This is a genomic window from Enterobacter cloacae complex sp. BZL2005 (assembly GCF_049238885.1).
Taxonomy (GTDB): domain Bacteria; phylum Pseudomonadota; class Gammaproteobacteria; order Enterobacterales; family Enterobacteriaceae; genus Enterobacter; species Enterobacter roggenkampii.
The window spans coordinates 1-168,469 of the sequence record NZ_JBMKGI010000010.1; the positions used below are offsets into that span (position 1 = coordinate 1).

152 protein-coding genes and 1 pseudogene are annotated in these 168,469 nt (G+C 57.2%); 71 read left to right on the plus strand and 82 right to left on the minus strand.

Features of this window, described 5'->3' with window-relative positions; all coding sequences use genetic code 11:
• The 9 genes from ACOTXI_RS16415 to fkpA all read right to left on the minus strand — a co-directional run.
• The coding region (locus ACOTXI_RS16415) for a GTP-binding protein (protein ID WP_421766140.1) at positions 1 to 689 on the minus strand (689 nt) is incomplete at its 3' end.
• Positions 690 to 758: 69 nt separating this feature from the next.
• Positions 759 to 2,873: an elongation factor G gene (gene fusA / locus ACOTXI_RS16420; protein WP_008503004.1), complete on the minus strand. Its 2,115-nt coding sequence runs from the start codon at positions 2,871 to 2,873 to the stop codon at positions 759 to 761.
• Positions 2,874 to 2,969: 96 nt separating this feature from the next.
• The gene (gene rpsG, locus ACOTXI_RS16425) at positions 2,970 to 3,440 is read right to left on the minus strand and encodes a 30S ribosomal protein S7 (RefSeq protein ID WP_004106370.1); all 471 of its coding nucleotides are present in this window, start codon (positions 3,438 to 3,440) and stop codon (positions 2,970 to 2,972) included.
• 96 nt (positions 3,441 to 3,536) lie between these two features.
• Complete coding sequence (gene rpsL / locus ACOTXI_RS16430) at positions 3,537 to 3,911, minus strand: 30S ribosomal protein S12 (protein WP_000246815.1); 375 nt, start codon at positions 3,909 to 3,911, stop codon at positions 3,537 to 3,539.
• Between the two features lie 124 nt (positions 3,912 to 4,035).
• Positions 4,036 to 4,323, minus strand: a complete 288-nt coding sequence (tusB, locus tag ACOTXI_RS16435; protein WP_008503005.1) for a sulfurtransferase complex subunit TusB — start codon at positions 4,321 to 4,323, stop codon at positions 4,036 to 4,038.
• 7 nt (positions 4,324 to 4,330) lie between these two features.
• Entirely contained in the window at positions 4,331 to 4,690 is a 360-nt protein-coding gene (tusC, locus tag ACOTXI_RS16440; protein WP_008503006.1) for a sulfurtransferase complex subunit TusC, read from the minus strand.
• Positions 4,690 to 5,076: a sulfurtransferase complex subunit TusD gene (gene tusD, locus ACOTXI_RS16445; protein ID WP_058654933.1), complete on the minus strand. Its 387-nt coding sequence runs from the start codon at positions 5,074 to 5,076 to the stop codon at positions 4,690 to 4,692. Before tusD ends, tusC begins: the two co-directional genes overlap by 1 nt.
• Entirely contained in the window at positions 5,076 to 5,798 is a 723-nt protein-coding gene (locus ACOTXI_RS16450; protein ID WP_003861697.1) for a helix-turn-helix transcriptional regulator, read from the minus strand. Before ACOTXI_RS16450 ends, tusD begins: the two co-directional genes overlap by 1 nt.
• Before the next feature lie 166 nt (positions 5,799 to 5,964).
• Entirely contained in the window at positions 5,965 to 6,783 is an 819-nt protein-coding gene (gene fkpA / locus ACOTXI_RS16455) for an FKBP-type peptidyl-prolyl cis-trans isomerase (protein ID WP_008503008.1), read from the minus strand.
• A 238-nt stretch (positions 6,784 to 7,021) separates the two neighbouring features.
• Between fkpA and ACOTXI_RS16460 the strand changes: the two genes are divergently transcribed.
• Positions 7,022 to 7,240 carry a protein SlyX gene (locus tag ACOTXI_RS16460; RefSeq protein ID WP_008503009.1) on the plus strand — a complete coding sequence of 73 codons (219 nt, stop codon included), beginning with the start codon at positions 7,022 to 7,024 and terminating at the stop codon, positions 7,238 to 7,240.
• 51 nt (positions 7,241 to 7,291) lie between these two features.
• On the opposite strand, the gene slyD is transcribed toward ACOTXI_RS16460, so the two are convergent.
• The 4 genes from slyD to kefG all read right to left on the minus strand — a co-directional run bounded on the left by slyD (position 7,292) and on the right by kefG (position 10,550).
• Positions 7,292 to 7,882, minus strand: a complete 591-nt coding sequence (gene slyD / locus ACOTXI_RS16465) for a peptidylprolyl isomerase (RefSeq protein WP_008503010.1) — start codon at positions 7,880 to 7,882, stop codon at positions 7,292 to 7,294.
• 94 nt (positions 7,883 to 7,976) lie between these two features.
• Positions 7,977 to 8,177 carry a YheV family putative zinc ribbon protein gene (locus ACOTXI_RS16470; protein ID WP_008503011.1) on the minus strand — a complete coding sequence of 67 codons (201 nt, stop codon included), beginning with the start codon at positions 8,175 to 8,177 and terminating at the stop codon, positions 7,977 to 7,979.
• A gap of 13 nt (positions 8,178 to 8,190) precedes the next feature.
• Positions 8,191 to 9,996: a glutathione-regulated potassium-efflux system protein KefB gene (gene kefB, locus ACOTXI_RS16475; protein ID WP_058654935.1), complete on the minus strand. Its 1,806-nt coding sequence runs from the start codon at positions 9,994 to 9,996 to the stop codon at positions 8,191 to 8,193.
• Complete coding sequence (kefG, locus tag ACOTXI_RS16480; RefSeq protein ID WP_102000895.1) at positions 9,996 to 10,550, minus strand: glutathione-regulated potassium-efflux system ancillary protein KefG; 555 nt, start codon at positions 10,548 to 10,550, stop codon at positions 9,996 to 9,998. Before kefG ends, kefB begins: the two co-directional genes overlap by 1 nt.
• 135 nt (positions 10,551 to 10,685) lie before the next feature.
• Between kefG and ACOTXI_RS16485 the strand changes: the two genes are divergently transcribed.
• The 4 genes from ACOTXI_RS16485 (at position 10,686) to ACOTXI_RS16500 (ending at position 14,825) form a co-directional block, all read left to right on the plus strand.
• Positions 10,686 to 12,590: an ABC transporter ATP-binding protein gene (locus ACOTXI_RS16485; RefSeq protein WP_058654939.1), complete on the plus strand. Its 1,905-nt coding sequence runs from the start codon at positions 10,686 to 10,688 to the stop codon at positions 12,588 to 12,590.
• A 97-nt stretch (positions 12,591 to 12,687) separates the two neighbouring features.
• Positions 12,688 to 13,710 carry a hydrolase gene (locus ACOTXI_RS16490; protein ID WP_058654943.1) on the plus strand — a complete coding sequence of 341 codons (1,023 nt, stop codon included), beginning with the start codon at positions 12,688 to 12,690 and terminating at the stop codon, positions 13,708 to 13,710.
• Positions 13,707 to 13,925: a YheU family protein gene (locus ACOTXI_RS16495; RefSeq protein WP_008503016.1), complete on the plus strand. Its 219-nt coding sequence runs from the start codon at positions 13,707 to 13,709 to the stop codon at positions 13,923 to 13,925. Before ACOTXI_RS16490 ends, ACOTXI_RS16495 begins: the two co-directional genes overlap by 4 nt.
• A 30-nt stretch (positions 13,926 to 13,955) precedes the next feature.
• Positions 13,956 to 14,825 carry a phosphoribulokinase gene (locus tag ACOTXI_RS16500; RefSeq protein WP_008503017.1) on the plus strand — a complete coding sequence of 290 codons (870 nt, stop codon included), beginning with the start codon at positions 13,956 to 13,958 and terminating at the stop codon, positions 14,823 to 14,825.
• A gap of 85 nt (positions 14,826 to 14,910) precedes the next feature.
• Here ACOTXI_RS16500 and ACOTXI_RS16505 read toward each other — a convergent pair whose 3' ends face one another.
• Complete coding sequence (locus ACOTXI_RS16505; protein ID WP_008503018.1) at positions 14,911 to 15,315, minus strand: OsmC family protein; 405 nt, start codon at positions 15,313 to 15,315, stop codon at positions 14,911 to 14,913.
• Between the two features lie 311 nt (positions 15,316 to 15,626).
• On the opposite strand from ACOTXI_RS16505, the gene crp reads away from it, so the two are divergent.
• Positions 15,627 to 16,259 (plus strand): cAMP-activated global transcriptional regulator CRP, encoded by a 633-nt coding sequence (gene crp / locus ACOTXI_RS16510; RefSeq protein ID WP_000242758.1) that lies wholly within the window; start codon positions 15,627 to 15,629, stop codon positions 16,257 to 16,259.
• Between the two features lie 57 nt (positions 16,260 to 16,316).
• A complete protein-coding gene (locus tag ACOTXI_RS16515) occupies positions 16,317 to 18,404 on the plus strand; it encodes a YccS/YhfK family putative transporter (protein WP_058654944.1) in 2,088 nt (695 codons plus the stop codon).
• On the opposite strand, the gene argD is transcribed toward ACOTXI_RS16515, so the two are convergent.
• The 4 genes from argD to ppiA form a co-directional block, all read right to left on the minus strand.
• Positions 18,401 to 19,621 (minus strand): bifunctional acetylornithine/succinyldiaminopimelate transaminase, encoded by a 1,221-nt coding sequence (gene argD / locus ACOTXI_RS16520; protein ID WP_181008256.1) that lies wholly within the window; start codon positions 19,619 to 19,621, stop codon positions 18,401 to 18,403. The genes ACOTXI_RS16515 and argD overlap by 4 nt on opposite strands.
• A gap of 85 nt (positions 19,622 to 19,706) precedes the next feature.
• Positions 19,707 to 20,270: an aminodeoxychorismate synthase component 2 gene (pabA, locus tag ACOTXI_RS16525; protein WP_008503021.1), complete on the minus strand. Its 564-nt coding sequence runs from the start codon at positions 20,268 to 20,270 to the stop codon at positions 19,707 to 19,709.
• A 30-nt stretch (positions 20,271 to 20,300) separates the two neighbouring features.
• Positions 20,301 to 20,885 (minus strand): putative adenosine monophosphate-protein transferase Fic, encoded by a 585-nt coding sequence (locus tag ACOTXI_RS16530; RefSeq protein ID WP_008503022.1) that lies wholly within the window; start codon positions 20,883 to 20,885, stop codon positions 20,301 to 20,303.
• 105 nt (positions 20,886 to 20,990) lie between these two features.
• Positions 20,991 to 21,563, minus strand: a complete 573-nt coding sequence (gene ppiA / locus ACOTXI_RS16535) for a peptidylprolyl isomerase A (protein WP_014885514.1) — start codon at positions 21,561 to 21,563, stop codon at positions 20,991 to 20,993.
• A gap of 278 nt (positions 21,564 to 21,841) precedes the next feature.
• Between ppiA and tsgA the strand changes: the two genes are divergently transcribed.
• Positions 21,842 to 23,026, plus strand: coding sequence for an MFS transporter TsgA (gene tsgA / locus ACOTXI_RS16540; RefSeq protein ID WP_058654946.1), 1,185 nt, complete (start codon positions 21,842 to 21,844; stop codon positions 23,024 to 23,026).
• 18 nt (positions 23,027 to 23,044) lie between these two features.
• Here the strand turns inward: tsgA and ACOTXI_RS16545 are convergent, their stop codons facing one another.
• Entirely contained in the window at positions 23,045 to 24,346 is a 1,302-nt protein-coding gene (locus ACOTXI_RS16545) for a cytosine deaminase (RefSeq protein WP_008503025.1), read from the minus strand.
• 239 nt (positions 24,347 to 24,585) lie between these two features.
• On the opposite strand from ACOTXI_RS16545, the gene nirB reads away from it, so the two are divergent.
• The 4 genes from nirB to ACOTXI_RS16565 all read left to right on the plus strand — a co-directional run bounded on the left by nirB (position 24,586) and on the right by ACOTXI_RS16565 (position 29,274).
• Positions 24,586 to 27,129 carry a nitrite reductase large subunit NirB gene (nirB, locus tag ACOTXI_RS16550; RefSeq protein WP_008503026.1) on the plus strand — a complete coding sequence of 848 codons (2,544 nt, stop codon included), beginning with the start codon at positions 24,586 to 24,588 and terminating at the stop codon, positions 27,127 to 27,129.
• Complete coding sequence (gene nirD / locus ACOTXI_RS16555) at positions 27,126 to 27,452, plus strand: nitrite reductase small subunit NirD (protein WP_008503027.1); 327 nt, start codon at positions 27,126 to 27,128, stop codon at positions 27,450 to 27,452. The genes nirB and nirD overlap by 4 nt, the downstream gene beginning before the upstream one ends.
• Before the next feature lie 134 nt (positions 27,453 to 27,586).
• The gene (gene cysG, locus ACOTXI_RS16560; RefSeq protein ID WP_008503028.1) at positions 27,587 to 28,960 is read left to right on the plus strand and encodes a siroheme synthase CysG; all 1,374 of its coding nucleotides are present in this window, start codon (positions 27,587 to 27,589) and stop codon (positions 28,958 to 28,960) included.
• A 143-nt stretch (positions 28,961 to 29,103) separates the two neighbouring features.
• Positions 29,104 to 29,274: a YhfL family protein gene (locus tag ACOTXI_RS16565; RefSeq protein WP_058654947.1), complete on the plus strand. Its 171-nt coding sequence runs from the start codon at positions 29,104 to 29,106 to the stop codon at positions 29,272 to 29,274.
• A 143-nt stretch (positions 29,275 to 29,417) separates the two neighbouring features.
• On the opposite strand, the gene trpS is transcribed toward ACOTXI_RS16565, so the two are convergent.
• From trpS to pilM, 12 genes are all read right to left on the minus strand, one after another.
• A complete protein-coding gene (gene trpS / locus ACOTXI_RS16570; RefSeq protein WP_024907925.1) occupies positions 29,418 to 30,422 on the minus strand; it encodes a tryptophan--tRNA ligase in 1,005 nt (334 codons plus the stop codon).
• Positions 30,415 to 31,176 (minus strand): phosphoglycolate phosphatase, encoded by a 762-nt coding sequence (gene gph / locus ACOTXI_RS16575; protein WP_045372231.1) that lies wholly within the window; start codon positions 31,174 to 31,176, stop codon positions 30,415 to 30,417. Before gph ends, trpS begins: the two co-directional genes overlap by 8 nt.
• A complete protein-coding gene (rpe, locus tag ACOTXI_RS16580) occupies positions 31,169 to 31,846 on the minus strand; it encodes a ribulose-phosphate 3-epimerase (RefSeq protein WP_058654953.1) in 678 nt (225 codons plus the stop codon). The genes gph and rpe overlap by 8 nt, the downstream gene beginning before the upstream one ends.
• Before the next feature lie 41 nt (positions 31,847 to 31,887).
• Positions 31,888 to 32,700: an adenine-specific DNA-methyltransferase gene (dam, locus tag ACOTXI_RS16585; RefSeq protein WP_008503033.1), complete on the minus strand. Its 813-nt coding sequence runs from the start codon at positions 32,698 to 32,700 to the stop codon at positions 31,888 to 31,890.
• Between the two features lie 67 nt (positions 32,701 to 32,767).
• Positions 32,768 to 34,069, minus strand: coding sequence for a cell division protein DamX (gene damX / locus ACOTXI_RS16590; RefSeq protein WP_058654955.1), 1,302 nt, complete (start codon positions 34,067 to 34,069; stop codon positions 32,768 to 32,770).
• Between the two features lie 92 nt (positions 34,070 to 34,161).
• The gene (gene aroB, locus ACOTXI_RS16595) at positions 34,162 to 35,250 is read right to left on the minus strand and encodes a 3-dehydroquinate synthase (protein ID WP_058654956.1); all 1,089 of its coding nucleotides are present in this window, start codon (positions 35,248 to 35,250) and stop codon (positions 34,162 to 34,164) included.
• Positions 35,251 to 35,307: 57 nt separating this feature from the next.
• On the minus strand, positions 35,308 to 35,829 hold the full coding sequence (aroK, locus tag ACOTXI_RS16600; protein WP_003861630.1) for a shikimate kinase AroK: 522 nt from the start codon (positions 35,827 to 35,829) through the stop codon (positions 35,308 to 35,310).
• 286 nt (positions 35,830 to 36,115) lie between these two features.
• Positions 36,116 to 37,354, minus strand: coding sequence for a DNA uptake porin HofQ (gene hofQ, locus ACOTXI_RS16605; protein ID WP_058654958.1), 1,239 nt, complete (start codon positions 37,352 to 37,354; stop codon positions 36,116 to 36,118).
• Positions 37,266 to 37,670, minus strand: a complete 405-nt coding sequence (locus ACOTXI_RS16610) for a HofP DNA utilization family protein (protein WP_032623079.1) — start codon at positions 37,668 to 37,670, stop codon at positions 37,266 to 37,268. Before ACOTXI_RS16610 ends, hofQ begins: the two co-directional genes overlap by 89 nt.
• A complete protein-coding gene (locus ACOTXI_RS16615) occupies positions 37,660 to 38,115 on the minus strand; it encodes a hypothetical protein (RefSeq protein WP_008503037.1) in 456 nt (151 codons plus the stop codon). Before ACOTXI_RS16615 ends, ACOTXI_RS16610 begins: the two co-directional genes overlap by 11 nt.
• A 3-nt stretch (positions 38,116 to 38,118) precedes the next feature.
• A complete protein-coding gene (locus ACOTXI_RS16620) occupies positions 38,119 to 38,613 on the minus strand; it encodes a PilN domain-containing protein (protein ID WP_045409130.1) in 495 nt (164 codons plus the stop codon).
• The gene (pilM, locus tag ACOTXI_RS16625) at positions 38,610 to 39,386 is read right to left on the minus strand and encodes a pilus assembly protein PilM (protein WP_008503039.1); all 777 of its coding nucleotides are present in this window, start codon (positions 39,384 to 39,386) and stop codon (positions 38,610 to 38,612) included. The genes ACOTXI_RS16620 and pilM overlap by 4 nt, the downstream gene beginning before the upstream one ends.
• A gap of 120 nt (positions 39,387 to 39,506) precedes the next feature.
• Here pilM and mrcA point away from each other — a divergent pair, with 120 nt between their 5' ends.
• Positions 39,507 to 42,059 (plus strand): peptidoglycan glycosyltransferase/peptidoglycan DD-transpeptidase MrcA, encoded by a 2,553-nt coding sequence (gene mrcA / locus ACOTXI_RS16630; RefSeq protein ID WP_058654960.1) that lies wholly within the window; start codon positions 39,507 to 39,509, stop codon positions 42,057 to 42,059.
• 79 nt (positions 42,060 to 42,138) lie between these two features.
• Here mrcA and nudE read toward each other — a convergent pair whose 3' ends face one another.
• Positions 42,139 to 42,699 carry an ADP compounds hydrolase NudE gene (nudE, locus tag ACOTXI_RS16635; protein ID WP_008503041.1) on the minus strand — a complete coding sequence of 187 codons (561 nt, stop codon included), beginning with the start codon at positions 42,697 to 42,699 and terminating at the stop codon, positions 42,139 to 42,141.
• 324 nt (positions 42,700 to 43,023) lie between these two features.
• On the opposite strand from nudE, the gene ACOTXI_RS16640 reads away from it, so the two are divergent.
• The 5 genes from ACOTXI_RS16640 to pckA all read left to right on the plus strand — a co-directional run bounded on the left by ACOTXI_RS16640 (position 43,024) and on the right by pckA (position 49,183).
• On the plus strand, positions 43,024 to 45,159 hold the full coding sequence (locus tag ACOTXI_RS16640) for an intracellular growth attenuator family protein (RefSeq protein ID WP_008503042.1): 2,136 nt from the start codon (positions 43,024 to 43,026) through the stop codon (positions 45,157 to 45,159).
• A 68-nt stretch (positions 45,160 to 45,227) separates the two neighbouring features.
• Positions 45,228 to 45,911, plus strand: a complete 684-nt coding sequence (gene yrfG / locus ACOTXI_RS16645; RefSeq protein ID WP_008503043.1) for a GMP/IMP nucleotidase — start codon at positions 45,228 to 45,230, stop codon at positions 45,909 to 45,911.
• On the plus strand, positions 45,908 to 46,309 hold the full coding sequence (gene hslR, locus ACOTXI_RS16650; protein WP_008503044.1) for a ribosome-associated heat shock protein Hsp15: 402 nt from the start codon (positions 45,908 to 45,910) through the stop codon (positions 46,307 to 46,309). Before yrfG ends, hslR begins: the two co-directional genes overlap by 4 nt.
• 18 nt (positions 46,310 to 46,327) lie before the next feature.
• Positions 46,328 to 47,212 (plus strand): Hsp33 family molecular chaperone HslO, encoded by an 885-nt coding sequence (gene hslO / locus ACOTXI_RS16655; protein WP_161958630.1) that lies wholly within the window; start codon positions 46,328 to 46,330, stop codon positions 47,210 to 47,212.
• Between the two features lie 351 nt (positions 47,213 to 47,563).
• Complete coding sequence (gene pckA / locus ACOTXI_RS16660) at positions 47,564 to 49,183, plus strand: phosphoenolpyruvate carboxykinase (ATP) (RefSeq protein ID WP_058654962.1); 1,620 nt, start codon at positions 47,564 to 47,566, stop codon at positions 49,181 to 49,183.
• Positions 49,184 to 49,249: 66 nt separating this feature from the next.
• Here pckA and envZ read toward each other — a convergent pair whose 3' ends face one another.
• Both envZ and ompR read right to left on the minus strand, forming a co-directional pair.
• Complete coding sequence (gene envZ, locus ACOTXI_RS16665) at positions 49,250 to 50,596, minus strand: two-component system sensor histidine kinase EnvZ (RefSeq protein ID WP_008503047.1); 1,347 nt, start codon at positions 50,594 to 50,596, stop codon at positions 49,250 to 49,252.
• Entirely contained in the window at positions 50,593 to 51,312 is a 720-nt protein-coding gene (gene ompR / locus ACOTXI_RS16670; RefSeq protein WP_001157751.1) for a two-component system response regulator OmpR, read from the minus strand. Before ompR ends, envZ begins: the two co-directional genes overlap by 4 nt.
• Positions 51,313 to 51,540: 228 nt before the next feature.
• On the opposite strand from ompR, the gene greB reads away from it, so the two are divergent.
• The 5 genes from greB (at position 51,541) to feoC (ending at position 57,581) form a co-directional block, all read left to right on the plus strand.
• The gene (greB, locus tag ACOTXI_RS16675) at positions 51,541 to 52,014 is read left to right on the plus strand and encodes a transcription elongation factor GreB (protein WP_008503048.1); all 474 of its coding nucleotides are present in this window, start codon (positions 51,541 to 51,543) and stop codon (positions 52,012 to 52,014) included.
• Positions 52,015 to 52,102: 88 nt separating this feature from the next.
• Positions 52,103 to 54,433 carry a Tex family protein gene (locus ACOTXI_RS16680; protein ID WP_025910299.1) on the plus strand — a complete coding sequence of 777 codons (2,331 nt, stop codon included), beginning with the start codon at positions 52,103 to 52,105 and terminating at the stop codon, positions 54,431 to 54,433.
• 319 nt (positions 54,434 to 54,752) lie between these two features.
• Positions 54,753 to 54,980 carry a ferrous iron transporter A gene (gene feoA / locus ACOTXI_RS16685; protein WP_008503050.1) on the plus strand — a complete coding sequence of 76 codons (228 nt, stop codon included), beginning with the start codon at positions 54,753 to 54,755 and terminating at the stop codon, positions 54,978 to 54,980.
• A gap of 30 nt (positions 54,981 to 55,010) precedes the next feature.
• The gene (gene feoB, locus ACOTXI_RS16690) at positions 55,011 to 57,329 is read left to right on the plus strand and encodes a Fe(2+) transporter permease subunit FeoB (RefSeq protein ID WP_021242189.1); all 2,319 of its coding nucleotides are present in this window, start codon (positions 55,011 to 55,013) and stop codon (positions 57,327 to 57,329) included.
• A gap of 12 nt (positions 57,330 to 57,341) precedes the next feature.
• Positions 57,342 to 57,581 carry a [Fe-S]-dependent transcriptional repressor FeoC gene (feoC, locus tag ACOTXI_RS16695; RefSeq protein ID WP_008503052.1) on the plus strand — a complete coding sequence of 80 codons (240 nt, stop codon included), beginning with the start codon at positions 57,342 to 57,344 and terminating at the stop codon, positions 57,579 to 57,581.
• Here the strand turns inward: feoC and bioH are convergent.
• The gene (gene bioH / locus ACOTXI_RS16700; protein WP_008503053.1) at positions 57,553 to 58,335 is read right to left on the minus strand and encodes a pimeloyl-ACP methyl ester esterase BioH; all 783 of its coding nucleotides are present in this window, start codon (positions 58,333 to 58,335) and stop codon (positions 57,553 to 57,555) included. The genes feoC and bioH overlap by 29 nt on opposite strands.
• 35 nt (positions 58,336 to 58,370) lie before the next feature.
• Here bioH and gntX point away from each other — a divergent pair, with 35 nt between their 5' ends.
• The 3 genes from gntX to gntT all read left to right on the plus strand — a co-directional run bounded on the left by gntX (position 58,371) and on the right by gntT (position 61,324).
• A complete protein-coding gene (gene gntX / locus ACOTXI_RS16705; RefSeq protein ID WP_008503054.1) occupies positions 58,371 to 59,054 on the plus strand; it encodes a DNA utilization protein GntX in 684 nt (227 codons plus the stop codon).
• 61 nt (positions 59,055 to 59,115) lie between these two features.
• The gene (gene nfuA / locus ACOTXI_RS16710; RefSeq protein ID WP_008503055.1) at positions 59,116 to 59,691 is read left to right on the plus strand and encodes a Fe-S biogenesis protein NfuA; all 576 of its coding nucleotides are present in this window, start codon (positions 59,116 to 59,118) and stop codon (positions 59,689 to 59,691) included.
• A 316-nt stretch (positions 59,692 to 60,007) separates the two neighbouring features.
• Entirely contained in the window at positions 60,008 to 61,324 is a 1,317-nt protein-coding gene (gntT, locus tag ACOTXI_RS16715) for a gluconate transporter (protein ID WP_008503056.1), read from the plus strand.
• A gap of 87 nt (positions 61,325 to 61,411) precedes the next feature.
• Here gntT and malQ read toward each other — a convergent pair whose 3' ends face one another.
• Positions 61,412 to 63,490, minus strand: a complete 2,079-nt coding sequence (gene malQ, locus ACOTXI_RS16720) for a 4-alpha-glucanotransferase (protein WP_058654963.1) — start codon at positions 63,488 to 63,490, stop codon at positions 61,412 to 61,414.
• Between the two features lie 9 nt (positions 63,491 to 63,499).
• Entirely contained in the window at positions 63,500 to 65,893 is a 2,394-nt protein-coding gene (gene malP, locus ACOTXI_RS16725) for a maltodextrin phosphorylase (protein ID WP_045353292.1), read from the minus strand.
• 587 nt (positions 65,894 to 66,480) lie between these two features.
• On the opposite strand from malP, the gene malT reads away from it, so the two are divergent.
• Positions 66,481 to 69,186, plus strand: a complete 2,706-nt coding sequence (malT, locus tag ACOTXI_RS16730) for an HTH-type transcriptional regulator MalT (protein WP_008503059.1) — start codon at positions 66,481 to 66,483, stop codon at positions 69,184 to 69,186.
• Positions 69,187 to 69,271: 85 nt separating this feature from the next.
• On the opposite strand, the gene ACOTXI_RS16735 is transcribed toward malT, so the two are convergent.
• From ACOTXI_RS16735 to glpE, 3 genes are read right to left on the minus strand one after another with little or no spacing between them, the layout of a single operon-like run.
• Complete coding sequence (locus ACOTXI_RS16735) at positions 69,272 to 70,030, minus strand: DeoR/GlpR family transcriptional regulator (RefSeq protein ID WP_008503060.1); 759 nt, start codon at positions 70,028 to 70,030, stop codon at positions 69,272 to 69,274.
• Between the two features lie 16 nt (positions 70,031 to 70,046).
• Positions 70,047 to 70,877 (minus strand): rhomboid family intramembrane serine protease GlpG, encoded by an 831-nt coding sequence (gene glpG / locus ACOTXI_RS16740; RefSeq protein ID WP_058654964.1) that lies wholly within the window; start codon positions 70,875 to 70,877, stop codon positions 70,047 to 70,049.
• A gap of 47 nt (positions 70,878 to 70,924) precedes the next feature.
• Positions 70,925 to 71,257 carry a thiosulfate sulfurtransferase GlpE gene (gene glpE / locus ACOTXI_RS16745; RefSeq protein ID WP_058654965.1) on the minus strand — a complete coding sequence of 111 codons (333 nt, stop codon included), beginning with the start codon at positions 71,255 to 71,257 and terminating at the stop codon, positions 70,925 to 70,927.
• A 188-nt stretch (positions 71,258 to 71,445) separates the two neighbouring features.
• Here glpE and glpD point away from each other — a divergent pair, with 188 nt between their 5' ends.
• Positions 71,446 to 72,954: a glycerol-3-phosphate dehydrogenase gene (glpD, locus tag ACOTXI_RS16750; protein WP_058654966.1), complete on the plus strand. Its 1,509-nt coding sequence runs from the start codon at positions 71,446 to 71,448 to the stop codon at positions 72,952 to 72,954.
• Between the two features lie 88 nt (positions 72,955 to 73,042).
• Here glpD and glgP read toward each other — a convergent pair whose 3' ends face one another.
• From glgP to asd, 6 genes are all read right to left on the minus strand, one after another.
• Positions 73,043 to 75,490 carry a glycogen phosphorylase gene (glgP, locus tag ACOTXI_RS16755; protein WP_008503064.1) on the minus strand — a complete coding sequence of 816 codons (2,448 nt, stop codon included), beginning with the start codon at positions 75,488 to 75,490 and terminating at the stop codon, positions 73,043 to 73,045.
• Positions 75,491 to 75,508: 18 nt separating this feature from the next.
• On the minus strand, positions 75,509 to 76,942 hold the full coding sequence (glgA, locus tag ACOTXI_RS16760; RefSeq protein WP_008503065.1) for a glycogen synthase GlgA: 1,434 nt from the start codon (positions 76,940 to 76,942) through the stop codon (positions 75,509 to 75,511).
• Positions 76,942 to 78,237: a glucose-1-phosphate adenylyltransferase gene (glgC, locus tag ACOTXI_RS16765; RefSeq protein ID WP_058654967.1), complete on the minus strand. Its 1,296-nt coding sequence runs from the start codon at positions 78,235 to 78,237 to the stop codon at positions 76,942 to 76,944. The genes glgA and glgC overlap by 1 nt, the downstream gene beginning before the upstream one ends.
• A gap of 17 nt (positions 78,238 to 78,254) precedes the next feature.
• Positions 78,255 to 80,228, minus strand: a complete 1,974-nt coding sequence (gene glgX / locus ACOTXI_RS16770) for a glycogen debranching protein GlgX (protein ID WP_023326238.1) — start codon at positions 80,226 to 80,228, stop codon at positions 78,255 to 78,257.
• Positions 80,225 to 82,411, minus strand: coding sequence for a 1,4-alpha-glucan branching enzyme (glgB, locus tag ACOTXI_RS16775; protein ID WP_021242180.1), 2,187 nt, complete (start codon positions 82,409 to 82,411; stop codon positions 80,225 to 80,227). The genes glgX and glgB overlap by 4 nt, the downstream gene beginning before the upstream one ends.
• Positions 82,412 to 82,659: 248 nt before the next feature.
• Positions 82,660 to 83,763 carry an aspartate-semialdehyde dehydrogenase gene (gene asd / locus ACOTXI_RS16780; protein ID WP_058654968.1) on the minus strand — a complete coding sequence of 368 codons (1,104 nt, stop codon included), beginning with the start codon at positions 83,761 to 83,763 and terminating at the stop codon, positions 82,660 to 82,662.
• 177 nt (positions 83,764 to 83,940) lie between these two features.
• Between asd and yhgN the strand changes: the two genes are divergently transcribed.
• The gene (gene yhgN, locus ACOTXI_RS16785; protein ID WP_003861574.1) at positions 83,941 to 84,534 is read left to right on the plus strand and encodes an NAAT family transporter YhgN; all 594 of its coding nucleotides are present in this window, start codon (positions 83,941 to 83,943) and stop codon (positions 84,532 to 84,534) included.
• A gap of 119 nt (positions 84,535 to 84,653) precedes the next feature.
• Here yhgN and ACOTXI_RS16790 read toward each other — a convergent pair whose 3' ends face one another.
• Complete coding sequence (locus ACOTXI_RS16790; protein ID WP_032635425.1) at positions 84,654 to 84,914, minus strand: hypothetical protein; 261 nt, start codon at positions 84,912 to 84,914, stop codon at positions 84,654 to 84,656.
• 44 nt (positions 84,915 to 84,958) lie between these two features.
• The gene (gene tusA, locus ACOTXI_RS16795; RefSeq protein WP_017693840.1) at positions 84,959 to 85,201 is read right to left on the minus strand and encodes a sulfurtransferase TusA; all 243 of its coding nucleotides are present in this window, start codon (positions 85,199 to 85,201) and stop codon (positions 84,959 to 84,961) included.
• Between the two features lie 167 nt (positions 85,202 to 85,368).
• Between tusA and ACOTXI_RS16800 the strand changes: the two genes are divergently transcribed.
• Positions 85,369 to 86,034 carry a 7-cyano-7-deazaguanine/7-aminomethyl-7-deazaguanine transporter gene (locus ACOTXI_RS16800; RefSeq protein WP_008503072.1) on the plus strand — a complete coding sequence of 222 codons (666 nt, stop codon included), beginning with the start codon at positions 85,369 to 85,371 and terminating at the stop codon, positions 86,032 to 86,034.
• A 72-nt stretch (positions 86,035 to 86,106) separates the two neighbouring features.
• Positions 86,107 to 86,664 (plus strand): DcrB family lipoprotein, encoded by a 558-nt coding sequence (locus tag ACOTXI_RS16805; protein WP_008503073.1) that lies wholly within the window; start codon positions 86,107 to 86,109, stop codon positions 86,662 to 86,664.
• Positions 86,665 to 86,668: 4 nt separating this feature from the next.
• Here ACOTXI_RS16805 and ACOTXI_RS16810 read toward each other — a convergent pair whose 3' ends face one another.
• Positions 86,669 to 87,886: an MFS transporter gene (locus ACOTXI_RS16810; RefSeq protein ID WP_058654969.1), complete on the minus strand. Its 1,218-nt coding sequence runs from the start codon at positions 87,884 to 87,886 to the stop codon at positions 86,669 to 86,671.
• A 145-nt stretch (positions 87,887 to 88,031) separates the two neighbouring features.
• Here ACOTXI_RS16810 and ACOTXI_RS16815 point away from each other — a divergent pair, with 145 nt between their 5' ends.
• The 20 genes from ACOTXI_RS16815 (at position 88,032) to acpT (ending at position 105,118) form a co-directional block, all read left to right on the plus strand.
• Positions 88,032 to 89,081, plus strand: a complete 1,050-nt coding sequence (locus tag ACOTXI_RS16815) for an AI-2E family transporter (protein WP_008503075.1) — start codon at positions 88,032 to 88,034, stop codon at positions 89,079 to 89,081.
• 336 nt (positions 89,082 to 89,417) lie between these two features.
• Positions 89,418 to 89,807 (plus strand): hypothetical protein, encoded by a 390-nt coding sequence (locus ACOTXI_RS16820; protein ID WP_008503076.1) that lies wholly within the window; start codon positions 89,418 to 89,420, stop codon positions 89,805 to 89,807.
• A gap of 69 nt (positions 89,808 to 89,876) precedes the next feature.
• On the plus strand, positions 89,877 to 90,941 hold the full coding sequence (locus ACOTXI_RS16825; RefSeq protein ID WP_058654970.1) for a class I SAM-dependent methyltransferase: 1,065 nt from the start codon (positions 89,877 to 89,879) through the stop codon (positions 90,939 to 90,941).
• A 68-nt stretch (positions 90,942 to 91,009) separates the two neighbouring features.
• Positions 91,010 to 91,732 (plus strand): beta-ketoacyl synthase chain length factor, encoded by a 723-nt coding sequence (locus ACOTXI_RS16830; protein WP_008503079.1) that lies wholly within the window; start codon positions 91,010 to 91,012, stop codon positions 91,730 to 91,732.
• Positions 91,729 to 92,544, plus strand: coding sequence for a lysophospholipid acyltransferase family protein (locus tag ACOTXI_RS16835; protein ID WP_008503080.1), 816 nt, complete (start codon positions 91,729 to 91,731; stop codon positions 92,542 to 92,544). Before ACOTXI_RS16830 ends, ACOTXI_RS16835 begins: the two co-directional genes overlap by 4 nt.
• The gene (locus ACOTXI_RS16840; protein WP_008503081.1) at positions 92,525 to 92,782 is read left to right on the plus strand and encodes a phosphopantetheine-binding protein; all 258 of its coding nucleotides are present in this window, start codon (positions 92,525 to 92,527) and stop codon (positions 92,780 to 92,782) included. The genes ACOTXI_RS16835 and ACOTXI_RS16840 overlap by 20 nt, the downstream gene beginning before the upstream one ends.
• A gap of 12 nt (positions 92,783 to 92,794) precedes the next feature.
• Positions 92,795 to 93,046 carry an acyl carrier protein gene (locus ACOTXI_RS16845; protein ID WP_008503082.1) on the plus strand — a complete coding sequence of 84 codons (252 nt, stop codon included), beginning with the start codon at positions 92,795 to 92,797 and terminating at the stop codon, positions 93,044 to 93,046.
• 54 nt (positions 93,047 to 93,100) lie between these two features.
• Positions 93,101 to 93,640, plus strand: a complete 540-nt coding sequence (locus tag ACOTXI_RS16850; RefSeq protein WP_023294735.1) for a hypothetical protein — start codon at positions 93,101 to 93,103, stop codon at positions 93,638 to 93,640.
• The gene (locus ACOTXI_RS16855; protein WP_058654971.1) at positions 93,633 to 94,994 is read left to right on the plus strand and encodes an acyl-CoA synthetase; all 1,362 of its coding nucleotides are present in this window, start codon (positions 93,633 to 93,635) and stop codon (positions 94,992 to 94,994) included. Before ACOTXI_RS16850 ends, ACOTXI_RS16855 begins: the two co-directional genes overlap by 8 nt.
• On the plus strand, positions 94,981 to 95,334 hold the full coding sequence (locus ACOTXI_RS16860; protein WP_032653774.1) for a hydroxymyristoyl-ACP dehydratase: 354 nt from the start codon (positions 94,981 to 94,983) through the stop codon (positions 95,332 to 95,334). The genes ACOTXI_RS16855 and ACOTXI_RS16860 overlap by 14 nt, the downstream gene beginning before the upstream one ends.
• Positions 95,325 to 97,016 (plus strand): glycosyltransferase family 2 protein, encoded by a 1,692-nt coding sequence (locus ACOTXI_RS16865; protein ID WP_058654972.1) that lies wholly within the window; start codon positions 95,325 to 95,327, stop codon positions 97,014 to 97,016. The genes ACOTXI_RS16860 and ACOTXI_RS16865 overlap by 10 nt, the downstream gene beginning before the upstream one ends.
• Positions 97,017 to 97,019: 3 nt before the next feature.
• Positions 97,020 to 97,442 carry an acyl-CoA thioesterase gene (locus ACOTXI_RS16870; protein WP_008503087.1) on the plus strand — a complete coding sequence of 141 codons (423 nt, stop codon included), beginning with the start codon at positions 97,020 to 97,022 and terminating at the stop codon, positions 97,440 to 97,442.
• Positions 97,439 to 98,044 (plus strand): outer membrane lipoprotein carrier protein LolA, encoded by a 606-nt coding sequence (locus ACOTXI_RS16875; protein WP_025910258.1) that lies wholly within the window; start codon positions 97,439 to 97,441, stop codon positions 98,042 to 98,044. The genes ACOTXI_RS16870 and ACOTXI_RS16875 overlap by 4 nt, the downstream gene beginning before the upstream one ends.
• A complete protein-coding gene (locus tag ACOTXI_RS16880; protein ID WP_058654973.1) occupies positions 98,013 to 100,337 on the plus strand; it encodes an MMPL family transporter in 2,325 nt (774 codons plus the stop codon). Before ACOTXI_RS16875 ends, ACOTXI_RS16880 begins: the two co-directional genes overlap by 32 nt.
• Complete coding sequence (locus ACOTXI_RS16885) at positions 100,334 to 100,912, plus strand: DUF3261 domain-containing protein (protein ID WP_032653783.1); 579 nt, start codon at positions 100,334 to 100,336, stop codon at positions 100,910 to 100,912. The genes ACOTXI_RS16880 and ACOTXI_RS16885 overlap by 4 nt, the downstream gene beginning before the upstream one ends.
• 1 nt (position 100,913) lies before the next feature.
• Complete coding sequence (locus ACOTXI_RS16890; RefSeq protein WP_058654974.1) at positions 100,914 to 102,083, plus strand: beta-ketoacyl-[acyl-carrier-protein] synthase family protein; 1,170 nt, start codon at positions 100,914 to 100,916, stop codon at positions 102,081 to 102,083.
• Entirely contained in the window at positions 102,080 to 102,553 is a 474-nt protein-coding gene (locus ACOTXI_RS16895; protein ID WP_058654975.1) for a hypothetical protein, read from the plus strand. Before ACOTXI_RS16890 ends, ACOTXI_RS16895 begins: the two co-directional genes overlap by 4 nt.
• Positions 102,550 to 103,281, plus strand: coding sequence for a 3-ketoacyl-ACP reductase FabG2 (locus ACOTXI_RS16900; RefSeq protein ID WP_008503093.1), 732 nt, complete (start codon positions 102,550 to 102,552; stop codon positions 103,279 to 103,281). The genes ACOTXI_RS16895 and ACOTXI_RS16900 overlap by 4 nt, the downstream gene beginning before the upstream one ends.
• Complete coding sequence (locus tag ACOTXI_RS16905; protein WP_058654976.1) at positions 103,278 to 104,507, plus strand: beta-ketoacyl-ACP synthase; 1,230 nt, start codon at positions 103,278 to 103,280, stop codon at positions 104,505 to 104,507. The genes ACOTXI_RS16900 and ACOTXI_RS16905 overlap by 4 nt, the downstream gene beginning before the upstream one ends.
• 2 nt (positions 104,508 to 104,509) lie before the next feature.
• Positions 104,510 to 105,118 carry a 4'-phosphopantetheinyl transferase AcpT gene (acpT, locus tag ACOTXI_RS16910; protein ID WP_008503095.1) on the plus strand — a complete coding sequence of 203 codons (609 nt, stop codon included), beginning with the start codon at positions 104,510 to 104,512 and terminating at the stop codon, positions 105,116 to 105,118.
• On the opposite strand, the gene arnF is transcribed toward acpT, so the two are convergent.
• The 8 genes from arnF to ACOTXI_RS16950 form a co-directional block, all read right to left on the minus strand.
• Positions 105,075 to 105,455, minus strand: coding sequence for a 4-amino-4-deoxy-L-arabinose-phosphoundecaprenol flippase subunit ArnF (gene arnF, locus ACOTXI_RS16915; protein ID WP_008503096.1), 381 nt, complete (start codon positions 105,453 to 105,455; stop codon positions 105,075 to 105,077). The two genes, acpT and arnF, sit on opposite strands and share 44 nt — an antisense overlap.
• Positions 105,452 to 105,787, minus strand: coding sequence for a 4-amino-4-deoxy-L-arabinose-phosphoundecaprenol flippase subunit ArnE (gene arnE / locus ACOTXI_RS16920; RefSeq protein ID WP_023326251.1), 336 nt, complete (start codon positions 105,785 to 105,787; stop codon positions 105,452 to 105,454). The genes arnF and arnE overlap by 4 nt, the downstream gene beginning before the upstream one ends.
• A complete protein-coding gene (arnT, locus tag ACOTXI_RS16925) occupies positions 105,787 to 107,442 on the minus strand; it encodes a lipid IV(A) 4-amino-4-deoxy-L-arabinosyltransferase (RefSeq protein ID WP_058654977.1) in 1,656 nt (551 codons plus the stop codon). The genes arnE and arnT overlap by 1 nt, the downstream gene beginning before the upstream one ends.
• Complete coding sequence (gene arnD / locus ACOTXI_RS16930) at positions 107,439 to 108,341, minus strand: 4-deoxy-4-formamido-L-arabinose-phosphoundecaprenol deformylase (RefSeq protein WP_058654978.1); 903 nt, start codon at positions 108,339 to 108,341, stop codon at positions 107,439 to 107,441. Before arnD ends, arnT begins: the two co-directional genes overlap by 4 nt.
• Positions 108,338 to 110,320 (minus strand): bifunctional UDP-4-amino-4-deoxy-L-arabinose formyltransferase/UDP-glucuronic acid oxidase ArnA, encoded by a 1,983-nt coding sequence (arnA, locus tag ACOTXI_RS16935; protein ID WP_008503100.1) that lies wholly within the window; start codon positions 110,318 to 110,320, stop codon positions 108,338 to 108,340. The genes arnD and arnA overlap by 4 nt, the downstream gene beginning before the upstream one ends.
• Complete coding sequence (gene arnC / locus ACOTXI_RS16940) at positions 110,317 to 111,300, minus strand: undecaprenyl-phosphate 4-deoxy-4-formamido-L-arabinose transferase (RefSeq protein WP_008503101.1); 984 nt, start codon at positions 111,298 to 111,300, stop codon at positions 110,317 to 110,319. Before arnC ends, arnA begins: the two co-directional genes overlap by 4 nt.
• A gap of 1 nt (position 111,301) precedes the next feature.
• Entirely contained in the window at positions 111,302 to 112,441 is a 1,140-nt protein-coding gene (gene arnB, locus ACOTXI_RS16945) for a UDP-4-amino-4-deoxy-L-arabinose aminotransferase (protein WP_058654979.1), read from the minus strand.
• A 326-nt stretch (positions 112,442 to 112,767) separates the two neighbouring features.
• Positions 112,768 to 113,271, minus strand: a complete 504-nt coding sequence (locus tag ACOTXI_RS16950) for a phenolic acid decarboxylase (RefSeq protein WP_008503103.1) — start codon at positions 113,269 to 113,271, stop codon at positions 112,768 to 112,770.
• Between the two features lie 99 nt (positions 113,272 to 113,370).
• Here ACOTXI_RS16950 and ACOTXI_RS16955 point away from each other — a divergent pair, with 99 nt between their 5' ends.
• Together ACOTXI_RS16955 and ACOTXI_RS16960 are read left to right on the plus strand one after the other, a co-directional pair.
• Positions 113,371 to 114,252, plus strand: a complete 882-nt coding sequence (locus ACOTXI_RS16955) for a LysR family transcriptional regulator (protein ID WP_058654981.1) — start codon at positions 113,371 to 113,373, stop codon at positions 114,250 to 114,252.
• 32 nt (positions 114,253 to 114,284) lie between these two features.
• Positions 114,285 to 115,079: an SDR family NAD(P)-dependent oxidoreductase gene (locus ACOTXI_RS16960; protein ID WP_021242161.1), complete on the plus strand. Its 795-nt coding sequence runs from the start codon at positions 114,285 to 114,287 to the stop codon at positions 115,077 to 115,079.
• Positions 115,080 to 115,084: 5 nt separating this feature from the next.
• Here the strand turns inward: ACOTXI_RS16960 and ACOTXI_RS16965 are convergent, their stop codons facing one another.
• Entirely contained in the window at positions 115,085 to 115,612 is a 528-nt protein-coding gene (locus ACOTXI_RS16965; protein ID WP_031275168.1) for an NlpC/P60 family protein, read from the minus strand.
• 239 nt (positions 115,613 to 115,851) lie between these two features.
• Here ACOTXI_RS16965 and ACOTXI_RS16970 point away from each other — a divergent pair, with 239 nt between their 5' ends.
• The gene (locus ACOTXI_RS16970; RefSeq protein WP_072205938.1) at positions 115,852 to 116,511 is read left to right on the plus strand and encodes an HAD family hydrolase; all 660 of its coding nucleotides are present in this window, start codon (positions 115,852 to 115,854) and stop codon (positions 116,509 to 116,511) included.
• A 65-nt stretch (positions 116,512 to 116,576) separates the two neighbouring features.
• On the opposite strand, the gene ACOTXI_RS16975 is transcribed toward ACOTXI_RS16970, so the two are convergent.
• Both ACOTXI_RS16975 and ACOTXI_RS16980 read right to left on the minus strand, forming a co-directional pair.
• Complete coding sequence (locus tag ACOTXI_RS16975; protein ID WP_008503109.1) at positions 116,577 to 117,602, minus strand: TerC/Alx family metal homeostasis membrane protein; 1,026 nt, start codon at positions 117,600 to 117,602, stop codon at positions 116,577 to 116,579.
• Between the two features lie 163 nt (positions 117,603 to 117,765).
• Complete coding sequence (locus ACOTXI_RS16980; RefSeq protein ID WP_008503110.1) at positions 117,766 to 118,164, minus strand: potassium channel family protein; 399 nt, start codon at positions 118,162 to 118,164, stop codon at positions 117,766 to 117,768.
• A 315-nt stretch (positions 118,165 to 118,479) separates the two neighbouring features.
• Between ACOTXI_RS16980 and ACOTXI_RS16985 the strand changes: the two genes are divergently transcribed.
• Positions 118,480 to 119,817, plus strand: coding sequence for an MFS transporter (locus ACOTXI_RS16985; RefSeq protein ID WP_058654982.1), 1,338 nt, complete (start codon positions 118,480 to 118,482; stop codon positions 119,815 to 119,817).
• A gap of 34 nt (positions 119,818 to 119,851) precedes the next feature.
• On the opposite strand, the gene ACOTXI_RS16990 is transcribed toward ACOTXI_RS16985, so the two are convergent.
• Positions 119,852 to 120,589 carry an IclR family transcriptional regulator gene (locus ACOTXI_RS16990; RefSeq protein ID WP_039267175.1) on the minus strand — a complete coding sequence of 246 codons (738 nt, stop codon included), beginning with the start codon at positions 120,587 to 120,589 and terminating at the stop codon, positions 119,852 to 119,854.
• A gap of 169 nt (positions 120,590 to 120,758) precedes the next feature.
• On the opposite strand from ACOTXI_RS16990, the gene ACOTXI_RS16995 reads away from it, so the two are divergent.
• Positions 120,759 to 121,451, plus strand: coding sequence for an RraA family protein (locus ACOTXI_RS16995; RefSeq protein ID WP_008503113.1), 693 nt, complete (start codon positions 120,759 to 120,761; stop codon positions 121,449 to 121,451).
• The gene (locus ACOTXI_RS17000; RefSeq protein WP_058654983.1) at positions 121,451 to 122,389 is read left to right on the plus strand and encodes an NAD(P)-dependent oxidoreductase; all 939 of its coding nucleotides are present in this window, start codon (positions 121,451 to 121,453) and stop codon (positions 122,387 to 122,389) included. Before ACOTXI_RS16995 ends, ACOTXI_RS17000 begins: the two co-directional genes overlap by 1 nt.
• Before the next feature lie 32 nt (positions 122,390 to 122,421).
• Here the strand turns inward: ACOTXI_RS17000 and ACOTXI_RS17005 are convergent, their stop codons facing one another.
• Complete coding sequence (locus ACOTXI_RS17005) at positions 122,422 to 123,618, minus strand: NAD(P)/FAD-dependent oxidoreductase (protein WP_058654993.1); 1,197 nt, start codon at positions 123,616 to 123,618, stop codon at positions 122,422 to 122,424.
• Between the two features lie 228 nt (positions 123,619 to 123,846).
• Here ACOTXI_RS17005 and pitA point away from each other — a divergent pair, with 228 nt between their 5' ends.
• Complete coding sequence (gene pitA / locus ACOTXI_RS17010) at positions 123,847 to 125,346, plus strand: inorganic phosphate transporter PitA (protein WP_008503116.1); 1,500 nt, start codon at positions 123,847 to 123,849, stop codon at positions 125,344 to 125,346.
• A 54-nt stretch (positions 125,347 to 125,400) separates the two neighbouring features.
• Here the strand turns inward: pitA and uspB are convergent, their stop codons facing one another.
• Positions 125,401 to 125,736, minus strand: a complete 336-nt coding sequence (uspB, locus tag ACOTXI_RS17015) for a universal stress protein UspB (RefSeq protein WP_003861224.1) — start codon at positions 125,734 to 125,736, stop codon at positions 125,401 to 125,403.
• Positions 125,737 to 126,019: 283 nt separating this feature from the next.
• Between uspB and uspA the strand changes: the two genes are divergently transcribed.
• Positions 126,020 to 126,457, plus strand: a complete 438-nt coding sequence (uspA, locus tag ACOTXI_RS17020; protein ID WP_003861223.1) for a universal stress protein UspA — start codon at positions 126,020 to 126,022, stop codon at positions 126,455 to 126,457.
• A 92-nt stretch (positions 126,458 to 126,549) separates the two neighbouring features.
• On the opposite strand, the gene rsmJ is transcribed toward uspA, so the two are convergent.
• Both rsmJ and prlC read right to left on the minus strand, forming a co-directional pair.
• On the minus strand, positions 126,550 to 127,302 hold the full coding sequence (rsmJ, locus tag ACOTXI_RS17025; RefSeq protein WP_021242153.1) for a 16S rRNA (guanine(1516)-N(2))-methyltransferase RsmJ: 753 nt from the start codon (positions 127,300 to 127,302) through the stop codon (positions 126,550 to 126,552).
• Between the two features lie 7 nt (positions 127,303 to 127,309).
• Positions 127,310 to 129,352 (minus strand): oligopeptidase A, encoded by a 2,043-nt coding sequence (prlC, locus tag ACOTXI_RS17030; RefSeq protein ID WP_058654984.1) that lies wholly within the window; start codon positions 129,350 to 129,352, stop codon positions 127,310 to 127,312.
• Positions 129,353 to 129,559: 207 nt separating this feature from the next.
• Here prlC and ACOTXI_RS17035 point away from each other — a divergent pair, with 207 nt between their 5' ends.
• The 3 genes from ACOTXI_RS17035 to ACOTXI_RS17045 all read left to right on the plus strand — a co-directional run bounded on the left by ACOTXI_RS17035 (position 129,560) and on the right by ACOTXI_RS17045 (position 133,659).
• Positions 129,560 to 130,402, plus strand: a complete 843-nt coding sequence (locus ACOTXI_RS17035; RefSeq protein ID WP_021242151.1) for a 23S rRNA (adenine(2030)-N(6))-methyltransferase RlmJ — start codon at positions 129,560 to 129,562, stop codon at positions 130,400 to 130,402.
• Between the two features lie 71 nt (positions 130,403 to 130,473).
• Positions 130,474 to 131,826, plus strand: coding sequence for a glutathione-disulfide reductase (gene gorA, locus ACOTXI_RS17040; RefSeq protein ID WP_008503120.1), 1,353 nt, complete (start codon positions 130,474 to 130,476; stop codon positions 131,824 to 131,826).
• Between the two features lie 183 nt (positions 131,827 to 132,009).
• Positions 132,010 to 133,659 carry an alpha,alpha-trehalase gene (locus tag ACOTXI_RS17045; RefSeq protein WP_008503121.1) on the plus strand — a complete coding sequence of 550 codons (1,650 nt, stop codon included), beginning with the start codon at positions 132,010 to 132,012 and terminating at the stop codon, positions 133,657 to 133,659.
• Positions 133,660 to 133,718: 59 nt separating this feature from the next.
• On the opposite strand, the gene ACOTXI_RS17050 is transcribed toward ACOTXI_RS17045, so the two are convergent.
• Entirely contained in the window at positions 133,719 to 135,308 is a 1,590-nt protein-coding gene (locus ACOTXI_RS17050) for an STY4199 family HEPN domain-containing protein (protein ID WP_058654985.1), read from the minus strand.
• Positions 135,309 to 135,455: 147 nt separating this feature from the next.
• Here ACOTXI_RS17050 and ACOTXI_RS17055 point away from each other — a divergent pair, with 147 nt between their 5' ends.
• Together ACOTXI_RS17055 and ACOTXI_RS17060 are read left to right on the plus strand one after the other, a co-directional pair.
• Entirely contained in the window at positions 135,456 to 135,995 is a 540-nt protein-coding gene (locus tag ACOTXI_RS17055) for a GNAT family N-acetyltransferase (RefSeq protein ID WP_025910199.1), read from the plus strand.
• A gap of 71 nt (positions 135,996 to 136,066) precedes the next feature.
• Positions 136,067 to 136,405, plus strand: a complete 339-nt coding sequence (locus ACOTXI_RS17060; protein ID WP_008503124.1) for a lysozyme — start codon at positions 136,067 to 136,069, stop codon at positions 136,403 to 136,405.
• On the opposite strand, the gene ACOTXI_RS17065 is transcribed toward ACOTXI_RS17060, so the two are convergent.
• Positions 136,384 to 136,986: a response regulator transcription factor gene (locus ACOTXI_RS17065; RefSeq protein WP_008503125.1), complete on the minus strand. Its 603-nt coding sequence runs from the start codon at positions 136,984 to 136,986 to the stop codon at positions 136,384 to 136,386. The two genes, ACOTXI_RS17060 and ACOTXI_RS17065, sit on opposite strands and share 22 nt — an antisense overlap.
• 154 nt (positions 136,987 to 137,140) lie before the next feature.
• On the minus strand, positions 137,141 to 137,899 hold the full coding sequence (locus tag ACOTXI_RS17070; protein ID WP_008503126.1) for an SDR family NAD(P)-dependent oxidoreductase: 759 nt from the start codon (positions 137,897 to 137,899) through the stop codon (positions 137,141 to 137,143).
• Positions 137,900 to 138,018: 119 nt separating this feature from the next.
• On the opposite strand from ACOTXI_RS17070, the gene ACOTXI_RS17075 reads away from it, so the two are divergent.
• The 3 genes from ACOTXI_RS17075 to ACOTXI_RS17085 all read left to right on the plus strand — a co-directional run bounded on the left by ACOTXI_RS17075 (position 138,019) and on the right by ACOTXI_RS17085 (position 141,577).
• Positions 138,019 to 138,918: a LysR family transcriptional regulator gene (locus ACOTXI_RS17075; RefSeq protein WP_103786817.1), complete on the plus strand. Its 900-nt coding sequence runs from the start codon at positions 138,019 to 138,021 to the stop codon at positions 138,916 to 138,918.
• A gap of 50 nt (positions 138,919 to 138,968) precedes the next feature.
• Entirely contained in the window at positions 138,969 to 139,994 is a 1,026-nt protein-coding gene (gene yhjD / locus ACOTXI_RS17080; protein ID WP_008503128.1) for an inner membrane protein YhjD, read from the plus strand.
• A 260-nt stretch (positions 139,995 to 140,254) separates the two neighbouring features.
• A complete protein-coding gene (locus tag ACOTXI_RS17085) occupies positions 140,255 to 141,577 on the plus strand; it encodes an MFS transporter (RefSeq protein WP_008503129.1) in 1,323 nt (440 codons plus the stop codon).
• A gap of 93 nt (positions 141,578 to 141,670) precedes the next feature.
• On the opposite strand, the gene ACOTXI_RS17090 is transcribed toward ACOTXI_RS17085, so the two are convergent.
• Positions 141,671 to 143,713: an AsmA family protein gene (locus ACOTXI_RS17090; RefSeq protein WP_008503226.1), complete on the minus strand. Its 2,043-nt coding sequence runs from the start codon at positions 143,711 to 143,713 to the stop codon at positions 141,671 to 141,673.
• 65 nt (positions 143,714 to 143,778) lie between these two features.
• Positions 143,779 to 144,552, minus strand: coding sequence for a cyclic-guanylate-specific phosphodiesterase (pdeH, locus tag ACOTXI_RS17095; RefSeq protein WP_008503227.1), 774 nt, complete (start codon positions 144,550 to 144,552; stop codon positions 143,779 to 143,781).
• A gap of 229 nt (positions 144,553 to 144,781) precedes the next feature.
• Here pdeH and ACOTXI_RS17100 point away from each other — a divergent pair, with 229 nt between their 5' ends.
• On the plus strand, positions 144,782 to 145,711 hold the full coding sequence (locus tag ACOTXI_RS17100; protein ID WP_008503228.1) for a sugar kinase: 930 nt from the start codon (positions 144,782 to 144,784) through the stop codon (positions 145,709 to 145,711).
• A 57-nt stretch (positions 145,712 to 145,768) separates the two neighbouring features.
• Here the strand turns inward: ACOTXI_RS17100 and ACOTXI_RS17105 are convergent, their stop codons facing one another.
• The 9 genes and pseudogenes from ACOTXI_RS17105 to bcsR all read right to left on the minus strand — a co-directional run bounded on the left by ACOTXI_RS17105 (position 145,769) and on the right by bcsR (position 161,634).
• On the minus strand, positions 145,769 to 147,262 hold the full coding sequence (locus tag ACOTXI_RS17105; protein WP_008503229.1) for a M16 family metallopeptidase: 1,494 nt from the start codon (positions 147,260 to 147,262) through the stop codon (positions 145,769 to 145,771).
• Between the two features lie 227 nt (positions 147,263 to 147,489).
• Positions 147,490 to 148,776, minus strand: coding sequence for a dicarboxylate/amino acid:cation symporter (locus ACOTXI_RS17110; protein ID WP_021242141.1), 1,287 nt, complete (start codon positions 148,774 to 148,776; stop codon positions 147,490 to 147,492).
• A gap of 159 nt (positions 148,777 to 148,935) precedes the next feature.
• Positions 148,936 to 150,942, minus strand: a complete 2,007-nt coding sequence (gene hmsP, locus ACOTXI_RS17115; protein ID WP_023345069.1) for a biofilm formation regulator HmsP — start codon at positions 150,940 to 150,942, stop codon at positions 148,936 to 148,938.
• A gap of 119 nt (positions 150,943 to 151,061) precedes the next feature.
• Positions 151,062 to 154,544 carry a cellulose synthase complex outer membrane protein BcsC gene (gene bcsC / locus ACOTXI_RS17120; RefSeq protein ID WP_058654988.1) on the minus strand — a complete coding sequence of 1,161 codons (3,483 nt, stop codon included), beginning with the start codon at positions 154,542 to 154,544 and terminating at the stop codon, positions 151,062 to 151,064.
• A complete protein-coding gene (gene bcsZ / locus ACOTXI_RS17125; RefSeq protein ID WP_058654989.1) occupies positions 154,526 to 155,632 on the minus strand; it encodes a cellulose synthase complex periplasmic endoglucanase BcsZ in 1,107 nt (368 codons plus the stop codon). The genes bcsC and bcsZ overlap by 19 nt, the downstream gene beginning before the upstream one ends.
• Positions 155,633 to 155,638: 6 nt before the next feature.
• A pseudogene (gene bcsB / locus ACOTXI_RS17130) lies at positions 155,639 to 158,059 on the minus strand (cellulose biosynthesis cyclic di-GMP-binding regulatory protein BcsB).
• Positions 158,060 to 158,069: 10 nt separating this feature from the next.
• On the minus strand, positions 158,070 to 160,685 hold the full coding sequence (gene bcsA, locus ACOTXI_RS17135; protein WP_103786816.1) for a UDP-forming cellulose synthase catalytic subunit: 2,616 nt from the start codon (positions 160,683 to 160,685) through the stop codon (positions 158,070 to 158,072).
• The gene (gene bcsQ, locus ACOTXI_RS17140; protein ID WP_008503236.1) at positions 160,682 to 161,434 is read right to left on the minus strand and encodes a cellulose biosynthesis protein BcsQ; all 753 of its coding nucleotides are present in this window, start codon (positions 161,432 to 161,434) and stop codon (positions 160,682 to 160,684) included. Before bcsQ ends, bcsA begins: the two co-directional genes overlap by 4 nt.
• A gap of 11 nt (positions 161,435 to 161,445) precedes the next feature.
• Positions 161,446 to 161,634 carry a cellulose biosynthesis protein BcsR gene (gene bcsR / locus ACOTXI_RS17145; RefSeq protein ID WP_008503237.1) on the minus strand — a complete coding sequence of 63 codons (189 nt, stop codon included), beginning with the start codon at positions 161,632 to 161,634 and terminating at the stop codon, positions 161,446 to 161,448.
• Between the two features lie 174 nt (positions 161,635 to 161,808).
• Between bcsR and bcsE the strand changes: the two genes are divergently transcribed.
• The 3 genes from bcsE to bcsG are packed head-to-tail and all read left to right on the plus strand — an operon-like array spanning position 161,809 to position 165,234.
• Positions 161,809 to 163,371 (plus strand): cellulose biosynthesis c-di-GMP-binding protein BcsE, encoded by a 1,563-nt coding sequence (bcsE, locus tag ACOTXI_RS17150; RefSeq protein WP_058654990.1) that lies wholly within the window; start codon positions 161,809 to 161,811, stop codon positions 163,369 to 163,371.
• Positions 163,365 to 163,562 carry a cellulose biosynthesis protein BcsF gene (gene bcsF / locus ACOTXI_RS17155; protein WP_024908822.1) on the plus strand — a complete coding sequence of 66 codons (198 nt, stop codon included), beginning with the start codon at positions 163,365 to 163,367 and terminating at the stop codon, positions 163,560 to 163,562. Before bcsE ends, bcsF begins: the two co-directional genes overlap by 7 nt.
• On the plus strand, positions 163,555 to 165,234 hold the full coding sequence (gene bcsG, locus ACOTXI_RS17160; protein ID WP_008503239.1) for a cellulose biosynthesis protein BcsG: 1,680 nt from the start codon (positions 163,555 to 163,557) through the stop codon (positions 165,232 to 165,234). The genes bcsF and bcsG overlap by 8 nt, the downstream gene beginning before the upstream one ends.
• Before the next feature lie 54 nt (positions 165,235 to 165,288).
• Here the strand turns inward: bcsG and ACOTXI_RS17165 are convergent, their stop codons facing one another.
• From ACOTXI_RS17165 to murB, 3 genes are read right to left on the minus strand one after another with little or no spacing between them, the layout of a single operon-like run.
• The gene (locus ACOTXI_RS17165) at positions 165,289 to 166,281 is read right to left on the minus strand and encodes a glycosyl hydrolase family 8 (RefSeq protein WP_008503240.1); all 993 of its coding nucleotides are present in this window, start codon (positions 166,279 to 166,281) and stop codon (positions 165,289 to 165,291) included.
• A gap of 16 nt (positions 166,282 to 166,297) precedes the next feature.
• On the minus strand, positions 166,298 to 167,260 hold the full coding sequence (gene birA, locus ACOTXI_RS17170; protein WP_008503241.1) for a bifunctional biotin--[acetyl-CoA-carboxylase] ligase/biotin operon repressor BirA: 963 nt from the start codon (positions 167,258 to 167,260) through the stop codon (positions 166,298 to 166,300).
• Entirely contained in the window at positions 167,257 to 168,285 is a 1,029-nt protein-coding gene (gene murB, locus ACOTXI_RS17175; protein ID WP_103786815.1) for a UDP-N-acetylmuramate dehydrogenase, read from the minus strand. Before murB ends, birA begins: the two co-directional genes overlap by 4 nt.
• Positions 168,286 to 168,469: the final 184 nt, after the last annotated feature.

The window sequence follows — 168,469 nt, forward strand, 5'->3', positions numbered from 1 at the left end:
CCGGTAACAACGGTACCACGACCGGAGATGGAGAATACGTCTTCGATTGGCAGCAGGAATGGCTTGTCAATCGCACGCTCTGGTTCTGGGATGTAAGAATCCAGGAAGCCAGCCAGTTCGATGATTTTCGCTTCCCACTCAGCTTCGCCTTCCAGCGCTTTCAGAGCAGAACCACGAACGATTGGAGTATCGTCGCCTGGGAAATCGTACTGAGACAGCAGTTCACGAACTTCCATCTCTACCAGTTCCAGCAGCTCTTCGTCATCAACCATGTCGCATTTGTTCAGGAACACGATGATGAAAGGAACGCCTACCTGACGACCCAGCAGGATGTGCTCACGAGTCTGAGGCATTGGGCCGTCAGTCGCAGCAACAACCAGGATCGCGCCGTCCATCTGCGCAGCACCGGTGATCATGTTTTTAACATAGTCGGCGTGGCCTGGGCAGTCTACGTGTGCGTAGTGGCGAGTCGGGGTGTCGTATTCAACGTGGGAAGTGTTGATGGTGATACCACGAGCTTTTTCTTCTGGTGCGTTATCGATCTGGTCGAATGCACGAGCAGAACCACCGTAGGTTTTAGCCAGAACGGTAGTGATTGCAGCAGTCAGGGTAGTTTTACCATGGTCAACGTGGCCGATAGTACCAACGTTGACGTGCGGTTTTGTACGTTCAAATTTTTCTTTAGACACGGCTATATTCCTTACTATAGTGCTCTCCCCTCTGGAGAGAGCACGGGACTTAGGTTTTAATCCTGTGGATTACTTACCACGGGCTTCAATAACGGCCTGAGCAACGTTGTTAGGCGCATCATCATACTTCAGGAATTCCATGGTGTATGATGCACGACCTTTGGTCAGAGAACGCAGCTGAGTTGCATATCCGAACATTTCAGACAGCGGAACTTCAGCGTGGATCTTAACGCCAGTTACTTCGGATTCCTGACCACGCAGCATACCGCGACGACGGCTCAAGTCACCGATAACGTCACCGGTGTTCTCTTCAGGAGTTTCTACTTCAACCTTCATGATTGGCTCAAGCAGAACTGGTTTTGCTTTCTTAAAGCCTTCTTTAAAGGCAATAGACGCAGCCAGTTTAAACGCCAGTTCAGAGGAGTCAACGTCGTGGTAAGAACCGAAGTGCAGACGAACACCCATGTCAACAACCGGATAGCCAGCCAGAGGGCCCGCTTTCAGCTGTTCCTGGATGCCTTTATCAACGGCTGGGATGTATTCGCCAGGAATTACACCACCTTTGATGTCGTTGATGAACTCGTAACCTTTCGGGTTAGAGCCCGGCTCCAGTGGGTACATGTCGATCACAACGTGACCGTACTGACCGCGACCACCAGACTGCTTAGCGTGTTTACCTTCAATGTCGGTAACTTTCGCGCGAATCGCTTCGCGGTAAGCAACCTGAGGTTTACCCACGTTCGCTTCAACGTTGAATTCACGCTTCATACGGTCAACGATGATGTCCAGGTGCAGTTCACCCATACCAGCGATGATGGTCTGGTTAGATTCTTCATCAGTCCATACGCGGAATGATGGGTCTTCTTTCGCCAGACGGCCCAGAGCCAGACCCATTTTTTCCTGGTCAGCTTTGGTTTTTGGTTCAACTGCGATGGAGATTACCGGCTCTGGGAATTCCATACGCTCCAGAATGATCGGGTGATCCGGGTCACACAGGGTGTCACCAGTGGTCACGTCTTTCAGACCGATAGCTGCAGCGATGTCGCCCGCACGAACTTCTTTGATCTCTTCACGTTTGTTAGCGTGCATCTGTACGATACGGCCAAAACGCTCACGCGCCGCTTTCACGGAGTTCAGGATGGTGTCACCGGAGTTAACCACACCAGAGTAAACGCGGAAGAAGGTCAGGTTACCCACGAATGGGTCGGTAGCAATTTTGAACGCCAGTGCAGAGAATGGCTCTTCGTCGCTTGCGTGACGCTCAGCCGGGGTATCTTTACCGTCGTCCAGGATGCCGTTGATTGCAGGAACGTCAACCGGGGATGGCAGGTAGTCAACTACCGCATCCAGCATCGCCTGAACACCTTTGTTCTTGAACGCAGAACCACAGGTTACCAGGATGATTTCGTTGTTCAGAACGCGCTGACGCAGAGCTTTTTTGATCTCTTCTTCAGTCAGTTCTTCACCACCCAGGTATTTCTCCATCAGCTCTTCAGAAGCTTCAGCAGCGGATTCGATCAGGTTCTGGTGCCATTCGTCAGCCAGGTCCTGCATTGCAGCTGGGATATCTTCGTATTCGAAGGTAACGCCTTGGTCTGCATCGTTCCAGTTGATGGCTTTCATTTTCACCAGGTCGATAACGCCGGTGAAGCCTTCTTCAGCACCAATTGCCAGCTGCAGCGGAACAGGGTTCGCGCCCAGACGGGTTTTGATCTGACCAACAACTTTCAGGAAGTTAGCACCCATACGGTCCATTTTGTTAACGAACGCGATGCGTGGAACTTTATATTTGTTCGCCTGACGCCATACGGTTTCAGACTGTGGCTGAACACCACCAACTGCGCAATAAACCATTACCGCGCCGTCAAGAACACGCATGGAACGTTCTACTTCGATGGTGAAGTCAACGTGCCCTGGGGTGTCGATGATGTTTACGCGATGCGGTTCGTACTGCTTAGCCATACCTGACCAGAATGCAGTAGTCGCTGCGGAGGTGATAGTGATACCACGCTCCTGCTCCTGTTCCATCCAGTCCATGGTGGCTGCGCCGTCATGAACTTCACCGATTTTGTGGTTTACACCGGTGTAGAACAGAATACGTTCGGTAGTAGTGGTTTTACCGGCGTCGATGTGCGCACTGATACCGATGTTGCGGTAGCGTGCGATGGGTGTTGTACGAGCCATTTGATTCCTCGTTTATATCTTTAGGCGTTCAGTTAAGTTACCCAGAGCGGGCGGCTTCTCTGAAGCGCCCGCCTGGTGACTAAGACTCCGAAGGGATTACCAACGGTAGTGTGCGAACGCCTTGTTGGCTTCTGCCATACGGTGAACGTCTTCACGTTTCTTAACTGCAGTACCTTTGTTGTCTGCAGCATCAGAAAGTTCGTTCGCCAGACGCAGAGCCATGGATTTATCACCGCGTTTACGAGCAGCTTCAACGATCCAACGCATTGCCAGGGCATTACGACGAACCGGACGAACTTCAACTGGAACCTGATAAGTAGAACCACCAACGCGGCGGGACTTAACTTCTACAGTTGGGCGAACGTTGTCGAGAGCGACTTCGAAAGCTTCCAGTTCATTTTTACCAGAACGCTGAGCCAGGGTCTCCAGCGCGCTGTATACGATTGCTTCTGCAGTAGATTTTTTACCATCTACCATCAGGATATTTACAAATTTTGCCAGCAGTTCTGATCCGAATTTCGGATCTGGAAGAATTTTACGCTGACCAATGACGCGACGACGTGGCATGGGGATACTCCGTTGTTAATTCAGGATTGTCCAAAACTCAAAGAGTTTAGTATGACATTAAGATAAATCAGTTTGGCCTTACTTAACGGAGAACCATTAAGCCTTAGGACGCTTCACGCCGTACTTGGAGCGAGCCTGCTTACGGTCTTTAACACCTGAGCAGTCCAGCGCACCACGAACGGTGTGGTAACGAACACCCGGAAGGTCTTTAACACGACCGCCACGGATCAGGATCACGGAGTGCTCCTGCAGGTTGTGACCTTCACCACCGATGTAGGAAGTCACTTCGAAACCGTTAGTCAAACGCACACGGCATACTTTACGCAGTGCGGAGTTTGGTTTTTTAGGAGTGGTGGTATATACACGAGTACATACACCACGTTTCTGCGGGCAGGCTTCCAGCGCAGGCACGTTGCTTTTCGCAACTTTGCGTGCACGTGGTTTGCGTACCAGCTGGTTAACTGTTGCCATTAAATAGCTCCTGGTTTTAGCTTTTGCTTCGTAAACACGTAATAAAACGACCTCATACAATATGAGGACGCGAAATTTTAGGGCTACGTCGAAAAGGTGTCAAGAAATATACAGCGATCTCAAATCACCAGTTCATTTGACTGGCGTGCGTCACAGTAAGATTGACGAAATCAGTATAGCCAACCACGTCAATTTTGGCTGAAATTTGACCAGAAAGACCCCGCGCATCCAGATCGTCTTTCAGCGCAGAAACTGTTATGGGGGCATTCGTGAGCATTTCAACGAAACGGCTGCCTTCAAGTGCGGCAAGCACGCCGTCCTGAATCAGCAGCAGGTCATCGCCGTCGCGCAGCATACTCAGTAACGCGTCGATATCACATTGCCATGGTGAATGGCTCAGAGTATGGAGCATGGCAGCCTCAGAAAGTCAGAACGGTGTCGTAGTGGGAAAGGTGTTCGCGCAATGCCGCAGAAGACACGACGGTCACATCCAGCACGAAAGGCGTCTTCTCATCCAAACCGCGAGCGGCCAGCGAGTCGGCGCAGACATAAAGGGTTTCAATGTCATACAGCGGCAGCACTTTAAACGTAGCGATGTAATCCCGCGCCAGAATGGCCTGTGGCTGCTGACCCGCCAGAAGCTGAAACACACCGTCCCCTAAAAAGAAGACGCCGATATCTTCGGTCAGCGCGGACGTCGCAAGTAACGCATCCAGCCCTTCGCGGCCAGAAGCGCTCCCGTGCGGCGCAGACGCAAAAACAAATGCCACGCGCTTCATCAGAATTGCACCACTCTGTCGCAGGTGAGCGCCGCCTGTGCCAGCGCGCCCAAACCGCTTAACGAAAAACCTGGCTGCAGGTTAGAACCCGATAAACCAAGACGGGCGGCTTCGGTTGCATCGGTCACGCCGCGGCGCAGTGCCGCCGCCACGCAGATGTGCAGTTCTACGCCCTGCTTTACGTTTAATGCCTGCCAGCCGCGCACCACATCAAACTCATCGCTCGCCGGCGACGTAAACTGGTTCGCGTTATACACCCCTTCCCGATAGAAGAAGACGCTCGCCAGCTCATGTCCGGCTGCCAGCAGCGCATGCGCAAACTGCAGCGCGCTGCTGGCCTGCTGAGTCCCGTACGCCGGGCCTGTCACCATTAACGCATAACGCATTACTTGTCTTGTCCCAGGAAATCACCGCTTTTGAACTGGCGAATATAGAGGTAGACCGTGTGCTTGGAGATGTTGAGACGATCGGCCACCTGGTTGATGGCGTCTTTAATATCAAAAATCCCTTTTTCATAGAGATTGAGCACGATCTGGCGATTCTTGGCGTTGTTCGAGACGTTGCGGTCGGCATTCACCTCTTCAATGGTGAACTCAAGCGTCTGCGTGACGAGATCTTCGACGGAAGAGGCAAAGTTAACAGAAGAGCCAACATCCGGCGTTTCGGGTGGAATAAAGGTGCTCATGATCTGCGAGAAAGGCACATCAAGGTTCATGTTGATGCACAGCAGCCCAATCACACGATGCTCGCGGTTTCGAATCGCGATGGTTTCTGATTTCATCAGCACGCCGCTTTTGGCGCGGGTGAAATAGCATTTGGAGACGCTGCTGTCCGCGCCGGTCATGTCATGCAACATACGCAATGCAAGGTCGGTAATTGGCGAGCCAATTTTACGGCCAGTATGCTCACCATTCGCAATGCGGATGGCGGAACACTTCAGATCTTGCAGGGAGTGCAATACGATTTCGCAGTGGGAGCCAATGAGCATCGCTAACCCGTCCACTACCGCTTCATAGGATTTCAGAATATCGAAGTCGGTCTGGTCAAAAGGACGTTGATCCAGCAAATCAAGTTCACTGGTTTCGTTGGTTAAAAGCGACCTGGACATGAAAAAAACACTCCTTTTCAGGAGCCTGTCGTTAGGTTTTCAGGGCAGGCTCATTATCTACACGGACAACTAAATTAATACAGCGTGCCTAACGCTTTCCAGTGTTAATTATATCTGCCCCACAATAAAAAACCGCCGCCTTAAAGGCGGCGGTTTTTTTTCAGCATTACTTCTTAGCAGCAGCGGCTTTATCGTCAGCCGGTGCGTCTGCCTTGGCATCCGCTTTCGGTGCCGGTTTGATGTCCAGCAGCTCTACGTCAAAGACCAGCGTAGAGTTGGCAGGGATCCCCGGAACGCCGGTTTTGCCATAGGCCAGATCCGGTGGGATGACCATCTTGATCTTGCCGCCTTTCTTGATGTTTTTCAGGCCTTCAGTCCAGCCAGGGATCACACCATCCAGACGGAAGGAGAGCGGCTCACCACGGGTGTAAGAGTTATCGAACTCTTTACCGTCGATCAGCGTACCTTTGTAGTTCACGACAACCGTGTCGCTGTCTTTAGGCGCATCGCCGGTGCCTTCTTTCTCAACTTTGTACACCAGGCCAGTCGAAGAGGTTTTCACACCCTTCTCTTTAGCAAAGGCATCGCGGTAGGCTTTGCCTTTCGCTTCGTTGTCTTTAGCGTCCGCGTCCATCTTGGTCTGCGCGGCGCCCTTCACACGCGCTTCGAACGCCTGCAGAGTCTGTTCAATTTCCTGGTCAGACAGCTTGCTCTTATCGGCAAAAGCGTCCTGAACGCCCGCGATCAGCTGAGCTTTATCCAGTTTGATGCCCAGTTTCTCTTGTTCTTTGAGAGAGTTTTCCATGTAACGGCCCAGAGATGCGCCCAGTGCGTAGGCGGATTTCTGGTCGTCATTTTTGAACGCCGCTTTGCTGTCTGCAGTGGCAGCAGGCTTCGCAGCAGTATCAGCAGCGAATGACAGCGGCGCGTTCAGCGCAACAGCCATCGTCGTCGCCAGCAGCGTTACTTTAAACAGTGATTTCATCCATATCTCCAGGGCCTGGGGACTCTCACCCCAGCGTTAAACGTAAATGAGTGACGTACTATAAAACGTTGCAGAAGAAATCTACAGACAGACACGTCCAATTCTCGCCACTTTTCAGACTATTTTTGTTTAAATAAGTTTCTTGCCAGAGGGATGCGAACTGTACTTAAGGATAAACTCAGTTAAACTGCGCCGCCGCTGGGCCATTATGGCGAATCTGAAATAAACGAGGTGAATGATGAAGGATACAACGATAGAAGCGAGAATGGCTGAGCTGGAAAGCCGCCTGGCTTTTCAGGACATCACCATCGAAGAGCTAAACCAGACCGTGACCGCACATGAGCTCGAAATGGCGAAACTGCGGGATCATATGCGCCTGCTGACGGAAAAGCTGAAGGCTACGCAGCCGTCGAACATTGCCTCTCAGTCGGAAGAGACGCCACCGCCTCATTATTGAGACGTAAAAAAAGCGGGATTCTCCCGCTTTTTTATTTTCCGCATGACGGAATTAGTGGCAGCCGCAGCCGCCGTTACCGCAACCACCTTTACCGTGGCCGTGGTCATGACCATGGTCGTGGCCGTGACCACCGCAGCAGCCGTCGTGGCCGTGATCGTGGTCATGGTCGTGACCGTGCGCACCGTGAACGTGGCCATGAGCCAGCTCTTCTTCGGTCGCCTCGCGGATCGCAACAACTTCTACGTTGAACTTCAGGTTCTGGCCAGCCAGCATGTGGTTGCCGTCAACCACGACGTGGTCATCTTCCACTTCGGTGATTTCAACTGGAACCGGGCCCTGGTCGGTTTCCGCCAGGAAGCGCATGCCAACCTGCAGTTCGTCAACGCCCATGAACACGTCTTTAGGAACGCGCTGAACCAGGTTGTCGTCATACTGACCGTAAGCGTCGTTCGCGCCTACAGCAACGTCAAATTTGTCGCCAACTTCATGACCTTCCAGCGCGTTTTCCAGGCCGGAAATCAGGGAACCGTGACCATGCAGGTAGTCAAGCGGCGCACTCACCGGAGACTCATCAACCAACACACCGTCTTCTGTACGTACCTGATAGGCCAGGCTGACCACCAGGTCTTTTGCTACTTTCATGATATCTCCTGAGCGTGGGAAAATTGCTGGCGCAGATTGTAGCGGAAATCTGCACCTGTGTACCCTTTAGCTTAAAAAAACTCAGGGCATATCGCTAGTCCGGATGAAAAATCCCGATAACTTGCTCTTCTTTGCGAACGTGCTCGCGCGCCTCTTTGTCGGCCTCACGCATCTGGTGACCGCACTTAACACACTCAACAACATCAATATTATTTTCCCGCCACATCGCCAGGGTATCTTGCGCCTGGCAGGTCGGGCATTTTGCACCCGCGATAAAGCGTTTACGTACAGCCATCTTTCGTTACCCTTTATTCAAATTCATCCCAGCCATCGAGCTGGCGTCGTTCCTGCTGCATCTCGCGCTGGAAGATCTCCTCCAGCTCGCGACGCGCTTCCCGCACGCGGGAGATCTGCGCCGTATCGGTATGTACCGGCATCAGCTCGCGCAGCATCCGCATATCCAGCCGGCGGAAATGCATCTGGGCGCGCTGCGCCTGATGCGGATGCATGCCAAGCGAGATCAGCGCCTTGCGCCCCAGCTCCAGCGCACTGGAGAACGTCTCACGGGAGAAGTGTTTCACACCCGCCTGCAATAATTCGTGAGCTTCAACACGTCCCCGCGCACGCGCCAGAATATGCAGATGCGGGAAATGCTGCTGGCAAAGATCCACCAGCTTCATCGTGTCTTCCGGGTCGTTACAGGTAATGACGATGGATTCTGCCGCTTCTGCCCCCGCCGAGCGCAGTAACTCAAGCTGGGTCGCGTCGCCGTAGTAAACCTTGTAGCCATATTTGCGCATCAGGTTGACCGCGCTGATATCCCGCTCCAGCACCGTAATGCGCATTTTGTTCGCCATTAGCAAACGGCCGATTACCTGTCCAAAGCGGCCAAAGCCCACCACGATCACCTGGGGCTTATCGTCTTCCACCCACGGCGCTTCGTCTTCGTCGTCTGCCGGGTTCAGGCGGCGCGACAGCAGTCTATCCACCATCTTCATCAGCAGCGGCGTGGTCATCATGGACAGCGTGACCGTTACCAGCAAAAGCGCCATCTGATCGTCTTTAAACAGCTTCTGGGACGAGGCGGTAGAGAACAGCACAAACGCGAACTCTCCTCCCTGGCTCAACACGCTCGCAAACTGCATGCGCTCCGAACTGCGCAGGCCGTATATGCGCGCCATGACGTACAGCACCAGCGTTTTCACCGCCACCAGGATAGCGACGCTCACCACAACCCACAGCAGATGGGTATAGAGCACGCCAAGGTTGAGCGCCATCCCCACCGAAATAAAGAACAGACCTAGCAGCAGTCCTTTGAAGGGATCGATGGCAATTTCCAGCTCGTGCCGATACTCGCTCTCCGCCAGCAGCACCCCGGCGATAAAGGTCCCGAGCGCCATCGACAGCCCCAGCGCGTCCATAAACAATGCAGACCCCAGCACCAGCAGCAGCGTCGCGGCGGTAAACACCTCGCGCACGCCGGACGCGGCAATAAAGCGGAATACGGGACGTAACAGGAAACGTCCGCCAATCAGCATCCCCGCGAAGGCCAGCACCTTCATGGCGATTTTAGCCCAGTCGAAATGATCGTCCCCGGAGCCCGCCAGCAGCGGCACCAGCGCCAGCGCCGGGATCACCGCCAAATCCTGGAACAGCAGCACCGAAAAGCCCAGTTGACCGGCTTCGTTACGGTTCATCCCTTTGTCGCGCATCAGCTGCAGCGCCATCGCCGTGGAGGACATCGCGAGGCCTATCCCGCCAATCACCGCCGCCTGCCAGGAGAAATTCGTCAGCATTAGCAGGCCGCCCAGGATAGCGGCACTGAACAACACCTGCGCGGCGCCCACGCCAAATATGGAGCGTCGGAGCTGCCACAATTTCGAAGGATTCAGCTCCAGGCCGATGATGAACATCAGGAACACCACGCCCAGCTCGGAGAAATGGAGGATCTCATCTACATCGCTGATGAATCCCAGTCCCCAGGGGCCAATCGCGATCCCCGCCAGCAGATACCCCAGTACCGCACCGATACCAATACGCGCAGCAAGCGGCACCGCGACGACGGCCGCAAATAAAAACAGCACCCCGGCGAGGAGCAAATTCGATCCTTCCATTAACGCCCTCCTGCCGGAATCGGTGACGCCAGCCATTCACCGTAGGCTCTGGCGTGGCTTGCCAGCTCTTTCGGATCCTGACGCCGCGCCCAGTAGACAATAATCGGACTCATCCAGTGCATGCGGCACATCGCCGCCGTCAGCTCGAAAGGCCGCAGGATGTCGCTCAACGGATAACGGTTCAGCCCGTCGTGGCGGTAGGCGCTTTCGGGTTCACCGGTCGTAATCACACTACGCCAGTACTTTCCCGCCAGCTGGTTGCCCCCCACCCCGCTGGAGAAGCCCCGGCTAAGCACGCGGTCCAGCCACTCTTTGAGCAGCGCCGGACAGCTGTAGGTATAAAGCGGATGCTGGAACACAATCACGTCATGCTGACGCAGCAGTTCCTGCTCGTAAGGAATATCAATAAAGAAATCAGGATAGTGCGCGTAGAGATCGTGCACCGTCACGTTGCTGAGCTGAGTAGCCGGCTTAAGCAGCACCCGGTTTGCCACCGAGTCCTGAGATTCCGGATGGGCATACAGCAGCAGCACTTTTGCTGTCTGAGACATCATTCCCCTCCCGGTCTTGTTTCTGTTTTTGTGTATCGTCGCTGTTTTGGGCTACCATGACGGCCCGGTGCGGAAAACGGCCCACACCTTACATTATCATAATGACAAATTAACATAGTCGGAACATACGGCGCTTCTATGATTGTTTTCTCCTCGTTACAAATTCGTCGCGGCGTGCGCGTCCTGCTGGATAACGCCACTGCTACCATCAACCCGGGCCAGAAAGTGGGCCTGGTCGGCAAAAACGGCTGTGGTAAATCCACGCTGCTGGCGCTGCTGAAAAACGAGATTAGCGCGGATGGCGGTAACTTCACCTTTCCGGGGAACTGGCAGCTCGCCTGGGTGAACCAGGAGACGCCAGCCCTGAGCGAACCGGCACTCGACTATGTTATCGACGGCGATCGTGAGTACCGTAAGCTCGAAGCGGAACTCAATGCCGCAAACGAGCGCAACGACGGCCACGCCATCGCCACCGTTCACGGCAAGCTGGACGCCATCGACGCGTGGACCATTCGCTCCCGCGCCTCCAGCCTGCTGCACGGCCTGGGCTTCAGCAATGAGCAGCTGGAACGCCCGGTCAGCGACTTCTCCGGCGGCTGGCGTATGCGCCTCAACCTGGCGCAGGCGCTGATCTGCCGCTCTGACCTGCTGCTGCTCGATGAACCGACTAACCACCTCGATCTCGATGCGGTTATTTGGCTGGAGAAGTGGCTCAAGAGCTATCAGGGCACTCTGATTCTGATCTCCCACGACCGTGACTTCCTCGACCCGGTGGTGGATAAAATCATTCACATCGAACAGCAAACGATGTTCGAGTATACCGGCAACTACAGCTCCTTCGAGCGCCAGCGCGCGACGCGCCTTGCCCAGCAGCAGTCGATGTATGAAAGCCAGCAGCAGCGCGTGGCGCACCTGCAAAGCTTTGTGGATCGCTTCAAGGCCAAGGCGTCAAAGGCGAAGCAGGCCCAGAGCCGCATCAAGATGCTGGAGCGCATGGAGATGATCGCCCCGGCGCACGTCGACAACCCGTTCCACTTCAGCTTCCGGGCCCCGGAAAGCCTGCCAAATCCCCTGCTGAAAATGGAAAAGGTCAGCGCGGGTTATGCCGACCGCATTATTCTCGACTCCATCAAGCTCAACCTGGTGCCGGGTTCACGTATTGGTCTGCTCGGGCGCAACGGTGCCGGTAAATCCACGCTGATCAAACTGCTGGCGGGCGAGCTTAATCCGGTCAAGGGTGAAATCGGCCTGGCGAAGGGCATCAAGCTGGGTTACTTCGCCCAGCATCAGCTGGAATTTTTACGCGCGGATGAATCCCCGATTCAGCACCTTGCGCGTCTGGCGCCGCAGGAGATGGAGCAGAAGCTGCGCGACTACCTCGGCGGCTTCGGCTTCCAGGGCGATAAGGTCACCGAAAACACCGAGCGCTTCTCCGGCGGCGAAAAGGCCCGTCTGGTGCTGGCGCTGATCGTCTGGCAGCGCCCGAACCTGCTGCTGCTCGATGAACCGACCAACCACCTGGATCTCGACATGCGTCAGGCGCTGACCGAAGCGCTGATTGAATTCGAAGGGGCGCTGGTTGTCGTTTCGCACGATCGTCACCTGATCCGCTCCACCACGGACGATCTCTACTTAGTGCACGACGGCAAAGTCGAACCGTTCGACGGCGATCTGGAAGACTACCAGCAGTGGCTGACGGACGTGCAGAAGCAGGAGAACCAGCCGGAAGAGTCGGCGAAAGACAACGCCAACAGCGCGCAGGCGCGTAAAGACCAGAAGCGCCGTGAAGCGGAGCTGCGCACCCAGACGCAGCCGCTGCGTAAAGAGATTGCCCGTCTCGAAAAAGAGATGGAAAAGCTCAACGCCACGCTTGCTACCGTTGAAGAGAAGCTGGGCGACAGCAGTCTGTATGACCAGAGCCGTAAAGCGGAACTGACGGACTGCCTGCAAACGCAGGCGAAGACCAAATCGAGCCTTGAAGAGTGTGAGATGGCGTGGCTGGACGCGCAGGAACAGCTGGAAACAATGCTGCAGGCTGACTGAATTCATTGCTCCGTTTTGCCTGGTTCGGAAATCCAGGCTAAACGGGGTACAATTCGGAAAGTATCGTAAATTTCCGACAAGAATCAGCATCGCGCCTATGACCCAAATCATTCCATCAGGCTTCGACATTGCCGCCGAAGACAGCACTGAGTTCGTGCCTATGCGCGGCGTCGCCAATCGCCATTTGCAGACCATGCTGCCGCGACTGATCCGCCGCAAGGTACAGTTCACCCCTCACTGGCAGCGGCTAGATCTGCCAGACGGTGACTTTCTGGATCTCGCCTGGAGCGAAGCGCCGGATCAGGCTCGACATAAGCCGCGGCTGGTGGTTTTTCACGGTCTGGAAGGCAGCCTGCACAGCCCGTATGCACACGGGCTCATTGAGGCGGCCAAAGCGCGCGGCTGGCTCGGCGTGGTGATGCATTTTCGCGGCTGCAGCGGCGAGCCGAACCGGCAGAAGCGTATCTATCACTCGGGTGAAACCGAAGACGGCACGTGGTTTTTACACTGGCTGCGGGACAACTTTGGCACCGTGCCCACCGCGGCCGTAGGCTACTCGTTAGGCGGAAATATGCTGGCCTGCCTGTTAGCTAAAGAAGGGGAAAGCGTCCCGCTGGATGCCGCCGTCATCGTCTCCGCCCCGTTCATGCTGGAGCAGTGCAGCTACCACATGGATAAAGGCTTTTCCCGCGTCTATCAGCGCTACCTGCTCAACCTGCTGAAGGCCAACGCGGCGCGTAAGCTAAAGGCCTACCCGGACACCCTCCCGGTCAGCCTGCGCCAGCTGAAAAAAGTGCGCCGCATTCGCGAATTCGACGACCTGATCACCGCGAAAATCCACGGCTTCGCCGATGCGATTGACTATTATCGTCAGTGCAGCGCCATGCCGCTGCTCAGCAAGATCACGCAGCCGACGCTGATCATTCATGCCAAAGATGACCCATTTATGGATCATCACTCGATTCCCGCTCAGGAATTCCTGCCCGACAACGTTCACTATCAGTTGACCGAGCACGGCGGCCACGTCGGGTTTATCGGCGGCACGCTGCGTCGCCCGAAAATGTGGCTTGAGGCGCGTATTCCTGACTGGCTAGCCCCTTATCTGGACGGTGCAACATGATTATTCCCTGGCAGGATCTGGCTCCCGAAACGCTCGATAATCTGATTGAAAGCTTTGTATTACGCGAAGGCACCGATTATGGTGAACAGGAACGCTCGCTTGAGCAAAAGGTCAACGATGTAAAGCGCCAGCTGAAAAGCGGCGACGTGGTGCTGGTGTGGTCAGAACTGCATGAGACGGTCAATATCATGCCCCGCAACGCGTTTCACGGCTGATCTTCCACCCTTTTCAGTCAGGGAGTTGCTATGTCTGCCAGACATCCGGTTATTGCCGTTACGGGGTCGAGTGGTGCGGGAACCACCACCACCAGCCTCGCATTTCGCAAGATTTTCGCCCAGCTGAATCTCCGTGCGGCGGAGGTCGAAGGCGACAGCTTTCACCGCTACACGCGCCCGGAGATGGACATGGCCATCCGTAAGGCGCGCGATCTGGGTAAACACATCAGCTACTTCGGTCCGGAAGCCAATGACTTCGGCCTGCTGGAACAAACCTTTATTGAGTACGGCCAGAGCGGTAAAGGGCAGTCCCGCAAGTATCTGCATACCTATGATGAAGCCGTTCCCTGGAATCAGGTGCCTGGCACCTTTACCCCCTGGCAGCCCCTGCCGGAACCTACCGACGTGCTGTTCTACGAAGGATTACACGGCGGCGTGGTCACGCCGCAGCACGACGTGGCGCGCCACGTGGATCTGCTGGTTGGCGTGGTGCCAATCGTTAACCTGGAGTGGATCCAGAAGCTGACGCGTGACATGAGCGAGCGCGGCCACTCGCGCGAAGCAGTGATGGATTCGGTGGTGCGCTCCATGGAAGACTACATCAACTTCCTGACGCCGCAGTTTTCCCGCACCCATATCAACTTCCAGCGCGTGCCGACGGTAGACACCTCCAACCCGTTCGCGGCCAAAAGTATCCCATCCCTGGATGAGAGCTTTGTGGTGATCCATTTCCGCAATCTCGAAGGCATTGACTACCCCTGGCTGCTGGCGATGCTGCAGGGCTCGTTTATTTCTCACATGAATACATTAGTCGTACCGGGCGGAAAAATGGGGCTGGCGATGGAGCTCATCATGACGCCGCTGGTGGAGCGACTGATGGAAGGGAAACAGATCGCGTGAGTTTTTTGCCCGGTGGCGCTGCGCTTACCGGGCCTACGGTCGTGCTTTTGTAGGGCGGGTCAGCGAAGCGCCACCCGCCAAAACATTAAGCCTCGATCACTTCATACGAATGGGTGATTTTTACCGCTTTCTCCAGCATTAACGCCACAGAGCAGTACTTCTCCGCAGACAGGTCCACCGCACGTGAAACCGCCGCGTCTTTCAGTTCTTTACCGGTGACCACAAAGTGCAGATTGATGTGGGTGAACAGGCGTGGCGCCTCTTCGCGGCGTTCTGACGTGAGTTTGACCTCACAATCCGTCACGTCATGACGGCCTTTTTGCAGAATCGACACCACGTCAATGGCACTGCATCCCCCTGCCGCCATCAGCACCATTTCCATTGGGCTGGGCGCTTTATCGCCGGAGTTACCATCCATCAAAATCTGATGTCCTGACGCGGACTCGCCCAGGAACGTTAAACCTTCAACCCACTTCACGCGCGCTTGCATATTCTTAAACTCCAACGTTGCATTTTTGGTGACAGATTACGCGTGCGTTACATTTCTCGCAATGGAAGGCGACCTGCATCATGCTGAAGCGAGACACCAGGAGACACGCGGCGAAAGCTATGCTAAAACACTCAGGATGCTACAGTAATACATTGACGTTACACATGTATGCAGAGGACATCAAACTTTACTGGCTGCGAAACGTTACGGTAGCCGACTTCCCAGGGTATGGGTAAGAATTCGATTGCAACCCCAGAGTCCGGATGCATCTGATGACTCTGGTGACAGCTTATAACAGAGGATAACAGCGCATGGTGCTTGGCAAACCGCAAACAGACCCGACTCTCGAATGGTTCTTGTCTCATTGCCACATTCATAAGTACCCATCAAAGAGCACGCTGATTCACCAGGGTGAAAAAGCGGAAACGTTGTATTACATCGTTAAAGGCTCGGTGGCAGTGCTGATCAAAGATGAAGAAGGGAAAGAGATGATCCTTTCTTATCTGAACCAGGGCGATTTCATCGGTGAACTGGGCCTGTTTGAAGAGGGCCAGGAACGTAGCGCCTGGGTTCGTGCAAAGACAGCATGTGAAGTGGCTGAAATTTCTTACAAGAAGTTCCGTCAGCTGATTCAGGTTAACCCTGACATTCTGATGCGTCTCTCTTCCCAGATGGCGCGCCGTCTGCAGGTCACCTCAGAGAAAGTGGGCAACCTCGCCTTCCTGGACGTGACGGGCCGCATCGCACAAACTCTGCTGAACCTGGCGAAACAGCCAGACGCCATGACCCACCCGGACGGCATGCAAATTAAAATTACCCGTCAGGAAATTGGTCAGATCGTCGGTTGCTCCCGTGAAACAGTGGGCCGTATCCTGAAAATGCTGGAAGATCAAAACCTGATCTCCGCCCACGGTAAAACCATCGTGGTTTACGGAACGCGTTAATTCCGCTTAAACGGCGTGCCATCGCAAGGTGTCACGCCGTTTTTGTCTCTACTCCTCATGTGGCGCAGGCTGATCTATCACCCGGAAGTTAACTACGCACTGCGACAAACGCTGGTGTTGTGTCTACCCGTGGCCATCGGCCTGATCCTCGGACACCTTCAGCAAGGCCTGCTCTTTTCCCTCGTGCCCGCCTGCTGCAACATTGCTGGCCTGGACACACCGCATAAGCGCTTTTTCAAACGTCTGATCGTGGGCGGCTGCCTGTTTGCTGGCTGTAGCCTTGCCGTACAGCTTTTACTGGCCCGGGATATCCCGCTGCCGCTGATCCTGACGGTGCTGGCGATGACGCTCGGCGTCACGGCGGAAATCAGCTCGCTGCACGCCCGCCTGCTACCCGCCTCGCTGATTGCGGCCATCTTCACGCTGAGCCTCGCCGGGAATATGCCGGTGTGGGAGCCGCTACTGATCTACGCGCTGGGGACACTGTGGTACGGGCTGTTTAACTGGTTCTGGTTCTGGCTGTGGCGGGAACAGCCGCTGCGCGAATCCCTGAGCCTGCTCTATGTGCAGTTGGCGGAATACTGCGAAGCCAAATACACCCTGCTCACCCAGCATACCGATCCGGAAAAAGCCTTACCGCCGCTGCTGACGCGCCAGCAGAAGGTGGTGGATCTGATAAGCCAGTGCTATCAGCAGCTGCATATGCTCGCCGCCAACAAGAACCACGAATACAAACGGCTGCTGCGCACCTTCCAGGTAGGCCTGGATCTGCAGGAGCATATCTCCGTTAGCCTGCACCACCCGCAGGAGGTGCAAAAGCTGGTTGAGCGCAGCCACGCCGAAGCGGTGATCCGCTGGAACGCGCAGACCTTCTCGGCACGCCTGCGCGTGCTGGCTGACGATATTCTCTACCACCGCTATCCCACGCGCTTTAATATGGAAAAACAGCTCGGCGCGCTGGAGAAAATCGCCCGTCAGCATCCGGATAACCCGGTCGGCCAGTTTGCCGCCTGGCACTTCAGCCGCATCGCCCGCGTGCTGCGCACCCAGCGCCCGCTTTATTCCCGCGACCTGATGGCGGATAAACAAAAACGGCTTCCCCTGTTGCCCGCGCTCAAAAGCTATCTGTCTCTCAAATCGTCCGCCCTGCGCAATGCCGCACGAATTAGCGTGATGCTCAGTATCGCCAGCCTGATGGGCATGGCGCTGCATCTGCCGAAGCCCTACTGGATCTTAATGACCGTGCTGTTCGTCACCCAGAACGGCTACGGCGCCACGCGGGTGCGTATTCTGCACCGGGCGGGCGGCACCATGGCCGGGCTGATCATTGCAGGCGTAACGCTGCACTTCCACGTGCCGGAAGGCTATACCCTGGCAGGCATGCTGGCGATCACGCTGGTGAGCTACCTGATTATCCGCAAAAATTACGGCTGGGCGATGGTGGGCTTTACGGTGACGGCGGTATACACCCTGCAGCTGCTTACGCTGAACGGCGAACAGTTTATTGTCGCCAGGCTGATTGATACCCTGATCGGCTGCCTGATTGCCTTCGGCGGCATGGTCTGGCTGTGGCCGCAGTGGCAGAGCGGGCTGCTCAGGCAGAACGCCCACGACGCGCTGGAGGCCGACCAGCAGGCCATTCGCCTCATCCTGAGCGACGACCCGCAGCCCTCCCCGCTGGCGTATCAACGCATGAAGGTCAACCAGGCGCACAACGCCCTGTTCAACTCGCTCAACCAGGCGATGCAGGAGCCGGGCTTTAACTCACATTATCTGGCCGATATGAAGCTGTGGGTAACGCACAGTCAGTTTATCGTTGAGCACATTAACGCCATGACGACGCTGGCGCGCGAGCACACGATGCTGACGCCGGATCTGGCGCAGCGCTACCTGCAGTCGTGTGAAATTGCGTTGCAGCGCTGCCAGCAGCGTCTGGAGTATGACTCACCGGGCGAGTCGGGGGATTTAAATATTCTGGAAGCGCCGGAGACGTTAACCCACGGGCCAATGAGCACCCTGGAGCAACACTTGCAGCGCGTGCTGGGGCATCTGAACACCATGCACACCATTTCGTCGGTGGCATGGCGTCAGCGTCCGCATCATGGGGTTTGGTTAACGCGAAGGTTGAAACGAACCGAATATTAGCCTTTAACGATCTTTGCAACCGCCGCGGCAAAGCGGGTTAAGCCGTCTTCGATGTCTTTGTCTTCCACCACCAGCGACGGCGCAAAGCGCATCACGTCCGGCCCGGCGTTGAGCACCATCACCCCTTCGCGAGCGGCGGCGTGCAGGAAGTCGCGCGCGCGGCCCTTGTACTGCGGCTTCAGCTCGGCGCCAATCAGCAGCCCCATCCCGCGGATCGCGCTGAACACGTCGTACTGCTCGTCAATCTGCTTCAGGTGCTTCACAAACAGCTCGCGCTTCGCGCTAACGCCGTTTAGCACCTCTGGCGTGTTGATGATGTCGAACGCGGCCCCCGCTACGGCGCTCGCCAGCGGGTTACCGCCGTAGGTAGAGCCATGAGAACCGACGTGGAACGCGGAGGCGATCTCCTGCGTCGTCAGGACCGCACTTACCGGGAAACCGCCGCCGAGCGCTTTCGCGCTGGTCAGAATATCCGGCGTCACGCCGTAGTGCATATAGGCAAACAGGTCCCCGGTACGCCCCATCCCGCACTGCACTTCATCAAACACCAGCAGCGCCTGATGCTCGTCGCACAGCGCGCGCAGCCCTTTCAGGAATTCCGGGGTTGCCGCGGTCACGCCGCCTTCCCCCTGAATAGGCTCGACCACCACCGCGCAGGTGTGGTCGTCCATCACCGCTTTCACCGCGTGCAGATCGTTAAACGGCACGTGGATGATGTCGGCCGGTTTCGGACCAAACCCGTCGGAATACTTCGGCTGGCCGCCAACGGAGACGGTAAAGAAGGAGCGCCCGTGGAAGGCATTGTGGAAGGCGATGATTTTGGTTTTGTACGGGCTGTGGCGCGTGGTCGCGTAGTAGCGCGCCAGCTTAAAGGCGGTTTCGTTGGCTTCGGTGCCGGAGTTCATAAACAGCACGCGCTCGGCAAACGTGGCATCAATGATCTTACGGCCCAGGCGCAGCGCCGGTTCGTTGGTGAACACGTTGCTGGTGTGCCACAGGGTTTCACCCTGGGTTTTCAGCGCCTCCACCAGCGCGGGATGGCAATGACCCAGCGCCGTGACCGCAATACCGCCCGCGAAATCCACATACTCCTTGCCCTGCTGATCCCAGACGCGGCTGCCTTTCCCCTTCACCGGGATAAATTCAGCCGGTGCATAAATCGGCAGAATCACTTCATCGAATGTCGCGCGGGTAATTGCTGGTTGTTCAGTTGCCATGTCATGCCCATCCATTTATGTCACATTGATTGTGAAAATATAATCACAAAATATGCATAAAAAATCATAACAAGGCAACAAATATTCAGCGATGGAGGAAATTTGCCAGCAGCGCGTGCCCCTGCTCGCTGAGGATGCTTTCCGGATGGAACTGCACGCCTTCGAGATCCCATTCGCGGTGACGAATCCCCATGATCTCCTGCGTATCGCTCCAGGCGGTCACCTCAAAGCCGTCGGGCAGCGTCGACGGGTCAATCACCAGCGAATGGTAGCGCGTCACGGTTAACGGATTATTGAGCCCCGTGAACACTCCGGTGCCCGTGTGGGTGACCGGCGAGGTTTTACCGTGCATGACTTTGGCGGCGCGCACGATGGTGGCACCAAAGGCCTGGGCAATCGCCTGATGGCCCAGACAAACGCCGAGGATCGGCAGCTTGCCGGCATAGTGCTGGATAACCTCCAGCGAAATACCTGATTCCGACGGCGTGCAGGGGCCGGGTGAAATCACGATTTTCTGCGGAGCCAGCGTCTCGATATCGGCCAGGCCAATCTCGTCGTTACGTCGGACAACCACCTCTGCACCCAGTTCGCAAAAATACTGGTAAAGGTTCCAGGTGAAGGAATCGTAGTTATCAATCAGCAGAATCATGGCGGCTCCCGAAAAAAATGCCGCCCTATTCTACTCAGATTCCCGCGCTTCGCTCACTACTTTGGCAAAGATCGCGTTTAGCGCGGTTAAATCCCCCGTTGCGCCGCTGCGGTTAGCGGACACCCACTCCTCGGGATCGATATCGCGCCAGTCCAGTGAATAGCCCGCATGGATCGCCAGCTGCTCAAAGAAAACGCGCTGAGCAATACCGTTACCACGCGCAAAAGGATGCAGCATGTTGATTTCACAATAATAATGGCTAATTTTTTCAATGAACGCCGCTTTCTCAAGGCCAGCCAGATACTTTTCGCTTTCCAGCGCCGCCATCAGTTCATTACCCATCTTTTCGATGTATTCGAAATGGCAGAAGGGAATATCACCTTTGAAAATATCGTCGGTACGGAACTCACCTGCCCGCTTCATCTCTCTGCGGTAGAGATGGCGGTGAATAAGGCACAGATGGGGTAACCCGGGCGCGGAAGGCCCAAGCGCCAGGCTCTCAATCTCGGGATCCGATGGACCATTACCTTTCTCAAGGAGACAACTGGCCTGAAAGTTGACGCTACGCTGCTGCTCCCAGAGACGGGATTTTTGCTTGTCGGTGAGTTTTTTCACTTAACGCCTCCCTGAATAGTCCGTTTGCCACAAGTATAAGCAGCAAAACGCGCTTTCGCAGGGAGGGGTCACAACACGGGCTAACATCGCCCGCGTCGAAGAACGTTACGGCAGAACTTTTGCGGAGAGGATCACGACAGGTTTGGACGGCACATTCTGATACGGACCGACGTCATGGGTAGGCACCTGAGAAATCTTATCGGCCACATCCATCCCTTTCACGATTTTACCGAACACCGCATAGCCGAAGTCGCGCTGGCCGTGGTCGAGGAAGGCGTTATCCGCCACGTTGAGGAAGAACTGGCTGGTCGCGCTATCTTTGTCTGCGGTACGCGCCATAGAGATCGTGCCGCGTTTGTTCAGCAGGCCGTTGTCCGCTTCGTTTTTGATTGGCGGGTTCGGCTGTTTCTGCTGCATCTGCTCGTTGAAGCCGCCGCCCTGAATCATAAAGCCCGGGATCACGCGGTGGAAGGTGGTGTTGTTATAGAAACCACTGTTCACATAGTCGAGGAAGTTTTTCACAGAAACCGGAGCTTTCTGGCTATTCAGTTCCAGCTCAATATTCCCGGCGGAGGTGGTCAGCAGAACGTGAGGGTCCCCTTTTGCTGCCAGCGCAGCAGGGGAAACGGCAGAAAGAGCAAACACAGCTGCGACAGCCGCCAGTGTTGATTTGAGCATGAGAATTCCTTAACAAAGCGCAGTATAAAAAGCGAATGGCTTGATTCTAAAGAGCAGTATGAACGTAGACCAGCCTTTTACCTAATTTTACGAAATTGAAATAATTATTACTGCGCAAACGATTGGTTAGACCGCCACTTAATGTGATTTAGATCACATTAAAACCTGCAATGACATAATCATTACCCTTAAAAGATAGGAATGGATCACTTTAGCGACTAAAATCTGCCCGCTCTCAGCGCCCCTTCGGCGCTTTTCTTTTTTTGAACAGGCCAGACATGACTAACAGCAATCGCATCAAGCTCACATGGATCAGCTTCTTCTCCTACGCCCTGACCGGCGCGTTGGTGATCGTCACCGGGATGGTGATGGGGAATATCGCAGACTACTTCCAGCTGCCCGTTTCCAGCATGAGCAACACCTTCACCTTCCTCAACGCAGGGATCCTGATCTCTATCTTCCTGAATGCCTGGCTGATGGAAATCGTGCCGCTGAAAACCCAGCTTCGCTTCGGCTTCGTGCTGATGGTCGCCGCCGTGGCGGGTCTGATGCTCAGCCACAGCATCGCCCTGTTCTCAGCCGCCATGTTCGTGCTCGGCCTGGTCAGCGGGATCACCATGTCGATCGGGACGTTCCTGATTACCCATATGTATGAAGGCCGCCAGCGCGGCGCGCGCCTGCTGTTTACCGACTCCTTCTTCAGCATGGCCGGAATGATCTTCCCGATGGTCGCTGCCGTTCTGCTGGCGCGCAGCATTGAGTGGTACTGGGTCTACGCCTGCATCGGTCTGGTCTACGTTGCTATTTTCATTCTGACCTTCGGCTGCGACTTCCCGGTTCTGGGTAAAAAAGCGCAAACCACGGCAGAGCCTGTGGCGAAAGAGAAATGGGGTATCGGCGTGCTGTTCCTCTCCATCGCCGCCCTGTGCTACATCCTGGGCCAGCTGGGCTTTATCTCCTGGGTACCGGAATACGCCAAAGGTCTGGGCATGAGCCTGAACGACGCGGGCAAACTGGTGAGCGATTTCTGGATGTCCTACATGTTCGGCATGTGGGCGTTTAGCTTCATCCTGCGCTTCTTCGACCTGCAGCGCATTCTGACCGTGCTGGCGGGCCTGGCGACCGTGCTGATGTATCTGTTCATCAACGGTTCCCCGGAGCATATGCCATGGTTCATTCTGACCCTGGGCTTCTTCTCCAGCGCGATTTACACCTCGATCATCACCCTGGGCTCTCTGCAGACCAAAGTGGCCTCGCCGAAGCTGGTTAACTTCGTTCTGACCTGCGGCACTATCGGCACCATGCTGACCTTCGTGGTGACGGGCCCGATCGTTGCCCACAGCGGCCCGCTGGCCGCGCTGCACACCGCGAACGGTCTGTACGCCGTGGTGTTCATCATGTGCTTCATCCTGGGCTTTGTGACCCGTCACCGCCAGCACAACGCGGCAGCGACATCGCACTAAACCCTGCGCCCCTTTGCATTACGCAGAGGGGCTGTTTCTGGCGAAACTGACCTCTTCTCCTCCGGTATCCATCTGGATCCAGGTCTGCGCCAGCTGCGTAGTGGCAATAATCCGCCCCTGACGAATCGACCAGCGCACCGGCACCTGACAGCGCACCGCTTCAAACCCGCTCTCCGCAGGCAGGATAATCAGGTTTGCCGGATTTCCCGTTTCAATACCGTAATCGCTCAGGCCAAAGGTGCGGGCGCTGTTATGGGTAATCAGGTTCAGGCCGCTGTCGATTTGCGGATAGCCCATCATCTGGCAGACATGTAGCCCCATATGCAGCACCTGCAGCATATTGCCGGTGCCGAGCGGGTACCACGGGTCGAAGACGTCGTCATGACCAAAGCAGACGTTAATGCCCGCCTCCTGCAGCTCTTTCACGCGGGTGATGCCGCGACGCTTCGGATAGTCATCAAAGCGCCCCTGCAGGTGGATGTTGACCAGCGGGTTCGCAACGAAGTTAATCCCCGACATCTTCAGCAGACGGAAGAGCCGCGAGGTGTAAGCGCCGTTATAGGCGTGCATGGCGGTGGTGTGGCTGGCCGTCACGCGCGGGCCGATGCCGGCCTCATACGCCAGCGTGGCCACCGTCTCGACAAACCGCGACTGTTCGTCGTCAATTTCATCGCAGTGGATATCCAGCGGGCGGTCATACTTCTTCGCCAGCTCAAAAGCGATGTGCAGCGACTGGACGCCGTACTCACGGGTGAACTCAAAATGTGGGATCGCCCCCACCACGTCGGCCCCCAGTTTTAACGCCTCTTCCAGCAGCGCCGCACCGTTCGGGTAAGAGAGAATACCTTCCTGCGGAAACGCGACGATTTGCAGCGTTACCCACGGGGCCACCTCCTGCTTCACCTCCAGCATCGCCTTCAGGGCGGTAAGCGTTGGGTCAGAGACATCCACATGGGTGCGGACAAACTGAATGCCGTTAGCGATTTGCCACTTCAGCGTTTTCCAGGCGCGTGCTTTCACATCCTCGTGGCTGAGCAGCGCCTTGCGCTCCGCCCAGCGTTCAATGCCTTCGAACAGCGTGCCGGACTGGTTCCAGTTCGGCTCCCCCGCCGTCTGGGTGGTATCAAGATGAATATGCGGCTCGATGAACGGCGGGAGAGCAAGCCCACCGCGCGCGTTCAGTACCTCATAACTTTCGGCGTGGGTATCGTCCATGGGGGTGATATCACCAAAACGCCCGTTCTCGATGGCAAGTTGCCACAGCCCTTCCCGACCCGGTAAACGCACATTCTGAACAAGCCATAACGGTGATGTAGACATACCTTTCCCCTCATAAACGCAGCTGATATTCAGGCGTATCGATTTTTGCAAAACCGCCCCTGATTTGTACACAAATTCAACGAACACGAAAAGCCTGCGATTTCCGCCACTTATAAAAATCCTGACAAATCAGTCATATACCACCTAAGGAGTAGGCGAAGGCGTATTTGATTTGCATCAATAAGCGCCCCTGCTGAATCGTTAAGGTAGGCAATAATAGAAAAGAAATCGAGGCAATAATGAGCAAAGTCAGACTCGCTATCATCGGTAACGGCATGGTCGGCCACCGCTTTATTGAGGATCTTCTCGATAAAGCCGATGCTGAGCAGTTCGATATTACCGTGTTCTGTGAAGAACCCCGCAAGGCGTACGACCGTGTGCACCTGTCTTCCTACTTCTCCCATCATACCGCCGAAGAGCTCTCTCTGGTGCGTGAAGGTTTCTACGAGAAGCATGGCGTAAAAGTGCTGGTGGGCGAACGCGCTATCACCATCAACCGTCAGGAAAAAGTGATCCACTCCAGCGCCGGCCGTACGGTTTTTTACGACAAGCTGATCATGGCGACGGGCTCGTATCCGTGGATCCCACCCATTAAAGGCTCGGAGACTCAGGATTGCTTCGTTTATCGCACGATTGAGGACCTCAACGCCATCGAATCCTGCGCGCGTCGAAGCAAACGCGGCGCGGTGGTCGGCGGCGGTCTGCTGGGCCTGGAAGCGGCTGGCGCGCTCAAAAACCTCGGTGTTGAAACCCACGTTATCGAATTTGCGCCAATGCTGATGGCCGAACAGCTCGACCACATGGGTGGCGATCAGCTGCGCCGTAAGATCGAAAGCATGGGCGTGAAGGTTCACACCAGCAAGAACACCAAAGAGATCGTTCAGGAAGGGACTGAAGCGCGCAAAACCATGCGCTTTGCCGACGGCAGCGAGCTGGAGGTGGACTTCATCGTCTTCTCCACCGGCATTCGTCCGCGCGACAAGCTGGCGACCCAGTGCGGCCTGGCCGTCGCGCAGCGCGGCGGGATCATGATTAACGACACCTGCCAGACCTCCGATCCGGATATCTACGCCATCGGCGAATGCGCCAGCTGGAACAACCGCGTATACGGCCTGGTGGCGCCGGGCTACAAAATGGCGCAGGTCGCCGTGGATCATATCCTCGGCAGCGAAAACGCCTTCACCGGCGCAGACATGAGCGCCAAGCTGAAGCTGCTGGGCGTGGACGTAGGCGGTATTGGCGATGCGCATGGTCGCACGCCCGGCGCGCGCAGCTACGTCTATCTCGACGAAAGCAAAGAGGTCTACAAACGTCTCATCGTCAGCCAGGACAACAAAACCCTGCTCGGCGCGGTGCTGGTGGGCGACACCAGCGACTTCGGTAACCTGCTCCAGCTGGTGCTCAACGCCATCGAGCTGCCGGAAAACCCGGACGCGCTGATCCTCCCGGCGCACGCCTCCAGCGGTAAGCCGTCCATCGGCGTGGATAAACTGCCGGACAGCGCGCAGATTTGCTCCTGCTTCGACGTCACCAAAGGCATGCTGATCTCCGCGATCAACAAAGGGTGCCACACCGTTGCGGCGCTGAAAGCGGAAACCAAAGCCGGTACCGGCTGCGGCGGCTGTATTCCGCTGGTCACCCAGGTGCTGAACGCCGAGCTGGCGAAACAGGGCATCGAAGTGAACAACAACCTGTGCGAGCACTTCGCTTACTCTCGCCAGGAGCTGTACCATCTGATCCGCGTGGAAGGCATCAAGTCCTTCGACGAACTGCTGGCGAAGCACGGCCAGGGCTACGGCTGTGAAGTGTGTAAACCGACCGTCGGCTCCCTGCTGGCCTCCTGCTGGAACGAGTACGTGCTCAAACCCGAGCATACGCCGCTGCAGGACACCAACGACAACTTCCTGGCCAACATCCAGAAAGACGGCACCTACTCCGTGATTCCACGCTCGGCCGGTGGTGAAATCACGCCGGAAGGGCTGGTCGCGGTGGGCCGTATCGCACGTGAATTTAACCTCTACACCAAAATTACCGGCTCCCAGCGTATCGGCCTGTTTGGCGCGCAGAAGGACGACCTGCCGGAAATCTGGCGTCAGCTGATTGAAGCGGGCTTCGAAACCGGCCACGCGTACGCCAAAGCGCTGCGCATGGCGAAAACCTGCGTGGGCAGCACCTGGTGTCGCTACGGCGTCGGCGATAGCGTGGGCTTCGGCGTTGAGCTGGAAAACCGCTACAAAGGCATCCGCACCCCGCACAAAATGAAGTTCGGCGTCTCCGGCTGTACCCGCGAATGTGCGGAAGCGCAGGGTAAAGACGTGGGTATTATTGCCACCGAAAAAGGCTGGAACCTGTATGTATGCGGCAACGGCGGGATGAAACCGCGCCATGCGGACCTGCTGGCGGCGGATCTCGATCGCGACACGCTGATTCAGTATCTCGACCGCTTCATGATGTTCTACATCCGTACCGCCGATAAGCTGACCCGTACCGCCTCCTGGCTCGATAACCTCGAGGGCGGCATCGACTACCTGAAATCGGTCATTATCGACGACAAACTGGGCCTGAACGAGCATCTGGAAGCGGAAATGGCGCGCCTGCGCGAGGCGGTGATCTGCGAGTGGACGGAAACCGTCAACACCCCGGCGGCGCAGACGCGCTTCAAACACTTTATCAACAGCACCCAGCGCGACCCGAACGTGCAGGTGGTGCCGGAGCGCGAACAGCATCGTCCGGCCACGCCGTATGAACGTATTCCGGTCACGCTGGTGGAGGAAAACGCATGAGCCAGTGGGTAAACATCTGCAATATTAACGACATTCTCCCCGCCACCGGCGTCTGTGCGCTGTTGGGCAACGAGCAGGTGGCGATTTTCCGCCCTCGCCACGATGAACAGGTCTTTGCTATCAGCAACATCGACCCGTTCTTCGAGGCCAGCGTGCTCTCCCGCGGACTGATTGCCGAGCATCAGGGTGAACTGTGGGTCGCCAGCCCGTTGAAAAAGCAGCGTTTCCGCTTAACCGACGGACTCTGCATGGAAGATGAAAGCTTCTCGGTCAAACACTACGACGTCCGAGTGAAGGACGGCGAGGTGCAGCTGAAAGCGTAACCCCTCGCCTTTTCAATAGGAAAGGCTTATGACCCCTTATGGGTAACGGCAGGAAAAACCGTATGTTCTGTACGATTCCTGCTGTTATCCTGACGTCAATTCTTCCCCCGCCATGAATGCTGTGAGGTAACGTCGTGGATCACCTGCCGATTTTTTGTCAATTACGCAACCGCGACTGCCTGCTCGTGGGCGGCGGCGACGTGGCCGAGCGCAAAGCGCGCCTGCTGCTAGAGGCTGGCGCCCGCCTGACCGTGAATGCCCTGTCCTTCGCCCCCCAGTTTGAGGTTTGGGCCCAGGAAGGGATGCTCACGCTGGAACAGGGTGCGTTTAATGAATCCCTGCTGGACACCTGCTGGCTGACCATTGCCGCGACGGATGACGATGAAGTGAACCAGCGCGTGAGCGACGCCTGCGAGGCGCGCCGTATCTTCTGCAACGTGGTGGATGCGCCGAAAGAAGCCAGCTTTATCATGCCGTCGATTATCGACCGCTCGCCGCTGATGATTGCGGTATCGTCCGGGGGACGTTCGCCGGTTCTCGCGCGTCTGCTGCGGGAAAAACTGGAAGCCCTGTTGCCTCAACACCTTGGCCAGATTGCGCATTATGCCGGTCAGCTGCGTTCACGCGTGAAGCAAACCTTCGCGACCGTGGGCGAGCGCCGTCGCTTCTGGGAAAAATTCTTTGTGAACGACAGGCTGGCGCAGTCGCTGGCGAATCAGGACACCAAAGCCGTTGAAGAGACGACCGAGCAGTTGCTAAGCGAACCGCTGGACCATCGCGGCGAAGTGGTGCTGGTAGGCGCAGGCCCCGGAGATGCGGGTTTGCTGACGCTGAAAGGGCTACAGCAGATCCAGCAGGCGGATATCGTGGTGTACGACCGTCTGGTCTCCGATGACATCATGAACCTGGTGCGCCGCGACGCCGACCGCGTTTTCGTGGGCAAACGCGCGGGCTACCACTGCGTGCCGCAGGAGGAGATTAACCAGATCCTGCTGCGCGAAGCGCAAAAGGGAAAACGCGTGGTGCGCCTGAAGGGGGGCGATCCGTTTATCTTTGGACGCGGCGGTGAAGAGCTGGAAACCCTGTGCGACGCGGGTATTCCGTTCTCCGTGGTGCCCGGCATTACGGCGGCGTCCGGCTGTTCAGCGTACTCTGGCATTCCGCTGACCCATCGCGACTACGCTCAGAGCGTGCGTCTGGTGACGGGCCATCTGAAGACCGGCAGCGAGCTGGACTGGCATAACCTGGCCGCCGAAAAGCAGACGCTGGTGTTCTACATGGGGCTCAATCAGGCCGCCACGATTCAGGCGAAGCTGCTGGAGCACGGTATGAATGCGGATATGCCCGTCGCGCTGGTCGAAAACGGCACCGCCATTACGCAGCGCGTAGTGGATGGCGTGCTGACGCAGTTAGGCGAGCTGGCGCAGCAGGTCGAAAGCCCGGCGCTGATTGTGGTGGGCCGCGTGGTTGAACTGCGCGACAGGCTGAACTGGTTCTCGAATCACTAACGCATATTCTCCCTTCCTGGAGTAGTCCTTAAGCGGACTACTCCCCTCTTACCGCTACCGATAACATACCGCCCCGAAGTGGAACTTTTCCCTTTATTCCCTTGAGTTACATCCAATTTTCGTTTTAAAGACAAGGAATGCGTATGTTCAAACTGGCAAAGGCCGCCGTTCTGGTTGGCCTGTTATCGACTCTGACGGCCTGCACCGGTCACGTACAGAACACCAAAAATAACTGCAGCTACGATTACCTGCTGCACCCGGCGATCTCCATTTCGAAGATCATCGGTGGTTGCGGCCCGTCGGCACAGCAGTAAGCGTTTTACAGGCATAAAAAAACCGGGATGTCCCGGTTTTTTTGTTGATGCGGAGAGTTTTTTTGTCGGGTGGCGCTGACGCTTACCCGACCTACACGGTCCCGTAGGCCGGGTAAGGCGAAGCCGCCACCCGGCACAGCGGCTTAAGGTTTCGCCACAAACCCAATCGCTTCATACACCGCTTTCAGGGTTTCGGACGCGCGCGCGCTGGCTTTTTCCGCCCCCTCTTTCATCACTTTCTGCAGGAACGCTTCGTCGTTACGGTAGCGGTGATAACGCTCCTGCAGCTCGGTCAGCATGCCGGAAACGGCATCTGCCACTTCGCCTTTCAGGTGGCCGTACATCTTGCCTTCGAAGTGTTTTTCCAGCTCAGGGATGCTCTGGCCGGTGACGCCCGAGAGGATATCCAGCAGGTTGGAGACGCCCGCTTTGTTCTGCACGTCGTAGCGCACGACTGGCGGCTCGTCGGAATCGGTCACCGCGCGCTTGAGCTTTTTGACAACCGATTTCGGATCTTCCAGCAGGCCGATAACGTTGTTGCGGTTATCGTCAGACTTGGACATCTTCTTGGTCGGCTCCAGCAGCGACATCACGCGTGCGCCGGACTTCGGAATAAATGGCTCTGGTACTTTAAACACATCGCCGTAGATCGCGTTAAAGCGCTGGGCGATATCGCGGCTCAGCTCCAGGTGCTGCTTCTGGTCTTCGCCGACAGGTACCTGGTTTGTCTGGTACAGCAAGATGTCTGCCGCCATCAGTACCGGATAGTCAAACAGTCCGGCGTTGATGTTTTCAGAGTAGCGCGCGGATTTATCCTTGAACTGCGTCATGCGGCTCAGCTCGCCGAAATAGGTGTAGCAGTTCAGCGCCCAGCCCAGCTGCGCGTGCTCCGGCACGTGCGACTGAACGAAAATGGTGCTCTTCTCTGGATCGATGCCGCAGGCCAGATACAGCGCCAGGGTGTCCAGCGTGGCTTTGCGCAGCTTCTCAGGATCCTGACGGGCGGTAATCGCATGGAGATCGACGATGCAGTAAATGCAATGGTAGTCATCCTGCATGCTGACCCACTGACGTAACGCACCCATGTAGTTACCAATGGTCAATTCACCTGAAGGCTGTGCGCCACTAAAAACGATGGGCTTAGTCATTGTTCAATTCCTGATGTTCACTGTGCGAAAGCCCGAGTGCGGGCAACAAATCTTTGAAGTGGTCGAAAACGACGTCCGGCTCACTCAGCGTGATGGCTTCACCGTAGTTGTAGCCATAGGTTAACCCCACGGAAGGACACCCGGCCGCGCGGGCAGCCAGAATATCATTGCGGGAATCGCCGACAAAGAGCAGCTCCGCAGGCGTTAAGGATAATTTTCCTGCCACCAGCAGCAGCGGTTCCGGATGGGGCTTTTTGTTCTGCACGTCGTCGCCGCCCACAATCACGGAGAAATACTTCGCGATATTGAGCGCGTCGAGCAGCGGTGCGACAAACGGCGTGGGTTTGTTGGTCACCAGACCCAGCGGGATGCCCTTCGCGTGCAGCGCGCTCAGCGTTTCCTGAACGTCCGGGAACAGGAAGCTGCCCTCCTCGACGGTCTCTTCATAGAAACGATCGAACAGTTTGCGCAGAATACGCAGCTGCTCTTCCTGCGGGATATCCGCGTGATCGACGCTCGGTTTCCCCTGGGCGGAACGCTGCGACGCACGCTCCTGACGCGCCCACGTCAACGCGCGCGCCATCAGAACATCGGCGCCGTTGCCAATCCACGTGACGACGCGCTCTTCACCCGCAACGGGGAGTTCAAGTGCATACAGCGCCTGGTCGACGGCGCTCGTTAAGCCCGGCGCGCTGTCAACCAGCGTGCCGTCGAGGTCGAATGCCACACCCCGAATAGCCTGTAATTTATCCATGATTTACCTTCGCCAGCTCGCGGCGCATTTCATCAATGACTTTTTTGTAATCCGGTTGGTCGAAAATGGCTGAACCAGCAACGAACATATCCGCGCCTGCCGCCGCAATTTCACCAATGTTATTCACTTTCACGCCGCCGTCTACTTCCAGACGAATGTCGTAGCCTGACTCGTCGATACGACGGCGGACTTCACGCAGCTTATCCAGCGTGTGAGGAATGAATGACTGGCCGCCAAAACCGGGGTTAACGGACATCAGCAGGATCACGTCCAGCTTATCCATGACATAGTCGAGATAGCTCAGCGGCGTGGCCGGGTTAAACACCAGACCCGCTTTACAGCCGTTCTCTTTGATCAGCTGCAGCGTGCGATCCACATGTTCAGAGGCTTCCGGATGGAAGGTGATGATGCTGGCACCCGCCGCGGCGAAGTCAGGCACGATGCGATCAACCGGTTTCACCATCAGGTGAACGTCGATCGGGGCGGTAATGCCATAGTTACGCAGCGCCTTGAGCACCATCGGACCGATGGTCAGGTTAGGAACGTAGTGGTTATCCATCACGTCGAAATGGACGACATCCGCGCCAGCCGCCAGTGCGTTGGCGGTATCTTCACCCAGGCGGGCAAAATCGGCCGACAGAATTGAGGGAGCAATCAAAAACTGTTTCATCCGCTTCTCCTTGAAATGTGTTTACCGGCGGGCAAAACGGCTCAGGGGCGATAAAGAGCCAGGAGTTCGTCCACCTTTTTACGTGTGCCGCCGTTGCTGCTAATGCTACGCCGCACCTTAACCTGAAAATGCTTCGCGGCTTTGTACCATTCGCGCGTATCAGGCGTGTCGTGATTCGAAATTAACACCGGAATTCTTTTGCTGACCAGCTTTTCCGCCATCTCCGCCAGACGCGCCTGCTCGGCAGGGCTGAAGCTGTTGGTGTGGTAGGCGGTGAAGTTCGCCGTCGCAGACAGCGGCGCGTATGGCGGGTCACAGTAAACCACCGAATTAACGCCTGCCAGTTCCATACACTCTTCATAGGAGAGGCAATGAAACTCAGCGTTCTGCGCTTTTTCAGCAAAGTGATAAAGCTCGTCCTGTGGGAAATACGGGCGCTTGTAGCGACCAAACGGCACGTTAAATTCCCCGCGCAGGTTATACCGGCACAGGCCGTTGTAACCATGACGATTGAGATAGAGGAACAGCAGGGCTCTGCGGAACGGATCCTGGCTCTGGTTAAACTCCGCGCGGAACTGGTAGTAAACGTCCGGATTATTGTTCTCGGGCGTAAACAGCTTGCGCGCCTCTGCGACATACTCATCGGTACGGAGCTTAACGATGTTATAGAGGCTGATAAGGTCGCTGTTGATATCCGCCAGGATATAACGAGAAAAATCGGTGTTGAGGAACACCGATCCCGCACCCACGAAAGGTTCGATAAGACACTCGCCTTCAGGCAGGTGCTTTTTAATATCATCGAGCAGGGGGTATTTCCCCCCTGCCCATTTCAGAAAAGCGCGATTTTTTTTCATGCTGACTAACTGATTACACCTTCTCCGGCTGTGGAGAAAGCTCCGACAGCATCCTGCGCTTTAAACATTACTTCAGATCGGCCTGAACCTGATGAATCGGCTTCGCCCATGGGTTCTTCGCCTGAACGTCAGCTGGCAGCGCCGCTACGGCACGTTTTGCTTCATCTTTTGACGAATAAACACCACTCACCAGCACATACCACGGCTGACCGTTACGGGTCGTCTGATAAACAACATAGTTTTTCAGATTTGATTTCTTCGCCCAGCTGTTGAGGTTGTCGTAGTTAGACGAACTGCTCAGCTGCAGCGTGTAGTTGCTGGAAGGCGCAGACTTCAGCGAACCGACGTTACCTGCCGTTTTACCTGCCGCGCTGCTGGATGCGGTTGCCGTCGCGGCTGGTGCCGCTGTGGCAGCCGGTGCCGTGGTGGTCGCCGTGGCTTTCGGCGCAGTCTGCGTGACGGGCGCTTTAGCAGGCTCGCTCACCGCAGCCGTTTCCGTGCGTTTCGGCTGGGCCGGTACGGCTTTCACTTCAGGCGCTTTTACCACTGCCTGAGGTTTGGTTTCACGCTTAGGCTCAATCACTGCCTGCTTACGTTCAGGACGTGTCGCAGTCTGCGTCTGGTGCGGTTTGGTTTCCGTCGCGGTCGTTTGCGGCTGAGCGTTACCACCGCGAATCGGGGCAACGGTTGCAGGTTCAGTTGGCAGCGTAGAGTTAACCACGACGTTATCAACCTGCTGCTGGTTCTGCGGCTGCGTCAGCGCATTGTTCAGGTCTCCCTGAACTTCCACACGCTGCTGACCTTCTGGCGTAGCAGGTGCCTGACCCTGAGCTGGGGTTGAAGAAACGGGCGGCAGAGAAACATCCTGCGGCGCTGTGGTGTTACCGGCGGTCTGCTCTGCGGAAGTAGCACCCGGCGCTGGCTGTGCGCCATTCGCCTGATTGGACGCATCGTTACCGGAAAGGTTGATGCTCTTCTCAGCGGAAGCCGTTTGCTCGGTTGAGTTCGTTGACGGTGCTTTAAGCGCGGAGCCAATGCCGACAATCAGCAGCACAAGCACCAGAACGCCAAGGCCCATCATAATGTACTGGCGGGACGCCGGTTTTGGCGCAGCGGCTTTTTTACGTTTACGCGGGCGACGCTCTACAGGCTGTTCGTCCATTGAATCTTCTTCGGACTCATAATCCTCTTCTGCTCGCTCTTCGTGCGCGTTGCGGCTGCGCGAAGGGCGACGATCGTCTGCATCCAGATCAACATCGTCAAAGTTGATCTGCGGCTCGTTATCACGTTCTGAAGATTGACGAGAACGACCAGTACGACGATCGCTGGGATCGGGTTTCAGCTCGTCTTCTGGTTTGAATTCATCCATTTAACACCCCACTCAAAGGCTTATGCCAACGACTTTGCATTTCACCTGAAGCTAAACGACCACCTGCGACAGTGGCCTGACCTTTCTAGTTGTTACGCCTGCTGACAGTCAGCGATAGCGCCAAGAACGACATCGTGCGGCACTCCGCCGCGCACTTCACTCTTCCCTATTGCAAGCGGGAGTACAAGACGCATCTCACCTGCCAATACTTTTTTATCGCGCATCATGTGGGGTAAATACGCTTGCGCCGACATCTCCTGCGGCCCGGTCACCGGCAAACCTGCACGCTCAAGCAGCGCAATGATACGTGCCGTCTCTTCCGGTTTGAACTGTCCGAGACGTTCAGAGGTGCGGGCAGCCATCACCATGCCGGCCGCGACGGCTTCACCGTGCAGCCAGTTGCCGTAACCCATTTCGGCTTCAATCGCGTGACCAAACGTATGCCCAAGATTCAGTAAAGCACGTAAGCCCGTTTCACGCTCGTCTGCGGCAACAACTTCTGCTTTCAGCTCACAGCAACGACGAATGCAGTATGCCAGTTTTGCCTCATCGAGGCCCAGCAGCGCATCCATATTCTCTTCAAGCCAGTTAAAGAACTCGCCGTCCAGAATAATGCCGTATTTGATCACTTCCGCCAGACCCGAAGCCAGTTCGCGCTTCGGCAGGGTTTTCAGACAGTCGAGATCCACCACCACCGATGCGGGCTGGTAGAACGCGCCAATCATGTTTTTGCCGAGCGGATGGTTCACTGCCGTTTTGCCACCGACAGAGGAGTCGACCTGGGACAGCAGCGTGGTAGGGATTTGAATAAAGCGGACACCACGCTGATAGCTTGCGGCCGCAAAGCCGGTCAGATCGCCCACAACACCACCGCCCAGGGCAAGCAGTGTCGTATCGCGACCATGCGGTTTTTGCAGCAATGCGGTAAAGACGGTATCCAGTACCGTCAGGCTTTTATACTGCTCGCCATCGGGGAGAATCACACTGTCGACTTTTACGCCCGCCTGCTCAAGCAGGTGGCGTACGCGGTCGAGATAAAGCGGAGCCAGCGTCTCGTTGGTGACCAGCATCGCCTGATCACCCGCTTTCAGTGGTAAAAAGGAAGCTGGGTCGTTAAACAAACCAGCCGCGATGGTGATAGGGTAACTACGTTCCCCGAGAGTAACTGTAATCCTCTCCATGACGCGACATCCACCTTTAATGCTTTTACCCGCAGGCGAGTGTATATAAAGCCAGAATCAGTTGCTTTCCAGCATATGAATAATCTGGTTTGCAACCACTTTAGCGCTCTGGTCGTCGGTACGAATGGTCACATCGGCAATCTCTTCATACAGCGGATTGCGTTCATCGGCCAACGCTTCCAGAACTTCGCGTGGTGGCGTTTCAACCTGCAGCAGCGGGCGCTTTTTATCGCGCTGCGTACGTGCCAGCTGTTTCTCAATGGTCGTCTCAAGATAGACCACTACGCCACGGGCGGAGAGACGGTTGCGGGTTTCGCGAGATTTCACAGAGCCGCCGCCTGTTGCCAGAACGATGCCCTGTTTTTCCGTGAGTTCGTTGATCACTTTTTCTTCTCGGTCACGGAAACCTTCTTCGCCTTCTACGTCGAAAACCCAGCCCACATCAGCTCCGGTTCGTTTCTCAATCTCTTGATCAGAATCGTAAAATTCCATATTGAGTTGTTGAGCTAACTGACGCCCAATAGTGCTTTTGCCGGCACCCATAGGCCCAACCAGAAAGATATTGCGTTTCTCTGCCATTTTATCGGTACTACTAAGACTATTCGTTAATGGTAATCCCCGCTTCGCAGACACCCGGCGTAGCAGGACATGAACTGAAACCTCATATGCAATAGAGCGAGAGTCAGACTAAAAATTATCTCAATACTCCGGCTTGTTTGGCAACTGATTAAATCACCGCGCCGGGCGCATAAGGTAATAAGACGTAAGTCCAACTCAAATCGGTACTCCTTGTATGCTAATTCATGCCCCACGTCAAACATCTGCAACAAACTGAATGCAAAATCATTGCGGGGATCGTTACCCGTCAGCGAATACCGACCAGACGTGGTGTAATAAACACCACTAATTCACGCCGTTCGTTGTCTTTCCCGTCATGGCGAAAAAGCGATCCAATCCAAGGGATGCTTCCCAGACCGGGTACGCTGTCAGTGCCGGTTTTGTTCTTCTGGGAAAATATTCCGCCCAACGCCAGCGTTTCTCCACTTTTTACCTCCACCTGGGTTTCTATCTCCTGCTTATCGATAGCCAGCGTTTCGCCATCGGCCTGCTGCAGAACCTGTCCCGGCATATTTTCGCTGATGTGTAATTTCAGGCGCACGCGTCCCCCCGGCAACACCACCGGTGTGACCTCCATTCCGAGAACCGCCTCTTTAAACTCAACGGAGGTGGCGCCGCTTTCCCCGCTTGAGACCTGATACGGGATCTCACTGCCCTGCTTAATGCTGGCAGGTTGCATATGCGAGGCCAACAGCCGCGGGCTGGCGATAATATCGACCTGCTGTTTTTGCTCCAGCGCTGAAAGTTCCAGATCAAGCAACCTGCCGTTAATCCGACCGATATTAAACCCCACGTGGCTGGTGGTGCTGGCAACAGAAAGATCGCTGCCCAGCGTCGTCAGTTGTCCCACCTTGCCCGCATCGGTAGCGTCGGCGAGATTCCACTTCACCCCCAGCTCACGCAGGCTTTTTTCGTTAATGGTCACAATATGCGCCGCCAGTTCGACCTGCTCGACGGGAATATCCATCTGGGCGGCCCAGCGCTGCAGCGTATCCACCGCAGCCTGGTTATCCCGAATCAGCAGACGGTTAGTACGTTTGTCGACGGATAAACTCCCCTTTGGGCTCAGGAGTTTTTCCGCGGCTTTTTGCAGCTCCCCGGCATCCGCATAAGAAAAGGGAATGCCCTGAGTGACCAGCGGGGCATCAAGCTGTCGACGCGCCTGTTCCTGTTCTGAACGCTCCCGCTGCTCACGCTGCCAGGCCGCGGTATGCACATAAAAAATACCGCCCTCCTCGCGCAAGACGAGTCCGGCGCTGGAGACGACCGTCCGTAACGCCTGTCTCCAGGGAACGCGCGTCAGGTTAAGCGAAAGCGTACCGCTGACATCAGGCGATACCACCAGATTACGGTTCTCCTGTGCGACCAGGGCCTGTAACACCTGGACCACAGGCACGTCATCCACCACCAGCGTGACCGGTTTTGGCGCGGCGGCCCACAGCGGTTGGCTGAACGCCAGCAGCCACAGCATTATCCGTAAATTCATTTTTATCCGTTCCTTCTCGTTGCCACGTCCATTTTCCCGGGTCACAGGTGTCACCCACATCAACTGCCAGCTCCGCTGCATTGACGGCGGTTATCCTCCAGCCAGCCGGGAAGCGCTCATGCATTTTCAGCCGGTGCCAGCGCTTTTGCCCATCCTGTAAAATGCCGATAGTCTCCTGCCCTTCCACCATGCCGCGAAAGCGCCACTGCGCCAGCTCGCCAATGGCGCAAGGATCGTCCGGAGGACGAAACGGATCGCGCATACCGGTCAATAGCAGCACTGAGCAAACCAGCAAACATCGCGCGCTATTTCGCATGTTCCAGCTCCAACTGCAGGCGCAACGCCGTACCTTGTGGCGCAATCGCGAAAGCGGCGATCTGCACATCCTGCTGTGCCAGACGGGAAAAAAGTTCCGGAATGGCCTGCCACTCCGTATCCAGCGTCAGTTCCCCTCCATTCTGCAGCGGCTTCCAGTGAACCAGCGTCGTCTCATCGTTCTGAAAATCGAGCGGGGAGAATGGCGCCAGCTCCCGTGCCTTTGCAGCGTCCGGACGAAACGGCCCCTTTCTGACAACAGGCCATAACGATGCATTAGTGCTTGCATTCTCAATCAGCTGGCGTTGTTGTTCAGCACACTGCCTGTCTACCGGTCTGAGCAACGCGCCCCACGCGACCAGCCCTGCCAGGAGACTCCCCAGGCACCAGTAGAGTACCCGATGCCAGGGACGGCTTTCGCACCAGCGTTCTAACAAGGTTTTCACGCGTTACCCCTCACTTTTGAGATGAAGCGTAAACAGCCAGTGCCCCCGGCTATCCTGCCGAAGCTCGCCCGGCGTCCCGGGCGTAAAGCCCGCTATTTGGCCAAGCGCATCGCGCAGAGTAGAGAGGGCCGGCAGGGTGATAGCGTAACCGGTCAATATCAGCGCAGGCGGCTGATAGCGCAGCTCTGTCAGCCAGACCTGTGAAGGAATGGCGCGGGAAAGGGAGGCCAGCACCGGTTGCCATGCGCGTCGTTGCCTGGTTTGCACGGGGAGCTGCGCCTGTGCGGCCAGTTTTTGCCGGGCGACAAGCGCGTGCTGCACGGACTGCATTCCCGTCAGATCCGTTTGCAGCGCGCGCAGTTTCACGAACTGGTTCATCCGCAGACAAACAATGACTACGAACATCAACAGTACTGTGCCGATACACATTGCGCCCCAGAAACGCAGGCATCGCGCGCGCCGCTGCTGTCGCCAGGGCAGAAAATTCAGGATGCTCATCCGGGCACCTCGCTCATGGCCAACGCCAGCGCGACGGTATAATCAGCCCCGCATTCCGGCAGCGGAGCATGGCAGCGTTCCAGGATTTCCCACGGATCACGTTGGCAATCAAACAGCGCGATGTCATCCGGACCAAGCGCCAGCAGCGCCGCCAGCTCGGCCACGTTTTCTGCTTCGGTAGTTAAGCGGCGTCCCCACTGGTGGCGCATCGCCCAGAGCCACTGACGATCGTCCCGCCAGGCAACGCACTGCGCCGGCGCCACTGCGGGAAGAAGATTCGTCAGCGCGCTGGCATCCGGGGTAATGGTCACCAGCCGCAAACGCAGCGTTTTCGCCAGCGCCAGAAGGGTATCGACCTCGTTGTTTTGTGCGGCCGTCACGTGAAAGGTATTGCTGAAGGTATCCTGGGCGTAGTCGAAACAGAGGGTATCGGCAGACATCTCCAGTTCGCGGGCGAGCGCGCTACCCAGCCATGAGAGCTGCTCGCTGTCGCGCAGCGCAACGGTCGGGCGAGGAAGCGACCGCTGCAGAGTGCGTGCTGCCGGGAAAGAGAGGAACACCCGATGGGCGTGCGGCAGCGTTTTTCGCCAGTCGCGCAACGCATCAACCAGCTGTTCTGGCTGACAAATTTTGCCGTCACGAATGATGCCTTCAGCCAGCGGGATTGCCCACCAGCGCCGCAGACGCCAGCCGGACTTCTCCCGGTCCAGCGCCACGATCAGCACCCTATCCTGTTGAATGTGAACGCCCGTTTGCCATGTTTTGAAGGCCATGCTTCACGATCTCCTTATCGCCCGTCGCCCTGACGGCTATATCAATGAATCAGGCTTGCCTTTATACTACCGCGCGATTGTTTAGAAACTGCCCAAGTGAAACCAAATGGGAAATCTCCGGTGAAGTTCGTAAAGTATTTATTCATCCTTGCAGTCTGTTGCATTCTGCTGGGAGCAGGCTCGATTTACGGTTTGTACAAATATATTGAGCCACAGCTACCTGATGTCGCCACGCTTCGCGATGTGCGTCTCCAGATCCCGATGCAGGTCTATAGCGCCGATGGCGAGCTCATGGCGCAGTATGGCGAGAAGCGTCGTATCCCGCTGACCTTAAACCAAATTCCACCCGTGATGGTGAAAGCCTTTATCGCCACGGAGGACAGCCGTTTTTACGAGCACCACGGTGTCGATCCGGTGGGGATTTTCCGTGCCGCGAGCATTGCGTTGTTCTCTGGTCACGCCTCTCAGGGGGCGAGTACCATTACGCAGCAGCTGGCGCGTAACTTCTTCCTCAGCCCTGAAAAGACGCTGACCCGTAAGATCAAAGAGGTGTTCCTGGCGATCCGTATTGAGCAGCTGCTGAGCAAAGACGAGATCCTTGAGCTGTACCTCAATAAAATCTACCTGGGCTACCGTGCCTATGGCGTGGGGGCGGCCGCGCAGGTGTACTTCGGTAAGCCTGTGGAGCAACTCACCTTAAGCGAAATGGCCACCATCGCCGGTCTGCCAAAAGCGCCGTCCACCTTTAACCCGCTCTACTCGCTCGATCGCGCCACCGCGCGTCGTAACGTCGTCCTGTCACGTATGCTGAGCGAAGGCTATATCAGCCAGAGCGAGTACGACCAGGCGCGCAACGACGTCATTGACGCTAACTACCACGCCCCGGAGATCGCCTTCTCTGCGCCTTACCTGACCGAAATGGTTCGCCAGGAGATGGTGAACCGTTATGGCGACAAGGCCTATGAAGATGGCTATCGCGTGTACACCACCGTCACCCGTAAAGTGCAGCAGGCGGCGCAGGACGCGGTGCGCAACAACGTGATGGACTACGATATGCGTCACGGCTATCGCGGCCCGTCAAACGTGCTCTGGAAGGTGGGCGAAAGCGCGTGGGACAGCAAAAAAATCATCAGTACGCTGAGAGCACTGCCTACCTACGGGCCGCTCCTTCCTGCGGTGGTGACGCAGGCCGATCCTCAGGAAGCCGTTGCAACGCTCGCGGACGGTACGTCCGTCTCCCTGCGCATGGACGGTATCCGTTGGGCGCGTCCGTACCGCTCGGATACCCTGCAGGGCGTCACGCCGCGTAAAGTGACCGATGCGGTACAGACCGGGCAGCAAATCTGGGTGCGCAAGGTTGGCGAATCCTGGTGGCTGGCGCAGGTGCCGGACGTCAACTCGGCCCTGGTTTCTATCAATCCGCAGAACGGCGCTGTACTGGCCCTGGTAGGCGGGTTCGATTTCAACCAGAGCAAATTTAACCGTGCCACCCAGGCGCTGCGTCAGGTCGGTTCGAATATCAAACCGTTCCTCTACACGGCCGCGATGGATAAGGGCCTGACCCTCGCCAGCATCCTCAACGACGTGCCAATCTCCCGCTGGGATGAGGGGGCGGGTTCCGACTGGCAGCCGAAAAACTCCCCTGCGGAATATGCCGGCCCGATTCGTCTTCGTCAGGGTCTGGGACAGTCGAAAAACGTGGTGATGGTGCGTGCCATGCGCGCCATGGGGGTCGACTATGCCGCAGAGTATCTGCAGCGCTTCGGTTTCCCGGCGCAGAACATCGTTCGCACCGAGTCGCTGGCGTTAGGCTCAGCCTCCTTTACGCCGCTTCAGGTCGCGCGTGGATACTCGGTGATGGCCAACGGCGGCTTCCTGATTGACCCGTACTTCATCAGCAAGATCGAGAACGATCAGGGCGGCGTGCTGTTCGAGGCGAAGCCGAAAATTGCCTGCCCTGACTGCGATATTCCGGTCATTTATGGCAATACGCCGAAATCTGAAGTACTTGAAAACAAGGACATGGAAGATCCTGCCGTGTCGCAGGAGCAGCAGAACGGCGTGGTGCCGCAGCCGCAGCTCGAGCAGGCGAACCAGGCGCTGGTGGCGCAGACCGGCGCGCAGGAATACGCCCCGCATGTGATCAACACGCCGCTGTCTTTCCTGATCAAAAGCGCGCTGAACACCAACATCTTCGGTGAGCCAGGCTGGCAGGGTACCGGCTGGCGCGCAGGACGCGATCTGCAGCGCCATGATATCGGCGGTAAAACGGGGACAACCAACAGCTCGAAAGACGCGTGGTTCTCCGGTTACGGTCCGGGCGTGGTGACCTCGGTCTGGATCGGCTTCGACGATCACCGCCGCGATTTAGGGCGTACCACGGCCTCCGGCGCAATTAAAGATCAGATTTCCGGCTATGAAGGCGGCGCGAAGAGCGCGCAGCCAGCCTGGAACGCCTACATGAAGGCCGTTCTTGAAGGCGTGCCGGAGCAGCCGCTGACGCCACCGCCAGGCGTGGTGACGGTCAATATCGACCGCAGCACGGGCCAGCTCGCCAACGGCGGTAATAGTCGCGAGGAGTATTTCATCGAGGGCACACAGCCAACCACACAGGCGGTGCATGAGGTGGGTACAGAGATTATCGATAACGGCGAAACGCACGAGCTGTTCTAAATGTAAAAATGCCCGGTAAAAACCGGGCAATACAGCGTAGGCCGGGTCAGGCGAAGCCGCCACCCGGCTTTTTTATGGCCTACAGTCGCCCCTGCCCCTTCAGCCACTCCCGTACCAGGAACAGCGCGCTCACGTTGCGAGCCTCATTAAAGTCAGGGTCTTCCAGGAGGTCCATCAGATGCGCCAGCGGCCAGCGAACCTGCGGCAGCGGCTCCGGCTCATCCCCTTCCAGCGATTCAGGATAGAGATCTTCAGCCACCACGATATTCATTTTGCTGGAAAAATAGGACGGCGCCATGCTCAGTTTTTTCAGGAATGAAAGCTCATTCGCCCCGAACCCCACCTCTTCTTTCAGCTCGCGGTTTGCCGCTTCAAAGACGGTTTCGCCCGGGTCGATCAGCCCTTTCGAGAACCCAAGCTCGTAAGATTCCGTTCCCACAGCGTATTCGCGGATCAAAATCAGATGATCGTCGACAATCGGCACAATCATCACCGCTTCGCGCGACGAGGGGCGCATACGTTCATAAACGCGACGCACACCGTTGCTGAACTCCAGATCCACACTTTCGACATTAAACAGGCGCGATTTTGCGACTGTTTCAACATTCAGAATGGTGGGTTTTTGTAGTGGTTTGCTCATCGTGATGGGTCTTAGCAGTGAGAACTGGCGTTATTGTGCGATACGCCGCACGGTTTCGGCAATGTCAATCGTTCTTTATTTACATTTATGCAACGTAGCAGGGATCAATCCTCAATTCAAAACAAATGTCAAGAGGTTGAAATGTTTCCAGGAATTTGCTGATATCGCGCCATAACAGGCTTTGCTATCATCACCGGTCACTGGGATGCGCTTCAGAATGCTCAAGTTCGACTCCATACTTGCCGATAGCCAGCCACAGACTCTCATTCAATGTAAAGGTGCTACTGACTACACCTGTAAGAAGATAAGTAAGATGGGGAAAGCATGAGCACCATTTTGATTGTTCTCGCTGCTATGCTGGCCGGCGCATTGGTTGCAGGGTGGTTGTACAGGCGCCGCATACAGCGCCGTTATCGCCTGCCTTTTTTAACTGCATTTGCGGGCGCGACCACACGTAAACTCACGCAAGACGAGCGCGATGCGGTTGAAAACTATCTCGAAATCCTGAACCGTACTCAGCTCACGCCTGGGCCAACGGGTGCCACCGCTGCGCCCGTGGCGTTAAAGCTTAATGCGCAGAGTGATACCGTGCTCTGCGTGACGCGTTCCATCACGCGCTACGGCATCACGACTGATGACCCCAACAAGTGGCGCTATTACCTTGATTCCGTCGAAGTGCATCTCCCTCCGTCCTGGGAGCAATACATTAATGACGAAAACAGCGTTGAGCTGATTCACACCGATTCATTGCCTCTGGTTATCTCGCTTAACGGTCACACGCTGAATGAATATCTTCAGGAAGCCCCGCGTTTTGCGCTGGAGCGCGCCAGTTCGACGCAGGCTTCTATTCGTGGCGAAGAGACAGAGCAGATTGAACTGCTGAACATTCGTCAGGAGACGCATGAAGAGTACGCCCTGAGCCGCCCGGACGGCATTCGTGAAGCCCTGCTGATCGTCGCCGCCTTCCTGCTCTTTTTTTTCTGCCTGCTGACGCCGGATGTGTTTGTCCCCTGGCTGGCGGGCGGTGCGGTGCTGCTGCTGGCGGGCGGGCTTTGGGGGCTCTTTGCTCCGCCGGCCAAAACCTCGTTGCGCGAGATCCACTGCCTGCGCGGGACGCCAAAGCGCTGGGGTCTGTTCGGTGAAAACGATCAGGAACACCTCAACAATATCTCGCTCGGGATTATTGACCTGATCTACCCGCGCCACTGGCAACCGTGGATCGCGCAGGATTTAGGCCAGAAAACCGATATTGATATCTACCTTGACCGCCACGTTGTGCGTCAGGGACGCTTCTTATCCCTGCATGATGAAGTGAAAAATTTCCCGCTTCAGCACTGGCTTCGCAGCACGGTCATTGCCGGGGGCGCGGCGCTGGTCTTAGTCATGCTGCTGCTTTTCGTGCCGCTGGATATGCCCATCAAATTCACCCTGTCGTGGATCAAAGGGGCGCAAACCATTGAAGCGACCAGCGTCAACAAACTGGATGAAGCCGGTGTGCGCGTGGGGGACACGCTGCGCCTGAAGGGAACCGGGATGTGTAATATTCACACGCCGGGGGCATGGAACACGCGTCAGAACTCGCCATTTATGCCGTTCGATTGCTCGCAAATTATCTGGAACGACGCACCGCCGCTGCCGCTGCCGGAATCAGAAGTGGTGAATAAAGCCACGGCGCTTACCCAGACGGTTAACCGCCAGCTGCACCCGAAACCGGACGATGATTCGCGCGTCAGCCCTGCGCTGCGTTCGGCCATTCAAAAATCAGGCATGGTTCTGCTGGATGATTTTGGTGACATCGTTCTGAAAACGCAGGATCTCTGTTCTTCGCAGGATGAGTGCATACGTCTTAAAAATGCCCTGGTCAACCTGGGGAACAGTAAAGACTGGGACTCGCTGGTAAAGCGCGCCGAAGCGGGACGACTGGATGGCGTCAACGTGCTGCTGCGTCCGGTGAGTGCTGAATCGCTGGATAACCTGGTCGCCACCTCCACATCACCGTTTATGATGCGCGAAACCACCCGGGCGGCTCAGGCGCTGAACAGCCCGGCACCGGGAGGCTTTGTGATTGCAAGCGATGAAGGCAGCGACCTGGTCGATCAGCCTTACCCGCAGGTGGCGCTTTATGACTACCCGGCGCAGGAGCAGTGGAGCCAGTTCCAGCGCCTGGCGCAGATGCTGATGCAAACGCCGTTCAGCGCAGAAGGGATTGTCACGAGTGTTTATACCGACGCCAACGGCACGCGCCATATCGGCCTGCACCGGATGCCGGATAGCGCAGGTTTATGGCGCTACATCGGCACCTCTCTGCTGATGACCGCGATGCTGATCGCCATTTTCTGGAACGGCTTTATGGCCCTGCGACGCTACCAGCGCTCGCGCACCCGGCTTGCAGAGATCCAGCAATATTATGAAAATTGCCTCAATCCTAAGCTGATCCCCTCCTCTGAGAGCCTGATCTGATAACGTCGTTGCGCGACAAGATGTGCTACCCTGTCGCGCACGTTTCTTCTGGCTGGAGTTCCCCCCCTATGCATCTTGATATCGACTGGCAGCAGGTCGACACCGTTCTGCTGGATATGGACGGCACGCTGCTCGATCTCGCCTTTGACAACTATTTCTGGCAAACGCTGGTGCCGGAAACCTATGGCGAGCAGCAGGGAATCTCCCCGGCAGAAGCGCAGGCATTCATTCGTTCGCAATATAGCGCCGTGCAACATACGCTAAACTGGTACTGTCTGGACTACTGGAGCGAGCGCCTCGGTCTGGATATTTGTGCCATGACCACCGCCCAGGGTCCACGCGCCGTACTGCGCGAGGATACGGTTCCGTTCCTGGATGCGCTGAAAGCAAGCGGCAAACGCCGTATTTTGCTGACCAATGCGCATCCCCATAACCTGGCCGTGAAGCTGGAGCATACGGGTCTGGCATCACACCTTGATTTATTACTTTCCACCCACACATTTGGTTATCCGAAAGAGGATCAGCGGTTGTGGCATGCGGTGAAGGAAGAGACGGGCTTGCAGCCGGAACGTACGCTGTTCATTGACGACAGCGAGCCCATTCTGGATTCCGCGGCAAGGTTTGGCATTCGCTATTGTCTGGGCGTCACCAATCCTGACTCTGGCCTGGCTGAAAAAAGCTATCTGCGCCACCCGGGACTGAACGACTACCGCCAGATGATCCCCTCACTGACCGTGAAGGAGAGGCCATGAAAGAAAAACCCTCTGACGGGGTAAGACTGGACAAATGGCTGTGGGCGGCGCGTTTTTATAAAACGCGCGCCCTTGCCCGCGAGATGATTGACGGCGGAAAGGTGCATTACAACGGCCAGCGCAGCAAACCAAGCAAGCTGGTTGAGCTGAATGCCACCTTAACGCTGCGTCAGGGCAACGATGAACGTACGGTAGTGATTAAAGCCATTACCGAACAACGACGGCCCGCCCCGGAAGCCGTCCTGCTTTATGAAGAGACGGCGGAAAGCATTGAAAAGCGCGAGAAGACCGCGCTGGCGCGCAAAATGAATGCGCTGACCATGCCCCACCCGGACCGGCGACCGGATAAAAAAGAGCGCCGCGATCTGATGAAATTTAAACACGGTGAGAGCGAGTAACCCTCACCCGCACGAGAGATGAAAATGGCCCAACACGACCAATTACACCGCTATCTGTTTGAACAATTCGCCGTGCGCGGCGAGCTGGTCACCGTATCCGAAACCTGGAAACAGATTCTGGAAAACCACAACTACCCGCTGCCGGTGAAGACCCTGTTGGGCGAACTGCTGGTTGCCACCAGCCTGCTGACCGCAACGCTGAAGTTTGCCGGCGATATCACCGTGCAGCTGCAAGGTGACGGCCCAATGTCGCTGGCGGTGATCAACGGCAATAACCAGCAGCAGATGCGCGGCGTGGCGCGCGTTCAGGGCGACGTGCCTGAAAATGCTGACCTCAAAACGCTGGTAGGTAATGGCTACCTGGTGATCACCATCTCCCCGGAGGAAGGTGAACGCTATCAGGGCGTGGTCGGTCTGGAAGGCGATACCCTGGCAGCCTGCCTGGAAGATTACTTCATGCGTTCTGAACAGCTGCCGACGCGTCTCTTCATCCGCACCGGTGAAGTGGATGGTCAGCCTGCTGCTGGCGGCATGCTGCTGCAGGTTCTGCCTGCGCAGGACGCGCAGACCAATGATTTTGAGCACCTGGCGACGCTGACCGAAACCATCAAGGCGGAAGAGCTGTTCAACCTGTCGGCGACCGACGTGCTGTGGCGTCTGTACCACGAAGAAGAAGTGACCGTCTACGACCCGCAGTCCGTGGAGTTTAAGTGCACCTGCTCCCGCGAGCGCTGCGCTGGCGCACTGAAAACCCTGCCGGATGAAGAGATCGACAGCATCATGGCGGAAGACGGCGAAATTGATATGCACTGTGACTACTGCGGTACGCACTATGTGTTCAATTCGATGGATATCGCTGAGATCCGCAACAACGCCTCCCCGGCGGATCCGCAGGTTCACTAAACTTCTTTCCCCTCACCCTCTTCCGTTTGGGAAGAGGGCTGGGTTGAGGGATAAAACACCCCCCAAGCTGAATCGTTTTCCCAATGTAACTCTTACGTAATTTTCTTACGTGTATGCGATTACATTCACATTCTTTCCGATAAAATCACCAGCCTTTAACCTTTTCGGAACATTTTCCCCAACAAAAAAGCGATTCCTGCGATAATCCGCCTGCGCTGTGACTGGAGTCGCAGCGTTTTCCGTTAGTAAGGGTTTTGTCCAGATGCGTGAATCTATGAGCCCCGTCGCGGTAAACAACCTCAGAAAAACCCTACAATTTCAGGCAGTACATATTGGCTAAGGAGCAGTGATATGCGTGTTACTGGTTTAACCCCGCAAGATCTCAAGGCTTATGGTATTCACGACGTCCAGGAAGTCGTCTACAACCCCGACTACGATACGCTGTATCAGGAAGAGCTCAATCCAGCACTGGAAGGATACGAGCGCGGTGTGTTGACGAACCTTGGTGCTATCGCCGTCGATACCGGTATTTTTACCGGTCGTTCGCCGAAAGATAAGTATATCGTCCGAGACGAAACCACCCGCGATACGCTGTGGTGGGCTGACAAGGGCAAAGGGAAGAACGACAACAAACCGCTCTCTCCGGAAACCTGGCAGCACCTGAAAGGGCTCGTCACCCATCAACTTTCCGGCAAGCGTTTGTTTATTGTCGACGCTTTCTGCGGCGCTAATGCCGACACCCGTCTCTCCGTACGTTTTATCACCGAAGTGGCCTGGCAGGCGCATTTCGTGAAAAACATGTTTATTCGTCCAACCGACGAAGAGCTGCAGGACTTCACCCCTGATTTCATCGTGATGAACGGCGCGAAATGTACCAACCCACAGTGGAAAGAGCAGGGTCTGAACTCCGAAAACTTTGTTGCCTTCAACCTGACCGAGCGTATCCAGCTGATCGGCGGTACCTGGTACGGCGGCGAAATGAAGAAAGGGATGTTCTCGGTCATGAACTACCTGCTGCCGCTGCGGGGCATCGCCTCCATGCACTGCTCGGCTAACGTCGGTGAAAAAGGCGACGTGGCGGTCTTCTTCGGCCTGTCCGGCACCGGGAAAACCACCCTGTCTACCGATCCAAAACGTCGCCTGATTGGCGATGACGAACACGGCTGGGATGACGACGGCGTATTCAACTTTGAAGGCGGCTGCTACGCGAAGACCATTCGCCTGTCTGAAGAGGCCGAGCCGGATATCTTCCACGCGATCCGTCGCGATGCGCTGCTGGAAAACGTCACCGTGCGTGCCGACGGCTCCATCGACTTCGACGATGCGTCGAAAACGGAAAACACCCGCGTCTCTTACCCCATCTACCACATCGACAACATCGTGAAGCCGGTGTCAAAAGCGGGTCATGCCACGAAGGTCATTTTCCTGACGGCGGATGCGTTTGGCGTGCTGCCGCCGGTGTCTCGCCTGACGGCCAGCCAGACGCAGTACCACTTCCTCTCCGGCTTTACCGCCAAGCTGGCGGGTACCGAGCGCGGCGTGACGGAGCCAACCCCAACCTTCTCCGCCTGTTTCGGCGCAGCCTTCCTGTCGCTGCACCCGACGCAGTACGCTGAAGTGCTGGTGAAACGCATGCAGGCATCCGGCGCGCAGGCATACCTGGTGAACACCGGCTGGAACGGTACCGGCAAACGTATCTCCATCAAAGATACCCGCGCCATTATCGACGCCATTCTGGATGGTTCTCTGGACGACGCCGAAACCTTCACGCTGCCAATGTTTGACCTGGCGATCCCAACGTCGCTGCCGGGTGTGGATACGCATATCCTCGACCCGCGCAATACGTACGGTTCGCCTGAACAGTGGCGCGAGAAAGCGGAATCGCTGGCGAAGCTGTTTATCGAGAACTTCGAGAAGTATACCGATACCCAGGCGGGTGCTGCGCTGGTGAGCGCGGGTCCAAAACTGTAGTCCATGTCGGGTGGCGGCTTCGCCTTACCCGACCTACAAAAAAGGGTGGCTCGTGCCACCCTTTTTTCAACTCTCTTTCACCTGCCCCCGCGTGACCGGAACCGGCAACCAGGCGCGAATGCTCAACCCGCCCCGCTCGCTGGTACCAATCTCCAGCAACCCGTTATGGTTATCCACAATACGCTGCACAATCGCCAGGCCTAAGCCCGTACCGCTGGTGCTGCGTGCGCTGTCGCCGCGCACAAACGGCTGGAACAGATGCTTACGCTGCTCGGGCTTGATGCCCGGACCGTCGTCTTCCACCTGGAACCAGGCGCGGTTGAGCTCAGAGCCGCTGCTGACCTTAATCCAGCCGTTGCCGTAGCGCGCCGCGTTGACCACCATGTTCGCCACCGCGCGCTTAATGGAGAGCGGGTGCATACGAACCTGAATTTCACCGGCCTGAAGGTCAGTATCAATTTCACGCTCGTAGCCGCTTTCTGCCGCAACCACTTCACCCAGCACCGCGTTCAGGTCCGCCATTTCCATCGGCATCTCCTGGCCGGTGCGCAGGTAGTCGATGAACTGCTCGATGATGGCATTGCACTCTTCGATGTCCTTGTTGATGGACTCGGCAAGGTAACCATCCTCTTCCCCCATCATCTCCGTCGCCAGACGAATACGCGTCAGGGGGGTGCGCAGGTCATGGCTCACGCCCGCCATCAGCAGCGTACGGTCATCCGCCAGCTGCTTCACGCCTGCCGCCATATGGTTAAACGCACGCGTCACCGAGCGGACTTCCGAGGCACCATACTCGCGCAGCGGAGGAGGAATAATGCCTTTACCGACCTGCAGCGCAGCGTGCTCCAGGTCGACCAGCGGTCGGTTTTGTATTCGGATAAACAGCCAGGCTCCGCCTATCGCCAGCAGCATAATCGCCAGGGTATAGCGGAACAGCGGCGAGAAATCGCCCTGATGGATTTCGGTCAGCGGGACGCGCACCCAGATGTTGGGTGACAGCCAGGTTTTCAGCCAGACAACGGGCGAGCTTTTGTTGACCTCGACGCGCACTTCCGTCGGGCCACCCAGCTGCTGCGCCATCTGCTGGCTGAGAAATTCGTAGTGCTGCGCCCAGCGCAGACCCGCGTCTTCCGCCGCTTCATTCGAGTAGAGCGAGATGCCCAGTTCACGGTAGATTTCACGACGAAACGCCGGGGGAACAACCAGCTGCGTGCCGTCCTCCAGCTGCAGCTTATCGGTCATCAGCATACGCACTTCGTAGGCCAGGACTTTATTAAACTGCTGGAGGCTCGGCAGGATCGCAAAGTTCAGCACCACCAGGTAGGTCGTCACCAGGCTGACGAACAGCAGGGTGACGATCAGTAACAGGGTGCGGGCAAACGAGCTTCGCGGCGAGAAGCGCATTCGCCTCATGCTTTAGAGCCGTCCGGGACGAACACGTAGCCCAGACCCCATACGGTCTGAATATAACGAGGATGCGCCGGATCTTCTTCCACCATGCGGCGCAGACGGGAGATCTGCACGTCGATAGAGCGTTCCATTGCGGAGTATTCGCGACCACGCGCCAGGTTCATCAGCTTGTCGCGGGAGAGCGGCTCACGCGGGTGGCTAACCAGCGCTTTCAGCACCGCGAACTCGCCGCTGGTGAGCGGCATTGGCTCGTCTTCACGGAACATTTCGCGCGTGCCGAGGTTCAGCTTGAACTTGCCGAAGGCAATAACGGCTTCTTCCTGCGACGGTGCGCCCGGCAGCTCGTTCGCCTGACGGCGCAGCACGGCGCGAATGCGCGCCAGCAGTTCACGCGGGTTAAACGGTTTTGGAATGTAGTCGTCGGCGCCGATTTCGAGGCCCACGATACGGTCAACTTCTTCGCCCTTCGCCGTTACCATAATGATCGGCATCGGGTTGCTCTGGCTGCGCAGACGGCGGCAGATAGAGAGCCCGTCTTCGCCTGGCAGCATCAGGTCGAGAACCATCAGATGGAAAGATTCACGGGTCAACAGACGATCCATTTGCTCAGCGTTCGCGACGCTGCGAACCTGGAAGCCCTGCTCGGTCAGATAACGCTCCAGCAGCGCACGCAGGCGCATGTCGTCATCCACGACCAGAATTTTATAGTTTTCTTGCATTGTGTGTACTCCCAAAGGTTCGGATAGTCTTTGTAACAGCGTATTCTAAAAAAGTGCACGTATTCGACCAGTTAATTCTGGTATAAATTCTAGTCGAAATTGTTACAAAGCATATTTAACAGCAGCTTATCTTTTCATTTCACCACATAAATTATTATTAATCCTGTCTGTTACACTGTGTGGTACGTATTGTGCGCAAAACAGAGAACCGGCAGCAAAGGCAGCACCATGAAAACGCCCCTGATCACCCGCGAAGGGTACGAGAAGCTCAAAAAAGAGATGGATTTCCTCTGGCGCGAAGAGCGTCCTGAGGTGACCAAAAAGGTGACCTGGGCCGCGAGCCTGGGCGATCGCAGCGAAAACGCTGACTACCAGTATAACAAGAAGCGGCTGCGCGAAATTGACCGCCGTGTACGCTATCTGACGAAGTGCCTTGAGAACCTGAAAATCGTCGATTACTCCCCGCAGCAGGAGGGCAAGGTCTTCTTCGGCGCGTGGGTGGAGATTGAAAACGACGACGGTGACACCCTGCGTTTTCGCATCGTCGGCTACGATGAAATTTTTGGTCGTAAGGATTACATCTCCATCGACTCCCCGATGGCCCGCGCGCTGCTGAAAAAGGAAGTGGGCGATCTGGCCGTCGTGCAAACCCCAGCCGGTGAAGCCAGCTGGTACGTTAATGAGATCGTCTACGTAAAATAGTCCGAGAGCGCCCTCCCCGGCTGGCATTTTGCCGTGTCAGCCCGTATAACTATCCCCTGATTTTTTCGACTCAACAGATGATAAAGCCATGATGAAAGATTCGCTCTGCCGCATTATTGCGGGTGAACTTCAGGCCAGAGCCGAACAGGTAGAAGCTGCCGTTCGCCTGCTTGATGAAGGGAACACCGTGCCGTTTATTGCACGCTATCGTAAGGAAGTCACCGGCGGTCTGGATGACACGCAGCTGCGTAACCTGGAGACCCGTCTGGGCTATCTGCGCGAGCTGGAAGAACGTCGTCAGGCGATCCTCAAATCCATCGGCGAACAGGGCAAGCTGACCAGCGAGCTGGAAAGCGCCATTAACGGCACCCTGAGCAAAACCGAACTCGAAGACCTCTATCTGCCGTACAAGCCGAAGCGCCGCACGCGCGGACAGATTGCAATTGAAGCGGGTCTTGAGCCGCTGGCCGACCTGTTGTGGAACGAGCCGTCCCACGATCCGGATACCGAAGCGGCGAAATTCATCGACGCCGACAAAGGCGTAGCGGACACCAAGGCCGCCCTCGACGGCGCACGCTACATTCTGATGGAGCGCTTCGCTGAAGATGCCGCCCTCCTCGCTAAAGTGCGTGATTACCTGTGGAAGAACGCCCACATCGTCTCTACCGTCGTCGCGGGTAAAGAGGAAGAAGGCGCGAAATTCCGCGACTACTTCGATCACCACGAACCGATTTCCACCACCCCTTCCCACCGCGCGCTGGCAATGTTCCGCGGCCGCAACGAAGGCGTGCTGCAGCTCTCCCTGAACGCCGACCCGCAGTTTGACGAGCCGCCGAAAGAGAGCCACTGCGAGCAGATCATCATCGACCATCTTGGCCTGCGCCTGAACAACGCCCCGGCTGACAGCTGGCGCAAAGGCGTGGTGAGCTGGACCTGGCGCATCAAGGTGCTGATGCACCTCGAAACCGAGCTGATGGGCACCGTGCGCGAACGCGCCGAAGATGAAGCGATTAACGTGTTCGCCCGCAACCTGCACGACCTGCTGATGGCCGCCCCTGCTGGCCTGCGCGCGACCATGGGTCTCGATCCGGGTCTGCGTACCGGTGTAAAAGTCGCTGTCGTTGACGGCACCGGCAAGCTGGTCGCCACCGACACCATCTATCCGCACACCGGCCAGGCAGCGAAAGCGGCCGTCGTGGTGGCGGCGCTGTGCGAAAAATACAACGTCGAACTTGTCGCCATTGGCAACGGTACGGCGTCCCGCGAAACCGAACGTTTCTACCTCGACGTGCAGAAGCAGTTCCCGAAAGTGACGGCGCAGAAAGTGATCGTCAGCGAGGCCGGGGCATCCGTCTACTCCGCGTCCGAGCTGGCGGCCCAGGAGTTTCCGGATCTGGACGTTTCCCTGCGCGGTGCAGTCTCGATCGCTCGCCGCCTGCAGGATCCGCTGGCGGAACTGGTGAAGATCGACCCGAAATCAATCGGCGTGGGCCAGTATCAGCATGACGTGAGCCAGACTCAGCTGGCGCGCAAGCTGGATGCGGTGGTGGAAGACTGCGTAAACGCCGTTGGCGTTGACCTGAACACCGCCTCCGTCCCTCTGCTGACCCGCGTAGCGGGCTTAACCCGCATGATGGCGCAAAACATCGTCGCCTGGCGCGATGAGAACGGCCAGTTCCAGAACCGTCAGCAGCTGCTGAAGGTAAGCCGTCTGGGGCCAAAAGCGTTTGAGCAGTGCGCGGGCTTCCTGCGCATCAACCACGGCGATAACCCGCTCGATGCCTCCACCGTTCACCCGGAAGCGTACCCGGTGGTGGAACGCATCCTGGCCGCCACCCAGCAGGCGCTGAAGGATCTCATGGGCGACAGCAGCGCCCTGCGCAACCTGAAAGCCGTTGATTTCACTGACGACAAATTTGGTGTGCCAACCGTTACCGATATTATTAAAGAGCTGGAAAAACCGGGCCGCGATCCGCGTCCTGAGTTCAAAACGGCGACCTTTGCTGACGGTATCGAGACCATGAACGACCTGCTGCCAGGGATGGTGCTGGAAGGTGCGGTGACCAACGTCACCAACTTTGGCGCGTTTGTGGATATCGGCGTGCATCAGGATGGCCTGGTCCATATCTCATCCCTTGCCGACAAGTTCGTTGAAGACCCGCACACCGTGGTCAAAGCGGGCGACATCGTGAAGGTCAAAGTGCTGGAAGTGGATCTGCAGCGCAAGCGTATCGCCCTGACCATGCGTCTGGACGAGCAGCCGGGTGACACCAACGCGCGCCGCGGCGGCAACGGCGGGGGCCGCGAGCAGCAGCGTCCGGCCGCGAAAGCCGCGAAGCCGCGTGGACGTGACGCCCAGCCTGCAGGCAACAGCGCGATGATGGATGCGCTGGCGGCCGCGATGGGTAAAAAACGCTAACGTTGTACATGCCCGGTGGCGCTACGCTTACCGGGCCTACGGTTTTGTAGGCCGGGCAAACGCAGTGCCGCCCGGCAAGCAGGCCGCAGGGAATTAAAATAAATAGCGTGTAGCCATATTTAAACCGCGAATTATCACCCCGTTAACAAATACCTCTCTTTTCGTTTTCCCGGCATTTCAGCAAATATTGAGCAAGGTCAAACAGGCCGTAAATTAATACCGTAAACAACATTCCGTCACAGTTTTAATATTGCTGATAAAAACTATTCTCATTATCATCGCATAGTAGATAATTTAACCTTTCGTGGAATCAGGCGTTATGCAATTCACTCCAGACAGTGCATGGAAGATTACCGGTTTTACCCGCGAAATTAGCCCGGCCTATCGGCAAAAGCTGCTGTCGCTTGGCATGCTGCCCGGCTCGTCATTCCAGGTCGTACGCGTGGCGCCGTTAGGCGATCCGGTTCATATCGAAACCCGACGCGTGAATCTGGTCCTGCGTAAAAAAGACCTCGCGTTAATAGAAGTCGAAGCCTTATCCCGATAACAAGCCAGCGGTTTCAGTGAGTCCAGAAAAATGAAAAAGTTAACTATTGGCTTAATTGGCAATCCTAATTCCGGCAAGACTACGCTTTTTAACCAGCTGACCGGGGCTCGCCAGCGCGTGGGCAACTGGGCGGGCGTAACGGTTGAACGTAAAGAGGGCCAGTTCACGACGACAGACAACCAGGTGACGCTGGTTGACCTTCCCGGCACCTACTCCTTAACCACCATTTCGTCGCAAACTTCGCTCGATGAGCAAATCGCCTGTCACTACATTCTTGGCGGCGACGCGGATCTGCTGATCAACGTGGTCGATGCCTCAAACCTCGAGCGTAACCTCTATCTGACGCTGCAGCTGCTGGAGCTGGGTATCCCCTGCATCGTGGCGCTCAACATGCTCGACATCGCAGAGAAACAAAAGCTACGCATCGACGTTGATGCCCTCTCCGCGCGCCTCGGGTGCCCGGTCGTTCCGCTGGTCTCGACGCGCGCGCGCGGTATTGATGCGCTGAAGCTGGCGATTGACCGTCACGCGGGAAATCGCGACGTTGAGCTGGTGCATTACGCCCAGCCTCTCCTGCGCGAAGCCAACGTGCTGGCGCAGGAGATGGACAAAGCCATGCCTGCGAAACAGCGCCTGTGGCTTGGCCTGCAGATGCTGGAAGGGGATATTTACAGCCGCGCTTATGCCGGTCATGCGGCCGATAAGCTGGACGTGACGGTGGCCCGTCTTAGCGACGAGCTGGACGACCCGGCGCTGCACATCGCCGATGCCCGTTACCAGGCTATCGCCTCGATCTGCGACGTGGTCAGTAACGCGCTGACGGCAGAACCCAGCCGCTTTACGGCGGCGGTGGATAAGATTGTGCTCAACCGCTTCCTCGGTTTGCCGATCTTCCTGCTGGTGATGTACGTGATGTTCCTGCTCGCCATTAACATCGGTGGCGCGCTGCAGCCGATTTTTGACGCCGGTTCCGTCGCGGTCTTCGTGCACGGCATTCAGTGGGTGGGCTATACCCTGCATTTCCCGGAATGGCTCACCATCTTCCTCGCGCAGGGGATCGGCGGCGGTATCAATACCGTTCTGCCGCTGGTGCCGCAGATCGGCATGATGTACCTGTTCCTCTCGTTCCTGGAAGATTCCGGCTACATGGCGCGCGCGGCGTTCGTGATGGATCGTCTGATGCAGGCGCTGGGCCTGCCGGGCAAATCCTTCGTCCCGCTGATCGTCGGCTTCGGCTGTAACGTGCCGTCGGTGATGGGCGCACGCACGCTGGATGCACCGCGCGAGCGTCTGATGACCATCATGATGGCGCCGTTTATGTCCTGCGGTGCCCGACTGGCGATCTTTGCGGTCTTTGCGGCAGCCTTCTTTGGCCAGCAGGGCGCGCTGGCGGTCTTCTCGCTGTATGTCCTGGGCATCGTGATGGCGATCCTGACCGGCTTAATGCTGAAACACACCATCATGCGCGGTGAAGCGTCACCGTTCGTGATGGAGCTGCCGGTGTACCACGTCCCCCATCTGAAAAGCCTGGCGATCCAGACCTGGCAGCGCCTGAAAGGCTTCGTCCTGCGCGCCGGTAAGGTGATTGTCATCGTCAGCGTTTTCCTGAGCGCGCTGAACAGCTTTACCCTGAGTGGACAGGCAGCGGATAACATTAACGACTCTGCCCTCGCCTCCGTCAGCCGCGTCATCACGCCGGTCTTCAAACCAATTGGCGTGCATGAGGATAACTGGCAGGCAACCGTCGGGCTGTTTACCGGCGCGATGGCAAAAGAGGTGGTTGTCGGTACCCTGAACACGCTCTACACCGCCGAGAACATTCAGGAGCAGGAATTTAACCCGGCGGAGTTTCACCTCGGTGACGAACTGCTGGGTGCCGTAGAGGAAACCTGGCAAAGCCTGAAGGACACCTTCAGCCTGAGCGTGCTGGCGAACCCGATTGAGGCGAGCAAAGGCGACGGCGAGATGGCGACCGGTGCCATGGGCGTGATGGGCGAGAAGTTTGGCAGCGCGTCCGCGGCCTACAGCTACCTCATCTTCGTTCTGCTCTATATTCCATGCATCTCCGTGATGGGGGCGATTGCCCGCGAGTCCAGCCGCGGCTGGATGGGCTTCTCCATCCTGTGGGGATTAAACATCGCGTATTCGCTGGCGACGCTGTTTTATCAAACCGTCAATTTCAGCCAGCACCCGCGCTACAGCCTGGTCTGCATTCTCGCGGTTGTGCTGTTTAACGTGATCGTTCTCGGCCTGCTGCGGCGGGCACGCAGCCGCGTCGACATCGACCTGCTGGCAAACCGTAAAACCGCGGCGACCTGCTGCAACAGCCCGGCAGGCGACTGTCACTAAGGAGCACGCCCCATGGCATCGTTGATTCAGGTTCGTGACCTGCTGGCACTGCAGGGGCGAATGGAGGCGAAACAGCTGAGCCTCAGCCTGCATACACCGCAGCCGATGATCGACGCCATGCTGGAAAGACTGGAAGCCATGGGGAAAGCGGTGCGCATTCAGGAAGAGCCGGACGGTTGTCTGTCCGGCAGCTGTAAACATTGCCCGGAAGGAAAAGCCTGCCTCAGGGAGTGGTGGGCACTGCGCGAATAAAGGCGGACAGCGCCGAACAAAACTCGCCAGGATGTGAAATAAATGGCGCGTGTGCCGCTTTAGCAACCACCATTGATTGGCTTTCCGGCCACAGGTTATCCAGCAGTGGAACCACCTTACGCGGAACCAGTCCGTCCAGATAGCCATACATACGCAGGTGCGGAAGCGCCAGCGACGCCAGCGGTTCACGCAGATCGATCGTCTTGAGTATCTCAAGCCCCCCGTTAAGCACCTCAACGTCAGGCATCGGCAGCGACAGCACGGTCTGCTTCAGCGTGCGCGCGTCCTGACGCGCGGTTTCTGTACCCATCGTCTGCAGCGCGAGAAAACGCTCCACCGTCCGCTGGAAATCGTCGCTTAGCTGCTGCTGGAACCCTGCCAGCACTTCAGGCTTGATCCCCGGCCACGCGTCCTGCGCGCTAAAGCAGGGTGACGAGGCAACGGTAACCAGCGCGCTTACGCGCCCGGGGTTATCCAGCGCAATCTTGCTTGCCACCAGCCCGCCCAGGCTCCAGCCCAGCCAGACAGCGTTTTGCGGCGCGGCGTCCAGAACCTGCTGCGCCATCTCATCAAGCGACATCGCGCCAAAGCCGCGGCTGCGGCCATAACCCGGCAAATCCACCAGATGCAGCGTAAATTGCGAGGCAAGTTCCTCGCTTACGCAACGCCACACTTCAGCATTCAGTCCCCATCCGTGCAGCAGCACAAGATGGCAATTTCCCGTTCCGACGGTCTGCCACCACAGCGTCTTCATCAGTTACTGTTCTCTTTTTCACATGGAGGTTGCACATGCTAACAGTACCTGGGTTGTGCTGGCTATGCCGAATGCCGCTGGCACTCAGCAGGTGGGGCATCTGCTCCGTCTGTACGCGATCGCTGCAATGGCGTATCGGGATCTGTCCACAATGTGGTTTACCGGCCACAAATCCCTCTTTGCCCTGTGGCCGGTGCCTGAAAAAATCCCCGCCGTGGAGCGCGCTGGTGGCGGTGGATAATTATGTTCCGCCGCTGAGCAGGCTGATTCACGCGCTGAAGTTTTCTGGTCAAAGTTCACTGGCACAGCCCCTTGCGCGACTGCTACTGCTGGCGGTTTTGCAGGCGCGGCGCCACCGTGCACTGCCGAAAATCGACAGGTTGGTGAATGTCCCCCTGTACCGACGTCGGCACTGGCGGCGGGGCTATAACCAGAGTGACCTGATCTGCCGTCCCCTCGCCCGGTGGCTTGGCTGTCAGTATGATGCCCGCGCGCTGACGCGTGTTCATGCCACCGCCATCCAGCATCAGCTCAGCGCCCGGCTTCGCAAAAGAAACCTCAAAAATGCCTTTCGCCTTGAATTGCCGGTCGACGGTCTCCATATCGCGATTGTGGATGATGTCGTCACCACAGGCAGTACCGTTGCTGAACTTTCCCGACTGCTTTTGCAAAGCGGCGCCGCGTCGGTTCAGGTATGGTGTCTGTGCCGTACCTTGTAGCCCTTCTTCAATGGGCGTATGATTATACCTAGGTAATTTAGTCAACTATTAGGCCAAAGCTATGATCCGTATTTCCGATTCTGCACAAGCGCACTTTGCCAAACTGCTGGCAAATCAGGAAGAAGGGACGCAGATCCGTGTGTTTGTGATCAATCCAGGCACGCCGAATGCAGAATGTGGTGTTTCTTATTGTCCTCCGGACGCCGTGGAAGCCACCGACACTGCCCTTAAATTTGAACAGCTCACCGCCTATGTTGATGAGCTGAGCGCACCGTATCTTGAAGATGCGGAGATCGACTTCGTCACCGATCAGCTGGGTTCTCAGCTGACCCTGAAAGCGCCGAACGCGAAAATGCGTAAAGTGTCTGACGATGCCCCGCTGATGGAGCGCGTTGAGTATCTGCTGCAATCCCAGATTAACCCGCAGCTGGCTGGCCATGGCGGTCGTGTTTCCCTGATGGAAATCACCGACGAAGGTTTTGCCATTCTGCAGTTTGGCGGCGGCTGTAACGGCTGTTCAATGGTCGATGTCACCCTGAAAGAAGGGATCGAGAAGCAGCTGCTGAACGAGTTCCCGGAACTGAAAGGCGTGCGTGACCTGACCGAACACCAGCGCGGCGAGCACTCTTACTACTGATTCATTGCCCGTCTGTATTGCCCGGTGGCGCTGCGCTTACCGGGCCTACAAAACCCTGCTCCCCCTCTTCGCTCCCCTCTATATGTTGACCTGCGTCTCATAATTCACATTTTGCCTTCCAGGGTGATTCTCAATCATGCCATGTTACCCGTATCATTCTCATGGGCACTAAGCACACTCATAACAGCCGACTAAACTTAATCGTTTAAAAGGCATCAGTATTAGTGCCGTTACTTCTCTGTTCCCAGTTGGGACAACCGGAATTTGTCGTTGAAACAATGACGTTACCCATAACAATTCAAAGGCCAGGTAAATCATGCCATTAGTCATCGTTGCTATCGGTGTTGTGTTATTACTGCTCTTGATGATCCGCTTCAAAATGAACGGATTTATCGCTCTGGTTCTGGTGGCACTTGCAGTCGGTCTGATGCAGGGGATGCCGCTGGTAAAAGTTATCAGCTCGATTAAAGCCGGTGTCGGCGGCACGCTCGGCAGCCTGGCGCTGATCATGGGCTTCGGCGCCATGCTCGGTAAAATGCTGGCGGACTGCGGTGGCGCGCAGCGTATTGCTACCACGCTTATCGACAAATTTGGTAAGAAGAACATTCAGTGGGCAGTGGTGTTAACCGGCTTTACCGTTGGTTTCGCGCTGTTCTATGAAGTAGGCTTCGTGCTGATGCTGCCGCTGGTGTTCACCATTGCGGCTGCCGCGAGCATCCCGCTGCTGTATGTCGGTGTGCCAATGGCCGCGGCGCTGTCCGTGACCCACGGCTTCCTGCCGCCGCACCCGGGCCCAACCGCTATCGCGACCATCTTCCACGCCGACATGGGTAAAACCCTGCTGTTCGGTACGATTCTGGCGATCCCAACGGTGATTCTGGCAGGCCCGATTTATGCCCGCTTCCTGAAAGGCATTGATAAGCCGATTCCGGAAGGTCTGTACAGCGCCAAAACCTTCACCGAAGAAGAGATGCCTGGCTTTGGCGTCAGCGTCTGGACCTCTCTGGTACCGGTGATCCTGATGGCGATGCGCGCCGTGGCAGAGATGGTTCTGCCAAAAGGTCATGCGTTCCTGTCCGTTGCAGAATTCCTGGGTGACCCGGTGATGGCAACGCTGATTGCCGTGCTGATCGCGATGTTCACTTTCGGTCTGAACCGCGGCCGCTCCATGGATCAGATCAACGACACGCTGACCTCTTCCATCAAAATCATTGCCATGATGCTGCTGATCATCGGCGGTGGCGGTGCGTTCAAACAGGTTCTGGTCGACAGCGGCGTGGACAAATACATCGCTGCCATGATGCATGAAACCAACGTGTCGCCGCTCCTGATGGCCTGGTCTATTGCCGCGGTTCTGCGTATTGCGCTGGGTTCTGCGACCGTTGCAGCGATCACCGCAGGCGGCATCGTTGCGCCGCTGATTGCCACCACGGGCGTGAGCCCTGAGCTGATGGTTATCGCCGTCGGTTCCGGTAGCGTGATTTTCTCTCACGTAAACGATCCGGGCTTCTGGCTGTTCAAGGAGTACTTCAACCTGACGATCGGTGAAACCATCAAGTCCTGGTCCGCGCTGGAAACCATTATTTCGGTGTGCGGTCTGGTCGGGGTGCTGCTGCTGAATATGGTGGTCTGATGCCCTAAGTCGGGTGGCGGCTACGCCTTACCCGACCTACATGAGCACCACCTGATAATAAAAAACCCGCCACTGGCGGGTTTTTTATCACTTCTTACCAGCAGCTTTTCGCCGCTTATCCAAATCCTTGATCAGCCTGTTCACCCCGTCATCGGCAAACATCGCCTCAAGCGTGGTGGACAGCTTGCGACGCCAGTTCTTGTACTGATAGCTGGTACCCGGAATGTTCACCGGCTCCGCCATATCAATCCAGTCTTCCGGCTGCAGGCCCAGCAGCGCACTGTTGCTGTCGGCAATATAGCGCTGCAAACCGCGGTTGAGTGTCGCAGTCATCGCCATCAGCGACGCTTTATGCCCGGCGCGCTTCGGCAGACAGCCATGCTTATGCAGCGCATCCAGCAGCCCCTGCTTGGAGAGCTCGCGATCCTGATAAAGACCGCGTAACACCTCTTCGTCAGGATACAGGCCCAGCGTTTTGCCAAGGGTCAGATCGCCGCTTTCCCAATAGCCACGAAGCGTAGGAAGGTCATGCGTCGTCGCGACTGCCATTGACTGTTCAGGGTACGCTTGCGGCGCGCGGAAGGTTTTCTCATGGTCGTTTTCAAAATAGAGCACTTTATAGGAGTAGACGCCGCTGTCGCGGAGCTTGCTGACAATCTCCACCGGCACGGTACCGAGATCTTCACCGATCACCATGCACTGGTGACGCTTGCTTTCCAGGGCCAGGATCGACAGCAGATCGTCAACCGGATACTGCACGTATGCCCCGTGATCCGCCGTTTCACCGTACGGGATCCACCACAGGCGCAGCACGGACATCACGTGGTCGATACGCAGCGCCCCGCAGTTCTGCATGTTGGCGCGCAGCAGGTCGATAAACGGCTCGTAGGCGCGCGCCGCCATGACGTGTGGATCCATCGGCGGTAAGCCCCAGTTCTGGCCGAGCGGCCCCAGGATATCCGGTGGCGCGCCGACGGAGGCCTTCAGGCAGTAGAGTTCACGGTCGCACCAGGTTTCCGCGCCGCCCTCTGCCACACCGACGGCCAGATCGCGGTACAGGCCAATCGGCATTTTATAGCCCTGGCTCACCTGCCAGCAGGCGGCAAACTGGCTGTACGCCAGCCACTGCAGCCACAGGTAGAAGTCCACTTCATCGGCATATTTTTTACAGAACGCTTTCACTTCCGGCGTGTCGACGGATTGATACGCTTCAGGCCAGACCGGCCAGCCCCAGCGCATTTCGTCCTCTTTCACCTGATACGCGTGCAGCGCATCGAACGCCGCCTGCCAGTACAGGCTCTCGCCCTCCTGCGTCACGAACTGGCGGAACGCCGCCATCTGCTCGTCATCGCGCTGCGAAAAGCCTTTCCACGCCAGACGCAGCGCGGCCATTTTCAGCGCCGTGACGGTGGAATAATCCACCCAGTCGGCTTCGCGCGCCTGCTTCAGCGCCTGCTGCGTGGTACTGAGTTTCCACCAGGCCTGCGCCTCTTTGCTGTTTTTGAAGTCATCTAAGGCGTTAACGTCGATATAAATCACGTTCAGCCAGCGACGGGAGGACGGGCTGTACGGGCTGGCGCTCTCCGGGTTGGCCGGATAGAGGGCGTGGATCGGGTTGAGGCCGATAAACGCGCCGCCGCGCTCGCCCACGGATGCCAGCATGTTCTTCAGATCGCCAAAATCACCGATCCCCCAGTTGTTGTCGGAGCGCAGCGTATAGAGCTGCACGCAGGCGCCCCACAGCTTTTTCCCTTCGAGCAGCGCCTGCGGCTCGTAGCAGCGTTTTGGCGCGACGATCACCCGGCAGTGGAAACGCCGATCGTCCTGGGTGAGCGTCAGGGTGTGGTAGCCCTCCGGCAGCTTCGCCGGAAGGTTAAGGGTTTTGCCGCCGGTGGCGTGGCCTTTGTGCTGATGCCCCTCTTCGGTCGTGAGCAGCCAGCTAAACTCCCCGCGCCCTTCCACCGCGAGCGGCATCTTTTTACCTGCGGTGAATACCTTCACGTTCGGCACCGGCGCAGCCGACGCTTTCGCGTCGGTTTTGTGCATGGCATCCAGCAAACGTCTTTTGGTGTCGGCGCCAATAGACTGTGGTTTGCCGTGAGCATTAATGTAACTGAGGCTAATTCCCGCCGCCTGCGCGGCACTGTCCAGACGTTTACTCTCCATCGCGCTTCCTTAGCGTTTTGCCTGCCAGATACGGGCCTGATAATCACGGATTGAGCGGTCAGAGCTGAACATGCCGCAGCGGGCGGTGTTCAGGATGCACGCGCGGGTCCACGCTTCCTGGTCACGGTACAGCACGTCGACCTGTTTTTGCGCTTCAACGTAGGCCGTGAAGTCCGCCATGACCAGATACGGGTCACCGCCGTGTTTGTCCATGCTGTGCAGCATCTGGTCAAACGCGTGCTTGTCGCCGTCGCTGTATTTTCCGCTCTCCAGCTCCTTCAGCACCGCGTCCAGCACTTTGTCTTTCTTACGCCATTTCACCGGGTCGTAGCCTTTGGCCTTGATGGCTTTCACCTCTTCCACGGTGTGGCCGAAGATAAAGATATTCTCTTCGCCCACCTTCTCGGCGATTTCGACGTTCGCCCCGTCCAGCGTGCCGACGGTCAGCGCGCCGTTCAGCGCCAGCTTCATGTTGCCGGTACCGGAGGCTTCTTTTCCTGCGGTTGAGATCTGCTCGGAGATATCCGCCGCCGGGATCAGCATTTCAGCCGCCGAGACGCAGTAATCCGGCAGGAATACCACTTTCAGCTTGTCGCCCACGTTCGGATCGCTGTTGATAGCCTCCGCCACTTTATTGATGGCGAGGATAATGTTTTTCGCCAGGTAGTAGCCCGGTGCCGCCTTCGCGCCGAACAGGAACACGCGCGGCACGCGGTCAGCCTGCGGGTTCTCGCGGATCTCTTTGTACAGCGCCAGAATGTGCAGCAGGTTCAGGTGCTGACGTTTGTACTCGTGCAGGCGTTTGATCTGGATATCGAAAATCGCATTCGGGTTGATCTCAATCCCGGTGCGCGCTTTCACGAACGCCGCCAGGCGAACTTTGTTCTCCAGCTTAATCGCGCGGTACTGTTCGCGGAATTTCGCGTCGTCAGCGTATTTTTCCAGGTTGATGAGCTGGTCCAGATCGTTGGCCCACTCTTTCTTCAGGGTCTTGTCCAGCAGGCCAGCCAGCAGCGGGTTGCACTGCTTGATCCAGCGACGCGGCGTAATGCCGTTGGTCACGTTGTGGAATTTGGTCGGCCACAGCTGGTGGTATTCCGGGAACAGATCTTTGACCACCAGATCCGAGTGCAGCGCCGCCACGCCGTTCACCGCAAAGCCGCTCACTACGCACATGTTCGCCATGCGTACCTGCTTATCGTGAACCACCGCCAGTTTCGCCCAGACCGCTTTGTTGCCCGGCCAGGTTTTATCCACCAGGGTTTTAAACTGGTCGTTAATCTTGTTGATGATCTGCATGTGGCGCGGCAGCAGCGCTTTCACCAGCTTCTCATCCCAGCATTCGAGCGCTTCCGGCATCAGGGTGTGGTTGGTGTAGGCAAAGGTACGGCTGGTGATGGCCCAGGCGTCGTCCCAGCTCAGCTGATGCTCGTCAATCAGCACGCGCAGCAGTTCCGGGATGGCAATGGTCGGGTGCGTGTCGTTGAGCTGAATGACTTCGAAGTCCGGCAGCTGCGCCAGCTTGCGGCCCGCCAGGTGATGGCGACGCAGAATGTCCGCCACGGAGCAGGCGCACTGGAAGTACTGCTGCATCAGGCGCAGCTTTTTACCGGCCAGGTGGTTGTCGTTCGGGTAGAGAACTTTGGTCAGCTTCTCGGCGTCGATGCCCTGCTGCTCGGCACGCAGGAAATCGCCGTCGTTAAATTTGGTCAGGTTAAACGGATGGGCGTGCTTCGCCTGCCACAGACGCAGCGGCTGCGCCACGCCGTTACGGTAGCCAAGCACCGGCAGATCCCAGGCTTCGCCGGTAATGGTGAACGCAGGCTCCCAGAGACCTTGTTTCGTCACTTTCCCGCCAATGCCAACCTGCACGTCCAGCTGCGCGTTATGACGGAACCACGGGTAGGTATTGCGATGCCAGTCGTCCGGCGCTTCCATCTGATGGCCGTCAGCGAAGGACTGACGGAACAGGCCGTACTGGTAGTTCAGACCGTAACCAATCGCCGACTGGCCGACGGTCGCCATGGAGTCAAGGAAACAGGCCGCCAGACGGCCCAGACCACCGTTGCCCAGCGCCGGGTCAATCTCTTCTTCCAGCAGATCGGTCAGGTTAATGTCGTGTTCTTTAAGAACGTCACCAACCTCCTGATACCAGCCGAGGTTCAACAGGTTGTTGCCCGTCAGACGGCCAATCAGGAACTCCATTGAAATGTAGTTTACATGGCGCTGCCCGTTTGCCGGTTTTGCCAGAGGTTGAGCATCCAGCTGCTCTGCGAGCGCACCGCTCACTGCCTGCCACCACTGGTGAGGCGTCATCTCGTTTGCAGCATGAAGGCCAAAACGCTGCCACTGACGCGTCAGGGCAGCCTGGAATTGAGCTTTGTTGAAGGTAGGCTGTGACATAGGGGATCGGCATCCTTTAGAAAGAAAACACAAGTTGGCGCTAGTGTGCCTGGCTCATTTCACCTCTTCCTCCTCCCGTAGGGGATTAGACAGGGAGGAGTAGCGGGGATGAGCAGAAAAGTGTGATCAAGGCCACTCTCAGAGCATAGTTCGAGTGTGCCCGGAAGATAAAAAAGTAACCGAGGAGAATGTCAAAGAAATGAAATGCAGTTTCGGATGAAATTAAACCCTGCCGAAATAATTACTTACCTGGAATAATATTTTTGCAACAGGATGTCATGACCAGGAAAGGTATTATTCTCGCTGAACTTTACCCACCCTTTATTAAATTTGACGTCACTATCCCTTCCTGAAACCAGTTTCAGCGCAGCCGCAGCACAACCATACAAGCCAGCATTGACGCGGCATTAAAGCCCTTTCCAGAAAGTTCCATCATCTGCCTGAATGTTTTGTGACAGAGTGCAAATTCAGAGCCACCAAATCCAGACATAACTTGCAATAGTTCTCTTTCTGACCGACCTTATATCGTATTAATTACGAAGCGCAAAAAAATAAAATCTCTCGTTCCCCACAGTGAAGTGAAACCTATGTTGATTCCGTCTAAATTAAGTCGCCCGGTTCGTCTTGACCATACAGTGGTCCGCGAGCGTCTGTTGGCTAAACTTTCCGGCGCGCATAATTTCCGACTGGCGCTGGTTACGAGCCCTGCAGGTTATGGAAAAACAACGCTCATCTCGCAATGGGCCGCAGGTAAGAGCGATCTTGGCTGGTACTCCCTTGATGAGGGCGATAACCAGCAAGAACGTTTTGCCAGCTATCTGATTGCCGCCATACAGCAAGCCACCCATGGACACTGCGTCGCCAGTGAGGTGATGGTGCAAAAGCGCCAGTACGCCAGCCTGTCCTCCCTTTTCTCTCAGCTGTTTATCGAACTGGCTGAATGGCATCGCCCGCTTTACGTGGTGATTGATGATTACCATCTCATCACTAACCCGGTGATTCATGAATCGATGCGTTTCTTCCTGCGCCATCAGCCGGAAAACCTGACGTTAGTGGTGCTGTCACGCAACCTGCCGCAGTTGGGTATTGCCAACCTGCGCGTGCGCGATCAGCTTCTGGAAGTGGGTAGCCAACAGCTTGCTTTTACCCACCAGGAAGCGAAACAGTTCTTCGACTGCCGCCTGAACTCACCGATTGAGGCCGCCGAAAGCAGCCGTCTGTGTGATGACGTCGCAGGCTGGGCCACGGCGCTGCAGCTGATTGCCCTCTCTGCCCGGCAAAACAACAGTCCGGCACACCAGTCAGCGCGCCGTCTGGCCGGCATCAACGCCAGCCACCTCTCTGATTACCTGGTGGATGAGGTGCTGGACAGCGTCGATCCCTCGACGCGTAATTTCCTGCTGAAAAGCTCGCTGCTGCGCTCCATGAACGATGCGCTGATCGTGCGGGTAACGGGCTGTGAAAACGGTCAGCTTCAGCTCGAAGAGATTGAACGTCAGGGCCTTTTCCTGACGCGCATGGACGATCCCGGCGAGTGGTTTAGCTATCATCCGCTGTTTGGTAGCTTCCTGCGCCAGCGCTGTCAGTGGGAGCTGGCGGTTGAACTGCCGGAGATCCACCGCGCCGCTGCCGAAAGCTGGATGGCACAGGGCTTCCCGAGCGAGGCCATCCACCATGCGCTGGCCGCCGGTGATGCCAGTATGCTGCGCGATATCCTCCTCAATCACGCGTGGGGCCTGTTTAACCACAGCGAGCTGACCCTGCTGGAAGAGTCACTCAAAGCCCTGCCGTGGGAAAGCCTGCTGGAGAATCCGCGTCTGGTGCTGCTGCAGGCCTGGCTGATGCAGAGCCAGCATCGCTACAGCGAAGTGAACACCCTGCTGGCGCGTGCCGAGCAGGAGATGGAAAGCGAGATGGATACCACCCTGCACGGCGAGTTCAACGCGTTGCGCGCTCAGGTGGCCATTAACGACGGCGATCCGGACGAAGCGGAACGGCTGGCGATGGTCGCGCTGGATGAACTGCCGCTGGCCAATTTCTACAGCCGCATCGTGGCGACCTCCGTACACGGCGAAGTGCTTCACTGCAAAGGCGATCTCACGCGCTCGCTTTCACTGATGCAGCAAACCGAACAGATGGCGCGTCGTCATGATGTCTGGCACTACGCGCTGTGGAGCCTGATCCAGCAGAGCGAGATTTTATTCGCGCAGGGGTTCCTGCAGGCCGCCTGGGAAAACCAGGAGAAAGCGTTCCAGCTGATTCGCGAGCAGCATCTGGAACAGCTGCCGATGCACGAGTTCCTGCTGCGTATTCGCGCTCAATTACTGTGGGCATGGTCGCGTCTGGATGAAGCAGAAAGCTGCGCCCGCCAGGGTGTGGATGTTCTTTCCAGTTTCCAGCCTCAGCAGCAGCTGCAGTGCCTGGCGCTGCTGGTGCAGTGCTCGCTGGCGCGCGGCGATCTCGATAACGCCCGCAACCATCTTAACCGCCTGGAAAACCTGCTCGGCAACGGCCAGTATCATAGCGACTGGGTGTCAAACGCCGACAAGGTCCGGGTGATTTACTGGCAGATGACCGGCGATAAAAAATCCGCCGCCAACTGGCTGCGTCAGACGCCAAAACCGGAATTTGCCAACAACCACTTCCTGCAGAGCCAGTGGCGCAACATTGCCCGCGCGCAGATCCTGCTCGGTGAATTAGAGCCCGCAGAGATTGTGCTGGAAGAGCTGAACGAAAACGCGCGCAGCCTGCGCCTGATGAGCGACCTGAACCGCAACCTGCTGCTGCAAAATCAGCTCTACTGGCAGGCGGGCCGTAAAAACGATGCCCAGCGCGTGCTGCTGGAGGCGCTACAGCTGGCTAACCGCACCGGGTTTATCAGCCACTTTGTGATTGAAGGGGAAGTGATGGCCCAGCAGCTGCGTCAGCTTATTCAGCTCAACACGCTGCCGGAGCTGGATCAGCATCGCGCCCAGCGCATTCTGCGCGAGATTAACCAGCATCATCGCCACAAGTTTGCGCATTTCGATGAGAACTTCGTTGAACGTCTGCTAAACCACCCTGAAGTGCCGGAGCTTATCCGCACCAGTCCGCTTACCCAGCGCGAATGGCAGGTTCTGGGGCTGATCTATTCAGGCTACAGCAACGAGCAGATTGCCGGCGAGCTGGCGGTGGCGGCGACCACCATCAAAACGCATATCCGCAACCTGTACCAGAAGCTGGGCGTGGCGCATCGACAGGATGCGGTGCAGCATGCGCAGCAGCTGTTGAAGATGATGGGGTACGGCGTTTAGTTTTGTGCGGTCTGATGCCCTCTCCCACAGGGAGAGGGAAAACAATTTGTAGGTCGGGTAAGCGCAGCGCCACCCGACACAACCGCTAGCACAATTCCAGCTGCAAATTATTATCTTTAATCACCTGCATCACGCCCGCCGGCGGCATCACGTCGGTATAGACCGCATCCACCATGCTGATGCTGCCCATGTTCACCATCGCGTTACGGCCAAACTTCGAGTGATCCACCACCAGCATCACGTGGCGTGAGTTTTCAATGATCGCGCGCTTGGTGCGCACCTCGTGGTAATCAAACTCCAGCAGCGAACCGTCGCTGTCGATGCCGCTGATGCCCAGAATGCCGAAGTCGAGGCGGAACTGAGAGATAAAGTCGAGGGTCGCTTCACCGATAATCCCGCCGTCGCGGCTGCGTAGCTCGCCGCCCGCGAGGATGATGCGGAAATCGTCTTTTTGCATCAGGGTATTGGCGACGTTCAGGTTGTTGGTGACCACGCGCAGGTTCTCGTGATCCAGCAGCGCATGGGCGACCGCTTCCGGCGTGGTGCCGATATCAATAAACAGCGTCGCCCCGTTCGGGATCTGGCTGGCGACCTTGCGGGCAATGCGCTCTTTCTCCGCCGTCTGCGTCGCTTTTCGGTCGTGCCAGGAGGTGTTGACCGAGCTGGACGGCAGCGCCGCGCCGCCGTGGTGGCGAAGGATGCGGTTCTGATCGGCCAGGTCGTTCAGGTCACGACGGATGGTTTGTGGGCTGACGGCAAACTGCTCCACCAGCTCTTCGGTGCTGACGTATCCCTGTTTTTTTACCAGTTCGATAATGGCGTCATGACGTTGTGTTTGTTTCATCAATTATCCCTGAGAATTATGTTCGTTTTCGCGCATGGAGCGTGTCGGCAAAGGCCATCGCCAGCCCCACGACCAGCCCGGCGACGTGCGCACCGTTGGCGATAGACATACCAAACAGATCAAACCATCCGGCAATTAGCCATATTAACGCAAAGGTTATCAATCCGCGTTGCAGATAGATGCCGCTTTGCGGATCGCGCTCCCCGCGAAGCCAGACGTAGCCCATCAGGGCATAGACGACACCCGACAGCCCGCCAAACCACGGGCCGCTGAACTTGTGCTGTACGTAGCCGCTCAGCAGGGCGCTGATAAGGGTGATAACGATCAGCTTGCCGCTGCCCAGACGCTTTTCAACGGCACCGCCGAGATACCACCACCAGAGCAGGTTAAAGAGGATATGCATCACCGAGAAGTGCATCAGCGCGTGGCTAAAGTAGCGCCAGACGTCAAACTCAAGAGACGGGTCATAGGGCCAAGCCAGGGCAATCATCACGCTCTGGTCGCCGACCACGTTCATGATAATGAAGACAATGATGCAGGCCGCCATCAGCAGCAGCGTAAACGGGCCCGCGCGCTCGCGAATGGTGGCGAGGAAGGGAAAGCGGCTGTAGTGCAATCCGCTGCCGGTCTGGCCGGATTGCCAGCTGGCCGCCAGATAGCGCGGGTCGCCAGGGTTCTCAAGAAAACGCGCCAGCTCCTCGTTTACCCGCCCGGCCTGGCTCTCATCGGCCAGCCAGACGTCGGTCTGCGTATGTTGCTGAATAGTCAGAATAACGCCCTGCGTCGCCATATAGTCGACAAACGCCTGGGCGACGCGCGGGTTGGTAAAAGAGGTGATCATCAACATGGGCAGCGGTCGCTTATTTCCACACAAAAGGGGACAGTATAGCGGGATCAGCGCTCAAACGCGTATTCCACTTCCGCCGGGAAATGACGATGCCAGGCATCGAAACCGCCGTCGATGCTGTAAACCGCGTCGTAACCCTGCTGAAGCAGATACTGCGCCGCGCCTTTGCTGCTGTTGCCGTGGTAGCACATGACCATCACCGGCGTGTCGAAGTCGTTATCGCGCATAAACGCGCCCAGCGTGTCGTTGGTAAGATGAAACGCGCCCGGCGTATGGCCCATCGCAAAACTCTGCGGATCGCGGATGTCCACCAGCACCGCTTTTCCCTGGTGCATCTTCTGGTGGGCTTCTTCTACGTTAATACATTCAAACTGATCCATGGTGTTCTCTTAACAGTGGTCAACGACAAGATTTTACCCCGTAGTGTACGTCCTGGCGGCGGGTAAACGCCATTATGTTATCCATATCACTCTAAATTGTTTTTTTGATGTTACCAAAAGCGCGTTCCTTTGCTATTATGAGCGATATCGAACATTTCTGAGCTTTAACGAAAGTGCATGAGGGTGTTATGGAAACCAAAGATCTGATTGTGATAGGCGGTGGCATCAACGGTGCCGGTATTGCGGTCGATGCCGCAGGACGCGGTTTATCCGTACTGATGCTGGAAGCTAACGATCTCGCCTGCGCGACGTCGTCCGCCAGCTCCAAACTGATTCACGGTGGCCTGCGCTACCTGGAACACTACGAATTCCGCCTGGTCAGCGAAGCGCTGGCCGAACGTGAAGTGCTGCTGAAAATGGCCCCGCATCTGGCGATTCCGATGCGCTTCCGCCTGCCCCATCGCCCGCATCTGCGTCCGGCGTGGATGATCCGCATTGGTCTGTTTATGTACGATCATCTGGGTAAACGCACCAGCCTCCCGGGTTCGAAAGGGTTGCGTTTTGGCTCAGAATCGGTCCTTAAGCCAGAAATCGTGCGCGGATTCGAATATTCCGACTGCTGGGTGGACGATGCCCGCCTGGTGCTGGCGAACGCGCAGATGGTTGAGAAGAAAGGCGGCGAGGTGAAAACCCGCACCCGCGCGACCGCTGCCCGTCGTGAAAACGGCCTGTGGGTTGTCGAGGCGGAAGATATCGATACCGGCGAGAAGTTCAGCTGGAAAGCGCGCGGCCTGGTGAACGCCACCGGCCCGTGGGTGAAGCAGTTCTTTGACGACGGCATGCATCTGCCCTCCCCGTACGGCATCCGCCTGATAAAGGGCAGCCACATTGTGGTGCCGCGCGTGCATACTCAGAAGCAGGCCTACATTCTGCAGAACGAAGACAAGCGCATCGTGTTTGTGATCCCGTGGATGGACGAATTCTCGATCATCGGTACCACCGACGTGGAGTACAAAGGCGATCCGAAGAACGTCGAGATCGACGAGAGCGAAGTGAACTACCTGCTCAAAGTGTATAACGCGCACTTTAAGAAACAGCTGTCGCGCGACGACGTGGTCTGGACCTACTCCGGCGTGCGTCCGCTGTGCGATGACGAGTCTGACTCACCGCAGGCCATCACCCGCGACTATACGCTCGATATTCACGACGTAGACGGTCAGGCGCCGCTGCTGTCCGTGTTTGGCGGCAAGCTCACCACCTACCGCAAGCTGGCCGAGCACGCGCTGGAAAAACTGGCGCCGTACTACAAAGGCATTGGCCCGGCATGGACCAAAGGCGCGGTACTGCCCGGCGGTGATATCGGCGATAACCGCGATGATTACGCCGCGAAGCTGCGCCGTCGCTTCCCGTTCATCACCGAAGGGATGGCGCGCCACTATGCCCGCACCTACGGCAGCAATACCGAGCTGATCCTGGGTGATGCAAAAGAGATTGCCGATCTGGGCGAGCATTTCGGTCACGAGCTGTACGAAGCCGAGCTGCGTTATCTGGTTGAGCACGAGTGGGTGCGTCGTCTGGATGATGCTATCTGGCGCCGTACCAAAGAAGGGATGTGGCTCAACGCCGAACAGCAGTCTCGCGTGGCGCAGTGGTTGCTGCAACATGCGGCGAAACGCGAGCTGTCGCTGGCGTCTTGATGCAAAAAAACGCCCGGTGGCGCTACGCTTACCGGGCCTACGGGATCAAGTAGGCCGGGTAAGGCGAAGCCGCCACCCGGCTTTGTTTTTACAACCTCACCGGATCAATATGCCAGATCGTCTCGGCATACTCCTTGATGGTCCTGTCTGACGAGAAATAGCCCATATTGGCGATGTTGTACATCGCGGCGCTGGTCCACTTCTCAGGCTGGCGATACAGTTCGTCCACCTTATCCTGACAGTCGACGTAGCTGCGGTAATCCGCCAGCACCTGATAGTGATCGCCAAAGTTAATCAGCGAATCCACCAGATCGCGGTAGCGGCTCGGTTCATCAGGGCTAAACACGCCGGTTGCAATCTGCGTCAGCACCTGACGCAACTCTTCATCCTCTTCGTAATACTGACGCGGCGAGTAGCCTTTCCTGCGCAGCGCCTCTACCTCTTCCGTCGTATTACCGAAGATAAAGATATTCTCTTCGCCCACGTGCTCCAGCATCTCGACGTTCGCCCCGTCCAGCGTGCCGATGGTCAGCGCGCCGTTAAGGGCAAACTTCATGTTACTGGTGCCGGATGCTTCCGTACCCGCCGTAGAAATCTGCTCAGAGAGATCCGCCGCCGGGATGATCAGCTGCGCCAGGCTGACGCTGTAGTTCGGAATGAACACCACCTTCAGCTTGTCGCCAATATCCGGATCCTGGTTAACCACCTTCGCTACATCGTTGATGAGATGAATTATGTGCTTCGCCATGTAGTAGGCCGACGCCGCCTTACCGGCGAAGATCTTCACGCGCGGCACCCATTCGGCCGTCGGGTCGGCCTTAATGCGGTTGTAATGGGTGATCACGTGCAGCACGTTCATCAGCTGACGCTTGTATTCGTGGATGCGTTTGATCTGAACGTCGAACAGCGCTTTCGGGTTTGCCACCACGTTCAGGTGCATCGCCAGCCAGACCGCCAGACGCTTTTTGTTCAGCAGCTTGGCTTCGCGCACGGCTTTGTTCACCGTCGGGAAATCAATATGCTGTTCCAGCTCGCTCAGCTGGCTCAAATCGGTACGCCAGGTGCGGCCGATATTCTCGTCCAGCACCTCAGAGAGCGGCTGGTTGGCCAGCGCCAGCCAGCGGCGCGGGGTGACGCCGTTGGTCACGTTGCAGAACCGCGTCGGGAAGATCTTCGCGAAGTCCGCAAACAGCGACTGCACCATCAGGTTCGAGTGGAGCTCGGACACGCCGTTGACCTTGTGGCTGATGACAACCGCCAGCCAGGCCATGCGCACGCGGCGGCCGTTCGACTCATCAATGATGGACGCGCGGCTCAGCAGGCCGGTATCGTTTGGATACTGCTCCTGCAGCGTCTTGAGGAAGTAGTCGTTAATCTCAAAGATAATCTGCAGATGGCGCGGCAGGATTTTGCCAAGCATGTCCACCGGCCACGTCTCCAGCGCTTCGCTCATCAGCGTGTGGTTGGTGTACGAGAACACCTGGCAGGTCACCTCAAAGGCGTCGTCCCAGCTGAACTTATGCTCGTCGATCAGCAGGCGCATCAGCTCCGGAATAGAGAGCACCGGGTGGGTGTCATTAAGGTGGATTGCGGTTTTCTCCGCCAGGTTGGCGTAGGTTTTGTGCAGCTGATGGTGGCGGCTGAGGATATCCTGAATGGTCGCCGAAACGAGGAAATACTCCTGACGCAGGCGCAGCTCGCGGCCTGAGTAGGTCGAGTCATCCGGGTACAACACGCGGGACACGTTCTCGGAGTGGTTTTTATCCTCCACCGCCGCGAAGTAGTCACCCTGGTTAAATTTACCGAGGTTAATTTCGCTACTGGCCTGGGCACTCCACAGGCGCAGCGTGTTGGTGGCATCGGTGTCGTAGCCGGGGATAATCTGGTCGTAGGCCACGGCCAGGATCTCTTCCGTTTCCACCCAGCGGGATTTTTTTCCTTCCTGCTGAATACGCCCGCCAAAGCGCACCTTGTAGCGCGTGTTGTGGCGCTTGAACTCCCACGGGTTGCCGTACTCCAGCCAGTAGTCCGGGGACTCTTTCTGGCGCCCGTCGACGATGTTTTGCTTGAACATGCCGTAATCGTAGCGAATACCGTAGCCGCGGCCCGGCAGCGCCAGCGTCGCCAGCGAGTCGAGGAAGCAGGCGGCAAGACGTCCCAGACCGCCGTTACCGAGGCCCGGGTCGTTCTCTTCGTCGATCAGTTCTTCTAAATCTAACCCCATCTCTTCCAGTGCGGTTTTGACGTCGTCATAAATACCGAGCGACAACAGCGCATTGGACAGCGTGCGGCCAATCAAAAATTCCATCGACAGATAGTAAACCTGACGCGTCTCCTGCGAGAGCTGGGCGCGGTTTGAGCGCAGCCAGCGTTCAACTAAGCGGTCGCGCACCGCAAACAGGGTGGCGTTCAGCCACTCGTGCTTGTTGGCAATAACCGGATCTTTCCCGATGGTGAACATCAGCTTGTAGGCGATGGAGTGCTTTAACGCCTCAACGCTGAGCGTGGGTGAAGAGTAGCTAAATGGAGCGTTCATATCAGTAACTTCGCCTCGTTACATCAAGCGTTGATAGAGATCGCGGTATGACTGCGCCGCAACGTGCCAGCTAAAGTCCATGGACATCGCCTGGCGTTGGACGTAGCGCCACAGCGATGGACGGGACCACAAGACGAAAGCACGCCGAATCGCCCGAAGCAGCGACCAGGCATTACTGTCCTCAAAGACAAACCCGCTGGCGATACCGTCCGCCAGGTTTTCAAGTGAGCTATCCGATACCGTATCCGCCAGCCCGCCCGTGCGGCGCACCAGCGGCAGGGTGCCGTATTTCAGGCCGTAAAGCTGCGTCAGGCCGCAGGGTTCGAAACGGCTCGGCACCAGGATGACGTCCGCGCCGCCCATAATGCGGTGCGAAAATGCCTCGTGGTAGCCAATCTGTACGCCCACCTGCCCCGGATGTTCCGCGGCGGCGGCAAGGAAACCTTCCTGCAATACCGGGTCGCCCGCGCCGAGCAGCGCCAGCTGCCCGCCCTGCTCCAGTAAACCGGGCAGCGCCTCCAGCACCAGATCCAGCCCTTTCTGGCTGGTCAGGCGGCTTACGACGGCGAACAGCGGCACTTTGTCGTTAACCTTCAGGCCCATCGCAATCTGCAGCTGGCGTTTGTTTTCCGCTTTGTCCTCCACGGAATCACGGCCGTAGCGCGCCGCCAGCAGGAGATCGGTTTCCGGGCTCCAGATCTGTTCATCCACGCCGTTCAGAATGCCCGACAGGCGGCCTTCGCGGTGGCGCTGCTGCAGCAACCCTTCCATGCCGTAGCCAAACGCCGGCTGGGTGATCTCACGCGCGTAGGTTGGGCTCACCGCCGTGATGTGATCGGCGTAGTACAGCCCCGCCTTCAGGAACGAGATCTGTCCGTTAAACTCCAGACCGTGCATGTTAAAGAACGACCATGGCAGATCGATGTCATTCATGTGATGGGCGTAGTACATCCCCTGATAGGCCAGGTTATGCACGGTAAAGACCGATTTCGCCGGGTGGCCGCGCGCGGCGAGATACGCCGGGGCAAGCCCGGCATGCCAGTCGTGCGCATGCACCACATCCGGACGCCAGAACGGATCCAGCCCCGTCGCCATTTCTGCTCCAACCCAGCCGAGGAGCGCAAAGCGCAGCACGTTGTCGGTATAGGCGAACAGGTTCGTATCGTGATACGGGCTACCCGGGCGATCGTATAAATGCGGCGCGTCGATCAGGTAAATCCCTACGCCATTGTAATGTCCAAACAGCAGGGTAATGCGTCCGGCAAACGTTTCACGGCGGGTCACCACTTTTGCATCAGGTATACCGCGCCGGATATCCGGAAAGGCGGGCAGCAGGACTCGGGTATCCACGCCTCCGGCGATTTGCGCCGCCGGTAATGCGCCAAGCACATCTGCCAGACCGCCCGTTTTTAATAACGGGAACATCTCAGAACATACGTGTAAAACCTGCATCATCGCTCCTGTTTGATTTGCAGCTTCCGCAACATTTCCCGTGTGACTAACACGATCCCCTCTTCCGAACGGTAGAAACGACGCGCGTCTTCTTCCGCATTCTCCCCAATGACCATCCCTTCAGGGATGACGCAGGCACGGTCGATCACGCAACGACGCAGACGACACGAGCGCCCTACCCAGACGTCCGGCAATAAGACTGCCGAATCGATATTACAGAATGAATTTATCCGCACGCGCGGGAACAGCACCGACTGCACCACGACCGAACCGGAGATGATGCACCCGCCGGACACCAGCGAGTTCAGCGTCATGCCGTGGCTGCCGGAGCGGTCCTGCACGAATTTGGCTGGCGGCAGCGACTCCATATGGGTACGAATCGGCCAGTTCTGGTCGTACATATCCAGTTCAGGCGTGACCGATGCCAGATCGAGGTTCGCTTTCCAGTACGCTTCCAGCGTGCCCACATCGCGCCAGTACGGTTCCGCATTCGGGTCGGACTGCACGCAGGACAGCGGGAAAGGATGTGCATACGCCATGCCAGCTTTGGTGATTTTCGGAATGATGTCTTTACCGAAGTCGTGGCTTGAGTTTTCGTCTTTGTCGTCTTCTTCCAGCAGCTCATAAAGATAATCTGCGTCAAAGACATAGATCCCCATGCTGGCGAGCGATTTGGTGTCATCGCCCGGCATGGTTGGCGGGTTCGCCGGTTTTTCAACGAAGTCGATAATTTTGTCGTCGGCATCCACGTGCATGACGCCAAACGCCGTCGCTTCAGCAACGGGCACAGGCAGACACGCCACGGTGCAGCGCGCCCCTTTTTCGACGTGGTCGATGAGCATGTGGGAGTAATCTTGCTTGTAAATGTGGTCCCCGGCGAGGATCACAATGTATTCCGCGTTATAGCGACGAATGATGTCGAGGTTCTGGGTCACCGCATCCGCTGTCCCGCGATACCAGTTCTCGCCGTGAACGCGCTGCTGCGCAGGAAGGAGATCGACAAATTCGTTCATCTCTTCGCTGAAGAATGACCAGCCGCGCTGAATATGCTGCACCAGGGTGTGCGACTGGTACTGCGTGATGACGCCAATGCGGCGAATGCCCGAGTTCAGGCAGTTGGAGAGCGCAAAGTCGATAATACGGAACTTACCACCAAAGTGAACGGCCGGCTTGGCGCGCTTGATGGTCAAATCTTTCAGACGGGTACCACGCCCGCCCGCAAGTATCAGGGCAACCGTTTTTAATGGTAGCTGGCGTGACAACATTAAGGGATCGTTCTTCTCTAATCTAACCATGACTAACTCCTTTTTTATCATCTTTGGAATACGCACACTCCGTGCGCAGGCCCGTGCCAGACAGCCATTACTACCGGATTATCCGCTCCGGCAAAGGGGGGAACGGCTCGCCACTCCCCGTCAGGTAAAACAATCTCTGCGACGTCATCCGTCGCGTTCAGCGTGACCAGCCATTTATCCGACAGCAGGATTTGCAGGCGTGGTACGCCGTGTTGCCACTCTTGCGCGCTTAACGGTTGCGCGTCTTTATTCAGCCAGCGAACGTTGCCGTCACCCTCTTCCCACCAGCTGTTGGCGGTCAGCGCGGGGATCTGCTGGCGAAGATGGATCAGCGCAGCGGTAAAATGAATCAGGCCGCTGTTGGCTTCACCCCAGTCGAGCCAGGTTAAGGTGTTGTCCTGGCAATAGGCGTTGTTGTTACCGTGCTGGCTGTGACCATGCTCGTCGCCTGCCAGCAGCATCGGCGTGCCCTGCGACAGTAAAAGCGTTGTCAGCAGCGCATGAACGCTGGCGCGTCGCCGCTCTATCACATCCAGACTTCCGCCTAACCCTTCTATACCATGATTAAAGCTATGGTTATTGTTAGTGCCATCGCGATTCTCTTCGCCGTTCGCCTCATTGTGTTTCTGATTGAAACAAACGCAGTCCCTGAGCGTAAAACCGTCGTGCGCCGTCAACAGATTAACGGTGGCCGACGGGCGTTTGCCGTCGCGCTTAAAGAGATCGCTCGACGCGGCAAAGCGCCCGGCAAATTCCCCCAGCGACAGGTTCCGCTCCAGCCAGAAGCGGCGTACGGCGTCGCGGTAGTGGTCGTTCCACTCGGCAAACAGCGGCGGGAAATTCCCGACCTGATAACCGCCTTCACCAATGTCCCACGGCTCGGCAATCAGCTTCACCTGCGAGAGCACCGGACAGTTTTTTATCGCCTCAAACAATGGCGCCTGCTGGCTGAACGCCGGCGTGCGTCCCATGACGGGCGCCAGGTCGAAACGAAAACCGTCGACGTGGAACGTCTCCACCCAGTATTTCAGGCATTCATACGCAAAATGCGTAACCGCCGGATGGCTGAGATTGAGCGTGTTACCGCAGCCGGTCCAGTTCTCATAATCGCCATCGTGCCTGATCCAATAATAGCTACGGTTATCAATTCCGCGCATGGAGAGCGTCGGGCCGTCGAGATCGCTTTCTGCGCTGTGGTTCAGCACCACGTCCAGAATGACCTCAATGCCCGCCGCGTGGAGCGCCTTCACCGCATCGCGGAACTCGTCCCGCGCCTTTTCCGGATGGACGGCATAGCGCGGCTCGAGCGCGAACATCGCCAGCGGGTTATAGCCCCAGTAGTTGCTCAGCCCCAGCCGCTGCAGACGCGGCTCGCTGGCAAAATGGGCGACGGGGAGCAGTTCCAGGGCGGTGATGCCGAGGTGTTTCAGGTAGGCGATCATGGTGGGATGCCCGAGCGCCTTGTAGGTGCCGCGCATCTCTTTGGGGATCGACGGATGCAGGTACGTCAGCCCTTTGACGTGGGCTTCATAAATAACGGTCTTGCCCCACGGCGTCTGCGGCGGGGCATCGTCTTCCCAGTCATAAAGATCGTTCACCACCACGCTTTTTGGCGCGACGGGCGCGCTGTCGCGGTGGTCGGGCTCGCCGTAGCCCACGTGGAAGAGCGGGTCATCTTTAAATTCGCCGTCCACGCGGTGCGCGCACGGGTCAATCAGCAGCTTCGCCGGGTTAAACCAGTGCCCCTGCGCGGGATCCCACGGACCGTGAACGCGAAAGCCATAGTGCATACCGGGCCGTCCTCCGGCCAGGTAGCCGTGCCAGGTATCCCCCGTGCGCGCGGGTAAATCGTAACGGTGCTCGTTACCTTCCCCGTCAAACACGCACAGTTCAACCCGCTCGGCGTGAGCGGAAAAGAGGGTGAAGTTCACCCCTTTTCCGTCAAAATGCGCCCCGAGCGGTTCGGGTTTACCTGCCGTAAGCTGCGTCATTCGCCCTCCCGCATTAGCCAGATGGTGCCAAGCGGCGGCAGCGTCAGGCTCAGGGAGTTGGGTCGCCCGTGGCTTTCAATGGCGTCGCTCTGTACCAGCCCACCGTTACCAGCGTTGCTGCCGTGGTAGTGCATCGAGTCGGTATTCAGAATTTCGCGCCATTTGCCCGGCTGGTTAATGCCGAAGCGGTAATGTTCGCGCGGCACCGGCGTAAAGTTGCTGGCGACGATGATCTCGTTACCCGCTTTGTCACGACGCACAAAGACAAACACCGAGCGCTCGTGGTCGTCCACCACCAGCCATTCAAAGCCGTACGGATCGAAGTCGAGTTCGTGCAGCGCTTTGTGGTGGCGATAGGTCAGGTTCAGATCGCGCACCAGACGCTGCACGCCGTGGTGCCAGTTGTCGCCGCCTTCCAGCAGATGCCAGTCGAGGCTGGCGTCGTGGTTCCACTCGCGACCCTGGGCGAACTCATTGCCCATGAACAGCAGTTTCTTGCCCGGGAAGGCAAACATCCAGCCGTAATAGGCGCGCAGGTTGGCAAACTTCTGCCACGCGTCGCCCGGCATGCGGTCGAGAATCGATTTTTTACCGTGTACCACCTCATCGTGCGACAGCGGCAGCATGAAGTTTTCGGTGTAGTTGTAGAGCATCCCGAACGTCAGCTTGTCGTGATGATACTTACGGTGAACCGGATCCAGCTTCATGTAGTCGAGCGTGTCGTGCATCCAGCCCAGGTTCCATTTATACCAGAACCCCAGGCCGCCTGATGACGGCGGACGGGAGACGCCCGCAAAGTCGGTGGACTCTTCCGCCATGGTCACGGCACCGTCCACCTGCTCGCCGATAATGCGGTTGGTATTACGCAGGAATTCAATGGCTTCCAGGTTTTCGCGGCCGCCAAACTCGTTCGGGATCCACTCCCCCTCTTTGCGGCTGTAGTCGCGGTAGATCATTGACGCCACCGCATCCACGCGCAGGGCGTCAATGCCAAACCGCTCGATCCAGTACAGGGCATTCCCGACCAGGTAGTTCGACACTTCACGGCGACCGTAGTTGTAGATCAGCGTGTTCCAGTCCTGGTGATAGCCCTCGCGCGGATCGCTATGCTCGTACAGCTTCGTGCCGTCAAACTCTGCCAGCGCAAAATCATCCGCCGGGAAATGGCCCGGCACCCAGTCGAGGATCACGTTCAGCCCGGCGGCGTGCGCGGCATCAATGAAATAGCGGAAGTCGTCGCGGGTGCCGAAGCGGCGGGTCGGCGCATACAGCCCGGTGGGCTGATAGCCCCAGCTGCCGTCGAACGGATGCTCGTTGACCGGCAGCAGCTCAAGGTGGGTAAAGCCCATCCATTTGGCGTATGGCACCAGCTGGTCGGCAAGCTCCCGGTAACTCAGCCAGAAGTTGTTATCGGTATGGCGGCGCCAGGAGCCGAGATGGACTTCATAGACGGATATTGGCGCATCAAAACGGTTGGCCTGTTTACGCTCCTCCGTCTGGACGACCTTCTCCGGCAGGCCGCAGATCAGCGACGCGGTATCCGGGCGCATCTGCGCTTCGAAGGCATACGGGTCGGCTTTAATGCGCAGCTTGCCGTGGGCGTCGATCATCTCGAATTTATAAAGCTGCCCGTGGTGTGCCCCGGGGATAAACAGCTCCCAGATGCCGGTTTCCCGACGCAGGCGCATCGGGTGACGGCGGCCGTCCCAGTAGTTGAACTGGCCGACAACGGAGACGCGCTGGGCATTGGGCGCCCACACGGAGAACCGCGTGCCGGTGATGCCGTCCATGGTATCGGCATGGGCGCCCAGCGTTTCATAAGGACGCAGATGGGTCCCCTCGGAGAGCAGCCAGGCATCCATCTCTTTAAGCAGAGGGCCGAAGCTGTAGGGATCGTCAATCAGGTTTTGCTGACCGTGCCAGAGAACGGCGAGCTGATAGCGAAAAGGGTTTTTACGACGGGGCATCACGCCCGAGAAGAAGCCACGGGAATCGAGGCATTCAAGGTTACCGACTTTGCGGCCGGTTTTGGGTTCAATCACCCAAACTTCTGTGGCATCCGGCAACAGGGCACGAACTTCCAGGCCTGCCTCAGTACGGTGCATCCCAAGCACAGAAAAGGGGTCAGCGAAATGACCCGCAATAAGCGCATTAATCACGTCTCTATCCACACGATCGGACATGGTATTCATCCTGTTTTTATGTCGTCCTTTTTAAGCGCTCCGGGACGACTTTTAATGTGACCTGAACGGGACAGCACAAAAATGTGCATCCATTCTGCTCCGTTCGAACCTCAGGTAAGAAATGACTCTTCCTTAAAGCATAGCCAACGCTCTAAATGACTCCTGATAAAAAATAAGACATACGCGTGTTACTCCATGTAGTACGCAAAAAAAAGGGGTGAAAATCACCCCCGGTATTTAACAAATTATTACGCCAGCTGGCGCAGCATGCGGCGCAGCGGCTCAGCGGCGCCCCACAGGAGCTGGTCACCAACGGTGAACGCGGAGAGATACTCCGGCCCCATGTTCAGCTTACGCAGACGGCCAACCGGCGTGGTCAGCGTGCCGGTCACCGCTGCAGGGGTCAGCTCGCGCATGGTGATATCGCGATCGTTTGGCACCACTTTCGCCCACGGGTTGTGCGCGGCCAGCAGCTCTTCCACGGTCGGAATAGACACATCTTTTTTCAGTTTAATAGTGAAAGCCTGGCTGTGGCAGCGCAGCGCGCCGATACGCACGCACAGACCGTCAACCGGAATGGTGTTCGCGGTATTGAGGATTTTGTTGGTCTCGGCCTGGCCTTTCCACTCTTCGCGGGTCTGGCCGTTATCCAGCTGCTTGTCGATCCACGGGATCAGGCCGCCGGCCAGCGGTACGCCAAAGTTATCCACCGGCAGCTCGCCGCTGCGGGTCAGCTCGGTCACTTTACGCTCGATATCGAGAATAGCCGACGCCGGGTTTGCCAGCTCGGTCGCGACGCTCTGGTGCAGCTGGCCCATCTGGGTCAGCAGCTCGCGCATGTGACGCGCGCCGCCGCCGGACGCCGCCTGGTAGGTCGCCACGGAGACCCACTCCACCAGATCCTGCGCGAACAGGCCGCCGAGGGACATCAGCATCAGGCTGACGGTGCAGTTACCGCCAACAAAGGTTTTTACGCCGTTGTTCAGGCCATCGGCGATCACGCCCTGGTTAACCGGGTCGAGAATGATGATGGCATCGTCTTTCATGCGCAGCGAAGAGGCCGCGTCAATCCAGTAGCCCTGCCAGCCGCTTTCACGCAGCTTTGGATAGATTTCGTTGGTATAATCGCCGCCCTGGCAGGTCACAATAATGTCGAGTGCCTTCAGCGCTTCCAGATCGTAAGCATCCTGCAACGTGCCTGTGGTACCACCAAAGGACGGAGCAGCCTGGCCGAGCTGGGAAGTGGAGAAGAAGACCGGGCGGATAGCGTCGAAATCGTGCTCTTCAACCATGCGTTGCATGAGTACAGAGCCGACCATACCGCGCCAGCCGATAAAACCAACGTTTTTCATAGCATTTTTTTCCTGCTGAGGGTGTGTGCTGATTGTGCAAGCCAGTATTGAACTGGGATATGCTTCACATTACAAAATGCTGCCAAAGTCGCAAGCGAAATTAATCGATGATTGCCCGGCAATCAGAAATACAGCTAATTATCATAATAACCTTAGAGAGTTTCAGGGATAATTTACATGAGTGAAATCATTTCCGCCGCGGTTTTATTGATCCTGATAATGGATCCCCTGGGTAACCTGCCGATCTTCATGTCGGTGTTGAAGCACACCGAGCCGAAGCGCCGCCGGGCGATCATGATCCGCGAGCTGCTCATCGCCCTGCTGGTGATGTTTATCTTCCTGTTTGCGGGTGAAAAAATCCTCGCCTTCCTGAACCTGCGCGCTGAAACCGTGTCGATTTCCGGTGGGATTATTCTGTTCCTGATTGCGATTAAGATGATTTTCCCGAGCGCGGAAGGCAGCAGCAGCGGCCTGCCTGCGGGTGAAGAGCCGTTTATTGTGCCGCTGGCGATCCCGCTCGTCGCGGGGCCAACCATTCTGGCGACGCTGATGCTGCTGTCGCACCAGTATCCGAACCAGATGAGCCATCTGGTCATTGCCCTGCTGATTGCCTGGGGCGGGACGTTTATCATCCTGCTGCAGTCGTCCCTGTTCCTGCGCCTGCTGGGCGAAAAAGGGGTAAACGCGCTGGAGCGCCTGATGGGGCTCATTCTGGTGATGATGGCAACGCAGATGTTCCTGGATGGGATCCGGGCGTGGATGAAAGGCTGACGTTCTCCCTCTCCCTGTGGGAGAGGCCGTATTCTTGCCGGGTGGCGGCTTCGCCTTACCCGGCCTACAACGGCTCTAGTCCCGTAGGTCGGGTAAGCGTTAGCGCCACCCGACTTTTTTCACAGTGGCAAGATGCCTTCATTTGTACGCAACCAGCGCGGTGCTTTCAACATACCGCTATACAGCCCAACTAAGCCTTGCAACAAATCTCCAGCCACTCTTTCATCACTCTCTGAAAGTGAACAAGCCAACAGCAACTGCGTTAATAGCGGGCAATAGCTTCCCAACTGATCAACTTCCGGTTCGAAGGCAGGGACGTCCAGAGGCAGGTCATCTACCGTTAAACTCGCTTTTAAATATTCAGGAACAGGTTCAAGCATGGGTGCGGCCTGATACCCTCAACCTACCCCCAAATAAGTGAGGGCTACCCCTTACGAATCAAATACCGGTACGGCAGCGTTTCCGTCTGCTGCGCCACCAGCTCATGCTCCATAAAGGTACAAAAACCGGGAATGTCGCGCGTGGTGGCAGGGTCGTCGGCAACGATCAGCAGCGTTTCACCGGTCTGCATGTTGCGCACGGTTTTACGTACCATCATTACCGGTTCCGGGCAGCGAAGGCCCTGGGCATCAAGAGTGTGGTCTGGGCTGGAAAACAGGTCGGTCATGATCTTCTCGGTCAGGTAAAAACGGCTGTAGTTTACGCCCCGTTGCGGTCAATGCAAACCAGGTTAACGATTGCGTAAAAACTAACCATTGCAATGTCCCGCCAAAGCAGTATCATGCTGCGGTTTTTATTGGGTTCCCTCACCCCAACGTATAAAAAGGTCACAATATGACGCAGTTTTCTGAATCACAGCGCGTAAAAGCGTTGTTCTGGCTTTCGCTTTTCCATTTGCTGGTGATCACCTCCAGCAACTATCTGGTGCAGCTCCCTATCTCCATCTTTGGTTTTCATACCACCTGGGGTGCGTTCAGTTTTCCGTTTATTTTCCTCGCCACCGATCTGACCGTGCGTATTTTTGGCGCACCGCTGGCTCGCCGCATTATTTTTGCGGTCATGCTCCCGGCGCTGTTCATCTCGTACGGGGTTTCGTCCCTGTTTTATATGGGAAGCTGGCAGGGCTTTGAGGCGTTAACCCACTTCAACCTGTTTGTCGCCCGTATCGCCGCAGCAAGCTTTATGGCCTACGCGCTGGGGCAGATTCTGGACGTGCACGTGTTTAACCGCCTGCGTCAGAATCATCGCTGGTGGATGGCACCCACCGCCTCCACGCTGTTCGGTAACGTGAGCGATACGCTGGCCTTCTTCTTCATCGCCTTCTGGCGTAGCCCGGATGCGTTCATGGCCGAACACTGGATGGAAATCGCGCTGGTGGACTACTGCTTCAAGGTGCTCATCAGCATTGTCTTCTTCCTGCCCATGTACGGCGTGCTGCTGAATATGCTGCTGAAAAGGCTGGCAGATAAATCTGAAATCACGGCATTGCAGGCTGGTTAAGGGTTCGCTTTATCAGTTGTGATAAGATGAGCGAATGAGCCGTTATGGCCGTTTATCGAAAGGAAGAAGTCAATGCGCAATCTGGTTAAATATGTCGGGATTGGCCTGCTGGTTGTGGGTCTTGCAGCCTGTGATAACAGCGACACGAAAACGCCTGCTCAGGGCGCATCCGCAGAGAGCAATGCGACCGGCCAGCCGGTGAATCTGATGGATGGCAAACTCAGCTTCTCTCTGCCAGCCGATATGACTGACCAGAGCGGCAAGCTGGGCACTCAGGCGAACAATATGCACGTTTACTCCGACGCAACCGGGCAGAAAGCGGTCATTGTGATTGTGGGCGACGACACCAGCGAAGATCTGGCGGTCCTGTCCAAACGTCTGGAAGATCAGCAGCGCGGCCGCGACCCGCAGCTGCAGGTCGTGACCAACAAATCCATCGAGCTGAAAGGCCATAAGCTGCAGCAGCTGGACAGCATCATCTCTGCGAAAGGCCAGACCGCGTACTCCTCTGTCGTGCTGGGCAAGGTCGATAACAAACTCCTGACCCTGCAGATCACCCTGCCAGCGGAAGATCAGCAGAAAGCGCAGACGGCTGCTGAAAACATCATTAACACCATCGTAATCCAGTAACGTTTCACGATGATGACGTGGCCTCCGGTGCCTGCACCGGGGGCCATTTTTTTAGCCGCCACGTCAGCAGCAATGCCATCATGACCAGACCCGCCGCGGCAAGATAGATCACCGGTACCCCCGCCCGGGCCATTACCAGCCCTGCCAGCGGCCCGGTAATGCCCAACGACATATCCATAAATACCGTATAGGTCGCCAGCGCCGCCCCCTGGTTCTGCTGCGGCACCGCTTTCACCGCGACCACGCCCAGCGCCGGGAAGACCAGTGAAAAACCGGCTCCCGCGAGAAATACGCCCATTTTCGCCATCCAGGGCGCGCTGGCTACGCCGGTCAACAGCAGCCCGACAATCTCTACCGCAAAGCAGATCGTCGCCACGTTCAGCCCGCCCAGACGGTTGATGCCGTTAGGGAAAAGCAGGCGCGCCCCAACAAACGCACAGCTAAACAGGGTTAACGCAAAGGCCGCGCCGTCCCAGCCTTTGGCGTCATAGAACAGGGTAATGAAGGTGGCGATGACCCCGAAGCCGGTGGTCGCCAGCGCCAGCGCCATCCCGTATGGCCAGACCCGCCCGAGCACCGCCCGGAACGGCAGCGGCTTGCCCTTGCTGGCCTTCACTTTCGGGCGCGGCAGCGCAAACAGAATCGCCACAAGCGCGACCGCCATAATGGTGAGCGACAGTCCATACAGCCCGCCAAACGCATAGCAGGCCACGCCGAGCGGCGCACCGAGCGCCATCGCGCCGTAGGTGACAATCCCGTTCCAGGAGATCACCCGACCAATGTGTGGTGTCCCGACAACCCCCACGCCCCAGAGCGTCGAGCCGGTTCCCGCCAGGCTTTGCCCAATGCCGAGGATGACGCGGCCCAGGCAGAGCAGCGCCAGGCTGACCAGCGGCCAGTGGCTGGCTGAGGCAGCCAGCAGGTAGCTCAGACCACTGAGGAAGCAGCCGCACAATCCCACCACCACGATGCTTTTTGGACCGAACGTGTCCGCGTAGCGCCCGGCATGCGGGCGGCTCAGGAGCGTGGCGAAATACTGCAGGCTAATCACCAGCCCCGCCCAGAAGGCACTGAAGCCCATGACGTCATGGACATAGCCCGGCAGAACCGCCAGCGGCAGGCCGATGGTGAGATAGCTGGCAAAGTTAAAAATCACAACGGAAACGATGCGCAGATTGAGGCGCAGTCCGCTCAGTGCCGGTTCAGCGGCAGGTTCGGGCATGGGGTTCTACCTGGATTTTTTACAACAGTGTTTCACTATTACCACGCCCCAATAAGAAAATCAGCAGCGACTTTCAGATTAACGGTGCCAGACGAAGCGAGGCCCGGGCACTACACTTACCGGGTCATCACATTAAGGAACGCGCATGATCGCTAACCCGTCCGACAAAGCAGGACTCCACATCTTATTAAAACTCGCCTGTCTGGTGGTTATCCTTGCGGGTATCCATGCGGCCGCCGACATCATAGTTCAGCTCCTGCTGGCGCTCTTCTTTGCCATTGTGCTTAATCCTCTGGTCACCTGGTTTCTGCGCCGGGGCGTTAGCCGCCCGGTAGCCATCACTATCGTCGTCATCGTGATGCTGATTGCCCTGACGGCGCTCTTCGGCGTGCTGGCGGCCTCGCTGAGTGAATTCTCCACCATGCTGCCGCAGTACAACAAAGAGCTGACGCGTAAGATCGTCGCACTCCAGGAGATGGTGCCTTTCCTTAATCTGCATATCTCACCCGAACGGATGCTGCGCAGGATGGACTCCGAGAAGGTCATGACCTACGCCACCACCTTGATGACGGGGCTTTCCGGCGCGATGGCCAGCATTCTGCTGCTGGTCATGACGGTGGTGTTTATGCTGTTTGAAGTCCGCCACGTCCCGTATAAGCTGCGCTTTGCACTGAATAACCCACAAATTCACATTGCTGGCTTACACCGGGCGCTGAAGGGCGTCTCTAAATATCTGGCGCTGAAAACGCTGCTGAGCGTCTGGACCGGGATCATCGTCTGGCTGGGGCTGATGCTGATGAACGTGCAGTTCGCGCTGATGTGGGGCGTGCTGGCGTTTCTGCTGAACTACGTGCCCAACATTGGCGCGGTGCTTTCCGCCGTGCCGCCAATGATTCAGGCGTTTCTGTTTAACGGTTTCTACGAATGTATGCTGGTCGGCGCGTTATTCCTCGTCGTGCATATGGTGCTGGGCAATATTCTCGAACCGCGCATGATGGGGCACCGGCTCGGCATGTCGACGCTGGTCGTCTTTTTATCCTTACTGGTTTGGGGATGGCTGCTGGGCCCGGTCGGTATGCTGCTCTCGGTCCCCCTGACCAGCGTGTGTAAGATCTGGATGGAGACCACCAAAGGCGGCAGCAAGCTGGCCATTTTGCTCGGGCCGGGAAGGCCGAAAAGCCGGTTGCCCGGGTAGCTGACCTACCTTTATAGGTAGGTTTAAACCGCCAATAATCCGCCTTAAATTACCGCGTTCATAACCTGTCGCGGTATTTTTATTTGCGTTAAGGAAATATTAATTCTGTTTTTGTTTACGTCAGTCGCATTACGTTGAAACGCAAATCATGATTTAACGCAAATTAAAAAAAATGAAATTGTTAATTATTTTCCATGTTATTATGCCCGCCTTCGCGTCAACGTAATGCAAACCTTAATATTGATTAAAAAAACATCTGGCACAAAAGAAACGCCGGATGAATATTATTTGTAAAAACCACTACCTTTAATTGTTATTATTGATATGGAGTTGTTGATGAAAAAGATCGTTAAATGGTGTGCTGCCGCCGTATTCGTTGGCGCACTGGCAGGCTGTGCGCGTACTGCCCCAATCGCTCAGGTTCACTCTACTGTGAGCGCGGGTCATACCGCCGACCAGGTAAAAACAGCGATTTTGAAAGCAGGACAAAAACGTGACTGGATCATGACGGAAGCCGGTCCGGGCGTTATCAAAGGTCGTCTGCAGGCGCGCGACCACTCGGTCGACGTTCGTATTCCTTATTCCGCAACAAGCTATTCCATTAACTACGAAAGCAGTATGAACCTGAAAGCGGCTGACGGTAAAATTCACAAAAATTATAACCGTTGGGTGAATAACCTCGACCACGATATTCAGCTGAACCTCTCCGCGGGCGCCGCACTGTAATATTTTTCTAAAGTCGGGCCGCATATGGCCCGATAACCCTTATTTCTTGCCCTGAAAGGTTACGCAGCAATGTACGAAAAGGATACGCTCAGCGCACTGGATGCCATTACCGAAGCGCAACGCATCGCTTTTGCTCCGATGTTATTTCAGACCGCGCTTTGTCTGCGTAACTCAGGCATTCTCGCCTGGCTCGATAAACAAGGTAAAGAGGGTGCCAGCCTCGAGGAAATAACCGAACACAGCACGCTCGGCAGCTATGGCGTCAGCGTACTGCTGGATATGGGATTAAGCGGGCGGATCGTTACCCAACAGCATGGACGTTATTTTCTGGCGAAAGTGGGCCACTTTTTACTGCACGATGAAATGACCCGCGTAAATATGGATTTCACTCAGGACGTTTGTTACAAAGGGCTATTTCACCTGGCGGACGCCCTGAAGGAAGAAAAACCTGCGGGATTAGCGGTGTTTGGCAACTGGCCAACCATCTATCCGGCATTATCCCAATTACCGGCTCAGGCGAAAGAGAGCTGGTTCGCCTTTGATCATTACTATTCCGACGCCGCGTTTGACGCCGCTTTGCCATATATATTCGCAAGCTCGCCGACAAAATTGTACGATGTGGGCGGAAATACGGGTAAATGGGCGTTACGCTGCTGCTGCTATGACGAAAATGTTGCCGTGACGATCCTCGACCTGCCGCAGCAGATAGCGCTGGCGCAGGAAAACATCGCAAAAGCAGGTTTTTCTCATCGTATTGGATTCCATGCTGTCGATATGCTTAGCCCAGCAGCCTTGCCGGGTGAGGCCGACGTCTGGTGGATGAGCCAGTTTCTGGATTGTTTCTCTCCGGATCAGATTGTCGCCATGCTGACGCGCGTCGCACAGGTCATGAAGCCAGGCGCACGTTTGTGCATCATGGAGCTTTTCTGGGATGCCCAGAAGTTTGAAGCGGCCTCTTTCAGCCTGAATGCCACCTCGCTCTATTTCACCTGTATGGCGAATGGCAATAGCCGGTTTTACAGCGTAGAGGCGTTTTATCGTTACCTGGAGAGCGCAGGTTTCAGCGTTGAACAGCGTCTGGATAACCTTGGGGTCGGTCATACCCTGCTGATATGCACCAAACGTGAACAATAGAGCAGCTTAGCTGCCCGGGTGGCCAGGTCTGCCCTTTGAATACGGTTTTTTTTCGCGGACGCGCGTAGATGAAATTTTCACTGAACATTATCGACTGGCAGGCGAGAGCCCCAGGACTCAGCGATGCCACAGAGTGGCAGGCGTGGTCACGCCTGCAGCTGCCCGTCGATCCAGCGGCCCCGCTTCCCCGGCTGACCGCTTTACCCATGATGACCGCGCGCCGCCTCAATTCAGGCAGTAAGCTGGCGGTAGACATTGGTCTCGCTATGCTGCAACACCACGCCATTGATGCCGTCGTCTATTCCAGCCGCCACGGCGAGCTGGAGCGCAACTACCGTATTCTGCATGCTCTGGCGACGGGGCAATCCGTATCGCCTACCGACTTCGCCATGTCCGTGCACAACTCGGCGGTGGGCAATCTCACGATTACCGCACGCCAGGCAATCGTCTCGTCATCCATTTCTGCCGGGCTGGACACCTTCCAGCAGGCATTATGTGAAGTCCTGAGCCTGCTGCAGGCGGGCTACTCCCGCGTCTTGCTGGTCGATTTTGACGGCGCACTGCCGGAATTTTACCACCCGGCGTTACCGCACCAGATGCCCACCTGGCCCTACGCGCTGGCGCTGGTGATTGAATCCGGCAAGGAATTGCAGTGTGAAACCCGCAGCGGCAGCACGGGGGATGAACCCGCCCTTCCGCAAAGCCTGGTGTTCCTGCAACGCTATCTCAGCGAGGCACGCCAGTTTGTGGTACCCGGCGAACGTTTGCTGTGGCAATGGACGCGCGCATGAATCGCCTGACTGCCCGAATTAACTGGTTATGGCGTCTGGTGATGACCGGATTCTGCTTCGTGCTGTTTGGCGTGGGCGGGCTGCTGCTGTCACTGGTATGGTTCAACCTGCTGCTGATCGTCCAGCGCGACCGCACCAACCGCCGTCGCCTTGCGCGGCGCAGCATTGCGGCCAGCTTCCGCTTCTTCCTGACCGTTGCCCGTGGCCTCGGAGTACTGGACTATCGCATTCACAATCTTGACGCCCTGCGCAACGATCGGGGTTGTCTGGTGGTGGCTAACCACCCCACGTTAATTGACTACGTGATTCTGGCATCGGTGATGCCGGAAACCGACTGTCTGGTGAAAAGCGCGCTGCTGCGCAATCCGTTTGTCAGCGGCGTCATCCGCGCGGCGGATTACCTGATTAACAGCGAAGCCGAGCCTCTGCTGGCTGCAAGCCAGCAGCGTCTGGCTCAGGGCGACACGCTGTTAATCTTCCCGGAAGGCACACGTACCCGGTCTGGTGAAGCTATTTCCCTCCAGCGCGGCGCAGCAAATATCGCCGTGCGCTGTAACAGCGATCTGCGGGTGGTGCTGATCCACTGTAGCGAACATCTGCTGGATAAAAAAAGTCGCTGGTATGATGTGCCGCCAGAAAAACCTGTCTTCACCGTGGATGTCCGCGACCGCGTGAACATCGACGAATTTTACGATGCAAATGAACAAGAACCGGCGCTAGCGGCAAGGCAGTTAAACCGGCATCTACAGCATCGATTAACATCAGGCCTTCAATCTTTGTCAGGAATTAATGATGCAAGCGCTTTATCTTGAAATTAAGAATCTCATTATCACCACGCTGAATCTGGACGAGCTTACCGCAGAGGATATTGATACCGATGCCGCGCTGTTTGGCGATGGGCTGGGTCTCGACTCTATCGACGCGCTGGAACTGGGTCTGGCCGTGAAAAACCAGTATGGCGTGGTGCTTTCCGCTGAAAGCGAAGAGATGCGCCAGCACTTCTTTTCCGTCGCCACGCTGGCGTCCTTTATCAACGCTCAACGCGCCTGAGATGTGATCACGATGACCGAACAAGAAACCATTTATCAGGAAGTCTGTGGCCTTCTGACCCGACTGTTTGAAATCGACCCGCAGGATATTACCCCTGAAGCCCGTCTTTACGAAGACCTGGAGCTGGACAGCATTGATGCGGTGGACATGATTGTTCATCTGCAGAAGAAAACGGGCAAGAAAATCAAGCCGGAAACCTTCAAATCGGTTCGTACCGTTCAGGATGTGGTAGACGCCGTCGAACAGCTTCTGCGCGAAGAGTAAGACGTCGTGCGCGGCGGACGGACATTCCCGATCATCCCACTTCTGACGGGGTTGATGCTGCTGGCGTGGCCCTTCCTGATTGGATTTGGGCTGGCGCATAACAGCCTGCAGTGGCTATTACCCGTGATGGCTCTGGTGTTACTGCTGCGGCTGCGTCAGGCGCAGCGGAACACAAGCCCGATGCGGTATGTGGTGCAGTGCGTGGCGCTGGCGGGGATCGCCCTCTGCACGGCAAGCTACCTGCTGAAAGCTCACCAGTGGCTGCTGCTCTACCCGGTGGTCGTCAACCTTGTCATGCTGGCCGTGTTTGGCGGTTCGCTGTGGACAGCGATGCCGCTTGTCGAACGACTGGCGCGCTTGCGCGAGCCGAACTTGCCCCCGGAGGGCGTGCGCTATACCCGTAAGGTGACTCTCGTCTGGTGCGGTTTTTTCGTCGGCAACGGCACGATGGCGCTGTTTACCGTCCTCCACGGTGACATGCATCTGTGGACGCTATGGAACGGTATGGTGGCTTACATCCTGATGGGGATGCTGATGGCAGCAGAGTGGCTGGTGCGCCAGCGGGTGATAAAAAAAGAGATGCACAATGACTAACCCCCTTCCGCTGGGCCAGTGGTTAAATGCGCCGCGCCCTGACGACACGCCTGTTGCCTGGCTCGACGATCGTACCTGGACGCTGGGCCAGTTGCGCCACGACGTAACCTTACTGGTCGAGACCCTGCGTCAGCAGGAAGGCGAGCGCTGGGCGCTGTGCTTTGAAAACAGCTACCTGTTTATTGTTGCGCTGCTGGCCTCGCTGCACGCCGGTAAAACACCGGTCATTCCCGGCCATAGCCGCGTCTCGCAGCTTGAAGAACAGCAATCTTTGTTTAGCGGCGTTCTGAGCGATCGCACTCTTGGTTTTCATGGGAAACAGATTGTGGTGGCCTCCAGCCACCAGACAGCCAGCCACTGGGTGCCTCTGCCGGCCATTGACGAAAACCGCTTCGTTGAACTGTTCACCTCAGGCTCCACGGGCACACCGCGCCGGGTGGTTAAGCACATCGTCAGTCTGGATCGCGAAGCCCGCCTGCTGGCTCACCGCTTTGGTGAGCGTTTGGCCGGATGCAGCATTGTGGCCTCGGTCGTACCGCAACACCTGTATGGCCTGACATTCCGTATCGTCTTGCCGATGGCGCTGGGCCTGCCGCTGCATGCCGCGATGCTCTATTACGCAGAACAACTGGCCGCCCTGCCTCCTGACAGGCAATACCTGTTCATCAGCAGCCCGGCGTTCCTGAAGCGCCTGGATACCGAGCTTGCCGCGCCGCCCGTCAGGATGCTGATTTCAGCAGGTGGAATGCTGCCCTGGCGTGACGTCTCGACCACCTCCGGCTGGCTTAACCTTTGGCCGGATGAAATTTATGGCAGTACCGAAACCGGGATCCTCGCCTGGCGCCATCGTCAGGAGGATAACGTGCCCTGGCTACCGTTCCCCGGCGTGATCTTCCATCAGGAAGATGGCGCCTGTCGCGTTACGTCGCCACTGATCCATGAGCCAGAGGGGCTCCAGCTCGACGATATCCTGCACTTCGACAGCGAGGGGCTTTTCAGCATCGCCGGTCGCCGCGGGCGGGTGGTCAAAATTGAAGAAAAACGCATCTCGCTTAACGAGATCGAACGCCGCCTGCTGGAGCTCGACGGTATTTGCGAAGCGGCCGCACTGCCGGTCACGCGCGGGGGTCGTCAGGGGATTGGCGCCCTGCTGGTTCTGGATGAAACGGCCCGTCAGCGCGGGTATGTGCAGGATAAAAAAGCGCAGGAGTTCGCCTGGCGTCGCGCCCTGCTGCCGTGGCTTGAACCTGTCGCGGTGCCGCGCTACTGGCGCATCGTTGATGAAATGCCGGTAAACAGTATGAACAAGCGTGTCTATGCGCAGTTAGAGGAGTTATTTCATGAAAATTCATGAAATTGAGCGCCACCAGACACAGCCGGAGAAGCTGGAGATCGTTTTGCATCTCGACGCAACGCTGTTCTGGTTTCAGGGCCATTTCGCCGTACAACCGCTGCTGCCCGGCGTTGCGCAGCTTGACTGGGTGATGCACTACGCCACGACGTTACTGGCACCGGGCTATCGCTTTCACAGCATTCAAAACGTGAAGTTTCAGGCACCACTGCTGCCGGAAACCACGGTGACGCTGATGCTTGAGTGGCATGCCGAACGTCAGATGCTGAGCTTCAGCTATCAACGCCATGCCGGGGCTGAGCGCCACACCGCCAGCAGCGGGAAAATTCGTCTATGTCAGTAATCTTTCGTCCCTGCGTGCTGATCCCGTGCTACAACCACGGCGCGATGATTGCCAGCGTATTGTCACGTCTCGCGCCGTTCGGCCTGCCGTGCCTGGTGGTGGATGACGGCAGCGACGCAGTCACCCGTCAGGAGCTTGAGCGCCTGGCGGCGGAGCAGCCGCAGATGACGCTGGTTCGTCTGGCGCAAAACGCCGGAAAAGGTGCCGCGGTCATCAGAGGGCTGGAGGAGTGCGCGCGGACGGGCTACACCCACGCCGTGCAGGTGGATGCGGATGGTCAACACGCCATCGAAGATATCCCCAAACTGCTGGCGCTGGCGGAGCGCCACCCGGACGCGCTGATTTCCGGCCAGCCCATTTACGATGACTCTATTCCGCGCTCCCGACTTTACGGGCGCTGGGTAACCCACGTCTGGGTATGGATTGAAACCTTATCGCTGCAGCTTAAAGACAGCATGTGCGGCTTTCGGGTCTATCCGGTTTCACCCACGCTGCGGCTGGCAGCGCGCGAACCGCTCGGCAAGCGGATGGACTTTGACACCGAAGTGATGGTTCGTCTCTACTGGCAGGGCAACACCAGCGTCTTTCTGCCCACGCGCGTAACCTATCCGCAGGACGGTTTGTCCCACTTCGACGCGCTAAAAGATAACGTGCGGATCTCCCTGATGCATACCCGACTCTTCTTCGGCATGCTGCCCCGCATGCCCGGCCTGCTTTTCCGTCGACGCCGCCAGCACTGGGCGCAGCAGGACGAGGTCAAGGGTCTGTGGGGGATGCGCCTGATGCTGCGCGTCTGGGAACGGCTGGGTCGGCGGGCCTTTACCGTGCTGTTGTGGCCGGTTATCGGCGTGTACTGGCTTATCGCGCGTTCGGCGCGGCAGGCCTCGCGGCAGTGGATGGCGAGAGTGAAGCAAGAACTGCGTCAGCGGAGCATGCCTGTTCCCTCACGGCTTAACAGCTTTTTCCATTTCATGCGCTTCGGCAACGCGATGCTGGATAAAGTCGCCAGCTGGCGCGGCGAGCTGAAGCTTCATCGCGATATTGTCTTTGCCCCCGGCGCGAGCGAAGCGTTAAACATCGCGGCTCCACAGGGCAAACTGCTGCTGGCCTCGCACCTTGGCGACGTAGAGGCCTGCCGGGCCCTGGCTCAGCTGGAAGGCAGTAAAATCATCAACGCCCTGGTTTTCAGCGAGAACGCCCAGCGCTTTAAGCAAATCATGAGCGAAATGGCGCCCGAAGCTGGCGTGAATTTGATGTCGGTCACCGACATCGGCCCGGACACCGCCATTGCCATCAAAGAGAAGCTTGAGCGCGGTGAATGGGTCGCGATTGTGGGGGATCGCATCGCGGTGAATCCGCAGCGCGGCGGCGAATGGCGCGTGATCTGGAGCCGATTCATGGGCCAGCCTGCACCGTTCCCACAGGGGCCGTTTATCCTGGCCTCCATCCTGCGCTGCCCGGTGGTGCTGATTTTCGCCCTGCGCCAGCAGGGTAAGCTCGTCCTGCACTGCGAGCCGTTTGCCGACCCGCTGCGCCTGCCGCGCGGTGAACGCCAGCAGGCACTGCAAGATACCGTCGATCGCTATGCGCAGCGGCTGGAACATTACGCCCTCATGTCGCCGCTCGACTGGTTTAATTTTTTCGATTTCTGGCATCTGCCAGAGTCCAGTGAGAAGGAGTAAAGGGTGCTGACCGATCCCCGCTTTACGACTGAAGTCGAGATCACCGTTCCGTTCCACGACGTCGATATGATGGGCGTGGTCTGGCACGGTAACTATTTCCGCTACTTTGAGATCGCCCGCGAGGCGCTGCTCAATCAGTTCGATTATGGCTATCGCCAGATGAAGGCCTCCGGCTACGTCTGGCCCGTCGTCGACACCCGGGTGAAATACCGCGATGCGGTGACCTTTGAGCAGCGTATTCGCGTCCGCGCGCACATTGAAGAGTATGAAAACCGCCTGCGCATTGCCTATCAAATTTTCGATGCGCAGACCGGCAAACGCACGACCACCGGTTACACCATTCAGGTGGCGGTGGAAGAAGCGACCCGCGAAATGTGCTTTGTGAGCCCGGCAATACTGTTTGAACGTATGGGAGTAACACCATGAGATGGTTGCCTTTACTGGCGCTGATCGTCAGCCCGCTGGTCAGCGCCGTGACGCTGGATGAGCTGCAGCAGCGCTTCACCGAGCAGCCCGTGGTGCGCGCGCACTTCGAACAGGTTCGCACGATAAAAGATATGCCGCAGCCGCTGCGCTCGCAGGGCGAAATGCTGATCGCCCGCGACAGCGGCCTGCTGTGGGATCAAAAAGCGCCGTTTCCGATGACGCTCCTGCTGGACGACAAGCGGATGGTTCAGGCGATTAACGGCCAGCCGCCGCAAACCATCACTGCCGACAATAATCCGCAGATGTTCCAGTTCAACCATCTTCTGCGCGCCCTGTTCCAGGCGGACCGCAAGGTGCTGGAAGAGAACTTCCGCATCGATTTTAAAGACCTGGGAGCGGGCCGCTGGTCGCTGGTGCTTACGCCAAAAACGACGCCGCTGGACAAGATTTTCGCCACCCTCGATCTGGGCGGCGCGACCTATCTGGAAACGATTCGCCTCAACGACAAACAGGGCGACCGTACCGATATCGCCCTTTCTCGCCACCAACTGACGCCCGCCAGCCTGACCGATGACGAACGCCAACGCTTTGCCGCACCGTAAATCCCTGCGCCCGGCGCTGCTGTGGGCCACGCTATGCCTGATTCTGCTGGGCGTGTTGCTGTCGCTGCTGCCCGGCACGCGACTGAACAGCAGCGTGCTGGCCATGCTGCCGAAGCAGACGCTGGGGGCTATCCCGCCGGCGCTCAACGACGGGTTTATGCAGCGTCTCGACCGCCAGCTGGTCTGGCTGGTCAGCCCCGGCAAAGAGCCGGATCCGCGCGTGGCACAGCAGTGGCTGGCGCTGCTGCAAAGCACTGATTCGCTCAGCGAGGTCAAAGGCCCGATGGACGCCGCCGGGCAAAAGGCCTGGGGAGAGTTCTTCTGGCAGCACCGAAATGGCCTGATTGACCCCGCCACCCGCGCCCGCCTGCAAAACGGCGGAGAAGCGCAGGCGCAGTGGATTTTATCTCAGCTCTACTCGGCCTTTTCCGGCGTCAGCGGTAAAGAGCTGCAAAACGATCCCCTGATGCTGATGCGCGGCTCGCAGCTCGCTCTGGCGCAAAACGGCCAGAAGCTGCGGCTGATGGACGGCTGGCTGGTCGCAAAAGATGAGGCGGGAAACTACTGGTATCTGCTCCACGGCGAGCTGGCGGGCTCATCATTTGATATGCAGCAGACCCACCGGCTTGTGACGACGCTTAACGCGCTGCAGGAGACGCTGAAAGCCCGCTACCCTCAGGCACAGCTGCTTTCCCGCGGGACCGTGTTCTACAGCGATTACGCCAGCCAGCAGGCCAAACGTGATGTTTCGACGCTGGGTATCGCCACCCTGCTTGGCGTGTTCCTGCTCATCGTGGCGGTGTTCCGCTCTCTGCGCCCGCTGCTGCTGAGCGTGCTCTCCATTGCCATCGGCGCGCTGGCGGGGACGGTGGTGACGCTGCTGCTCTTTGGCGAGCTGCACCTGATGACGCTGGTGATGAGCATGAGCATCATCGGAATTTCGGCAGACTACACGCTTTACTACCTGACCGAACGGATGGTACACGGCGCGGAGCATACTCCCTGGCAAAGCCTGGCCAAAGTTCGCAATGCGCTGCTGCTGGCGCTGCTGACGACCGTCGCCGCCTACCTGATTATGATGCTGGCCCCCTTCCCCGGGATCCGCCAGATGGCGGTGTTCGCTGCCGTGGGGCTGAGCGCCTCCTGCCTGACGGTGATTTTCTGGCATCCATGGTTGTGCCGCGGGTTACCGGTGCGCCCGGTTCCCTTTATGGGCCTGATGCTGCGCTGGCTGGCCGCCTGGCGACGCAGTAAAAAACTGTCAATTGGTCTTCCCGTCGCGCTGGCGCTGCTCTCCGCCGTGGGAATAAGCACGCTGAAGGTGGACGACGACATCGCCCAGCTGCAGGCGCTGCCGAAAGATATTCTGACGCAGGAGAAGGCCATTACCGCCCTGACCGGACAGAGCGTGGATCAGAAATGGTTTGTGGTTCATGGCGCTTCGCCTCAGCAAACGCTGGAGCGGCTGGAAGCCTTTACCCCGGCGCTGGCAGAGGCGCAGAAAGCGGGAGAAATTACCCGCTGGCGCACCCTGCCGCTGAACTCGCTGGCCCGTCAGAAAAGCGATCTTACGCTGCTGCAAAACGCCGCGCCTGCGGTAACGAACGTGCTGAAAAGCGCAGGGCTCAACGCCGTCTCCCCGAATCTGGACGCCATGCCGGTCAGCGTGGACGCGTGGCTTAAAAGCCCGGCCAGCGAAGGCTGGCGTCTGCTCTGGCTGACCCTGCCCGACGGTCAAAGCGGCGTGCTCGTGCCGGTGGACGGCGCAAAAAACAGCACGGCCCTCGGCGAGCTGGCCGCGCGCCATGACGGTGTCGTCTGGGTCGATCGCAAAGCCAGTTTTGACACCCTGTTTGCCCTCTACCGCACGCTGCTGACGGGGCTCCTGTTTGCCGCGCTGGCGGTGATTGCCTGCGGGGCGATGGTGCGCCTCGGCTGGCGTAAGGGGCTGAAAAGCCTGGTGCCGTCCGTGCTGTCGCTGAGCTGCGGGCTGGCAGTACTGGCTGCAACGGGCCACCCGGTGAACCTGTTTTCACTGCTGGCGCTGGTGCTGGTGCTCGGCATTGGCATTAACTACACGCTGTTTTTCAGCAACCCGCGCGGCACGCCGCTGACCTCGATGCTGGCGATTACGCTGGCGATAATGACCACGCTGCTGACGCTGGGCATGCTCGTCTTCAGCGCCACGCAGGCCATTAGCAGCTTTGGTATCGTGCTGGTGAGCGGTATTTTTACCGCCTTCCTGCTGGCGCCGCTGGCGATGCCGGATAAGAAAGAGAGAAAACGTAAATGAACGCTTTTTACCGCGCCGTCGCGCTAACCGCGGCGCTGCTGCTGGCAGGCTGCAGCCATTCGACCGATACCCAAGAGACGCGTCCCCAGGCCTGGCTCCAGCCGGGAACCCGCGTTACGCTCCCGCCGCCCGGCATTAGCCCGGCGGTAAGCTCCCAGCAGCTGCTGACCGGCAGCTTTAACGGGCAAACGCAGTCCCTGCTGGTGATGCTCAACGCGGATGCGCATAAAGTGACGCTGGCCGGGCTCTCTTCCGTGGGCATTCGTCTGTTCCTGGCGACGTACGATGAGACCGGTATTCATACCGAGCAGTCGATCGTTGTGCCGCAGTTGCCGCCCGCCAGCCAGGTGCTGGCCGACGTGATGCTCAGCCACTGGCCGATTAGCACCTGGCAGCCGCAGTTGCCGAAGGGCTGGACGCTGACTGACACGGGCGATCGGCGCGAACTGCGTAACGCCAGCGGCAAGCTGGTGACGGAGATTGTCTACCTGCAGCGTAAAGGCAAGCGCGAGCCGATCAGCATCGAGCAACACGTTTTTAAATACCACATCACCATTCAATATCTGGGTGACTGAGATGATTTATATTTCCGCTGTTGGCATGGTCAACGCGCTGGGCAACTCGCATGATGAAATCGCTGCTAACCTGGTGACGGGCGTAGCGCCGGGTATGCATGCCCGAACCGGCTGGTTACAGGGTTCACCCGACGCCGTGCTGGGCGGTGTGGAAGGCGAACTGCTGCCCATCCCGGAAACGCTGTCCGCACACCGCACCCGCAACAACCAGCTTCTGCTGGCCGCGCTGGCGCAGATTCAGTCGACCGTCGACGAGGCTATCGCCCGCGTCGGCCGCGATCGGGTGGCCGTGGTGCTGGGGACCAGCACCTCTGGGCTGGATGAAGGCGATGAGCACGTGCAGCGCATGACCCATGGCGAAGCGAGCACGCACTGGCAGTACCCGCAGCAGGAGCTCGGCGATCCGTCCCGCTTCCTCGCCAACTGGCTTCAGCTCGAAGGCCCGGCCTATACGATCTCGACAGCCTGCTCTTCCAGCGCGCGGGCGATGATCGGCGGCAAACGTCTGATTGAAGCCGGGCTGGTGGACATTGCCATTGTTGGCGGAGCAGATACCCTGAGCCGGATGCCCGTCAACGGGTTTAACAGCCTTGAATCCTTCTCCCCTACGCTCTGCGAGCCTTTTGGTCGCGACCGTCGGGGGATCACCATCGGTGAAGCCGCCGCGCTGATGGTGCTTAGCCGTGAGCCCGCGGACGTGGCGCTGCTCGGGACGGGGGAATCCAGCGATGCGTACCATATCTCCGCTCCGCATCCGCAGGGCGAAGGGGCGATCAGGGCCATCACGCAGGCGCTCAACGAAGCGGGTATGCAGCCCGGAGATATCGGCTACATCAACCTGCACGGCACGGCCACGCCGCTTAACGATCAGATTGAATCGCAGGTGGTACACGATCTCTTTGGGGAAAGCGTGCCCTGTAGCTCTACTAAACACCTTACCGGCCATACGCTGGGCGCTGCCGGTATCACCGAAGCGGCCCTGAGCTGGCTGATTCTGACGCGCAATCTGCTCTTACCGCCGCAGGACTTCGCCCGCTACGCACCGGACGACACGCTGGCGCCGTGCGGTCTGCTGCACCAGCGCACCGCGCTGACAAAGCCGGTCATTCTGTCTAACTCGTTCGCGTTTGGCGGCAACAACGCCAGCATTCTGCTGGGGAGAGCGTCATGAGCTACTTATCACCCGAAGCCTATTTGCCGCACGATGCGCCCATGATGTTGCTGGAGTCCGTTGAGAATGTGACGGACGACATGGCGGTATGCCGCGTCGCGATAGACAGACAAAGCGTGCTGGCACCCTTTCTGAATGCCGACGGCAACCTGCCGGGCTGGTACGCGCTCGAGCTGATGGCGCAGACCGTCGGCGTCTGGTCCGGCTGGCATCGTCAGCAGCAGGGGCAGGAGCATATTGCGCTGGGCATGGTGCTCGGCGCGCGTGAACTGATCTGCGCCAGCGGGCGTTTCGCCGCAGGCTTGACGCTGGACATCACCGTTAAGCTGCTGATGCAGGACGAACGCTTCGGCAGTTTTGAATGCGCAATTTCCGCTAATGAAGAGACGCTGGCCACGGGCCGGGTCAACACCTTCCAGCCAAGCGCAGAAGAATTAACCTCGCTTTTTAATCAGGGATCTAACGCATGAGTCGTTCCGTACTGGTCACCGGGGCCAGCAAAGGCATAGGGCGCGCCATCGCCCGACAGCTTGCCGCCGACGGGTTTACCGTAGGCGTGCATTACCATCGTGATGCCGCAGGCGCGCAGGAGACGCTGGACGCCATCACGCAGGCGGGCGGCAACGGCCGTTTACTCTCGTTTGATGTGGGCAACCGCGAACAGTGCCGCGAGGTGCTGGAACAGGACATTGAAGCCCATGGCGCATGGTATGGCGTAGTCAGCAACGCGGGTATCACCCGCGATGGCGCCTTTCCGGCATTGAGTGAAGACGACTGGGACAGCGTGATCCACACCAATCTCGACAGTTTTTATAACGTCATTCACCCCTGCATTATGCCGATGATTGGCACCCGTAAAGGGGGACGCATTATCACCTTATCGTCCGTGTCCGGCGTGATGGGTAACCGCGGGCAGGTGAACTACAGCGCGGCAAAAGCGGGCATTATCGGTGCCACCAAAGCGCTGGCGATTGAGCTGGCAAAACGCAAAATCACCGTGAACTGCATTGCGCCGGGGCTGATTGATACCGGAATGATTGAAATGGAAGAGGCCGCGCTGAAAGAAGCGATGTCCATCATTCCAATGAAACGCATGGGCCAGGCTGAGGAGGTCGCCGGGCTGGCAAGCTATCTGATGTCAGATATTGCGGGTTACGTCACCCGCCAGGTCATTTCCATTAACGGAGGAATGCTATGACGCGTCGCGTGGTGATTACGGGCATGGGCGGCGTGACCGCCTTTGGCGAAAACTGGCAATCCGTGTCCAGCAGGCTGCTGGCGTATGAAAACGCGGTGCGTAAAATGCCGGAGTGGCAGATCTATGATGGCCTGCACACCCTGCTGGGCGCGCCGATTGATGACTTCACGCTGCCGGAACATTATACCCGCAAACGGATCCGCGCCATGGGCCGCGTGTCGTTGATGTCGACCCGCGCCACCGAGCTGGCGCTGGAGCAGGCGGGGCTGATTGGCGAGGCGGTGCTCACCAATGGGCAAACGGGTATCGCGTATGGCTCATCCACAGGCAGTACCGGGCCCGTCAGCGAATTCGCCACTATGCTCACCGAAAAGCACACCAATAACATCACCGGCACAACCTACGTGCAGATGATGCCGCACACCACCGCGGTGAATACCGGACTGTTCTTCGGATTACGTGGCCGCGTCATCCCGACCTCAAGCGCCTGTACGTCCGGCAGCCAGGCAATTGGCTACGCCTGGGAGGCGATTCGCCACGGCTATCAGACCGTTATGGTGGCGGGGGGCGCTGAGGAGCTGTGTCCGTCTGAAGCGGCGGTGTTTGACACGCTGTTTGCCACCAGCCAGCGTAACGATGAACCCAAAACCACCCCTTCGCCATTTGATACGCAGCGCGATGGTCTGGTGATTGGGGAAGGCGCGGGCACCCTGATACTCGAAGAACTGGAGCATGCCAAAGCGCGCGGGGCCACTATCTACGGCGAAATCGTGGGCTTTGCCACTAACTGTGATGCGGCCCATATCACCCAGCCTCAGCGTGAAACCATGCAGATTTGTATGGAGCAGTCGCTGGCCATGGCGGGACTAAGCGCCCTGGATATGGGGTATATCTCCGCACACGGTACTGCCACCGATCGCGGTGATATTGCTGAAAGCCAGGCCACTGCCGCTATCTATGGTGACAACGTGCCGATTTCATCGCTGAAGAGCTATTTTGGCCACACGCTCGGAGCCTGCGGCGCGCTGGAAGCATGGATGAGTTTACAGATGATGCGTGAAGGCTGGTTTGCCCCGACACTCAATTTAAGGCAACCGGATGAGCAATGTGGTGCTTTAGATTATATTATGGGAGAAGCCCGCCAGATCGATTGCGAGTACCTGCAGAGCAATAACTTCGCGTTTGGCGGCATCAACACCTCGATTATCATTAAACGCTGGGCGTAACTATGTACCAGTTTGTACTGGGAAAAATACCCACCCTTTGCGCGGACCCGCTGGCGTCAACGTTCGCAGACAGCGCACCTCAGGGTGCTCGCAATGCCTCATGGCTGGCTGGCAGGATGCTGCTCGCCAGAGCGTTGTCCCCTCATCCGCTCCCCGACATTATTTACGGCGAGCAGGGGAAACCGGCCTTTGCGGAGGGCCATCCGCTGTGGTTCAACCTGAGCCACAGCGGTGACGATATCGCCTTGCTGATGAGCGATGAAGGCGAAGTCGGCTGTGATATCGAAGTGATTCGCCCCAGGAAGAACTGGCAGGCGTTAGCGAATGCCGTCTTCAGCATGACGGAGCATGATGAGCTTGAGCGCGAAGCGCCAGAGGAACGGCTTGCCGCCTTCTGGCGTATCTGGACGCGAAAAGAGGCAATCATCAAGCAGCGTGGCGGTAGCGCCTGGCAGATTGTCAGCATCGACAGCACGGCACCGTCGCACTCGGTCAGCCAGGTGCAGATCGGCTCACTCAGCCTGGCCGTTTGTACGTCGACCCCTTACACCCTGACCACCGAGTCGATTATCCACGTCGGGGCAGGAAAATCACCAGTACACCCAACATAATAAACACGACGCCGACCAGCCCGTGCCAGGAGAAGCTTTCTCCCCAGCCCGGCAGCAGGATCGCGGCGCCCCACACCAGGATATAGCTAAGACTCAGCAAGGCATACGCTTTGCTGAGCGCCATGCGATGCAGCGCCAGGTACCAGCAGCCCATAGAAGCCACATACCCCATCAACCCCAGCAGCAGCGCGCCCGTGCCGGACGAGACGTGCCACAGCGCGGAAATAAACGTCAGAATCTCGCTGACCGGCGGCAGTGCCTGCATGGCATCGCGCAGCAACAGCTGCGCGGCGCTGACTAACAGCACGCTGCATAAGGCCCAGAACGCCCCTTTCACAGGCTCCCTCCCAGGATAACAATCCCAATGATGATCAACCCCACCCCCAGCCAGTGATGCGAGGCGACGTTTTCACGCCAGAATACCTTCGCCGCCAGCGTCACCCAGACAAAATTGAGGCTCAGCATAGGGTAGGCAATGCCGACAGGCAGGCGCTGCAGCACCACCAGCCAGACCAGCATCCCGCTGCCCAGCGCCAGCAGAGCCAGGCCAAGCCACAGCGCGATATGCACGCCACGCCGCCCGGCTTTCGCCGGACGGGTAGCCTGTTTCTGGCACAGCTGTCCTGCACAGCTGAGCAGGCTTGCCAGTATCAGCCAGATCCAGGTCATCACTTCGGCAGATACTGCAGGTAGGCCAGACGGCCCTGGATATACAGGCTGTCCGGTTCTGGCAGATCCGCCCGCGAAAGGTCATCGCGTTTTGACAGCAGGATAACCAGCGATACGCGTCCCTGCTGACGGTGCTCAGCCAGCCACTGCGCGAAGTCATCTTTACCGACAAAACGATCTTTCACATCAGGATAATCCAGCCCGTAGCGCAGTTCGCCACTCTGACCAAACAGCGTGATGTCATTGCGCTTCAGCTCCCACGCCAGGCCAGCGGCCAGGCCCACGTTATTGGCCAAGACAAATCGGCTGTCCTGAAGCGGCTCGCGCACGGTGTCGACCAGCGACTGCGGCTGTTTGGAATCCACCACCAGGTTAGGAATGGCAAAACCGATCAGCAGCGCCAGGCCCGCAGGGCAGAGCGCCGCAAGCCACCAGCGCTGCTGACTCTGCCTGAACGTAAACCAGCCGACCGCGGCCCAGATGAGGAACGCGACCACCGCGCAGAACACTTTATACAGTTCAACCGAGGACCAGACCGGATGCTTAGCCAGCCCCCACGGAGAGACCACCAGCGCCGCCACCATGCCAATAACGCCAAACGCCAGGTTGATCCCGCCGTTAATGCGTAACGCTCTGGCGCCCTTCTCCGCCGCGAGGCAGGCATAGCGCGCCATCAGGATCGCCAGCGGGGCAAAGCACGGCAGGATATAGGTCGGCAGCTTGCCTTTGGCGATGCTGAAGAACAGCAGCGGCATTATCACCCATCCCAGCAGATAGAATCCGCCGCCCGCGTTTTGTCGGTCACGCCAGCCGAGACGGAACGCGCCGGGCAGCAGCGCCAGCCACGGCAGGCTACCCGCGATCAGGAACGGCACGTAGTACCAGAACGGGGCTTTGTGCTGCGCGTCGCTCTGGGCGAAACGCTGAATATGCTCAACCCAGAAGAAGTAACGCCAGAAGTCAGGCTCACGCTGCGCAATGGCCAGCCCCCATGGCAGAACAATCAGCACGCAGCTCAGGATCGCGAGCCAGCCAAAAATCAGCACCTCTTTCCAGCGCTTCTGGGCGATCACCCACGGCAGCACGCCAATCACCGGTACCGCCAGCGCCAGGAAGCCTTTGGTCATCACCCCCATCCCGCAGGCCAGCCCAAGCAGCACATAGCCCCCCGCTTTTCCGGCAACGGTCTGGGCCTGTGACGCCAGCCAGAAGCTGCACATCGCCGCCACCAGCCACAGGGTGATGATGGGATCCAGCACCGCATACGTGCCGATGCCATACACCAGGAACAGGGTCAGGAAGATCAGGCCGGAGAAAATGGCTGTCCGCTTATCCCGCCAGAGACGCCAGGCCATCCAGATGACCAGCAGCGCCGCTAAACCGGTGGAGAAGATAGACCCGGCGCGCACGGCGAGGTTCGTGTGCCCGAACAGCATCTGCCCGATGCTGTTGATCCAGTAGCCAGCAATCGGCTTTTCAAAGTAACGCAGCCCCAAAAAATGCGGGACAACCCAGTCTCCGGAGGCCAGCATTTCGCGGCTGATTTCCGCATAGCGCGTTTCATCAGGCTGCCAAAGCAGGCGGATATCAACCGGGATGAGGTAGTAAACGATAAACAGTGCGAGAAGCGCTAAGCCATAACGGGCTGTTTTCATTGGACCGGACTCACGGTTTGTTGATAGCCAAGCCAGCCTTCCCGGCCAGCCAGTTCATTGCGGACCACTTTGCCCACGGGCAGGGTGCTGAGGTCGTCTGGCAGCAGCTCGCTTAACGGGCAAAACGCAATGCCCTCCTGAGCGGCCATCGTCAGCAGTTCGTCGAAATCATGCTGATACGCAATCCCTTCCACTTCGGCATGGATGGTATACACCGGCGTACCGGCGTCATGATGAATGCGGTCCAGGATGTAGCGATTGAACTCATCAGCTTTCACCTCACGCCCGACCACTTCATCCCAGGTGGGAAGCGTGACCGGAATTTGCACCGTACCGTAGCGATTTTCGCCCAACAGCGGCAAAAAGGGCCCGGTTCCGCGGCAATCGCTGTTGTAGCGAAACGCAAAGGCTTCTTTGGCCTTCACGACGCGCTGATCCGCACGCCATCCCGCCACGGCGGAGCAGCGCACGGGCTGACCGATAATGGCCTCCAGTTCCAGCATCCCACGCTCGACCTCACGGGACAGGCGCGGGATATCCCAGACGCCCGCCCAGGCTTGCCAGGCATGGTGATCCCAGGCGTGCAGACCCACCTCATGATGCTGTGCCGCCTCACGGATAACCGCTTCATTACCCGCGCCGATGCGTCTGCCGGGCCAGGCGGTGCCGGCCAGCAAAATATCCCAGCCGTAGAGGGATGCTGCGCGCGAGCGCAGCATTTTGAACAGAAATGCCGGTTTAACCAGACGCCATAAATGGCGTCCCATGTTGTCAGGCCCCACGCTGAAGAAAATGCTGGAGCGCACGCCGTGCTTGCTCAGCAGTTCCAGCAGTTTGGGTACGCCGTCACGCGTTCCCCTGAAGGTGTCGACATCAATGCGTAAACCGACTTTTTTCATGAGACCTGTTCCGACAGCTCCACGGTGCGCAGGAAGAAATCAAGCGTTTCATCAATGGTTTGTTCCATCTTCACCGTCGGCGTCCAGTTCAGGCAGCGCTTCGCATTGCGAATGCTTGGCTTACGGTGCTCAACGTCCTGATACCCTTTACCGTAGTAGCTGCTGCTTTCCACTTCGCGGAAGCCGGCAAACGGCGGGAATTTATCGCGCAGCGGATGACGCTCAAAGCTGGCCAGCAGCATCTCGGCCAGCTCGCGAATGCTCGCTTCGTTGTCCGGGTTGCCGATGTTAATGATTTCACCGTTGCAGCGATTATCTTTGTTTTCGATGATGCGGAACAGCGCTTCGATACCGTCGCTGATATCCGTAAAGCAGCGTTTCTGTTTCCCGCCTTCGATAAGCTTGATTGGCGAGCCTTCCACCAGGTTCAGGATCAGCTGGGTGATCGCACGGGAGCTGCCGATACGCGCCGCGTTCAGGTTATCCAGACGCGGACCCATCCAGTTGAACGGACGGAACAGGGTAAAGCGCAGGCCCTCTTTCTCACCGTAGGCCCAAATCACGCGGTCCAGCAGCTGTTTGGAGACGGAGTAAATCCAGCGCTGTTTGTTGATCGGCCCGACCACCAGGTTGGAGGTGTCTTCATCGAAGTTCTTATCGGTACACATGCCGTACACTTCAGAGGTGGACGGGAAGATGATGCGCTTGTCGTATTTCACGCAGTCGCGGATGATCTTCAGGTTCTCTTCGAAGTCCAGCTCAAACACGCGCAGCGGGTTACGGGTGTACTCGATTGGCGTGGCAATGGCGACCAGCGGCAGCACCACGTCGCATTTCTTAATGTGGTATTCAATCCACTCGGAGTGGATGCTGATGTCCCCTTCCACGAAGTGGAAGCGCGGGTTGTCGAGGAAACGGCTGATCGCATCCGCGCCAATATCCAGGCCGTAGATTTCGTAGTTATCGTCTTTGAGCAGACGTTCGGTCAGGTGGTTACCGATAAAACCGTTCACGCCGAGGATCAGCACGCGGGTACGGCGTTTGATGGCCACCACCGGCGCGCTGGTGATCAGCGCCCCGGCCACCAGCCCCAGCGACTGCGCCAGCTGGGTGCCCTGAACGTACAGGCCGTTGTCGGTTTGGCCAGTAACGATCTCCAGCGCCTGCTCGCCGCAGCTCACAATCAGCGGGGAGACGGAGACGACGGTGCCCGGTTTTGCCGCCGGAATGTCGTCACGCACGCGGGATTTCCAGACGATGAACTTGCTGACGCCCGCAAAGCTGTAGGCGCCCGGCCACGGGTCGGTCACGGCGCGCACCAGGTTGTGCAGCTGGCGGGCCGGTTTGTTCCAGTCCAGACGACCATCTTCCGGCGCGCGGCGGCCAAAGCAGCTTGCCTTGCTCTCGTCCTGCGCGGTTTCGCTGAAGGTGCCGTTAAGGATGCCCGGCAGCGCATCGCGCAGCAGCGTCTGTGCCGTCGCGTTCAGCTTTTGATGCAGCTGCAGCGCGGTGTCGTCCGCATCAATAGCGACCTTCTGCTGCGCCACGATAGCGCCCGCATCCGCACGGCGCACCATGCGGTGCAGCGTCACGCCCGTTTCCGTTTCACCGTTCACCAGCACCCAGTTCAGCGGGGCGCGGCCACGGTAGGCAGGCAGCAGAGAACCATGAAGATTAAAGGCGCCTTTTGCAGCCAGGCCTAAGATCTCGTCGGAGAGCAGGTTGCGATAGTAAAACGAGAAGATGACGTCAGGCGCGAGGGCGCGGATGCGCTCCACCCACAGCGGGTGGTTGACGTCGTCTGGCGCATAAACCGGAATACCACGCTCGGCGGCGATACGCGCCACGGAGCCGAAAAAGTTATTCTCTCCAGCCGTGTCCGGATGGGTAAAGATTGCCGCAATGTCATAGCCCGCTTCCAGCAGGGCCTGCGTGCCCGTGCACCCCATATCGTGATAGGCAAATACAACAGCTTTCATGGGTGAATTTCCTCTTGAGATGCTTTGTGTTCCTGACGGACAACACGTTGAATAAAGTAGCGCGGACGCGCGCGAACGTCGTTATAGATTCGGCCAATGTATTCACCGAGGAGCCCCATCCCGACAAACTGGGCGCCGATGAACATAAACAGCACGGCAAAGAGCATGAAGACCCCTTCCGCCGCCCACTGCGGGCCAAAGACCAGTCGCAGCACCACCAGCAGAACGGACAGCGCGAAACCGGCCACGGCGATGATGCTGCCGAACACGCTCAGCAGACGCAGCGGCGTGGTGGTCAGGCAGGTGATGAGGTCGTACATCAGGTTGATGAGGCGCATAAAGCTGTACTTCGACTCCCCGTGCTCGCGCTCGGCGTGCAGGACCGGGATTTCCGTTGCCTTGCGGGCAAAGGTATTCGCCAGAATCGGAATGAAAGTGCTGCGCTCGTGGCAATGCAGCATGGCGTCGACGATATGGCGGCGGTAGGCACGAAGCATGCAGCCGTAATCGCCCATCGCTTTACCGGTCGTGCGCTGGATCAGACGGTTGATGGTGCGCGAGGCCAGCTTGCGGAACAGGCTGTCCTGACGGTTCTGACGGACCGTGCCGACCACGTCATAGCCTTCGTCGGCTTTGGCCACCAGGCGCGGGATCTCTTCCGGCGGGTTTTGCAGGTCCGCGTCCAGGGTGATAATCAGATCGCCCGTGACGTGGCTAAACCCCGCCATAATCGCCGAGTGCTGGCCGTAGTTACGGTTGAGCAGCACGGCAACGATGTGGCTGCCTTCAGCCTGCGCGGCTTCGGTCATCATCAGCGCGGAATTATCGCTACTGCCGTCATCCACCAGCAGAATTTCGTAGGCCTTGCCCATCGTGTCGCAGGCGGCCGTTGTACGGCGGATCAGTTCGGGCAGGCTCTCCTGCTCGTTATAAACCGGGATGACCACGGATACTTTTTGTACAGGCGGTGCACTGAACATATCAATGTCCTGCAAGCTGATGGAGTGCGGTAATGACGCGGGTTGTGTCGTCATGAGTCATGTCCGGGAAAAGAGGGAGAGAACAAATACGTGCGCTATTCCATTCAGAATTCGGGAGCGATACATCAGGAAAACGCTCGCGGTAGTATTTTTGCGTGTGGGCCGCGCGGAAATGGAGGCCGGTACCGATGCCTTTCTCTTTCAGCGCCGCCATCAGGTTGTCGCGTGAGATCCCGCAGCGCGCTTCATCCACGCGAATAATAAACAGGTGCCAGGCGTGCTCATGCGGCCATGACGGGATGGTGAGCGGCTGGAACGGCGTATCGGCAAGCTCCCGCAGGTAGCGTTGTGCTATTTCCTCACGGCGCCTGTTGGCCTCTTTCAGTTTGCCTAACTGCACCAGCGCCAGCGCGGCGTTGATGTCCGCCAGGTTGTATTTATAGCCCGGCGCGATCACTTCCGCCTGCGGCGCGCGGCCGTGCGTCTGGCGATCATAGGCGTCTACGCCCAGGCCATGGAATTTCAGACTGCGGATCCGCTGTGCCAGCTGGGCATTATCCGTGACCACCAGGCCGCCTTCCGCGCAGGTCATGTTTTTAATGGCGTGGAAGGAGAAAATTGCCGTTCCTTTCGAGCCCACGTGACGGTTTTTGTAATACGTTCCGGCGGCATGGGCCGCATCTTCAATCACCGGAATACCGTGACGTTCACCGATGGCATGAATTGCGTCGATATCACACGGCGCGCCGGCATAGTGAACGGGAATAATGGCTTTAGTGCGCGGGGTAATAGCGGCTTCCACGGCTTCTGGCGTCACCATTAATGTATCTTTGTCCACATCAATCATGACCGGCGTGGCGCCCAGCAATACGATCATATTCAGCGTGGAGACCCAGGTCTGGGAAGGGGTAATAACTTCATCGCCCGGGCCAATATCCAGCGCCATCAGCGTAACGTGCATGCCCGCGGTGGCTGAACAGAGGGCAATCGCATGCTGGTTCCCGGTAAGTTGACAGAATGCCTCTTCAAGTTGCTGATTCTTAGGCCCTGTGGTGATCCAGCCCGACATCAAAACGTCCTGAAGCGCCGCAATTTCCTCAGCGCCCATCGACGGCCGCGAAAAAGGCAGAAAATCACTCATTATTAATTTCCTTGCAATCAAAATGGCATGTTTTTGATATTAACCAAATGCCAGCCCGCTTATTTCAACGAACCATAAACTCATATCAAAGTAGCTCTCTTTCCTTAGGGAAAAATTAAGACAGCGTTTACAACGCTATAAGACAACTAGCAGCCAATTGAAAAACAACAAGTTAATTTTATATTAAATATTTTTGATGTGATCTTCCGCAACATTTTGAAATGGAAACATTTAAACCAATCCTCAACAAACAAAAAAAATCCCGGCTATTTCAAAATAATATGAAATAGCCGGGAACTTTTCTATTTAGTTAATTGTCGCGCTTATTACAGGTTATCTGGAAAGTTTTTCGGTAATTCACTGGCCGCGCAGGCGATCACGCTTTCATTATTGGCACCACAGTCGCGTACAAAGGTGATTGTGGCAAATTCATCAATCACTTCGGTTGGATACGCCGGGCCCGCATCACGGTAGCTGTTCATCAGCGGAATATGATCGTTCTGGAAGCAGACGGTTTTTTCCGGGTTGTTCATGACCCAGCGCGGGAAGAAAATGGTGCCGTGGAACAGTTTGTCGCCCAGGTTCACAATCAGGCTGACGTCGGTGCCGGTTGGCTCGGTCCAGGAAATTTTATAGATGCTCTCCCCTACCCGCACGATGTAAGCCTGCTGATCTTTCACCCAACGGTTGGCCACCAGACCGCTGTGAATACGGTAATCCAGGGTCGTCTCATTTTTGACGTAAATCTCGTAGTTCCAGCCGTTGTCATAGGTATAAACAAGGTGTTTGCCAACGAAGCCGCTTAAGTCGTGTTTGTCGAAGGTGTTCATAAGATGTCTCCTTTGTTTTGATGAGACGATCGTACCCCTTCAAAAATTGAATGAATAACGCTATGTTTTAATCAAATTCATCCAAATTTTAGATAAATTATGCATAAGACGACGCTGGAACAATGGTCTTTACTGGAAAGAGTGGTCGAGGCGGGCAGCTTTGCCAAAGCCGCAGAAGAGACCCACCGCAGCCAGTCCTCGGTGAGCTATAACCTGTCGCTGCTGCAGGAGCGGCTGGGCGTGGCCCTCCTGGTGCCGGAAGGACGACGGGCGGTGTTAACGCCGGCAGGAGAACTGCTGCTCAACCAGGTGAAACCGCTGCTGAAAGCCTTTTCGTACGTTGAGACGCGCGCAGCGACCCTTCGCAACGGAATGCGCACGCGGCTGGATCTGGTGGTGGATTCCATTTTCCCCCGCCGCCGCCTGTTTGCCATTCTGCGCCAGTTCCAGCAGCAGTATCCGCAAACCCAGGTACGCCTCACCGAGGTGCTGGAAAACACCCGGAACGATGCCATTAACGACGAAGCCGATGTGATGGTTCTCACCCGCCGCCAGGACATGACCGGGCTCGGCGAATGGCTGATGAATATCGACTTTGTTGCCGTGGCCCACCATCAGCATCCTCTCTTTCACCTCGACGCGCCGCTTAACGACGACATGCTACGCCCGTGGCCGCTCATTCAGATTGCGGACAGCCAGCCCGCCGCGCGCGCGGCCGGTGAGTCATGGACCTTCTCCACCATCGATGCCGCCATTGAGGCCGTCCTCTCTCAGGTCGGCTACGGCTGGCTGCCAGAAGAACGCATCCTGACCCAGCTGGATCAAGGCATCCTGAAACGCCTGCCGCTGAGCCACGGTGCACGCAGAGCGACGCCGCTTCACCTGATTGTTAAGCGCTCCCTCGCCCCGCTTGACGAGCAGGTGGAGACGCTGCTGCGCCTTTTTAGCCAGGAGCCGTCATCCTCACCTGCTACGCTTTAAGGTCCGAACGTTAAAACGATAAGGAGCGGATGATGAAAATCGACTTTACGGGGAAAGTGGCGCTGGTGACCGCCTCAACCGGCGGGATCGGGTTCGCCATTGCCAGAGGGCTGGCAGAAAGCGGTGCCGAGGTGATCGTTAATGGCCGCAGCACGGAATCGGTGAATAAAGGCATTCAGCAGCTGCAGCAGGTGGTGCCGGGCGTGCAGGTGCGCGCCGCGATTGCCGATCTCAGCACGGCGGAAGGGGTCGAGTCGCTGCTGAAGGTGGCGAATAACGTCGATATTCTGGTTAACAACGCCGGGATTTACGGCCCGCAGGATTTCTATGCCACCGACGATGAGACCTGGGAGCGTTACTGGCAGACCAACGTGATGTCCGGCGTGCGTCTTTCCCGCGCCCTCCTGCCGGGCATGGTGCAAAAGGGCTGGGGACGGGTGGTGTTTATCTCCTCCGAGTCGGCCTGCAATATCCCGGCGGATATGATCCACTACGGCGTGACCAAAACGGCGCAGCTCTCCCTGGCGCGCGGGCTGGCGAAGTTCGTGGCGGGAAGCGGCGTGACGGTCAACAGCGTCTTGCCGGGGCCAACGATGTCGGACGGTTTCGCAGAGATGATGAAGGATGAAATCGAAAAAACCGGTAAATCGCTGGAGCAGCTGGCGAAAGAGTTTGTGATGGCCAACCGCCCCAGCTCGGTGATCCAGCGCGCGGCCACGGTAGAAGAGGTGGCCAATATGGTGATTTATGTCTGTTCGCCCCAGGCTTCCGCCACCTCGGGCGCGGCGCTGCGCGTCGATGGCGGCGTGGTAGATGACATCATCTGAGGCTGTCAGGCCGCACTGCCTGCAACCCGACGGGCAGTAATGTAGTGCGCCTGCCAGTAAGCATCCGTCAGGGTTGAGACCGTGACGCCCTGGCTGCTTGAGGCATGAATAAACTGGCTATTGCCAATATACACGCCGACATGCCTGCGGTTCGGACCCGTCTGGAAGAACACCAGATCTCCGGGCCTCAGGCGGTATTGCGTCACCTGCACCCCGCGGTGGATCTGCTCGCCGGTCGTGCGCGGTAAGTTAAGATGCGCCACATCGCTGAACAGGTGCTGCATGAGCGCGGAGCAATCCACCCCGCGGCGCGTGGTTCCGCCCCACTGATACTGGGTCCCCTTCCACTTTTGGTATTGATCAAGGATGCGCGCGCGCAGCGGGCCCGTATCCTGTTGCATCAGTGCAGATTTCGCTGGCGAGACGGCCAGGTCACTGTTCATCGATAGCATCGACGCGGGGAGTTGAAAACTGAATGCAGAAAACGAAGCAAAACTTAACGTCAGGATTGAAATAAACGATCTAAGAGTCATATCAAGAAAGCAGTAGTGAGTGAGTTTTTCCTTACCTGTGGGGCCAAAGGGTTCCCCTGAATATCGTGCTATGTGGCGATAATATAGACAGATCATTTTTTCACCAATTCTTATCGAGGCCAAAAATGGACTCACTTTAAGATCGCAAGATCGAGAAAAAAATGGTGGTGATGTAAGGACTGTCCTGGTAAAGCAGGTAAACTGATCCACAGAATGTGTATTTCAGCTAAGACGTATTTATGACCAATATGATTGCCGACGAGACGGTGGCGAAATCCAGCGTGCTCTCTGTCTTTGACTTTGATGGGACGTTAACACACCACGACAGCTTTATTCCTTTCCTGCGCTTTGCCTTCGGGAAACGCTACTTCGCGGGCCGTCTGGTGCGTATGGCGCTGCCTACGCTTCACTGCGTGCGTCGCAAGCTGACGCGCGATGAGCTAAAGGAAGTGCTGATCAAAACGTTCCTGACGGGCGTGGATGAACACTGGTTGCGCCAGCAGGCGGAAGCGTTTTGCGAAAAATACTGGAGCAAGCTGATGCGCCCCGAAGGGGTTCTGGCCGTGGCGGCAGAGGTGAATTCCGGTGCGGAGGTGACCATCTGTTCCGCGTCTCCGGCGCTGGTGCTTCAGCCGTGGGCTGACAAACTGGGCATTAAGCTGATTGGCACGCAGCTGGAAGTGAAAAACGGCAAGCTGACGGGGCGCATCACGGGCCATAACTGCCGCTGCGCCCAGAAGGTGGCCAGGCTGGAAAAAGTGTATGGCGATCTGAACGCCTATCACCTGCGCGCCTGGGGGGACACCCGCGGCGACCACGAGCTGCTGGCGGCGGCGCAGGATCCGCACTGGCGGCACTTCCACCCGCCGCGCAAGCGCCGCAATTCACCCATCAAATAGCCTTTTTGCCGGGTGGCGGCTGCGCCTTACCCGGCCTACATTCGAAAGCGCCACCGGGCGGTACATCAGGCTTCTCGTTTACCCGGGAACATCACGCTCGCAATAATTCCCAGCGCCAGCACGCCCAATACCACAAACAGGCTGGCCGTCGCGCCAATGCTGTAACCGTGATGCCAGAAGTGATCGGTGGCATTTAACCCCAGCTTGAACGCCACGAAGAACAGCAGCAGCACCACCGCTTTCTCGAGATGCACCAGATACTGCTTCAGCGCTTCCAGCACGAAGTAAAGGGTACGCAGGCCGAGAATAGCGAACATCATGGCGCTGTAGATAATCAGCGGCTCACGGCTGACGGCGATAATGGCCGGCACGGAGTCAAACGCGAACATCACGTCTGAGAGTTCCACCACCGCCACGCAGAGCAGCAGCGGGGTCGCATAGCGCTTCGCCTTCTTCACGCGCCCAACCATCACGTCCTGGTTTTCCGGCTTTTCAAGCTCCGCATCCACCTCTTTCTGCGTCAGAATAAAGGCGTTGCTGCTGATTTTCGGCCAGACCGGATAGAAGCGTTTCACCAGGCGATAGGCGAGATGACCCGAGTAATCTTCCACTTCGTCACTCTCTTCATTGCGTCGGAGCATCATTACCGCCGTCCAGCCGACGACCAGCGCGAAAATCACTTCGACGTAGGGCCCCAGACTTAACAGGCTGGTGCCGATAGCCACGAAAATACCGCGGAAGACAATCGCCCCCAGCACGCCCCAGTAGAGTACGCGGTGACGGTACTTATCCGGCACGCCGAACCAGGCGAAGATCGCCATCATCACAAACAGGTTATCGACGGAGAGCACCTCCTCCAGCGCATAACCGGTGAGGAACAGGCTCGCCATCTCGGCGCCGTGGTGAACGTACAGGAACCCGGCGAAGGCCATCGCCATCATGACCCAGAAGAGGGACCACATTGCGGCGCTTTTCAGCGAGATCGGTTTATCGTGACGGTGCATAAAGAGGTCGATAAACATCGCCCCAACGGCCATCACTACAAAGACAACAACGGTTTCCGTCGGGAAACCGAGATGAGCAGCAGACATACAAAACCCTTTTATAGAGGCAAAGCACAGCACCATGCAGGCTGGCGTAAACCAGCAGAGAAAAAGGGTGGGCTGTTTATCACATCCACCCTCAAAACCGCAGCGCGACGGCCGCGTAAGGGGTGTACTTTACCTTACCAGATGGGGATTGCACATCTACCGTTTAGGCGCTCATGCCACGCAAACGCTGCAGCACTGCGACCAGAACCGCCACAGACCAGCCTACCATCAATGCGCCCACCAGTCCTTCCACCCCGCCGATGAGCCGCCAGTGCTGGGGTAACGTGACGTCGCCGTACCCTACCGTCGCGTAGCTGACCAGCGAAAAGTAGAAGCTGGTGTTCCAGTCATTAAACGCGTCGATGACAAAATAAAAGGCAGCAAACAGCCCGGCCTCCAGGAGATGGGCGAAAATCATAGAGATCACGATACCGACATTGCGTAAAACAATGCGTACCGCAGAATCGACGTCTAACGTGATGAATTTTAAAACACCAAACATCCACAGCGAATGAATGACCACGGTTAGGGTAAGCAAAATAATAATGCTGAGTAGCTGCATGGTACGTGCTCTGACCAAAAGGAGTATGGCCCCGCGAGCGCGGCGGGGCATCTGGTCGAAGCTTAGTCGAAGGGAGAGGAAAAGTTGGTGCAATAATTGCGTTACGTGATTATTTCTCTGCCGGCACGTCCTGCTTGCGGCTGGTCAGTAGCCTTGAGCGATATCCGCAGCGCACTATCTGTGAGTCACCTCTTATTTACATCATTTAAACCTTCCATTAACTGGATAAAAAGAACGCGCCGTCGCTATAGTGGTTTTGTTTAATAAAACTAAGTTGTACCTAATAAAACAAAGAACACACCCTGCGAGGATACAATGACAGAACATTTACGTAACGGCGCGACCGCCACCGAGGACATAGAAAGAGAGACGATGCGGAAGGTGATCTGGCGTATTCTCCCGTTTCTGATTGTCAGTTACCTGGTCTCGATTATCGATCGCGGGAATATCGGCATGGCTTCGCTGCAGATGAATGAGGACCTTGGCCTCAGCAAAGCGGCGTTTGGCTTCGCCAGCAGCCTTTACTTCGTGGCCTATTTCCTGTTTGAGGTGCCGAGCAACCTGGCCATGCAGAAAGTCGGCGCCCGGCTGTGGATCCCGCGCATTATGATCAGCTGGGGCATCGTCTCCATGGGCATGGCGCTGGTTCAAAACACCACGTCGCTCTATATCGTCCGTTTTCTTCTCGGGGCAGCGGAAGCAGGCTTCTTCCCCGGCGTCGTGCTGTATCTGACCTGGTGGATCCCTGCCCGCTACCGCGCGCGCATTATTGCGTCCTTTATGGTCGCCATCCCGCTCGCTAACTTCATCGGCTCCCCGCTTTCCGGGGTGATACTGTCGCTGGATGGTTGGCTGGGTCTTCGCGGCTGGCATCTGCTGTTCATTATTGAAGGCTTACCTGCGGTACTGCTGGGTATTGCGGCCTGGTTTATTCTCCGGGATCGCCCTCATCAGGCGAAATGGCTCGGTGATGAACAGAAAAAGTGGCTGGAAACCACCCTTGAGACCGAACGTAGCCAGCAAAAGAACATTGGACACCAGACGACGTGGCAGCTGCTGAAGCATCGTCAAATCTGGCTGATGGCGCTGATTTACGCGGGCGCATCGTCCGCGGGCACCACTATTAGCGTCTGGTCTCCTCAGCTGCTGAAATCCTTCCATCTTGATAATCTGCAAACCGGTCTGTTTAACGCCATTCCTTACGGTCTGGCATCGGTTCTGATGATTGTCTGGGGACGACACTCCGATCGCACCAATGAACGCCGCTGGCATACTGCGCTGACGCTGTTCATGATTGCCGCCGGCGTGTTCGCTGCCTTTGTCAGCGTCTCGCTCTTTGCCACTCTCGCGATCCTGAGCATTATCCTGACGGGCGCGTATTCGATGAAAGGGCCTTTCTGGGCGCTGGCGTCCGGCTGGATGAGCAGCTCCTCGGCGGCGGCAGGGCTGGCCGCGATTGGCGCCATCGCGAACCTGATTGGCGGGGCGGTCATGGTAAATGCCTACGGCATGATCAGCGAGCGAACGGGCAGCTACACGCTGGCTATGCTTCCGCTGGCCGTGCTGTGCCTGGCCGGGGGTATCGCGGTACTCATTATGGGACGGCAGGCACGCAACGCTCAGCTACACGAAAAACAGGTCACACATTCGTGATGACAGAAGCGGGACACATGTCCCGCTTCTGCGTTTAAAGATTTTCTTCCGCCGCGTCGCTCGTTTCACCAAAGAACTGCTGACAGAAGGGCTTACTGGCTCCCATTTTCTGCGACAGACGGCTGGCCGCCGCCTTCATCAACGGGCCTATCTCCTTCTCACGACGATCTTCCGTCAGCCGTGAGATGGGGCCGGTCAGGGCTAACGCCGCAACCAGCTTGTCGTGAACGCCGAAGACAGGCATCGCAAACGCCGCGGTGTGGGGATCGCGTGCGCCTGACGTGTAGAAAGGGAGTTCAGCGTCTCCCTCCGGCAGGCTCTCATTGAGCCCCCAGTGGCGCAAGACCTTACTGATGGCCGAATTATCGAGCGGGAACTGGCTGCCGGGAAGATTGCTGTGTCGCAGGCCGTGCGACGCTTCCGCGCGAAACAGGCAAAGGCGCTGCCCGCCCTCCAGCACATACCAGCTGGCGCTCTCCTGAGACGCCAGGGATAAGGCCTGAAGCTCTGGCTGAACCACCCGCGAAAGATGGAAAGATTGTTCATACAGCTTGCCGAGGTAAAGCAGACGTGGGCCAAGCGCATAATTGCCGTCTTCATGCCTGACGACGTAATTCATCCGTTCAAGAGAATTCATCAAGCGGTAAACCGTGGTTTTGTGATAACCCGACAGCTGTGCCAGCGCGGTCAGCGTCAGGCTCTCCTCTCCAGGACGGAAGCAATCCAGTAAAGCCAGCGCTTTTTCAACCGCTACAACGCCTTCATTCCCCATCATTATCTCCTTGTTAGCCCGGCAGTGAGTGTACCTCAAATTTTGTGAGTCACTTCGTGTTTACATCACAAACGCCACCTCGGGTCTGGCTAAAAGGAAAGCAACACCGCTATAGTTGTTTTGTTCTGTACACCTGCATTGTACTCAGTAAAACAACATGGAGGCATTCATGTCCGTTTCTGAAAAAAAACCGATTAATCGCCAGTTCGAACGCGTTTCTGCCGAGGACGTTCGTCGGGCTGCCGAGTATCAGGCCGCCATTCTGGCCGACGTCGCCGGTCGCCGCGGTACGCTTCACGGCCGCATCAAACCGCTGGCTCCTCACATGTCCGTTGCGGGTCCGGCCATCACCGTGGAAGTCCGTCCGGGTGATAATCTGGCGATTCATGCCGCGATGGCGGTTGCGCAACCCGGCGATGTCCTGATCGTCGATGGCAAAGGCGACCTGAGCTGCGCGCTGCTGGGCGAAATCATGGCCACTCAGGCTCAGGCGAGCGGCATTGCGGGCATCATTATTGACGGTGCTGTACGTGACGCCGATTCCCTGAGCAAAGGCCACTACCCTGTCTTTTCTGCCGGTCTGAACCCCTGCGGCCCGACAAAGTTAATTTCTGGCCGGGTGAATCATCCCATTTCAGTCGCCGGGGCGACGGTTCAGGCAGGGGATCTGGTTGTCGCGGATATCGACGGCGTGGTCGTCATCCCGCGCGATGAGGTTCAGCAGGTTATCGCGCTGGCAAAAGAAAAGCTGGAGATGGAGACCCGGCGTCTTGCCGCCATCCGTGAAGGCGATTTGCGTCCACACTGGCTTGATGACGCGCTTCGTAAGGCAGGAATGTTAGCTGACGGGGAGACGCTGTGATGGGGGGCAAAGACGTAATTCTGGTTACCGGAAGCGACCTGGCGGAGCAGGCCATGGTGATGCTGCAGGGCTTTGAGGTGGTGTTTGCGGGCCGCCAGCCGACAGAAGATGACCTGATCGCGCTGTGTAAACGACACAATCCCGTGGCGATTCTGGTTCGTTACGGCCGGATCACCGCGAAAGTCATGGATGCCGCCCCGGCTCTGCAGGTTATTTCCAAGCACGGAAGCGGGATCGATGTGATAGACCAGACGGCAGCGGCCGAGCGCAATATCGCCGTCCGCGCGGCCCCAGGCGCAAACGCGGCGGCAGTGGCTGAACATACCTGGGCGCTGATCCTCGCCTGCGCAAAGTCCGTGGTGCCTCTGGACAAGCGGTTACGAGACGGGCACTGGGATAAGGCGACGCATAAATCCATTGAGCTGGAGGGATTAACCCTGGGGCTAATCGGATTGGGCGCTATCGGCTCGCGCGTGGCAACTATTGGTCATGCCTTCGGCATGAAGGTGCTGGCTTACGATCCCTATGCTAAATCGATGCCTGCCCTGTGCGAACGTGCAGAGACGCTGACCGGACTTCTTTCCCGTTCCGATGTCATCTCTTTGCACTGTCCGCTAACCGATGAGAATCGGGGAATGATCAATAGCGAGGCGCTCGCACACTGCAAGCGGAACGCCATTCTGGTCAATACGGCACGCGGTGGACTGATCCACAGTGAATCGTTACTGGCGGCGCTCAGGGATGGCACGCTGCACAGCGCAGCGCTGGACAGCTTTACCCAGGAGCCGCTGACGGCGCCGCACCTCTGGCAGTCCGTAGAAAACGTGGTGATTTCACCGCATATCGGCGGCGTTACCGACGCGTCATACATCAAGATGGGGACCGTGGCCGCAGGCAATATTCTGGCCGTGACGGATGCCACCACCGTCAGCTCGTAAAGCCAAGCGTGACGAGTGGCAGCGCGCTGATGTCACTTGTCTTCTGCCAGCGCCTGAGCACACGCCCAGGCACTTGCCCAGGCCCACTGGAAGTTGTACCCGCCGAGCCAGCCGGTGACGTCCATCACTTCACCGATGAAGTAGAGCCCCGGCACGTTGCGCGCTTCCATGGTACGGGAAGAGAGTTCATTCGTGTCGACTCCGCCCAGCGTGACTTCCGCCGTGCGGTAGCCTTCCGTGCCGTTTGGCTGCACGCGCCAGTTTGTTAGCGTCTCGACCAGCGTTTCCTGCTCGCGGCTGTTAAGCTGCTTGAGCGACACGTCGGGGATCTGCCCCAGCACCTGCAAACATTCCACCAGACGCTTCGGCAGCTGCATTGCCAGGGTGTTTTTCAGGCTCTGATTCGGGTGCGCGGTACGCTGTTCGTTAAGGAAGGCATCCAGATCGCAATCGGAGAGCAGGTTAACCGTGACAAACTCCCCCGGCTGCCAGTAGCTGGAGATTTGCAGGACCGCCGGGCCGGAGAGGCCGCGATGGGTAAAGAGCAGGTTTTCGCGAAACACCGTGCCGTCTTCGGCGGTGATAACGGCGGGAACGGACACGCCAGACAGCGTCTGAAGCTGTTCCAGAAGCGGTTTATGCAGCGTGAACGGCACCAGCCCGGCGCGCGTAGGCAGGACTTTCAGGCCAAACTGCTCGGCGATTTTATAGCCGAACGGGGAAGCGCCCAGCCCCGGCATAGACAGGCCGCCGCTGGCAATCACCAGTTTATCGGCGCTGACGGTTTCACCGTTGAGCTGCAGCGTGTAGCCCTGGTCATCGCGGGAAACGTCCAGCACCTCGGTGCGCAGGCGCATGACCACGCCGCCCTTCTCGCACTCGGCCACCAGCATATCGACAATCTGCTGCGCGGAGTCGTCGCAGAACAGCTGGCCCAGCGTCTTCTCATGCCATGCGATACCGTGCTTACCCACCAGGTCGATAAAGTCCCACTGGGTGTAACGCGCCAGCGCAGATTTACAAAAATGACGGTTTTGGCTCAAATAGGCCGCGGGTTCAACATACAGGTTAGTAAAGTTGCAGCGCCCGCCGCCGGACATCAGGATCTTGCGGCCTGGCTTTTTACCGTTATCCAGCAGCAGCACGCGACGACCCGCCTGTCCGGCCATTGCCGCACAAAACATACCCGCCGCACCGGCGCCAATTACCACGGCATCAAACCTTTCCACGTCAAAACCCTCTTTGTTAACTGCCGCGGATTGTAAAGTTTCCTCTGTGGTCACACCAGCGTAAAAAGATATTACAAAGCCATTCCATTGAAATTTAAAGAATATCCTTTCAGGCACTTTTCTCAATTCAGGTGGTATGTCAAAAAAAGTCTATATTTCACTTTGCCCGTTGCGCATTTGTCCTGGATAATGCGCCGCGTTCATGTCCTCAAAATGGCGTAACGTCCTATGCTACATTTGTTTGCCGGCCTGGATTTACATACCGGGCTTTTACTCTTGCTTGCTCTGGTTTTTGTACTGTTTTACGAAGCGATCAACGGCTTCCACGACACTGCAAACGCAGTAGCGACGGTTATCTACACTCGCGCAATGCGATCGCAGCTTGCGGTTGTTATGGCGGCGGTATTTAACTTTTTTGGTGTCCTCCTGGGCGGACTGAGCGTTGCGTATGCGATTGTGCATATGCTGCCAACAGATCTGCTGCTTAACGTAAGTTCTGGCCATGGCCTCGCTATGGTGTTCTCAATGCTGCTTGCTGCAATTATCTGGAACCTCGGTACCTGGTATTTCGGCCTGCCTGCATCCAGTTCTCACACCCTCATCGGCGCGATTATCGGTATCGGGTTAACCAACGCCCTCATGACCGGTACATCGGTTGTTGATGCGTTAAATATCCCGAAAGTACTGGGGATCTTTGCCTCTCTCATCGTCTCCCCTATCGTGGGTCTGGTGGTGGCGGGCGGGCTGATCTTCATCCTGCGTCGTTACTGGAGCAATACCAAAAAACGCTCCCGTATACACCTGACGCCGGCAGAGCGTGAAAAGAAAGACGGCAAGAAAAAGCCGCCATTCTGGACGCGTATCGCCCTGATCATTTCCGCAATCGGCGTGGCTTTCTCACACGGCGCGAACGATGGTCAGAAAGGCATTGGTCTGGTGATGCTGGTACTGATCGGCGTTGCTCCGGCAGGCTTCGTGGTTAACATGAACGCCTCCGGCTACGAAATCACCCGTACCCGCGATGCGGTCAACAACGTTGAAACTTATTTCCAGCAGCACCCTGAGCTGCTGAAAAAAGCGACCGGCGTTGACCAGTTAATCCCGTCTCCGGAAGCCGGTGCAACCACCGCGCCTGGCGAATTCCACTGCCATCCGGCAAACGCGATTAACGCGCTGGAACGTGCCAAAGGCATGCTGGGCAATATCGAAAGTTATGACAAACTGACCGTTGAGCAGCGTGGTCAGCTGCGTCGCATTATGCTGTGCATCTCTGATGTGACGGATAAAGTGGCGAAGCTGCCAGACGTGAATGCTGACGACCAGCGTCTCCTGAAGAAACTGAAAGGCGATATGCTCAACACCATCGAGTACGCGCCAATCTGGATCATCATGGCGGTCGCGCTGGCACTCGGTATCGGTACGATGATTGGCTGGCGCCGCGTGGCGACCACCATCGGCGAGAAGATCGGTAAGAAAGGCATGACCTATGCGCAGGGTATGTCCGCGCAGATGACGGCAGCAGTGTCTATCGGTCTGGCGAGCTACACCGGTATGCCGGTATCCACCACCCACGTACTCTCCTCGTCCGTGGCAGGTACCATGATTGTTGACGGTGGCGGCCTTCAGCGCAAAACCGTAACCAACATTCTGATGGCCTGGGTGTTCACCCTTCCGGCGTCCATCCTGCTGTCTGGCGGGCTGTACTGGATTTCGCTGAAGCTGATTTAATCGGTTAAAGGCGACAAAAAAGCGGGTCAGGAAACTGACCCGCTTTTTTTATGCTCAGTGCCAAATCATCAATGCAATCATGCTGACGACGACCAGCCCGCATAGGGCGCTGGTCAAAATGAACTGACGACGCAGGCGCTCGCAGCGACGGATAAATTCTTCATCGTGATGATCGCGGTAGCGCTGATAGTAGATATATCCCACCAGACGCATCTGTTTGCTGGGCTGTCCATGCGAGGTGAAGAACCCTCCACCGTCCACATACTGATAAAGCAACGGATCGCAACCACGAAGTACCACTAACAGCGCACGTAACGATGAGAAGTAGCGCGCCATATTCACTATGCAAACTACGCATAACGCCCAAAACAATGCGACGGTGCTAATCATACATCCTCCCCGGCGTCCGCCCACGAAGCAAGGCTTCTGAGCTACCGCACCCCAATGCCCTGACAGACAGTTCAGTGAAAGAATGACCAAAAGTCGATCCGGTTCGCGTTTTAATATCCGAACGGCTCATTTAATAGTGTAGGAGATCCGTTAATTTTTTTGCCACAAGGTTAATCGTTATCAACACCAAAGCTTGAAAAATATGTTTAACTGGGCCGTAATGAAAGCATCAGACGACGGCTTTCCCATTTAGTCATCGATAACTTAAGGAAGGAGTAACACTATGGCTTACAAACACATTCTCATCGCGGTAGACCTCTCCCCCGAGAGCAAAGTGCTGGTTGATAAAGCGGTATCCATGGCACGTCCCTACAACGCGAAAGTTTCGCTGATTCACGTTGATGTGAATTACTCCGACCTTTACACCGGTCTGATCGACGTCAATCTGGGCGATATGCAGAAGCGTATCTCCGAAGAGACGCACCACGCCCTGAGCGAACTGTCCACCAACGCGGGCTACCCGATTACCGAAACCCTGAGCGGCAGCGGCGACCTGGGCCAGGTATTGGTTGATGCGATCAAGAAATACGACATGGATCTGGTGGTGTGCGGTCACCATCAGGACTTCTGGAGCAAGCTGATGTCTTCCGCTCGCCAGCTGATTAATACCGTTCACGTGGATATGCTGATTGTTCCGCTGCGTGACGAAGAAGACGAGTAAGTGCAAAAAAGCCCGGTGGCGCTAACGCTTACCGGGCCTACAGGCGGCACGAAATGTAGGCCCGGTAAGGCGAAGCCGCCACCCGGCTTTTTTTATTCCGGTGTCCCCGAATAAATATCAAACCGGTGCCCTTTGGTGGTCACCGCGTTGGTCGTGGCAACGTCCGCCAGAGGCGGCGCATAGTCAGGGCGCTTCACCACCACCCGCTTCGTCGCCAGCTGACGAGCCGGTTCCAGCAGGCCATCCGCATCCAGATCAGGCCCCACCAGAGACTGAAACACCCGCATCTCTTTCTTTACCAGCGCGCTTTTCTGCTTGTGCGGGAACATCGGGTCGAGATAGACGACCTGCGGGCGCGGGGTGATATCGGTCAGCGCCGTCAGGCTCGAGGCATGAATCAGCTGCAATCGTTCCTGCAACCACGGCCCGATTTCCGGGTCCGCGTAGCCACGCGTCAGACCATCGTCCAGCAACGCGGCCACCACCGGATTACGCTCCAGCATCCGCACATGACAGCCGACAGACGCCAGCACAAACGCATCGCGCCCCAGCCCCGCCGTGGCATCCACCACGTCCGGCAGATAGCTTCCTTTAATCCCAACCGCTTTCGCCACCGCTTCGCCGCGACCGCCGCCGAACTTGCGCCGGTGCGCCATGGCTCCGCCGACAAAATCGACAAAAATCCCGCCGAGCTTCGGTTCATCGCGCTTACGTAATTCGAGATGTTCTGGTGTCATCACCAGCGCCATCAGGTTATCTTCATCGTGCTCCAGCCCCCAGCGGGCGGCCAGGACAGATAAGGCGCCGTCTCCGGCGCCTGTTTCATCCACTAAGCAGATCTTCACGTAACAATCAACCTTTGATCCCGTAATGCTCAAGCATCGCGTCCAGCTGCGGCTCGCGCCCACGGAAGCGTTTGAACAGCACCATTGGCTCTTCGGAACCGCCGCGGGTCAGGATGTTGTCGAGGAACGACTGGCCGGTTTCGCGGTTGAAAATCCCCTCTTCTTCGAAACGAGAGAAGGCATCCGCCGCCAGCACGTCGGCCCACAGGTAGCTGTAGTACCCCGCCGCATAGCCGCCTGCGAAGATGTGGCTGAACGCGTGCGGGAAACGACCCCAGGTTGGCCCAGGGATCACCGCGACCTGCTTTTTAATCTCCGCCAGGGTTTCAAGGATTTTCGCCCCCTGCTCCGGGCTGAACTCGGCGTGCAGGCGGAAGTCGAACAGGCCGAACTCCAGCTGGCGCAGGATAAACATCGCCGCCTGGTAGTTCTTCGCCGCCAGCATTTTATCCAGCAGTTCTTTCGGCAGCGGTTCACCGGTCTCGTAGTGGCCGGAGATAAACGCCAGCGCGTCCGGCTCCCAGCACCAGTTTTCCATAAACTGGCTCGGCAGCTCGACCGCATCCCACGGCACACCGCTGATGCCTGCCACGCCTGCGGTTTCGATGCGGGTCAGCATGTGGTGCAGGCCGTGACCGAACTCGTGGAACAGGGTGATCACTTCATCGTGGGTGAACAGCGCAGGTTTGCCGTTCACCGGACGGTTGAAGTTACAGGTCAGGTAGGCGACCGGCTTCTGCAGGGAACCGTCTGCTTTACGCATCTGGCCCACGCAGTCGTCCATCCACGCCCCGCCGCGCTTGTTCTCACGCGCGTAGAGATCGAGGTAGAAGCTGCCGCGCAGTTCGTTTTTCTCGTCATACAGCTCGAAGAAGCGCACGTCCGGATGCCAGACGTCGATATCGGTACGCTCTTTGGCGGTGATGCCATAGATGCGCTTCACCACTTCAAACAGGCCGTTAACGGCTTTGTTTTCCGGGAAGTACGGGCGCAGCTGCTCGTCGCTGATGCTGTAGAGGTGCTGCTTCTGTTTTTCGCTGTAGTAAGCAATGTCCCACGGCTGCAGCTCGTCCACGCCGAACTCCGCTTTCGCGAAGGCGCGCAGCTGGGCCAGCTCTTTTTCACCCTGCGGACGGGCGCGTTTCGCCAGATCGGTCAGGAAGTCGAGCACCTGCTGCGGGTTTTCCGCCATTTTGGTGGCGAGAGATTTGTCGGCGTAGTTTTCAAAGCCCAGCAGCTGCGCCAGCTCGTGGCGCAGGGCGAGGATTTCCGCCATGACCGGGCTGTTGTCCCACTTACCGGCATTCGGCCCCTGATCGGAGGCGCGGGTGCTATACGCGCGGTACATCTCTTCGCGAAGCGCCTGGTTTTCGCAGTAGGTCATCACTGGCAGATAGCTTGGGATATCCAGGGTTAACAGGTAGCCGTCCTGCTCTTTCGCTTCGGCCTGCGCTTTTGCTGCCGCCAGGGCGCTTTCCGGCATACCCGCCAGCTCTGCTTCGTCGGTAATCAGCTTCGTCCAGCCCATGGTGGCGTCGAGCACATTGTTGCTGTACTGGTTGCCCAGCTCGGACAGGCGCGCGGCGATTTCACCGTAGCGGGTCTGCTTCTCTTTTGGCAGGCCAATCCCGGACAGCTCAAAATCACGCAGGGCGTTATCGACCGATTTTTTCTGGGCGGTGTTCAGCTCGGCGTAGTGATCTCCGTCGCGCAGGTCGCGGTAGGCTTTGTAGAGCCCTTCGTGCTGGCCGACCCAGGTGCTGTACTCAGAGAGCAGCGGCAGGGTTTGCTCGTAGGCTTCACGCAGTTCCGGGCTGTTTTTTACCGAGTTCAGGTGGCTCACCGGGGAGAAGATACGCCCCAGCACGTCGTCCACTTCGGCCAGCGGCTGACACAGATTTTCCCAGGTGTACGGCCCGCCCTGCGCGACCACGCTTTCTACCGCCGCGCGGCAGTTGTCCAGCGATTGCGTAACCGCTGGAACCACATGCTCGGGGAGGATTTTAGAAAACGGTGGCAACGAAAAAGGCGTCAGTAATGGATTGGTCATAAACGCTGTCCTGTTGAAAGAGGTGAATGAAGCGCGCATCCGGCGCTGTGCATATGCGATCTAGAATGGGGTTAAGTGTAGAGGATTTCAATGCCAGACGTGGCGGAAAAGAGCCCGGTGGCGCTGCGCTTACCGGGCCTGCGGGTAATCTGCGCCGTTCTGCTGTAAACTGTGGCAAATCGTCAATTCAGCGGAATATCATTACCCATGCTCAGTTATCGCCACAGCTTCCACGCAGGCAATCACGCCGACGTCCTTAAACACACCGTTCAGAGCCTGATCATCGAATCGCTCAAAGAGAAAGAGAAGCCGTTTCTCTATCTGGACACGCACGCGGGCGCGGGCCGTTATCAGCTGAGCGGCGAGCATGCCGAGCGTACCGGTGAATATCTGGAAGGGATCGCCCGCATCTGGCAGCAGGACGACCTGCCTGCCGAGCTGGAGCCGTACATCGGCGTGGTGAACCACTTCAACCGCAACGGCCAGCTGCGTTACTACCCGGGATCCCCGCTGATTGCCCGCCAGCTGCTGCGCGAGCAGGACAGCATCCAGCTGACCGAGCTGCATCCGAGCGACTTCCCGCTGCTGCGTTCTGAATTCCAGAAAGACAGCCGCGCCCGCGTGGAAAAAGCCGACGGCTATCAGCAGCTGAAAGCCAAGCTGCCGCCAGTTTCCCGTCGCGGCCTGATACTGATCGACCCGCCGTACGAAATCAAAACCGACTATCAGGCGGTGGTGACGGGTATTCACGAAGGCTACAAACGCTTCGCCACCGGGACATACGCCCTGTGGTATCCGGTGGTGCTGCGCGCGCAAATCAAGCGCATGATCAAAGACCTGGAAGCCACCGGCATCCGCAAAATCCTGCAGATCGAGCTGGCCGTGCGTCCGGACAGCGACCAGCGCGGCATGACCGCCTCGGGCATGATCGTCATTAACCCGCCGTGGAAGCTCGAAGCGCAGATGAACAACGTGCTGCCGTGGCTGCACAAAACGCTGGTGCCAGCCGGTACGGGTCATACCTCCGTCAGTTGGATCGTGCCGGAGTAATCGCAGCCATCGGTGGAAACTATTGATTTCAGGTATACAATCGCGGCAATTCACGATTAAGGACAAAAGCTATGACTAAGCATTATGACTACATCGCCATCGGCGGTGGCAGCGGCGGCATCGCCTCCATCAACCGCGCGGCCATGTACGGCCAGAAGTGTGCGCTGATTGAAGCCAAAGCGCTGGGCGGCACCTGCGTGAACGTGGGTTGTGTACCGAAAAAGGTGATGTGGCATGCGGCGCAAATCCGTGAAGCTATCCATATGTATGGCCCGGACTACGGCTTTGACACCACCATCAACCACTTCGACTGGGACAAACTGATCGCCAGCCGTACCGCCTACATCGACCGTATTCACACCTCGTACGACAACGTGCTGGGTAAAAATAACGTCGACGTTATCCACGGTTTCGCCCGCTTTGTGGACGCGAAAACGATCGAAGTAAACGGTGAGACGATCACCGCCGATCACATCCTGATCGCCACCGGCGGCCGTCCTAGCCACCCGAACATCCCGGGCGTGGAATACGGCATCGACTCTGACGGTTTCTTCGAACTGCCTGCCCTGCCTAAGCGCGTTGCCGTGGTGGGCGCGGGTTACATCGCGGTGGAGCTGGCTGGCGTGATTAACGGTCTGGGTGCCGAAGCGCACCTGTTCGTGCGTAAACACGCGCCGCTGCGCAGCTTCGATCCGCTGATCGTTGATACGCTGGTTGAAGTGATGAACACCGAAGGCCCAACCCTGCACACCAACGCCGTGCCAAAAGCGGTCGTGAAAAATGCAGACGGCAGCCTGACCCTGGAGCTGGAAGATGGCCGCAGCCAGACCGTCGATTGCCTGATCTGGGCCATTGGCCGTGAACCGGCGAACGATAACTTCAACCTGGGCGTGACCGGCGTGAAAACCGACGAAAAAGGCTATATCGTCGTCGATAAATTCCAGAACACCAGCGTACCGGGCATTTATGCGGTCGGCGACAATACCGGTGCCGTTGAGCTTACCCCGGTTGCCGTTGCGGCGGGTCGTCGTCTTTCCGAGCGCCTGTTTAACAACAAGCCGGACGAGCATCTGGACTACAGCAACATCCCGACCGTGGTCTTTAGCCACCCACCAATCGGCACCGTCGGCTTAACCGAGCCGCAGGCGCGCGAGCAGTATGGCGACGACCAGGTGAAAGTGTATAAATCCGCGTTTACCGCGATGTATACCGCCGTTACCTCCCACCGTCAGCCGTGCCGCATGAAGCTGGTCTGCGTCGGCCCGGACGAGAAGATTGTCGGTATCCACGGCATTGGCTTCGGCATGGATGAGATCCTGCAGGGCTTTGCGGTAGCGCTGAAGATGGGCGCGACCAAGAAAGATTTCGACAATACCGTGGCGATCCACCCAACGGCCGCCGAAGAGTTTGTCACCATGCGTTAATGCATAAGCCCCTCTCCGGAGGGGCTTTTTTTATTCACATTCATAAATCGTTGCAAAACGAATGCTCCGAAAAGAGTGATCTACCGCACATATCCCTCCACATCTACCGAAGCGAATGTCTACGCTTATAAGACGCCCGGATAAACCTGTCTTTTGAACACACAACCGGAGGTCCCTATCACCATGTTCAACCAGAAACTACAGGCTACCGAGAACATCGAATTCGAGATTGCAGAAGAGCTGCGCTACGAGACCGATCCCTGCGAGTTGAAACTGGATGAAATGATTGAGGCGGAGCCGGAACCCGAGATGATCGAGGGGCTACCCGCCTCCGATGCACTGACGCCCGCAGACCGCTATCTTGAACTGTTTGAGCACGTGCAGTCCTCGCGCCTGTTCACGGACAGCAAAACCTTTCCCGACTGCGCGCCGAAGATGGATCCGCTGGATATCCTGATCCGCTACCGCAAAGTCAGACGCCACCGGGATTTCGACCTGCGCCAGTTTGTGGAAAACCACTTCTGGCTGCCGGAGACCTACAGTACGGAATATGTTTCCGACCCCGGTCTGTCCCTCAAAGAGCACATTGACAGCCTGTGGCCAGTGCTGACGCGCGAGCCGCAGGATCATATTCCCTGGTCTTCCCTGCTGGCGCTGCCCCAAGCCTATATCGTTCCCGGCGGACGATTCAGCGAGACTTACTACTGGGATTCCTATTTCTCCATGCTGGGGCTGGCGGAGAGCGGTCGTAACGATCTGCTGAAATGTATGGCGGATAACTTCGCCTGGCTGATTGAACGCTACGGGCATATTCCCAACGGCAACCGTACCTATTATCTCAGCCGCTCCCAGCCGCCGGTCTTTGCGCTGATGGTGGAATTGTTTGAGGAGGACGGCGTGCGCGGTGCGAAACGCTATCTGGAACACCTCAAAATGGAGTACGCCTTCTGGATGGACGGCGCGGAGTCGCTCCTGCTTAACCAGGCCTACCGCAGCGCCGTGCGTATGCCGGACGGCTCGTTGCTCAACCGCTACTGGGATGACCGTGATACCCCGCGCGATGAATCGTGGATTGAGGACGTGGAAACTGCCCGCCATTCGGGCCGTCCGCCAAACGAGGTGTATCGCGACCTGCGCGCCGGGGCGGCGTCCGGCTGGGACTATTCCTCCCGCTGGCTGCGCGATCCGTCGCGGCTCGCCAGCATCCGCACGACGCAGTTTATCCCCATCGATCTGAACGCCTTCCTGTACAAGCTGGAAAGCGCAATCGCCAACATCTCGGCGTCGAAAGGGGATAAAGAGACGGCAGACCTGTTCCGCCAGAAAGCCAGCGATCGCCGCGAGGCAGTGAACCGCTATCTGTGGGACGAGGAGAGTGGCTGTTACCGCGATTACGACTGGCGACGCGAAGAGCTGGCGCTGTTTTCTGCCGCCAGCATTGTGCCGCTGTATGTCGGCATGGCGACCCATGAGCAGGCCGAGCGCCTGTCGGATGCGGTCAAAGCGCGACTGCTGACGCCGGGCGGGATTCTGGCGACCGAGTACGAAACCGGCGAGCAGTGGGATAAACCCAACGGCTGGGCGCCGCTGCAGTGGATGGCGATCCAGGGGTTCAAGCAGTACGGCAACGACTCGCTGGGGGATGAAATCGCCTGGAGCTGGCTGCATACGGTGAACCATTTTTATCAGACGCATCATAAGCTGATTGAGAAGTACCACATCGCCAGCAGCACGCCGCGCGAAGGGGGCGGGGGTGAGTATCCGCTGCAGGATGGTTTCGGCTGGACGAACGGCGTGGTGCGGCGGCTGATTGGGTTGTATGGGGAGCCTTGAATAGGGTGCGGTCTGGTGCCCTCACCCCTGCCCTCTCCCACGGGGAGAGGGAGGAGAAATCAGCGAATCACCTCATAAATGGTGCTCTGAATAGACTGCCATTTTTTGGTGGTGGCATCCGGCTGTGACTTCGCACGGCGTGTGGCCATGTCGAGATCGTGCTGCTGGCGTTTCACCACCGCTGGCACGGTGCAGAAAGCTTTGAGGTACTCTTTACGTACCGAGGTCAGAGACTCGCCGTTCGACATCGCGTGGCTGAGCGTGTTGATGAAGCGCCGACACGGCTTCTCTTCCACCATGTTTTGCCGGTAGCGTAGCATCAGCTCCAGCACGTCGTCATAGCCTGCCGACATCGCCTCTTCGGTCCAGGACAGCTTCCAGTCCATACCGCCCTGCAAAAAGAGCTGGGTCACGCGGGTGTCGTTGCGGTTAATGGCCGAGCGGAAATTATTCTCGTCCCAGGTCACTCCCATGCGCGTGAGCGTTTCGCGCGAGGAAGGCGTCTCACGCATTTCCTGTGGCGGCGCCGCTTCAGCCGCGCTGACGGCCGCAGGCTGCGGTTTACTGCTGGTCACCAGCCAGAAGCCTCCCGCCACGATGGCAATCACCATGACGCCAACTGCTCCCCATAACGCACCGGAAATGAGCTGCTCGCGTTGTTCGGGGGTGCGCGGCGCGCGCTGGGTCGGCTTTTCAATGGTGTCACGGACTTCAAACAGATCCCCACCGGTGACCCGATCCATTTTCTGCGCCTTTTCCCAGAAGGTATGCAGTTCGCTGGCATCTACCGCCATGAATCCCGCCGGATTGACGCGCGTTCTCCCCTCTTCAAACGCGCGTTGAACGGGCCGCGCGATCTGCGCGTAGTAGTTATCCAGCAGCTGGATTTGCGCCGAGCTTAACGTTTTCTGGACGGTGATGTTGTTACGGATTTGCCGAATGTCATCGAGGAAGGTTTGCAGCGTTTTACGCGGTTCAACCAGCAGCGTCAGCATGGACGGGTCGCTGAACAGCGAAGCGTAATAGCGGCTGAACTCTTTTTTATCCACCAGCATTTGCGCCAGTTCGCTGAACATCATGCCGCTCAGGACATCGTTGATCTCGCCCAACTTCAGCCAGCGCCGTACGCGGTCGGCGTTAAACAAAGTCTTGAGATGGTTATTCAGCCTTACCTGATCGGGCCAGGCCTGCTGGATGAGCCCTTTTATCATGAGCTCTATCGCCCGCACCTGCTTATGCGCCTGCTGCTGCTGGAGTTCGCTGCCCGGAGCCAGCTCCGTGCTGTAGGTCAACAGCGGCTGCTGCAGGCGAAGGTGCTCCAGCGCGGTGACAAAGCGCATCGCCGCAATCAGCTGGTTTTCACTCACATCCTGTCCGCTTTCATACTGCGGCACGCGCTGCTGCAGCAGGCGCAGCTGGAGCGTAAATTCCGACATCTCGGCATCATTCAGGTTGAGTTTTTTCGCTACGGCTCCCCAGCCGCCCAGGGCTAATCGCGCGCTGTCCAGTTGTTCCAGAAACCAGCGTGGATCTTTGCCCTCAGAAGCATGTACATTCAGAAGAAGCAAAATTTCCACCGACGCATGGCGAATGACCGCCAGACAGTGTTCGAACTGTTCGCGAATATGATGTGATGTGCTGAGAGTCATTGTTTTCCTTAAGCGACAACGAAGACATCCGGATTGGCACGTAACGGCCTTTTTTCTTTTTATTTATACGCGGTTAACCATACCTGACTTTCTGTTGAAATAAAGTGACAACCCTAAAATCATTTAAAATGTTTCAGGAGAATCTGAATGCCGGTTTTAATTACCCCTCGCCTGAACTGCTCGCCTTTACAAGAAGAAGACTGGCCCTTTTTTCTGGCGCTACAGCAGCATCCCGACGTCATGCGCTTTGTGGCGGAAGACCGCCCCGTCGCGGCGATCCGCGAGGCGTTTGATTCGCGCCTGACGCCCTGGACGCCAGGGAGCGCGCACTGGCTGTGCCTCGTCGTGCGTGACGCCGCTTCCAGGGCTCCGTTGGGCGTCACCGGGTATATTCATCGGGAGGAGGATTGCGCTGAGGTCGGTTTTCTTTTCGCTCCCGAGGCGCAGGGGAAAGGTTACGGCTTTGAATCCCTGAAAGCGCTTTGCGATTACGCTTTTCATCAGGGCGGTATACGTCGACTTACCGCCACCGTCACCGCCGGGAATGTCGCCTCACGACGTCTGCTGGAAAAAGCCCGCTTTTGCCTGGAGGGCGAATTACGCGAGAGCTATTACCTTGCGGGACGTTGGCATAATGACTGGTTATTTGGTTTATTGCGGCAGGAATATCTGAATAACAATCCCTGATCAATAGCCATTTGGCGGATATTTCTCGTACCTCATTTCCTCTACAGTGTCGCCATTAAGAGGAAATGAATATGAAAGAGCATGCGCTGAAAATATCTTCTGCCGCCATCGCGTTAATAAAGAAACATCAGGGTCTTTCTCTGGAAAAATATCGTGACGAAAAAGGATTATGGGTTATCGGCTATGGCCACGTTATCCGCGATCAGGAGCATTTTCACGGCCCTGTCACACCTCTGGAGGCTGAGACTTTGTTGCGCGAAGATATCCGGTTGTGTGAAGCGCTGCTGCGGGAAAATATGACACGTCCATTAACCCAACAGCAGCATGATGCGCTGGTGATGATGATATTCAGTTTCGGAGAGATAACGTCGCTCCCAAACGCGCTTTTTCAGGCCGTCGCCCGGGTATAATACATGGCTGCCTGCGTTCTGTTTTTCACGTCCAGCCGCCGGAAAAGCGCCTCGAGGTGCGCTTTTACCGTGGCCGCACTGATGTTCAGATTGCGGCCAATCTCTTTATTCGACTCCCCCGCCGCCAGCAATTTCAAGACTTCGCGCTGGCGCTCGCTCAAGGATAATAATGCCTGAGGCGACGTCGGCTCTCTGACCCACTCTCCGGGAAAACAGACCATCCCTCTGGATACCGAATCCAGTACGGCGGAAAACCGTTCGGAATTGGCGTTTCGGGGAACAATGGCCATGACGTTTCGCTGCCGCAGCTGCTCAGCACATTTGGCCTCTTTTTTCGCCAAAATCAGAATCACACGTATCGCCGGAAAGCGATGCAGGATCGCTTCCAGCAAAGTGCTCCCTTCGTCCTGAATTAAATTCCCATCAATCATGACGATAGCCGACGGTGAAGCAGAAATCTGAGTCCATAAATCTTCTGCCTGACAGGTCCCAGTTATATTTATTTCCGGAATCAACCTCTGAAGACTGTGTATCGCTCCGTGAATAAAGAGTGACTGCCTGTCAAACATGATTACTCGCATCGTTTTTTCCCCTCTGAGAATAGCGAAGGGGGATTCTACAGAGGCATTATTTAAGAAAAAACTCAACGAATGGATACGTTACAAATCCCCGGTGTTCTTTATATCTGTCAGTATTTAGACACATATATCTTAAGGATTTACTCAAGCGCATACCTCACAGGAACATACCGCCTGATACTTCAATACGTTGCGCATTCATCCAGCCCAGTTTGTCGCTGAGCAGTGCCGCAATGGCATCGCCGATATCGTCAGGCAGCCCCACCCGCCCCAGCGCCGTCTGGGACGCCAGCATCTGGTTGAGCTCCGCGTTGTCGCGCACGTGTCCGCCGCCAAAGTCGGTTTCTATCGCGCCAGGCGCAATGATATTGACGGAGATGCCGCGCGCGCCCAGCTCTTTCGCCTGATAACGCGTCAACACTTCCATTGCTCCTTTCATCGCCGCGTAGGTCGCCGATCCCGGCTGGGTAAAACGGGCCAGCCCGCTGGAGACGTTGAGGATCCGTCCGCCGTCGTTAAGCAGCGGCAGCAGGCGCTGCGTCAGGAAGAAAGGTCCTTTGAAATGAACGTTCAGCGCCTCGTCAAACTGGGCTTCCGTCGTGTCGGTATAAGGCGCATATAAACCCGTCCCGGCATTGTTCAATAAATAGTCAAACGTTTCACGCTGCCAGACGCTCTTAAGGGTCTCCTGAAGCTGTTGGGCAAAATGCTCAAAGCTCGTGATATCCCCGACGTTGAGCTGCAATGCCGCCGCGTTGACGCCTTTTTCCTGAATTTCATGCACAACGTCCAGCGCTTCCTGCTGGCTGCGGTTGTAGGTCAGCACAATTCCCGTGCCGTCTGCCGCCAGCTTTAAGGCAGCATTTTTACCCAAACCACGGCTACCACCCGTCACTAATGCGATACGTTCAGTCATCATAAACCTCGTTTTGGCTGTTATGGAGATTGAGTAAGAGCTTATTAGGTGATAGAAAATCAATAAAGATGAGTTAAAACGCTTCACTGTTTCAGCACAAACAACAATGAGCTACATCTATGGATAAAATTCACGCAATGCAGCTGTTTGTTCGCGTCGCGGAACTGGAGAGTTTTTCCCGCGCGGCAGAAACATTAACGTTGCCGAAAGGCAGCGTGTCACGGCAGATTCAGGCCCTCGAAAACCGGCTTGGCACCCAGCTATTGCACCGCACCACCCGCCGCGTCAGCCTGACGCAGGACGGTATGGTCTATTACGAACGGGCAAAAGATCTGCTGGCAAACCTCGATGAGCTGGACGGTATGTTTTTGCACGCTCCCTCCAGCATCAGCGGACGGCTCCGCGTGGATATGCCCGTCGCCGTTGCTCGAAATTTAGTCATCCCCAAACTCCCTGCTTTTCTGCAGCATTATCCGGGCATCGAGCTGGAGCTCAGCAGCAGCGATCGTCTGGTGGATGTGATCCGCGAAGGGTTTGACTGCGTGGTACGCGTCGGCACGCTGAAAGATTCAGGGCTTATTGCCCGACCGTTGGGCAAGCTGTCGGTGATTAACTGCGCCAGCCCGGATTATCTGGCGCGTTTTGGCTACCCGGAAACGCTGGACGATTTAGGCTCGCACGCCGTCATTCACTACACCGCTACGCTGGGAACTCGCCCACAGGGCTTTGAGTTTTATAACGGCAGTACGACGCAGTGGATAAAAACGGGAGGGGTGTTAACTGTTAACAGCACCGAAACTTACCAGGCTGCCTGCCTCGCCGGGCTGGGCATCATTCAGGTTCCGCGGGTTGGGGTGCGAGATTTACTGCGCGCGAAGAAACTGATTGAAATTCTCCCGCAATACCGGGCCGAACCAATGCCTGTCTCCCTGATTTATCCCCACCGGCGCAACCTCTCCCGCCGGGTACATCTGTTCATGGAGTGGCTGACCGAACTCACAAAAGCTTACGTGGACTAGTCGCAAGCTATAATTCAGTAACATCCAGCCAAACGAAAAGGAAAAGACGCGTGACGCCGGAAAATAACCCGCAACGACCCACCCAACATTTAGAGTATGAACCCATCAAGAAGATGGAGACCGAGCCGGAAGAGACCAGGTCTCCAGGTACCGCCAGCAAAGCGCTGGGGACCGTCACCGGCATTATCGCCAGAATTCAGCAGTTTCCCATGATTGCGCATCTGATACGTGCGACCGAACGCTTTAATGACCGCATGGGAAACCAGTTTGGTGCCGCCATCACCTATTTTTCCTTCCTGTCGATGATCCCGATCCTGATGGTGTCGTTTGCGGCGGCCGGTTTTGTGCTCGCCTCGCACCCGACGCTGTTGCAGGATATCTTTAACAAAATCCTGAATAACGTCAGTGATCCAACCCTTGCCAGCACGCTCAAAAGCACCATCAATACCGCCGTCCAGCAGCGCACCACCGTCGGTATCGTCGGTTTGCTGATTGCCCTTTACTCCGGCGTTAACTGGATGGGCAACCTGCGCGAGGCCATTCGCGCCCAGTCGCGCGATGTCTGGGAGCGTAAGCCGCAGGATCAGGAGAAAATTTGGGTGAAGTATCTCCGCGACTTTGTTTCGCTGATTGGTCTGCTCGTCGCGCTCATCGTGACGCTGTCCATTACCTCCGTGGCGGGCTCGGCGCAGCAGATGATCATCTCCGCGCTCTACCTTGATTACATCGAATGGCTGAAGCCCGCCTGGCGCAGCATTGGGCTGGCCATTTCCATCTTCGCCAACTACCTGCTGTTCTTCTGGATCTTCTGGCGCTTGCCCCGTCATCGTCCCCGCAAGAAGGCGCTGATCCGCGGCACGTTGATCGCGGCGATCGGCTTTGAGGTGATCAAAATCGTGATGACCTACACCCTGCCGTCGCTGGTGAAATCCCCTTCCGGCGCGGCGTTCGGCTCGGTGCTGGGGTTAATGGCGTTCTTCTACTTCTTCGCACGTTTAACCCTGTTCTGCGCCGCGTGGATCGCCACTGCCGAGTACAAAGACGACCCGCGAATGCCGGGCAAAACGCACCGTTAACCCCTCTCCCGGGCTGAAATTTCAGCCCGATTCATCATTTCAGCATATAAATCCAGTCCGTAACTTTTATTTAACCGAAAACCAGTTTTATTGACTGATATTTAAAATCTGTGAAGCATTTCATAGACGTGTTTTGGCTGGCCTGAAAATTATCCGCTTTTTGTTGCTTTTATCACCAGGTCGCGGCTTTGTTACAGATTGAAATGTCGCTTTTGCTGTGCGTAATATGGCCTTTCGTTCGACAAAAATAAGAAAATATTATGCAAGCAACCGCCACCACACTCGACTCAGAAACGGAAAACGTTCCGGTAAATTCGCGAAATAAAGTTGTCGTCGCCTCGCTGATTGGCACCGCCATCGAGTTCTTCGACTTTTACATTTACGCCACCGCGGCGGTCATCGTCTTCCCGCACATTTTCTTCCCGCAGGGCGATCCGACGGCGGCCACGCTGCAGTCTCTGGCGACCTTTGCTATCGCGTTTGTTGCGCGTCCGATTGGCTCCGCGCTGTTTGGACACTTTGGCGATCGCATCGGACGTAAAGTGACGCTGGTGGCCTCGCTGCTGACGATGGGGATCTCCACCGTGGCCATCGGCCTGCTGCCGACGTATGAGACCATCGGCATTCTGGCGCCGGTCCTGCTGGCGCTGGCGCGTTTTGGTCAGGGTCTGGGACTGGGTGGTGAATGGGGTGGCGCGGCGCTGCTGGCCACCGAGAACGCCCCGGCGCGCAAGCGCGCGCTGTATGGTTCTTTCCCGCAGCTTGGCGCACCGATTGGCTTCTTCTTCGCCAACGGGACGTTCCTGCTGCTCTCCTGGCTGCTGACGGATGAACAGTTCATGAGCTGGGGCTGGCGTATCCCGTTTGTCTTCTCAGCCGTGCTGGTGCTGATTGGCCTGTACGTGCGAGTTTCTCTGCATGAGACCCCTGTTTTCGCAAAAGTGGCCGCGGCGAACAAGCAGGTGAAAGTGCCGCTGGGCACGCTGCTGACCAAGCACGTCCGCGTGACCGTACTGGGCACGTTTATCATGCTGGCCACCTACACGCTGTTCTACATCATGACCGTTTACTCCATGACCTTCAGTACCGCCGCCGCGCCGGTTGGGCTGGGTCTGCCGCGTAACGAAGTGCTGTGGATGCTGATGATGGCGGTGATCGGATTTGGCGTGATGGTTCCGATTGCGGGCCTGCTCGCGGATAAGTTCGGTCGTCGCGCAAGCATGATCACCATCACCACGCTGATCGTTCTGTTTGCTCTGTTCGTCTTCCCGCCGCTGCTGGGTTCAGGTAGCCCGGCGCTGGTGATGGCCTACCTGCTGATTGGCCTGAGCCTGATGGGGTTGACCTTCGGCCCGATGGGTGCGCTGCTGCCAGAGCTGTTCCCGACGGAAGTGCGTTATACCGGCGCGTCGTTCTCCTACAACGTCTCGTCTATTCTGGGCGCCTCCGTTGCGCCGTATATCGCCACCTGGCTGCAGGCAAACTACGGCCTGTTCTATGTGGGTGTTTATCTGGCGGCCATGGCGGCACTGACGCTGATTGCGCTGCTGCTGACGCACGAGACGAAGCACCAGGCTCTGTAAGCTAATGCCGGGTGGCGGCTACGCCTTACCCGGCCTACGATTCAAATGTAGGCCGGGTAAGCGCAGCGCCACCCGGCAAAAACAGGCCGCACCTTACTTCTTCATCTGTGACAAAATGGTCCGGCACTGATTCGCCTCGCCTTCTGACGGCGAAATCAACGCCAGCAGCGCTGCGGCGGGGGTAACCAGCGTCGCGAGGGCTGCGGCCACCGCGCCACGCGCAATCAGCGGTCCGGGCTTCACGCCCGCCTGCGGATTTTTGAAGGTTCCACGCACGTACAGCGGCGAGCGCAGGGTGATGATACGGATCCCCTTACTTTCCGGATCGATGGTCAAATCCAGCTGTTCGGACGCCATGCTGGCGGTACCGGTCACGTTAATCACCGCATTTTCCGTGTCGAAGGCAAAAATCTGCGGACGCGCCACGCCGTTAACCAGATCCAGATTGGCCGCCGCGCAGTTCACCCGCACCTCATCATCACCGAAGATTTGCCCGATGATGTAGTTCCCGACGTTCAGCCCCAGGATCTCCATCAGGTTACGGCTCACCAGCCCGTCGTTCATCAGCAGCTTCAGGTTGCCATTACCGCTGCCCAGCAGCGCCGCCACGGAGTTCCCCACGCCGCGGATGTCGGCATCGCCGTTCATCTCGCCGAGGGTCTTCTGCATCAGCTCGACGTTCGGCATCAGCGCTTTCAGCTTAAGCCTGCGGGCCTGAATCTCCGCGCGCCCCTGCATCGGCTTTTTATCGCCTTCCAGGTGAATGTTGGAGGAAATCGTCCCGCCCGCCATGCCAAACTTCAGCGGCTGCAGGCGCAGATCGGCATTTTTCAGGATGATATGCGTCGAGAGATCGCTCAACGGCAACGTGCTGCCATGCTCAATTTTACGCCCTTTGAAGCGGACGTCCGCATCCATCACGTTCCACTTATCGGTTTCAAAGCGATCGTAAGGCAGCACTTTTCCCGCAGGCTGAATGTCCTTTTTCACCTCTTTTGATTTTGTGCCTTTACCGGAATCCACGCCGATCAGCGGGCCGAGATCGGCCAGACGCAGCTGGCGGGACTCAACGTCCCCTTCCAGCTTCGGTCTCGGTTTTCCGGTGGTGTAGGTCAGCGAGCCGTGGATATCGCTGTCGCCGATGCGGCCGTTAAAATCACGGTAGTCAAAAACCGACGATTTTTCGCTGTCGATTTTGGCGACCAGATGCCCGTCCGTTTCGAACGGCGGGGTATCCGGCAGCAGCACGCCGGTCAGCTCATACAGCTCGCCCAGCGAATCACCGGCAAATTTAAGCTGAAGATCGACGCCGCCCATGTTCATCGGGTCGTTAACCGTTCCCACGAACGCCACGCGGGTGTTACCGGAGCGGAAGTCCGCCTGCACCGGGAACGGCGTGCCTTCGCTCCGGAGCGCCAGCATGCCGCCTATTTTCCCTTTACCGCTGAGCGGCTGGTCGTTGTAGCGTCCTTTTGCCGTCAGGCCGAAGACATAGTCGCCCACGCTTGCCGTGTCACCTTTGGCTTTCGTCCCCGTGACCTCGCTAAACGGCAGCGGCTTGCCCAGCGGATCGACCAGGATCTCCACGTCGGCCTTGCTGACCTTATCGTCGATGGCGATCCGCCCGCGATCGAAGAGAATATTGTCGAGACGGAATGACCAGGAGGAAGGCTGGGCGTTCGGATCCTTTTCGCCATCGCTGGCAAGGTTGAACGTCCAGTTGTTGTTTTTTTCAGAGAGGCGGATCAGGCGCGCGTCGGGCTGCTGAAGTTTGATCCACGGCAGATAGACCGTTTTGGTCAGCAGCGCGAGCGGGGCCAGCGTGGCCTCAACGCGCGGCAGGTGGATCATGGTGACGTCCGGGATATCCGGCGGGTTACCGAGAATGATGTCGTCGGCGTGGACGTGTGGCCACGGGATCCAGCTTCGCCAGCCGGGCTCCTCTTTCTGACGCTCCCACACGACCCCTAAATCACCGCGTATGGCGAAGGGGCGGTTCAGTTCGGTTGAGACTTTCTGGTTGATGGTCGGCTTAAGACGGTTCCAGTCAAACGTCGCGATAATGATGGCGACGACCACGATCAACAACAAGAAAATCCCTGCTGTCCAGGAGATTACCCTGGTTGTTCTTGTCATTTTTATCCCCTTTCCTGATGACCTGTCCTGTAAAACTATAGTCCAGACAAAGGGAAGCGGGCTTATCAGAGGGTAGTTATCACGCTATCGAGGCGATCCATGGGTACCGGTCGGGAGAGGAAATAGCCTTGCGCCGCCGCGGCAGGCGAGCTTTGCACATCACGCCACTCTTCCAGCGTTTCCACACCTTCAACAATCACGCCCTGGCAATAGCGGTTCATCAGCTGTAATAACAGCGTAAACAGGTTCCGCCCTTCCGGGGTCTGACGCAGCATAATGAACAGATCGCGGGCCACTTTAATGTAGTCATAACGCACTTCACTCAGAGCCGAAAAGTTCGCCATGCCGGTGCCAAAGTCATCCAGCCATAGCGGGCCGTATTCGCATATGGAGGCAAACGAGGAGTCCTGCGGCAGGCGGACATGCTCCACCAGCTCAAAGCGCACCCACGGCAGGGTGGCGATCAGCGCCTGCAATTTCGCGTTCTGACGCAGCGCCAGCAGAGTGGGGCCATCAACATTCACTGAAGCGAGGATATCGTGCTGTTCGAAAAAGGGCTGCTTCGTTGCCAGCATACGGAGCTGCTCTTCCAGCACGTCAAGACGCTGGCGAACGGCCACTTCGGCAAAATAGCGATCCGGTGCGATGCGCTGGGTAGGGTTTGAGGGATGCGTCACGACGGTCAAAATTTCAATGGCCATCAGTCGACCGTCTGTTCGGTATATCGGCTGATAGGTATACGCACGCTCACATTGCAGCCAGTAGCGATGCTCCTGCAAGTTCTCAATACTTGCCTCAGGCGTGGTGCTCAGCCGCTGGATAACCTGCTCTGACTTCATTTCAGATGTCCTGTTGTTGGGATGGCCTTTCTGGACTCGTCACAGGATTATCGGCGCGACAATTGAGAACTTTATGTTCAATTCACCGGGAAAATGAAATTAAGATGACAGAAATGCGCAGGAACACGCGCTGGCTCAAATAAAATAATGGAACGTTGTTTTAATATAGTTGACCTGTTAATTCACTCAGCGCACACTGCTGATCATTCTTCTGTTCAGGTTCACGATTATGTCTAAAAAAATTGCCGTGATTGGCGAATGCATGATTGAGCTGTCACAAAAAGGCGCGGAAGTGAGCCGCGGATTTGGTGGCGATACGTTAAACACCTCCGTTTATATTGCCCGCCAGGTTGCGCCTGAGGCGCTCACCGTGAACTACGTTACCGCCCTGGGGACGGACAGCTTCAGCCAGCAGATGCTTGAGGCCTGGCAAAGTGAACATATTGATACCTCGCTGATCCAGCGTATGGAAAACCGCCTGCCGGGTTTGTATTACATAGAGACCGACGACACCGGCGAACGCACGTTTTATTACTGGCGTAACGAAGCCGCGGCCAAATTCTGGCTGGAGAGCGAGGATGCCGCGGCCATCTGCGAAGCGCTGTCGACCTTCGACTATCTCTATCTGAGCGGGATCAGCCTGGCGATCCTGAGCCCCACCAGCCGTGAAAAGCTGCTCTCGCTGCTGCGCGAATGCCGTGCCAACGGCGGCAAGGTCATTTTCGATAACAACTACCGCCCGCGCCTGTGGGTCAGCCGTGAAGAGACGCAGCAGGTCTATCAGCAGATGCTGCAATGCACCGACATCGCCTTCCTGACGCTCGACGATGAAGACGCCCTCTGGGGGGAGAAACCGGTAGAGGACGTGATTGCACGCACGCAAGCGGCTGGCGTGAGCGAAGTGGTGATTAAGCGCGGTGCGGAGTCGTGCCTGGTCGCGATTATGGGTGAAGCGGCGATTGAGGTTCCGGCTGTGAAGCTTGCCAAAGAGAAAGTGATTGATACCACGGCGGCGGGTGATTCATTCAGCGCGGGCTATCTGGCAGTACGCCTGACGGGCGGAACGCCGGAAGCGGCGGCACAGCGTGGACATCTGACGGCCAGCACGGTGATTCAGTATCGCGGGGCGATTATTCCGCGTGAGGCAATGCCTGTTTAAGTAGGGTGCGGGCTGATGCCCTAACCCTCTCCCACAGGGAGAGGGTTAGTCTACGCATTACTGCCCTTGCGGGATATCCGTCGCGTCAGGGTGTAAATCATCAGCCGTCGCGGCCTGCGTCGGCTGCGGCGCGGTCGCCATGATGGAATCCCAGGTCTTCTGAAGTTCCTTCATGTCATATTCCGGCTCGCCCTTCGGCTGCAGAAGGATCAACGCCATCTCCTGCGACAGCTGCTGACGGAGATCCTGGTTGAGCATTTCGACGGTCAGACCGTTCAGGAAATCCTGACGGAGCTTCTGGTACTGTTCCGGCGCAATATCCACCACCTGATTCTGCAGGGAACGAATACGCTGGCTGATCAGAATATCGGTATCGGCGCGCGCGTAGGTCGCAAACAGCTTCTGCAGCTCGAGTTTTTTCTGCGCCACAAGCGCGTTGAATTCCTCTTCGGAAAGCCCCTCTTTACGCACTTTTGCCAACTCTTTCGCGACGACACCCAGATTGGCATTCAGCTTATCGCCCGGTGATTCAACGTTAATGGCGCATTGCGCACGCTGGAACAGCACGCGGCAGTCAAAGCCAAGACCGATATTCTTCACGTTATTCTTACTGAGCGTCTGCTGAACGTGCCAGAACAGCGCTTCACGCGCCAGGTCGGCACGCCAGTAGCGCAACAGCGCCGCGGACTCACGGATGGGCTGCCAGGCGTTATCCCACATCACGGAGAGTCGGTCCTGACGCACGGTGTCCGTCATAATGCTGACAGGCTCTGCACGCAGCGGGGAGAGTGTCGGAACGGGGGCAGGCGATTCACGCTTGCCTTTCAGATCGCCAAACGCTTTGTTGATCTGCTCCACCACCGCGCGGCTGTCCACATTACCCACCACGATCAGCGTCATCGCGTCCGGGGTGTACCACTTCTGGTAGAACGATTTCACCTGTTCGGCGTCCACCGGCTGTTTTAGCGGCTCGGCAGGGTCATGTCCCAGCAACGTCGAGCCTTTCAGGCGGTAACGCCACCAGCCCTCTTTGGTATCACCAGGCCAGGTCGCCACCATGTCGCTGTTGCTCAACGCATAGTTGACGGTGTCCGGCGTAATCGCCAGATTGCCGGAGGCATCGGAGAGATACGTCAGGGCTTCTTTAAGCAGATCGTTGCGGTTATTAGGCAGGCTCAGGTTAAACATGGTGTAGTCATACGAGACCACAGCCGGAGGAAGCGGGCGCTTCGGATCGATGGCCTGTTGCCAGAGCGAACGCACCTGAACCGCTTGCAGGCTGCCGCTCTGCGTGAGCGCCAGCCGGGGAATAAAGTGGCTGAAACCGGTTTGCTGGGTGCTTTCCGTGAGGGAACCGGTATTAACAGACAGACGGATTTCAATACGGTCACTGGGACGTTGCGGCGTGGCTAACACCTGCCACTGAAAACCGTTCGCTAGTGTCCCTTGTTGCCAGGCCGGGTCTGGCTGGAGCGCATCTGCCTGCACATAACTGGCTGCTGCCATCATCAGCAAACCGCCGGTTAAGAGTCGAATTTTTGTGCCCTGCATGTGAACCCCTGATCAACATTCCTGGTTAAAAAAGAGTGCCTCGCGACGCGCTTCACTCTTAAAGATGACGATGAAAACACGTCGATTAGACCGCGCGTTCGGCAAAACGTCACGGTCCGAAGTGAAATATACCCAAAAAAAATCTTGTCGAATTATGACAGGTATGAACAGTTATTATGCGCAGGAGCCCGCATCCCCACAAGGGAATACGGGCATTTGTGACAAGATTAAGAGGATAAGCCAGGATTTTTGCTGTCAGTTGAACGATTATTCAGAGTATCGTCGAGCTTTTTGTGATCCAGCTCTTTCACCCATTTCGCGACCACTACCGTTGCCACGCCGTTACCCACCAGGTTGGTTAACGCACGCGCCTCTGACATAAAGCGGTCAATACCGAGAATCAACGCCAGGCCCGCCACCGGCAGGTGCCCCACTGCAGAGATAGTGGCAGCCAGCACGATAAAGCCGCTGCCCGTTACGCCCGCCGCGCCTTTAGAGGAGAGCAGGAGCACCACCAGCAGGGTGATCTGATGGAAAATATCCATATGGCTGTTGGTCGCCTGTGCAATAAACACCGCCGCCATCGTCAGGTATATCGAGGTGCCGTCCAGGTTGAAGGAGTAGCCCGTCGGGATCACCAGCCCCACCACCGATTTACGACACCCGAGTTTCTCCATCTTATCGAGCATGCGCGGCAGCGCCGATTCTGACGAGGAGGTTCCCAGAACAATCAGCAGCTCTTCGCGGATGTAACGGATAAATTTGAAGATGCTGAAACCGGTCGCGCGGGCGATGGAGCCCAGCACTACCACCACGAAAAGAATACAGGTGATATAGAAACAGATAATCAGCTGACCCAACTGGACCAGCGTACCGACGCCATACTTACCGATGGTGAAGGCCATCGCACCGAAAGCACCGATGGGCGCCAGGCGCATGATCATATTGATGATGCCGAAGATGACCTGCGAGAAGCTTTCGATCACGTTAAAGATCAGCTGGCCTTTGCTGCCCAGACGGTGCAGGGCGAAGCCAAACATCACGGCGAACAGCAGCACCTGGAGGATGTTTCCGCTGGCGAACGCGCCAATGACGCTGCCAGGAATGACGTCCAGCAGGAAGGCCACCACGCCCTGATCCTTCGCCTGTTCGGCATAGACCGCAACCGCTTTGGCATCCAGCGTCGAGGGATCGACGTTCATCCCCGCACCTGGCTGCACCACGTTAACGATGACCAGACCAATAATCAGTGCAAGGGTACTGACCACTTCAAAATAGAGAAGCGCCACTGCACCGGTACGGCCAACCGCCTTCATGCTTTCCATGCCAGCGATGCCCGTGACGACCGTACAGAAGATCACCGGCGCGATGACCATTTTGATGAGCTTAACGAACGCGTCGCCAAGCGGTTTCATTTGCGCGCCCAGTTCAGGGTAATAGTGACCCAGCAGAATACCGATGGCGATGGCTGTCAGGACCTGGAAATAAAGACTTTTGAAGAGTGAGGTTTTCATAGGGTGTCCTTGGGAAGAAAAACCACAGGCTTTGTAAGGTTATGGTTAACCTGCGGCTTTAAAATAACACCCGCATAACAGGACAGAAATAAACTCAGTTCAAATTTGAAACACAAATGTTAAGAAATTTGAGCTGGCTCGCACAAGCCAGCAACAAAATTACACTTTTGCGTTATTGTCAGCACCAGAAAGGTATCGTTCTTCAAAGACATCCGAAGGCACTGCGGGGGCAAACAGGAAACCCTGCCCGCTCTCCACGCCCGCCTCTGCCAGCCAGGCGCGTTGCGCGTCGGTTTCAATTCCCTCGGCAATAAGATGCAGGTTGAGGCTGCGCGCCATCTGGATAATCGCCTGCACCATGCTGCTGTCGTCCGGCAGACCGTCGACAAACGCTTTGTCAATTTTTAGTACATCCACCGGAAGCGTCTTCATGTGCTGAAGCTGGCGCAGCCCGGCGTAGCCCATGCCAAAATCGTCGAGGGCAATGCGAATGCCGGCATTACGCAGCGGCTTAAGAATCGCGACCGCCTCATTGGGGTCGTCAATGCGTCGACTCTCCGTCACTTCCAGGGTCAAGGTATCCGGTTTGATGCGGTAACGATGGATCAGCTCCAGCATCTCAGAAACCATGGTCGGGTGCATAAGCTGCATGGCAGACAAATTGACCGACAGCGGCAGCGTTATGCCGCGCTCCTGCCAGGCGGCAAGCTGACGACAGGACTCTTCGAGCACCCAGTAGCCGACGGTGACCATCAGGCCGCAGGACTCGATGCGCTCAATCAGCCCTTCCGGCAGCTCCCATGTGCCATCCGGCTGCTGCAGACGCAGCAGGGCCTCGGCGCTTTTTACCTCTCCCGTCCGCAGATCCACCTGCGGCTGCAGCCAGAGGGCAAACTGGCGGTTATCCAGCGCGGTCAGGATGTCACTCTCTTCCGTCAGGCGCTGCTGCGCCTTTTCCATCTGCGCCGGGTCGAAGAACTGGATTTGGTTTTTCCCTTTGCGCCGGGCGGTAAAGGCCGCCGAGAAGGCGCGGCGATAAAGCTGTTCCGCGGTCAGGTCGCCATAGAACATGGCAATCCCGATACTGGCACTCGGGCGAAGCTGGATACCCTGAATCGGCAGCCGCTCATTAATGACAGTGAGTACTTGCTGACCTAACGTGATCGCATGCCAGGGTTCTTTTACGCCGTTGGCAATCACCACCAGGTCGTAACCGCTGACCTGGGTCAGCACCATGCGCGGGGCAAGGACAGATTTGATCTTTTCCACCAGGGTGAGCAGCAGCATCTCTCGCTGGCTCTCCTGAAGCACGCCAGCCGTGTCCTGCAGGGTTTCACAGGCAATGACCATCAGCGCGGTGGTTTGCTGGCGCTCAACGGTTTGCTCCAGCATCGCCATCAGGAACGCTTTATTGGGAAGCTCCGATACCGGAAAACGGGTGGCGCTACTGTTCATCTCATCCTGCTGACGCTGGATGCGCTGCTGGTTGAGGTTGTAGCTGCGCACCAGCATGCCGATCTCATCGTCATGATGCAGACGCGGCAGCTCAAGCTGGTGTCCCATCTGATCCTGCGGCGCAAGCGTGTTCAGCTCGCGGGCGATACGGCGCAGGGGATGGACAATCAGCCGGTTAATGCACCAGGTCAGCGCAACGCTGAGAATAAGCGTCATGAGTAAGCAAGTGGTCACTAACGTAACCACCCAACTCATGACGAATTTATACATGCGGTAGGAGTCTGCCTGTAACACCAGGTAGGCCAGAGGCTGTGGATTCGCAGGGCGCTCAAGCGAATAAACGGGAAGCGAAATTTGCACCGGCAGCTCAAACAGGCGCATCACCATCATCGGGACGGGACGCTCCGGGATAAAGCTCATCCGCAGCGCCTGAAACTGATTGGGTAGCACGACGTCCGCCCGGCTCACAACACCGGCTGGCTGAATACGTTTCAGAATGGTTTCCGCTTCGGGGATATCCCCTTTCAGAATGGAGGCAGACAGCGGGCCGCGTACCGAGCGGGCGATACTTTCTAATTGCGAAGCCGTGTTATAGCGATTCTGCTGTACGGAATGAAACAGCAAAATTACGCAGAAGAGCAGGACAAACAGCATGGTGACGGCAGAGACCATCGCCATCTGTTTGATTGTTAAGGAACGGCTGACACGCAAAATGACTCTCCACAAAACTCGAAGCGCAGGGCGCGCCAGGGTGTAAACCTGGCGCGCCTGAGTATACCCGATTGCTGCGCTGTTAAGAGAGACTTACAAATGGATTAAGGAAAATCCGATTACCAGTCCGCGTAAGGGATGAGCGGTTGCGGCGGTAAGTCCATATCGCCCTGCCAGCCTGCAGCAGAGTAGCGCACATAGATCAGCGCATGGCTTGGGGTATAGTCTTTCGCTTCCTGAATGTCCACGCCCATGCCAACAAACCAGTTGGACGTAACCCGGCGCTCAATAATGGCTCGCGCGGTATAACCCGTGCCTGAGGAGCTGCTGCCGGTTTCCATCGCGCCCCGGTCGGTATAGCGGTCTGGCTCATCGGTCGGGATCAGATTCTGGATCGGGTAGCGCAGCTCGTCTTTGGTTTTGGAGTGAGACCAGGAGACCGAGCCCCCCAGCTCCCAGGACCAGTTTTCCGTGCGCTTACGCCAGGTCACCGGCAAGGCGAAGGAGACATACTCCTGCGGGCTGTAATAGCCGCCCTGACCCAGGGTATAACCGCTCAGGTCTTTGTCGTAGTGCCAGAGCATGTTGGAGACGCCGACCGTCAGGCGCTCATTGTTTTTATTAATGAGCTTGTAGTAGTAACCCGTCATCCAGCGGACGCGCCAGTTATCCTCCACATTTTTACCCGTCAGCGTTTCCGCGTTCAGGCTTGACCAGACGCCGTTCGCTTCCCCTTTGTCATAGCTGATGCTGACGCCGCCACCGGTCGCGCGTACGCCGCCCCAGGTGGTGCCGGTGTTGGTGTCTTTTTGCCCGCCGAAGGCCAGCAGAGAGCTGGAGATTGGCCGACGATGGGCGTTAACGGTATAGCCGATAGGGCCCAGATCGCTGCTGTAGCTGATGCCGCCCACCACGTCGACGACGTCAAAGCCCATCGGCGTGGTGCCAATATCCATCGCCCAGGTTTTATTCTGCCAGCCGACAGCGACGCTTGCGCCATTGTCTGACTGATGGGTGTTACCGCTACACGGCGTTTCGTAGCAGGTTCCCCATTTAGGGTCGTAAGTCCCGTTCCTGGTATCGAATGACCCGACGTCCATATTGACCAGATCGCTTCTGAAGAACATGCGCCCGTCAGAGAGCGGCGCATCCACCTGCAGCATGGTGGTATGCGCTTTCAGATCGGAATAGCCACCCGTGCCGCTGGAGCCCCAGTAATCGTGCTGCAGCGTGACGTTAACATCCTGCTGGCGGTACAACTCACCGGCATCACTGCGCACGCCGCGCTTCAGCCAGTCGTCTTTTTCATCGTTACGCGTCAGACGGGTGAAACTGTCGTTATCAGCCGGACGCGTCGTGGTGATACCCGTCGATACCATCGCATCTTTATAGGTTTCCAGCGCCTGCTGAGGCTGCCCGTTCTGCGCCTGGAAACGCGCGGCATCACGCAGCACCAGCGCGTTTTCCATTGATCCGGGCTGCGATTTAGCCTGCGGAATGATTTTACTGAAGGTCTGTTCTGCCGCGGCGGAATCACCCAGCCCCGCCTGCGCCATCGCGATGCGGCGCTGCATATTGAGCGACAGCGGCTGGCCGTTCTGCGCGGCGGGCAGCTTCGCCAGCTCCGCGCGCGCGGCATCTTTGTTACCCTGGGCGCTGTAAATCTCGGTCAGGCCGAGGATCGCGTCTTCGTTCTGCGGCTCACGCTGCAGGACGGCGTTGTACGTCGTTTTCGCGGAGTTCAGATCGCCACGCTGCTGTGCCCAGTCCGCCAGCGTCAGGTCGATGCGGGTGGAGGTTGGCTGCTGGCGAAGAAGATTCTCTGCCTCCTGCTCTTTACCGCTGTCCCGCAGGCGGTTGGCGGTTTCCAGCACCTGATTGCTTTGCAGGCGGTCGGCAAGTTCCTGAATATTGCTGTTCCACTGGCTGCGCGGCAGCGTGTCCAGATGCGCCAGCGCGGAACGGTCCTGATCGTTTCCGGAAAGATAGAGCCCGCTGGCATAGACCTGATCCGGGTCGGACGGTTTCTGGCGGGCAAGCTGACGCATCAGGGTGTCCGCCTGGCTGCGCTGACCCGCGCTGTAGAGATCGCGCGACAGACGATAGGTTATCCACACGTCGCCAGGAGAGAGCGCCAGACGACGACGCTGGATTTCTGCTGCCTGGGCGTATTTCCCTTGATTTTCCAGCTGTTCGGCCTGGGCGGAGAGCTGCTCGTTGGTCAGACTACGCTCGATATCATCAATGCTCCGACGCTGGCTGGCGGAAAGCGACTGGATAAACTGCGAGGCTTTCTCCGGGGACTGCGAGCGGTAAATATTGGCCAGGCCGCGAACCGCGTTGCTGTTGCCGCTGTCCATTCGCAGCGCCTGACGGTAATAACGCTCCGCCGCGTCGTTATCTTTACGCGCCGCGGCGGCGTCGCCCAGCCCCAGCACCGCGTAGCTGTCGGTATTGTCGATGTTACGCGCCTGCTGATAGTAACGCTCTGCCTGCGCCGGGTTATTCGCCTTCAGCGCCGCATCGCCCTGCTGGATCAGCAGCCAGTAGCGGTTAACCTTCAGAAGACTATCCCACTTACCCCGATTATCGCTCTGGGGATCGAGGGCAATCGCCTTTTCAAATTGTGCCACCGCGCGGGCGCGGTCGCCCTTCTGGGAATACGCCTGCCCCAGGGCACCCACCGCTTCACTGTCGGCATGGTTGGCGCTGACGGCTTTTTGCAGCTCGGCCACCGCCTTACTGCCCTGCCCTGCATCCACCGCAGCGAGCCCTTCCGCTTTCGCGCGGAACGCCGGATCGGCGAGCTGTTTTTGCTGCGCTTCAAGCTGGGCACGCGCCGCAGCGACGCTATCCCCGTAGCTGAATACGCTCAGATATTTTTGCAGCGCGCTGACGCTGGCGCTGCTGGCAGGCTGGTCTTTGATTTGGTCGTACCACATATCAGACGCCTGGCTGCGGCCATTGGTGGATTTGGCCATCTCCTGCAGTACCGCAAAGCCTTCATCACGTCGTCCGCTCTGGAACAGAAGCTGGGCCAGCGTTGTCTGCAGCTGCGTATTCCCGGGGCTGCTGCTGTTAATTTTTTTCAGCTGGTTAATGGCCGCACCGCGGCGAGCTGGATCTTTCGCCACGACGTTCCAGTATTCCGTCGCCACGTCGCCACCCGGCGGGTTGCCGTCAAACAGCTTGTCATAGGCGGCAATCGCTTCCTGCGTGTGCCCCGTAGTGGCGAGCAGTCGCGCCTGCTGGAGCTGCTGTCGGCCATCCGGAGTAGAAAGCAGCATGGTGTTGCGTGAGGACTGGTAAGCGCTCGAACCCGGGGCGATCCCTTTCAGGCGATCCAGCTCTTTTTGCGCGCCGGCGTTATCGCCCTGACGCAGCAGGTAGCGAAAGCGCGCGGCAATGACGTCAGGGTTGTTGGGGTCAATCAGCTCAAGGCGATAGAGCGACTGACGAACCAAATCCTCTCGCTGTGTCGATTCGCCCAGCCTGACCTGCTCCAGCAGCTGTTTCTGCTGCGGAGAGTTGGCGGCCTGTGCCCACGGCATAAGCGCCAGGCCAAGCGATAAACTGAGTAGATTTATTGTGAACTTGCGCATTCCTGGCCCCAATCCGGTATTAATTCACCTTTTGCGGTGAAGCGAAAACGATGCTGATCCCATCCTTGCCCAAAAAGCGTCAGCACATAGCTGTAATAGGCATTGTTATCGGGAAAATGGTCTGCAACGCGCTGGCGCTGAACCGCCTGGGCATCACGTTGTTGTAAAAAAGGCAGCATAGCGGCAGAGAACCCGACCGGGCCGTCACCGGTACGTTTCCCCGTCGCCACATCCACTTTCTCCGGCGGCACACCCCGTTTTATGGTCTTTGCCGCCATCGGCTGGAAGCGCGTCAGGAGCCGGGCTTTCTGAGGATCTTTATCACTCATCATGCCCACCCAGAGATACACGCGGATGGCGTCGTAACCGCCCACCAGCGCTTTCTCCTGCTGTAACCGCCAGCCTTTGTTTTTCTGATACTGCACCCAGTCCGGCGAAAAACCTTTCGGCGCACTCTCAAGCAGCAGGCGCAGGTTAGTTTCACGAAGCTGGGTCCACGGGGAACCAAAGCGCGTGAAATAAGCCGCTAGCTGCGGAGGAAGATAGCTGGGGTTAAAACGCCAGGCGTTCTCATCGGCAAAACCGACTTTACCAGGAAGCAGCATTGCGCCGAGCCCCGGGACGTTGACCACTTCCTCGCTGACAATGCGTTTCAGCAGCGCCTTACCCGTGCGGGTATAGTCCCGATCTTTCCACAGCCGACCCGCTTCGAGCAGTGACCAGGCGATCCAGACATCGGCATCAGAGGCGGAGTTGGTATCAATCACCGCCCAGGCGTCTTTATCTTTCTGACCCCATAGCCAGGCAGGCAGATGGACGTTGAGATCGCCGCTGGCGAGATTATCGCGCGTCCACGTCAGCAGCAGGTCAAAGGCTTTGCGATCGTTCGCCGCCAGGGCAAAGAACAGGGCGTAGCTTTGCCCTTCCGAGGTCGTAATTTTGCGCGTGTCACTGGGATCAATGACGCGCCCGCCTTCACTGATGTAGTCCTTTTTAAACTGCTCCCAGGCAGGCCAGGTACAGGCGGCGCGAAGAGGAAGCGCCGCCAGCATCACCGCTGCTAATACACACCAGCGAAAGGCTTTCATCACATCTTACTCATCCGGGTTCAGACGACGACGGCTGATGATTCGCAGCAGACGCCACAGCACCCATGCCAGCAAGACCACGCTGACCGCAGCCAGGATAGCGAGCAGAACCGGATGGTTAGCCAGCGCATACCACAGGCGTTCGAACCACGGCAGATGGCCCACGTAGTACACATCCCCCACGCGCAGGCTATTGACGCCGGACTCACGGATCACCGACACGGAACCAAACATCGCGGCACGTTTACCGCTGTCGTTCATGGCCGTATTGAGCAGTTCATACCCGCGCGGGCTGTCCGCGAGGAGAGCCACCACGCTGCGCTGTTCGTTGTAAGGCGACTGGAAGCCCACCACCGCGGCCATCGCCCCCTGAGACGTTACCGTCGTCTGCGCGCTGGCCTGACGATCGTTCACATCCGGCATAATGCTCGGGAACTCGGTCTGTCGCAGCGGCGTATTAACCCAGGACTGGGCCGCTTTCACCAGCAGATCGATACGTTTGTCATCCTTCAGCTTATCCGGGATGGTCCCGATCACCATGATGTCAGCATCTTTGTTCTGAATCTGGCTGCCATCGTCCGTCAACGTGACGTTAATGGCCGGTAATCCTGTTTGTCCTCCAACGGTCGCCATGGTGTCGAGCAGGGTCGTAACCTGACCTTCGTTTGGCGCTTTTGGCATTACCACAATGGACTCAGAGAGATCGGCCATACGGCTGAACGGGAAGCCCGCGTTAGCAAAGGCGCGCAGGTCCGGCATCGCCAGGAAGTGATAGTACTTCGAGAAGTCGATGGTCGACTCATCGCCAATGACCACGTGGTTCTGTACCGGCTGGAAGGTGATGCAGTTTTCCGCCGAGCCGCCAGGCATTGGGTTCATGTACTGGAAATCAAAGCGCAGCTGGTTTATCGCACCCAGCTTCAGTGCCGGAATAGAAACATCCGTTTTACCGTCCAGCAGCCCCTGCAGCACCGGCAGGCGAAGCATCAGGCGGTTCGTATCCTGCGTGCTTTGCAGGCTGAAGGATTGCAGGAACTGGTTGTTCAGGCTGATATCCATGCGCGAGCTGTCTTTGGTGGCTGGCGCGGTATAGCGGTAGTTCAGATTGATATCAATGCCGTTGGTACGCAGCAGGTACAGATCCGGCGGCAGATTCAGCGACAGGCTAATCGGCGCTGGCTCAAGCCCCGTCGCCTGCAGCTGTTCTTCATAGGTTTTCAGCTCGCCAAAGGTGACCGCACGGTCGGTACGTACCCAGTTTGGCGCATCATAAGGTTTACGCGCCAGCAGCGGTTTGACCTCATCTATCACGACGCTGTTGCCGCGGAAAAGGACGTTGCCCTGGGCAATGGCTTTTGCTGCCTGAACCAGATCTTTATCATCACGACCAAAGACCACCAGCAGCTTCACGTACGGGTTTTCCGGGTGGCTTATCATCTCAACGGTCGGCGCGTTGACGTCCGGATGATCGCGCAGGAAGGCCGGACGTTTCGCATTGGTGGCAAACACAATGGCATTTCTGTCCGGCAGTTTGTCATACATCGCCGGGAAGCTCTGGCCGCGCCAGCCCGCGCGTGAACCAAACCAGGACGCCACAATGGTGGCCGCCAGCTGCTCGGTCACGTCCGGGGACGATGCGAACACCATCGGCAGCGTGAGCGGACGGTTATCACGCGGATCGAAGAACGGAACCGGGAAGGCCGAGAGATCGTTTTTCAGCGCCAGCGACTGGTAGGTCATCTGCAGCGAGGAGTTACGCCCGACGTCCATCCATAGCGTGTTGCTGGCCGGGTTTTCGCAGACATCTCGGTAGTGGCCGACAAACTCCAGGCGGATACGGTTAAAGTCGGTGATAAACAGCGGATTGATCGGCACCTGCGCCTGCGTTTTCTTGCCGAGCTGCTCTTTCGTGACCGGCAGAACGTCCATCAGCTCGTCATTCAGGTAGACCTTCAGCTGAGACTGGGTCGGCAGCAGCGACGGCGACGGCGTGTATTCGAGATTCAGCACCGCATTAGAGACGACCTCGTCGCTGCGCATGCCAAATTCAATGCCGCCGTTAGGGTTGATGCCGCGCAGCACCATGCTGCCCGGAGGCGGCGCAATTTGCGCGAAGGTCAGCTTCACGTCACGCGACGGCGCATTGTCCGCAACGACGGGCGCATTCGCCCCCCGGACGCCCGGCATTACCTGCCCGATGACCTAGCCGTCTGCCGGCAGGGTGTTCCCCTCCGTTGGCTGGTTCGGCATGATGTTTTCAGTTTGACCCGGTGCCGCGGTGACAACCGGATCGGTTGCTTGCGCGACGACAGGTACGGTTGGCGCAGGAGTTGCCGCTGCGTTACCCGGGGCTGCGTTAGCCATTGTTGCGGGGATCGCATTCATCCCCATTGCCACTGCACATAACCAGGAAAGTTTTGTTTTCATCGCGTTATCATCATTGTTGAGCCATAACCGGGTCCGCCTGCTTCGCCTCATCCCGCTCAGGACGACGAGGAATGAACGACACGACCCAGGAAACCAGCGAAGTAAGTGACCGGAAAATTAATTTCACCGACGACGGGGCAAATTCTGCAAGGTGACGATAGCCACGGAACCCCAGCTTCAGAATATCCAGCAGGCTTTCCAGAGGCTTATCCTCCGGGAAGCTGTCCTGCCAGAGAGCCCACGTATCCGCGCGGGCAAACGTACACTGCACAAAATCGATATGTTGCTTTTTGGTCAACGGCATCAGCTGCCGGCCGACTTCATTGCCCACCACGCGAACGACCTGCGTCGGGAAGACATACTCCTGCTGGCCGCGCTTAAGCAGCAGGTTAACTTTTTGCCCTTCCAGCACCTTCGCCTGGCCGTTGATTTTGATCCCCAGACCGCCGTCAGAGAAGTCGTGCACGGTACAGGAGAAGAGATGGCCATCTTCACGGGCGATCGCCGCTGGCATGCAGATTTCCACGCGATGCGCGCGACGAACCTGTTTGCTCTCCACCGACACCGCCACCGCGCCGCCGAGGATAATCAGGTTGTAGAAGACCCAGGCCATACTGACGAAGACGGTCAGAATTTCGTTTTCGGGGCCGTAGAAGTAGCGCCAGATACCCGCAATGACGCCCACGATATTCAGCAGCACCAGGAAGATATACGGCCGGGAGATCACCCAGTCGACGTACTCCTCCTCCACCAGCCCGCCCTTCGCGGTGACGTTGAATTTACCTTTGTGCGGGTTAATCAGCGCCACCATCGTCGGCGGCGCGATGTACCAGGCCAGCACCGTTTCGTAGATTTCACTCCAGAAGGAGTGGCGGTATTTACCCTGTATCTTCGAGTTCGTCAGGCTCGCGTGGATCATGTGCGGCAGAACAAACAGCGCAATCATCAGCGCGGGGGCGTAGATGATATAAGCGTGAAGGAGCAGGAACGCCAGCGGCGCAGTCAGGAAGATCAGCCGCGGAATGCCGGACAAGAAGTGGAACATAGCGTTGACGTAGCAAAGACGCTGCGCCAGCTTGAGTCCTTTCCCGATCAGGGGGTTATCAAGACGGAAAATCTGCACCATGCCGCGCGCCCAGCGAATACGCTGGCCAATGTGCGCCGACAGTGACTCCGTTGCGAGGCCAGCAGCCTGCGGAATGCGCATATAGGCAGAGGTATAGCCACGACGGTGCAGGCGCAGAGAGGTGTGCGCATCTTCGGTGACCGTCTCGACGGCGATACCGCCAATTTCATCCAGCGGTTTACGGCGGATAACCGCGCATGAGCCGCAGAAGAAGGTGGCGTCCCACATGTCGTTTCCGTCCTGTACCAGCCCATAGAACAGCGTGCCTTCGTTCGGGGTTTTGCGGAAGCGGCCAAGGTTACGTTCAAACGGGTCCGGCGAGAAGAAATGGTGCGGCGTCTGCATCATCGCCAGCTCTTTCTCCTTCAGGAACCAGCCCATGGTCATCTGCAGGAACGAGCGCGTCGGCACGTGGTCGCAGTCAAAAATCGAGACAAACTCCCCGGTGGCATACTTCAACGCGTTGTTGATGTTCCCGGCTTTAGCGTGTTCGTGCGTCGGACGGGCGATGTACTCGACGCCAACCTCCTCCGCGAACTGGCGGAATGCCGGGCGGTTGCCGTCATCCAGGATCCAGACCTTGAGCTTGTCTTTCGGCCAGTCGATGCCCAGCGCGGCATAGATGGTGTTCTTCACCACGCTCAGGTCTTCGTTGTAGGTCGGCACGAAGAGATCGACGGTTGGCCACTGGGTGGTGTCCTTTGGCAACGGAACCGGCTGGCGGTTGAGCGGCCAAATCACCTGGAAATAGCCCAGCACCAGCACAATCCAGGCATAGGTTTCAGCAAACAGCAGCACCAGGCCGCACACCAGACTCACCGGGTCGTCCCAGTTCAGCGTCGAGGTATAACGCCACCAGATGTAGCGGCAGGAGACGGTCAGCGACAACACGATCAGCATCAGCGCCGAGAAGCGGCCCGGAATTCGGCGCACCAGTAGCGCCACGCCCCACAGCAGGATCAGGAAAGTGAACTGCGCCAGAGGGTTGAAAGGCTGCGTAATACAGACCAGCGCCAGAATGAGCGAGAACACGACGATTACGCCGAGGATAAAACGCCGCAGGCCCGGGTGGAGATGCCCGAGCTCTTTATGGTTATCCAGATGGCTGGTCTTATCGCTTACGCTGTCGGGCAGTCTGTCCAGCCACTGATGATAGCGTTCACGTAACTGCTGCACGCGGGAGAAGCTCCGCCAGTGCGGCGTTTTTTTCTCCGTTCGGGAGGAGGTTGCCACCAGCCAGATGGCCTGAATGAGATAGCGCGCCGGATCCAGTGGACGCGGCCGGTCAGGATTAATGTGCGGATATAGCTCGCTGTGCCGTGCACGTATGCGCTGCCAGCGCGGGTGTTCAAGCGGTATAAACATCCAGGCCAGAATCATCCAGAAACAGCCGAGCGCGGCGCTAAATGCCGACGCACCGTGACGGCGAAAATGCCGGTAATGTTCGCTCAAACGCGAACTGACCGGTGGGATGAGTAACCAGCTGGCGAGACGACTCATACAGCACTCCCTGCATGCTCCGCCCTGTTGGCGAAGTTCAGCAGACACCAGTTAGCCAGCGTCAGGATCTCTTCTGCCGCCAGTGAATCGCTGCGGTATTCACCGAGCGGTTGCTTAGACGCAAGGCATTCCGCCATTCCCTCATCACGATGGATGACAATCGGAAGCAGGCGGCGCTGGCTTTGCAGCCAGACCTGATAGAGATCGTCCTGGATCTGGCTGCCAATGCGCAAATCGTTAATCAGGATATGGCCATTTTGAGGCAGTCCCTGCTGGTGCAGGCGGATATGGCAGTTCGCATCGACGTTAACGATCGAGAGGACATGATCGCACTGGGCGATAAGCTGTCGTGTCAGCGTGCCGGCACCGTGCGGCAGATCCAGCAGGATCCACTTGTAGTGCCCCTTTTCCCTCAGGCTCTGCAGCGCCAGCGTGAATTGTGAAAACAGGCGCTGGTACGCGGCTTCATTCTCGCGTTCCGTGGTGGTCAGTTGACCAAACGGCAGCAGGTCAAGAAGGGAGGTATAGCGCATACCTGCATCCTGCCAGTCTTTATCGTCAAGCAGCGCGCGGGCCCAGCCCTCTTCGCGAGTAAAGTCGACGTTAAACGACATACGCAGCAAATTATCGGCGCAGGCGTCAATAACCAGCACCGATTCACCTAAAAGCTGTAATGACCACGCCAGCGCCGCGGTAACAGATGTGGTACCCACACCCCCACGGACACCCTGTAATCCGAGTATGGCCATCAATGGCTCCCTTATTGTTGATGGGCGAATTCAGCTAATAACGGCCAGCGTTTAATAGCCGCAGCCAACTGTTCCCGCTGGGAAATATCGGTGTAATCTATTTCAGGTAAAGAAAAGGCCTGCGTCAGCGCCAGAAAATCGTTTTGGAATGTGTAACCCAGGGTCGAGTCGACTGGGGTTCCGGGTTCGTTATTATCCATTCTTTTTCCATCCCTTTGCGTAAAATCGCCAGTTCAGAAGTAGCGAGGCATCCTGCCCTATGAAATTTCATTTACATGCTAAATCTGATGTTCTTTAATTTCAATGTTAGGTTTATTTCTACGCTTTCGCTAGTAAACTGAGATACAGATAAATTAGAAGAAAAGAGGGACACCGTGGACTCCATATTTTCTATTGGCATCCAGTCATTATGGGACGAATTGAGCCACATGCCAGTCGGAGGAGTCTGGTGGATTAATACGGACCGTAATGAAGATGCTATCAGTCTGGTAAACCAGACAATTGCTGCCCAGGATAAGGATTCCCGCGTGGCTGTCATTAGCATGGGCGAAGATCCGAAGAAAATTATCACGCTGGAAAACGATCGCGGCCCTCAGACGGTGCGATTATTTTCCATGACATCGGAAGCCGATAGTCTATACTTTTTGTCCCGCGACGTTCAGTGCACTATTGATCCGGATCACTATTTAGTGATTCTTAAATGTGCAAATAACGTCCTGCAAAATATCCCTGCTGAAAAACTGCTGCCCTGGCTGGAAAAAATCAATAAATGGGCAAAATTTCAAAATTGCACGCTACTGATAGTCAATCCCGGCAGTAATAATGACAAGTTGTTCTCACTTTTAATGGGTGAATATCGTTCTCTGTTCGGTCTGGCAAGCGTTCGTGACCAGGTGGGCAGCTATCTCTACGATATTGCATTCTGGTGTAATGAAAAAGGCGTGAGGGCCAGACAACAACTTACGCTCAAACATATCGAGGGTAAGTGGCACCTGGCACAGCAGGAAGAAACCGTGGTGCAACCGCGCAGTGATGAAAAACGTATCCTGAGCCATATCGCGGTTCTAGAGGGGGCACCGGCCCTGTCGGAAAACTGGTCGCTGTTTGAATCTAACGAAGACCTTTTCCACGAAGCCCGCACAACCCAGGCGGCGACCCTTATTTTCTCATTGATGCAAAATAACCAGATTGAGACGCTGGCAAGGCAAATCCACACCCTGCGCCGCCAGCGCGGAAGCGCGTTAAAAATCATCGTGCGCGAAAACAATACCAGCCTGCGCGCCACCGATGAGCGCCTGCTTCTTGGCTGCGGGGCAAATATGGTTATTCCGTGGAATGCGCCGCTGTCACGCTGCCTGACGCTGATCGAAAGCGTTCAGGGCCAGCAGTTTAGCCGCCATGTACCGGAAGACATTTCCACGCTGCTCTCTATGACGCAGCCGATGAAGCTGCGTGGATATCAAAAATGGGATACCTTCTGCGACGCCGTCGGCAATATGATGAGCAATACGCTTCTTCCTGCAGACGGAAAAGGGGTTATGGTTGCCCTGCGTCCTGTACCGGGTATCCGCGTTGAACAGGCGCTCACTTTGTGTCGCCCCAACCGTACGGGAGATATCATGACCATTGGCGACAATCGCCTGGTACTGTTTTTGTCCTTCTGCCGGGTCAACGATCTCGATACGGCGCTTAACCATATCTTCCCCCTGCCTACCGGGGATATTTTCTCGAACCGTATGATTTGGTTCGAAGATAATACGATCAGCGCGGAGCTGGTACAGATGCGTGCGCTCCAGCCTGAACAATGGGCTAAACCGCTCGCAATTAAGAGCGATGCGAAACCGATCCTCAATGCCAGACATGATGGCCATATCTGGCGCCGGGTTCCGGAGCCCCTTCGCTTATTAACGGACAACGCGGAGAACGCACCATCATGAATATCAGCGATATCATCCAACTGGTTATATTCTGTGCGCTGATCTTTTTCCCGCTTGGCTACTATGCACGCCATTCCATACGTCGTATCCGTGATACGGCCAGAGTGCTGTTTATAAAACCTCGCTATGTAAAACCAGCCGGAACACTGACACGGGCATCACACGTCAAGGCAGACCGAAAACATGACTAATTCTACCTATACCGCTTCGTCACCCTCGCCGCTCTGGCAATACTGGCGCGGCCTTTCCGGCTGGAACTTCTACTTTCTGGTGAAGTTTGGTCTGCTGTGGGCAGGCTATCTGAATTTCCATCCCCTTCTTAACCTGGTGTTTATGGCCTTCCTGCTGATGCCCCTGCCGAATATCAGGCTGCATCGCTTGCGTCACTGGATAGCCATCCCTGTCGGCTTTGCGCTGTTCTGGCATGATACCTGGTTACCGGGGCCGGACAGCATTATGAGCCAGGGGTCGCAGGTGGCAGGCTTTAGCGCCAGCTATGTCCTCGATCTGACCGAGCGGTTTATTAACTGGCAGATGATTGGCGCGGTCTTTGTGCTGCTGGTTGCCTGGCTGTTCCTGTCACAGTGGATCCGCATCACGGTGTTTGTCGTCGCGATTATGATCTGGCTGAACGTGCTGACGCTGGCTGGTCCGGGCTTTTCGCTGTGGCCTGCTGGTCAACCGACCACCACGGTGACCACCACAGGGGGAAGCGCAGCAGCAACCGTTACCACGGCTGGCGATACGCCTGTAGTGGGCGATATCCCAACCCAGACCGCACCGCCGACCTCCACAAATCTGAACGCCTGGCTCTCCAGCTTCTACACTGCAGAAGACAAGCGACAGACCAAATTCCCGGACGCGCTGCCGGCGGATGCTCAGCCGTTTGAATTGCTGGTGATCAACATCTGCTCTCTCTCATGGGCCGACGTGGATGCAGCCGGTTTGATGTCCCATCCGCTGTGGTCGCATTTCGACATTCAGTTTAAAGATTTTAACTCTGCCACCTCGTACAGCGGCCCGGCAGCAATCCGTCTGCTGCGTGCAAGCTGCGGTCAGGCATCGCATAAGAATCTGTATCAGCCTGCCGGCAATCAGTGTTATCTGTTTGATAACCTCGCCAAACTGGGCTTTACGCAGCATCTGATGCTGGGACATAACGGCCAGTTCGGTAACTTCCTGAAAGAGGTGCGTGAACAGGGTGGTATGCAGGCGCCGTTGATGGATCAAACTGGTCTTCCCGTTACTCTGCTGGGCTTCGACGGCTCGCCGGTTTATGACGATACCGCCGTGCTGCAGCGCTGGCTTCAGACCATCGAGAAAGACAGTAATCCGCGCAGTGCGACCTTCTTTAACACCCTGCCGCTCCACGACGGTAACCATTTCCCGGGCGTGAGCAAAACGGCAGATTATAAAGTGCGTGCGCAGAAATTCTTCGACGAGCTGGACGCGTTCTTCACGGAGCTGGAAAAATCAGGCCGTAAAGTGATGGTGGTTGTGGTACCTGAGCACGGCGGCGCGCTGAAAGGCGACAGAATGCAGGTGTCGGGTCTGCGTGATATCCCAAGCCCGTCCATCACCAACGTGCCTGCTGGCATTAAATTCTTTGGTATGAAAGCACCCCATCAGGGCGCACCGATTGAAATCACCCAGCCGACCAGCTATCTGGCGATCTCTGAACTGGTTGCCCGTGCCGTTGACGGGAAGCTGTTTGTGGAAGATAGCGTGAACTGGGATCAGCTCACCAGCAACCTGCCGCAAACGGCAGAAGTCTCAGAGAACGCCAACGCGGTCGTCATTCAGTATCAGAACAAACCGTACGTTCGCCTGAACGGCGGGGATTGGGTACCGTATCCGCAGTAACTGATTTACCCCTAACCCTCTCCCCATTAGGGAGAGGGGATAGTCAGTGCGCTATTATTGCGCCGAAATCCACGCCAGCATTTTCAGACTTGCCGAATAGTAGTCGTCTTTAGAGGTGATTTCGGGTTCTCCGGAAGACTGCCCCATCGTTAAATCGCGTACAGCCAACAGGCCGCCTTCCATCATGTAGGGCGCATATTCGTTGGTCATGACGTTAACCCAGGCGGGCGTTTGTTCCCGGGGGAACTGACCAAACCAGGCTTTCCACGGCGTCAGGAGCGGGCTTTGCTTATCAGACCAGGCAAGGTACAGCGGAATACGAATCGCGTCATAGCTCATCCGCGGCGGCCAGCTTTTGGCAGGTTCCAGCTTGCCATCTGATGCCAGCGAGACCCAGTCAGCGGGCAGATCCGCTTTACCCGAGCCCATTTTTCCCAGCAGGCGCTTCCCGTCCTTGATCAATTCACGCCAGACCGGTAAATGGCTGCGCCCGGCGAAGGCCTGCCAGGCCGGAAACACGAAGTAGGAAGGGTTAAGGATCGCTTCACCGTCAAGCTTAAATCCCTGGACGCCGGGCAGCATCACGCGGTAACCCGCATAGCGGATGACGCTATGGGCAACCAGCGCTTTTGTAATGGCATCCGATGCGGCACCGTAGCGTTTTTCGTGCCAGCGGGCATCGGCTTTAAGCAGCGCCCAGGCAATCAGCACATCGCCATCGGCGGCATTGTTTTTGTCCGCGACCGGGTTGGACTCTGCGGGGTTATAGCGCCAGTAAAACAGACCGTTCTCTTTGTTCTTCAGCTCACGGTTTGTCCATTGCCAGAGCTTATCGAACGTGGCTTTATCGTCGTTGGCGACTGCCATCAGCATGGCAAAGCCCTGACCTTCCGTATGCGACACGCCGCCATTGCCGGTATCGACAATGCGGCCTTCCGGTTTGAAAAAGCGTGCTTTGTAACTCTCCCAGGCCTGTCCCGCCTGAGAGAGGGGTGAGAACAACAAGCTCATCATGACGGCCAGCGTCGCGCAGACGGGTTTTCGCATCATTAACTCCATCCGGTTATTCGGCACTCCGCAGGGAAATCTCACCGCCCATCCAGGGTTTGATCACGCCATCCTGCTCCAGGAGCAGCGCGCCCTGAGCGTCAATACCGCGGGAAGTGCCGTAGATCTCTTTATCCCCAATCAGCAATTTCACCGGGCGGTTGATGAAGTTATCCAGTTTTTCCCAACGAGACAGGAACGGTGCCAGCCCTTCCTGCTCAAAAAGCGTGAGCGAGCTGCGCAGCTCTTTAATCATACGTACGGCAAGGGTGTTACGATCGATGACGATCCCCGCCTCCTGGAGGTTAGTCCAGGCCTGATTCACCACATCATTCTGGACATTGCGCATCACCATATTGAGGCCCGCACCAATGACGATTTGCGCCGCATCGCCCGTTTTTCCCGTCAGTTCAACCAGAATGCCGGCGAGTTTACGATCGTTGAGGTACAGATCGTTAGGCCATTTAACACGCACTTGATCCGCACCCAGATCGTGAAGCACCTCCGCCATAACGATACCGATGACCAGACTCAGGCCAATGGCAGCGGCCGGGCCCTGATCGAGTCGCCAGTACATAGACAGATAGAGGTTGGCACCAAAGGGGGAAAACCACTTGCGGCCACGACGACCGCGACCGGCCTGCTGATACTCAGCAACGCAGGCATCGCCGGATTTCAGCTCAGGCAGACGATCCAGCAGATACTGGTTCGTCGAATCAATCACCGGCAGCACCGCCACATTACCGTGTCCAATCTGGCTGCGGATCGTGTCTTCATTCAATAATTGTATCGGCTCCGGCAGGCTGTACCCTTTTCCGGGAACCGTGAACACATCAACCCCCCAGTCGCGAAGCGTCTGGATATGTTTATTAATGGCGGCGCGGCTCATGCCAAGCTGTTCACCCAGCTGCTCGCCGGAATGGAATTCACCATCCGCCAGGATACCAATCAGGGTTAACGGGACCGTATTGTCCTTCATGCGATAGTCTCCACGGCGTTGACTTCACCTGTGCGACCAATGAAGCGGACTTCTGGCTCCAGCCAGACGTTAAATTTTTCGCCCACACGCTGACGAACATAATGAGCCAGCTGTACCACATCGTCGCTGGTTGCATCGCGCTGGTTAATCAGCACCAGAGCCTGCTGTCGGTGAACGGCTGCCCCGCCGACTGAAGTGCCTTTTAGCTGGCATTGATCGATAAGCCATCCTGCTGCCAGCTTCACGCTGCCATCCGCCTGAGGGTAATGTGGCGCGGTTGGCCACTCCTTCAGAAAACGTCGGGCATTTTCGCCGCCGATCACCGGGTTTTTGAAGAAGCTTCCTGCATTTCCGCTAACTTTGGGATCGGGAAGCTTGGTCATCCGCATATGGCAAACCGAGTCAAAAACGTCGCGTGCGGTAACGGTAGCCGGATCGAGACGCGTTAAATCCCCGTAGGTCAATACGGGCTGCCAGTTCTTCGGCAGACGCAGGCCCACGGCGACAATCACGTAGCGATCCTGATATTCATGCTTGAAGATACTGTCACGATAGCCAAAACGGCACTGTTCTGCCGTTAAACGCGTGGCCGTTCCGGTCGCCAGCTCGATGCAGTCGACATAGTCACAGACATGTTTGAGTTCGATGCCGTAGGCACCAATGTTCTGAATGGGTGACGATCCGGCGCAGCCTGGAATAAGCGCAAGGTTTTCAAGACCCGCCATCCCTTGTTCGAGGGTAAATTGCACCAGGTGATGCCAGTTTTCGCCAGCCCCCACGTGCAAGCGCCAGCTATCGGCACGCTCTTCCACATCAATTCCCATGATGCGGTTAACGATCACCGTTCCCGCAAAATCGTCGAGAAACAGGACATTACTTCCTTCGCCCAGAATCAGTACAGGTTCGTTTTTTTCTGTTGCGCTTTGCCATGCATCCAGCAGCTGCTGTGCAGTATCGGCACGTACAATTTGATTAGCATTGCGTTGAATGCCAAAGGTATTCCAGGGCTTAAGGGAGTGGTTCATAGACGCTATCCTGATGCAAAAACGCAGATAGTTTACCGTATAAGCAGGGTGTTGGGGGATTAGTTTGTGCAGCGCAGAAACGCAAAAAGGCCATCCTTCCGGATGGCCTCTTCACTTGTTTGATGCCTGGCAGTTCCCTACTCTCACATGGGGAGACCCCACACTACCATCGGCGCTACGGCGT

Bases quoted from the DNA above. Each gene is read 5' to 3' on its own strand.
- ACOTXI_RS16965 (WP_031275168.1), bottom strand. From the start codon at position 115,612: ATGACTCTTAGATCGTTTATTTCAATCCTGACGTTAAGTTTTGCTTCG.
- ACOTXI_RS16460 (WP_008503009.1), top strand. From the start codon at position 7,022: ATGAAGGATACAACGATAGAAGCGAGAATGGCTGAGCTGGAAAGCCGC.
- yrfG (WP_008503043.1), top strand. From the start codon at position 45,228: ATGCATCTTGATATCGACTGGCAGCAGGTCGACACCGTTCTGCTGGAT.
- ACOTXI_RS17105 (WP_008503229.1), bottom strand. From the start codon at position 147,262: ATGCAGGGCACAAAAATTCGACTCTTAACCGGCGGTTTGCTGATGATG.
- pilM (WP_008503039.1), bottom strand. From the start codon at position 39,386: ATGGCCTTCAAAACATGGCAAACGGGCGTTCACATTCAACAGGATAGG.
- crp (WP_000242758.1), top strand. From the start codon at position 15,627: ATGGTGCTTGGCAAACCGCAAACAGACCCGACTCTCGAATGGTTCTTG.
- bioH (WP_008503053.1), bottom strand. From the start codon at position 58,335: ATGAAGACGCTGTGGTGGCAGACCGTCGGAACGGGAAATTGCCATCTT.
- aroK (WP_003861630.1), bottom strand. From the start codon at position 35,829: ATGGCAGAGAAACGCAATATCTTTCTGGTTGGGCCTATGGGTGCCGGC.
- tusC (WP_008503006.1), bottom strand. From the start codon at position 4,690: ATGAAGCGCGTGGCATTTGTTTTTGCGTCTGCGCCGCACGGGAGCGCT.
- ACOTXI_RS16565 (WP_058654947.1), top strand. From the start codon at position 29,104: ATGTTCAAACTGGCAAAGGCCGCCGTTCTGGTTGGCCTGTTATCGACT.
- arnD (WP_058654978.1), bottom strand. From the start codon at position 108,341: ATGAAAAAAGTCGGTTTACGCATTGATGTCGACACCTTCAGGGGAACG.
- ACOTXI_RS16850 (WP_023294735.1), top strand. From the start codon at position 93,101: ATGCTGCTGGCGTGGCCCTTCCTGATTGGATTTGGGCTGGCGCATAAC.
- murB (WP_103786815.1), bottom strand. From the start codon at position 168,285: ATGAACCACTCCCTTAAGCCCTGGAATACCTTTGGCATTCAACGCAAT.
- ACOTXI_RS16985 (WP_058654982.1), top strand. From the start codon at position 118,480: ATGACAGAACATTTACGTAACGGCGCGACCGCCACCGAGGACATAGAA.
- ACOTXI_RS16950 (WP_008503103.1), bottom strand. From the start codon at position 113,271: ATGAACACCTTCGACAAACACGACTTAAGCGGCTTCGTTGGCAAACAC.
- glgX (WP_023326238.1), bottom strand. From the start codon at position 80,228: ATGACGCAGCTTACGGCAGGTAAACCCGAACCGCTCGGGGCGCATTTT.
- ACOTXI_RS17060 (WP_008503124.1), top strand. From the start codon at position 136,067: ATGAAAGAGCATGCGCTGAAAATATCTTCTGCCGCCATCGCGTTAATA.
- ACOTXI_RS16515 (WP_058654944.1), top strand. From the start codon at position 16,317: ATGTGGCGCAGGCTGATCTATCACCCGGAAGTTAACTACGCACTGCGA.
- malP (WP_045353292.1), bottom strand. From the start codon at position 65,893: ATGTCACAGCCTACCTTCAACAAAGCTCAATTCCAGGCTGCCCTGACG.
- ACOTXI_RS16890 (WP_058654974.1), top strand. From the start codon at position 100,914: ATGATTTATATTTCCGCTGTTGGCATGGTCAACGCGCTGGGCAACTCG.
- ACOTXI_RS16805 (WP_008503073.1), top strand. From the start codon at position 86,107: ATGCGCAATCTGGTTAAATATGTCGGGATTGGCCTGCTGGTTGTGGGT.
- gntT (WP_008503056.1), top strand. From the start codon at position 60,008: ATGCCATTAGTCATCGTTGCTATCGGTGTTGTGTTATTACTGCTCTTG.
- tusD (WP_058654933.1), bottom strand. From the start codon at position 5,076: ATGCGTTATGCGTTAATGGTGACAGGCCCGGCGTACGGGACTCAGCAG.
- arnB (WP_058654979.1), bottom strand. From the start codon at position 112,441: ATGAGTGATTTTCTGCCTTTTTCGCGGCCGTCGATGGGCGCTGAGGAA.
- arnT (WP_058654977.1), bottom strand. From the start codon at position 107,442: ATGAAAACAGCCCGTTATGGCTTAGCGCTTCTCGCACTGTTTATCGTT.
- gorA (WP_008503120.1), top strand. From the start codon at position 130,474: ATGACTAAGCATTATGACTACATCGCCATCGGCGGTGGCAGCGGCGGC.
- tusA (WP_017693840.1), bottom strand. From the start codon at position 85,201: ATGACCGACCTGTTTTCCAGCCCAGACCACACTCTTGATGCCCAGGGC.
- nirB (WP_008503026.1), top strand. From the start codon at position 24,586: ATGAGCAAAGTCAGACTCGCTATCATCGGTAACGGCATGGTCGGCCAC.
- ACOTXI_RS16860 (WP_032653774.1), top strand. From the start codon at position 94,981: ATGAAAATTCATGAAATTGAGCGCCACCAGACACAGCCGGAGAAGCTG.
- glpD (WP_058654966.1), top strand. From the start codon at position 71,446: ATGGAAACCAAAGATCTGATTGTGATAGGCGGTGGCATCAACGGTGCC.
- asd (WP_058654968.1), bottom strand. From the start codon at position 83,763: ATGAAAAACGTTGGTTTTATCGGCTGGCGCGGTATGGTCGGCTCTGTA.
- ompR (WP_001157751.1), bottom strand. From the start codon at position 51,312: ATGCAAGAAAACTATAAAATTCTGGTCGTGGATGACGACATGCGCCTG.
- ACOTXI_RS16815 (WP_008503075.1), top strand. From the start codon at position 88,032: ATGATCGCTAACCCGTCCGACAAAGCAGGACTCCACATCTTATTAAAA.
- ACOTXI_RS16995 (WP_008503113.1), top strand. From the start codon at position 120,759: ATGTCCGTTTCTGAAAAAAAACCGATTAATCGCCAGTTCGAACGCGTT.
- hslR (WP_008503044.1), top strand. From the start codon at position 45,908: ATGAAAGAAAAACCCTCTGACGGGGTAAGACTGGACAAATGGCTGTGG.
- ppiA (WP_014885514.1), bottom strand. From the start codon at position 21,563: ATGCTCAAATCAACACTGGCGGCTGTCGCAGCTGTGTTTGCTCTTTCT.
- ACOTXI_RS16800 (WP_008503072.1), top strand. From the start codon at position 85,369: ATGACGCAGTTTTCTGAATCACAGCGCGTAAAAGCGTTGTTCTGGCTT.
- uspA (WP_003861223.1), top strand. From the start codon at position 126,020: ATGGCTTACAAACACATTCTCATCGCGGTAGACCTCTCCCCCGAGAGC.
- greB (WP_008503048.1), top strand. From the start codon at position 51,541: ATGAAAACGCCCCTGATCACCCGCGAAGGGTACGAGAAGCTCAAAAAA.
- ACOTXI_RS16790 (WP_032635425.1), bottom strand. From the start codon at position 84,914: ATGCTTGAACCTGTTCCTGAATATTTAAAAGCGAGTTTAACGGTAGAT.
- rpe (WP_058654953.1), bottom strand. From the start codon at position 31,846: ATGAAACAGTTTTTGATTGCTCCCTCAATTCTGTCGGCCGATTTTGCC.
- pabA (WP_008503021.1), bottom strand. From the start codon at position 20,270: ATGATTCTGCTGATTGATAACTACGATTCCTTCACCTGGAACCTTTAC.
- aroB (WP_058654956.1), bottom strand. From the start codon at position 35,250: ATGGAGAGGATTACAGTTACTCTCGGGGAACGTAGTTACCCTATCACC.
- pitA (WP_008503116.1), top strand. From the start codon at position 123,847: ATGCTACATTTGTTTGCCGGCCTGGATTTACATACCGGGCTTTTACTC.
- nirD (WP_008503027.1), top strand. From the start codon at position 27,126: ATGAGCCAGTGGGTAAACATCTGCAATATTAACGACATTCTCCCCGCC.
- bcsC (WP_058654988.1), bottom strand. From the start codon at position 154,544: ATGCGCAAGTTCACAATAAATCTACTCAGTTTATCGCTTGGCCTGGCG.
- bcsG (WP_008503239.1), top strand. From the start codon at position 163,555: ATGACTAATTCTACCTATACCGCTTCGTCACCCTCGCCGCTCTGGCAA.
- ACOTXI_RS17100 (WP_008503228.1), top strand. From the start codon at position 144,782: ATGTCTAAAAAAATTGCCGTGATTGGCGAATGCATGATTGAGCTGTCA.
- glgC (WP_058654967.1), bottom strand. From the start codon at position 78,237: ATGGTTAGATTAGAGAAGAACGATCCCTTAATGTTGTCACGCCAGCTA.
- ACOTXI_RS17090 (WP_008503226.1), bottom strand. From the start codon at position 143,713: ATGACAAGAACAACCAGGGTAATCTCCTGGACAGCAGGGATTTTCTTG.
- birA (WP_008503241.1), bottom strand. From the start codon at position 167,260: ATGAAGGACAATACGGTCCCGTTAACCCTGATTGGTATCCTGGCGGAT.
- gph (WP_045372231.1), bottom strand. From the start codon at position 31,176: ATGGATAAATTACAGGCTATTCGGGGTGTGGCATTCGACCTCGACGGC.
- fkpA (WP_008503008.1), bottom strand. From the start codon at position 6,783: ATGAAATCACTGTTTAAAGTAACGCTGCTGGCGACGACGATGGCTGTT.
- ACOTXI_RS16680 (WP_025910299.1), top strand. From the start codon at position 52,103: ATGATGAAAGATTCGCTCTGCCGCATTATTGCGGGTGAACTTCAGGCC.
- kefB (WP_058654935.1), bottom strand. From the start codon at position 9,996: ATGGAAGGATCGAATTTGCTCCTCGCCGGGGTGCTGTTTTTATTTGCG.
- ACOTXI_RS16490 (WP_058654943.1), top strand. From the start codon at position 12,688: ATGACCCAAATCATTCCATCAGGCTTCGACATTGCCGCCGAAGACAGC.
- ACOTXI_RS16885 (WP_032653783.1), top strand. From the start codon at position 100,334: ATGAACGCTTTTTACCGCGCCGTCGCGCTAACCGCGGCGCTGCTGCTG.
- ACOTXI_RS16970 (WP_072205938.1), top strand. From the start codon at position 115,852: ATGACCAATATGATTGCCGACGAGACGGTGGCGAAATCCAGCGTGCTC.
- ACOTXI_RS16880 (WP_058654973.1), top strand. From the start codon at position 98,013: ATGACGAACGCCAACGCTTTGCCGCACCGTAAATCCCTGCGCCCGGCG.
- ACOTXI_RS16735 (WP_008503060.1), bottom strand. From the start codon at position 70,030: ATGAAACAAACACAACGTCATGACGCCATTATCGAACTGGTAAAAAAA.
- glgB (WP_021242180.1), bottom strand. From the start codon at position 82,411: ATGTCCGATCGTGTGGATAGAGACGTGATTAATGCGCTTATTGCGGGT.
- rpsL (WP_000246815.1), bottom strand. From the start codon at position 3,911: ATGGCAACAGTTAACCAGCTGGTACGCAAACCACGTGCACGCAAAGTT.
- ACOTXI_RS16865 (WP_058654972.1), top strand. From the start codon at position 95,325: ATGTCAGTAATCTTTCGTCCCTGCGTGCTGATCCCGTGCTACAACCAC.
- glpG (WP_058654964.1), bottom strand. From the start codon at position 70,877: ATGTTGATGATCACCTCTTTTACCAACCCGCGCGTCGCCCAGGCGTTT.
- ACOTXI_RS16640 (WP_008503042.1), top strand. From the start codon at position 43,024: ATGAGCACCATTTTGATTGTTCTCGCTGCTATGCTGGCCGGCGCATTG.
- pckA (WP_058654962.1), top strand. From the start codon at position 47,564: ATGCGTGTTACTGGTTTAACCCCGCAAGATCTCAAGGCTTATGGTATT.
- envZ (WP_008503047.1), bottom strand. From the start codon at position 50,596: ATGAGGCGAATGCGCTTCTCGCCGCGAAGCTCGTTTGCCCGCACCCTG.
- glgP (WP_008503064.1), bottom strand. From the start codon at position 75,490: ATGAACGCTCCATTTAGCTACTCTTCACCCACGCTCAGCGTTGAGGCG.
- ACOTXI_RS16875 (WP_025910258.1), top strand. From the start codon at position 97,439: ATGAGATGGTTGCCTTTACTGGCGCTGATCGTCAGCCCGCTGGTCAGC.
- gntX (WP_008503054.1), top strand. From the start codon at position 58,371: ATGCTAACAGTACCTGGGTTGTGCTGGCTATGCCGAATGCCGCTGGCA.
- ACOTXI_RS16610 (WP_032623079.1), bottom strand. From the start codon at position 37,670: ATGCGAAATAGCGCGCGATGTTTGCTGGTTTGCTCAGTGCTGCTATTG.
- malQ (WP_058654963.1), bottom strand. From the start codon at position 63,490: ATGGAGAGTAAACGTCTGGACAGTGCCGCGCAGGCGGCGGGAATTAGC.
- ACOTXI_RS16840 (WP_008503081.1), top strand. From the start codon at position 92,525: ATGCAAGCGCTTTATCTTGAAATTAAGAATCTCATTATCACCACGCTG.
- feoB (WP_021242189.1), top strand. From the start codon at position 55,011: ATGAAAAAGTTAACTATTGGCTTAATTGGCAATCCTAATTCCGGCAAG.
- ACOTXI_RS17045 (WP_008503121.1), top strand. From the start codon at position 132,010: ATGTTCAACCAGAAACTACAGGCTACCGAGAACATCGAATTCGAGATT.
- feoC (WP_008503052.1), top strand. From the start codon at position 57,342: ATGGCATCGTTGATTCAGGTTCGTGACCTGCTGGCACTGCAGGGGCGA.
- trpS (WP_024907925.1), bottom strand. From the start codon at position 30,422: ATGACTAAGCCCATCGTTTTTAGTGGCGCACAGCCTTCAGGTGAATTG.
- ACOTXI_RS16830 (WP_008503079.1), top strand. From the start codon at position 91,010: ATGAAATTTTCACTGAACATTATCGACTGGCAGGCGAGAGCCCCAGGA.
- tusB (WP_008503005.1), bottom strand. From the start codon at position 4,323: ATGCTCCATACTCTGAGCCATTCACCATGGCAATGTGATATCGACGCG.
- arnE (WP_023326251.1), bottom strand. From the start codon at position 105,787: ATGACCTGGATCTGGCTGATACTGGCAAGCCTGCTCAGCTGTGCAGGA.
- ACOTXI_RS17075 (WP_103786817.1), top strand. From the start codon at position 138,019: ATGGATAAAATTCACGCAATGCAGCTGTTTGTTCGCGTCGCGGAACTG.
- argD (WP_181008256.1), bottom strand. From the start codon at position 19,621: ATGGCAACTGAACAACCAGCAATTACCCGCGCGACATTCGATGAAGTG.
- ACOTXI_RS16820 (WP_008503076.1), top strand. From the start codon at position 89,418: ATGAAAAAGATCGTTAAATGGTGTGCTGCCGCCGTATTCGTTGGCGCA.
- ACOTXI_RS16620 (WP_045409130.1), bottom strand. From the start codon at position 38,613: ATGAGCATCCTGAATTTTCTGCCCTGGCGACAGCAGCGGCGCGCGCGA.
- uspB (WP_003861224.1), bottom strand. From the start codon at position 125,736: ATGATTAGCACCGTCGCATTGTTTTGGGCGTTATGCGTAGTTTGCATA.
- ACOTXI_RS16835 (WP_008503080.1), top strand. From the start codon at position 91,729: ATGAATCGCCTGACTGCCCGAATTAACTGGTTATGGCGTCTGGTGATG.
- ACOTXI_RS16495 (WP_008503016.1), top strand. From the start codon at position 13,707: ATGATTATTCCCTGGCAGGATCTGGCTCCCGAAACGCTCGATAATCTG.
- nudE (WP_008503041.1), bottom strand. From the start codon at position 42,699: ATGAGCAAACCACTACAAAAACCCACCATTCTGAATGTTGAAACAGTC.
- ACOTXI_RS16990 (WP_039267175.1), bottom strand. From the start codon at position 120,589: ATGGGGAATGAAGGCGTTGTAGCGGTTGAAAAAGCGCTGGCTTTACTG.
- ACOTXI_RS16470 (WP_008503011.1), bottom strand. From the start codon at position 8,177: ATGGCTGTACGTAAACGCTTTATCGCGGGTGCAAAATGCCCGACCTGC.
- ACOTXI_RS17035 (WP_021242151.1), top strand. From the start codon at position 129,560: ATGCTCAGTTATCGCCACAGCTTCCACGCAGGCAATCACGCCGACGTC.
- ACOTXI_RS17000 (WP_058654983.1), top strand. From the start codon at position 121,451: ATGGGGGGCAAAGACGTAATTCTGGTTACCGGAAGCGACCTGGCGGAG.
- kefG (WP_102000895.1), bottom strand. From the start codon at position 10,550: ATGATGTCTCAGACAGCAAAAGTGCTGCTGCTGTATGCCCATCCGGAA.
- ACOTXI_RS16900 (WP_008503093.1), top strand. From the start codon at position 102,550: ATGAGTCGTTCCGTACTGGTCACCGGGGCCAGCAAAGGCATAGGGCGC.
- dam (WP_008503033.1), bottom strand. From the start codon at position 32,700: ATGAAAAAAAATCGCGCTTTTCTGAAATGGGCAGGGGGGAAATACCCC.
- ACOTXI_RS16825 (WP_058654970.1), top strand. From the start codon at position 89,877: ATGTACGAAAAGGATACGCTCAGCGCACTGGATGCCATTACCGAAGCG.
- glgA (WP_008503065.1), bottom strand. From the start codon at position 76,942: ATGCAGGTTTTACACGTATGTTCTGAGATGTTCCCGTTATTAAAAACG.
- tsgA (WP_058654946.1), top strand. From the start codon at position 21,842: ATGACTAACAGCAATCGCATCAAGCTCACATGGATCAGCTTCTTCTCC.
- ACOTXI_RS16500 (WP_008503017.1), top strand. From the start codon at position 13,956: ATGTCTGCCAGACATCCGGTTATTGCCGTTACGGGGTCGAGTGGTGCG.
- ACOTXI_RS17070 (WP_008503126.1), bottom strand. From the start codon at position 137,899: ATGACTGAACGTATCGCATTAGTGACGGGTGGTAGCCGTGGTTTGGGT.
- bcsZ (WP_058654989.1), bottom strand. From the start codon at position 155,632: ATGAAAGCCTTTCGCTGGTGTGTATTAGCAGCGGTGATGCTGGCGGCG.
- ACOTXI_RS16975 (WP_008503109.1), bottom strand. From the start codon at position 117,602: ATGTCTGCTGCTCATCTCGGTTTCCCGACGGAAACCGTTGTTGTCTTT.
- ACOTXI_RS16845 (WP_008503082.1), top strand. From the start codon at position 92,795: ATGACCGAACAAGAAACCATTTATCAGGAAGTCTGTGGCCTTCTGACC.
- ACOTXI_RS16485 (WP_058654939.1), top strand. From the start codon at position 10,686: ATGATTGTTTTCTCCTCGTTACAAATTCGTCGCGGCGTGCGCGTCCTG.
- ACOTXI_RS16905 (WP_058654976.1), top strand. From the start codon at position 103,278: ATGACGCGTCGCGTGGTGATTACGGGCATGGGCGGCGTGACCGCCTTT.
- ACOTXI_RS16505 (WP_008503018.1), bottom strand. From the start codon at position 15,315: ATGCAAGCGCGCGTGAAGTGGGTTGAAGGTTTAACGTTCCTGGGCGAG.
- ACOTXI_RS17110 (WP_021242141.1), bottom strand. From the start codon at position 148,776: ATGAAAACCTCACTCTTCAAAAGTCTTTATTTCCAGGTCCTGACAGCC.
- malT (WP_008503059.1), top strand. From the start codon at position 66,481: ATGTTGATTCCGTCTAAATTAAGTCGCCCGGTTCGTCTTGACCATACA.
- slyD (WP_008503010.1), bottom strand. From the start codon at position 7,882: ATGAAAGTAGCAAAAGACCTGGTGGTCAGCCTGGCCTATCAGGTACGT.
- prlC (WP_058654984.1), bottom strand. From the start codon at position 129,352: ATGACCAATCCATTACTGACGCCTTTTTCGTTGCCACCGTTTTCTAAA.
- ACOTXI_RS16960 (WP_021242161.1), top strand. From the start codon at position 114,285: ATGAAAATCGACTTTACGGGGAAAGTGGCGCTGGTGACCGCCTCAACC.
- pdeH (WP_008503227.1), bottom strand. From the start codon at position 144,552: ATGAAGTCAGAGCAGGTTATCCAGCGGCTGAGCACCACGCCTGAGGCA.
- nfuA (WP_008503055.1), top strand. From the start codon at position 59,116: ATGATCCGTATTTCCGATTCTGCACAAGCGCACTTTGCCAAACTGCTG.
- arnA (WP_008503100.1), bottom strand. From the start codon at position 110,320: ATGAAAGCTGTTGTATTTGCCTATCACGATATGGGGTGCACGGGCACG.
- feoA (WP_008503050.1), top strand. From the start codon at position 54,753: ATGCAATTCACTCCAGACAGTGCATGGAAGATTACCGGTTTTACCCGC.
- ACOTXI_RS17065 (WP_008503125.1), bottom strand. From the start codon at position 136,986: ATGCGAGTAATCATGTTTGACAGGCAGTCACTCTTTATTCACGGAGCG.
- ACOTXI_RS16450 (WP_003861697.1), bottom strand. From the start codon at position 5,798: ATGTCCAGGTCGCTTTTAACCAACGAAACCAGTGAACTTGATTTGCTG.
- yhgN (WP_003861574.1), top strand. From the start codon at position 83,941: ATGAGTGAAATCATTTCCGCCGCGGTTTTATTGATCCTGATAATGGAT.
- bcsA (WP_103786816.1), bottom strand. From the start codon at position 160,685: ATGAGTCGTCTCGCCAGCTGGTTACTCATCCCACCGGTCAGTTCGCGT.
- acpT (WP_008503095.1), top strand. From the start codon at position 104,510: ATGTACCAGTTTGTACTGGGAAAAATACCCACCCTTTGCGCGGACCCG.
- ACOTXI_RS16895 (WP_058654975.1), top strand. From the start codon at position 102,080: ATGAGCTACTTATCACCCGAAGCCTATTTGCCGCACGATGCGCCCATG.
- arnC (WP_008503101.1), bottom strand. From the start codon at position 111,300: ATGTTCAGTGCACCGCCTGTACAAAAAGTATCCGTGGTCATCCCGGTT.
- glpE (WP_058654965.1), bottom strand. From the start codon at position 71,257: ATGGATCAGTTTGAATGTATTAACGTAGAAGAAGCCCACCAGAAGATG.
- bcsQ (WP_008503236.1), bottom strand. From the start codon at position 161,434: ATGGCCATACTCGGATTACAGGGTGTCCGTGGGGGTGTGGGTACCACA.
- ACOTXI_RS16545 (WP_008503025.1), bottom strand. From the start codon at position 24,346: ATGTCTACATCACCGTTATGGCTTGTTCAGAATGTGCGTTTACCGGGT.
- ACOTXI_RS16980 (WP_008503110.1), bottom strand. From the start codon at position 118,164: ATGCAGCTACTCAGCATTATTATTTTGCTTACCCTAACCGTGGTCATT.
- hofQ (WP_058654958.1), bottom strand. From the start codon at position 37,354: ATGAATTTACGGATAATGCTGTGGCTGCTGGCGTTCAGCCAACCGCTG.
- rpsG (WP_004106370.1), bottom strand. From the start codon at position 3,440: ATGCCACGTCGTCGCGTCATTGGTCAGCGTAAAATTCTTCCAGATCCG.
- ACOTXI_RS16855 (WP_058654971.1), top strand. From the start codon at position 93,633: ATGACTAACCCCCTTCCGCTGGGCCAGTGGTTAAATGCGCCGCGCCCT.
- damX (WP_058654955.1), bottom strand. From the start codon at position 34,069: ATGGATGAATTCAAACCAGAAGACGAGCTGAAACCCGATCCCAGCGAT.
- ACOTXI_RS17165 (WP_008503240.1), bottom strand. From the start codon at position 166,281: ATGCGAAAACCCGTCTGCGCGACGCTGGCCGTCATGATGAGCTTGTTG.
- ACOTXI_RS17050 (WP_058654985.1), bottom strand. From the start codon at position 135,308: ATGACTCTCAGCACATCACATCATATTCGCGAACAGTTCGAACACTGT.
- ACOTXI_RS17085 (WP_008503129.1), top strand. From the start codon at position 140,255: ATGCAAGCAACCGCCACCACACTCGACTCAGAAACGGAAAACGTTCCG.
- hslO (WP_161958630.1), top strand. From the start codon at position 46,328: ATGAAAATGGCCCAACACGACCAATTACACCGCTATCTGTTTGAACAA.
- ACOTXI_RS16810 (WP_058654969.1), bottom strand. From the start codon at position 87,886: ATGCCCGAACCTGCCGCTGAACCGGCACTGAGCGGACTGCGCCTCAAT.
- bcsR (WP_008503237.1), bottom strand. From the start codon at position 161,634: ATGGATAATAACGAACCCGGAACCCCAGTCGACTCGACCCTGGGTTAC.
- ACOTXI_RS16955 (WP_058654981.1), top strand. From the start codon at position 113,371: ATGCATAAGACGACGCTGGAACAATGGTCTTTACTGGAAAGAGTGGTC.
- fusA (WP_008503004.1), bottom strand. From the start codon at position 2,873: ATGGCTCGTACAACACCCATCGCACGCTACCGCAACATCGGTATCAGT.
- ACOTXI_RS17055 (WP_025910199.1), top strand. From the start codon at position 135,456: ATGCCGGTTTTAATTACCCCTCGCCTGAACTGCTCGCCTTTACAAGAA.